Source organism: Acinetobacter sp. LT1 (assembly GCF_059800965.1).
In genome coordinates this window covers 1-230686 of record NZ_JBBAXE010000001.1, presented here as the reverse complement: position 1 = coordinate 230686, position 230686 = coordinate 1, and the positions used below count along the sequence as shown (strand labels likewise).

203 protein-coding genes and 10 pseudogenes are annotated in these 230686 nt (G+C 39.2%); 119 read left to right on the top strand and 94 right to left on the bottom strand.

What is annotated here, in order from left to right:
• Positions 1–7: 7 nt before the first annotated feature.
• Both WBW42_RS01065 and WBW42_RS01060 read right to left on the bottom strand, forming a co-directional pair.
• Positions 8–1849: a long-chain-acyl-CoA synthetase gene (locus WBW42_RS01065; RefSeq protein ID WP_032056264.1), complete on the bottom strand. Its 1842-nt coding sequence runs from the start codon at positions 1847–1849 to the stop codon at positions 8–10.
• A gap of 191 nt (positions 1850–2040) precedes the next feature.
• The gene (locus tag WBW42_RS01060) at positions 2041–5364 is read right to left on the bottom strand and encodes an Rne/Rng family ribonuclease (protein WP_032056263.1); all 3324 of its coding nucleotides are present in this window, start codon (positions 5362–5364) and stop codon (positions 2041–2043) included.
• Positions 5365–6085: 721 nt separating this feature from the next.
• Here WBW42_RS01060 and WBW42_RS01055 point away from each other — a divergent pair.
• The 4 genes from WBW42_RS01055 to WBW42_RS01040 all read left to right on the top strand — a co-directional run bounded on the left by WBW42_RS01055 (position 6086) and on the right by WBW42_RS01040 (position 9114).
• The gene (locus tag WBW42_RS01055; protein WP_002114926.1) at positions 6086–7018 is read left to right on the top strand and encodes an RluA family pseudouridine synthase; all 933 of its coding nucleotides are present in this window, start codon (positions 6086–6088) and stop codon (positions 7016–7018) included.
• A complete protein-coding gene (locus tag WBW42_RS01050) occupies positions 7015–7689 on the top strand; it encodes an HAD-IA family hydrolase (protein WP_002115122.1) in 675 nt (224 codons plus the stop codon). Before WBW42_RS01055 ends, WBW42_RS01050 begins: the two co-directional genes overlap by 4 nt.
• 74 nt (positions 7690–7763) lie before the next feature.
• A complete protein-coding gene (locus WBW42_RS01045) occupies positions 7764–8459 on the top strand; it encodes a helix-turn-helix transcriptional regulator (protein WP_002114898.1) in 696 nt (231 codons plus the stop codon).
• 49 nt (positions 8460–8508) lie between these two features.
• Complete coding sequence (locus tag WBW42_RS01040) at positions 8509–9114, top strand: glutathione S-transferase family protein (RefSeq protein WP_032056262.1); 606 nt, start codon at positions 8509–8511, stop codon at positions 9112–9114.
• 58 nt (positions 9115–9172) lie between these two features.
• Here the strand turns inward: WBW42_RS01040 and WBW42_RS01035 are convergent, their stop codons facing one another.
• Positions 9173–9850, bottom strand: coding sequence for a DUF1345 domain-containing protein (locus tag WBW42_RS01035; protein WP_032056261.1), 678 nt, complete (start codon positions 9848–9850; stop codon positions 9173–9175).
• Between the two features lie 265 nt (positions 9851–10115).
• A complete protein-coding gene (gene hcaR, locus WBW42_RS01030; protein WP_005066014.1) occupies positions 10116–11021 on the bottom strand; it encodes a DNA-binding transcriptional regulator HcaR in 906 nt (301 codons plus the stop codon).
• A gap of 654 nt (positions 11022–11675) precedes the next feature.
• Here hcaR and WBW42_RS01025 point away from each other — a divergent pair.
• On the top strand, positions 11676–12728 hold the full coding sequence (locus tag WBW42_RS01025) for an MBL fold metallo-hydrolase (protein WP_005066015.1): 1053 nt from the start codon (positions 11676–11678) through the stop codon (positions 12726–12728).
• Positions 12729–12794: 66 nt separating this feature from the next.
• Here the strand turns inward: WBW42_RS01025 and katG are convergent, their stop codons facing one another.
• From katG to WBW42_RS01010, 3 genes are all read right to left on the bottom strand, one after another.
• The gene (gene katG, locus WBW42_RS01020; RefSeq protein WP_032056260.1) at positions 12795–14951 is read right to left on the bottom strand and encodes a catalase/peroxidase HPI; all 2157 of its coding nucleotides are present in this window, start codon (positions 14949–14951) and stop codon (positions 12795–12797) included.
• Between the two features lie 524 nt (positions 14952–15475).
• On the bottom strand, positions 15476–17770 hold the full coding sequence (ptsP, locus tag WBW42_RS01015; RefSeq protein WP_005066019.1) for a phosphoenolpyruvate--protein phosphotransferase: 2295 nt from the start codon (positions 17768–17770) through the stop codon (positions 15476–15478).
• Positions 17771–17855: 85 nt separating this feature from the next.
• Positions 17856–18341, bottom strand: coding sequence for an RNA pyrophosphohydrolase (locus WBW42_RS01010; protein WP_000567255.1), 486 nt, complete (start codon positions 18339–18341; stop codon positions 17856–17858).
• A gap of 182 nt (positions 18342–18523) precedes the next feature.
• Here WBW42_RS01010 and WBW42_RS01005 point away from each other — a divergent pair, with 182 nt between their 5' ends.
• The 3 genes from WBW42_RS01005 to WBW42_RS00995 all read left to right on the top strand — a co-directional run bounded on the left by WBW42_RS01005 (position 18524) and on the right by WBW42_RS00995 (position 21604).
• Positions 18524–19174: an HAD family hydrolase gene (locus WBW42_RS01005; protein ID WP_002115098.1), complete on the top strand. Its 651-nt coding sequence runs from the start codon at positions 18524–18526 to the stop codon at positions 19172–19174.
• Between the two features lie 189 nt (positions 19175–19363).
• Positions 19364–20803 (top strand): DUF2252 domain-containing protein, encoded by a 1440-nt coding sequence (locus WBW42_RS01000; RefSeq protein ID WP_032056259.1) that lies wholly within the window; start codon positions 19364–19366, stop codon positions 20801–20803.
• Between the two features lie 54 nt (positions 20804–20857).
• Positions 20858–21604 (top strand): sporulation protein, encoded by a 747-nt coding sequence (locus WBW42_RS00995; protein ID WP_002115100.1) that lies wholly within the window; start codon positions 20858–20860, stop codon positions 21602–21604.
• A gap of 34 nt (positions 21605–21638) precedes the next feature.
• On the opposite strand, the gene WBW42_RS00990 is transcribed toward WBW42_RS00995, so the two are convergent.
• Together WBW42_RS00990 and WBW42_RS00985 are read right to left on the bottom strand one after the other, a co-directional pair.
• Positions 21639–22502 carry a LysR family transcriptional regulator gene (locus WBW42_RS00990; RefSeq protein WP_005066023.1) on the bottom strand — a complete coding sequence of 288 codons (864 nt, stop codon included), beginning with the start codon at positions 22500–22502 and terminating at the stop codon, positions 21639–21641.
• A gap of 115 nt (positions 22503–22617) precedes the next feature.
• Entirely contained in the window at positions 22618–22872 is a 255-nt protein-coding gene (locus WBW42_RS00985; RefSeq protein WP_005804193.1) for a DUF2061 domain-containing protein, read from the bottom strand.
• A gap of 237 nt (positions 22873–23109) precedes the next feature.
• Between WBW42_RS00985 and leuC the strand changes: the two genes are divergently transcribed.
• The 4 genes from leuC (at position 23110) to leuB (ending at position 27010) form a co-directional block, all read left to right on the top strand.
• Complete coding sequence (gene leuC / locus WBW42_RS00980; protein ID WP_002115007.1) at positions 23110–24528, top strand: 3-isopropylmalate dehydratase large subunit; 1419 nt, start codon at positions 23110–23112, stop codon at positions 24526–24528.
• Between the two features lie 18 nt (positions 24529–24546).
• On the top strand, positions 24547–25194 hold the full coding sequence (gene leuD, locus WBW42_RS00975) for a 3-isopropylmalate dehydratase small subunit (RefSeq protein ID WP_002114814.1): 648 nt from the start codon (positions 24547–24549) through the stop codon (positions 25192–25194).
• Positions 25195–25306: 112 nt separating this feature from the next.
• On the top strand, positions 25307–25891 hold the full coding sequence (locus WBW42_RS00970) for a hypothetical protein (RefSeq protein WP_005066026.1): 585 nt from the start codon (positions 25307–25309) through the stop codon (positions 25889–25891).
• A 39-nt stretch (positions 25892–25930) separates the two neighbouring features.
• On the top strand, positions 25931–27010 hold the full coding sequence (gene leuB, locus WBW42_RS00965) for a 3-isopropylmalate dehydrogenase (protein WP_002114882.1): 1080 nt from the start codon (positions 25931–25933) through the stop codon (positions 27008–27010).
• Positions 27011–27063: 53 nt separating this feature from the next.
• On the opposite strand, the gene WBW42_RS00960 is transcribed toward leuB, so the two are convergent.
• Complete coding sequence (locus WBW42_RS00960; protein ID WP_005079209.1) at positions 27064–27471, bottom strand: hypothetical protein; 408 nt, start codon at positions 27469–27471, stop codon at positions 27064–27066.
• A 169-nt stretch (positions 27472–27640) separates the two neighbouring features.
• Between WBW42_RS00960 and WBW42_RS00955 the strand changes: the two genes are divergently transcribed.
• Positions 27641–28015, top strand: a complete 375-nt coding sequence (locus tag WBW42_RS00955; protein WP_002114916.1) for a lysozyme inhibitor LprI family protein — start codon at positions 27641–27643, stop codon at positions 28013–28015.
• 51 nt (positions 28016–28066) lie between these two features.
• Here the strand turns inward: WBW42_RS00955 and infA are convergent, their stop codons facing one another.
• Positions 28067–28288 (bottom strand): translation initiation factor IF-1, encoded by a 222-nt coding sequence (gene infA / locus WBW42_RS00950; protein WP_001284370.1) that lies wholly within the window; start codon positions 28286–28288, stop codon positions 28067–28069.
• A gap of 263 nt (positions 28289–28551) precedes the next feature.
• Here infA and WBW42_RS00945 point away from each other — a divergent pair, with 263 nt between their 5' ends.
• Positions 28552–29562, top strand: a complete 1011-nt coding sequence (locus WBW42_RS00945) for an AraC family transcriptional regulator (protein WP_005066032.1) — start codon at positions 28552–28554, stop codon at positions 29560–29562.
• A gap of 242 nt (positions 29563–29804) precedes the next feature.
• Here the strand turns inward: WBW42_RS00945 and truA are convergent, their stop codons facing one another.
• The 5 genes from truA to asd all read right to left on the bottom strand — a co-directional run bounded on the left by truA (position 29805) and on the right by asd (position 35585).
• Entirely contained in the window at positions 29805–30602 is a 798-nt protein-coding gene (gene truA, locus WBW42_RS00940; RefSeq protein ID WP_017385691.1) for a tRNA pseudouridine(38-40) synthase TruA, read from the bottom strand.
• Between the two features lie 20 nt (positions 30603–30622).
• Positions 30623–31588 carry an asparaginase gene (locus WBW42_RS00935; protein ID WP_019768016.1) on the bottom strand — a complete coding sequence of 322 codons (966 nt, stop codon included), beginning with the start codon at positions 31586–31588 and terminating at the stop codon, positions 30623–30625.
• 58 nt (positions 31589–31646) lie between these two features.
• Positions 31647–32909 carry a T4P machinery localization factor FimV gene (gene fimV, locus WBW42_RS00930; RefSeq protein ID WP_032056257.1) on the bottom strand — a complete coding sequence of 421 codons (1263 nt, stop codon included), beginning with the start codon at positions 32907–32909 and terminating at the stop codon, positions 31647–31649.
• A 59-nt stretch (positions 32910–32968) separates the two neighbouring features.
• Entirely contained in the window at positions 32969–34318 is a 1350-nt protein-coding gene (locus WBW42_RS00925; RefSeq protein ID WP_032056256.1) for a type IV pilus assembly protein FimV, read from the bottom strand.
• 148 nt (positions 34319–34466) lie between these two features.
• A complete protein-coding gene (gene asd / locus WBW42_RS00920) occupies positions 34467–35585 on the bottom strand; it encodes an aspartate-semialdehyde dehydrogenase (protein ID WP_005066045.1) in 1119 nt (372 codons plus the stop codon).
• A 187-nt stretch (positions 35586–35772) separates the two neighbouring features.
• Here asd and WBW42_RS00915 point away from each other — a divergent pair, with 187 nt between their 5' ends.
• Both WBW42_RS00915 and gltP read left to right on the top strand, forming a co-directional pair.
• Positions 35773–36882 carry an endonuclease/exonuclease/phosphatase family protein gene (locus WBW42_RS00915; protein ID WP_032056255.1) on the top strand — a complete coding sequence of 370 codons (1110 nt, stop codon included), beginning with the start codon at positions 35773–35775 and terminating at the stop codon, positions 36880–36882.
• Positions 36883–37581: 699 nt separating this feature from the next.
• The gene (gene gltP / locus WBW42_RS00910; protein ID WP_002114864.1) at positions 37582–38868 is read left to right on the top strand and encodes a glutamate/aspartate:proton symporter GltP; all 1287 of its coding nucleotides are present in this window, start codon (positions 37582–37584) and stop codon (positions 38866–38868) included.
• A 56-nt stretch (positions 38869–38924) separates the two neighbouring features.
• On the opposite strand, the gene WBW42_RS00905 is transcribed toward gltP, so the two are convergent.
• The 4 genes from WBW42_RS00905 to WBW42_RS00890 form a co-directional block, all read right to left on the bottom strand.
• Positions 38925–40025: a glycosyltransferase family 4 protein gene (locus WBW42_RS00905; RefSeq protein WP_032056254.1), complete on the bottom strand. Its 1101-nt coding sequence runs from the start codon at positions 40023–40025 to the stop codon at positions 38925–38927.
• Positions 40026–40290: 265 nt separating this feature from the next.
• The gene (locus WBW42_RS00900; RefSeq protein WP_032056253.1) at positions 40291–41226 is read right to left on the bottom strand and encodes an LpxL/LpxP family acyltransferase; all 936 of its coding nucleotides are present in this window, start codon (positions 41224–41226) and stop codon (positions 40291–40293) included.
• Positions 41227–41336: 110 nt separating this feature from the next.
• A complete protein-coding gene (locus WBW42_RS00895) occupies positions 41337–41969 on the bottom strand; it encodes a LysE family translocator (RefSeq protein ID WP_032056252.1) in 633 nt (210 codons plus the stop codon).
• A 227-nt stretch (positions 41970–42196) separates the two neighbouring features.
• The gene (locus tag WBW42_RS00890) at positions 42197–44107 is read right to left on the bottom strand and encodes an ATP-binding cassette domain-containing protein (RefSeq protein WP_002114959.1); all 1911 of its coding nucleotides are present in this window, start codon (positions 44105–44107) and stop codon (positions 42197–42199) included.
• A 32-nt stretch (positions 44108–44139) separates the two neighbouring features.
• Between WBW42_RS00890 and WBW42_RS00885 the strand changes: the two genes are divergently transcribed.
• Positions 44140–44385: a SlyX family protein gene (locus tag WBW42_RS00885; protein WP_002115104.1), complete on the top strand. Its 246-nt coding sequence runs from the start codon at positions 44140–44142 to the stop codon at positions 44383–44385.
• Between the two features lie 54 nt (positions 44386–44439).
• Here WBW42_RS00885 and WBW42_RS00880 read toward each other — a convergent pair whose 3' ends face one another.
• A complete protein-coding gene (locus WBW42_RS00880) occupies positions 44440–45450 on the bottom strand; it encodes a zinc-binding alcohol dehydrogenase family protein (protein WP_032056251.1) in 1011 nt (336 codons plus the stop codon).
• Positions 45451–45549: 99 nt separating this feature from the next.
• Between WBW42_RS00880 and WBW42_RS00875 the strand changes: the two genes are divergently transcribed.
• The 10 genes and pseudogenes from WBW42_RS00875 to WBW42_RS00830 all read left to right on the top strand — a co-directional run bounded on the left by WBW42_RS00875 (position 45550) and on the right by WBW42_RS00830 (position 54507).
• The gene (locus tag WBW42_RS00875; RefSeq protein WP_002115061.1) at positions 45550–45927 is read left to right on the top strand and encodes a winged helix-turn-helix transcriptional regulator; all 378 of its coding nucleotides are present in this window, start codon (positions 45550–45552) and stop codon (positions 45925–45927) included.
• A gap of 148 nt (positions 45928–46075) precedes the next feature.
• Positions 46076–46525 (top strand): hypothetical protein, encoded by a 450-nt coding sequence (locus WBW42_RS00870; protein WP_004842579.1) that lies wholly within the window; start codon positions 46076–46078, stop codon positions 46523–46525.
• A 35-nt stretch (positions 46526–46560) separates the two neighbouring features.
• Positions 46561–49197, top strand: coding sequence for a type I DNA topoisomerase (gene topA, locus WBW42_RS00865; protein ID WP_002115027.1), 2637 nt, complete (start codon positions 46561–46563; stop codon positions 49195–49197).
• A gap of 88 nt (positions 49198–49285) precedes the next feature.
• Positions 49286–50044 (top strand): hypothetical protein, encoded by a 759-nt coding sequence (locus tag WBW42_RS00860; RefSeq protein WP_032056250.1) that lies wholly within the window; start codon positions 49286–49288, stop codon positions 50042–50044.
• A gap of 126 nt (positions 50045–50170) precedes the next feature.
• Positions 50171–50752, top strand: coding sequence for an HdeD family acid-resistance protein (locus WBW42_RS00855; RefSeq protein ID WP_014208303.1), 582 nt, complete (start codon positions 50171–50173; stop codon positions 50750–50752).
• Between the two features lie 114 nt (positions 50753–50866).
• On the top strand, positions 50867–52846 hold the full coding sequence (locus WBW42_RS00850) for an ATP-dependent helicase (protein ID WP_032056249.1): 1980 nt from the start codon (positions 50867–50869) through the stop codon (positions 52844–52846).
• A 73-nt stretch (positions 52847–52919) separates the two neighbouring features.
• Complete coding sequence (locus WBW42_RS00845) at positions 52920–53159, top strand: RNA recognition motif domain-containing protein (protein ID WP_002115113.1); 240 nt, start codon at positions 52920–52922, stop codon at positions 53157–53159.
• Between the two features lie 9 nt (positions 53160–53168).
• Positions 53169–53532, top strand: a pseudogene (locus WBW42_RS00840) (ASCH domain-containing protein).
• Positions 53533–53612: 80 nt separating this feature from the next.
• A complete protein-coding gene (locus WBW42_RS00835) occupies positions 53613–54116 on the top strand; it encodes a DUF6586 family protein (protein WP_005066079.1) in 504 nt (167 codons plus the stop codon).
• Between the two features lie 112 nt (positions 54117–54228).
• Positions 54229–54507 (top strand): hypothetical protein, encoded by a 279-nt coding sequence (locus tag WBW42_RS00830; RefSeq protein WP_002114792.1) that lies wholly within the window; start codon positions 54229–54231, stop codon positions 54505–54507.
• Between the two features lie 35 nt (positions 54508–54542).
• Here the strand turns inward: WBW42_RS00830 and WBW42_RS00825 are convergent, their stop codons facing one another.
• The 4 genes from WBW42_RS00825 to WBW42_RS00810 form a co-directional block, all read right to left on the bottom strand.
• A complete protein-coding gene (locus tag WBW42_RS00825; RefSeq protein ID WP_032005156.1) occupies positions 54543–56252 on the bottom strand; it encodes a cation:proton antiporter in 1710 nt (569 codons plus the stop codon).
• 147 nt (positions 56253–56399) lie between these two features.
• Positions 56400–56555, bottom strand: coding sequence for a 50S ribosomal protein L33 (gene rpmG / locus WBW42_RS00820; RefSeq protein WP_001205031.1), 156 nt, complete (start codon positions 56553–56555; stop codon positions 56400–56402).
• 12 nt (positions 56556–56567) lie between these two features.
• The gene (gene rpmB / locus WBW42_RS00815; protein ID WP_000048256.1) at positions 56568–56804 is read right to left on the bottom strand and encodes a 50S ribosomal protein L28; all 237 of its coding nucleotides are present in this window, start codon (positions 56802–56804) and stop codon (positions 56568–56570) included.
• A 167-nt stretch (positions 56805–56971) separates the two neighbouring features.
• Entirely contained in the window at positions 56972–58420 is a 1449-nt protein-coding gene (locus tag WBW42_RS00810; protein ID WP_017385706.1) for a coniferyl aldehyde dehydrogenase, read from the bottom strand.
• Positions 58421–58532: 112 nt separating this feature from the next.
• On the opposite strand from WBW42_RS00810, the gene WBW42_RS00805 reads away from it, so the two are divergent.
• The 5 genes from WBW42_RS00805 to WBW42_RS00785 all read left to right on the top strand — a co-directional run bounded on the left by WBW42_RS00805 (position 58533) and on the right by WBW42_RS00785 (position 62369).
• Complete coding sequence (locus WBW42_RS00805) at positions 58533–59225, top strand: TetR/AcrR family transcriptional regulator (protein ID WP_002114968.1); 693 nt, start codon at positions 58533–58535, stop codon at positions 59223–59225.
• A 74-nt stretch (positions 59226–59299) separates the two neighbouring features.
• Positions 59300–60163, top strand: coding sequence for a formyltetrahydrofolate deformylase (gene purU / locus WBW42_RS00800; RefSeq protein ID WP_005066088.1), 864 nt, complete (start codon positions 59300–59302; stop codon positions 60161–60163).
• A 382-nt stretch (positions 60164–60545) separates the two neighbouring features.
• Positions 60546–61301, top strand: a complete 756-nt coding sequence (locus tag WBW42_RS00795) for an energy transducer TonB (protein ID WP_032056246.1) — start codon at positions 60546–60548, stop codon at positions 61299–61301.
• A gap of 43 nt (positions 61302–61344) precedes the next feature.
• Entirely contained in the window at positions 61345–61965 is a 621-nt protein-coding gene (locus WBW42_RS00790; protein ID WP_001011664.1) for a MotA/TolQ/ExbB proton channel family protein, read from the top strand.
• Positions 61965–62369, top strand: coding sequence for an ExbD/TolR family protein (locus tag WBW42_RS00785; protein ID WP_000885432.1), 405 nt, complete (start codon positions 61965–61967; stop codon positions 62367–62369). Before WBW42_RS00790 ends, WBW42_RS00785 begins: the two co-directional genes overlap by 1 nt.
• 57 nt (positions 62370–62426) lie before the next feature.
• Here the strand turns inward: WBW42_RS00785 and msrA are convergent, their stop codons facing one another.
• The 7 genes and pseudogenes from msrA to lgt all read right to left on the bottom strand — a co-directional run bounded on the left by msrA (position 62427) and on the right by lgt (position 67320).
• Positions 62427–62951 (bottom strand): peptide-methionine (S)-S-oxide reductase MsrA, encoded by a 525-nt coding sequence (msrA, locus tag WBW42_RS00780; RefSeq protein WP_004794799.1) that lies wholly within the window; start codon positions 62949–62951, stop codon positions 62427–62429.
• A 100-nt stretch (positions 62952–63051) separates the two neighbouring features.
• Entirely contained in the window at positions 63052–64107 is a 1056-nt protein-coding gene (locus WBW42_RS00775) for a DUF4105 domain-containing protein (protein WP_032056245.1), read from the bottom strand.
• A 14-nt stretch (positions 64108–64121) separates the two neighbouring features.
• Positions 64122–64631 carry a dihydrofolate reductase gene (locus WBW42_RS00770; RefSeq protein WP_032056244.1) on the bottom strand — a complete coding sequence of 170 codons (510 nt, stop codon included), beginning with the start codon at positions 64629–64631 and terminating at the stop codon, positions 64122–64124.
• A 44-nt stretch (positions 64632–64675) separates the two neighbouring features.
• Positions 64676–65518 carry a thymidylate synthase gene (gene thyA / locus WBW42_RS00765; protein WP_017482022.1) on the bottom strand — a complete coding sequence of 281 codons (843 nt, stop codon included), beginning with the start codon at positions 65516–65518 and terminating at the stop codon, positions 64676–64678.
• A 146-nt stretch (positions 65519–65664) separates the two neighbouring features.
• Positions 65665–66052: pseudogene (locus WBW42_RS00760) on the bottom strand (hypothetical protein); the annotation flags it as partial.
• Positions 66053–66061: 9 nt separating this feature from the next.
• Positions 66062–66421, bottom strand: coding sequence for a hypothetical protein (locus tag WBW42_RS00755; RefSeq protein WP_032056243.1), 360 nt, complete (start codon positions 66419–66421; stop codon positions 66062–66064).
• Between the two features lie 80 nt (positions 66422–66501).
• Complete coding sequence (lgt, locus tag WBW42_RS00750) at positions 66502–67320, bottom strand: prolipoprotein diacylglyceryl transferase (RefSeq protein ID WP_005066098.1); 819 nt, start codon at positions 67318–67320, stop codon at positions 66502–66504.
• Positions 67321–67413: 93 nt separating this feature from the next.
• Between lgt and WBW42_RS00745 the strand changes: the two genes are divergently transcribed.
• Complete coding sequence (locus WBW42_RS00745) at positions 67414–68193, top strand: NRDE family protein (RefSeq protein ID WP_002114777.1); 780 nt, start codon at positions 67414–67416, stop codon at positions 68191–68193.
• Positions 68194–68240: 47 nt separating this feature from the next.
• Here WBW42_RS00745 and WBW42_RS00740 read toward each other — a convergent pair whose 3' ends face one another.
• The 5 genes from WBW42_RS00740 to WBW42_RS00720 form a co-directional block, all read right to left on the bottom strand.
• Positions 68241–70574 carry a PhoX family protein gene (locus WBW42_RS00740; RefSeq protein WP_032056241.1) on the bottom strand — a complete coding sequence of 778 codons (2334 nt, stop codon included), beginning with the start codon at positions 70572–70574 and terminating at the stop codon, positions 68241–68243.
• 205 nt (positions 70575–70779) lie between these two features.
• The gene (locus WBW42_RS00735) at positions 70780–72732 is read right to left on the bottom strand and encodes a PhoX family protein (protein ID WP_017482025.1); all 1953 of its coding nucleotides are present in this window, start codon (positions 72730–72732) and stop codon (positions 70780–70782) included.
• A 175-nt stretch (positions 72733–72907) separates the two neighbouring features.
• Positions 72908–73678, bottom strand: a complete 771-nt coding sequence (tatC, locus tag WBW42_RS00730) for a twin-arginine translocase subunit TatC (RefSeq protein ID WP_017398798.1) — start codon at positions 73676–73678, stop codon at positions 72908–72910.
• Positions 73675–74112: a Sec-independent protein translocase protein TatB gene (tatB, locus tag WBW42_RS00725; protein ID WP_002114889.1), complete on the bottom strand. Its 438-nt coding sequence runs from the start codon at positions 74110–74112 to the stop codon at positions 73675–73677. Before tatB ends, tatC begins: the two co-directional genes overlap by 4 nt.
• Positions 74113–74124: 12 nt before the next feature.
• Positions 74125–74343, bottom strand: coding sequence for a Sec-independent protein translocase subunit TatA (locus WBW42_RS00720; protein WP_002114991.1), 219 nt, complete (start codon positions 74341–74343; stop codon positions 74125–74127).
• Positions 74344–74595: 252 nt separating this feature from the next.
• Here WBW42_RS00720 and WBW42_RS00715 point away from each other — a divergent pair, with 252 nt between their 5' ends.
• Complete coding sequence (locus WBW42_RS00715) at positions 74596–75471, top strand: AEC family transporter (protein WP_032056239.1); 876 nt, start codon at positions 74596–74598, stop codon at positions 75469–75471.
• A gap of 193 nt (positions 75472–75664) precedes the next feature.
• On the opposite strand, the gene rdgB is transcribed toward WBW42_RS00715, so the two are convergent.
• The 7 genes from rdgB to WBW42_RS00680 all read right to left on the bottom strand — a co-directional run bounded on the left by rdgB (position 75665) and on the right by WBW42_RS00680 (position 84120).
• Complete coding sequence (gene rdgB / locus WBW42_RS00710) at positions 75665–76291, bottom strand: RdgB/HAM1 family non-canonical purine NTP pyrophosphatase (protein ID WP_017482027.1); 627 nt, start codon at positions 76289–76291, stop codon at positions 75665–75667.
• 174 nt (positions 76292–76465) lie between these two features.
• Complete coding sequence (locus tag WBW42_RS00705) at positions 76466–77053, bottom strand: tetratricopeptide repeat protein (protein ID WP_005804213.1); 588 nt, start codon at positions 77051–77053, stop codon at positions 76466–76468.
• Positions 77050–77643: a methionine biosynthesis protein MetW gene (metW, locus tag WBW42_RS00700; protein ID WP_001217230.1), complete on the bottom strand. Its 594-nt coding sequence runs from the start codon at positions 77641–77643 to the stop codon at positions 77050–77052. The genes WBW42_RS00705 and metW overlap by 4 nt, the downstream gene beginning before the upstream one ends.
• Positions 77643–78803, bottom strand: a complete 1161-nt coding sequence (metX, locus tag WBW42_RS00695) for a homoserine O-succinyltransferase MetX (RefSeq protein WP_017482028.1) — start codon at positions 78801–78803, stop codon at positions 77643–77645. The genes metW and metX overlap by 1 nt, the downstream gene beginning before the upstream one ends.
• Before the next feature lie 83 nt (positions 78804–78886).
• Positions 78887–80584, bottom strand: coding sequence for a 2-isopropylmalate synthase (gene leuA / locus WBW42_RS00690; RefSeq protein WP_005066113.1), 1698 nt, complete (start codon positions 80582–80584; stop codon positions 78887–78889).
• Positions 80585–81042: 458 nt separating this feature from the next.
• Positions 81043–81726 carry a Fe2+-dependent dioxygenase gene (locus tag WBW42_RS00685; RefSeq protein WP_002114934.1) on the bottom strand — a complete coding sequence of 228 codons (684 nt, stop codon included), beginning with the start codon at positions 81724–81726 and terminating at the stop codon, positions 81043–81045.
• Between the two features lie 105 nt (positions 81727–81831).
• Complete coding sequence (locus WBW42_RS00680) at positions 81832–84120, bottom strand: TonB-dependent receptor (RefSeq protein WP_002115056.1); 2289 nt, start codon at positions 84118–84120, stop codon at positions 81832–81834.
• A gap of 415 nt (positions 84121–84535) precedes the next feature.
• Here WBW42_RS00680 and tig point away from each other — a divergent pair, with 415 nt between their 5' ends.
• From tig to WBW42_RS00660, 4 genes are all read left to right on the top strand, one after another.
• Positions 84536–85870 (top strand): trigger factor, encoded by a 1335-nt coding sequence (gene tig / locus WBW42_RS00675; protein ID WP_005079155.1) that lies wholly within the window; start codon positions 84536–84538, stop codon positions 85868–85870.
• Between the two features lie 193 nt (positions 85871–86063).
• The gene (clpP, locus tag WBW42_RS00670) at positions 86064–86669 is read left to right on the top strand and encodes an ATP-dependent Clp endopeptidase proteolytic subunit ClpP (protein ID WP_002114870.1); all 606 of its coding nucleotides are present in this window, start codon (positions 86064–86066) and stop codon (positions 86667–86669) included.
• Between the two features lie 105 nt (positions 86670–86774).
• Positions 86775–88088 (top strand): ATP-dependent Clp protease ATP-binding subunit ClpX, encoded by a 1314-nt coding sequence (gene clpX, locus WBW42_RS00665; protein ID WP_032056233.1) that lies wholly within the window; start codon positions 86775–86777, stop codon positions 88086–88088.
• 152 nt (positions 88089–88240) lie between these two features.
• Entirely contained in the window at positions 88241–88957 is a 717-nt protein-coding gene (locus tag WBW42_RS00660) for a DUF2846 domain-containing protein (protein WP_002115030.1), read from the top strand.
• A 24-nt stretch (positions 88958–88981) separates the two neighbouring features.
• Here WBW42_RS00660 and WBW42_RS00655 read toward each other — a convergent pair whose 3' ends face one another.
• The 5 genes from WBW42_RS00655 to WBW42_RS00635 all read right to left on the bottom strand — a co-directional run bounded on the left by WBW42_RS00655 (position 88982) and on the right by WBW42_RS00635 (position 94926).
• Entirely contained in the window at positions 88982–89536 is a 555-nt protein-coding gene (locus tag WBW42_RS00655) for a DUF2059 domain-containing protein (protein WP_004794750.1), read from the bottom strand.
• Positions 89537–89678: 142 nt separating this feature from the next.
• A complete protein-coding gene (locus tag WBW42_RS00650; RefSeq protein ID WP_002115045.1) occupies positions 89679–91205 on the bottom strand; it encodes a fumarate hydratase in 1527 nt (508 codons plus the stop codon).
• Positions 91206–91432: 227 nt separating this feature from the next.
• The gene (gene pta, locus WBW42_RS00645) at positions 91433–93577 is read right to left on the bottom strand and encodes a phosphate acetyltransferase (RefSeq protein WP_017482030.1); all 2145 of its coding nucleotides are present in this window, start codon (positions 93575–93577) and stop codon (positions 91433–91435) included.
• Positions 93578–93622: 45 nt separating this feature from the next.
• Entirely contained in the window at positions 93623–94825 is a 1203-nt protein-coding gene (locus WBW42_RS00640; RefSeq protein WP_032056231.1) for an acetate/propionate family kinase, read from the bottom strand.
• Positions 94807–94926 (bottom strand): hypothetical protein, encoded by a 120-nt coding sequence (locus tag WBW42_RS00635; RefSeq protein ID WP_005804223.1) that lies wholly within the window; start codon positions 94924–94926, stop codon positions 94807–94809. The genes WBW42_RS00640 and WBW42_RS00635 overlap by 19 nt, the downstream gene beginning before the upstream one ends.
• A gap of 659 nt (positions 94927–95585) precedes the next feature.
• Between WBW42_RS00635 and edd the strand changes: the two genes are divergently transcribed.
• The 5 genes from edd (at position 95586) to WBW42_RS00610 (ending at position 101959) form a co-directional block, all read left to right on the top strand.
• Positions 95586–97439 carry a phosphogluconate dehydratase gene (edd, locus tag WBW42_RS00630; RefSeq protein ID WP_017482031.1) on the top strand — a complete coding sequence of 618 codons (1854 nt, stop codon included), beginning with the start codon at positions 95586–95588 and terminating at the stop codon, positions 97437–97439.
• Between the two features lie 20 nt (positions 97440–97459).
• A complete protein-coding gene (gene eda / locus WBW42_RS00625) occupies positions 97460–98089 on the top strand; it encodes a bifunctional 4-hydroxy-2-oxoglutarate aldolase/2-dehydro-3-deoxy-phosphogluconate aldolase (RefSeq protein WP_009390833.1) in 630 nt (209 codons plus the stop codon).
• A gap of 185 nt (positions 98090–98274) precedes the next feature.
• Positions 98275–99633 (top strand): GntT/GntP/DsdX family permease, encoded by a 1359-nt coding sequence (locus WBW42_RS00620; RefSeq protein ID WP_002115035.1) that lies wholly within the window; start codon positions 98275–98277, stop codon positions 99631–99633.
• A gap of 17 nt (positions 99634–99650) precedes the next feature.
• Positions 99651–100163, top strand: a complete 513-nt coding sequence (locus tag WBW42_RS00615; RefSeq protein WP_014208329.1) for a gluconokinase — start codon at positions 99651–99653, stop codon at positions 100161–100163.
• Positions 100164–100330: 167 nt separating this feature from the next.
• Complete coding sequence (locus WBW42_RS00610) at positions 100331–101959, top strand: NADP-dependent glyceraldehyde-3-phosphate dehydrogenase (protein WP_032056229.1); 1629 nt, start codon at positions 100331–100333, stop codon at positions 101957–101959.
• A 68-nt stretch (positions 101960–102027) separates the two neighbouring features.
• Here the strand turns inward: WBW42_RS00610 and WBW42_RS00605 are convergent, their stop codons facing one another.
• On the bottom strand, positions 102028–103293 hold the full coding sequence (locus WBW42_RS00605) for a glutamate-5-semialdehyde dehydrogenase (RefSeq protein ID WP_017482033.1): 1266 nt from the start codon (positions 103291–103293) through the stop codon (positions 102028–102030).
• Between the two features lie 299 nt (positions 103294–103592).
• On the opposite strand from WBW42_RS00605, the gene WBW42_RS00600 reads away from it, so the two are divergent.
• Positions 103593–104906 (top strand): alpha/beta fold hydrolase, encoded by a 1314-nt coding sequence (locus WBW42_RS00600; protein ID WP_017482034.1) that lies wholly within the window; start codon positions 103593–103595, stop codon positions 104904–104906.
• A gap of 52 nt (positions 104907–104958) precedes the next feature.
• Here WBW42_RS00600 and WBW42_RS00595 read toward each other — a convergent pair whose 3' ends face one another.
• Together WBW42_RS00595 and nagZ are read right to left on the bottom strand one after the other, a co-directional pair.
• On the bottom strand, positions 104959–105801 hold the full coding sequence (locus WBW42_RS00595) for a class I SAM-dependent methyltransferase (protein ID WP_017385729.1): 843 nt from the start codon (positions 105799–105801) through the stop codon (positions 104959–104961).
• 325 nt (positions 105802–106126) lie between these two features.
• Entirely contained in the window at positions 106127–107146 is a 1020-nt protein-coding gene (nagZ, locus tag WBW42_RS00590; RefSeq protein ID WP_017482035.1) for a beta-N-acetylhexosaminidase, read from the bottom strand.
• Positions 107147–107338: 192 nt separating this feature from the next.
• On the opposite strand from nagZ, the gene WBW42_RS00585 reads away from it, so the two are divergent.
• From WBW42_RS00585 to WBW42_RS00520, 14 genes are all read left to right on the top strand, one after another.
• Positions 107339–109522 carry a carboxy terminal-processing peptidase gene (locus tag WBW42_RS00585; protein ID WP_017482036.1) on the top strand — a complete coding sequence of 728 codons (2184 nt, stop codon included), beginning with the start codon at positions 107339–107341 and terminating at the stop codon, positions 109520–109522.
• Positions 109523–109659: 137 nt separating this feature from the next.
• Positions 109660–110949 (top strand): glycosyltransferase family 4 protein, encoded by a 1290-nt coding sequence (locus tag WBW42_RS00580; RefSeq protein WP_080777103.1) that lies wholly within the window; start codon positions 109660–109662, stop codon positions 110947–110949.
• A gap of 24 nt (positions 110950–110973) precedes the next feature.
• Positions 110974–111525 (top strand): phosphatase PAP2 family protein, encoded by a 552-nt coding sequence (locus WBW42_RS00575; RefSeq protein ID WP_017482038.1) that lies wholly within the window; start codon positions 110974–110976, stop codon positions 111523–111525.
• Positions 111526–111624: 99 nt separating this feature from the next.
• The gene (gene iscX / locus WBW42_RS00570) at positions 111625–111825 is read left to right on the top strand and encodes a Fe-S cluster assembly protein IscX (protein WP_004698764.1); all 201 of its coding nucleotides are present in this window, start codon (positions 111625–111627) and stop codon (positions 111823–111825) included.
• A 113-nt stretch (positions 111826–111938) separates the two neighbouring features.
• Positions 111939–112370 (top strand): nucleoside-diphosphate kinase, encoded by a 432-nt coding sequence (gene ndk, locus WBW42_RS00565; RefSeq protein WP_000963851.1) that lies wholly within the window; start codon positions 111939–111941, stop codon positions 112368–112370.
• Between the two features lie 123 nt (positions 112371–112493).
• The gene (gene rlmN, locus WBW42_RS00560) at positions 112494–113729 is read left to right on the top strand and encodes a dual-specificity RNA methyltransferase RlmN (protein ID WP_002115097.1); all 1236 of its coding nucleotides are present in this window, start codon (positions 112494–112496) and stop codon (positions 113727–113729) included.
• 14 nt (positions 113730–113743) lie between these two features.
• Positions 113744–114544 (top strand): type IV pilus biogenesis/stability protein PilW, encoded by an 801-nt coding sequence (gene pilW / locus WBW42_RS00555; RefSeq protein ID WP_002114699.1) that lies wholly within the window; start codon positions 113744–113746, stop codon positions 114542–114544.
• The gene (locus WBW42_RS00550) at positions 114535–115326 is read left to right on the top strand and encodes a helix-turn-helix domain-containing protein (RefSeq protein WP_017402542.1); all 792 of its coding nucleotides are present in this window, start codon (positions 114535–114537) and stop codon (positions 115324–115326) included. The genes pilW and WBW42_RS00550 overlap by 10 nt, the downstream gene beginning before the upstream one ends.
• 21 nt (positions 115327–115347) lie before the next feature.
• Positions 115348–116463, top strand: coding sequence for a flavodoxin-dependent (E)-4-hydroxy-3-methylbut-2-enyl-diphosphate synthase (ispG, locus tag WBW42_RS00545; RefSeq protein WP_002115078.1), 1116 nt, complete (start codon positions 115348–115350; stop codon positions 116461–116463).
• Positions 116460–117752, top strand: a complete 1293-nt coding sequence (hisS, locus tag WBW42_RS00540) for a histidine--tRNA ligase (RefSeq protein WP_017482039.1) — start codon at positions 116460–116462, stop codon at positions 117750–117752. The genes ispG and hisS overlap by 4 nt, the downstream gene beginning before the upstream one ends.
• A 28-nt stretch (positions 117753–117780) precedes the next feature.
• Positions 117781–118479 (top strand): YfgM family protein, encoded by a 699-nt coding sequence (locus WBW42_RS00535; RefSeq protein ID WP_163114259.1) that lies wholly within the window; start codon positions 117781–117783, stop codon positions 118477–118479.
• Positions 118479–119624 (top strand): outer membrane protein assembly factor BamB, encoded by a 1146-nt coding sequence (bamB, locus tag WBW42_RS00530; protein WP_005066182.1) that lies wholly within the window; start codon positions 118479–118481, stop codon positions 119622–119624. The genes WBW42_RS00535 and bamB overlap by 1 nt, the downstream gene beginning before the upstream one ends.
• Before the next feature lie 189 nt (positions 119625–119813).
• A complete protein-coding gene (gene der / locus WBW42_RS00525; protein ID WP_005066184.1) occupies positions 119814–121223 on the top strand; it encodes a ribosome biogenesis GTPase Der in 1410 nt (469 codons plus the stop codon).
• Between the two features lie 114 nt (positions 121224–121337).
• On the top strand, positions 121338–121994 hold the full coding sequence (locus WBW42_RS00520) for a 4'-phosphopantetheinyl transferase family protein (RefSeq protein WP_032056223.1): 657 nt from the start codon (positions 121338–121340) through the stop codon (positions 121992–121994).
• Positions 121995–122064: 70 nt separating this feature from the next.
• Here the strand turns inward: WBW42_RS00520 and secB are convergent, their stop codons facing one another.
• The 4 genes from secB to rsgA all read right to left on the bottom strand — a co-directional run bounded on the left by secB (position 122065) and on the right by rsgA (position 124396).
• Entirely contained in the window at positions 122065–122523 is a 459-nt protein-coding gene (gene secB / locus WBW42_RS00515; protein ID WP_002115005.1) for a protein-export chaperone SecB, read from the bottom strand.
• Between the two features lie 27 nt (positions 122524–122550).
• Positions 122551–122808 (bottom strand): glutaredoxin 3, encoded by a 258-nt coding sequence (gene grxC / locus WBW42_RS00510; RefSeq protein ID WP_002114715.1) that lies wholly within the window; start codon positions 122806–122808, stop codon positions 122551–122553.
• Between the two features lie 11 nt (positions 122809–122819).
• Entirely contained in the window at positions 122820–123236 is a 417-nt protein-coding gene (locus tag WBW42_RS00505; protein ID WP_000443006.1) for a rhodanese-like domain-containing protein, read from the bottom strand.
• A gap of 98 nt (positions 123237–123334) precedes the next feature.
• Positions 123335–124396, bottom strand: coding sequence for a ribosome small subunit-dependent GTPase A (gene rsgA, locus WBW42_RS00500; protein ID WP_005066188.1), 1062 nt, complete (start codon positions 124394–124396; stop codon positions 123335–123337).
• A 125-nt stretch (positions 124397–124521) separates the two neighbouring features.
• Between rsgA and orn the strand changes: the two genes are divergently transcribed.
• The 3 genes from orn (at position 124522) to WBW42_RS00485 (ending at position 126915) form a co-directional block, all read left to right on the top strand.
• Positions 124522–125088, top strand: coding sequence for an oligoribonuclease (gene orn / locus WBW42_RS00495; protein WP_000099436.1), 567 nt, complete (start codon positions 124522–124524; stop codon positions 125086–125088).
• A gap of 154 nt (positions 125089–125242) precedes the next feature.
• Positions 125243–125974 carry a Bax inhibitor-1/YccA family protein gene (locus tag WBW42_RS00490; RefSeq protein ID WP_032056220.1) on the top strand — a complete coding sequence of 244 codons (732 nt, stop codon included), beginning with the start codon at positions 125243–125245 and terminating at the stop codon, positions 125972–125974.
• Between the two features lie 137 nt (positions 125975–126111).
• Positions 126112–126915, top strand: a complete 804-nt coding sequence (locus WBW42_RS00485; protein ID WP_023274323.1) for an enoyl-ACP reductase FabI — start codon at positions 126112–126114, stop codon at positions 126913–126915.
• A gap of 69 nt (positions 126916–126984) precedes the next feature.
• On the opposite strand, the gene WBW42_RS00480 is transcribed toward WBW42_RS00485, so the two are convergent.
• The 6 genes from WBW42_RS00480 to leuS all read right to left on the bottom strand — a co-directional run bounded on the left by WBW42_RS00480 (position 126985) and on the right by leuS (position 136016).
• Complete coding sequence (locus WBW42_RS00480; RefSeq protein ID WP_080777104.1) at positions 126985–128379, bottom strand: efflux transporter outer membrane subunit; 1395 nt, start codon at positions 128377–128379, stop codon at positions 126985–126987.
• Between the two features lie 22 nt (positions 128380–128401).
• Positions 128402–130396 carry a MacB family efflux pump subunit gene (locus WBW42_RS00475; RefSeq protein WP_017385757.1) on the bottom strand — a complete coding sequence of 665 codons (1995 nt, stop codon included), beginning with the start codon at positions 130394–130396 and terminating at the stop codon, positions 128402–128404.
• 2 nt (positions 130397–130398) lie between these two features.
• Positions 130399–131739, bottom strand: a complete 1341-nt coding sequence (locus tag WBW42_RS00470; RefSeq protein WP_002115147.1) for a MacA family efflux pump subunit — start codon at positions 131737–131739, stop codon at positions 130399–130401.
• Positions 131740–131846: 107 nt separating this feature from the next.
• Positions 131847–132836, bottom strand: a complete 990-nt coding sequence (holA, locus tag WBW42_RS00465; RefSeq protein WP_017398822.1) for a DNA polymerase III subunit delta — start codon at positions 132834–132836, stop codon at positions 131847–131849.
• Positions 132837–132854: 18 nt separating this feature from the next.
• Entirely contained in the window at positions 132855–133364 is a 510-nt protein-coding gene (locus WBW42_RS00460; protein WP_002115142.1) for an LPS-assembly lipoprotein LptE, read from the bottom strand.
• 27 nt (positions 133365–133391) lie between these two features.
• Positions 133392–136016 carry a leucine--tRNA ligase gene (leuS, locus tag WBW42_RS00455; protein WP_017482043.1) on the bottom strand — a complete coding sequence of 875 codons (2625 nt, stop codon included), beginning with the start codon at positions 136014–136016 and terminating at the stop codon, positions 133392–133394.
• 535 nt (positions 136017–136551) lie between these two features.
• On the opposite strand from leuS, the gene WBW42_RS00450 reads away from it, so the two are divergent.
• The 4 genes from WBW42_RS00450 (at position 136552) to WBW42_RS00435 (ending at position 142197) form a co-directional block, all read left to right on the top strand.
• Positions 136552–138276: an acetolactate synthase 3 large subunit gene (locus WBW42_RS00450; protein WP_017482044.1), complete on the top strand. Its 1725-nt coding sequence runs from the start codon at positions 136552–136554 to the stop codon at positions 138274–138276.
• Positions 138276–138767 carry an acetolactate synthase small subunit gene (gene ilvN, locus WBW42_RS00445; RefSeq protein WP_002114824.1) on the top strand — a complete coding sequence of 164 codons (492 nt, stop codon included), beginning with the start codon at positions 138276–138278 and terminating at the stop codon, positions 138765–138767. The genes WBW42_RS00450 and ilvN overlap by 1 nt, the downstream gene beginning before the upstream one ends.
• Before the next feature lie 32 nt (positions 138768–138799).
• Positions 138800–139816, top strand: coding sequence for a ketol-acid reductoisomerase (gene ilvC / locus WBW42_RS00440; RefSeq protein ID WP_002115094.1), 1017 nt, complete (start codon positions 138800–138802; stop codon positions 139814–139816).
• Positions 139817–140142: 326 nt separating this feature from the next.
• The gene (locus WBW42_RS00435) at positions 140143–142197 is read left to right on the top strand and encodes a bifunctional diguanylate cyclase/phosphodiesterase (RefSeq protein WP_005066201.1); all 2055 of its coding nucleotides are present in this window, start codon (positions 140143–140145) and stop codon (positions 142195–142197) included.
• 416 nt (positions 142198–142613) lie between these two features.
• Here the strand turns inward: WBW42_RS00435 and WBW42_RS00430 are convergent, their stop codons facing one another.
• Positions 142614–143186 carry a TetR/AcrR family transcriptional regulator gene (locus WBW42_RS00430; protein WP_002117307.1) on the bottom strand — a complete coding sequence of 191 codons (573 nt, stop codon included), beginning with the start codon at positions 143184–143186 and terminating at the stop codon, positions 142614–142616.
• A gap of 326 nt (positions 143187–143512) precedes the next feature.
• On the opposite strand from WBW42_RS00430, the gene WBW42_RS00425 reads away from it, so the two are divergent.
• The 3 genes and pseudogenes from WBW42_RS00425 (at position 143513) to WBW42_RS00415 (ending at position 146096) form a co-directional block, all read left to right on the top strand.
• The gene (locus tag WBW42_RS00425) at positions 143513–144376 is read left to right on the top strand and encodes a hypothetical protein (protein ID WP_017482047.1); all 864 of its coding nucleotides are present in this window, start codon (positions 143513–143515) and stop codon (positions 144374–144376) included.
• Positions 144377–144606: 230 nt separating this feature from the next.
• Positions 144607–144678 (top strand): annotated as a pseudogene (locus WBW42_RS00420) (hypothetical protein); the annotation flags it as partial.
• A 218-nt stretch (positions 144679–144896) separates the two neighbouring features.
• The gene (locus WBW42_RS00415) at positions 144897–146096 is read left to right on the top strand and encodes a tyrosine-type recombinase/integrase (protein WP_109104450.1); all 1200 of its coding nucleotides are present in this window, start codon (positions 144897–144899) and stop codon (positions 146094–146096) included.
• On the opposite strand, the gene WBW42_RS00410 is transcribed toward WBW42_RS00415, so the two are convergent.
• On the bottom strand, positions 146089–146310 hold the full coding sequence (locus WBW42_RS00410; RefSeq protein ID WP_000541019.1) for a hypothetical protein: 222 nt from the start codon (positions 146308–146310) through the stop codon (positions 146089–146091). The two genes, WBW42_RS00415 and WBW42_RS00410, sit on opposite strands and share 8 nt — an antisense overlap.
• 212 nt (positions 146311–146522) lie before the next feature.
• Between WBW42_RS00410 and WBW42_RS00405 the strand changes: the two genes are divergently transcribed.
• Positions 146523–147422, top strand: a complete 900-nt coding sequence (locus WBW42_RS00405; RefSeq protein ID WP_109104449.1) for a hypothetical protein — start codon at positions 146523–146525, stop codon at positions 147420–147422.
• Positions 147423–147481: 59 nt separating this feature from the next.
• On the opposite strand, the gene WBW42_RS00400 is transcribed toward WBW42_RS00405, so the two are convergent.
• Together WBW42_RS00400 and WBW42_RS00395 are read right to left on the bottom strand one after the other, a co-directional pair.
• Positions 147482–148393, bottom strand: coding sequence for a hypothetical protein (locus WBW42_RS00400; protein ID WP_284105152.1), 912 nt, complete (start codon positions 148391–148393; stop codon positions 147482–147484).
• Between the two features lie 198 nt (positions 148394–148591).
• Positions 148592–149638: a YagK/YfjJ domain-containing protein gene (locus tag WBW42_RS00395; RefSeq protein ID WP_032014126.1), complete on the bottom strand. Its 1047-nt coding sequence runs from the start codon at positions 149636–149638 to the stop codon at positions 148592–148594.
• A 423-nt stretch (positions 149639–150061) separates the two neighbouring features.
• On the opposite strand from WBW42_RS00395, the gene WBW42_RS00390 reads away from it, so the two are divergent.
• The 6 genes from WBW42_RS00390 (at position 150062) to WBW42_RS00365 (ending at position 155411) form a co-directional block, all read left to right on the top strand.
• Positions 150062–151006, top strand: coding sequence for a YagK/YfjJ domain-containing protein (locus tag WBW42_RS00390; protein ID WP_109104448.1), 945 nt, complete (start codon positions 150062–150064; stop codon positions 151004–151006).
• A 173-nt stretch (positions 151007–151179) separates the two neighbouring features.
• The gene (locus WBW42_RS00385) at positions 151180–151473 is read left to right on the top strand and encodes a hypothetical protein (RefSeq protein WP_228158188.1); all 294 of its coding nucleotides are present in this window, start codon (positions 151180–151182) and stop codon (positions 151471–151473) included.
• 207 nt (positions 151474–151680) lie between these two features.
• Complete coding sequence (locus tag WBW42_RS00380; protein ID WP_000058782.1) at positions 151681–151968, top strand: hypothetical protein; 288 nt, start codon at positions 151681–151683, stop codon at positions 151966–151968.
• Positions 151969–152026: 58 nt separating this feature from the next.
• Positions 152027–153076, top strand: coding sequence for a DUF932 domain-containing protein (locus WBW42_RS00375; protein WP_109104446.1), 1050 nt, complete (start codon positions 152027–152029; stop codon positions 153074–153076).
• A gap of 168 nt (positions 153077–153244) precedes the next feature.
• Complete coding sequence (locus tag WBW42_RS00370; protein ID WP_284105123.1) at positions 153245–154285, top strand: YqaJ viral recombinase family nuclease; 1041 nt, start codon at positions 153245–153247, stop codon at positions 154283–154285.
• 184 nt (positions 154286–154469) lie between these two features.
• A complete protein-coding gene (locus WBW42_RS00365) occupies positions 154470–155411 on the top strand; it encodes a recombination directionality factor (protein ID WP_284105122.1) in 942 nt (313 codons plus the stop codon).
• Between the two features lie 69 nt (positions 155412–155480).
• On the opposite strand, the gene WBW42_RS00360 is transcribed toward WBW42_RS00365, so the two are convergent.
• Complete coding sequence (locus WBW42_RS00360) at positions 155481–155795, bottom strand: hypothetical protein (RefSeq protein ID WP_004782037.1); 315 nt, start codon at positions 155793–155795, stop codon at positions 155481–155483.
• A gap of 243 nt (positions 155796–156038) precedes the next feature.
• On the opposite strand from WBW42_RS00360, the gene WBW42_RS00355 reads away from it, so the two are divergent.
• The 7 genes and pseudogenes from WBW42_RS00355 to WBW42_RS00325 all read left to right on the top strand — a co-directional run.
• Entirely contained in the window at positions 156039–159314 is a 3276-nt protein-coding gene (locus WBW42_RS00355; RefSeq protein ID WP_284105121.1) for a helicase-related protein, read from the top strand.
• 2 nt (positions 159315–159316) lie between these two features.
• Complete coding sequence (locus WBW42_RS00350) at positions 159317–159994, top strand: DUF4391 domain-containing protein (RefSeq protein WP_284105120.1); 678 nt, start codon at positions 159317–159319, stop codon at positions 159992–159994.
• A 16-nt stretch (positions 159995–160010) separates the two neighbouring features.
• Positions 160011–161884: pseudogene (locus WBW42_RS00345) on the top strand (site-specific DNA-methyltransferase).
• Between the two features lie 12 nt (positions 161885–161896).
• Positions 161897–165067: a type III restriction-modification system endonuclease gene (locus WBW42_RS00340; protein WP_284105119.1), complete on the top strand. Its 3171-nt coding sequence runs from the start codon at positions 161897–161899 to the stop codon at positions 165065–165067.
• Positions 165068–165117: 50 nt separating this feature from the next.
• Positions 165118–165981: a hypothetical protein gene (locus WBW42_RS00335; protein WP_228158187.1), complete on the top strand. Its 864-nt coding sequence runs from the start codon at positions 165118–165120 to the stop codon at positions 165979–165981.
• A 113-nt stretch (positions 165982–166094) separates the two neighbouring features.
• The gene (locus WBW42_RS00330; RefSeq protein ID WP_109104439.1) at positions 166095–167087 is read left to right on the top strand and encodes a Fic family protein; all 993 of its coding nucleotides are present in this window, start codon (positions 166095–166097) and stop codon (positions 167085–167087) included.
• A 25-nt stretch (positions 167088–167112) separates the two neighbouring features.
• Positions 167113–167415 (top strand): annotated as a pseudogene (locus WBW42_RS00325) (recombination directionality factor); the annotation flags it as partial.
• Here the strand turns inward: WBW42_RS00325 and WBW42_RS00320 are convergent.
• From WBW42_RS00320 to WBW42_RS00310, 3 genes are all read right to left on the bottom strand, one after another.
• Entirely contained in the window at positions 167405–167689 is a 285-nt protein-coding gene (locus tag WBW42_RS00320) for a putative quinol monooxygenase (protein WP_002050931.1), read from the bottom strand. The pseudogene WBW42_RS00325 and the gene WBW42_RS00320 overlap by 11 nt on opposite strands.
• A 20-nt stretch (positions 167690–167709) precedes the next feature.
• Entirely contained in the window at positions 167710–168708 is a 999-nt protein-coding gene (locus tag WBW42_RS00315) for a zinc-binding alcohol dehydrogenase family protein (protein ID WP_086496149.1), read from the bottom strand.
• Positions 168709–168782: 74 nt separating this feature from the next.
• Positions 168783–169523 (bottom strand): SDR family oxidoreductase, encoded by a 741-nt coding sequence (locus WBW42_RS00310; RefSeq protein ID WP_002050925.1) that lies wholly within the window; start codon positions 169521–169523, stop codon positions 168783–168785.
• 135 nt (positions 169524–169658) lie between these two features.
• Between WBW42_RS00310 and WBW42_RS00305 the strand changes: the two genes are divergently transcribed.
• On the top strand, positions 169659–170558 hold the full coding sequence (locus WBW42_RS00305) for a LysR family transcriptional regulator (RefSeq protein ID WP_284105151.1): 900 nt from the start codon (positions 169659–169661) through the stop codon (positions 170556–170558).
• 14 nt (positions 170559–170572) lie between these two features.
• On the opposite strand, the gene WBW42_RS00300 is transcribed toward WBW42_RS00305, so the two are convergent.
• Both WBW42_RS00300 and WBW42_RS00295 read right to left on the bottom strand, forming a co-directional pair.
• Complete coding sequence (locus WBW42_RS00300) at positions 170573–171589, bottom strand: zinc-dependent alcohol dehydrogenase family protein (RefSeq protein ID WP_284105115.1); 1017 nt, start codon at positions 171587–171589, stop codon at positions 170573–170575.
• Positions 171579–172574 (bottom strand): zinc-dependent alcohol dehydrogenase family protein, encoded by a 996-nt coding sequence (locus WBW42_RS00295; protein WP_284105113.1) that lies wholly within the window; start codon positions 172572–172574, stop codon positions 171579–171581. The genes WBW42_RS00300 and WBW42_RS00295 overlap by 11 nt, the downstream gene beginning before the upstream one ends.
• A gap of 467 nt (positions 172575–173041) precedes the next feature.
• Between WBW42_RS00295 and WBW42_RS00290 the strand changes: the two genes are divergently transcribed.
• The 4 genes from WBW42_RS00290 (at position 173042) to WBW42_RS00275 (ending at position 176146) form a co-directional block, all read left to right on the top strand.
• Positions 173042–173317: a metal/formaldehyde-sensitive transcriptional repressor gene (locus WBW42_RS00290; protein WP_001133624.1), complete on the top strand. Its 276-nt coding sequence runs from the start codon at positions 173042–173044 to the stop codon at positions 173315–173317.
• Between the two features lie 21 nt (positions 173318–173338).
• A complete protein-coding gene (locus WBW42_RS00285; RefSeq protein ID WP_005105874.1) occupies positions 173339–174451 on the top strand; it encodes an S-(hydroxymethyl)glutathione dehydrogenase/class III alcohol dehydrogenase in 1113 nt (370 codons plus the stop codon).
• A gap of 228 nt (positions 174452–174679) precedes the next feature.
• A complete protein-coding gene (gene fghA / locus WBW42_RS00280) occupies positions 174680–175510 on the top strand; it encodes an S-formylglutathione hydrolase (RefSeq protein WP_249571632.1) in 831 nt (276 codons plus the stop codon).
• 333 nt (positions 175511–175843) lie between these two features.
• Complete coding sequence (locus WBW42_RS00275; RefSeq protein WP_002050969.1) at positions 175844–176146, top strand: putative quinol monooxygenase; 303 nt, start codon at positions 175844–175846, stop codon at positions 176144–176146.
• Between the two features lie 84 nt (positions 176147–176230).
• Here the strand turns inward: WBW42_RS00275 and WBW42_RS00270 are convergent.
• Positions 176231–176565, bottom strand: a pseudogene (locus tag WBW42_RS00270) (IS3 family transposase); the annotation flags it as partial.
• 183 nt (positions 176566–176748) lie between these two features.
• Here WBW42_RS00270 and WBW42_RS00265 point away from each other — a divergent pair.
• The 3 genes from WBW42_RS00265 (at position 176749) to WBW42_RS00255 (ending at position 179999) form a co-directional block, all read left to right on the top strand.
• Positions 176749–177906, top strand: coding sequence for an iron-containing alcohol dehydrogenase (locus WBW42_RS00265; RefSeq protein WP_002050973.1), 1158 nt, complete (start codon positions 176749–176751; stop codon positions 177904–177906).
• Positions 177907–177991: 85 nt separating this feature from the next.
• Positions 177992–178669, top strand: coding sequence for a type 1 glutamine amidotransferase domain-containing protein (locus WBW42_RS00260; RefSeq protein WP_109104334.1), 678 nt, complete (start codon positions 177992–177994; stop codon positions 178667–178669).
• Positions 178670–178871: 202 nt separating this feature from the next.
• Positions 178872–179999: an alkene reductase gene (locus tag WBW42_RS00255; protein ID WP_005071529.1), complete on the top strand. Its 1128-nt coding sequence runs from the start codon at positions 178872–178874 to the stop codon at positions 179997–179999.
• Positions 180000–180082: 83 nt separating this feature from the next.
• On the opposite strand, the gene WBW42_RS00250 is transcribed toward WBW42_RS00255, so the two are convergent.
• Together WBW42_RS00250 and WBW42_RS00245 are read right to left on the bottom strand one after the other, a co-directional pair.
• Positions 180083–180313, bottom strand: coding sequence for a hypothetical protein (locus WBW42_RS00250; RefSeq protein ID WP_004796107.1), 231 nt, complete (start codon positions 180311–180313; stop codon positions 180083–180085).
• 104 nt (positions 180314–180417) lie between these two features.
• Entirely contained in the window at positions 180418–181026 is a 609-nt protein-coding gene (locus tag WBW42_RS00245; RefSeq protein ID WP_017386623.1) for a TetR/AcrR family transcriptional regulator, read from the bottom strand.
• Positions 181027–181165: 139 nt separating this feature from the next.
• Here WBW42_RS00245 and curA point away from each other — a divergent pair, with 139 nt between their 5' ends.
• Together curA and WBW42_RS00235 are read left to right on the top strand one after the other, a co-directional pair.
• Entirely contained in the window at positions 181166–182188 is a 1023-nt protein-coding gene (gene curA / locus WBW42_RS00240; RefSeq protein WP_017386622.1) for an NADPH-dependent curcumin/dihydrocurcumin reductase, read from the top strand.
• A 16-nt stretch (positions 182189–182204) separates the two neighbouring features.
• Positions 182205–182843, top strand: coding sequence for a glutathione S-transferase family protein (locus WBW42_RS00235; RefSeq protein WP_284105110.1), 639 nt, complete (start codon positions 182205–182207; stop codon positions 182841–182843).
• Between the two features lie 409 nt (positions 182844–183252).
• On the opposite strand, the gene WBW42_RS00230 is transcribed toward WBW42_RS00235, so the two are convergent.
• The gene (locus WBW42_RS00230) at positions 183253–183684 is read right to left on the bottom strand and encodes a PPC domain-containing protein (RefSeq protein WP_284105108.1); all 432 of its coding nucleotides are present in this window, start codon (positions 183682–183684) and stop codon (positions 183253–183255) included.
• Between the two features lie 56 nt (positions 183685–183740).
• Positions 183741–183972, bottom strand: a pseudogene (locus tag WBW42_RS00225) (IS3 family transposase); the annotation flags it as partial.
• Positions 183973–184185: 213 nt separating this feature from the next.
• Between WBW42_RS00225 and WBW42_RS00220 the strand changes: the two are divergent.
• From WBW42_RS00220 to acnA, 6 genes and pseudogenes are all read left to right on the top strand, one after another.
• Positions 184186–185085, top strand: a pseudogene (locus WBW42_RS00220) (IS3 family transposase); the annotation flags it as partial.
• Positions 185086–185381: 296 nt separating this feature from the next.
• Positions 185382–186971: a peptide chain release factor 3 gene (locus WBW42_RS00215; RefSeq protein ID WP_284105106.1), complete on the top strand. Its 1590-nt coding sequence runs from the start codon at positions 185382–185384 to the stop codon at positions 186969–186971.
• 69 nt (positions 186972–187040) lie between these two features.
• Entirely contained in the window at positions 187041–187883 is an 843-nt protein-coding gene (locus WBW42_RS00210; RefSeq protein WP_002117238.1) for a hypothetical protein, read from the top strand.
• 90 nt (positions 187884–187973) lie between these two features.
• Positions 187974–188915: an RsiV family protein gene (locus tag WBW42_RS00205; protein WP_017482048.1), complete on the top strand. Its 942-nt coding sequence runs from the start codon at positions 187974–187976 to the stop codon at positions 188913–188915.
• Positions 188915–189727 carry a TatD family hydrolase gene (locus WBW42_RS00200; RefSeq protein ID WP_163114395.1) on the top strand — a complete coding sequence of 271 codons (813 nt, stop codon included), beginning with the start codon at positions 188915–188917 and terminating at the stop codon, positions 189725–189727. The genes WBW42_RS00205 and WBW42_RS00200 overlap by 1 nt, the downstream gene beginning before the upstream one ends.
• Before the next feature lie 124 nt (positions 189728–189851).
• Positions 189852–192608, top strand: coding sequence for an aconitate hydratase AcnA (gene acnA / locus WBW42_RS00195; protein ID WP_032056189.1), 2757 nt, complete (start codon positions 189852–189854; stop codon positions 192606–192608).
• A gap of 46 nt (positions 192609–192654) precedes the next feature.
• Here the strand turns inward: acnA and WBW42_RS00190 are convergent, their stop codons facing one another.
• Positions 192655–193410: a DUF4261 domain-containing protein gene (locus WBW42_RS00190; protein ID WP_032056187.1), complete on the bottom strand. Its 756-nt coding sequence runs from the start codon at positions 193408–193410 to the stop codon at positions 192655–192657.
• 110 nt (positions 193411–193520) lie between these two features.
• On the opposite strand from WBW42_RS00190, the gene WBW42_RS00185 reads away from it, so the two are divergent.
• Positions 193521–194282, top strand: a complete 762-nt coding sequence (locus WBW42_RS00185) for a tRNA threonylcarbamoyladenosine dehydratase (protein WP_017482052.1) — start codon at positions 193521–193523, stop codon at positions 194280–194282.
• Positions 194283–194349: 67 nt separating this feature from the next.
• Here the strand turns inward: WBW42_RS00185 and WBW42_RS00180 are convergent, their stop codons facing one another.
• Positions 194350–194472 carry a hypothetical protein gene (locus WBW42_RS00180; protein WP_080612973.1) on the bottom strand — a complete coding sequence of 41 codons (123 nt, stop codon included), beginning with the start codon at positions 194470–194472 and terminating at the stop codon, positions 194350–194352.
• Positions 194473–194568: 96 nt separating this feature from the next.
• Between WBW42_RS00180 and WBW42_RS00175 the strand changes: the two genes are divergently transcribed.
• The gene (locus tag WBW42_RS00175; protein ID WP_080612974.1) at positions 194569–195468 is read left to right on the top strand and encodes a LysR family transcriptional regulator; all 900 of its coding nucleotides are present in this window, start codon (positions 194569–194571) and stop codon (positions 195466–195468) included.
• Positions 195469–195476: 8 nt separating this feature from the next.
• On the opposite strand, the gene WBW42_RS00170 is transcribed toward WBW42_RS00175, so the two are convergent.
• Both WBW42_RS00170 and dusA read right to left on the bottom strand, forming a co-directional pair.
• Positions 195477–195989: a hypothetical protein gene (locus WBW42_RS00170; protein WP_017482054.1), complete on the bottom strand. Its 513-nt coding sequence runs from the start codon at positions 195987–195989 to the stop codon at positions 195477–195479.
• A gap of 335 nt (positions 195990–196324) precedes the next feature.
• Complete coding sequence (gene dusA / locus WBW42_RS00165; RefSeq protein WP_032056185.1) at positions 196325–197341, bottom strand: tRNA dihydrouridine(20/20a) synthase DusA; 1017 nt, start codon at positions 197339–197341, stop codon at positions 196325–196327.
• Positions 197342–197475: 134 nt separating this feature from the next.
• Between dusA and WBW42_RS00160 the strand changes: the two genes are divergently transcribed.
• Complete coding sequence (locus WBW42_RS00160) at positions 197476–198624, top strand: tyrosine-type recombinase/integrase (RefSeq protein WP_004738134.1); 1149 nt, start codon at positions 197476–197478, stop codon at positions 198622–198624.
• Here the strand turns inward: WBW42_RS00160 and WBW42_RS00155 are convergent.
• The 5 genes from WBW42_RS00155 to WBW42_RS00135 all read right to left on the bottom strand — a co-directional run bounded on the left by WBW42_RS00155 (position 198608) and on the right by WBW42_RS00135 (position 203555).
• On the bottom strand, positions 198608–198880 hold the full coding sequence (locus WBW42_RS00155; RefSeq protein WP_004738135.1) for a pyocin activator PrtN family protein: 273 nt from the start codon (positions 198878–198880) through the stop codon (positions 198608–198610). The two genes, WBW42_RS00160 and WBW42_RS00155, sit on opposite strands and share 17 nt — an antisense overlap.
• Before the next feature lie 18 nt (positions 198881–198898).
• Positions 198899–199879, bottom strand: a complete 981-nt coding sequence (locus WBW42_RS00150) for a hypothetical protein (protein WP_005079078.1) — start codon at positions 199877–199879, stop codon at positions 198899–198901.
• A gap of 1 nt (position 199880) precedes the next feature.
• Positions 199881–201116, bottom strand: a complete 1236-nt coding sequence (locus tag WBW42_RS00145; protein ID WP_032005558.1) for a YagK/YfjJ domain-containing protein — start codon at positions 201114–201116, stop codon at positions 199881–199883.
• A 749-nt stretch (positions 201117–201865) separates the two neighbouring features.
• Positions 201866–202978, bottom strand: a complete 1113-nt coding sequence (locus WBW42_RS00140; RefSeq protein WP_032005556.1) for a hypothetical protein — start codon at positions 202976–202978, stop codon at positions 201866–201868.
• Between the two features lie 361 nt (positions 202979–203339).
• Positions 203340–203555: a hypothetical protein gene (locus WBW42_RS00135; RefSeq protein WP_000489165.1), complete on the bottom strand. Its 216-nt coding sequence runs from the start codon at positions 203553–203555 to the stop codon at positions 203340–203342.
• A 546-nt stretch (positions 203556–204101) separates the two neighbouring features.
• Here WBW42_RS00135 and WBW42_RS00130 point away from each other — a divergent pair.
• From WBW42_RS00130 to WBW42_RS00100, 7 genes are all read left to right on the top strand, one after another.
• Positions 204102–204365: a hypothetical protein gene (locus WBW42_RS00130; protein WP_000790976.1), complete on the top strand. Its 264-nt coding sequence runs from the start codon at positions 204102–204104 to the stop codon at positions 204363–204365.
• Positions 204366–204465: 100 nt separating this feature from the next.
• On the top strand, positions 204466–204612 hold the full coding sequence (locus WBW42_RS00125) for a hypothetical protein (protein WP_000682545.1): 147 nt from the start codon (positions 204466–204468) through the stop codon (positions 204610–204612).
• A gap of 70 nt (positions 204613–204682) precedes the next feature.
• Entirely contained in the window at positions 204683–205708 is a 1026-nt protein-coding gene (locus WBW42_RS00120) for a J domain-containing protein (protein ID WP_025465554.1), read from the top strand.
• A gap of 81 nt (positions 205709–205789) precedes the next feature.
• The gene (locus WBW42_RS00115) at positions 205790–206488 is read left to right on the top strand and encodes a hypothetical protein (RefSeq protein ID WP_001985473.1); all 699 of its coding nucleotides are present in this window, start codon (positions 205790–205792) and stop codon (positions 206486–206488) included.
• Positions 206489–206546: 58 nt separating this feature from the next.
• Positions 206547–206876 (top strand): hypothetical protein, encoded by a 330-nt coding sequence (locus WBW42_RS00110; RefSeq protein ID WP_001068164.1) that lies wholly within the window; start codon positions 206547–206549, stop codon positions 206874–206876.
• Positions 206877–206967: 91 nt separating this feature from the next.
• Positions 206968–207264 carry a hypothetical protein gene (locus WBW42_RS00105; RefSeq protein ID WP_000553831.1) on the top strand — a complete coding sequence of 99 codons (297 nt, stop codon included), beginning with the start codon at positions 206968–206970 and terminating at the stop codon, positions 207262–207264.
• A gap of 54 nt (positions 207265–207318) precedes the next feature.
• On the top strand, positions 207319–208368 hold the full coding sequence (locus tag WBW42_RS00100) for a DUF932 domain-containing protein (RefSeq protein WP_000951143.1): 1050 nt from the start codon (positions 207319–207321) through the stop codon (positions 208366–208368).
• Between the two features lie 265 nt (positions 208369–208633).
• Here WBW42_RS00100 and WBW42_RS00095 read toward each other — a convergent pair whose 3' ends face one another.
• Positions 208634–209515, bottom strand: a complete 882-nt coding sequence (locus WBW42_RS00095; protein ID WP_005079068.1) for a CopD family protein — start codon at positions 209513–209515, stop codon at positions 208634–208636.
• A gap of 67 nt (positions 209516–209582) precedes the next feature.
• Complete coding sequence (locus WBW42_RS00090) at positions 209583–209963, bottom strand: copper resistance CopC family protein (RefSeq protein ID WP_000689223.1); 381 nt, start codon at positions 209961–209963, stop codon at positions 209583–209585.
• A 278-nt stretch (positions 209964–210241) separates the two neighbouring features.
• Between WBW42_RS00090 and WBW42_RS00085 the strand changes: the two genes are divergently transcribed.
• Complete coding sequence (locus tag WBW42_RS00085) at positions 210242–212599, top strand: heavy metal translocating P-type ATPase (RefSeq protein ID WP_032007069.1); 2358 nt, start codon at positions 210242–210244, stop codon at positions 212597–212599.
• 74 nt (positions 212600–212673) lie between these two features.
• Here WBW42_RS00085 and WBW42_RS00080 read toward each other — a convergent pair whose 3' ends face one another.
• Positions 212674–214047, bottom strand: coding sequence for a heavy metal sensor histidine kinase (locus tag WBW42_RS00080; protein ID WP_004637554.1), 1374 nt, complete (start codon positions 214045–214047; stop codon positions 212674–212676).
• Positions 214037–214720, bottom strand: coding sequence for a heavy metal response regulator transcription factor (locus WBW42_RS00075; RefSeq protein WP_032007070.1), 684 nt, complete (start codon positions 214718–214720; stop codon positions 214037–214039). The genes WBW42_RS00080 and WBW42_RS00075 overlap by 11 nt, the downstream gene beginning before the upstream one ends.
• A 149-nt stretch (positions 214721–214869) precedes the next feature.
• On the opposite strand from WBW42_RS00075, the gene WBW42_RS00070 reads away from it, so the two are divergent.
• The 8 genes from WBW42_RS00070 (at position 214870) to WBW42_RS00035 (ending at position 225040) form a co-directional block, all read left to right on the top strand.
• A complete protein-coding gene (locus WBW42_RS00070; RefSeq protein ID WP_032007071.1) occupies positions 214870–215220 on the top strand; it encodes a hypothetical protein in 351 nt (116 codons plus the stop codon).
• A gap of 81 nt (positions 215221–215301) precedes the next feature.
• Positions 215302–217179, top strand: coding sequence for a copper resistance system multicopper oxidase (locus tag WBW42_RS00065; RefSeq protein ID WP_032048914.1), 1878 nt, complete (start codon positions 215302–215304; stop codon positions 217177–217179).
• Positions 217166–218095 (top strand): copper resistance protein B, encoded by a 930-nt coding sequence (locus WBW42_RS00060; RefSeq protein ID WP_005079045.1) that lies wholly within the window; start codon positions 217166–217168, stop codon positions 218093–218095. Before WBW42_RS00065 ends, WBW42_RS00060 begins: the two co-directional genes overlap by 14 nt.
• 45 nt (positions 218096–218140) lie before the next feature.
• Positions 218141–218602, top strand: coding sequence for a hypothetical protein (locus WBW42_RS00055; RefSeq protein WP_000771473.1), 462 nt, complete (start codon positions 218141–218143; stop codon positions 218600–218602).
• 77 nt (positions 218603–218679) lie between these two features.
• On the top strand, positions 218680–219984 hold the full coding sequence (locus WBW42_RS00050) for a TolC family protein (protein WP_032056124.1): 1305 nt from the start codon (positions 218680–218682) through the stop codon (positions 219982–219984).
• On the top strand, positions 219984–221483 hold the full coding sequence (locus tag WBW42_RS00045) for an efflux RND transporter periplasmic adaptor subunit (RefSeq protein ID WP_032007074.1): 1500 nt from the start codon (positions 219984–219986) through the stop codon (positions 221481–221483). The genes WBW42_RS00050 and WBW42_RS00045 overlap by 1 nt, the downstream gene beginning before the upstream one ends.
• A gap of 14 nt (positions 221484–221497) precedes the next feature.
• A complete protein-coding gene (locus WBW42_RS00040) occupies positions 221498–224644 on the top strand; it encodes an efflux RND transporter permease subunit (protein WP_284105095.1) in 3147 nt (1048 codons plus the stop codon).
• 33 nt (positions 224645–224677) lie between these two features.
• Positions 224678–225040: a copper-binding protein gene (locus WBW42_RS00035; RefSeq protein WP_004738155.1), complete on the top strand. Its 363-nt coding sequence runs from the start codon at positions 224678–224680 to the stop codon at positions 225038–225040.
• Between the two features lie 71 nt (positions 225041–225111).
• On the opposite strand, the gene feoB is transcribed toward WBW42_RS00035, so the two are convergent.
• From feoB to WBW42_RS00020, 3 genes are read right to left on the bottom strand one after another with little or no spacing between them, the layout of a single operon-like run.
• Entirely contained in the window at positions 225112–226941 is a 1830-nt protein-coding gene (feoB, locus tag WBW42_RS00030; protein ID WP_001086233.1) for a ferrous iron transporter B, read from the bottom strand.
• Positions 226931–227191: a FeoA family protein gene (locus tag WBW42_RS00025; RefSeq protein WP_001048216.1), complete on the bottom strand. Its 261-nt coding sequence runs from the start codon at positions 227189–227191 to the stop codon at positions 226931–226933. Before WBW42_RS00025 ends, feoB begins: the two co-directional genes overlap by 11 nt.
• An 11-nt stretch (positions 227192–227202) precedes the next feature.
• Positions 227203–228510: a cation efflux transmembrane domain-containing protein gene (locus WBW42_RS00020; protein WP_024436903.1), complete on the bottom strand. Its 1308-nt coding sequence runs from the start codon at positions 228508–228510 to the stop codon at positions 227203–227205.
• A gap of 75 nt (positions 228511–228585) precedes the next feature.
• Between WBW42_RS00020 and cadR the strand changes: the two genes are divergently transcribed.
• Complete coding sequence (cadR, locus tag WBW42_RS00015) at positions 228586–228978, top strand: Cd(II)/Pb(II)-responsive transcriptional regulator (protein ID WP_000480875.1); 393 nt, start codon at positions 228586–228588, stop codon at positions 228976–228978.
• A gap of 144 nt (positions 228979–229122) precedes the next feature.
• Positions 229123–229248, top strand: a pseudogene (locus WBW42_RS00010) (FAD-dependent pyridine nucleotide-disulfide oxidoreductase); the annotation flags it as partial.
• A gap of 144 nt (positions 229249–229392) precedes the next feature.
• On the opposite strand, the pseudogene WBW42_RS00005 reads toward WBW42_RS00010, so the two are convergent.
• A pseudogene (locus WBW42_RS00005) lies at positions 229393–230580 on the bottom strand (restriction endonuclease); the annotation flags it as partial.
• Positions 230581–230686: the final 106 nt, after the last annotated feature.

The window sequence follows — 230686 nt, the reverse complement described above, 5'->3', positions numbered from 1 at the left end:
AAATGAACTAAAAACGGTATTTATATGCCTGAATGTTGTCAAAAATTTCAGTTGTGATGTCACAGTAACTGCTTGCACCAGGCAATAAAGCGAGTAAACGTTCAGAAGTTTTGCTTGGATTAAACGCATCTTCCTTCAATTTATTCTTTTGGTACTTAAAAGTACCTGTAGTTTCAACTTTAGCTTGTATACGTAAAAACACTGGTACCGCATAAGCAGGTAAGCATTTTTTAAATACAGTCACCATTTCTGTTAAGTCAGTGTCATTTAATTCAGCACCATCAGCAAGCGTGATTGCTGCCATACCTGCACGACCATTGGTATTTGGAATTTCTACACCATAAACCACAGCTTCAGCGATTTTGTCATATTCACACACCATGTTTTCAACTTCGGTGGTAGATACATTTTCGCCTTTCCAGCGGAAGGTATCACCTAAGCGGTCAACAAACTGAGCGTGACGGAAACCAATATTACGAACAAGATCACCTGTGTTGAAATATGAGTCACCTTTTTTAAAGACATCTTGCATAATCACAGATTTGTTCTTTTCTGGGTCAGTATAGCCATCAAATGGAGAGCGACTGGTAATTTTACCTACCAATAAACCGACTTCACCTGCTTTAACTTTTTTGCACCAGCCATTTTTATCGCGTACAGGCTCATTCTTTTCTTTATCAAATTGAATGACTGCATACGGCATAGGGGAGAAGCCCACCGTATTATCAAAGTTGAAAATATTACTAAAGCCGACATTGCCTTCACTTGAAGCATAAAGCTCTAGAACTTCTTCAACACCAAAACGCTGTTTGAATTTATCCCAGATGTTTGGACGCATGCCGTTACCAATCATTTTGGTTACACGGTGAGCACGGTCAAGCTCTGTAGTTGGAGCATCCATCAAGTAACGGCAAAGTTCACCTACATAACCGATTGCAGACGCATTAAACTTCTGAACATCTTTCCAGAAAGCACTGGTTGAATATTTACGTCGAATGGCAAGCGTAGAGCTTCCTGCAATCACACCACACCAGCACACCACCACACCTGTTGCATGGTACAGCGGCAAAGTGACATACATCACATCATCTGGGCCAAGGTTTAAAATGTGGCCGTAAGTGCCATAGGCAAGTGTCCAGCGGCTATGTTTAAAAATAACTGCTTTTGGTAAGCCTGTTGTACCCGAAGTATAAATATAAAACAGACCATCATTTCCATGAACAGAATGTGTGGTTGATGGATTGAATTTCGGGAATTGATCAATTTCTATTGCAAGATTGGCATAACCTTGAGGTGCTGTTCCTGCATCTTGACGAGTAGCCTGATCTGCAAACCAGTGGAAACGGTCTTTAGGAACGTTTAAGTCTTGACGAATTTCATCGATTGCAGCACGGACCTCTTCGCCCGCAATGACTGCAATTGGTTTTACAAGATTGATACTATGAGCGAGAACTTTACCGACTTGCGATGTATTTACAAGCGCAATCGTTACCCCAATTTTAGCTAAGCCCACAATAGTGGCAATAAGCTCAGAACGGTTCTCAACCATTACGGCAATCACATCGCCTTTACGTGCGCCGAGAGATAAATAATAGTGAGAAATCTGGTTAGCCCATTCATTTAAAGCTTCATATGAGTAACTTTGATCTTCAAATAATAAAGCAATACCTTTCGGATTTCGCTTAACAGCTTTCTCAAAAGCTACACCTAATCCAGTTGGTGTATTTGCTGTTCTTAAATAAGCCTGTTTAAGACCATTCAGGATATGGGGTACTTTGGGAATAAAGCTAGGAAGTCTAGTGGCAACATCCCCAAGCGTAATGATATCGGTCTGTGTTGTCTGGCTCATATCAATCCTATTTATTTTTCGATCAATCCAAAAAAGGTTGCGTTGGCAAAAGTACAGTATTTTTCATGGTTCACCATGCTTTTAAAACTTTTCTTCTAGTGCAATCAACCTAATTGGTTAAAAATAACAAAAAAAACCTAGTCATCGAAATGACTAGGTTTGTTTAAATTAGCTGCAATTGAGCAAATGATTTACTCAGCTACAGGATTTGCTTTCTTTGGTGGACGGCCACGAGGGCGACGAGGACGACTTGGTTTGTCCTTATCAGCTTTAGAATCTTCTGATTCACTCTCGGCAGGAGCTTCAGTTGGCTCTACAGCTTGTTCTGTAGTTGCTTTGGCTTTTGCAGCTGCTTTTGGCTGTTTCGCAACCGGAGCTTCTACTACAGTTGTCGCTGGTGTCTCTTCTACATTAGCTGCTACTTCAGTTTCCTGATTAAGCTCAAGCGGTTGTTGTTTTGATTCAACAGGTGCTTGTGTTTCAGCAGTAGGAGCAATAACGGTTTCTTCTACAGTCATCGCTACAGGGGCAGCTTCTTCTGGTGCAGAATGTTGTTGTTTAACTTGCTCAAAAGCTTGTTCAGCAGCAAGTTTCGCTAAACGACGGCGTTCACGCGGATCATTAGCAACACGTGGTGTAGCTTCTTTTGGTGGCGTCAACGGAAGTACTGGCGCAGGTTCTGCTTCTTGTGAAGGCTTATTGCTTGGAAGCTCGGCATCACGAGTAACAGGCTTTTTGTCTTCAGCTTCAGCTGCGACTTCAGTCACTAGAGTACTTGCGTATTGCTCTGCAAATTTCTGCAATGCACGATTGAATGTTGGAACTAAACCAAACTGTTCAATCAATACTGTGCAGTCTTCACCGTAAACATGACGGATCAAGCTACCAATTGTATATTGCGCCAACGTTGGAATTTGCGATGGGGCAATTGATGGTGTAACAGCTTTAGCTCGTTTTGCGTTGCGTTGTTCACGGCGACGCATACGAGGATCATTGCTCGCACGTTGAATTTGCGGTTGAGTTTTCTCAGCCTTTGGTTGAGGAGCTTCTGCTTCAGCAGTTACCGTCTCTTCCAGTGCCACAACTGGTGCTGGAGCTGGTTCTTGAGTAGCTTCAACAACAGGTGCTTTTTCAGTACGTTCAACAGGTTGCTCAGGCGTTAAAGCAATAATTTCGCTTTGTGCTTGATCAACATTGATGACTAAGGCTGTATTCATGACTTCATGCTGTGGAGCATCAATCAAATCAACCTTAACTTGTTTTTCATCAACAACTGCAGGTGCTGGCGTATTTTGATTTTCATTTAATACGCTTGGATCGCGGTGGCGATTCGGGCGGTTTGGACGTTGTTGATTATTACGGTCACGACGCGGTACTGCATGTTCAGCTTGTTGCCCATCATTTTGATGTTGTGCATGCGGCTGGTCTTGCTGTTGACGCTTTTGTTGACGTTTTAATTCACGTTGCTCTTGGCGTGATAACTGTACAACCTCTTCATGAACCTGTTGTTGCTGTGGTTCTTGATTGTGGTGGTGCTGATGTTGTTCACGTTGCTCTTTGTGCTTACGTTTTTTGTTGTTTGGACGTTGCTGTTGTACTTTATCGTCTTTTTCAACATTCTCACGTGCTTCCTGCTTAACAGGAGATTGAGAAATATAAGCATTGTTAGATGGAGTAGAAGTAACTTCAGCAACAGCTGGTGCTACGACTTGTCCAAACTGCCCACGGCTAACAGCGCCTGTATTCACCATTTGTTCAATTGCGGCAGCAGCATTTTGTGCTGAGCGAGATTGATCAACTGTTTGAGCTTGTTTTTGAACAAAAAGGTTTTCTAACCATGCACATGGGCTTGCTGCTTTTTGAGTGCTTGCCTGAGCAGCAGGTTGAGCCGCTTGATTTACTTTCTTTTGGTTAGCTGCGTTATTGGCAGCAGGGGCTGCATGAGTATGGCCATGATCAGCTTCTTCTAAATGCCATTCAGAAGATTCATAACCTAACTCTTTTTCACTTGAACGAGTTGCTTCAGTACGTTCGTAGCTAGATGGGGCAAATCCATCTGGATTGTACTGAATTTCGTAGTGAGGTGTTTCTAAGTGCGGGTGAGGCAAAACAGTCACACGCACACTAGAAGTTTGTTCTAAATAAACAAGACTATGACGTTTTTCATTGAGCAAGAATGCTGCAATTTCAACAGGTACTTCTACTTGTACTTCACCATGACGTTCACGAAGCGCGATCTCTTCTACTTTACGCATAATAGAAAGCGAAAGTGAGCGTAAGTCACGAACCATGCCTGTACCATGACAGCGTGGGCACACATAACCTGTTGCTTCTTCAAGAGATGGACGTAAGCGTTGACGGCTCATTTCCATTAAGCCAAAACGAGAAAGTTGGCCAAACTGAATACGTGCGCGATCGCTTTGAGTTGCTTCACGAAGTTTTGCTTCAACCATGCGTTGGTTGCGCTCTTTAGTCATATCGATGAAGTCGATTACAACTAAACCACCAATGTCACGAAGACGAAGTTGGCGAGCAATTTCTTCTGCCGCTTCTAAGTTAGTATTCAGCGCAGTTTCTTCAACGTCATGTCCACGAGTCGATTTCGCAGAGTTAATGTCGATTGAAACTAAAGCTTCGGTCTGGTCAATCACGATTGAACCGCCAGAAGGAAGTTTTACTTCACGTTCATAAGCAGTTTGAATTTGGCTTTCAATGCCAAAATGAGCAAACAATGGCTCGTTTAAAGTATAAGTTTTGAGTTTGTCTAATTGACGTGGCATCACTGCTTTAACAAAGTTATAAGCTTCGTTATAAGCCTGTTCGCTATCAATTAAAATTTCTGCAACATCATCACGTAAATAATCGCGGATAGCACGAGTAACAACACCAGCTTCTTGATGAACCAGCATTGGAGAAGGACCAGAGCTCGCTGTGCCTTGGATTTGTGCCCAAAGGTCAAGCAAATGCTGTAAGTCCAACTGTAATTCTTCTTGGGTACGGCCAATACCAGCGGTACGTACAATAACGCTCATACCACGTGGTAAATTTAAAGAAGCTAAAATTTCTTTTAATTCTTCACGTACAGAACCTGAAATTTGACGACTAATACCGCCACCTTTCGGGTTGTTTGGCATAAGAACCAAATAACGTCCTGCAAGTGAAATAAAGGTAGAAAGAGCTGCACCTTTATTGCCACGTTCTTCTTTTTCGACTTGAACAAGTAATTCAGTACCTTCAGTGATAAGTTCACGAATGTTTGAAGTTTGTCGTGGGTCTGCTTGGAAATAACTGTTAGCAATTTCGCGCATAGACAAGAAGCCTTGACGGCCTGCGCCGTATTCAACAAAAACAGCTTCTAAAGATGGTTCTACGCGGGTTACATGGCCTTTATAGATATTGGATTTTTTCTGTTCTCGGGTACGATTCTCTAAATCAAAATCGTAAAGACGATTACCAGTGATAAGTGCAACGCGGACTTCTTCTGCGTGAGTTGCATTAATCAACATACGTTTCATGGGTGTGACACCTAATAGTGACCCACACAAACATATCGCACAAACTTAAAGGTTCTGAACGAACATCGAACATGACGGATCATTTCCCAGATCTCAAAATATTTGTGGTCTGAGTCATCTGTTACCGGCTACATTTAGCCTTAGCTTCGATTCTCGTCTGTGATGTAGGCAATACTGCTTCAACCTTTAAATCGGACTTCCTTAGTGCTTCACTGGCGGGTGAGCGGTGCATTGGTTAATGACTTTCACTGTCATTGGGCGCGAAGTGACTTCTTTTTGGAAGTTTGATACGGAATGCTCATCGTATCGGTGCTTTCGGCAGTTCCAATGCATCAACGCTTTAGCCTGAAGGCAACATTAAGGAGCGATTTGTCTGATGTGTATCAGTTTACGTTCCATAACCAACTAGAGTTGGTAACATATTTTTTTGAACAAACTGAATTAAACGCAACAGTTTGTCATTTTGCCGATATAATAAGCCTTCGGCGTCGGCATAATTCTTTAGGACCAATCCGAGCTGGTGATGAAAGCATCATTTTGATTGAGGTTTCAATCAGGGAAATTCCCTATTAGATGTTCACTTACGGCGGTATCCGTGCGCTGACTATATCAAACCTTGCAGCATCTGCCTATGGGCTAAGCTTAGATTTCTTGTGAAAAAACTAAGCTAATCGGTCATTTATTAATCAAATTTAGCAAAATTTCAGGTTTAAATATTAGTATGAATTCTACACAGCAATGGCAAAGTGTCACTTGGTTTGAGGTGGATGAACATCAAGCAGGACAGCGAATTGATAATTTCCTGTTTTCGCGTTTAAAGGGTGTACCTAAGAGTCGTATTTATCGTTTGATTCGTGAAGGTCAGGTTCGAGTAAACAAAAAACGTATTAAAGCTGAGACCAAATTAGAGATTGGAGATCAGATTCGTGTTGCACCTATTCGCTATGAACAAAAGGATGAAACCGCTGCTCCTGTGAGTGATAGTGTAGCACAGAGCCTACTCAGCCGTGTGGTTTATGAAGATGAAGGCCTGTTAGTCATAAATAAACCATCAGGTATTGCTGTACATGGTGGTAGTGGTGTGGCGTATGGTTTGATTGAGGCTTTACGCGCAGCGACAGGTAAAAAATATTTAGAACTAATTCACCGCATCGACCGTGACACCTCTGGGCTGGTCATGATTAGCAAGAAACGTAGTACTTTAAAGCTGCTACAAGATATGTTGCGTGAGCACAAAATTCGTAAGACTTATGCGGCAATTGTAAAAGGTCAGGTGAGTCTCGATAAACAACTCATTGATGCTCCTCTATTTCGTTACGAGTTAGCCAATGGCGAGCGTCGTGTACGTGTGTCCAAAGAAGGTAAGCCAAGTAAAACCGAATGGGTTGTTGCAGAGCGTTTTAAAAATGCCACTTTGGTTCATGCATCGCCGTTATCAGGTCGTACCCATCAAATTCGTGTCCATGGCTTAAGTATTGGACATCCGTTGTTGGGTGATGATAAATATGGACACACCACTGAGTACTCAGGTCCGCAGGCACGACGTTTATGTTTACACGCGATGCGTTTAGATATTCCGGGTTATCCACCGATTGAAGCGCCGTTACCAGAAGACATGACCCAGTTATTAAAGGCTTTGAGAGTAGCAAAATGAGTCTGAAAACCGAATTAGTTATTTTTGACTGGGATGGAACTTTATATAACTCTGTTGGCCAGATTGTTGCCAGCTTACAACATGCAGCAGAGCAACATGAACTGCCTCTAAGCGATGAAGCCGCAAAAAGTATTATCGGTTTAGGCTTGCCTGAGGTGATGCAGACCTTATTTCCAGAAGCGCCAGAATTGCATGACTCGATCTTAAAGGTATATGGTGATCACTATATCGCGAACTCGACTAGTGATGCATGGTTTGAGGGTATTTCTGAACTACTCCATGATTTAAAAGCCCAAGGTTTAAAACTTGCTGTAGCGACAGGTAAGAACCGCCGTGGGTTAGACCGTGTAATCGCAAAAACACAAAGTACTCATCTTTTTGATGTGACTCGGGCAGCCAACGAAACACGTTCAAAACCAGATCCGCTCATGCTGCAAGAAATTTTAACAGTCACTGGAGTGAGTGTTGAGCAAGCAGTCATGATTGGTGACAGCAGCTATGATCTTGAGATGGCACAGCGTTTAGGGATGCCGCGTATCGGAGTAGGCTATGGCGTACATTCGGTTGAAGTTCTGCAAAAGTTTCAACCTTTAACGATTGCTAAAGATGTACAAGAGCTTCACAGCTTTTTGAGAGGGTATACTCAGTTACCTACTGTAGATGTCGCTTAAATTGAAATAGTATTAAAGAGGGAATACGTTCCCTCTTTTTTTAAGCTGAATAACAAAACAATAAGAAGAGAAAAATGAGCCGTTCAATTCGTCTATTAAATCTTTTACAACAGCTCCGTGAAGCCCGTTACCCAATCACAGCACAAGTCTTGGCTGAAAGCTTAAACATTAGTGTTCGAAGTGTCTATCGAGATATTGATAGCTTACGTGAGCAAGGTGTAAGAATTGATGCCTCAGCAGGCTTGGGTTTTCAGCTTAAAGAAGACATCTTATTACCACCAGTTACTTTTAATGAGAATGAAGCCGAAGCTCTATTTTTAGCTTTAGAGTGGTTGAAAGACGTTCCAGATCAGGCAATGAAATCGGCAGCCGTTTCAATCTATTCTAAACTTTATGCAGTTCTACCTGAGCACCGGAAATATTTGATCGATGACATGACGCTAGGCGTTACACATTACTGGCATCCGGTTGATGAAGCTTTAGTAGAACAAGTACGTTTAGCGATTCGTAAACAAGTAAAAATAAAAGTCGATTATTGCGATGAGCAAAAACGGTTAAGTGAACGTTCACTTTGGCCTTTTGCTTTAGGGTATTTACATGACAAAGTTGTACTTGCTGCTTGGTGTGAATTACGGCAGGCATTTCGCCATTTTCGGATAGATCGTATCCATGACTTGCAAATGAGTGAGGAAATATATCCTGAATTTAAAAAACATCTGTTTCAAAGATGGTGGAAACAAGAAATGCAAAGGACTACTGACAAAAACTGACAAAAGTTATTTGTAAACTAGGAACTACGATAAACAAGGAGCAATAAGAATGAGCCTTAAACTTTATACTAACAAAGAGTCACGTGGTGTAGTTATTGACTGGCTTTTGGTCGAGTTAGGTGTTGAATGTGAACGAATTGAAGTCGCATATAAGACCGAGATGAAATCGCCTGAATATCTAAAACTTAATCCTTTTGGAAAAGTGCCGGTATTGGTAGATGGCGATGTCGTGATTTATGAGTTGGGTGCAATCTGTGCTTATTTGGCTGATAAGTTTAGTGATAAAGGTTTGGCTCCTGCTTTAGATGATCCGAAACGTGGTTTGTACTATCGTTGGTTATTTGTGATGGCGGGCCCTTGGGAAGCTGCGGGTGTTGATAAAGCTTTAGGAATAGAAATATCACCTGAGCAAAAAATGTTTGTTGGCTATGGCGATTACAACGATGCTTATCAAGCTTTAGTTCAAGGATTGAGTGAAGCGAATCCGTATGTATGTGGTGAGCAATTTACCGCAGCAGATGTAAGTGTGGGAGCAATGCTTTTATGGCAGTTAAAAATGAATGCGATTGAATCACATCCTGCTATTACCCGTTATGTTGAAACGATCAAACAGCGTGAAGGCTTAAAACAAAGTACTATGGGGCAACTGCTGTAAACCTAATATTCTTAAAAGTCACCCAAAGGGGTGGCTTTTTTGTTTTCAAATAAAGGTTTTAATTGGTAAGAAAGCCAGCAGCAACGTTAATACAAATCGCTAAAATGGTGGTATTAAATCCAAAAGACAACACAGCGTGAAATAAGTTTAAAAGACGCATATGCTTGGTGGTAATTGACACGTCCGCAGTTTGAGCAGAAGTACCAATAATATAACTAAAATATAGAAAATCAGGATAAGTTGGCTGTTTTGTACCAGGGAAATCTAACCCTCCATTTTCCTCATTTCTAGATAAAGCCATATAAAAATCATGGGCATAATGTAGAGCAAAAACGGTATGCATAAAAAGCCATGCAGACACAATGGTGAGTAAAGCTAAAGCCACATGACCTAACTTCGCAGAACTGTCGGAAGGGAGTTGTGACAGTTGAATTAGAATAGCAACCAAACACATGATTAATGCTAATAAAACAATCAGCATAATGACCCATTTGCTTTCATCTTGTTTTTTAGCTTGCTGTTGCATTTGTGAATGGTCGGCACTTTTCATGAGTTCCCAAACATGTAGTAAATATATGCTAACGGAAGCATTCCAGCTGACTAATAAAATAGTTGACCACTTCCATGATGTTAACCATGTCAAAATACCGGCTGTGACAATACCTATGAATAAAGCAATAAAGAAATGTGGGCGGTTTTGTACACTACGTCCTAGATGTTGAAATACGCCAACCATTTTCCTAGTCTCCTTTATTACACGGGAAATATATTATTTTTTATTAAATGGTGAAAATAATATATGGTTTTATATAGATTTTATTTCAATTCTTTTCATTTATATTCATGAGATATTTAATTTTACCTATTAGGTAAAATAGGACATTACCGTGGATTAAACTGTTTATAAAAAGTATAAAATAAATAAAAGGAATATTTATTTATACTTTTTATAAAGATGATCTTATTAATCATGCGCTTAATAATAAAATTATTCGTAATAATTAAGCGTGGTTTAAGTTTTTATCTAAATGAAATACTTTAGTGAGCTGGTCAATGAATTTTTGAACGCCTAAAGACTGTGAGTTTTTACGATAGTTTACGAATAAATCAAGCGTTGGTAAGTCGACATCAAGTGGACGAACTATCGTGTTTTTGATGCCTAAAGGCGCAACATAGGCAGGTAAAATTGTACAGCCTAATCCAGAACCAAGAGAGTTAATGTTGAACAATATGCTATCTGCTTTTTGAACAATATTCAGTTCGATGTTATGAGTTTTAGCGAAATCTAAAATGGTGTTATGTAAGGTTTGTGATTGTTCGGCTGCCGGAATGATAAAGTCAATACCTTGTAAAGCATGGACTGGGATTCGATCATATTGAGCAAGTGGATGATTTTTAGGAAGTAAGAAAATCAGGGGTTCAGTTAAAACAAATTGGCTTTGTATTTCATCACTATCTGTATTTTCACGGGTAAACGTAATGTCCAGCTCTCCTTTTTTTAAGGCTTTAAGCTGTTCAGTATTGTTTAAATTAGATAGTTCAATAGTAAGGTCGGGGTGTTGTAGTCGAAGATTAGGAAGTACATAAGGGAAAATTTTCATTTCTGCGATGGGAACGAAACCGATACGTAACAATTGCTGTTTAGCCTTAGAAACTTGTCGTGCCATAGCGACCGCTTTTTCAGCCTGAGCGAGGGTGAGTCGAGCATGTTCTAAAAATACTTCGCCTTCTTCTGTTAACTCAACTTTGCGTTTTGTGCGGTTTAAAAGTCGTACACCAACGTCTTCTTCTAAATCTTTAATTTGTTGGCTAAGAGAGGGCTGTGCAGTAAAAAGTTTAAGAGCGGCTTTACTAAAATTTAATTCTTCAGCAACGGTAATGAAATATCGGAGATGGCGTAGTTCCATAAGACTAATCCAAAAAATGTCTTACTATGATTTAAGTGAAGTATAAAGCATAAATAGATATAGCGTGAAGGTGATTTAGGTATTTATAAAATAAATGGAATTTTAATTTTCATTAAAGATTTAATATGGGAATATAAGCTCAAATAATTCATAAAATATATTAATAATTAAATAATAAATACATTATTTTTAATTAATCAAAGAATTTTTTAAAGGATTTAAATATTCATTTAAGAAATTCTCATATTATGCAAAAACTAGAATAATAAAATAAATTTATAACCTAGAGGTCACTAAGATCTACCCAAATGTAATTGTTACTAAATATATTGTTTTCATTGCACAGAAGAATCTTAAGTTAAAAATTACGGGCGACAAAGATGAAATAGACAGGTTCTATGGCGGCTTTTCGTCATCTTCTAATTGTTATGTTATACAAGAAGTCTTAGTAAGAATGGTAATTACTGACGCATAAACTCAACACATCTAAGTGCTTTTTATGGCACTCTAATTTAACTTAGGTTGGCTATGACCACGATAAAATGGATATTTATATGATAAATAAGTGTAAGTGCCATAGCTTAATTTGTTTTAATCGTTAAGATAGAAACCTGATCACATCCATTCTGCTGATGCTAAAACATAGAAAAGCCCATGAAAGACAAGCCGACATTAACATATCAATTGCCGACTCAGTCCTGTTGGACGCATACATGGATAAAACCTCCTTTTTGTCATCCCGAGTCTGGGCATGAAACGGATACACGTTTTTATAATCAACAGCCTAAGTCACCTGCTCGTGGCTCAAAAGAGTTATTGCGTTGGTTAGTTACGCGTGAGTCTTTTACATGGAAAGTGGATATTCAAAATGAATATGAAACTCGTGTAAATACGGCTGTAGCTTTGCCGCAAAATCGACCTCAGGCAGATCTGGATGATTGGCAAGTCTGGTTCGTTGGGCATGCAACGGTATTGGTTCAGATTGGTCCTTATAACTTTATTACCGACCCAGTGTGGTGTGATTATGCAAGTCCTTCACAAGGGCGTGGCCCACGCCGTGTATGCCCAGCAGGTTTTGCACTAGAACAATTACCGACGATTCATGGAGTTTTGCTCAGTCATAATCATTATGACCATATGGACTTGGCAACACTTGAATGGCTACATAAAAAATTCGCAATGCCAATTTACACTGGACTCGGGAATGGTTTTTATCTACCTAAAGAGTTCCATGTCATTGAGATGGATTGGTGGCAAGAAATTCCTTATCACGAATTAAGAATAATCTATACACCTGCACAGCATGGTTCAGGTCGTGGTTTGCGCGACCAGAATAAGGCACTTTGGGGCGGCTTTTCGGTCGTGGCTAAAACAGGTCATTGTTTCTTTGCGGGTGATACCGGTTATGCGGGTCATTTTAAGCAAATACATGCTCGTTATGGCGCACCACGAGTTGCCTTACTTCCAATAGGTGCGTATGAGCCACGTGAATTGATGAGCTATGTTCATATGAACCCGCAAGATGCGCTACATGCGCACTTTGATTTACAGGCTCATCGTTCTATTGCGATTCACTATCGAACTTTCCAGTTGACTGATGAAGACCGAGAAGACCCAGAGCATGCTCTAGCGCAGGCAATTAAAGCTTCTTCAAAGCTTGCAAATCCTTTTTATTGCATTCGGGAAGGACACAAACTGACTGTTTAAAAAACGATGCTTGATATTAAAAAAGCCAGCTCAAAGTGAACTGGCTTTTTACTATTTTGACTTAAATTAAGCTAAGTCAAAACGGTCAAGATTCATGACTTTAGTCCATGCAGCAACAAAGTCTTGAACAAATTTTTCTTTACCATCTGCCTGAGCATAAACTTCGGCTAATGCACGTAAGATTGAGTTTGAACCGAAAACTAAATCATTACGTGTTGCGGTAAATTTTACTGCGCCTGTTTTACGATCTTTGCCTTCAAAGACTTCGCTTGTTGAGTCAACAGGTGCCCATGCAGTAGACATGTCGAGTAAATTCGTAAAGAAGTCTGTGCTGAGTACACCAACTTGCTGAGTGAATACACCATGTTGTGAGCCATCCCAGTTGGTGCCCAGTACACGTAAGCCACCAATCAATGCAGTTAACTCTGGTGCAGTCAAAGTCAGTTGTTGTGCTTTATCAATTAATAATGCCTCAGTTGTTGCACTGACACCCTCTTTTTTCCAGTTTCTAAAACCATCGGCAAGGCCGAGCAATAATTGGAAAGATTCGACATCAGTTTGACTTTGTATTGCATCAACACGACCAGGGGCAAATGGAACGCTAATGTTGAAACCTGCCGCTTGAGCAGCTTGTTCTACACCAACATTACCTGCAAGCACGATTAAATCAGCTAATGATAATTGAGTAGAAGCTTTGAGTTCTTCAATTTTAGTTAAAGTCTCAACTGCTTTTTTATTTACGTCCCATTCACGTTGTGGCGATAAAGCAATACGTGCACCATTTGCACCGCCACGCTTGTCTCCACCACGGAACGTGGATGCCGAAGCCCAACCAAGGGAAACTAGCTCACCAGCAGATAATCCTAATGCAACAATTTTTGCTTTTGCATCATCTATGCTAGCAGCAGATGGTATAGCGCTGGCAGCAGGTAATGGGTCTTGCCAGATTAAGTCTTCAGCCGGAACTTCAGGACCTAAATAACGTGCTTTTGGCCCCATATCACGGTGAGTTAATTTGAACCAAGCGCGAGCAAAAGCATTGGCAAATGCTTGTGGATCGTTAAGGAAACGACGAGAGATCTTTTCAAACTCAGGATCAAAACGTAAGGTCAAATCTGTAGTAAGCATTGTTGGCTTACGTTTAACTGATGGGTCGAATGGATCTGGAATGATTGCCTCAGCATCTGCTGCTACCCATTGAATTGCACCAGCAGGTGAGCGCTCTTGTACCCACTCGTATTTGAATAGGTTTTCAAAGAAGTAATTGCTCCATTGTGTTGGTGTTTGTGACCAAATCACTTCTAAACCTGAGGTGATTGCATCTTTACCCACACCAGTGCCAAAACTGTTTGACCAGCCAAAGCCCATTTGTTCAATTGATGCTCCCTCAGGATCAGCCTGAACATGGTCAGCAGAGGCAGCGCCGTGAGTTTTACCTAAAGTATGACCGCCTGCGATTAAGGCAACAATTTCTTCATCATCCATTGCCATATTACCGAAAGTCGCGCGAATAAATGGTGCAGCTGATTTAGGGTCACCGCTGGCTTGTGGGCCTTCAGGGTTTACATAAATTAGACCCATTTCGGTTGCAGCTAGATTGCTGCCTTCCAATGCTTCAGAGTTGCGATGAGCTAACCATTCTTTTTCATCGCCCCAGTTTACATCGTTGTCTGGTTCCCAAACATCTTCACGACCTGCACCAAAACCGAAGGTGCGGAAACCTGAAGATTCAAGTGCGATGTTTCCAGCAAGAATAAATAAATCTGCCCACGATATTTTTTGACCGTATTTTTGTTTAACTGGCCATAATAAGCGGCGTGCTTTATCTAAGCTTGCATTGTCAGGCCAACTATTTAATGGCGCAAAACGTTGTTGACCACGACCAGCACCACCACGACCATCGCCCATGCGATATGTACCGGCAGCATGCCATGCTAATCGAATAAATAAGCCTGTATAATTTCCCCAATCGGCTGGCCACCAATCTTGAGAATCGGTTAATACATTTTTGATATCAGCTTTGAGGGTGTAGTAGTCGAGTTTTTTAAATTCTTGACGGTAATTAAATTCTTTACCGAGTGGATTAGAGCGTTCTGAATGTTGGTTGAGTAGGTCGACGCGTAGTTGTTTTGGCCACCAGTGTAAACTAGGCGTGCCACCACCGACCGTTACCTCTGATTTTGATTTATGGCCTGAAAAAGGGCATTTTGATTCGTCTGACATGGTTATATTCTCTCTGGGTAATAATTATTGAGCTCTTCGTAAAATGTTAGGGCTCATTTTCCTGGACTTCTGGTTTAAAAACTCATGTTTACTAAATAAAGAAATGGGAGAACAAATGGTGAGAGAAACCGTTTAAAAGTCTTTTCACTGAGATGTCGGCCATTATTTTTTATTTAATAATGCATCAGATTCCTTTACTTGTTATTCCTCCAATTTACTGCATGAAGGTTAAAAAACAAGAGGAAAAATAAGATGAAACTTGTAAATAACGATGCATAGAATTACCTCTTCAATTGTTGGAACAACGTAAGATCTTTTAATAACGCTCTGTAAATATACTAGGAGTAGGAGTCTTATTTTTCAAATGGATTAAACTGTCAATATTGATTTAAAAAACCGATTATATGTTTATTTAATAGATTAAGATGGCGGCAATAGTGAGATGAAATTTTTTATATTGAGTTGTAGTAGAAGCGATCTCAAATGAATAAAGGAGAGCATTGCTCTCCTTTATTGTTTATATATTAAACATTTACGATTCGATTCGATTTCACCATATCAGCTAAACCGTGAGTTTTAAAATAGTACTCAAGCCAACTTTTCACGATGAGTGGATTATTCATTTTCATGACATCATCCAGCAATTTTTGTGCATCTGTCATAGGGACATGACAAATTGCTTTTCTTACTCGCAAAATGTTACTCGAACTCATCGAAAGGGTATTGAAGCCCATCGCCATGAGCAGAATTGCTGATAATGGATCACCTGCCATCTCACCACAAATACTGATAGGTTTTTTGTATTCATGACATTCTTTAACTAAGCGGGTTAGCGCACGTAGAATGGATGGGTGAAAGTGTGAGTAAACGTTTGCCACATGTGGATTATTACGGTCAACTGCAAGTAAATACTGGGTTAAGTCATTTGAACCGACCGAGAAGAAATCGACGAGTTCGGCAAACTCATCAATTTGTAGCAGTACGCTCGGCACCTCAACCATAATTCCAATTTTTGGTTTGGTAATTTTAACTTGCTCTTCTTCTTGCACTGCAATCCAGTCACGCTCAAGTAAATAAAGTACTTCTTCTACTTCACTGACTGTAGTGACCATTGGCAATAAAATATGCAAATTATTTAAACCAATACTGGCTTTGAGCATGGCGCGAATTTGTGACGAGAAAATCTCAGGATGATCAAGCGTGAAACGAATACCGCGCCAGCCTAATGCCGAGTTTTCTTCTTCAATACTGAAATACGGCAAGTCTTTATCAGCACCAATATCCAGAGTTCGCATCACCACAGGTTTGTTGGCGAAATGGCTCAATTGTTGACGGTAGATTGCGCGTTGTTCTTCTTCACCTGGGAAACGTTCCCGTAACATGAATGGAATTTCACTTCGGTATAGACCTACGCCTTGAGCACCACGTTGTACTCCGCGTACTACGTCAATCATGAGGCCCGTGTTCACATAGAGCTGAACAGACACACCATCTGGAGTAATCGCTTCTTTGGTCTCGTATTGTTTGAGATCTTTTGCGATTTGTTCATCTTCTTTCTGAATTTCTTTATAGCGTTGACGTAAACGACGTGGAGGGTTTACAAAAACACGGCCCTGATAGGCATCCACAATCATTTCTGCATCATCAAGTGTGTTCACTGGCAGTTCAGTTACACCAACTACGGTTGGAATACCTAATGCACGAGCAACAATCACCATATGTGAGTTGGCTGCACCTTCGGATGTCACAATCGCTGCAATATTGTCTACTGGCAACTCAACGAGAGCAGCAGTACTAATTTCTTCACCAATTAAAATACTGTCCGGACTCAGGTCACGATGGCTAGAGTCTTCTTCTTGCAAAGAAGCTAAAATACGTCGCCCTAAATCTTTAAGATCAGAAACTCGCTCACGAAGATAGTCGTCTTCCATTTGTGCAAAAAGGGCAGTGTGTTTTTCAATGACACGACGTACTGCACCTTGTGCCCAATGTCCATCACGGATAAGTTCTTTAATTTCTGCTGGTAATGCATTTTCATCTAGCATTCTTAAGAAAACACTAAATAAAGCGCGCTCTTCGGCCATGAGTGAATCATGCATTTTTTCATCCAGAGAACGAATCTCTGAACGTACTGATGAAATGGCTTGATCTAAAATTCGAAGTTCATCACTAATATCTTCTGCTTCACGATCAGGCACAGAACCCAAATCGGCAGGCGGATATAAAATAATAGCACGACCTAAAGCAACGCCACCTGCACCTGAAGCACCCTGGAAGGTTTTATAGGCAGGTCCATTACTCGGCTTACGAAATACGTCAATATTACCTACTGCATGAGCATGAGCAATAACGCCAGAAAGCTGAGCACACAGCGTAACTAAAAAGGACTCGGCAGCTTCACTAAAATCTTGAGGAAGTTTGTTTTGGACAACCAAAACACCCATAACCTTACGACGATACATAACTGGTACGCCAAGGAATGAGTTATAAATTTCTTCGCCTGTTTCTGGTAGATACAAGAAACGCTCATGTTTTGGCGCATTGTCAAGGTTAACAATTTCTTCACGCTGCCCGACCAGACCAACCAAGCCTTCACCGAGTTGCAAAGAAACATGACCTACAGATTCTGGATTTAAGCCTTTAGAGGCCATTAATACATAACGCTGATTGCGTTCATCGAGTAAATAAATAGAACAAACATCCACTTTCATGGCCTCAGCAACCTGATTAACCATGATGTCTAATGATTCATGCAAACTGACGGACGCATTAACCTCTTGGACAATGCGCCGTAGAGTGTCGAGTTGCATGTTTGACATGGATGTATACTCCAGTATTTTTTTAGACTATGAATGTATTTATAACAGCACTTTTAATAAAAATCATTTGCTAGATAAATGATTTTTAGGGTAATTGTTGCATCGGCAACTGTGTACACAACTCCACCATGGCTTTACGATAAACATCACGCTTGAAGTTCACCACTTGTCCAAGAGGATACCAATAGCTAACCCACTGCCATTCATCGAATTCGGGCGGGTCGGAGAGGTTTAACTGAATATTTTTTGCAGGCGCAGTTAACTTCAGTAAAAACCATTTTTGTTTCTGTCCGATACATACGGGGTCAGAGTCTGACCGAATGTACCGATGTGGCAAACGATAACGCAGCCATCCTTTGGTTTGCGCAATAATCTGGACATGTTCGGGCAATAAGCCGATTTCTTCTCTCAGTTCTCGAAAAAGTGCCTGTTCAGGGGTTTCTCCAAACTGGATGCCTCCTTGTGGAAATTGCCAAGCATTGTGACCAATGCGCTTTGCCCATAAAACCTGTCCATCATCGTTTGCCAAAATGATCCCGACATTCGGTCGGAAACCTTCTGAGTCGATCATTTGGCTACCTAAATATTGTCTATATCGTTGACTTTAATCACGGGGACAAACACTTTTTTATGTCCAGCTCGAAAAGATCAAAGTAAAATGTTTAAATTGCTACGATCTTAACGAATTTCTATCGACTAGCGGAGATAGATTTACATTTTTTTTCTTAAATTTCAGTTTAAACGAGAATTTTCATGAAACTGGCGTTGTTTGATTTAGACCATACCTTGTTAAATACCGATTCAGACCATTCTTGGGGTGAATTTTTAGTCAATGAAGGTTTGGTTGATCCGGTTCATCATCGTCAGATGAATGATAAATTTTATGAAGATTACAAAGCAGGCCAACTTGACCCATATGCTTATAATGAATTTGTTTTTGGATTTTTAACGCAGCATGACAATGACTACTTAACTGAGCTCCACCAATTGTTCATGCAAAAAGTCATTCGTCCGCAAATGCGTCCAAAAGGTTTTGACGCAATCAAAAAACATCAAGATTTAGGCCATACCATTGTGGGTATTACGGCAACAAGTGATTTTATTACTGCACCGATTTTTCGTGAATTTGGGATTACCGAAATTTTAGCAACCAATGCTGAAGTGGCTGACGGAAAATATACGGGCAAAGTTGCTGGTTTAGCGTGTTATCAAAAAGGCAAACTTGCACGTCTAGATGCATGGTTGGAAGGCCGTAACGTGTCTGAGTCTTGGGCGTATTCCGATTCAATTAATGACCGTTTTTTACTTGAATATGCAACGCATGCAATTGCAGTAAACCCTGATGATCGTCTTGAAAAACTGGCTCAAGAACATAACTGGGACATTCAGGACTGGTCGATTTAAAATTGTGGAGTTGGAAGAACAATTTGAAAAGTTTTGAGGTCTTCCAACTCTTAATTATTTTTAAAATCATTTTTTAATATTTCTTATAAATCTTAGCTAAAAAAAGATATTGCTATGATTAATAAAATAAATTTTATCTTGGCAAAGATTTCAGAATATAAAAAATTTTAATTTAAAAATGAGGAAATAATGTCAAAAACAGCACAAATTAAATTACCAAAACAACTTTGGAATGATGAAAGTATTGATTTAACACGTCATAGCTATCAGGGGAAATTACTAAATAAAAGCCAAGGCTTCAAATTAGGTAAGGCTCAACGTAAAAAAGTTCCACGTGAACAGCTATCAAAGCTTTCTGAACGACCAAAAGGTACAACTGCCTTAACGGTCTATGATTGGAGTAACCAAGGACGTTTAGAAAAGCTCAAGCCGATTCGTGCAAAACGGATGAGTGTTTCTCCATTTACATTTTATCGTGGCATGCCTTCTTTGATGCTATTTGACCAAGCGTGGGAGCAGGCAAATTCAGGCTTATTTCAACAGATTTGTGGGGATTGTCATTTAAGTAATTTTGGTGGTTTTGCAAGTCCAGAACGTAACCTGTTATTTGGAATTAATGATTTTGACGAAACTTTAGTTGCCCCGTTTGAATGGGATGTAAAGCGTTTAGCAACCAGTTTTGTGATTGGGGCGCGTGATATTAATCTTGCAGAGAAAGTCGGGTTAAAAGCAATTAAAATAATGCTGAATAGTTATCGTCAGCACTTATTAGAAATTACAGAACTTTCACCACTCCAAGTTTGGTATGAAAAAGTTGATGCCAGTACATTATTAGAAAATACTGAGTGTCGAAAACTAAGAAAGAAACGCGAGAAGCATCTTGATTCAGCACAGAAAAGAACGGCGTACTCTGTTTTGCCGAAGCTTACGCAGCAAGATCAAGATACAGGATTTCGTCATTTTGTGGATGATGCGCCGTTATTATGGCATCCAGATGTAGATGAGCCATTTGGTAAAGATGTTGATGTATTTTTTCAACAATACCGTGATTCTTTGAAATATGATCGCCAAGTGCTTTTTGATCGTTATCAACGTACAGATGTGGCTTTGAAAGTGGTGGGTGTCGGAAGTGTTGGTACACGATCAGCGATTGCATTATTTCAGGATGCAGATCGGGAACCGTTAATTTTACAAATGAAAGAAGCGAATCCATCAATTCTCAGCCCGTTATTTGTAGACAAGGTAAATCACGAAGGTGAGCGTGTAGTGCATGGTCAGCAGCTCATGCAGGCTGCAAGTGATATATTTCTTGGGTTCTCTTCCATATCAAATCAACATTTTCATGTACGTCAGTTACGTGATATGAAAATCTCGGTTGATCTTAGTGACATGGATGATGAGTATTTCTATGAGTATGCCGAAAGTTGTGGTTTAGCCTTAGCTCATGCCCATGCTAAATCTGGAAATGCAGATGTACTTATGGGATATCTTGGCGAAGGTAATATGATAGTAGAAGTATTACAAACGTATGCAGAAGAATATGCAGAACGTAATCTAAATGACTATGACCAATTTATGAATGAAGTTGCAGATGGTAAGATTCAGCTCGCTGGAGATGATGCACTTTAATAATAAGTATGCTGCTACAGATGACAGGAAATAATTCGAAAGGTTAGAGAAAAAATGTTTAGTAAAATTATGTCTGGTTTGGGTCTTCAAGGTGTGACGGTAGAAACTGTTTTACAGAACCCAAGCTTGCAAGCAGGCAGCACATTGCATGGAGAAATTAGCTTTAAAGGCGGATCATCTGATAAAGAGATTAATGGTCTTTATTTGCAATTGGTAACGATGGCAGAAGTCGAATCTGGTGATCATGAGTTTAACCAACCTTTAGTTTTACAAGAGTGGTTAGTGAACTCTCGATTCCTCTTGCCGGCACATCAAGCACATTCTTTCCCTTTTAGTATTCAACTACCATTTGAGACACCAATTACTGAGGTTGCTTGTCGAAGAAATGGTGCACGTGTTTGGATTCAAACCCATATGGATGTTGATTGGGGATTAGATGCAACTGATCGTGATTATCTAAAGGTTCTGCCAACTCCAGCCATGCAAATGTTTCTACAGGCCATGCAGCGATGTGGCTTTGTTTTATCGACAGTAGATGTAGAAAAAGGGCAACTGACTGCGCGAAATTTTAGATCAACCATTGGTTGTTACCAAGAGCTTGAATTTGTCTCTTCACATATGTTTAGCGGATTTAATGAGGTTGAAGTTTCTTTCGTTGCTGAACCTAATCAAACTCACGTTATGCTTGAAGTAGACCGCCATTTTCGATCAGATCAGCTATTAACGATGACGATTCCACATCATATGCTTGATGAAAACCAAATGGTGCAACAAATTCGAAGCCTCTTAAAGCTTGGATAAATTAAATTCGAGTAGATGCTTAGATGGGAGTCTTTTATGCATCTTGCATCATTTTAATTAACTCCTGCATGGCTCTAGATTGAGTGCGTGCAGGATGCCAAACCATACCTAATTGACGATTCATCTCAACATTTAAATCAAGCTGCTGCATATCCTGATTCAACAGAGTTTTTGGTAAAACTGACCAACCCAAACCAATCGACACCAACATACGAATAGACTCAAGAGGGTTATTGCTCATGGTAATTTTGGGTTTAAGGCCTTGTTTTTCAAACTCAGCCAAAGTGATTTGAGCAGTATAAGTTTGTGCAGCGGGTAATAAGCTTGGATATTCAATTAAATCTTGTAAGGTAAGATTCTTCTTTTGTGCCAGCGGATGAAAAGGGGCAGCAACAAAAACTAAAGGATCATTCCAAATTGTAATGTAGTTAAGACGCTCATCTCCTGAAGGAGGAAGCGTTAAAAATGCTAGTTCTAGATCACCAGCTAATACTTGTTCATGGGCTTGCTCTGAATCAACAAAATGCACATCTAAGGTAACCTGCGGAAATTGCTGAACAAAATGCTTAAGTGGTGCAGGTAAATGATGTAAACCAATATGGTGACTCGTACCGACTTTTAAGCGGCCTTGTACCTGAGTTTGTTCATGGCTAAGCGTATGGTGAATATCACCCAGCTCATTTAACCAGTTTTTAACTTTAGGAAGTAATGAATGTGCAGCATGAGTTGCCTGAACACCTCGGCCTGCAGATTCAAATAGTTTTACGCCAAAATATTCTTCTAAACTGTGAATTCGTTTGGTAACGGCAGGTTGAGTAATAAATAACTGATCTGCTGCCACAGAGATAGACCCTGTTTCCATAACTTTTACAAAAGCTTCAAAGGCTGCAAGATTCATAATACAACTCAACTTGGAATAGAAAAATCGAGGGGCTAAAGTTGCCGAGCCAAAATCGTATCATGCTTGCAGCAAAACGAGTGAGAAAGTTATGAATTACCGCACTAATCTTAGCCTAAGCTGTTGTTTCTTTTTCAGCTAAGGCTGATATGCGGCGATCTTTAGCAGCCCAAACTTTTTCATGGAAGAAAAAAGCAAAAGCTTGTACGGTTGGTTCAAGCATACTTAATGTTAAAGCCATCCAGATATTACCTGTTACAAAGTATGCGACTAGCATTGCGACAGTAATATGCATAATGTAATAGCTTAAGGTTTTCTTTAAGGTACGTTGATTATTTATAACGAATTTTTGGATATTAGCCATGATCATTCTCTTTAGCCACTTTAGATATTTTTAGTATAGGCATTAGAGTATAAGATTAAAAATTGATTATGCAAATGATAATCATTAGCAAAAACGATTTATTAAATTTGATGCACCTTATGGAAGTTATAATTTATTCCAAAAAGTTTTCTAATTTATAAAAATGATAAATTAGATTTATGTGAAACTCTGGCTATAATCGAATAAAGATCAGAATTACCCAGTCCAATGGAGCAAGACGACATGGCAGGCAAAACTTTATATGACAAATTGTGGGATGACCACGTTGTTTCACAGCGTGATGATGGCTCATGTTTACTATACATTGACCGTCATTTATTGCATGAAGTGACTAGTCCACAAGCATTTGAAGGGTTGCAACTTGCGGATCGTCAACCATGGCGTTTAAGTGCAAACGTTGCTACACCAGACCACAATGTTCCAACATCTAAAAAGGAACGTGACCAAGGCATCGCTGGTATTGAAGATGATACGTCTCGTATTCAAGTTCAAACCTTAGATGACAATTGTAAAGCCTTTAATATTGTTGAATTTAGTATTAATGATATTCGTCAGGGGATTGTGCATGTAGTTGGGCCTGAACAAGGCTTAACTTTACCAGGCATGACGGTCGTATGTGGCGATTCACATACAGCAACTCACGGTGCTTTTGGTTGCTTGGCGCATGGTATTGGAACATCTGAAGTTGAACATGTGTTAGCAACACAATGTTTGATCCAGAAAAAATCTAAAAACATGTTAGTTCGTGTAGATGGCGTATTGGGTAAAGGCGTAACACCAAAAGATGTTGTGTTGGCCATTATCGGTAAAATTGGTACTGCTGGTGGTACAGGTTATGCAATCGAGTTCGGTGGTCAAGTTTTCCGTGATATGTCGATTGAAGGCCGTATGACGGTATGTAACATGGCGATTGAAGCAGGTGCGCGTGTCGGTATGGTGGCTGTTGATGACAAAACCATTGAATACGTGAAAGGCCGTAGCTACGCACCAAAAGGCGAGCAATGGGAACAAGCAGTTGCTTACTGGAACACATTGCATTCAGATGAAGATGCTGTGTTTGATGCTGTAGTTGAGTTAAATGGCGCAGAAATTGAACCACAAGTATCTTGGGGAACTTCACCAGAAATGGTTATTCCTGTTACTGAAGCTGTGCCAACTTTAGAACAAGCGAAAGATGACGTACAACGTAATGATTGGACACGTGCTTATCAATATATGGGTTTAAATGCAGGTCAAGCATTAGCTGATATTCAGCTTGATCGTGTGTTTATTGGTTCTTGTACTAACTCACGTATTGAAGACATCCGTGCTGCTGCTGAGGTGGTTAAGGGTCGTAAAGTGGCATCTACCATTAAACAAGCCATGATTGTTCCGGGTTCTGGTTTAGTTAAGCAACAGGCTGAAAAAGAAGGCTTGGATAAAATCTTCTTGGAAGCTGGCTTTGAATGGCGTGAGCCGGGTTGTTCAATGTGTTTAGCAATGAATGCTGATAAGTTACAACCAGGTGAACACTGTGCTTCGACGTCTAATCGTAACTTTGAAGGTCGTCAAGGCAATGGTGGTCGTACTCACTTGGTGAGCCCGGCAATGGCGGCAGCGGCTGCAATCGCTGGTCACTTCGTTGATGTTCGTTCATTTTAATTCGGTCTGGAGCAAACCATGAAAGCTTATACAGTTGAACAAGGTATCGTTGCACCATTAGATCGTGCCAATGTTGATACAGATTTAATTATTCCAAAACAGTTTTTAAAGTCGATTAAGCGCACTGGTTTTGGCGACAACTTATTTGACGAGCTTCGTTATTTAGACGAAGGCTATCCGGGACAAGATAACTCGGTACGTCCAAAAAATCCGGATTTCGTTTTAAATCAGCCTCGCTATCAAGGTGCAACCGTTTTAATTGCTCGTACTAACTTTGGTTGTGGTTCAAGCCGTGAGCATGCGCCTTGGGCATTAAATGAATATGGATTCCGCACTGTTATTGCACCAAGCTTTGCTGATATTTTCTTTAATAACTGTTTCAAAAATGGCATGTTACCTGTCATTTTGCCAGAAGAAACAGTTGAGCAGTTATTTAAAGAATGTGCTGCTAATGAGGGGTATCAATTAACAATTGATTTAGCGGCTCAAGAAGTACGTACGCCAACAGGTGAAGCGTTTAAATTTGAAGTTGATCCATTTCGTAAGCACTGCTTGTTAAATGGATTGGATGATATTGGTTTAACTCTTCAAAATGCGGACGCAATTCGCGCTTATGAAGAAAAAACTAAACAAGTTCGTCCTTGGGTATTCCAAGAGTTGAATTAACCTTTCGGTACATTTTAAACATAGCCATGGCGTAGCGTTCAAACTCTTGCTAACATGCTAAAGCATAAAAACACCTTAGAATTATGCACTAGATGAGGATTGGGCTTGAACAATGAAGAGGAACGTTACTCATAGCTTTTTGTTGAGCCTGTGCGCAATAACACTCAGTGCTTGTCAAAGCACTTACAATGTAGTGGATACTGTCCGCATTAAGCAGGCTGAACAAGAAAATTTGGGGCAGAATGCAGCAATATATTGTTCGGGCGCGAAGAGTTGTGAATTTGAACGACTAAATGATATTACTGTAGTGGATGCGCAAACACGAAGAATTAGTAATCAGGCAATTCATCAAGGGATTGTGAGATTACAAGGTTCAGTGCTTAGCCAAACTAACAGCTTATATTTATCTGTGCCTGCTAAACAATATGAAGTGGTGATCCGTTTCTATCCGATCTCTCCGGATCGTGCAGAAACATTTCATGTGATTCACCAGTTTAATGCTAACCATCGCTATACATTTAAAATGTACCGAGACAAATCTAACCGTTCGGGTAGTTTGCTGAATGTTTCTGTACCAGATCCATTATGTGTCGATTTAGAACAAGATGGGCATGTCATTCGCCGTTTTTGTCGACCATTTGATGTTACAACAGGACTAGGTGAATTCCTTGAGCAGAAAAAACTAACACCGCGGTAGTTGTAGCACTGCTTGTCTTTGGAAAATGGAAAAAAGTTCATGTCTAAACAGATTTTAATTTTAGCTGGTGATGGTATTGGTCCTGAAATTGTTGGGGCAGCAGAAAAAGTATTAAATACAGTAAATGAAAAATTTAATTTATCGTTAACTTGGGAACATGGCTTATTAGGCGGCGCGGCAATTGATGCGCATGGTGAACCGTACCCAGCAGTAACAAGTGAACAAGCAAAAAAAGCTGATGCAATTTTATTAGGTGCGGTAGGCGGACCAAAATGGGACACTATTGAGCGCTCTATTCGCCCTGAACGTGGTCTTTTAAAAATTCGTAGTGAACTTAACTTGTTTGCTAACTTGCGCCCAGCGATTTTATATCCGCAATTAGCAGATGCTTCTAGTTTGAAGCCTGAAATTGTTGCTGGCTTAGATATTTTAATTGTTCGTGAATTAACTGGCGGTATCTATTTCGGTCAGCCACGTGGTATCCGTGAACTCGAAAACGGTGAAAAGCAAGGGTATAACACTGACGTTTACTCTGAAAGCGAAATTAAGCGTATTGCAAAAGTAGCTTTTGAACTTGCAGGCTTACGTGGTGGAAAGGTTTGTTCTGTAGATAAAGCTAACGTTTTGGAAGTTACAGAGCTTTGGAAGCAAACAGTTACTGATTTACAGCAAGCAAATTATTCAAATATTCAGCTTTCACATATGTATGTTGATAACGCTGCAATGCAACTTGTACGTGCACCGAAACAGTTTGACGTGATCGTAACGGGTAACTTGTTTGGCGACATCTTATCTGATGAAGCAGCAATGCTTACAGGTTCAATCGGCATGTTGCCATCGGCTTCGTTAGATGAAAATGGCAAAGGTATGTATGAGCCTTGCCATGGTTCTGCACCTGATATCGCGGGTCAAAATGTGGCAAACCCATTAGCAACTATTCTTTCAGTTGCAATGATGCTTCGCTACACATTCCGTGAAGAAGCTGCTGCAAAAGCAATTGAAGATGCAGTAGGTCAAGTGCTTGATCAAGGTTTGCGTACAGCAGATATTATGTCTGAAGGTATGACAAAAGTAGGTACGGCTGAAATGGGTGAGGCTGTTGTAGCTGCTCTTGCTTAAAAGCTTATTATAAAAAAACGCAGCGTTGAGCTGCGTTTTTTTATGCCTATGTTTTAACAGGCTTTACCTTCATATTGAATTGACTCGGCAATGTCATTTTTAAGCTGGAAAATCACTTTGCAATTGAAATTAATATCATAAGAATTGCCGCTCAGATTTCCTGATTGGACAGGAATAGAGCTTCCTCTCATATCAACATTACTCACCATCGGAATAGGAATGCTTAAAGGACGCAAAATCGTATAGATGAGCTGATTGGGTGTTTTTTGCGGTGTATTGGCGACTTGAAAACCAAGACTACGTAGATTGATATCTTGTTGAATGGTCGCCGATGATTTTCCTAAAAAGCCTTTTAAATATTCCTGTAAATCTACGGATTGACGTGGGTGGCTAGCACAACCGTTAAGACAAATAATGATGAAAGATAATAAGCCAATTTGGCAGCGGGTATATATGTTCATTTTTCTCACTATATGAAATTATATTTATTATTAAAGAACAATAGGTTGTATTTACAAGCTTGTAAAGCAAAAAAGGAGGATTAAGATAAATGGAGAATAAGTTTATTTAGAGATTCATACTAATATTCAAAAGGCTTTATAATTATTTTGTAAAAAACTTAAGGAAAACATGATGAAAAAAATATTTTTTGCATTTCTATGCAGCTTTGGCGTGACTTCAGTCTATGCAGATAACTGTGATAGTGCCCGCAATACTTACGATGATATTTACTGTACAAATAAAATTTATGCGAGTGCTGATGCAGATCTAAACAAGAACTATCAAGCACTGCGAGTAAAGTTAAACACCGCGCAGAAAAATATTCTTAAGAAGTCTCAGCTTGCATGGATACGTCAACGTGATGCTGAGTGTACAGATTCAAATAGGAATAGTGTAGACGTGCAATGTCGTTTACAGACAACGCAAGAAAGAAACCATTGGCTGCAAGAAAGATTGCGTGAATGCCAAACGGTGGGATGTAAAACCAGTCGCCTAAGTGAATAAATAACGCAATAAAAAAGCCACATCATAAAGTGGCTTTTTTGCATTCACTAATTAGCGAGCACGGTACGTAATACGACCTTTAGTTAAGTCATATGGAGTCATTTCGACTTTTACACTGTCGCCAGTAAGAATACGAATATAGTGTTTACGCATTTTACCAGAAATGTGTGCAATAACTTCGTGACCGTTTTCAAGACGTACACGGAACATCGTATTAGGAAGCGTTTCGGTGACAACGCCTTCGAACTCAATGAGTTCCTCTTTATTGGCCATAGCCTACCTGATGATCAAATTGGAAAGGCGCAAATTATAGTCAATTTTTTTAAAAAAAACAAGATAGACACACTTCTGCTAAAGCATCTGGTTAAAGTATGACTAATAAAAAAAGATGTAATTTTTTTCACAAAAGAAGTGTAATTCTGTTGTCAGTTTGGTCAATCAACGCTAATCTAAAATCATAGTTATTAGGGACTGTTAATTGCATAAAGGTCAACAGCCCTAAATATCAATGAAGTATCTACATGGAAGGGCACTGCGTGGGTCAGCTAACAGATGCATCAGTTGTATTACGCTTTGGCTACCAAGCGATTCGTCGTGCGGGTTTGCCAACAGAAGAAATATTAACCAAAGCGGGAGTTGCTTTAAATCAGGTCGATACCAATGCACGTACACCGTTAAGTGCACAGTACGCCTTTTGGACTGCCGCTCAGGAAGTCAGTAAAGATCCAGACATCGGTCTGCATTTAGGTGAACATTTGCCTTTGTATCGAGGGCAGGTGATTGAACATCTATTTATTAGTAGTGAAACCTTTGGTGAAGGCTTAAAACGAGCCTTAGCTTATCAACGACTGATTAGTGATGCATTTGATGCAAAACTAGTCGTTGAAGAAGGACGTTGTTATTTAACTAATGGTGAACAGATTGGTGCTGACAATCTCGTCAATCGTCATTTCTCTGAATGTGCGATTTCGGGCGTGCTTAGATTTTTTAAGTTCATTACTGAAGGACAATTTCATCCTATCTTCATCGATTTTAATTTTAGCGAAGGAGCTTCTGAGGATGAATATTTCCGTGTATTTGGCTGCCCAGTTAGCTTAGGTCAGAAAGAGACACGTTTATATTTTGACCCAGCTATTTTAGATTTTCAGCTTTGGCAGGCAGAGCCTGAGTTACTTCAATTGCATGAACAATTAGCGATTGAAAAGTTACAAGAACTCGCCCGTTATGATTTAGTGGGTGAGGTTCGTCGTGCGATTGGTTCGACACTTGAAAGTGGAGAAACAACTTTAGAGACGGTTGCTGCTCAGTTGAATATTACGCCGCGTCGTTTACGTACTCAGCTCAGTGAGGCAAATACCAGTTTTCAACAAATACTTTCTGACTATCGTTGTCGTTTGGCTAAAAAGCTTCTGGCAAATACCAATGAGAGTGTTGAACGTATTGTGTATTTAACTGGCTTCTCTGAACCAAGTACGTTCTATCGTGCATTTAAGCGTTGGACGAATGAAACACCTGTGGAATACCGTAAGCGTAAGCAGCACCGTTAATTTATTCTATGTCATGACGGAGTCGTGCCATTGAGGCTTTTATAATTGGATCGGCTTTCAGCTAGAGTTACTTTTCTTTCGGGAAAAGTAACCAAAACCATTGTCATACGCAAAACCTGTTAGATAATTATCAATATCTAATGCATCGCAAAAACATATAATTATATATTTAGGGCAGGTTGCGTATGACTTTGTCGCGTATCTTATTTAATGCTTAATTTTGATACTGAGTTTTAAATATTTTAATCTGGTAAGTTCAGCCAATGTGGCCCAAGTGGTGGCTGCGGCAAATCAAACTGTTCAGGATAATTACACTGAATAAAATAAAGGCCATCGGGTGGGGCGGTTACCCCAGCTGCCTTACGATCCTGCGCTGCAAACATTGCATCGATATGATCAATTTCATACATACCTTGACCAATTTCGAGTAAGCAACCGACAATATTACGTACCATATGGTGTAAAAAACCATCTGCTTGAATATCTAAAACTAAATAGCGTCCATGTTCAAATAAACGGCAATGTTTTACATGTCGAACAGGCTGGTTTGATTGGCATGCTGCTGCGCGGAAAGTTTCAAAGTTATGCGTTCCTTCAAATTTACTAGCAGCTTTAATCATCTTTTGCACGTCTAGCTTTTGGTAAATGTGCGTAACTTGCTTGTGTAATAGTGCTGGGCGATGCGGTGCGTTATAGATGATATAGCGGTAACGTCGAGCAGTCGCTTTAAAGCGGGCATGAAAATTTTCATCCATCAGTTTAATCCACTGAATTGAAATATCTTTAGGTAGTTGACTATTTGCCCCTCTTAACCACCCCGTTTCTGGACGAATAGCGTTCGTGTCAAAGTGCGCCACCATATTCGTTGCATGTACTCCCGCATCAGTACGACCCGCACCGTGAAGTGCAATGGGCTCATCTGCAATTTTACTCAGTACACGCTCGATCGTTTCCTGAACGCTGGCAACGCCTGGCTGTTGTGTTTGCCAACCTCGGTATTGAACTCCGCTAAATTCAATACCGACTGCATAACGTTGCATAGCTTCACCTCTATTTAATGCTAATTTTCATTCCAATGGCTGAGCCATTGTTCTGGGGTTGGGTATTTTAAATAGATTTGAAGGGCTTTTGCATAGAGATCTGCATGGCTATGAGCATCACTGATGACAATTTTTGCAGTTTTGGTCCAGGCACTAATCGCATAACGTTGATCAATACCACCGAATGTCACCTGAGTGGTAAGAATTGGAACACAGCCACGTGCGTAAAGTTCATCTAATGTTGCGAGTAATTCTTGGTTTACTGCAATATTGCCAGTACCAAAACCTTGTAACACTAAAAAGTGTGGTGGGGCTGAAAGTAAGTGACGTAATTGTTGTACTAAGTGCTGTGTTGCAATGGGTTGCATCATCCAGTTTAAAATCTGGAAGGAAGCAGCTCGTTCAATTTGGGTATCTTGTACGATCAATTCATTTTGCTGAGGCGTAAACTCAGCTTCACTACTTAACCCTGAAAATGCATCGAGTTCAGTCGTATGCGTTTTTAATGCAGTTTGAGCATGGAACACTTGATGGTGGAATGCGAGATAAGCACCTACAGGTAAAGCAATCACTTGTTCTAATGCTAGATATAAGTTCTCAATTGCATCAGTAAATTCACGGGTGTTATCGCCTTGAATATTGAGTAACGGGTATTGGCTACCGGTGATCACAATATGACAGCTTTGGCCTAAAAAGCGGGCTAGGGTCGCAGCCGCATAACTGAGCGTGTCTGTACCATGAATAACAACGAAATGCTGATAACCTTCAAGTTGTAGTTGTTGTATACGTTGAATCAGGCGTAACCAGTCAGGTGCCGTGCATGCACTGCTATCAACAATATTGGGTGCAGCAAAGCAGTCAACTGTTAAGTGTGGGGGAATCACTTTTTCAAGTTGAGGTAAGAATTGCTCATAAGGCATAGGAGCTAGAGGTTCACCAATGCAACCAAAAGTACCACCCATATAAAATAAGGCTATTTTTTTCATATTTTTGCAGGCATAAAAAAGCAGTCATCTCTGACTGCTTATGGTAAATCGAACAGTTCTAAGAAGCTATGCGATTAAGTAAGTTTTTCGCGCGTTGTTGTTGTTCTGTGTTGAATTTTTGCTCATTGCTTGCCAATAAGGCTTGAGCTGCTGGGTAGGCTCCTAACTTGATGTATTGCTCAGCTAGTTTTAGATCAAGTTCATTTTCATCTAACTGTTTTAATTCTGGAAAAGCTTCTACAAGGGGATCTTTAGTTTGATCTGGGGTAGTTTCTTCGCCTACTAGGTCTACAAGGTTTTGAGTTTCAATCTCTGGTGCTGTAACTAATGCAGGCTCGTCTAGCGAAAACTCAAAAGGTGCTATTGAATTCGAGTCTAATGGAACTTGTTCTAAGAGTTGAAGCTCATCTAATGATGAGATCTGTTCATTAGGTTTTACTTCTGGATTTTCATGGGTTAATTCAAGATTAAAATCCAAAGCATTGGTGTTCTCTTGAGCTGCTGGTGCCGCTACTGTCTGGTTTTTTTCCTCAGATTCATGCAGAGGTGCCAAGTCAAAAGAAAACTCTAGGTCAGCTAGCTCATTTGTTTCTTGAGATGGCGATAACTCTGATTTCTGTGTTGGTTGGCTGGTACTTTCGGTAGTCGTGGTTTGCTCAAATGAAAAGTTAAACTCTAAAGGTTCAACTTCAACAGCAGGTTCTTGCTTTACAGGCGTATAGTCTTGCTGCAATTCATCAAAAGAAGTTTCAGAAGAACTTGTTGTTAATTGGTCAAACTGAGCTGTTGCATCAGATGTATTTTTTGGCTCTTGGTATGTTTGAGCTTGAGGAAAATCGATCGCATCTGGTTGTCTTGATGACTCATATTCTTTTTGTCTGGCTTCTGCTTGAATGGCTATTTCATTGAGCGCTAAGCTACGAATATGGCTAATCAGTTGAGTTATTGCAAACTCATCTTTTTGTGCAATATGAATCTCAAGTAGCAATAAATAAAGTTCATGTTGCGTATTATCTTTCTTTAGCGCCTGATTGACTTGAGCTTCAGCGGCTGAGAATTGTCTTTCTTGAATAAGTAGCTGAATCTTCTGACGAACAGCGTCTGGAACAGGACTGCTTTGTGGGGTAGAGGGAATAGATTCTTCAACTACATTTACTTTAGTTTTTTCACGCGAGTTTTTACTTGATTTAGAGTTCGCTTTTTTATTGGTTTTTCTATTTATTGTTTTAGGGGAATTCGACTCTTGCTTTTGGCTATTTTCGCGTTTTTTTAAAATGACAGCGACCACGAGCAATATGATGAATGGAATCACATATAACATTACTTTCCCCTTAAAAAATAAATATTTGCAATATAAAGCGAGCTGACTCTGGTTTTAACTTAATGCTTTTGCTTATGAGTCTGTTGCTGTGCTTTTAACTGCTGTTGTAACTCTGCCAAACGTGCATTCAGAAGTTGAATACGTTGGTCTTTTAAACGTAAAGTTTGATTTAGTTTGGTTACATTCCTTTGTAATGTAACGGTTTTTTCTCTTGTTGTCATAACTTTTACTGCTAACTCAGTATTGTTTTGACTTTGTTGTGTGCTCTTTTTAGCACTTCCATGCGTAGAATTTTGACTGTTTTCAGCCACAATACTCATTTCGGCTTGCTGTAAACGGTATTTTGCTTTGCCAGAAGTTGATTTTGCAGTATGTGCGATATCTGTTTTTGACTTGTTTTGCTGAGGTTTAGCTGCAGGAGAGTGAGCTAGGTTAAGTGCGATTCCCTGACGCAAACGATTTACATCACCTTGAATAAAAGCATGTCGGTTTTGTGTTTGAATATCATGCATGACTTTCGCAACAGGTTGTTTTGTTTTCGCGGCAATACGATTAGCAATGCTCCATAAAGACTCATTTCGCTGTACCACATATTTACCTGATGATGCTGGTCCTTTGTAGGAACTTAACGATTGTTTCTTCGCAGGATTTTGGTTAAACGCTTTTTGAGGTACAGATTTCTTTTGTGCTGTTAGATTTTTGACCGGAGTTTTTGGTGAATTATTTGTAGCTGTCTTAGCGCTGGTTGGTTTAATTTCTGTCTGATCTAGAGTAGTAGCTGTTGTAACTTGTTGAGCAAGTTGAGTAGAAGAATTTGCACTAAGTGTATTGGATGAATTTGTATTTACAGCTGGAGCAGTTCCAGAGTTAATATTAAGGCTATGTTCACTATTCGAATCAGTTGGAGTTGAGGCCAAAGTTGGTGACGCATATCGAGTACTTTCTGGCAGATTTAGAGCAATGTCTTTTTCATTGACAATAAACTGAGGTGACAAAGTACTTTCGTTATTTTCAGTCTTTTTTATAGAAGAAGGCTTAATTACGGTTTTGATATGCTGCAAACGTGTGGCAGAACCTTCACTAATTTTTACTACAATATTTAGTTCAGGATCAATCACAGGGCGAGATGAGGTAATCACAATAACCCCTGAGCCTTGACCGTTTTGGCGTGTATAAAAATTAAGATTTCCGGGCGGCTGATGAGTTACGCCTAAAGCGCTTAAATCTTCAGGAGTCGCTAGACTGACTTGTAGGGTAGCGTTGGGGTCAGCTTGTTGGAAATTCATTTCGGCATATAACAAATCGCCAGGTGCGGACTGAATTTGTATAGGGTCTAATGTAATCGCATAAATAGAAGGCGAAGACATAATGGTGAAAATGGCAATTTTTAATTTGTTATAAACAGTCATCTCAATCCATGACCTAATAAGTCGTAAAGTCATTCAAAATTATACAATAATGAAATGTAAATAAATTGTAAAATTTTCACAAACCAGTTACGAAAAAGCCGATCTAATGTGATCGGCTTTTTATTTTGACTGAATAATTCAAATCAAATTATGAGCTTTTGTATTCAACTAAAATACGTAGCATGCGACGTAAAGGCTCAGCAGCACCCCAAAGTAACTGGTCACCTACTGTAAATGCACCTAGATATTCTTTACCCATGTTGAGTTTACGTAGACGACCTACAGGCACAGTTAAAGTACCAGTTACAGCAACAGGTGTAAGGTCAGTCATAGACGCTTCACGAGTGTTTGGTACAACTTTCGCCCATTGGCTTGAAGTACGAATCATATCTTCGATTTCATCAAGCGGCACATCTTTTTTCAACTTGATAGTAAGCGCCTGAGAGTGGCAACGCATCGCACCAATACGCACACAGTGGCCGTCGATAGGAACAATTTGTGAGTTACCCAAGATCTTGTTGGTTTCAACCTGACCTTTCCACTCTTCTTTTGACTGACCGCTTTCGAGCTGTTTATCAATATAAGGAATTAATGAACCAGCTAATGGCACACCAAAGTTAGCAGATGGGAAACCTTCACCACGTTGTAACTCGGCAACTTGACGATCAATATCCAAAATTGCAGATTTAGGATCATCTAACAATGTTTTAGTATTGTTGTATAAGTAGCCCATGCCAGTAAGTAGCTCACGCATGTTTTGTGCGCCAGCACCTGATGCTGCTTGATAAGTCATAGCAGTCATCCACTCCACCAAATTATTTTGGAAAAGTGAACCTACACCCATCAACATAAGTGATACTGTACAGTTACCACCTACGAAAGTTTTGGTGCCGTTAACCAATCCGTCTTTGATGACGTTAAGGTTTACTGGGTCAAGAACGATGATTGCATCATCTGACATACGTAAAGTTGAAGCTGCGTCAATCCAGTAGCCATCCCAACCAGTCGCTTTTAACTGTGGGAAAACTTCAGACGTATAGTCACCACCTTGACAGGTAATAATGACATCCATTTGCTTCAGACTATTAATGTCTGTAGCTTCCATAAGTGCTGGGGCAGTCTTACCACCAAATGAAGGAGCTTCACCACCTGCATTACTGGTAGAGAAATAAAATGGCTCAATATGAGCAAAATCATTCTCTTCAACCATACGTTGCATAAGGACGGAACCGACCATCCCGCGCCAACCGACCAGACCTACTTTCATGTCATTTTGCCTCGGTGCGTTAAAATTGTTAGGGGGAGTTGAGTGTATCAAAAGTGTCCACAACTGCAAGCGTTACAGAAACAAAACACCATCTTTATTGAGTAGAATATCTTGTTTATGTTACATACAAAATTGATAAAGATGACAAAAACTTTAAAAAACAAATCATCTTAAAAGAGAAAATTCAATGATTTATATCGAAGTTCTAGCTGGTCTGGTGATTTGGTTAAGTTTCTGGTCACTTATTCCTCGTGATGAGTGGTGGTTTCGTGGTGCCGACTTCCCTCGGTTGCAGATTTTATTTGTTGGTCTTTTAGCCTTTATAGGAATACTGTTTTGGCCCAACGAATGGAATCTCTGGCGTGAAGTCGTGCTGGCTGCGCTCATTGCTGCCATTGCCTATCAGCTTAAAATGATTTTGCCTTATACCTTGTTTTGGAAAAAACAGGTTAAACAGGTGAAGACATCTCAATTAGATCCACAAAAGCAGATTTCATTAATCGTATCGAATGTCCTTACTCCTAATGATAAGTATCATTTATTGCTTGAACAGATCAGGACATTAAAACCAGATTTACTACTTACATTAGAAAGCGATACGACATGGGAAAATGCTTTAAGGGAGATTGAAAGTGACTATCCTTATCGTGTTCCTGTACCTTTAGATAATCTCTACGGCATGCATTTATATAGCCGTCTACCTTTATCAAATACTGAAGTTAAATTTATTCTCAGTGATGAAATTCCCTCTATTCATACCACTGTGAATTTACGGTCTGGTATGCCAGTTCAACTCTATTGTTTGCATCCTAAGCCCCCTAGTCCAACTGAGGCGAAGGATTCGACTTTACGCGATGCTGAACTTTTAATTGTGGGCGACCAAATTAAAGATCTAGATGAAAGCTGTATTGTGATGGGTGATTTAAACGATGTAGCGTGGTCACGTACTACACGGTTATTTCAACGAATTAGTGGATTGCTTGACCCGCGTGTTGGGCGACATTTCATTAATACTTTTCATGCGGACTATCCTTTATTGCGCTGGTCTTTAGACCATATTTTCCATAGTACCGATTTCGGTTTAGTGAAGATGCAGCGTTTACCTCATATCGGATCTGATCATTTTCCTGTCTATGTGGTTTTGCAGACTGGTCGAATATTTGAGCATATTCAAGAGGAACTGGAACAAACTCAAGATGATGAAGAAGAGGCGCAAAGAGCTATCCAAGAAGGAATTGCAAAGGCTGAAGCTGAAGAAAAAGTAGTAACTGATAAAATTGCACAGCCTTATAAATAAAAAGAATATAAAAAGTGATGTAAGCAATATCGTACAAAGATTTGAGTCTAGGGCGAATAGGCAGAGGGTTATAAAAACCTTATTCTACATTCATCGGCACACGGAACCGGGAATGGATAGTCCCAAGTAAGGATACACAACGCTGATATGGAATAGCATCACGGATCAGATGTTGGAACGGAAACGATAAAAATAATTATTAACCTGAAAGCACAACCTCATTTACCCGAGTTTTGCAGGATGCAGAACTCGGGTTGATATTTTTATATACCTTATTAAATTTATTGTAAATCAAATAAATATTTCCAAGATTATCTTATTTTTTAAAATCTATTTAATTCGCGTTAAGCCTTTATAAATTTTCATATACATCTGCGTAATTTTTAATGAAAAAAGATATAAAAATTTTTTTATCTAAGTTTTTGTTTTTATAGAGTATTAATGGATAAATATAGGCTTTGATTTATTTAAAGATAAATTGGGGTTGTTTAATTAATAAATCTCAATAGAATGTGCCGATCGTTGACATGTTGGATCGTCAACAGGCATTGTTTTTTACTTCGCCGGATCGGCGGGTTGTGATTTGTTTGTACATTTAAATTTCTGTTTGGGAATTAGTGTGCATGTTGAGGTTTCACTCTTAGTTAGTGGTCTTCTCCCTCTCATATTTGATACTTTGCGGTGCATAAGGATTGTCTTATGAAGAATTTTAAATTTAGCCTTGCTTGGCAAATTTTAATTGCTTTAATCCTAGGGATAGTTGTCGGGGCTGTTTTACATAACCAGCCTGAAATCAAAGACAGTATTGTGAATAATGTTCTTACCCCACTTGGTAAGATATTTATTAGCCTGATTAAAATGATTGTTATTCCAATCGTTTTCTCTACCTTGATTTTAGGTATTGCAGGTGTTGGCAGTACGAAAAGTTTAGGGCGACTTGGTTTTAAAACCATTCTCTATTTTGAAATTATTACGACTATTGCTATTTTGGTTGGTTTGGTTGCGGCAAATATTTTCCAACCAGGTGCTGGTGTAGATAAAGCGATGTTAGTGACGACTGATATTTCGCAATATCAGCATACAGCTCAAGAAGTTGGTTCTCAGTCACATGGATTGGTACAGACAATTTTGTCCATGATTCCAACCAATATTGTTAACTCTATGGCACACGGTGAAATGTTGCCTGTGATTTTCTTTGCTGTGTTGTTTGGTATTGGTCTGTCTTCATTGCCAGCAACTACTAAAGACCCATTGTTAAATGTGTTTCATGCAGTTTCAGAAACGATGTTCCGTGTAACGCACATCATCATGAAATATGCACCTGTGGGTGTGTTTGGTTTAATCGCAGTAACTGTTGCTAACTTCGGTTTTACTTCACTCATTCCATTAGCTAAATTGGTAGTGTTGGTTTATGCCGCTATCTTTTTCTTTGCTTTTGTGGTTTTGGGTATTACCGCAAAAATGTTTGGAATCAACATCTTTATCTTGTTTAAGATTTTAAAAGATGAATTGATTTTAGCATTCTCAACAGCAAGCTCGGAAACAGTTTTACCACGTATTATGCAAAAAATGGAAGCTTACGGTGCGCCAAAAGCAATTTCCAGTTTTGTGATCCCAACAGGTTATTCATTTAACCTCGACGGTTCTACACTTTACCAAAGTATCGCAGCAATCTTTATTGCACAGCTTTATGGTATAGATATGTCAATCGGTCAACAGGTAATCTTGGTTATTACTTTGATGATTACTTCTAAAGGTATTGCTGGTGTTCCTGGCGTATCATTTGTTGTCCTATTAGCAACTTTACATACTGTTGGTATCCCGCTTGAAGGCTTAGCATTTATTGCTGGTGTTGACCGTATTATGGATATGGCTCGTACTGCTTTGAACGTTGTTGGTAACGCACTTGCTGTACTTGTAATCAGTAAATGGGAAAAACAATACGACTCTGAAAAAGCTGCCGCTTATGAAGCAACATTTAAATAAGATAGCTTTCTTTTAGTTGTAAAAAAACCCGCGAATATCGCGGGTTTTTTATTGGGTTATTTCAAAACGTGTTGATAAAGTTCTAGTGTTTGATCACACATATCTTTTAAGCTAAACATAGTGACAGGAGCAACGATTTGAGGTTGTTCAATATGCTTTTTCACAGTCTCGATTAATGCTTTTTCATTTTCTGCTTCAACAAGACCTTGGGAGTATACATTCGATAAAATCTCGGCAACACCGCCACGGTTCCAGCCAACCACTGGCGAACCCACTGAAAGTGCTTCTAAGGCTGTTCTACCGAATGTTTCGGCTTGATTGGATAGAGAGAGCACAATATCGCTAAAAGCGAGCCATTCCCGAATATCTGAGCGATGACCTACGAAGGTAATTTTATCTGCGAGCCCTTTACTTTGAATAGTACTTTGCAATTCACTTAAGTAAGCTTGCTTTTTGGCATCAGCACCACCGACAACAACCGCATGTAGCTGAGGATATTGCGACTGAAGTTGTTGCATCAGTTCAATTAAACTTTCATGCCCCTTTAAGCGTGTAATACGACCAGGTAAGCAAAGTAAAAACTTATTTTCAAGCTCAGGAAAGTCATTAAAAACTTGGTTAAACCACTGTGCTGAGGGCTGGTAATTATGTGGAAAAGCGGCAGGGTCAATGCCTCGATAAATCCGCACAATATCTTGCGGTGGACAGTTTTTATAATGGTCAGTGATGTATTTAACCACGCTGTCAGAAACAGCAATCACTTTTTCAGCTTGAGTCATAATGGCACTATAACGATTAACCGAATAGAAACCATGTACAGTGCTAATGAGGTGAGGGCGTTTGTTTGCAGGTATTTTTCTTAAGGCAAAGTGAGTAAGCCAAGCTGGTACACGAGAGCGCACATGAACAATATCAGGTTGATGCTGTTCAATCAGCCGACGTAAAGAACGAATTTGCCACAAGCTTGAAAGTGATTTTTTATGAATTGGTAGCGTTAAGTGAATAGAACCTTCAGCTTCAAGTTGAGACACTAATCGTCCGCCATTAGACACAACCAGAGATTGATGGCCTTGTGCAACCAGTGCACGTGCAATTTCTAGTGTGCCGCGTTCTACGCCACCGCTATTGAGTTCTGGGAGAAGTTGCATCACTTTCATTGTTTTTTGCCTTATACATTTATAAAAGATGTACCATCTATAGATACATCATTTCAAACTAAATCATTATCCGGAATTTACTATCGCGCTAGCGACATGGATGTCGCTGTTTCGCTGTGTTACAAGGAAGTAACATCAGCGGAACAAAGGATTTTTGCTTACTTTTTATCCTTGAAAAGTAAGGTCTGCCTATTCGATAGTATTTGAATTTCACTTTAAATTAAGGCTGTGTCTGTCATCAATTTAAAATTATTACAGCGTTATCTTAATAAATCTCTTCATATCCCTCAGGACGTGTCTTAAAACGACGGTGGAACCACATATATTGAGTCGGTGCGATACGAAGCTGATTTTCAATAATTTTATTAACTCGAGTTGCATCATCGACTTCATCTTCACTTGGCATATTGTCTACCGCAGATTCAATCAAAATATGATATTTAGGGTCCTGTACATCACCGTGACGATAAAAATATAAAGGAACGGCAACTGCCTTAGAGATTTTTAGTAAACGACGATGAGCAGTTACTGTGGCCGCTGGCACACCAAAGAAGGGTGCCATCACCCCTTGCTTGAGTCCAAAGTCTTGATCGGGGCTATACCAAATGGCATCGCCATCTTTAAGGTGACGAATTAAACCACGCATATCATCATGATCGATTTGTGCTTTATAAATGGTGCCACGGCAACGATAAATCAGCATATCGAGCAATGGATTATTTTGAGGGCGGTACACAACATCTGGTTCGAAATATTGAGCACAAACATAGCCACCCGCATCAAGAAGCGTACTATGAGTACCCAATAATAAAACGCCTTTGCCCTGAGCTTGAGCATTGGTAATGTGTTCTAAGCCTTCAATAGTGACACGGTTTTTAAACCAGTAAGGCTTATACCATGCGTTTAATGTCTCAAACACACCAAGCATCATATCTACAAAAACTTGCTTAGCTTGTTGTTGTACTTTTTCGGCTGACCATTCGGGAAAGCAGACTTCTAAATTACGAATAGTTGTTTTTCGGCGAGATTTTAAATATTTCCAAGCCAGATTTGCTAAGCCATGAGCTAGACGCCATTGGATTGCCCACGGCAAAATAGCCAAAAGCATTAAAAAAACAATGGCAATCCAAATACCCCAATATTTAGGCAATAAAAAGGACCATTGAAATTCACCGGGCGTATAAGTCTGCTTTTGGCTCATAACGATATAAAGAATTCAAAATTAAAACTGGCAAAAGTGTATCACGAACTGAATTTATCGTCGTAATACACTGTTGAATTGAGCGGTTAAGATGAGGAAGTGAAACGCGGTTATCGGCGATTTTCTAAAAGAATACGAACAGCAAGCCCAGCTAGCACCGTTCCCATAAGCCAACGTTGTATATTTGCCCAAAGAGGTTTTTGTTGAAGAAAAAGGGCAATGCTACCCGCAGAAAGCACAATCAGCGCATTTACCAAGACGCTAACAAAAATTTGAATAGTACCGAGCTGAATGGATTGCCATAAAATACTGCCTTGCTGTGGATGAATAAACTGTGGCAATAACGATAAATACATAATCGCAATTTTAGGATTAAGTAGATTTGTAGCAAAACCCATTAAAAATAGTTTAGCTGGGGAGTCTACCGATAATTGTTTTACATCAAAAATTGGGGATGTATTGGGACGTAGTGCTTTCCATGCTAGCCAGAGTAAATAAATTGCCCCTGCAATGCGTATAGTGTCATAAGCATAAGGGACTGCGATAATAAGCGCTGTAATCCCGAAAGAAGCGCAAAGCATATAAAATATGAAGCCAACGCCAACACCGGCGAGTGAAATAAATCCCGCCGTTTTTCCTTGGCAAATTGAACGAGAAATAAGGTAAATCATGTTTGGGCCAGGGGTAAGCACCATCGCCAAGCAGATTAATCCGAATGCTAAAATTTGAGAAAGATCTAGCATGAAAAATACTCGAATATTATTATATTGGTAGATATAACATAATTATTTTTATAAGTCTTATATTCAATCAGAGCGATATTTTGAAATATTAATGCTGACTAAACTTAATCACTCATCAAGTGTTCTTTATAGATTTTTGTACTTTAAAAATTTATAGATATTCTATAAAAAGCCCCCTTAATTTAAGGAGGCTTTTTTGTTATTTAAATTGTAGAAAAGAACACAAATTAATTTCCTTTGCTCATTTGTTCAAGTTCATCCCAGCGTTCTAATTTTTCAAGTAATACCTCTTCAATTTCTGCAAGGCGTTGACTTGCTTTAGTTGCTTCATCGGCATTGCTGACAAACCACGAACCATCTGCCAGCTTGTCAGAAAGCTCTGCTTGTTCAACTTCCAGTTTCTCGATTTCAGCAGGAAGTTGTTCAAGTTCACGTTGGTCTTTATAGCTCAGTTTGACCTTTTTAACGTTACTTTGTGCAGCGGCTTTTTCAGCTTCGGCTTTTGCCTGAGCTTTTTTAACATCAGACTTTTGGTCTACGACTTTATCATCTGGTCGTTGCTGTAAATAGTCTTGGTAGCCACCAATGTACTCTGCAATATTGCCTTTACCATCAAAGACCCAAGTCGATGTTACGACGTTGTCCATAAATGCACGGTCATGCGAAATAAGTAATAGGGTACCTTTATATTCAGAAAGCATCTCTTCAAGTAGCTCAAGAGTCACCATATCCAAGTCATTGGTTGGTTCGTCCATCACAATTAGATTCGACGGTTTAAGCAGTAATTTAGCAAGCAAAATACGGTTGCGCTCACCGCCAGAAAGGGCTTTTACTGGTGTACGTGCACGTTCAGGTGAAAACAAGAAATCTTGTAAATAGCTATAGATATGACGACGGTTACCATTTACATCAACGAAGTCAGAGCCTTCTGAAACGTTTGCCATTACTGTTTTTTCAAGGTCTAAGGCATTACGTAATTGATCAAAATAAGCAACTTCTAACTGAGTACCTGTCTTAACAGAACCACCGTGTTCGATTTCACCTAAAATGGCTTTAATTAACGTTGTTTTACCAACACCGTTATCGCCGACTAGACCAATACGGTCACCACGCATAACAAGCGTAGAGAAATCTTTGATAAGCGGTTTATCATCATAAGATACACTTAGGTGTTCAATATCAAATACTAATTTACCAGAGCGATTTGCTTCTTGAGTCGCCATGCTCACTTTGCCTTGTTGTGAACGACGAGCTTTTGATTCTTCACGTAAAGCTTTTAAGGCACGAACACGACCTTCATTACGCGTACGACGAGCTTTAATCCCTTGGCGAATCCAAGCTTCTTCTTCAGCTAATTTTTTATCAAATAGAGCATTTTGTTTCTCTTCTGCTTCCATTTGCTGAGCTTTAAGCTCTAAATAGCGTGAATAGTTGCCTTCGTAGCCACGTAGGATGCCACGGTCAAGTTCAACAATTCGAGTTGCAATACTGTCTACAAAAGAACGGTCATGCGAAATAAATAGTAGCGTTAAATTATTTTGATCGAGTAGAAATTTTTCTAGCCACTCAATACTTTCAACATCTAAATGGTTCGTCGGTTCGTCTAGAAGTAATACGTCTGGCTGCGTTAAAAGAGCACGAGCCAGTAAAACACGACGTTTACGACCACCTGAAAGGTCTGCCAAATCTGCGTTTGGGTCGAGTCCCATTTTACTTAACAGGGCATTGACCTTGTTTTCGAGTGCCCAGCCGTCGAGTTGGTCGAGCTTATGCTGAAGATTACCCATACGATCGCAGGCTTCCATATCTCCTAGCATACAAGCATCAGTTGCTTCATGATAAGCTCTGAGTACTTCGGCAGCTTCTCCTGCGCCATCAGCCACAATATCAGCAACCTTACCTGAATCCATTGGGACGTCTTGGGCTAACATTGAAACAGTTAAACCATTTTGAATAGAAACTTCACCAGAATCCGGTAATAGGCTTCCCTCGATCAGTTTAAGTAAAGTAGACTTACCTTCACCATTACGACCAATTAAACAGACTCGTTCGCCACGTTCTAGATTAAAGTTCGCGCCATCGAGCAGGGCAGGTCCGCCAAAAGCAAGTTGGACATCCCTTAGGGTAATATAGGCCATAATGTTTTCCAGAATCTCAAATGAGGATTTAAATGACTAAACCACCATATCATGATGATCAAGCGTCATTTTCCGCACCCATTGAAGATTTGCAAGTGCGAATTACATTTTTGGATGATTTAGTTGAACAATTAAATCAACAACTCGCTATTCAGACTCAGGAAATAGCTGATTTGAAAAAACAAATGCAATTTCTTTATCAACGTGTGGAATCTTCGGATTTATCAGAAGGTATTGCACCTTTTGATCCATTAACGAATAAACCTCCCCACTATTAATAAAAAGGCAAGTTCGATACTTGCCTTTTTATTTGGGAATATTTTCAATTTTGTTTAAAAACCTTGTAAGACGATCTTACCTTTTGTTGTACCACTTTCAATTTGCTGATGAACTCGTTTTAAATTTTCAGCATTAATTGGACTTATAACCTCGGTTACGGTTGTTTTGATTTTTCCTTCGTCAACCAGCTTGCTGACTTCATTTAATAGTTCACTTTGTTTTGCCATATCTTCAGTCTGGAACATTGAACGTGTAAACATAAACTCCCAATGCACCGATACAGACTTCGATTTAAACGGTTTGATATCTAACTGTTCAGGATCATCAATGAGCCCAAAACGGCCTTGCGGTGCAATCAACTCTACAATATCTGCTAAATGCTGATCTGTTTGAGTAGTCGAGAACACATATAAAGGTGCAGTTAAACCTAATTGTTTAATTTGGGCTGCTAAAGGTTGACGATGATCTAACACATAATCTGCTCCAAGTTGCTTAACCCAGTCTTGAGTTTCTGCTCGTGAAGCTGTTGCAATAATTGTTAGGTTAGTCAGCTGTTTAAGAAGTTGAATGGTGATTGAGCCAACACCACCAGCTCCACCAATCACTAATATTGTTGTGTTTTCTGGCGCGTTCTTTGGAACTTGCAGGCGATCAAATAACATCTCCCAAGCCGTGATTGCAGTTAAAGGGAGAGCTGCAGCCTCGGTTACTTCTAAAGTTTTTGGTTTATGGCCAACAATGCGTTCATCAACGAGTTGTAATTCGCTATTACTACCTTGACGATTAAGAGCACCTGCATACCAAACGATATCGTCAATCTTAAATTGAGTAACTTTATCTCCAATCGCTTCAACGATACCTACTGCGTCCCAGCCAAGCGTTTTCCACTGATTATTCTCAGGGTTTACATTCTTTCGAATTTTAGTATCTACCGGATTTACTGAGACAGCTTGTACACGAACAAGTAAATCGTGTCCTTCAGCAATAGGTGCATCGAGTTCAATATCAACGAGTGCTTCTGGCGATGTAATGGGACCAGCTTTTTGATATGCCACAGCTTTCATAATTATCATTCCTCTTGTTGAGAGTTTGATCATAACGTAAGCTTAAAATAAGTGACTACAGACAAATAACGCTCATAGTGTCAAAAAGGATACTGTAAAATGGCAAAAGCAAGACACTCAAGTTTTGATTGCTCTCCAGGTTGTTCAGTGGAGGCTGCGATTAGCTTGATTGATGGGAAATGGAAATGCGTCATTCTTTGGCATTTATTTAATGAAGGCACCTTGAGGTTTAACGAAATTCGAAAGCGTGTTCCGAGTATTACCCAAAGAATGCTGACAAATCAGCTACGTGAATTGGAACAAGATGGAATTATTCATCGGGAAGTCTATCCTCAGGTACCACCTAAAGTAGAATACTGCCTGACTGATTTGGGACAAAGTCTTGAGAAAATTCTGTTTGCTTTAAAACAGTGGGGGGATGCTCATATTGACCAGTTTGGAAAGCTGACACTTGTTAATGGCCATCCGGATCCTTAATTATATTTGTGTTCGCTCATCACAATTTGCACTGTGAAATCTGGCTATTTTTAAGCTTGTCCCTGTATCGGGCATTATTTTTATGATGAAACTTGCGTTTTCTGGTCAGCTTATGCAACTCTAATAAAAGAGATTAATAGGTTTTGCTATGGACAATATGGGAATTTGGGTTACCGTTATCATTGTTCTTTTCGTACTAGGCTCCATTTTTGGTTTAAGAGTGAGCCCACGTGAAAAGGCACTTGGTATTATGCGTGATAAAGCTCGTAAAATGGGTTTACACCCACGTGTAATCGTTGCACCTGAATGGACACATGTCCCCATGGCGACTGAAAAGCGTGCCAGCATGGTTGCTTATTATAGTGTATTGATTCCCGATGCCCGTTTATCTTTAATGCGTGCTCGCGTTATAGACGGCAAATTAAAAGTGGTTCAAGGTGATGAGAAATTTAATGATTCTCCCATTGCATTAAAAGGGATTTATGCTATTGATATGCAGGCAAACTGTGTAGGGCTTTATTGGGATGAGGAATCAGACCTGAGAGCAACACAATTAGATGAGATGAAGGCTTATCTGTTGAACTTGGCTAAAGCCTGATTTTTAAATTTATTGGTATAGGAATAACATTTTATATGGCGAATACCTCGCGCTCTGCATCTCAAAGCACAGCATCTACTGCACCTGCTGCACATAAACGTGCCTTAGTGATTGTGGAGTCGCCTGCCAAAGCGAAAACCATCAATAAATATCTGGGTTCGCAATACATTGTAAAGTCTTCTGTAGGTCACGTACGTGATTTGCCAACAGGTGGCAGCAAATCAACTGAGAAAAAGCCGGCTGCCCGGACGAAACTCACTGAAGCAGAAAAAGAACAAAAAGCCAGTCAGGCTTTAGTTAATCGTATGGGGGTTGATCCTGAACATGGTTGGGAAGCTCATTACGAAGTTCTGCCAGGTAAGGAAAATGTTGTTGCTGAACTAAAAAAACTCGCCAAAGATGCCGATGCAATCTATCTCGCAACGGACTTGGATAGAGAAGGGGAAGCCATTGCTTGGCACCTAAGAGAAGTTATTGGTGGTGATGACAGTCGTTATCATCGCGTGGTATTTAACGAAATTACTAAAAATGCCATTCAAGAAGCATTTAAACAACCTACGCGTCTAGATTTAAACCGAGTTAATGCACAGCAAGCACGCCGTTTCTTAGACCGTGTTGTTGGCTTTATGGTTTCACCATTACTTTGGGAAAAGATTGCCCGTGGTTTATCGGCAGGTCGTGTACAGTCTGTAGCGGTGAAACTGGTTGTAGAGCGTGAAAGAGAAATTCGTGCTTTTATTCCGGAAGAATACTGGCAAGTTTTTGCAGACACGCAAGCCAAGAAAGATGACATTCGTCTTGAAGCAGTTAAGCAAGCTGGTAAAACCCTTAAACTGAAAAATAAAGCTGAAACTGATGCTTTATTGGATGTTTTAAAAGGTGCTGAATATAAAGTTGCACAGCGTGAAGATAAACCGACTAAGGTAAATCCAAGCGCACCATATATCACTTCAACGCTGCAACAAGCTGCAAGTACACGTTTAGGTTTTTCTGTAAAGAAAACCATGATGCTGGCACAGCGTCTATATGAAGCAGGTTTTATTACCTATATGCGTACTGACTCAACGTTCTTGAGTGATGATGCAGTAAGCATGGTACGTGCTCATATTGAAAGCCAATTTGGTGAGAAATATTTACCGGCGAAGCCAAACCGCTATGGTAACAAAGCCGGTGCTCAAGAAGCCCATGAAGCAATTCGTCCTTCTAATGTTGCGCTTACAGGTGACCAACTTGCAGGTGTAGAGCGTGATGCTCAGCGTTTGTATGATTTGATTTGGCGTCAGTTTGTTGCTTGTCAAATGACTCCAGCAGAATATTTATCTTCAACTTTAACGGTTGAAGCTGCAAATGTTGAATTGAAGGCAAAAGGCCGTACGCTTGTATTTGATGGTTTTACACGAGTGCGTGGTGCCAACAAGTCGGATGACGATATTATTTTGCCTGCAATTAAAGTAGGTGAAATTTTAAAATTAGAGAAGTTAGACCCAAGTCAGCACTTTACTAAACCACCTGCACGTTTTACTGAAGCATCTTTGGTTAAAGAACTTGAAAAACGTAGTATTGGTCGTCCTTCGACTTATGCAGCGATTATTTCTACGATTCAAGAACGTGGCTACGTTAAGTTAGAAAACCGTCGTCTTTTCGCCGAAAAAATGGGTGAAATTGTCACGGATCGACTTGATGAAAGTTTCAATAACTTGATGAACTATGCCTTTACCGCAGACCTTGAAGGGCAACTCGATAAAGTTGCAACAGGTGAGCGTAACTGGAAAGAGTTACTTGATACTTTCTATGGTGACTTCAAGAAACGTCTTACCAATGCTCAGGGCGAGCACGGCATGCGCCGTAACCAACCAGTTGAAGTGCCAGCGGTACATTGTCCTGAATGTTCACGTCCAATGCAGATTCGTACAGGTACAACAGGTGTATTCTTAGGATGTTCTGGCTATAACTTGCCACCTAAAGAGCGTTGTAAAGGTACTTTAAACTTAACACCAGTTGAGTCCTTAGCTGCTCTTTCTGATGATGATGGTGCTGAAACCGCAGATTTGATGTCAAAACATCGTTGTGCAAAATGTGGCACAGCCATGGACAGTTACGTGATTGATGGTGGTCGTAAACTACATGTATGTGGTAACAACCCTGACTGTGACGGTTTTGAGCTTGAAGAAGGTGAGTTCAAGATTAAAGGCTACGATGGCCCAACCATTCCGTGTGATAAATGTGATGGTGAAATGCAGCTTAAGACTGGTCGTTTTGGTCCGTATTTCGCTTGTACAAGCTGTGACAATACTCGTAAAGTCTTGAAGAGTGGTCAGCCTGCACCTCCACGTGTAGAACCGATCAAGATGGAACATTTGCGCTCAACAAAGCATGATGACTATTTCGTGTTGCGTGATGGTGCTGCTGGTTTATTCTTGGCTGCAAGTAAATTCCCGAAAATTCGTGAAACACGTGCGCCAAAAGTTGCGGAATTGCGTAGTGTTGCCGCTCAGCTTGATCCTAAATATCAATTTATTTTACAAGCGCCAGACGTAGACCCTGAAGGTAATCCGACAGTTGTGAAATTCAGTCGTAAGAATCAATCACAATATGTAGGCTCAGAAACTCCAGAAGGTAAACAAACCAAATGGAGCCTAATTTATCAAAATGGTAAATGGGTTGAGGGCTAATTAAGTCCACAATAAAAAATGCTAGCTCAGCTAGCATTTTTTATATCTAAAACAATAAAAGAAAATTTTAAATGTATGGGGAAAAAGAATGTGGAAAAACATTCGAGTTTTATGTTTGTTAATTATTTTATTGATTGTTGCTGTTCAGGCATGGCGAGATCAAAACCAAGACTGGAATCAACCTATTGTTGTCGTTTTACATCCTATTAATGCAGATGGTTTGCAGACAACGCAGAGCTATATTCATCAATTGCAATACACTGATTTTGAGGGAATAAGAAATTATTTGGCAGAATGGTCGCAACACTATCGTGGTCAATCAGGAAACTTTGTAATTCGTTTAGGTCAGCCATTACAGCAACGACCTCCTGAGGTTCCTCAAAATGCCAATATCTTTCATGTGATGTGGTGGAGTTTAAAGTTCCGTTTTTATGCATGGCGACATCAACAATCTGAAGACAATGGGGCATCACTTAAACTTTATTTAAATTATTACGATCCCAATTATCAAAAAGTTTTGATCCATTCGACTGCTTTGGAAAAAGGTCGTATTGGTAGTGTGAATTTATTTGCGACTAAAACACAAGCTTCCCAAAATCAGGTTGTGATTGTTCATGAGCTATTACATGGCTTTGGGGCACAAGACAAATATGATTTAGAAACTGGTCAACCGCTTTACCCTCTAGGTTATGCGCAACCTGAAAAAGTGTCTTTATATCCGCAAACTGACGCTGAAATCATGGGTGGTCGAACACCATTATCTGAGCAGAGCAGTAAAATGCCGAATGGTTTACATGAAACAATAATAGGTTTACCTACAGCTCAAGAAATTGGTTGGGTGAAATAAAATTGTGGATAAATACTGCTTTATCCACATTAATTGATAAGAAACGATGCAGATCTTATACAGACAAAAAATGTGAAGTGGATCACTATTATTAGGTAGATGAAATTCTAATACCTGATAATAAGAGTGGCCATGATGAAAACTGTCGGTAATGATTTGGTGCGTAATCAGTTACATGCTGATCGTAAGTGGTATTTGATATTAGGCTTTGTACTTATTGGCTTCGGTCTGATTTTGTTTAGTTCATTACCATTTGCGACCTTTTCTGTGGTTTTTTTATTTGGAATACTCATGATGGTCGGAGGTGTTTTACATCTTGTCGCGGCCATTAGTGTCTTTAAAGGTGCAAGCCGTTGGTTATGGGCACTTTTTGGTGTGCTTTATCTAATGGCGGGCTATTATGCTTTTTCTACTCCCGTAACGACAGCGGTAGTTTTGACGAGCTTATTATCAATAGCACTGATTATTGCTGGAGCTATACGTACAGTAAACGCGATTTTACTTAAACCAATTACTGGGTGGGGTTGGACCTTATTTTCAGGATTATTAACACTCGCTACAGGTATTTTGATCTTGGTTTCTAAAGATTCACCTTTTTGGGTGTTAGGCATGTTCCTTGCCATAGATATCTTATTCCAAGGAATTAATTTTCTAGGTTTGGCTTCTGCGATTAAGCATCTGCCATCTAGTTCAAAAACAGTATCTTAAATAATATTGTTGAATCAAAGAGCACTTTAGGTGCTCTTTTTGTTTTTAGGACGAACAGACGCATCTGGGGTTGGGTCTGTTAAACTATGTCTTGGTGTTTTAGCGATATGTGTTATGAGTCTTGCAAAATTAATTAATGAACTAAATGCTCAGCAAAAAAAAGCAGCCACGACGTCTGCGCAGAACTGTTTAGTTTTAGCAGGTGCTGGCTGTGGCAAGACTAAGACGATTGTTGCCCGTGCTGCCTATTTAATTGATCAAGGCTTACCAGCAAACCAAATTCAGATTTTAACGTTTACTCGACGTGCTGCGAGTGAAATTGTTGCAAGAGTAGAGCAGCATGTAGGAGCACAGGCAAAGGGTCTAAGAGCTTCAACTTTTCATACTTTTTGTATGTATTTACTGCGCCGTAATCCACAAGCTTTTGGCTTAAATCAATTTAGTATTATTGATCGTGATGATCAGTTGCTGATGTTCCGTTTATTAAGAGGTAAAGACAAAGATAATGTTTTACCTAAAGCGGCAGAGCTGTGTGATCTATATTCCTATGCAAGAAATACTCAAACAAAGCTTTCTGAAGCATTAATCAAACAGCTTCCAGATGCATATGAGCATAAAACTCAAATTGCTGAGTTGATGAAAACTTATGAGCAACGCAAAAGAGAGCGTAATTTTTTAGATTACGACGATATCTTGTCGATTGTGGCTGTTCATTTACAAAACTCAGAAGCGTTAACCAATTGGGTTGCAGGTTTTTGTCAGGCATTGCTCGTTGATGAAATGCAAGATACAAACCCTTTGCAATGGGCTTTGTTGCAGCCCTTAATTGGTAAAGTGAAGTTGTTTTGCGTGGGTGATGACGCTCAGTCCATTTATGGCTTTCGTGGTGCAGACTTTGAAAATATTCATTCTTTTAAAGAACGAATACCTGATGCAGAAGTACTTACACTGGCTTTAAATTATCGCTCGACCCAAGAAATCTTAGATTTATCGAACTGGCTGTTGGCACATAGCCCAATCGATTATCAAAAACAGCTACAAGCGCATCGTGGCCAAGGGCAAAAGCCACCGCTACATTTGTTTGGTAATGAGTTTGAAGAAGCAAACTGGATTGCACAAGATTTAATAACGCGGCATCAGCAAGGTGCAAACTGGCATGACCACATGGTCTTAGTCCGTTCTGGCTATAGTGCCCGATATCTAGAAGGGGCTTTTATTGCGGCTGAAATACCCTATCGTTTTATTGGTGGGGTAAAGCTTCTTGAGTCGGCTCATGTAAAAGATGTACTGAGCCTGTTACGTATTGTGAGTAACCCTCACGATGATTTGGCTTGGATGCGGTTTTTAACCTTGTGGGATGGGATCGGTGATGTTGGAGCGAGTAAGTTAGCCCAAGAGCTGATGGGAATTGTTGATGTCGAGGAGCGCTGTGCGCGACTTGAACGTCATGGCAAGGTACCTCTACAAGCGATTTTAATTTTAAAACAGCTAGATGTATTACAGCAACATGTCGAGGCAAGTATTGGCTTGGCTCTCGATGCTTTAGGTGAACAGCTAGAGCAAAATTATAAAACTAAAGATTGGTCGCGTCGTTTAAAAGACTTTGATTTGGTTAAGCAACTTGCACGAAAGCATGCGTCGTTAGGTGAATTCCTTGAGGAATATGTACTTGAGCCGATTTCAGTTTCTGAAATTGAAAAAGCTGCTGATCAAGATTTAGTAACTTTAATTACGATTCATTCAGCTAAGGGTGCCGAACAGAAAGTTTGTTATGTACCTCACGTATCGCCAAATCAATATCCTTATGCAAGAGCACAGGGTGATTTTGATGATGTTGAGGAAGAGCGCCGTGTGCTGTATGTCGCCTTAACGCGTGCTGAAAATGAATTAATCTTGACGAAGCAAAATCTTAATACGTGGTCGCAAGACACTTATGATGAGCAAGGTCGTAAAATTGAGAGTTATTTCTTAAATGATCTGCCTTCACACTTGGTTCAAGCAAAAATTCATAGGCAAGTACCTCAGCAATTTACTAAAAAACAATGGAACAGATCTCCTGCAGTAAATTTAGGTTTTGGTATCGATCTGGACTAAACTACTGTATAAGACGTTGTGACTACTTAAATGTATATTGGCCCTCCCTTTTATTGCCAATTAAGGTTAGAAAATGAAGATATTAGTTCGTAATTTAGATCGTGCTGTAAGTGAAGCTGAAGTTTTAGAGTTATTCAAGGCATATGGTAAAGTTGATACATGTGTTCTGGTGACTGATAAAGATACAGGTAAGTCGAAGGGCTTTGGTTTTGTTGAAATGCCTAATCCCCGTGAAGCGATTAAGGCAATTAAAGGCTTAAATACGCTTAAAGTTAAAGGCTATGGAATTCGAGTTAAAGCAGCCGAAGAATAAGTTTTCCTGGTGAAAAGACAATTTTTAGCTCTCTCGATTGTAACGCCGAATGGTACTCGTATTGCTGAAGGTATAAAAACACTTGAAGTGCGTTCATGGATACCTACGCAGTTACCAGTGAAAGATCTATTAATTGTCGAAAACCAGAACTTTCTGGTTAAAGATACTGATGAAGAGGAAGGAGTTGCTGTCGCTTTAGTTGATGTCGACCTCAGTTCATACTTGGCGAAATGACGAGGTCAATTTAGCCTGTGCATCTGCTTGGAGTGAAGGCTATTTTGCTTGGGTTTTAAGTAATATTCGCCCTTTAAGGCAGCCAGTAAAAATTTTAGCTAAACGTAAAATTTATCAAGTTGAGCTGGATTTACCATAAATAACGTTGATTTTATCAATGGAGTCGTTAAGCTAAGAATAGCTATTGCAATGGCGATTTTAGAACAGGAAAGTTTAGTTATGTCACGTGTTGCTCGTTATCATGCCGATCGTACCAATCAGAAGCTCTATTTTGCACGTCTAGCGTGTCAACAGGCAGAGCAGACCGATCATGTGCAGCAGGTACAAGCTTACCGTGAAGCAGCTGTATTTCATTTACATGGCGCAATGTTAGCGTTCTTACAAGAATTGGTACGTTATTACCGTTTAAATGATTTGCAACCCACCTTAAAATCTATTGAGGAACATATGGCGGCAAAAGGACAGGTTTCCCCTGAAGTGTCCGTTTTGCAGCAATTGGCAAAAGATGGTTTTGTTGCAGAGTTAAAACGAGCTTATCGTATGTGCCAATACGCCCCAGAACCAAAAGAACCGACTCCTGAAGAAGAAACTTCTTCTAACCTTATTATTAAAGTGACACAAGGGCCTCAGTCTTGGTTGCCAGATGTTAAAATCTTGCGTGAATGGCACCGAGAATTAAGTCATTTAATTGATGGTTTTCGTAACGAAATGGTCGAGTTCTAAAATTAAACTGCCTAGATGCTTGAAATTTAGACTAGGTGTGCCTATATAAATAAGACAAGAGATGCAAAGTGCAAGGGTGCTTTGCCACCATGTTGAAACATGGAGGAAGTATATGTCTATACAGCAATTGAAAGAGTTATTTGGAAATCAAGAAGCAGTGTTGGAATTAGTTCAACTCGAAGGTGGCGAACTCGCCTTGCGTAATGCAGGTTCTGAGAATGAACCCTTGGTTAAAATTCAATTTAGCGATGAAGTCAAAGCAATCTTGGGTGAGCAGACTCCAGTTGTTGCTCAGCATATGATTCAGGCTGCATTATTTGGACTGCTGGAAAAGCAGGTAAACGAGTGGCAGGCTGAGGTATTAGACGAACAGCCTAAATTCTTGAGTTAAAAAAAGCGTACTCTTGAGTACGCTTTTTATATGGGTTAATGAATTGTTGACTGATGAGCAAGCTCGATCTGATTTAAGATGTGGTGACTCATATTCTTTGCCATTTCTTCTTTTGCATAGAACACTTCGCCAATATTTTCATCACGGATAACCGCTGCTTCTTCTTTGCTTTCTGCGCAAATTAATACCTGAATCTGAGGATTTAATTGCTTGGCAATCGCCACGATACGGTGAATATCTAAAATATCCATAGGTGAGATTACCAAGAGTCGTGCATGCATGATATGTGCTTGAATTAAAACACTTGGTTCAGTAGCAACACCACTCACAGCAGCAATATTTGCGTTACGTAGTTTTTCTACGATTTCACGATTCTCTTCTGCAATAACGACCTTAATATTCTCATTAATTAAATTTTCAGTAATGCGTCGTCCTACACCGCCATATCCCACAATTACGACCTGATCACGTAAGTAAGCTTGATCAACTTCATCGGGTAACATTGCCAATGGGTCACCGCTACGTTCAAGCAGTCGAGCTAAGTGAGAGCGTTCACGAATCCAGCGTTGTACAGGTTCAATCGCTGAGAAGATGAAAGAGTTAAGCGTAATTGAAAATAAAGCGCCTGCTAGAATTAGATTCTGAGCTTCTAAGCTTAATAAGCCTAAAGAAACACCCAGTGTCGCTAAAATAAATGAAAACTCACCAATCTGTGCAAGGCTTGCCCCGACTGTTAAAGCTGTATTGATTGGATAGCGGAAGAATAAAACCAATGCCATTGCAGCAAGTGTCTTACCCACCATAATAATCGCGATAACAGCTAAAATATGGAGCGGACTCTCAACAAGAATATGTGGATCAAACAGCATACCCACAGAAACGAAAAATAAAATCGAGAAAATTTCACGTAGTGGGAGAGTCTCTTCTTCTGCACGATGGCTAAAGTCTGATTCTTTAACGACCATACCCGCAAAGAATGCTCCTAAAGCCATTGAAACCCCAAAGATGGCATAAGAACCGTAGGCAATCGAAACTGCAGCAGCGACGACAGTCAGCGTAAATAGCTCTCGTGACCCTAAACGAGCAACAAATTGCATAATAATAGGTACAACGCGCTTGCCTACAATGAGCATAAAGGCAATAAAGCCAATCACCTTTAATAAGGTGATTCCAAGGGTTAACCAGATATTACCGTCTGCACCTGCTGGCGCTTTTCCACCGAGTAAAACAGCTGTAGCCGGAAGAAGCACTAAAACTAGCACCATCACTAAATCTTCGACTAACAACCAACCCACAGCAATTTTGCCGTTGACTGAGTCTAAAAGACCTCGGTCTCCTAATGCTTTTAATAATACAACTGTACTCGCACACGATAGACTTAAGCCAAAAACAAGTGCAGACCCGAAACTCCATCCCCATAGCATTGAAACGCCAATACCAAGTAAGGTTGCAACAGCGATTTGTAAAATTGCGCCAGGCAAGGCAATACGACGAACCAGTAATAAGTCTTTTAATGAAAAGTGCATCCCTACACCAAACATCAGGAACATGACCCCGAGTTCTGCAAGCTGGTTGGCAAGGTGGATATCTGCTTCTATACCGGGTGTATTTGGGCTAATAATAATTCCGGCAATTAAATAGCCGATAAGAGGGGGGAGTCGTAATCGGGCTGCAATGTAGCCAAAAATGAGGGCAACGCCGAAACCAACAGCAAGTAAAATAATTAAATCTACGTCATGCGGCACTAAAAACTCCTTTTACGTGAGTTAGGCTAAAAACAAGCATAAAAAATGCCAAGGCGGAATGTAGAGAAAGTTTAACAAAAAGGTAGGTATAAAAAAAATGCAAAAAAAACGACTTCATAAAGAAGTCGTTTTTTTTCGAGGCTAAAATTATTTGATTTTAGCTTCTTTGAAAATCACGTGTTGACGGATTTTTGGATCAAATTTTTTGATTTCCATTTTTTCCGGCATAGTACGTTTGTTTTTAGTCGTGGTATAGAAGTAACCTGTACCAGCTGAAGAAACGAGGCGAATCTTATCACGCATTGCTCAGACTCCTTAGATCTTTTGACCTTGAGCACGAAGGTCTGCAACAACCTTTTCGATACCCAATTTGTCAATAATACGCATACCTTTAGTGGTTAAACGAAGACGTACAAAACGTTTTTCGCTTTCTAACCAGAAACGGTGGTGGTGCAGGTTCGGCTCGAACCGGCGCTTGGTTTTGTTGTTGGCGTGTGAGACGTTGTTACCAACGACTGGACGCTTGCCGGTAACTTGGCAAACCTTAGACATGGTGTAACTCCATTGATTCAGCCAACAGCAAATCTGTGGCCAGTCATACTAAATGTAAACGGATGAATTCATTCAAGGGGCGTTTTATACCAAAAATACGATTAAAAGACAAGCGAAATTGGTAAAAACGAGGCATGATTTAGTATAACAGATCATGCCTTGATCAGTTAGCGCAACAAGGTTTTCGAAATGAAACGATGAATAGGCTTATTGAACGGTGGAAGAATGTATTTAAGGCTATAAAGTTTTGGATTTGACATCATCGAACGCTCATGAGAAAGGCTAAAAAAGCCCTCTGGTCCGTGATATTTACCCATACCTGATGCGCCAATTCCGCCAAACGGTAAATCATCTTGTGCAACATGGGTAATCACCATGTTAATTCCGAAATGCCCTGAATGGGTGTGCTGTGCAATATAGTCAGCACGCGCTTGATCATAGTCAAAATAATACATCGCTAAAGGACGTGGACGACTATTAATGAATTCGATGACTTCTTCTATTTGGTCATATTCTAAAATCGGTAGAATAGGCCCGAAGATTTCATTTTGCATAATATCCATTGCGGTCGTCACGCCAGTGACTAAAGTCGGTGCAATTTTGCGGACATCATCTAAAATTTCATTTTGCGGATTAATTTCAACAATACGTGCGCCTTGATCACGGGCATTTTCGAGATAACCCTGAATGCGGTTGTACTGTTTATCATTAATAATAGAAGTGTAGTCTTGGTTGTTTCTGAAATGAGGATACATTCCTGCCACAATCAATTTAAAGTTTTCGATGAACTCGGCAGTTTTGCCTCGTGGTAAGAAAATATGATCTGGTGCAACACAAGTTTGTCCTGCATTCCACAATTTACCTACAGCAATACGTTGGGCAACATCTTTCATATCCATAGATGCATGCACAAGGGCAGGAGACTTTCCGCCTAACTCGAGAATTACTGGAACTAGGTTTTGAGCTGCGGCTGCCATCACTGTTTTACCAACAGAAGTTGAGCCTGTGAAAATCATTTTGTCAAAAGGCAAATGACTAAACGCATCTGAAATAACGCCACCACCATTTACCACAGCAACTAATTCTTGTGGGAATGCTTCTGCCAATGCACTTTCAAGGACTCGGCCAAAGTTTGGTGAGGCACTAGAAATTTTGATCATGGCATGGTTGCCCGCAGCTAGTGCACAGATCAGAGGTCCAACCGAAAGTAATAATGGGTAATTCCATGGTGTAATAATACCAATCACACCCATAGGTTGATATTGTACCCAACCTTTTGCTGGCTGATGTAATACACTGATATGGCGCTTTGATGGTTTCATCCATGCAGTCAGATGTTTACTGTAATATTTGATTTGTTCCAAACTCGTGAGTAGTTCGCCAATTTTTGTTTCCATAACTGCACGATTGCCATAATCAAGGTTAATTGCTTCGGCAATCTGATCTTGATATTTTACCAAGACTCTTTTAAGACGAGCTAAACGATCAATACGCTCTTTAGCAGTGGGTACCGGATGACGTAAATAAGCGAGCTTTTGTTGTTCAAGCAAATCATGTAAATGCTTAACATCATAAGGAAGCTGAGTCTCTGGATTTGTTTTTGTTTGACTGTTCATCGGTACTTACCAAATATACTGATATACTTATTTTTTAGAGTAAATACTCTAAATAGTCAAGTCGGTTTATGTGTTTAAGTCTTAACCATGTGAATTATTAAAGGTTATTAAAATGTCTCTACCTAAAGCTCTGAAGACAAAAGACCGGATTTTACAAATCAGTTTGCAGCTTTTTAACGAGCGAGGTGAACGGTCGGTTACAACCAATCATATTGCGGCGGAGTTAGGTATTAGTCCTGGAAACTTGTATTACCATTTCCGGAATAAGCATGAAATTATTAAAGAATTAATGTACCAATATCAGGTTGAGACTTTGGAAATGCTTTCGTTACCTGAAGACAGACCATTAACGACCAATGATAAAATCAACTATTTTCAGGTATTAAGTGGTCAACTTTGGAGTTACCGTTTTATCCATCGTGATGTCTATCATTTAGTTGAAAGTAACGAAGACTTTAAAAAGATTTATCCTCGTTTTGCGGGACAGGTCATGCAACAGGGGCAAAAGATTTATCAAGCCTTTGTCGATGCCGGCCTTATGAAAATGACACCATCTGAAATTGAAGCGCTCATTATTAACTTATGGATTGTATTAACAAACTGGACAAACTTTTTATATATGTCTGGTCACATTAGTGACAATAACCACTTAGAAGAAAAATGGGTTTGGCAGGCATTACGTCAAATGGTTTTCCTTGAAGGTCCTTATCTTATGGGGGAAAGCCGAGCAACTTACGAGCAGTTGCTTGATTCACTGGGGCCTTCTGATCTATTCGCCAGCTTGTCATCGTTAAAAGATGAATAGTTGTACTTGCCTATTTAGAGCGCTAGAATACTCGGCTTATTAAAAATTTGACTCAATTAAGTGATATTAACCAAATGAATATGACCACTGCCAATACAGCCCGTTTACTGATTACTTGTGAAGACAAGCCTGGGATCGTACAGGCCGTATCGAGCTTTTTGTACCACCAAGGTGCAAACATTACCGCGCTTGATCAGTATGCGACGGAAGCTCAGGGTGGACGTTATTTCATGCGTGTTGAGTTTGAACTTGACCATTTACAGTCACGTAAAGATGCATTAATTCAAACATTTGCTGCCAACGTTGCTGAGCGTTATGGCATGCAATGGCGTCTTGCTTTCGTAAACGAAATTAAAAAGGTTGGTATTTTAGTTTCTAAAGTCGACCATGCTTTACTTGAGTTATTGTGGCGTCATGCACGTGGGTCGTTACCTTGTGAAATTACACACGTGATTTCTAACCACGAAGATTTACGTGAATCCGTTGAGAACTTCGGTATTCCATTTACTGTAATTAAAGTAACTAAAGACAATAAAGCTGAAGCTTATGCACAAATTGATGAAATGATGCAGGGCAATGATTTATTGGTTCTTGCACGTTACATGCAGATTTTAAGCGAAGATTTTGTTGCGAAATGGGAAATGAAAATCATCAATATCCACCATTCTTTCTTGCCAGCTTTCGTGGGTGCTAATCCATACAAGCAAGCTTATGAAAAAGGTGTGAAGTTGATTGGTGCGACAGCTCACTATGTGACGGCTGATCTAGACCAAGGCCCAATTATTGAGCAAGATGTTGAGCGTGTAAGCCATGACTATAATGTTGAGCAATTACGTGAGCTAGGTGAAGATGTTGAGCGTAATGTATTGGCTCGAGCAGTAAAATGGCATTTAGAAGACCGTATTATTGTTGATGGTAACAAGACGGTTGTTTTTTAAATAACGCTTATTTTAAAAAAGCACGCTTCATGCGTGTTTTTTTTATATTAAAAAAAAATATTGAAATGATATAACATAACAAAATTGAATGAATTTATGGTAGGATTCGATCTCTTCATAGTGAAATTAGCCTAGCTATATAAGTTAGATTAAACATTTTGTGAACAAGAGATATGCATTCATGTAACTATGAGAAAACAAAAGCAAAGACACTCAACTGATACAAATTAGTGATATTGAGCAAATGTTTTTCTCAAAAAATAGTTGCAAATGAAAACACTTCTCATTTATTATTGTGGCACTTTATTGTTCTATCCGATGTTTGAAATCGTTTCTACAAATAGAAAGCTGAAATCATCATCCATTAGGTAATTAGATTCTTATGAGTCAATCTTCCGCAGCCTTAAACTCTCCCAATCCGATGAAAAAGAAAGTCATCACGGCACTAATTGCGGTTGCAATTGGTCATATCGGGGTCTTATGGGCGGTCAGCCATATTAAGCCTGCTGAATTAAAGCCAATCGAGAAGAAGCCTTTACAGGTACGTTTCGTAAAAATTCAAGAGCAACCAAAACCACTGCCTCCTAAACCGAAGGAACCACCTAAAAAGCCGGAACCTAAGAAAGAGGTAAAAGAAGTTAAAGTTGTTGAAAAGCCTGTGACACCACCTATAAAAGTGGAAAAAATTCAACAGGTGAAAAAGGCTGAAACACCAAAAGAAACAGTAAAGACAGAACCTAAAGTTGAAACCAAAGTGGTGACAACGACGACAACAGTTACTGAGAAAGCTGTTGAAAAACCAAAACCAGTGGTACAAGAAGCGCCTAAAGCTCAACCTGCCCCAGATCCATCACCGAAACGCGTTTCAATTGGTGGTTCGGGTGTACAGTGGAGCCGCTCACCACGTTTAACAGTTTCTTCAAAAGATTTACAAGGCGAAGCACGCTCTGTCATGGTACTCATTGAAGCCGATGAAAAAGGCAAAATTATTAATGTGCGAGTGACTAGAAGTAGTGGTATTTCAAGTCTAGATGACAAAGTAGTCCGTGCTGTTCGCGGTGCGAAATTTAAACCTTATATGGAAAATGGTGTTGCTTATCCAATTAAAGCAGAGCAACCCTTTGATTTAACCCCTTAAATGAATTTGAGTCCCAACGGCTAACCTTAATCAGGAGTTCAATATGAACTTTTCAATCTATTGGCAACATGCAGATGCAGTGAGTAAAACCCTGTATTTCATCTTATTGGCAATGTCGATTGCTACCTGGACAGTTTTCATCTTACGTTTGATGGGGACTCGCCAGCTAAAGCAACAAGCTTATGCTCAACTTTCTCAGGCTATCACTTCGCTAAAAGCAAAGTTACAACCTTTGAGTTTTGAACAGCGTAAAGCGGTTGCAGAGCAGGCATTACTTCGTCAGATTTCTGCTGAAAAGGCCAATGCTGATAAAGGTATTTCTGTTTTAGGAACGATTGCTTCAATTGCACCATTCGTAGGTTTGTTTGGTACTGTTTGGGGTATTTTCCATGCGCTGGTTGCCGTAGGTAAAAGCGGACAAGCAGGTTTGGCTCAAGTGGCTACACCAGTAGGTGAAGCACTGATTATGACAGGTCTTGGTCTTGCAGTTGCGATTCCAGCGGTATTGGCTTATAACATTTGTGTACGTGCAAACCGTGGTCTTGCTCACGACTTACAAGACCAAGCGCACAGCTTGTTAATTGACACGATGTTGCAGCAAGACTCAACTGTAAAGTCTGATGTTAAAACTGCACAGCAAAGTTACGTTGGAGGTCAAGCTTAATGGCTTTTCAATTGGGTGAAGACCACGATAGTGGCATGAATGAGATGAATCTCATTCCGCTAATCGACATTATGTTGGTGTTAATGATCATCTTTTTGGTCACAGCAACAGTTGCCAACCCATCGATTCCATTAACGCTTCCTAAAACAACTGCTGAAATTATTGATCCACCACCAAAAGCAATTACGATTAGTATCAATGCAAATGGTGAAGTGGCTTGGGATACTCAAGTAATTAGCCTAGATGAGCTTCAAAAACGTTTTCAAGAAGCAGGTCAAGGCGATGTTAAACCAACAGTTCAACTTCGTGCTGATAAAGAGTCGAAGTACGATACTGTTGCTCAGGTAATGTCTCGCGCCAGTGAAGCCGGACTGAGCGATATTGCCTTTGTAAGTGAAAACTAAAATTTAGTTTACTCAATAAGAAAGCAACCAAACTGGTTGCTTTTTTATTGCTCTGATTTACTGATCTTTCATCAGATGCTGGAATTTACTATATAGCTTGAGCAGTTTTGGTGGAATCGCAAAGTTGCAATAACCTTGTGAAGGATTCTTTGCATAGTAATTCTGATGATATTCTTCTGCTGGATAGAATGTCGGAACAGGGGACAGCTCAGTCACAATATCAAGATCGTCATTTTTTAGAGTCTGAATCGTGTGTTCCGCTGCCTGCTTTTGCTCTTCATTATAATAGTAAATAACAGAGCGGTATTGTGTGCCGATATCATTACCTTGACGGTTTAAAGTCGTTGGATCATGAGTCGCAAAGAACACGTCGAGTAACTGGGAGTAAGTTACTTGCTCTTCATCAAAGTCGACTAAGATCACCTCAGCGTGCTGGGTGTCTCCTTGACATACTTGCTCGTAAGTAGGGTTAGTCGTGTGCCCACCTGCATAACCACTCGTTACTTTTTCTACACCGCGTATTTGTAAAAATACAGCTTCGACGCACCAAAAACAGCCGCCGCCAAATAATGCCTGTTGCATTGTTTTTCCCTCTATTTCCTGCCTATTACAATAGGGTTTATGTATTTAAAATACAAAGTAAAGCATGTATAAAAAAGTAAAGAAAAGTGCATTACTTATTTCATTTAGCTTTAGGTAAACCTTGTCGAACGATTTGAGAGAAGTGTTCACTACTCTGATCTGAGAGCTGTTCAAAATTTTCAGTTCTTGGGTTGATATGCGCAATTTGATACCACTGTTTTAAACTGATATTCTGATTAAGTGCTTTAAGGTCATATAAATAATTAGGTAAGTAACCCGAAGCGATTAGACGATAATCTTTAGGAAGTTCATAGGGGTTAATTGCTTGAACCATATCAAAAATTAAAGTTGTACAGTTACTCGTAAGTGTGTTGTACCACTCAGGCTTTTTGCGTAGCTCATCCGATTTCTTAAGATATTCTAAAAATAGCGCTTTTTGCTCGCTACGCGGCATATTGACTGGGAAATTATAAACCTGCTCTTTACGGATGTTGCTACGCGTATAGACAATATCTTTCTCATCAGAAGCAATTAAGCTCAGTTCATATTTTCTAAAAAAACCGCCAATTGCCGAAAACTCTTCAGTTTTTTCTTTACGAATCTCGATTGAGAAGACTAGTGGTTGTTGGTGTGCAAACTCAAAACTTACAAGTGTATGAGCAATTTGTGGTCCCATCCAGTAAGAAGTAATGATATTTACTCCATTTAACTGGTTGAGGTCAAAAGTGCGGGTTTCCCATCGCACATCATAGGTTCCGTCAGGATGCCAGTTGAAGTTACGAACATTGTGCAAAGTGATCACATCGCCGTGCTTTTCGTAACTCAGTATATTGGCAACTTCAGGGTTCCAGTCTCGATCTTGACGTGCAGTAATCGAAAAATACCAAACAAGAGAGCAGGCAAACGCTAAAAGATAAATCAGGATATCGGTACGGCGGCTAATAATATGACCTTCAACATATAAGCCAGCCATGCTGAGTGCAAAAGCAATCCAGATGCCAATGAGTATGCGGCTGCCTAACCAGCCAAAAGGTTGTTGGACCCAAAGCGCTACGCATACCCAAATGCTAGAGAACACAATAAACAGCGTGAATAAACTATGTAATAGCCCAAAAAGTAGAGCAATAATAAATTCACGTGTTCCGATATTGTGCATAGGCATCCATAAAATTATTTTTTATAAGTAGCAAACTCGAATGAAGTTCCTGATTTTTCATCAACATGCTGTTCACTTGCGGTTTTATGAAACTCACTCGGTATTGTTGGATAATGTGCATCACCTTGTACATCTAAGTCAACATGAGTGAGCTCAAGACGGTCTGCAATCGACAAGGTTTGCTTAAAGATTTCACCACCACCAATAATGAACAAAGCTTGTTTTTCGGTATTCTTTACATCTTCTAAAGCTGCATTTAAGGCATCTTCAATTGAATACGCAACTTTAACACCGTCAAACTGCCAGTTAATGTCACGGGTAATCACCCAATTCACACGGTTTGGTAGAGCACGGCCCATAGACTCAAGGGTTTTACGGCCCATCACGACCACGCCACCTTGTGTGATTTCTTTAAAATGTTTTAAGTCGGCAGAAATATGCCATGGCAACGCATTGCCTTTACCAATACAGTGGTTTTTGTCCATTGCCACAACTTGGACAACTTCTACATTTTGCCATGCCATAATCTTATTCTCTAAACCGTAATCTAATGAAATTTAAGCCTTAGTTATACTGCAACTGGTGCTTTAATTGCCGGATGTGACTCGTAACCTACAATCTCGATATCTTCAAATTTGAAATCAAATAAGTCAGTTATTTCTGGATTTAGTTTCAATTGGCATAACGGTAAAGGCTCACGTGTCAATTGAAGTTTAGCTTGTTCAAAATGGTTGGCATAAAGATGTGTATCACCACCAGTCCAGACAAAATCACCTACACCTAAACCGCACACTTGAGCAATCATATGGGTGAGTAGAGCATAACTCGCAATATTAAAAGGCACGCCTAAGAACACGTCAGCACTACGTTGATAAAGCTGGCATGACAACTTGTTGTCTTGTACGAAAAACTGGAAGAGCGTATGGCAAGGCGGTAAGGCAACTTGTCCAGCTTCATTTGGGTTCCAGCCAGAAACAATTAAACGGCGTGAATTTGGATTGGTTTTAATTTCATTAATTAACCATTTAATCTGGTCAAAACCATCTTGGTTATAAGAGCCGTCTGCATTTTTAGTTGCGCCGAAATTACGCCATTGATGACCATAGACTGGTCCAAGTTCATGCTCTGGACGGCCAAAGCGAGCAGTTTGTTCTGCTGTTGCCCATTCGTCCCAAATTGAAACTTTATTGTCTTTTAGGTATTGGACGTTAGTGTCGCCTTTTAAAAACCAAAGCAACTCAATCACAATCGAGCGGAAGTGAACTTTTTTGGTAGTGAGTAAAGGAAAACCTTTAGAGAGATCAAAACGCATTTGATGACCAAATACAGAACGGGTTCCTGTGCCTGTACGGTCGCCTTTGTCACCGCCATTATCAAGGATATGTTGTAGTAGGTCTAAATATGCACGCATAACACTCTCGAGTTCGGATTAATTCCATAATATAGAAAGGGGGAGATAGCTCAGAAGATAAATAATTACTCAATAGAGCTGCTTCATCATGAACCACTGAAGATGATACCTGTTGTAGCTCAAGATGAAAATCTAAAATTAGTTCTAAGATATTTTTGCTGAATGTGTTTAGTTAAATCTTTTAGCACGATTTTGATAAATCGAAACAAGAAAAAAGCCAACCAGTACAAAGCCTAAAGCTTGTATGAGATGAATCCATTTATGCTGAAAAGGGAGCAAATACATCAAAATAATAATGATCAAAATAGGATAGATTTTGATTAAAACTCCCAAGCTTGATTTGCCTGATGTGTTGTTTGAAAGTTTGGTATTCAAGTAATGCTCAATATGTAAACCAAATCCGAAAATAAGGCTGAGTATTGTATAAATAGGAGGTAAGGGCTGAACTTGATTAGCAGCATAAACTGCAACACAAACAACGATAATGAAGATAAGTTTGATGTGACGTGGTGCGTTGTACCAATAAGCCAACATATATTGAGCCTAATTATTAAAAAGTGATTGAGGTGAAAAAATAAAAGCAGCAAGTGCCATAAAAGCGATTCCTTGCACACCCCAGATCAGCAAGTTCGGCATTGTTTTAACAAAAATAAGTGCAAATAAAAGAGCGATAGGTATCCACGTCAGCAGGCGATAAAGTAGGCCAGTTGGATTTTTTTGAGCAAAATGCAATTTAAAATAGCGACAGATTAAAAAAATAACCCCAGTTCCTGTAAACATTAGAATGGTATCTAAAGGCAGTGGTTGGTACTGATATAACCCAATACAGATCAACAGTGTAATAATTAAAATTACTAATTTTTTAAATGTCGGGACTTGAGTGTTAAACCAGAATTCCAGCATGTCGTATCTTCATTTTTAGGAGAGTAAAAACTGTAGCATAAAAAAGAAAAGAGGAGCCGAAACTCCTCTGATTTATCATATTAACTGTTCTTTTGTGGGCCCCAGTCATAAATTTTCTTTTGGTAGGCATACCACATCATCCAAAGGCCAATTAATAGCATTGGAACGGTGAGGATCTGACCTTTAGTCATCCAGCCAAATAAAATGAAACCTTGGTCGGCATCTGGTTGACGGAAAAATTCCATTACGAAGCGTGCAACACCGTAGCCCATTAAAAATAGGGCAGAAACCGCCATGCGTGGACGTGGTTTTGAACTAAACCACCACAAGACAATAAATAGGATTAAGCCTTCACAAATTGCTTGATAAATTTGTGATGGATGGCGTACCAGTTGTAATGGATCAGTTGGGAAGATCATACCAAATGGATAATTTGGGTCGGTTACCGCACGACCGTATAGCTCTCCACCAATAAAGTTACCAAAGCGCCCAAACATTAAGCCAGTCGGTACACATGGGGCAATAAAGTCGAGGGTTTGGAACCATGTTTTTTGATATTTTTTACACCAAAATAACATCGCAATCATGACGCCTAAGAAGCCGCCATGGAAACTCATACCGCCTGTCCAGACTTGGAATAGCCAAATCGGATTTTCAAGGAATTTATCAAACTCATAGAAAAGGACGTAGCCGACACGACCGCCCAGAACGACACCTAAAGCACCGTAAAACACCAGATCGGAAACCATTTCTGATGTCCAGCCATCACGCTGTTTGGCACGGTAGGAAGCAAGCCCCCAAGCACATAAAAATGCCAATAAATACATGAGTCCATACCAATGGACTTGAAGAGGTCCTAGATGTATTGCGACCGGATCGATATTAGGATAGGTCAGCATTGCTGCTCCTTGATCTTACGTTTTGACAGATTGTAGCGGAATGATGTGAAAAATGTTGTACATTCAATGTGTAAAGATAGGGAATAAGAAAAGATGTGTATTGTGGCTTTAGCATGGCATGTTCTGGATGATATGCCCTTATGTCTTATGTCAAATCGGGATGAGTTCTATCATCGACCAACAGCATTGTTACATCAGTGGCAACATACACCGATTATTGCTGGGCAAGATTTACAGTCGGGTGGTACTTGGATGGGCGTTACACCTCAAGGCCGATGGGCTGTCTTGACCAATTTTCGTGATGGACGAGATCAGAAATCATATGAAACCTCTCGGGGGCATTTAGTTCAGGCTTTTTTAGAGTCAGATTTATTGCCGATTCGATTTGCTCAACAATTAGAACAGCAGCAACAGAACTTCGCTGGCTTTAACCTGTTTATGGGAAATGCTGATCAAGCGGTTTATATGAGTAACCGTGGTGAAGCCCCGCAAGTATTAGCCAATGGTGTTTATGTGGTTTCAAATGGTTTGATGTCTGAACATTGGGAAAAAACCAGACATTTAAGAACACGTTTTACGCAAGAGTTTTTGCCTATGCTTCAGCACCAGACGGAAGAGTTAACTTTGCAACATGCTGCATGGGATATTCTTGAAGATGAACGTAAGGTCACAACGGCATTATTACCCAATACGGGCATTCAGCCAGAAATGGAAGAGTTATTATCATCGACTTTTATTCAAAGCCCTGTGTATGGCACACGTTGTTCAAATTTTTTAAGAATGACCAATAACGAATGGCTTTGGTTGGAAAAGACCCAACAAGGCGAGCATAGTGGGCAAATTGTTCAGCAACAGGTTCTCTTAAATCGATGATAATAAAAATGCCGATCAATTGACCGGCATTTTTAATCATCTAAGAATTAACCCACGATCACACCGCCATCTTTACGGGTAATCACAACAGTTGCTGAGCGTGGACGCGCAGTTTTGTTGCTTGGATCTTTCTGGGTTGCTGGCCAGTTACTTTCTGGTGTCGAGTAACTTGCAGAATCTTCGCCAGGGTGTTGAACATTAATGAAAATTGCTTTGTAGTCAGGTGTCATCGCAATACCTGTAATCTCACATTGCTTAGGTCCCACCAAGAAACGGCGCAAAGTTGAGTCTGTAACTTTAGCACCGACTAAAGTTTGCTGACCATTTGAGGTAGTTGCAGGAGCACCATCTCCAATCTGGCCTGGTAGCGCAGCAAGCATCATACAGTTAGTGACATCAGTATATGCGCCATCATCTGTTTGAATCCAAAGTACGCCACGTGGGTCGAACCACATACCATCTGGAGATGACAAATCATTGTTGTCTGTTAAACCAGATAGGTTGATGTTTGAAGCCATAGATGCTTCTGCACCAAATAGGTAAATATCCCATTTGAAGGTTTCAGCAGTCGTTTTGTCATCAGTTTCTTTAAAACGGATAATATGACCGTTAACGTTACCCTTTTGCTCTTTAGTGCCGTTGTAGAGGTCTGTGTAGTTACGTGGGTTTGCAGCATCGGTCGCGTAATCTTTACCACGATTTGAGTTATTGGTTAGGGTGACATAGACCTCGCCGTTTACTGGGTTGACCGTACACCATTCTGGGCGGTCCATTTTTGTAGCACCGACTGCATCGGCGGCTAAACGTGCAAATGTGACAACGTCAGCTTGAGATTTAAATGGGTAGGTCGTGTTGCTTTCATTTAAGCCATTTTTGCCATAAGCAAGTTCAATCCATTGACCTGAACCATCGTTATTAAACTTGGCAACATACAATTTACCTGCGTTCATGTATTTGTCGCCAACTGCATAACCGCCATTTATATCTTTAGCATCCCACACTGCGGTAGAGACGAATTTATAGATGTACTCACCGCGAGAATCATCGCCCATATAAAATGCTAATGGTTGACCTACAACGGCACGGCAAGCACTGTCTTCATGTGCAAAACGACCAAGTGAAGTACGTTTAACTGGGTTTTGACGTCTATCAAATGGATCAATCTCGACCATCCATCCGAATGTATTTGGACCGTTGCGGTAGTCTTGGGTAGCTTGTGCAGCTTTTACGTCGGCATTCCAGCGGTCATATAAGTCTTGTGACTCTACTTGACCAATCGCAGTTTCCCAACCGTAACGAGAACTTGCACCTAAATAAATTTGTCGTCCTTGTTCATCAACGTTAGGGATTAACTCACCATTTTTATCTTTTTCATAAATGATTTTGCCCTCGGTATCTTTTTTAGGGGCACCTTTCTCATCTTTCTCATAACGATAGAGCTCATCTTTTTTAACACCTAACCCATAACGCTTTAATGCAATTTTTTCTGCATCTGTACGTGCATATTCATCGCTACCTGAACGTTGGAAATAACCAATAAAGTTTTCTTCCGTGGTTAAGTATGTGCCCCAAGGTGTATAACCATTACCGCAGTTATTATGGGTACCGCGAGTTTTACGTGCATTAGGGGAGAAGCGAGTTGCGAGTAAGCCAGAACCAGCTGCTGCACCTTCAAAATCCATCTCTGTTGATGCTGTAATACGACGGTTAAAAGCAGAACTTTTATCAATTGTTACTTGTTGAGTTGTTGGGTCTTTTTTAATGTGAACAATAGAAACGCCATGCGCATTGGTTTCACGAATGACTTCATCTTCAGGACGACGTCCATCAACTCTTGTTGGACCTTTTGGGTGAAGGAAGGTCTGGTTGATATATTCGTGATTCATGACTAACAAACCTTCAGCTGAAACACTTTCGTCAAAGCGGTTTGTTGAAGTATTTAAGCCAAAATAATGCATACCATCATGGCAGTCGCCAGAGCGAAACTGGAAGCTTGGACCAGATGGAATATTATTGTCGTCCCAATCTCCAACTTTTGGATTGATTGAGTCACCTAAAGCATAGATAACATTCGCTTCATAACCTTCAGGTACAGTCACAATATCATTATGGTTTTTCGCAACTGCGGTAAAAGTTAATTTTTCTGGTTTTTTATTTGGGTCTACAGGTGTGGTTCCACCGTTGTTAGAACCTGAATCATCATCGCTATCATTACAGCCTGTTAATGTAGAGGCTAAAGTTAACGCTACAGCACCACTTGCTGCTTTAGTAATTAAACTACGGCGACTGATGTGTTGTTCTAAAATGTCACGAAAGTGGATGTTGTCAGAAGTATTATTGTCCAGTTCTTGGTCTTCATGATATGGCGACAGCTCTGTCATGGGGAATTCCTAAGTAAATAAAGAGATTGTTCTAAAATTCTTCATGAGCTTAGTTTGTGAATGTGACGAGGTGTTGACGTTTTGATGATAAGTTAATGAAAAGTTCTGTAATTTTTCATTTAATTTTCATAAAAAGTAAAAGTTGAATGTAAAAATATTAAAGCTGACCTTAGCCAGCTTTAATATTTAAAGAGGTTATGAAAAATTATTTAGTTGTGACTGAAGGGGCAATTGGGTCTGCTGTAATATAGCCGACGTTAGCACTATAACCATTGTTGTAATTTTGGTTAATTAATGCCTTAACATCCTCAGGTACACTACTACTGTCGCCTGGATGTTGGAAGTTGCTCATGATGTAAGTCCAACCGTTGATTGAATCTACAGCATGTAAACCTGTTGACTCTGCACCTGCAGGTGTAGAAAGCAGTCGTGTTAACTCTTTGGTATCTACATTGTATGCCCACAAGAAGTTGTTCACGTGGTTACCTGAGTCTTCACCAATGAATAATGTGCGTAAAGTTTCGGAGAACTTCAGATTGTCTGGGCTAGCAATTTTGTCTGGATTCGCTGTATTACCTAAACTATCTTTCGCAGCAAGATCTTCACCCATGAGTAGCATATATGAGTAAAGAGGAACCCACTCGCTATTGATTGCGCTACCTTCGTTGTCTGTAAAGCTATTACCTAACTTGTGTGCAAGCACGCCACCAGCAGTAATCTTTTTAGAGAACGCTACATTATGTTCCGCAACATAACCTTTACCGCCAATGACCATTGAATCTTGAATATTAGCTAAAGCAGAGTAAGCAACTTTATCTTTAATATTTACGTTAGTACCTTCCATCTTGGTGAACGCCATACTTGCACCTTTTAGTGCTGCATAACGATGTGTTTCCAAGAAAGCTGCTGCTTTTTCCATGCCTGGTTTAAGTTTGACCCAGAGCTGTTTCTTTGCCAAAGTGATTTCAGTATAGCTCGCATCATTTGGATTGGTTGTTAAACTTTCCATGATGTCAGTTGACTTAATCCCACCAGCAACTAAATCCTCAATTTCTTTACTTGTCGCATGGCCAAGTTTGATCCATTGAATGCTAGCAGTTGAGGTTTCAGTTAGAGTATTGATGTATTTAGCAACATATAGTGTCCCTGCTGATAAATCTTTTTCTTTATCTGCAACGAACATGAAGAAGCCACCGTTGGTGTAGTCATCTCCCATAAGTGCTGTACGGTTGTCTGGCATAACATGGATAAGTTCGTGAGAAATACGCCCTAAACAATAGTGCTTTTTAATGCTACCTGTACCATCAAGGTTAACCGTTACTTCTGGCAAATGACCGTAGTTATATGGATTTGCTTTAGTTTCGTCACCAAAGAAGTATTTACCAAGATATTTTGGATCTGTACCGCCAATGCCTTGATTGAATGCATCTGGCTCGTATTCTTCACTTGATAAGTGAGTGTTCCAAGGCGATAAACTTGCACCACAAGTGATCCATAAGCCATGAACAGGAGCAGTATCAACATTGAAGTATTTTTTAAGTTCTAAGTGACCTGTTTTTTGGTCTTGATCTAAAGTTAAAATGGCAATTGGTGAAGGTAATTGACCGTAAGTATCACCACCTGCTTGGTCTTTAGAGTTGTATTCAAATTGAACGACATGGAACACTGGGTTTGCTACGCCTTCAACTTTCGCACCTTCTAATTGAATTAGAGATGAACCATCTGGACAGTCTGAAAAGAATTGACGTTCTTTACCAGCAACTGACTTATCCATAATAGGATTGCCATTAACATCAAAATAACCACCCGCAATAATCGTCCCACCACCAAGTTTTGGTACGCTATCACCAGTTTTAAAGAAAGGTTTATAAGCGAGTTGGTATTCAGTACTGGTTGAATTTTCCCAATCAATTTTTAATTTAGAATTCACTACAGTTGTTGCACGGTCTGCCGCAGTTGTTGGCGCTGGCATTGCTGTGAATTTTGCATTTTTAAATTTGCTTGGTTGTGGTGTGGGAGTGACTACTGAGCTGTCATCACTATCATTACAACCTGCTAATGTTGCTGCCGTAGCCATCGCTCCTAATGGTAGAAAAGGAATCCCCGAAAACCATTTTAAAATTTCGCGACGCGTTGGTTGAGTAGAAGCAGTTGTCATAAGAAATCCGTAAATTTTGTGGGTATATTTGTTGAGTTGATTCTATGGACTGAAAATGACACTTTTCTTACATTTTTAAGTCACTTTGAAGACAGTTTATTGCTTTGTAGATTAAAAAGTGTTCTACATAAAAAAGCCTGAACTTGTAGGTCCAGGCTTTTCCTTAGAAATCATTTTATTCAGCAGAGTGGGCTTTTCTTTTCTCAAGAATTTTACCGAAGAGGAGGCCAAGTTCGAAAAGCAACCACATTGGAATTGCTAACATCACCATTGAAATTGCATCTGGCGGTGTAATAAACATCGCTACAAAAAAACATCCAACAATAATAAAACGTCTTTTTTCAGCAAGGCTTTTTGTATTTACCACACCGATTAAAATAAGGAGAAGCGTAGCGATTGGAATTTCAAAAGTCAGTCCAAATACTAAAAATAACTTTAAGCAGAAGCTTAGGTAGCTATTAATATCCGTCATCGGTGCAACAGTTTCAGGCGATACACTAATAAAGAAATGTAAAATTGCCGGAAGAGTAATGTAATATGCAAAAGCAACACCCGCATAAAACAAGACAATACTACCGATGAGTAATGGTAGTGCTAAATGACGTTCTTTTTGATACAGCGCTGGACGAACAAATGACCAGATTTCATACAGAATAAATGGCATTGCCAGCACAAGTGCGACAAATAAATTGAGTTTAAAAGGCGCCATGAATGTTGCAGTGACATCGGTTGCAATCATTGACGAGGAGGTTGGAAGTTGCAGCCTCAAAGGTTCGGATAGTAATTGGTAAGTATTATTTCTAAATGGTAATAAGCAAAAAAATAAAAATAAGGTTACTCCGACAATCCTAAATAAATGACGTCGTAAAACGACCAAATGGCTCATGATTGGCATTTGGTCTAAATTTTCCTGATTATTTACAGTGGTTGAAGGCAGTTGGTTCATACGGCAATCTTCAATTTAACAGGTGATGTCTCTGAAATATCAGTTGATGATGCTAAAGGCATAAATTTTCTAATGTATGGCACTTTATAATGGCCTGATATAGGAAGACATATCCGAATAGGTTGGGGCACTGATTTGGTTGCCTCAGCCTTATCTATATTTTCAGAAATATTCTGCTTTTGAATTTCTTCAAGCTGTTGTTGTACTTTACGTTCTAGTGCTTCAATGCGGTTGAGTTCTTCTTGCATTTCTTTTCGAAACTCAGAAAGACGCAACTCTTGATCAATCTCATTTTGCAAATTGGTAATATAACGTTTTAGGCGAACATACCAACGACCAGCAAAGCGTGCAGCTTCTGGAAGTTTATCTGGACCTAAAACTAAAATTGCAATAATTGCAAAACAGAGTAGCTCTGTCATTCCTACATCAAGCATGGTCGAAAACCTTTAGCTTTTTACTGATGTGCTGTCAGGTGTTTTGACTTGGGCATCAATTGTACGTGGAGTATTAAGAGCAGTGGTCTCATCTTCTTCACGAACTGATTTTTTAAAGTCTTTTACTGCACCGCCTACGTCTTTACCGATATTTTTTAATTTAGACGTACCGAATAATAAAATAACGACAATTGCAAAAATAACGACATGCCAAATAGATAAACCGGCCATGATCTTATACCTCTTTTCAGTTTGCTTTATATCAACAGGTTGCCATGACAGGAATGTGACATTTATATGTCATTTTTAAGACAATGAATGACTGTCAAAACCTAAAAAGTTCATTTTATAAACTGAATATCTTGTTTTTTTATTTATACATAGTTTGAAAAGAGTCACTTAAATTACTTGAAATGGAGAGTACATTTCATTTTGAAAAGGTGTAGCATAGCAAGCTGGTTTTGATGAGCAAATGGAGAGAATGTGGCGTTATTATTGCCAATATTGGCATTTATCACTGGACTTTTACTTGCTCAGACTTCTCTTTCAGAAACGTTAAAACCTGTTCTTTCAGCTTGGCTTTCCCGTTTATTGATTCCAATTGTTATTATTTACAACATGGTATTTTATCAGCCAGGTAGTTTGAGTTTAATGCTGTTTAGCTTCGGTTCAGCATTTCTTATTTTCTTTGCTTATTTAGCTTTATTTAAAGACAGATTGTTAGCGCTATGCGTAAGTTATACCAACATGGGGTGGCTTGGCTTTCCCTTTGCCATGGCTTTATTTGGCCCTGATGCTACGGCACCTATTGTTGCGCTATATATTGGAGCCTCTCTTTTTGGCAATGCATGGGCTGTTACGGCAGTCACCACTGCACCACAAAGTAAGCTCAACATATTAAAAAAGGTTTTAACTTCTCCACCGTGTATTTCAATATGTTGTGCACTTTTACTTAGGTCGTTAGGTGCTCAACATATCGAGCATCCTGCTATACATTGGGTATATGAAGTTGCCAAGTTTGTCATGACTTTTGCTGGTATGTGTGTGCTGGGAATGTGGCTACGCCGTACCCGAGTGCATTTAAAAGACTTAATTTACAGTACAAAAGCTCAAGCATTTAAAGTAGTGTGCGGGTTTATTCTTTGTGGCTTAACTTATAGATTTTTACCCATTCCAAATATCAGTCAGCAAATTGGAGTGATGTTTTTAATGTTCTGTCTGCCGCCAGCAGCCAATATTGTAGCGCTAGAAACACATTATCAAGGGACGGGAAGATCGGCGGCTTATATTGCCTCAGGGACGATTGTGAGTTGTATTTTTATTGCGATTTATGCGGTATTTTTGCATTTCCCACTATAATTAATTTAAAAATTTTTCCCCTATATCTGCTTGTGCGAAGGCGACATGGATGCCGCCAGTTAGACTGTGGTACATGAACGTACCATCAGTCTAACAAAAGATTTTTGCTTACTTTTTCATCTTTGAAAAGTAAGGTCTGCCTATACAAAGTTTAATATATTCTAACGCTGCATATTGTGGCCATGTGATCAGCTTACTTCTGTAAGCTCTCTCTAAATAACTGCATCGCTTGTCCACGATGACTAATCTTATTCTTATCTTCTTTAGACAACTCAGCGCTAGAAACTTGTAGTTCAGGCAACCAGAACAATGGGTCATAACCAAAGCCATTTTCACCACGTGGCGCTTCTAAAATTTCGCCGTGCCAAATACCTTGGAAAATTTGTGGTAAAGGATCTTCAGCATGAGTGACTAAAGCAAGTACGCACACAAACATACCTTCAATCACTTCACCATTTTTACGGTAGGGTAAAAGGTCATTTAATAATTTGGCATTGTTGGCTGCATCGTCACCATGTTCTCCAGCATAGCGTGCTGAATAAATACCAGGTGCGCCGCCTAAGACTGGTACACAAATACCAGAGTCGTCAGCCATAGCAGGTTTACCTGAAATTTTAGAGGCATGACGAGCTTTAATAATGGCATTTTCAATAAAGCTTAAACCATCTTCAATTGCATCAGGAATATTAAGGCGACCTTGAGGAATAATTTCTACTGGTAAATTAAGCTGTTCAAAAAGTTTTTCAAACTCTGCGACTTTACCTTTGTTATTGCTGGCAAGAACTAAACTGCCCTGATCAAACCAATGTGGGGTAGACATAATAAAACCAAACTTTATAGCTAATATCGAACGTGAGTTATGTTACGTGTTTTTTAAGAGGGGATATAGAGGGAAATAAATAGAATATAAAATGGGACAACCTAAACTAAAGCCACCTTGTAGAGCATACAAGGTGGCTTTAGTCGAGTAAGGTTTTTTACGGATGAACCGTTATTATTGTGCTTGAATCCATTTGTCTGCACGGTCACGCGCTGTACGGATTTGTTCTTGAGTTAAGTTCGCTGCTAGAGCAGTTTTCTTACCTTCAGATAGGCTAATCACTTTATTGTCGAGCATGCCATCACGAGTTGAAAGCTCATACCACTGGTAAGCACCAACGTAGTTTTTCTTTTGCTCTTCCATCATAGCAAGGTTATAGCTTGCACGGTTATCACCATTGCTTGCTGCTTTTTCAAAGTATTTACGAGCCATAGACTCATCTTTTTTAACACCAATACCATCGGCATACATGCGGCCTACGTTTAATTGTGCTGGTGATAAACCTTGATCAGCTGCTGCTTTAAACCATGCGAAAGCTTGTTTGTCATCTTTTGCTACATCTTTACCATATTGATAATGTGTACCAAGATAAAACTGTGCGCCTGCTTGACCAGCTTTTGCTGCTTTCTGAAGATCGTTAATCCCCATTGTTGAAAAACGTGCAGCCTGACTCGCAACCGATTGTGGCTGGGCGATATAATCTGCATGAGCCTGCATACTTAGCAGTCCTGCAAATAGTGTGCTAAATAATGTCTTTTTCATAGTGCACTCACTCGATAAATAGCGACTTCACCAAACAAATTCGGAACATGTTTGCTTAACAGGCTTCCCTGCTGATTTCCATTGACGGCGAGTCGATTAATAATTTGTATCTGATTTTCAGCACATAGTGCTTCGAAATCTTTAAATGTACATAAATGAATGTTGGGGGTGTTATACCACATATATGGTAGAGCATCCGATACAGGCATCATTCCTTTTAATGCAAGAAAAGAGCGAGTCTTCCAATGCGCAAAGTTTGGAAAAGTAATAATTGCCTGTTTACCCACACGCACCATGTCTCTTAATAAAACATCGGGTGCATCTACGGCTTGCAAAGCTTGTGCCATAACCACATAGTCGAAGGACTGGTCTGCAAAGCGGCTTAAGCCGAGATTCAAATCTTGTTGAATAATATTTAACCCGCGACTGACGGCAATTGCAATCTTTTCTTGATCAATTTCTAAACCATAAGCACGAATTTGATGCTTTTGGCTCATATGAGCGAGTAATTCACCGTCACCACACCCTAAATCGAGTACGCTTGAGCCGGGTTTAATCCACTTTTCTGCCAGTTGTTGATCAATACGCATTAGCTTGCCTCCAGTGATGTCGATTTTAAGTGTTCTTCACCGCCTAAGAAAGCGCGCATGGTTTTGACATACAGTGGAATCGGGAATAAGAACGAGTCATGTCCTTGTTCAGCATCAATGTCGAGATAACTTACTGGCTTATGATTGGTAATAAGTGCATCTACAATTTCTTGTGAGCGGCTTGGTGCAAAACGCCAGTCAGTTGTGAACGAGACAATCAAGAACTGGCATTTAGTTTTACCCATCGCTTCAGTTAAAGAATGACCGTACTCACGAGATGGGTCAAAATAATCTAAAGCTTTAGTCATGATGAGATAGGTATTGGCATCAAAGTTACGGCTGAACTGTTCACCTTGATAACGTAAATAGCTTTCGACTTGAAACTCGACATCAAAACCGTACATAAATTTGCCAGATTTTAAATCACGGCCAAATTTTTGTTTCATGGCTTCTTCTGAAAGATAGGTGATATGACCGACCATGCGAGCCAGAATTAGTCCGCGTTTCGGGTAACTATCATTTTCTAAATAACGGCCATGATGGAAATCTGGATCAGACAAGATTGACTGACGAGCAACCTCATTAAATGCAATATTCTGTGCTGAAAGCTTTGGTGCACTGGCAATAATCACACATTTTTGTAGGCGGTCAGGGTAGTCTACGGACCATTGTAGTGCTTGCATGCCTCCTAATGATCCACCAACCACTGCATACCAGACATTTACACCCAAACGGTCAGAAAGCATGGCCTGAGTTTTAACCCAGTCGCGTACCGTTACTAATGGGAAATCAGGTCCATAAGGGCGATTGTCATTTTCAGGATTTGGTGAGGTCGGGCCAGTTGAGCCATTACAACCACCAATATTATTTAGCGAAACTACAAAAAACTTATTTGTATCGATTGCCTTACCCGGGCCAATACAACTATCCCACCATCCAGCTTTTTTATCATCTTCATGGTGATAACCCGCTGCATGATGATGTCCGGAAAGAGCATGACAGATTAAAATTGCATTTGATTTATCAGCATTTAAAGTGCCGTAAGTTTCGACCATTAGTTCAAAACGTGGCAAAACACGATCACATTCAAGGTGTAATGGTTCTTCAAATTGGAACTTTTGCGGAGTGACTAACCCCACTGAATCAGCTGGAAAAGACACGGGAACATTTCGCCTTTTAAATCTTTCAGGAATAAAAAGAAAGGATACCAAGCTAGGTATCCTTTCCAAAGTCTTTTTTTTAATTAAACAGCGGCGGCAACAACCTGATCTGTACTTAAAACACCTTGATCTATCAAACGGTTGGTACACGCAATAATTGCTTCAATTGATGAGGTGACTGTATTGTCATGAACACCAGCACCAAATGAGCCTTTACCTGTACCTTTTACTTGAAGTTCAATTAAAGTTAAGGCTTTCGCATTTGCACCTGAACTAATACTACGTTCTTCATAGTTCAATACGTCAATTGGTAATTGAAGAGCATTTAAGAATGCAGAAATTGGCCCGTTACCTTCACCACGAAGTTGTTGTGTTTCACCTTCGACATCAATATCAAGTTCGATAATTTGAGTGCCATTAATGTCAGATAACTTGTAGTGTTTGACTGTGTAATGGTGGTTTTTCACATCAACATACGCGTCTTTAAATAAGGTCCAGATTTCTTTAGCGTTAATTTCTGTACCGTTCTCATCAGCATATTGTTGAACAACCTGACTGAATTCGATTTGCAAACGACGTGGTAATACAACGTTGTAGTTCGATTCTAATAAATAAGCGATACCACCTTTACCAGACTGACTATTTACACGAATTACAGCATCGTAGTCACGGCCCAAATCTTTCGGGTCGATTGGTAAGTAAGGCATATCCCAGATTTCTTCGTTTTTCTGGTACTCGAAGCCTTTTTTAATCGCATCTTGATGTGAACCAGAGAATGCAGTAAATACCAAATCACCTGCATATGGATGACGAGGGTGTACAGGTAAACCAGTACATTCTTCAACCGTTGCAATCACTTCATTAATATTAGAAAAATCTAACTCTGGTGCTACACCTTGGGTATACATGTTCAATGCAATAGCTGCAACGTCAACGTTACCTGTACGTTCACCATTACCGAACACACAGCCTTCAACACGGTCAGCACCAGCCATAATGGCAAGTTCTGATGCAGCAATACCACAGCCGCGGTCATTGTGGCAGTGAACAGAAATAATTACACCATCACGACGTGCCAAATTACGATGCATCCATTCAATTTGGTCTGCATAAACATTTGGTGTAGAAACTTCTACAGTCGCTGGCAAGTTTAAAATAACTTTATGATCTGGACGTGCATCCCAGATTTCTGTGACGGCATCACAGACATCTTTAGCGACTTCTAATTCAGTTGCAGAGAAACATTCTGGGCTGTATTGGAAAATCCAGTCTGTTTGAGGATATTGAGCCGCATACTCTTTAACTTTTTGAGCAGCATTAATTGCTAATTGTTTTGCGCCATCAACATCTACATTCAACACCTTTTGACGGAAGGTTGGAGAGTTCGAGTTATAAATATGTACAATCGCTCGTTTAGCACCTGCCAAAGATTCAAAAGTACGTTCAATTAAATGGTCACGTGCTTGAACCAAAACCTCAATGTATACGTCATCAGGAATATGATTTTCTTCGATTAACATGCGAGTAAAATCGAAGTCAATTTGAGATGCAGAAGGGAAACCGATTTCAATATGCTTAAAACCAATTTTCACAAGCATTTTGAACATTTTGAATTTTTGTTCCATGTTCATTGGTTCAAAAATTGCTTGGTTACCGTCACGTAAATCCGTACTCATCCAGATTGGCGCTTTTGTAATTTCGTTATTTGGCCATTGGCGATCTGGTAAATCCACACGCTGGTACATACGGCGGTATTTTTTGCTAGGGTCAGCCAACATCATGAGAAAACTCCTTGTCTCGTAGCGCGGTTGCTCTGGATATATTTAAAAGGCAACGTCTCTACTTAATATATGGTATCTAATTTAGAAAAATTAAAGGGAATTTCAAAGTGCTGCTTTAAAAAGCAGACAAAATTTTTATACGCGCGCTTGGCGCAGCATCAGGAGTTGCAGATGATGTCTTGCTTGAGTAGGCGGGGCAAACAAGTAATTCGTTTTCATCTCTAGACCATGAAATAATAAGTTTGGTGGTTTGCAGGTAATCTTGTTATTTAGATATATCACATCTAAAGAATGATTACACCTTGTGCAAAATTCTTATCATAATTTTAGTTAAGTTGTTTAGAAAATAATTTTCTAATTTTGCGCTGTTTTGTTTTTTGTGGGAAATAATTTTCATATTTTTGCCTTATTAAGGTAAAAAAGATTATCTGCTCTTAAAAAGGCAAAAATAAATATAGTTACAGTTCTGACCACATACGGATTAAATTATGATAAATATTGGTCAGCTTCATGACTTCTGAATAGTTATCGCCGTGTGATTTACGTAGTTCTCGAATGCTCTCATCAAGATTAAATAAAAGATGACGTTTACTATCGTCACGGACCAAACTTTGTACCCAGAAAAAAGAAGCAAAACGAGTACCTGTGGTAATGCTACTGACTTCGTGCAGGCTAGTAGACGGGTAGAGCACGACATCACCTGCCGGTAATTTAACTTCGTGATAACCATAAGTGTCTTCAATCACTAGGTCACCACCTTCATATTCATCTGGTTCACTTAAAAATAATGTGCAAGATAAATCAGTGCGTAGCTGTTCAGAAGTTCCACGGATAAGGCGAATCGAGTTATCTACATGGAAACCAAAGCTTTCATGTTCATCATAACGATTAAAAAGTGGTGGAATAATTTTGTGGGGTAGGGCTGCGGCCTGAAACACTGGATTTTGCCAAATTGCTTTGATGACAAGATCACTTAAATGATGAGTAAGGGGATCTTGTTCTGAGAGTTGCTGATTTCTTTTCACAGAAGCAGACAAGGTGCCGGCAGTCACTTTCCCACCTACCCAATTGGCATCTTCCATGAGCTTACGAAACTCGGCAACTTGCTCTTTGCTTAAAACATTGGGGATATGATGAATCACGGCAAACACCTTTTAAGATATATTCTATTTGTAAAAATAGCCTCATGATGAGGCTATTTTATAGGAAACTAAATGAAATCCATAAAAATATTATGGGATTTAGGATTAATATTTAAAGTTAATTGCTAACACTGCGTTACGACCTTCACCCTCATTTGCATAATGAGCTGCATGGGCACTAGTAAAGTAACGTTTGTCAGAAATATTATTAACATTTAATTGTAGATCTACATTTTCATCAACTTTGTACTGAACCATTGCATTGTAAATAGTGAATGCAGGTAAGATTTTGGTTGAAGTCAATGCGGTATTTGGATTTGTGTTTGCATACACTTGGTCACGGTATTGTGCACCTGCACCTACGGTTAGTTTTGGTAGAACTTTATAAGTGGTCCATAAGCTTGCACTATTTTTTGCAACGAATGGTAGAGGTTTGCCTTCTTGAGCAACAGCATTGTAGGCAGCTTTTTCAACTTCACTATCAAGATAGCTATAACCTACAGCCATTTCCCATTTATCGGTAATATGACCAGTTAAACCAAGCTCAAAACCATCAACTTTACTTTCACCAGCATTAGTTGTGGTGTTTGCATCAACTGCAATACGCGTATTTTGCTTTTCGGTACGGAAAATTGCGGCTGTAACATTCGCGCGATTTTCCCAAAGGCTCCATTTTGTTCCCACTTCGTAAGTACGAGCTTTTTCTGGATCTAAAGCCTGATTCGATGCAGACAGGCCATCAATATCAGCATCCATACCTACTGGGTTAGCAGCGGTAGCATAGCTTGCATAAATACTGCCATGTTCAGTTGGACGGAATACTACGCCAGCTTGATACGAGAAGAAATCAGAGTCATTGGTATACACAGTTCCAGCAGGCGTAGTAGTGTTACCACTTATGTAGTCCTTATTGAACTTTAACTCTGAATCGAATTTATCCCAACGCGCACCTAAATTGAGCAACCAGTATTTATTGAATTCAATGCTATCTAAAGCATAAATTGATACTGTTTCATTGGTTGATGTTCTTTGTTTTGGATTCGTTGTTAATGAACCTAACCATGGGGCATTCCCAGATGGATTTGTTAAACTGGTACACCACCCATCATTATTTTTACACGTATTATCAAAGCCAGTTGTCGTTGTTCCCTTATAACCAGGGTAGATGATGTTATATGAGCCACGTTCAGTCTCTTCACGACTATATTCAGCACCTACATTAAAACTATGTGTAAGCTGACCAGTTTGAAGTTTCCCGGCTAAAGATAGTTGATCTGTGAACGCTTCTGTTTCACGAATAGATTGTGTAACACGGCGCCAAACTTGATTTTTATAAATGTTGCTCTTAGAGTCATCTGGGTTAGTGTAGATATAGTCTGCTTTAGAGCGGCTATAGCTTGCTGTGTTACTAAGTGTTAGATCATCATTAAAGTCATGTTCTAACTTCAATGAGCCAATATGGTTTTCGCGTTTGTCGAAATCACGCGCTTTCCAACCATAATATGCTCCTTGCTTAACAGCGACAGGCTTACCATCTCCTTTTTCTGCACCAGCAGGAACATTTGATTTCGGTGTACCATCATTATTAACAAGGTTTGGGTTATTGAATGGAATACCTGAATCAGGTTCATCATTACTTTTTAAGAAGTAATAGCTTAATGTAGCTCGGTTTGCAGAACCTAAGCCGAGCGCTAGGCTCGGTGCAATACCAACACGAGCGTATTCGGCTCCATTACTTTGACCAGGTTTGTCATTTTCATGGCCCATAACAACAACACGGCCAGCAACACCATTGCCAAAGTCTTTGTTGGCATCAAGCTGAATATGACGGTAGTTGTCTGTACCACCCGCAACAGATCCTTGATAAACATTACCTTCATGGGCAATTTTTGGAATAAGGTTAATGCTGCCACCAATCCCGCTTCCCCCAGTTAAAGCAGAGCTTGAGCCCTTGATGACTTCAACTTGTTCAATCGCAAACATGTCACGAGTTTGAGCTGTTGCATTACGAACACCATCAACATAAATAGAAGATTGGCCGTTATAACCACGAATATAAGGAATATCTGTATATGGAACGCCGCCTTCACCAGCACCAAGTGTAATACCTGGTTCATTGCGTAGAGCTTCGAGTAGGGTATTTGAATTCGTTTCTTGAAGTAGCTTTTGGGAAAGAATTGACACCGATTTTGGCGTATCTTTTAGCGGAGCTACAAATTTCGCGTTCGCAGACTGATCTATTTTCAATGATTCTGCTTGATTTGCTTCAGCATGCACATTAATAGTTTTTAATACTTCAACTTGTTCTTGTGCGATAGCAGCGGTTGCTATCACAGAGAGAGAAGAAGCAATTGCAGACGATACAATTTTCTTGCGGGTTTTGATGAAAGACATAATTTCAGGACTTTAAATCATAAAGGTTATGCGAATAATAATAATTCTTATTTATATGTACAGTTTGTGTTAATTGGATTTGTCGATAGAATTGTGAAGGAAATGTGAAAGGTTGGATGGGTTTTAGTATTAAAAAATAGCTAATTATTTGATTGTGTTTAATTGTTTTAAAAAGCGATAAATTTATGAAAAATGATTGTAAATTTAGATTTATAAAGAATAACTAAAAAATTAGTTTTACTTAAGTACTTATGAAAAATATTTAAAGAATCATAAAATTACTGTGAAATTTACTAGAATAATGTCCTTCACTTACATGAAGTGATCGGTTAATTTTGTATATCTTGAAAGTTGTCATATAATACAGCACTTTTTTAAAAACTGTTCCTACTAACTAATTTTTATCGAGGAAGCCATGCAAGTAACGACTGAAGCGGTTTCGGGCGTTGCCCGTCGTTTAAATGTGTCTGTACCGACGAGCCGTATTAACGAGCAATTTGAAGCTCGTTTGAAGCGCACTGCCAAAACTGTGAAGATCAACGGCTTCCGTCCAGGTAAAGTACCTGAAAACGTTGTTCGTCGCGAATACGGTGCAAGCATTTATCAAGAAGTTGTAAATGACATCATTCGTGATAGCGTTTTTGAAGCAATTCAACAAGAAAAAATCAATGCGGTAGGTATGCCGAACATTGAGAAAGTTGAACATAAAGAAGACGCTTTAGTTTTTGAAGCAACTGTAGAAGTTTATCCAGAAATTGAAGTAAAAGCATTTGACGGCTTAGAAGTTGAACGTAAATCAGCTGAAATCAAAGACGCTGACGTTGACGCTATGATCGAAAACTTGCAAAAACAACGTCAAACTTGGGCTGTAACCAAGGGTATGGCGAAAAAAGACATGCAAGTGACTTTTGACTTTGAAGGCACTATCGATGGTGAGAAGTTTGAAGGCGGTTCTGCTGAAGACTTTAAACTTGTGTTAGGTTCAGGTCGTATGATCCCTGGCTTCGAAGATGGCATCATTGGCATGAAAGCTGGTGAAGAGAAAGTAATTGACGTTACTTTCCCTGAAGATTACCAAGCTGAAAACTTGGCTGGTAAAGCAGCTCAGTTCAAAATCACTGTGAAGCAAGTTGAAAAATCTAAACTTCCAGAAATTGATGCTGAATTCTTAAAAATCTTCGGTGTAACTGAAGAAGAAGGCGTTGAGAAGTTAAAAGCTGACGTTCGTAAGAATATGGAACGTGAAGTTCGCAATGGTTTACGTAACCAAGTTAAACAAGCTGCTTTTGATGCTCTTGTTGCTGCGAATGAAGTTGAAGTTCCAACTGCAATGGTTGCTCAAGAAATTGACCGTCAACGTCAACAAATGGTTCAACAGTTCACTCAACAATTTGGTGGTGCAGGCGCGCAATCTTTTGACAAGAGCATGCTTCCTGACGAATTGTTCAAAGAACAAGCAGAGCGTTCTGTTAAGCTTGGCGTATTGGTAAGCAAAGTTTTAGCTGATGCTAAACTTGAAGTTGACCAAGCTCGCGTTGATGCTTACATTGATGACATGGCTTCTTCTTACGAAGATCCAACTGAAGTGATCGAATACTTCAAAAATGATGCTCAACAACGTGCTCAAATCGAAGCAGTTGTATTAGAAGATCAAGTTGTTGATCACATCTTAGCTGGTGCTAAAGTGACTGACAAAGCTGTATCTTATGATGACTTATTGAAAGAACAGCAAGCTCGCCGTATGGGCTAATCTTTTGAGAAGTCAGAAAAAGGCGCCTGAGGCGCCTTTTTTGTTTTTCTTTATGTGGTCAATTAGAGTGCGGCATTAAGTACTTAGGTATAAATAATATAATATTTCAGTGCGAACCTTTTGCAATTTGAGAAATTATCCCGCATATTGTTGCCATAGGTTAAGTCACAAAAAATTTAGGAATAAATAACGTATGTATGTTCCAACAATTGAAAATGCTTTAGTTCCTGTTGTGGTTGAACAATCTTCTCGCGGCGAACGTTCTTTTGATATTTATTCACGACTTTTACGTGAGCGCGTCATTTTTTTGACAGGTGAAGTTGAAGATAACATGGCAAATCTGATTGTTGCCCAAATGTTGTTTTTAGAAGCTGAAAATCCTGATAAAGATATCCACCTTTATATCAACTCTCCAGGTGGATCTGTGACAGCGGGCATGGCCATTTATGACACAATGCAGTTTATTAAGCCTGATGTCGTGACATATTGTATGGGTCAAGCTGCTTCAATGGGTGCATTCTTGTTAAATGCGGGCGCCAAAGGCAAACGCTATTGTTTAGAAAATGCCCGTGTCATGATTCATCAACCATTGGGTGGTTTCCGTGGTCAAGCATCGGATATTGAAATCCATGCGCGTGAAATCCTCTTTATTAAAGAACGTTTGAACCGCTTAATGGCAGAGCACAGTGGTCAAGACTATGAAACCGTTGCTCGTGATACTGACCGCGATAACTTTATGACAGCCCAAGCTGCTAAAGAATATGGTCTGGTTGATCAGGTGTTAAGTAAGCGTCCATAAGGACCTTATTATATAAATAACTTGAGATGTTGAAAAAGGTCTCCATTTAGTTATTTATGCAGTGCATCTTGCCCTAATATTTAAGATTCTATTTGTGGAGTGAATATGTCCGAACATCCTCAAGGACAAAAACATTGTTCATTTTGCGGTAAAACGCAGTCTGAAGTCGGGAAACTGATTGCAGGTGAGGACGCATATATTTGTAATGAATGTGTGGATGTCTGCTTAGACCTTGTACAAACCAGCCAACAGGTTGAAGCAGGTGACTGGGCGAGTAAGGCATTGCCAAAACCACATGAAATACGTGCTGCGCTTGATCAATATGTTATTGGTCAAGATCTTGCCAAAAAGACATTATCTGTTGCGGTTTATAACCATTATAAGCGCTTAAAAGTTGGTCATAATGGCCATGTGTCTAAAGAAGTAGAAATTGCTAAAAGTAATATCTTACTGATTGGACCTACTGGCTCAGGTAAAACTTTACTTGCGCAAACATTAGCTCGCCTTTTAGATGTTCCATTTGCGATGGCAGATGCAACAACATTAACCGAAGCTGGTTATGTGGGTGAGGATGTTGAAAATATTGTGCAAAAGCTTTTGCAAAAAGCAGACTACGATGTAGAGAAGGCTCAGAAGGGCATTATCTATATTGATGAGATTGATAAGATTACTCGTAAATCTGAAAATCCATCAATTACGCGTGATGTGTCTGGTGAAGGTGTACAACAAGCATTATTAAAAATGATTGAAGGTACAGTTGCTTCGATTCCGCCTCAAGGTGGTCGTAAGCATCCACAGCAAGAGTTTATCCAAATTGACACCTCAAATATCTTATTTATTTGTGGTGGTGCATTTTCTGGTTTGGAAAAAATTGTACAACAGCGTCAAGAGAAAGGCGGTATTGGTTTTACAGCTGACGTTAAAAACAAAGATGAAACCAAAAAGCTTGCTGAATTGTTCCGTCAGGTTGAGCCAACTGACTTAGTGAAATTTGGTTTAATTCCTGAATTCATTGGTCGTTTACCAGTGATTGCGACACTTGAAGAGCTAGACGAAGAAGCTTTAATGCAAATTTTGACTGAGCCAAAAAATGCATTAACTCGCCAGTATCAATATCTTTTCACTATGGAAAATATTGATCTAATCTTTGAAGACTCTGCATTGCGTGCTGTTGCTAAAAAAGCGCTTGAACGTAATACAGGAGCGCGTGGTCTACGTTCTATTATGGAAAACGTACTGCTTGAAACTATGTATGATTTACCAAGTCGTACAGATGTTGGAACAGTCATTATTAATGAAGCAGTTATTAATGGTGAAGCAGAACCTGTTTATCAGGCTGAACGTCAGCCTAAAGAAGCTGCAACGCATGAAAGTGTTGCTAAGGCAGATTTAAAGGTTATTGATTCGAAGTCTGCATAGATTTCATTCATCTAAAAAGCATGAATCGCGTTAGTGATTCATGCTTTTTTTGTTTTCAATTTATATGGGTAGTGTTAATCTTAAAAATACAAAATACGCATAGTTTTGCGGTGTAAAAAATAAATCAAAAACAAAACGCTTTGAGGGATGCCATGCGTTATTTAATCGTATCTTTGTGCTGTGCCGGACTATTTGTGGGCTGTCAAAGTTCATCTCATTTAGAAAAAAATCCGAGTGAATTGACCGCGACTCTACCTAAAGTTGATGTTGAAAAAGAACCTGGTTTATTAGATCAATATCATTTAGGCGGTTTTACTGTAGGAGGGTGGGTCAACCAAAAATTGGGTCAGACTTTTGCTCCAATTAAACCACAAAATGAACAGGCAGCTGTAGTTTATCTATATCGACCAGACACAAAATGGAATCGTCAGGAAATCGCAGCGATTAATCTCTTTGTGAATGGTAAGCGCATTCCGAGTCTATTACATAATCATTATTACTGGATTGAGTTGCCAGCAGGAACATATCGCCTTTCTGCGAGTCGCCCTTTACTTGGTATCCATTTTCAAGAACCAAAATATATTGATATCACTGTTGAGGCGGGAACGTCTTATTATTTGAAATATGATGAAGAAAATAAAATGGACCGAAGTGAACATACTGGTCCATTTATGTTAATGCAAGACAATATTGGACGTAGAGAGATAGCATTTACCGAGTTGAAATCTTCTAGCTATAATTTTGTGGCTGAAGATGCTTCAGGAAAGATCCGTCATAAACCACAAGAATTAAAGCCAGCCAAATATGATGAAAAATCAGATGTACATCTGATTAAACCATTTAAATTATGGAATCCTTTAACTTGGTAATAGCCTAAAAAAGATAAAGAAAAGTTAAGACTTTTCTTTATCTTTCATCAACGGTGCAAGAATTTTAAGCATCTCTTCTTGCATATGATCTCGTGCTTTAGGGTCATTAAATGTTTGCTGTCCCAACTCCATCATATATTCTGAAATTTGCCCCATAATCTGTACGTTTTTGCGCGTAATTGATTGGCCTTCTGGGGTTTTTAAAAATTTCAGATTAGCCTGAATTTCCTCTTCAGTATAAGTCTTAAGATAAATATCCTGTAAGGCTTGGGCGGTTTTTGGATTGCTAATGAGCTGATTGCTCGAATCTTTTAGGAGTAAACCTAACTTCTTCGCGGCCTCTTTTTCTTTTGGACCTAAAGTTTTGATACCCGTGATATTACTAACGATCTGTTCTGCCTGTTGATCATAATAAGGTGTTAATTCATTAATTGATTCTTTAAGCAGGTAATCAATTTGGCTCATTTGCATGAGTTCTTTAACTGAACTTAATTTGGCAGGAGAGGCAAATAAGCTTGTGGTAATACAGCTTAGGCAGAGGCTGATTGAGAGATTTTTAAGAATAGGGCGAATAGTCATGAAATGACCTATATTCAATATTTGGCGAGAGGGTGCTTTCATTAATAGCACAGATTGACGAAGTAATTGTTACAATTCTTTTCAGATTTTAAAATAAAAAAAGAATGCATAAAAAAAGCACCGAATTCGGTGCTTTTCTTGATTAGCCAGCTGCTGCATCGACTACTGGAATTTTTCCAATTTTCGCTTGCCAGATTTTTGGAGCTACTGCGTGAATTGAAGTACCGTTTACATCAACTGCAACAGAAACAGGCATATCTTCAACTACGAATTTGTAGATGGCTTCCATACCTAAGTCTGCAAACGCAACAACTTCAGCTTCGCGAACAGCTTTAGATACGAGGTAAGCCGCACCACCAACTGCCATTAAGTAAGTTGCTTTGTTGTCTTTGATTGCTTCAATTGCTGTAGGACCACGGTCAGCTTTACCGATCATACCGAATAGGCCAGTATGTTCTAATACTTTACGTGTGAATTTATCCATACGTGTTGCAGTTGTAGGGCCAGCAGGACCAACGACTTCATCACCCACTGGATCAACAGGGCCAACGTAGTAAATAAACTTACCTTTAAGATCAACTGGTAATTCTTCACCATTATCGATCATTTCAACCATACGTTTGTGCGCAGCATCACGACCTGTGTACATTGTTCCGCTAAGAAGTAATGTGTCACCCGGTTTCCAAGAGTCCATTTCTTCTTGAGTAATGGTATCAAGGTTTACGCGTTTAGACTGTGAAGAGTCCCAAGTTACAGATGGGTAGTCTTCAAGTTTTGGTGCTTGAATATGAGCTACACCTGTACCATCAAGCTGGAAGTGAGCATGACGAGTAGCAGCACAGTTAGGAATCATACCTACTGGTTTACCAGCAGCATGACATGGGTAATCTTTAATCTTAATATCAAGAACAGTCGTTAAACCACCGAGACCTTGTGCACCAATACCAAGTGCATTTACTTTTTCAAAGATTTCTATACGAAGCTCTTCGATTTTGTTCTCTGGTCCACGGCGAAGTAATTCATCCATATTGATTTCTTCCATGAGTGCTTCTTTAGCAAGCATCATGGCTTTTTCAGCAGTACCACCAATACCAATACCGAGCATACCAGGAGGACACCAGCCTGCACCCATAGTTGGAACGGTTTTAAGTACCCAGTCAACAATCGAGTCAGATGGGTTAAGCATCGCAAGTTTAGATTTGTTTTCTGAACCGCCACCTTTAGCAGCAACAGTAATATCTACTTTGTTACCCGGAACGAGTTTGTAGTGAATTACAGCAGGGGTATTATCTTTTGTATTTTTACGACCAAATGCAGGGTCAGCAAGTACAGATGCACGAAGAACGTTGCTGTTTTCAAGGTAACCTTGGCGAACACCTTCATTTACTGCATCGTCTAAGCTCATCGTTAAATCAAATTTAACATCTAAGCCCACTTCAAGGAAAACGTTAACAATACCAGTATCTTGGCAAATTGGACGATGACCTTCCGCACACATGCGAGAGTTAATTAGAATCTGTGCAATTGCATCCTTTGCGGCTTTGTTTTCTTCGCGATCATAAGCACGGCTCATCGCTTGGATAAAGTCTTGCGGGTGATAGTACGAAATAAACTGTAGGGCGTCCTTGATCGATGTAATCAAGTCATCTTGTTTGATAATCGTTGTCATACCAGAAAATCTCTTGAGCGGGCTGTTAGCTAGCGGGCTAAATTATATGACAAAAAGAGGGTGTTGTGGGAGATTGGTTGATCTTTTGACCGAAAGTCGCATAAGAAGATATTGATGTGATTTAAATGCCAGAAATCGGAAAATTATTTATTTTTGAATGACTAAAATAAAAAAAGCCATTTGAGCGGATATCAAATGGCGAGAGGTAGTAAAGGTGAATTTATTAATTATTTGGCAGTGGCTTGCTGTTCTGCCTGAATTGCCGTTAATGCAATGGTAAAGACGATGTCATCTACCAAGGCTCCACGAGATAAGTCATTGACTGGTTTGTTGAGGCCTTGCAGCATTGGTCCAACGCTCACAACATTTGCAGCACGCTGTACTGCTTTGTAAGTGGTATTACCCGTATTTAAATCTGGGAAGATAAATACATTCGCACGGCCAGCAACGCGTGAGTCAGGTGCCTTTTGACGCCCCACACTTTCAACTGAAGCTGCATCGTATTGAAGTGGACCATCAATCAGTAAGTCAGGACGACGTTGTTGAGCAATTTGAGTTGCTTGCTGTACTTTTTCAACATCAGCACCTGTTCCGGAAGTACCGGTTGAGTAGCTGATCATGGCAATACGCGGGTCAATTCCAAAGGCTTTCGCTGAGTCAGCCGACTGAATTGCAATTTCAGCAAGTTGTTCTGCTGTCGGGTCTGGATTAATCGCACAGTCACCATATACATAAACTTCATCTGGTAAAAGCATAAAGAATATAGATGAAACTAGTGAATATTCAGGTGCTGTCTTGATGAGTTGGAATGCTGGGCGGACCGTATTTGCTGTGGTGTGTACCGCACCTGAAACTAAACCGTCGACTTGATCTAAGGCTAACATCATGGTGCCAAGCACTACGGTATCTTGAAGTTGTTCTTTCGCTTGCAGCTCGTTGAGTTTACCTTTACGTAGCTCAACCATTGGTACAACGTATTGATCACGAATACTATCAGGGTCGACAATTGCCAATTCAGCAGGTAATTCAATACCGCGTGCTTTTGCAACATCGTGCACAGCATCTGGTTTAGCCAGCAAAATACAGTCGGCAATGCCACGTGCCTGACAAATTGCCGCAGCTTGAATGGTGCGTGGTTCATCACCTTCAGGTAGCACAATCCGTTTTTTCGCTGCAATCGATTTTTGCACCAGTTCATGACGGAAAGCTGATGGCGACAGGCGAGGGGTAGCAGCATTGTTGCTGTGCTGTTTAAGCCATTCAACATCAATATGACTTGAAACAAATCGAGTCACTTGCTCTGCACGTTCAGTATCGTCAGTTGGAATCTCATTGCCAAAATTAGATAAACGCTGTGCAGTTTCAAGTGTGTTTAAACGGGTATGTAAAATCGGTAACCCTTGTTTAATTGCACTTTGGCAAAACTCTAAAAGTTCTGGTGCTGGTGCTTCTCGTTCAGTCAGTACCAAACCTGCAAGAGGAATACCATTGCTGGTTGCCAAACTACTTGCAAGTAAAACATCGGTACGCTCAGATGCGCTAATAATTAACTCGCCTGCAATAAACTTATTCAGTTCATATTCAATGCTTGAAGCAATTAAACTCGAATGCAAAATTCGACGTGTTTTAGCTTCACCTTGATGTACCCATTGCCCATCAATGACATTTGCAATATCGAGAGTTCTCGGTACGCTTAGCGTGTTACTAAAAGGAACAAGTCCAATAATTGGTAAGTCACTAGAGCCGAAATAACGATTATATTTTTGCAGTTCGGTCGTAAATTTTGCGATTTCTTCAGTCGGTCGTAACGATGGATCAAACGCAACAGGAATTTGTGCTGTTTCTTCAGTTAATCCACGGGTACGCATAAACAGTACACCAGCAGTACGATTTGATGTTGCTCCACCAAACTGACGTAAATGAGCATCTACTTTTTCTGCTGCTTTTTTCGGGTTTTGAATATCTGCTGTGCTGACCAGCACGACTTCTGCATCAAGTGCTTGAGCAAGACTTGCGTTGAGTTCACTGGCAAAGTGGTCTTGTCCGTTAGGTAATAAGCCTTCCACAATAATGACATCATGGTCTGCTGCAACACTACGATGAAGGCTAACAGCTTCTTCAAGTAATTCATCTACTTCCCCAGCGGCAATAAGCTGAGTTAATTTTTCATGCGAAATAGATTGAACAGTTTTACTTTGAAATAAATGACCAAATAATGAAGTGGTTCGGTCAAGATGTTCTTGGTCTTCTTGAGAAAATGGTTTTAAAAAGCCTGCTTTAATCCCGTTACAATCAAGTGCGTAAATCATGCCTAAGCAGGCAGAGGTTAAACCAACCCCTTCGCCTGTAGGAATCAATAAAATTGTATTCATATAAACCTATAAATAAACGAATATCGAGTTTTCGCTAAGCTCTAATTAGGCAAGGCTTGCTACAGATGCTGTATTTTCTGCTGCTTCAACAACTTGACGAGTTTCTTTGGCAATACGGCCTTCCTCGTCTGTAGGAATGACCCAAATTTGAGGTCCTGTTCCATTGTCGATTCGTCCTTCAGTGCCACGTTTTAGGTTGTTGTTTTGATCTTTATCAAGCTGCAAACCAAAATGAGGTAAATAAGCTAAGGTTTTTTCACGAATATAAGCTGAGTTTTCGCCAATACCGCCTGTGAAGATTAGACCGTCCAAAGTCGGTAAGCCACAGCTTAATGCAGCCAGTGATTTTGCAAGGCGATAGCTAAACACTTCAATTGCAAGACTAGCATCTTCATTACCATTTTCAGCAGCTTCAATCACTGTACGCATGTCGTTAGACAGTTGAGATAAACCTAGTAAGCCACTTTCATTATTTAAAACTTTATCAATTTTTGCTAAATCCCAACCGAGGTTTTTCGCAAGGAAGCTATGTAAGCTTGGATCAACGTCACCACTACGCGTTCCCATCACTACGCCTTCAAGTGGAGTAAGGCCCATAGACGTGTCAACACTTTGTCCATTCCACACTGCGCAAGTTGAACTGCCGTTTCCTAGATGCGCTGTTAACCATCCACCTTTTTTCAGGTTACCTGCCAGCTCACTCGCTTTGTCAGACACATAGGCGTGACTTGTACCATGGAAGCCATAACGGCGGACATTGTGGTCAGTATATAAAAACTTAGGAATTGCATAACGATATGCATGCGGTGGCATGGTTTGATGGAATGCAGTGTCGAATACGGCAACTTGAGGTAATTCAGGAAATAGACGTACGGTTGCGTCAATACCAATTAAATGTGCTGGGTTATGAAGTGGGGCTAAAGGTGTCGCAGCACGAATACGTTCAATAATTTCAGGAGTGAGTAATTCTGCTTTGGTTAAACCACCCCCGTGTACAACACGATGTCCGATTGCTTGCGGTTTGTAGTTGGCAAGACGTGCAAGTAAAGTTTCTAAAGCTTTGGCATGATCAGCATAAGGGATTGAAAGTTCAAGTGGTTCACCACCTACTGTAATTCCCTTAATACGAGCATCAGCTGCCCCCAAGTTTTCTGCTAAACCGTAAATACGATCTTCACGACGCTCTGAAACCAGTGCGTATTTAATTGATGAAGAGCCGCAATTGATAACTAATACTGATGTAGCCACGTTGAAATACCCAAGTCCTGATTTAAAATAGTTTTCCTAACTTCCTGTTCAACATGTATTATTTTTCGATACAGATTGAACGGGTTGTCATGTTTTAACATGTGTTGTTTTTCTGTCCAAGATAGACTTTAGCCCATTAGACTTAAGCACTATCGACCATCAAATTATTTCTAACTAACATTTGTCCAGTATAAAGCTTAACCACTGTATTCCTTGTTTTTTTATACGTGTAGAAACGAGTTTTTTGTATATATTTATGAAAGGTAAATTTCTATTTAATGTATTTTTCAAATATTTGGTATAAATTTTTTAAGAAAAAAGAAGTGGTGTTATTTTAATCAAACTATAGGGGAGTATTACAAATAATATACGTAAATGAAATTAAATTTTAATCGTTTATATATAGGTTAAAATATATAAATCATAAACATTTTTAATATAAAACTTAGTATAAAAAAGCCGGTATAAATACATTTATAAGAATATTTTATTGCTTTGATATTATGAGAATTTTCTCGTAGTTATTAGAAGCTAATATACCAGTAAATATAGTCAAAAATAAAACCAGCTTTTTGTTTAAAACTTAAACATAATTTGTATTTAATACCCATGCTCCGGTATTACCGTAAAATTGACTAGGGCTTGCATGTCGCTTTTTGCCTTAATAATATTGTTCCTTCCCCTTATCAAATGATGATGAAATATATCATTTGGTCTATTTTTATGTTCCGGCTTATCCGGTTGTATAGGAGCGTCCAGCATGGACTTGCCGAATCCAATATTGGCAAAAGTGACCGAGCGTGTAATCGCACGTAGTCAAAAAACTCGTTCTGCATATTTACAACGTATTGAACATGCACAAGGCAAATTTCCTGCTCGTGGAGCACTTTCATGTGCCAATCTGGCTCATGGTTTTGCCAGTATGGACGATAATGAAAAATTAATTATTAAAGTAGGCCGTGAACCAAATATTGGCATCGTATCTTCATATAACGAAATGCTGTCGGCTCACGCACCATATAAAACATTTCCAGATTTAATTAAAAATGCCGCTCGCGAAAATGGGGGAGTAGCGCAGTTTGCAGGTGGTGTTCCTGCGATGTGTGACGGTATTACCCAAGGTAATGCTGGCATGGAACTGTCATTGTTTTCTCGTGAAACCATTGCGATGAGTACAGCGATTGCATTGTCTCATAACATGTTTGACGCAGCTTTATGTCTTGGTGTTTGTGACAAGATCGTGCCGGGCTTGCTCATTGGTGCTTTGCAGTTTGGCTATTTACCTACTATTTTTGTGCCAGCTGGCCCAATGACCAGTGGTCTATCTAACGATGAGAAAGCTAAAATTCGTCAGCAATTTGCAACGGGTCAGGTTGGCCGAGATGCTTTGCTAGAAGCTGAGTCAGCTGCTTATCATGGTCAAGGGACCTGTACTTTTTATGGTACAGCCAACAGTAATCAAATGCTGATGGAAGTAATGGGCTTACATTTGCCAAGTGCCGCATTTGTTCATCCTCATACACCATTACGTGATGCACTCACCGCAGAAGCGGCGATTCGTGTACTTGATTTAACAGTTGAGCGTGGAAACTACACGCCGATTGGTCATGTGATTGATGAAAAAGCCATTATCAATGGCATCGTGGCGTTACTCGCTACCGGTGGTTCAACCAACCATACTTTGCATTTGATTGCGATTGCTCGCGCTGCTGGTATCTTGATTGACTGGGATGACTTCGATGAGTTATCGGCTGTTGTTCCATTACTCGCAAAAATCTATCCAAATGGTAAGGCTGATGTAAACCATTTCCAAGCTGCGGGTGGGGTCGCTTTCCTCATTCGTAACTTACTTGAAGCTGGTCTGTTGCATAACGATGTAACGACTGTGGCTGGTAAAGGTTTACAGCACTACACCAAAGAGCCGAAATTGATTGATGGTAAGCTCACTTGGGTTGACAGTGTGGTTCAAAGTCTTGATGACAAAGTTTTACGTAGCATTGATGCGCCGTTTCAACCAGATGGTGGCTTGCGTTTAATGCAAGGTCGCCTTGGCCGTGGTGTGATCAAGATTTCTGCTGTTGCGCAAGAACACCGTAAAGTTAAAGCTCCAGCAATTGTGTTTGATTCTCAAGAAGCAGTGCAAGCTGCATTTGATCGTGGTGAATTACATCGAGACTTTATTGCAGTTGTTCGTTTCCAAGGTGCGCGTGCTAACGGTATGCCTGAATTGCATCGTTTAACTCCTGTGTTGGGTGTTTTACAAGATCAAGGTTTCCACGTTGCTTTAGTCACTGATGGCCGTATGTCTGGTGCTTCAGGTAAAGTTCCTGCGGTGATTCATTTATCTCCAGAGGCCTTACTAAATGGGCCGATTGCTAAAGTGCAAACAGGCGATATGTTAATCATTGATGCTGAGGCTGGCGTACTCGATGTTGAAATAGATGAACAGACTTGGCAGTCGCGTCCTGTTGCTCAGCCAGAACATCAGGCAGAAAACGAAGTTGGCTTTGGCCGTGAATTATTTGGTGTTTTCCGTGCTGCTGCTGCGCCAGCTGAACATGGAGCATCTGTATTTGGTGCATTGGTTGGTGAAAATTCACCAGAGCAGATTTGAATCAAAGGAACTGAAAAATAATGATTAAAATTGAAGATATCGTCAAATTAGGCCCAGTTATCCCTGTATTGGCATTTGATTCTGCTGAGCAAGGTGAGGATGTATCACGTGCTTTACATGCAGGTGGCGTGAAAGTTCTTGAGATTACATTGCGTACCGCTGCTGGTCTTGCTGCTATTGAGCGTGCTAGCCAATTAGCTGATGACATTGTGGTGGGTGTAGGTACGATTACCAAGCCAGAACACTGTGCTCAAGCTAAAAAAGCAGGTGCTCAATTTGGGGTATCTCCTGGTTTGACTAAAGACCTACATTTGGCTGCGCAAGATGCTGGCTTACCTCTATTGCCGGGTGTGATGACACCAAGTGACCTGATTCAAGCGATTGAATTGGGTTATGACATTGTGAAGTTCTTCCCAGCTCAACAGGCAGGTGGCGTTGAGATGCTAAAAGCATTTTATGGTCCATTTCCAAACTTGCGCTTTTGTCCGACTGGTGGAATTACGGCAGAGTCAGCGCCAGATTTCTTAAAACAACCTAACGTGGTTTGTGTAGGTGGTTCATGGTTAACACCTAAAGCTACTGTAGCTGCCCAAGACTGGGCTGAAATTACTCGCTTGGCACAAATTGCGAGTCAGTTGAGAGCACTGTAGATGTAGTCGATATTTATAAAAAATGAAGTGCATTTTATGTGCTTTAAAGGCTGTATTGATGTGACCAGTTTGTGCTGGTCACACCTAAATATAAAAATTTAATGTCTTAACAGTAGGAATTACTGTGGTTGAAGACCCTTGTTTAGGCAGTGTGCCTAAATAATTATTCCAAGGAGAAGTGTCCCATGGAGACGGTTCAGGGTGGCATGTTACTGATCTACACTGTAATCGCGATTATTGCTTTAGTGGTCATGATCGCGAAGTTTAGAATTTATCCATTTTTAGTTCTTATTATTGTTTCACTCGGTTTAGCCTTGGCTGTTGGCATGCCAATGGGTGATATTGTTAAGTCTTATGAAGCTGGTACAGGTAAAACCTTAGGTCACCTTGCGATTGTAATCGCACTAGGAACAATGCTCGGTAAAATGATGGCCGAGTCTGGTGGCGCAGAGCGAATAGCAATTACTTTAATTAAGTGGTTTGGTGAGAAAAATATTCACTGGGCCATGATGTTTATTGCCCTTATTGTTGGTCTTCCCGTATTTTTCGAAGTAGGTTTCGTTCTACTCATTCCAATTGCATTCAACATTGCCAAGCGAACAGGCAAATCTTTACTGGTTGTTGGCTTGCCAATGGTTGCAGGTTTGTCGGTTGTGCATGGGTTAATTCCACCACATCCAGCGGCACTGTTGGCAGTACAGGCTTACCATGCTGATATCGGTAAAACGATTGCTTATAGTCTGATAGTGGGTGTGCCAACGGCTATCGTCGCTGGGCCACTGTATGCATTGTGGATCAACAAATACGTCAAATTGCCTGAGAATAACCCGTTAGCGAAGCAGTTTATTGAAGCAGATACGAATAGAACTCGTGAGCTACCAAGCTTTGGGATTACCTTATTCACAATTATGCTGCCTGTAGTATTAATGTTGGTTGGAAGCTGGGCTGATCTGTTCTTTGCACCACAGACTTTCGCAAATGATTTGCTACGTTTTATTGGTACTTCTGATATCGCATTACTCATTGCCGTACTGGTCAGCTTTATTACCTTTGGTACGATGCAGGGCTTTAACCGTGAACAAATTGAAAAATTCTGCGGTGGGTGTTTAGCTTCTATTGCTGGGATTATGTTGATTGTAGGTGCTGGTGGTGGTTTTGGCGGCATTTTGCGTGACACCGGTATTTCTAATGAGATTGTTTCTACAGCATTGAAGGCAAATTTATCGCCGTTATTGTTAGGCTGGTTTGTTGCAGCACTGATTCGTTTGGCAACAGGATCGGCAACGGTGGCTATGGCTACAGCGTGTAGTATTGTCGCTCCAATTGCAGCTACGGCGGGTGTCGCAGTTAGGCCAGAACTTTTAGTACTTGCCACAGGTTCAGGTTCATTAGTTTTCTCACATGTAAATGACGCAGGATTCTGGTTAATCAAAGAATATTTCGGTATGACAGTAGGGCAGACACTCAAGACTTGGTCAGTATTAGAAACGATCATTTCAGTGTTGGGTTTATCTTTCACGCTACTGCTTAGCACTATTTTATAATTAAAGGTGAGTAATCCATGATTGTGATTGCAATGGGTGTCTGTGGAACAGGTAAAACCCTAATTGGTGAATTGTTATCAGAGCGTTTGGCTTGTGAGTTCCTTGATGGCGATACGCTTCATTCAGCTGCAAATAAAAGTAAGATGAGTCAAGGTATTCCCTTAACTGATGAAGACCGCTTGCCATGGTTACAGGCAATTCGTCAGGCCATTGAAACCAAACAGAGAGACGGTGAAACGGCTGTATTTACATGCTCATCTTTAAAACGCATGTATCGCGATATTTTAAGAGGTCAGGACCAGAATGTTAAGTTTGTCTACTTAAAAGGTTCTTATGAGTTATTACAGCAACGACTTGCAGAAAGATCAGGTCATTTTTTTGACCCAGCGTTGCTACAAACCCAGCTAGACACATTAGAGGAACCTGATGTGAATGAAGCAATTGCTATTGATATTGCTCTCACACCAGAACAGATTATTGAACAAGTCATCCAGAAGCTAGGGGTGACTGATAGTGTGTGTCGGGGGTAAATTCATCTAGAAAGATTATCAACGCTTTAAGATATTCACCTTGTGGTTTACGGTTCAAGCAAGGTGAGTACGGATAATAATAGTGATATTGACCCGAATAAAACCTGATTACAGGGGCGAGTTCGGGAATATATAAAAGACATACGAATAATAAGGTATTAAGAAGAATGAATCAGTTAAATAATCTACAGCTTAAATTCCCAGTAGTGGACAGTATTCCTGAAAGTGTGCGTCTGCCTTCCCAAATTCATCAGCGTGTCTCATTAGTGGACGGTGAGTTGAAGCTATGGGCTGGTGCAACCAAGAAAACATTATCTCCAATCTGGATTCAGCAGCCTGACGGTAGCCTACAGCAAGTTGAGCTTGGTAGTTATCCTGTTATGGGTGAAAAAGAAAGCGATGAAGCACTAGAAGCAGCGGTAAGGGCTTACAACAATGGTCGTGGCGAATGGCCAATGATGAAGGTTGGTGAGCGCATTGCCTGTATGCAAAATTTTATTCAGCGCATGGTGGAGCAACGAGATCTGATTATTAAGCTGATCATGTGGGAAATTGGCAAAAGCTTGGCGGATTCAGAGAAAGAATTTGACCGTACGATTACCTACATGCGTCAAACGATTGATGCCCTGAAAGATTTAGATAATGCCAACTCCCGCTTTGTAATTGCTGAAGGTACGATTGGACAAATCCGTCGTACTCCATTAGGTGTCGTGTTGTGTATGGGACCATACAACTACCCACTGAACGAAACCTTTGCAACTCTGATCCCAGCTATGCTGATGGGTAATACCATTATTTTTAAACCACCTCAATTTGGGACTTTGTTGTTTGAACCGTTACTAGAAGCGTTCCGTGACTCATTTCCAAAAGGTGTGATCAATACGATTTATGCACCAGGCTCTCTAGTGGTACCCCATCTATTGGCATCTGGGCAAATTAATGTACTGGCACTGATTGGCTCTAGTAAAGTGGCTGATCACTTGAAGAAGCAACATCCTAAATCTCACCGTCTGCGTGCGATTTTGGGATTGGATGCGAAGAATGCAGCCATTATTCTGCCAGATGCTGATTTGGATCTAACAGTGAAAGAGTGTCTGCTGGGTGCATTGTCGTTTAATGGTCAGCGTTGTACCGCGCTCAAAATGCTGATGGTACATCGCTCGATAGCCGATGAATTTGTTAACCGCCTAACGGCTGAACTGGCCAAACTTAAAGTGGGTATGCCGTGGGAAAAAGGTGTATTTATTACGCCGCTACCTGGTATGCACCGTACAGCCTACATGACTGAAGTGATTGAAGATGCTGTGGCTAAAGGGGCAAAAGTAGTTAATCCGGAAGGTGGTGAGTTCTGCAAAACCATGTTCTATCCAGCCGTAGTTTATCCAGTGACTGAGGGGATGAGACTGTATCGTGAAGAACAGTTCGGTCCAGTGATACCAGTCTCTGTTTATGATGATATTGAAACTGTGCTGGAATATGTTACTACTTCTGATCATGGTCAGCAGGTGAGTATTTTTGGTAGTGACCCTGAGCAAATTGGCCATTTAGTTGATCCGCTGGTTCATCAAGTCTGTCGTGTAAACATCAATTGTCAATGTCAGCGTGGCCCTGATGTATTCCCGTTCGGTGGTCGTAAAGATTCCGCGGAAGGTACACTGTCTGTGCATGATGCTCTACGAGCGTTCTCTATCCGTTCTATGATTGCTGCTAAACAAACAGATGATAGCAAAGGCATGTTGGCCTCTATGGTGTCTGAGCACTATTCTAAATTCGTGAATACCGACTTTATTTTCTAATTAATAACTTGAATAATAAAAAAACGCCTGAAATTGATCAGGCGTTTTTATTTGAACTCATAGATTAATTATTGGCGAATTTGACCGTCACCTAACACAATCCATTTTTGAGAAGTTAAGCCTTCTAAGCCAACAGGACCGCGGGCATGAATTTTATCTGTAGAGATACCAATTTCTGCCCCTAAGCCATATTCAAAACCATCAGCAAAACGAGTTGAAGCATTGATTACAACTGAGCTTGAGTCTACACGAGCTAAGAATTGACGAGCTAAAGTGTAGTTTTCAGTCACAATTGCATCGGTGTGATGTGAACCATATTTGTTGATATGGTCAATTGCTTCATCAATACCGCTAACCACTTTAACAGCAAGAATTGGCCCTAAATATTCGGTATACCAATCTTCTTCTGTTGCAGGTTTTACAGAGGCACCCAAAATACGGCGTGTTTCTGGGCAGCCACGTAATTCAACTTGTTTTTCAGTATACAGTTCGGCAATGCGTGGTAAGAAAACGTCTGCAATTTTTTCATCAACAAGCAGTGTTTCCATCGCATTACAAACACCGTAACGATGTGTTTTTGCATTTAATGTAATTGGTAAAGCTTTTTGCAAGTCGGCCTGTGCTTCAACAAATACATGGCAGTTACCATCAAGATGTTTAATGACAGGAATACGCGCTTCGTTGGTTACGCGCTCAATTAAGCTTTTACCGCCACGTGGAACGATTACATCTACATATTCAGCCATGGTGATGAGATGACCAACAGCTGCACGGTCAGAAGTTTCAATGACTTGTACTGAATGCTCAGGTAAACCGGCAACTTTTAAACCATGCTTAATTGCTTCTGCGATTGCTTTATTTGATTCGAGTGCTTCTGAACCACCGCGTAAAATAATGGCATTGCCTGATTTAATCGCTAAAGATGCAGCTTCAAGTGTTACGTTTGGACGTGATTCATAAATCATACCAACAACACCTAAAGGTACACGCATTTTTCCAATTTGAATACCTGTGGGGCGATATGCAAGATCCGTAATTTCCCCAATTGGATCGACAAGCGCGATCACATCTTTTAAACCTTGCAACATCCCTTTAAAGCGTGCGGGCGTAAGCTCAAGACGATCAAGTAAGGCGCTGTCGAGCTGGTTGCTACGACCTTTATCCATGTCGATTTGATTCGCCGCCAAAATTGCTGCCTGATTATTTTCTAAAGCAGTATAAATAGCAGAGAGTGCATGATTTTTTAGTGAGGTAGAAGCACTTGTTAAGACGCGTGAGGCCTCGCGTGCTTGTTGCCCAACTTTTTGCATATATTGTTCAATTGAATCTTGCATAGCATTTTTTAATCATTTACCAATGAGTAAGATAGTAGCAGTCAAATGCGGAACAATGAATGGCTTTTTTTGAAAAATGTGACCGCCATAAAAAAACATTTAAATATTTTGCAAACTATTAGCGACTTAAACAAGATGAGCGGTCATTTCAGCGATTGCGTATATTTCAGACAATTGTTTAGAATGTTATTGTGCAATACAAACTAATACAAATTTTAAAGTTTTGTGCATAAAAGATTACGTGTTCAAGAAGGAACTCTTGCAGCATAAAAAAATTACAGCAAGGAGGAAGCAAGGATATGAATTCCATTATTCAAATGGATTCGGAGATCAACCAAGCTTATGCCGGTTTTGGCTTTTTCGATATCTACCATAGAGATAGTTTTAAACAACCTGCTCGTACAACATGGATTGACGGTTGGAAAATTGAATATATGGCAATTGCCGATCCTAAAACGATTCACAAAACGCCGATTGTGATTGTTGGTGGTGCTTTCCAGAATTTTAATTCTTATAAATATTGTGTTGAACAATTGTTTGAAAGTGGTCCGGTTATTTTAATTGATTTACCTTCGATGGGTGCAAATCAGCAAATTACTAATCGCGACACAGGAGTATCTGCGGGTACTTTAGAACTTCCTGATTTATCTGAAATGTTAGGACGTTGGTTAGATATCGTTGGAATACAAAAAGTTTCTGTAATGGGAATGTCTTTAGGGTCCGTGATTGCCTCTTGTTTTGCTCATCAGCGCCCAGATTTGATGGATCGTATGATCTTGATGGGAGTTATGCAAAAGACTCGTAAAAGTTGGCGAATGATTTTGGAAGAGTCGCTCAAACTCATGCAGGAAAACCGCATGGAAGAGTTTGGGCAAGCTGTTATTTTGTATTTAGTTAATCATGCAAAATTAGATAAAACTCGTATGTCACCAACCGCTAAAAAGTTATTTTTTAGACAAATGGCCGAGTTTACGGGGACTGAGCGAGAACGTTATGAAATTAACTGTAATCGTCTTTTGCGTTTAACAGATGTACCTATTCCAGAGTGCAAAACGTTGGTTGCAGCAGGGCAGTACGACAGTTTTACTCTGCCTCATGAAAATGCCAATTTTGCTTTGCAATGTCCAGATATGGAATTTGCGCTTATTGCAAACGCTGATCATGTGCCTCAATTACAGCGCCGTAAAGAAACCATGAGTTTGTTCACTTCATTTTTGAAGGGTGAATCTATCCAAAATCTAGATGGTATTATTCCAATGACGCGTGACCAGATGCAAAAGATGGAGCGCCGTGGTGAAGAGCGAGTTCCAGTTTTGCAACCGAACACTCAACTGAGCCATCGTGAATGTAAAACAGAAGTGCCAGTGACGATTGTTGACGTGACTTTCTTTGGGATATATTTAAAAATGGATGATATTTCGCAGCTTGATTTTGTGAATGATCATCCACGTGATTTGGCACTGCATTTAGAAGATGAAGAAGGTCCTTTCTCGATTGAGTGTTTAATCTTTGAAGCTACTGAACAAGGAATACGTGCTTTATTTAAACATGGCAGTTTTGAGCTTGCTGACCGTTTAAGTCGTTTTATCGCTCGCCAAAAGCTAGCCGTATAAAATTTAATTTTTTCATAAGTGGAAGTCTCAAAAATTATGAGACTTCCATTTATTATTTTATTTGAGCGTGAATAATCCAAACTAAGTCGCCTAAATGCTCTTCATGGCTATCTTGAGAAACTTCCCCAAAAAATATTTGTGGCTGTTCAATAGTAACCTGCTCAAATTCTGTATCTTTAAAAAAGTCATTAACTTCTTGTGGACTTTTGAAATGAAAACTAAATGAACTGCGAGACATGAGTTTAAGTAACTTACTACTATTCCAGATAATACTAGCAAGTTTGTTTTTAACTGGTTCAGGGTAGAGGTCTGTTAAATAGTGAAACTTTTTAAAAGTAACACCATAGTGGCCAATCGATTGGATCAATTGTTTTAATAAATTTTTATCAAAATAATTAATTAAACCTTCACTAATCACAACCAGTGGGCGGTTAGGGTCAAATACTTCAAATGCTTGTGCAAAAGCTTCTGTAAATAAATCAACTGATAAGATTTCAGGTGCATTTTTTTCAATTTGCTGTAACGCATTTTGTTTGGTTTGTGCCATATCGGGCAAATCAAGCTCCCGATAGGTAATAGAAGGGTAATGTTGTCTAAACCACCAGCCACGTGGCGACAAGCCACATGCTATTTCAAGCACCTGTAAATCAGGATTTTCTTGAATGAGTTGTTCTAAATGGTGATCAAGCATGGTGTGGCGTTGTTTGAGCGTCGTGCGCATGCTACCGCCCACATATTTCTCTGCCCATGATTCTATCGGGTGAACTAAATATGCCAATGATTTGCCTTTGGTTGTGGCAAGTGCTTCATGAGAGATTCCCATTTGATACCAGATATAACCCGTATAGTGGGCTGTAAAAGAGATGTGGCGGTGTTTTGAAAGTTGTTGTGTCATTCGTCCTGAACTCGATTTATTGTTTTTGTGTGATCTTCATTATTTATAAAAATGAAGAATTTTTACTGCATTGATGTTGAATGAACCTGCATGACGGAGTCCTGTCAATTAGGTTAGCATTTTGGGATGAACTTTCAGTTGGAGTTACTTTTCTTTCGGGAAAAGTAACCAAAACCATTGTCATACGCAAAACCTGTTCACTTTCTGAATCTATCAAATATATTGAAGCAATCAATATCCTTCAGCAGATGAGTAGGTTGCGTATGACTTAACCGCGTATCAGATAGTGAATAGGTTTTTGTAGCCAATTAAAATTTTTACTAACTTAAATCGAATTTTTAAACTCTTCAATGGCTGTTTTGACAGCTTGCCACTCATTTCCAAGCGATAAGGTTTCACCGATCTGAATTTGTGGAATTTGGCCGCGCATGCGTTCTAAACGCTCTTGGTTTGGTAGTTCTAAGTTTGTAATACCTTCGAGCGCTGTACAGGCTGCACTTCGGTCATTACACACCAGTCCCATGTCACACCCAGCCGCTAGAGCAGCCTGAATACGCGCATCTGCCCCCCCTGCGACACAAGCAGCCTGCATGCTTAAGTCATCAGAGAAAAGTACACCATCAAACTTCAAACGCTTGCGTAGAACTTCTTGAATCCAGAAAGGTGAAAAACCTGCTGGATTTGGATCAACTTGATCATAAATCACATGTGCAGGCATGAGCGCATCAAGCTGAGGCATAAGCTTAATGAAGCTTTGCATATCATGGTTATAAATTTCGTCATAGCTACGGCTGTCGATTGCAGCAGCAACATGAGAGTCGGCTTTCACAGAACCGTGGCCTGGGAAATGTTTGCCCGTATTTGCCATTCCAGCTTTTTTCATGCCTTGCATAAATGCGCCTGCAAGTGGGGCAATATCTTCAATATTTTTAGAGAAGCCACGGTCGCCAATCACGTCACTAATTGCATTAAGATCTAAAACTGGTGCAAAACTAAAATCGATGCCGACTGCAAGAACTTCTGTTGCCATTAACCAACCGCACTGTTCAGCCAGCTCAAGTGCTTTTTGAGGTTGAGTTAAATATAAATCCCCAAAACGGCCCATGGCTGGTAATACGGTAAAACCTGATCTTAGTCGTTGAACTCGGCCACCTTCTTGGTCAACAGCAATCAAAATATCTGGGCGAATTTGACGCATATGGTCGGTTAAAGCACGTACTTGTTGTGGAGATTCAATATTTCGTGCAAATAAAATCATGCCACCGACTTGCGGAGCGCGTAATAGTTCAATATCTTCTTGAGTAAGTTCTGTGCCGGCGATGTCCAGCATCAATGCGCCAATCATATTGGTTCCATTTGAATTTTGATTGAAAAACAATAAGCGAATTTTGCAATGTTTTGCTACATTTTGTCAGTACAGAATATGATAAAACTACACGGTATAAACAATTTAGTTGGTTAAGATTTTGAATCTGCTTAGTTCATATCGAAAACAGAGCGTGTAAGATAGGAACACCCAAGGAAGTATTAAAAATTTATGAAACTTCAAACTATAGCTTGTGCAGTAGCGATCGCGACTGGCGGTTTATTCTTCTCTCATACGATGAATGAAGCGAGAGCGGCAACCAATACTGCTGCGGTTTCTCAATCAATCCAGCCAACGCAAGAACAGGCTTTGGTGGCTCGCCAACTGGCAACTTTAGTTGATCGTCAACATTATTTAAATATGCGTCTGGATGCGAACACATCAAATCGTATTCTGGATATGTATTTAGATAGCCTTGATCCAGATCACTCATTATTTCTAGATTCTGAAGTTCAAAATTATAAAAAACTATATGGTTCAAATTTTGGTGCTTCATTAAAAGCGGGGAATTTAACTGGACCGTTTGCAATTCATCAGCAATATCGTGAACGCTTAAAACAATTTTATGAGTTCATGTTAGCTGAGTTAAAACAACAGCAAAATTTAAAGCAGCCTAATAGTTATATTGAAGTTGATCGTGAAAAAGCACCATATTTTAAAACGACTGCTGAGCAACAGAATCATTGGCGAAAAATGTTGGTTTCACAGTTAATCAACTTAACCATTAGCCGTGAAGAAGAGCAGGCGAAGCAAAAAGCGCTTAAAGAGAATCCTTCACTTGCAAATGGGCAAGACTTAACTGGCCCAGAAGATTTAACGCCAGCCCAAACGTTAACTAAACGTTATACGCGTCAGCTTGAAAGAATTAGTCGTGTGAAAAGCGATGACGTCTTGGATAAAACATTAAATGCAATGTTGGCAACTTATGATCCACATAGTAACTATTACCCGCCAATTGATGCGATAGAACTTAATCGCCAAACTACCTTGCAGCTTGAAGGTATTGGTGTGTCGATTCGTCCAGAACGTGGCAACGAAGATTACACCAAAATTGAAACCATTGTAGAAGGTGGCCCTGCAAGTAAGTCTGGTCAAGTGAAATCAGGAGATCGAATCATTGGTGTCGCTCAAGAAGGCGAGAAAATGATTGATGTGATTGGCTGGACAAGTTCTGAAATTGTTGGGCTTATTCGTGGTAAGCGCGGAACGAAAGTCACGCTAAAACTTCTTGGTGCTGGCGCATCAATGAGTCAGGCTCGTAATGTGACTTTAGTACGCGATGTTATTCAAGAAGAAGATGCTGGTGTTCGTTCACGCACAGTTGAAGTGACACGTGATGGTAAAAAGCATGTGTTGGGCGTAATTGAAATTCCATCGTTCTATTTTGACTATCGTTCACGTCGTGCGGGTAAACAATATCGTTCAGTTTCTGAAGATACTGCAAATGCTTTTGAGGCGCTAAAAGCGAAAAAAGTAGAAGGTATTATTATTGACTTACGTAATGACCCGGGTGGCTCATTAGAAGAAGTTGCACGTATGTTGGGGCAGGTGATTAAGTCTGGCCCGGTAGTACAAATTCGTGATGGGAATGGCAACGTAAGCGTGTTTGAAGATAACGATGGCGGTCAGCAAATTTATACAGGTCCACTCGCGGTATTGGTGAACTTGGCATCTGCATCGGCAAGTGAGATTTACTCTGCTGCAATTCAAGATTATGAGCGCGGTATTATTATTGGTAGTACAACCACTGGTAAGGGTACAGCTCAGGTACAACTTGATACTCTGGCATATGGTCAAGCGACTTTAACTCAGCGTAAGTTCTATCGTATTACAGGTGGTAGTACACAAAATAAAGGTGTAGTGCCAGACATTAAACTCGTCGACATCTATAACGAAGAGTTTGGTGAGCGTAAATCGAAGAATGCGTTGAAGTGGGACACAATTCCTACTGCACCATTTAAACGAGAGGGTTCTGTTCAGCCTTATGTGACAAAGTTGTCCCAATTCTCTGAACAACGTGTTGGCAATGACGCTCAGTTTAAATATCTAAATAAACGTACTGCGATTGCTAAGGTGACGAGTGATCAAAAACAAGTAGTACTTGATATTGATAAGCGCCGTGCTGAATTACTTGGCTTAGAGAAACAAACTTTAGATGCAGAAAATGAACGCCGTGCTGCAACGGGTCAAAAGCCTTTTGCAAACTGGGAAAGCTATCAAGCTTCATTAGATGCTCTAGCTGAATCTCGCGCTAAAATGAAAGCATCGCAACGTCCAGCGTTACCAGAAGAGGAAACTTTTGTGACTGAAGCTGCTAATGTACTCATGGATTATGCAAAATTGCAAAATCGCTAAGAGTTACTAGAATTTAAGAAAAAGCATGCTGTCATCAGTGTGCTTTTTTTATTTTTCATGTCAGTAAACTGTCATGCATTTATCATCAAAATGTCAAAAAAACTGCTTAATCTTTAAGCATGAAAATAAATACATTGATGGATGGCGCTATGCAAAGTTCATATGCGACAGCACTATTAAAACAACAGCAACTTCCTGAAAGCTTCCAATTCTTTTTTAAACAAAAGCAGCAGCTATCTAATGCACATTCATTGCATGATTTGGTGCGCCCACGTTTAAAAATTGCGATTGTAACGGAAACTTGGCCACCCGAAATCAATGGTGTGGCACTTTCATTATTGCAGTTATGCCAAGGTTTACAAAAACAGGGGCATAAGATTTTACTGATTCGCCCAGAGCAAAAAGCGAAATGTCATGACTTTACGCCAGAGCAAGAATGTCTGGTGATGTCGCAGGCGATTCCAAAATATCCAACTTTACAATTTGGTTGGCCACAATATTTAAAAGTATCGAAAGCTTTTGAAAAGTTTGTGCCAGATGTTGTGCACATCGTGACTGAAGGGCCGTTAGGTTTAACCGCCATGCAGGCTGCTAAGGCAAAAGCTATTCCTGTTTCGAGCGGCTTTCATTCGCCATTTCAAGACTTTAGTCGTTTCTTCGATTTGGCTTTTTTAGTCAAACCGATTCAAAAATACCTGTGCTGGTTTCACAATAACACTCAAGTGACCTGTGTGCCGAGTAAAGATACTCAAGAAGCATTACGCGGTTTTGGTATTACTTGTCCACTGGTTGTCGTTGGGCGTGGCGTAGATACGACCAGATTTTCACCGAAGCATCGCTCTGAAAATTTGCGAAAACAATGGGATGCTGATGATAATACTCGCGTTATGCTTTATGTGGGGCGTTTGTCTCCCGAAAAAGAAGTGCAAGTGCTCATTGAAAGTTATGCGAACCTAAAAACCATTCAGCCACATAAAACTAAATTAGTTATTGTGGGAGATGGCCCAGATTTTGCTCGTTTAAAGTCACTACCTGAAGCGAAGGGTGTTATCTTTACCGGAAGTCTTAGAGGTCAGGATTTGGCGGCTGCCTATGCGAGTGCAGATGTATTCGTATTTGCGAGTCAAGTTGAAACGTTTGGTAACGTAGTTTTAGAGGCAATGGCAAGCGGTTTACCAGTTATAGCGTATGATTATGCATGTGCACATCAATACTTAACACATGGTGTGAATGGCTGGTTAAGCCCACTTGGACAAAAAAACCACTTTATACAACAAATTTATCAGCTTCCTTCGGTACAACAACTTAGAGAAATGGGCGTACAAGCCTGTCATAAAGTACAGCAAAGCGGTTGGCAACTTCCGGTTCAGCAATTGGAGCAGGCATTTTATCAGGTAGTGAAGGAGCCCTCGTTGGACTTCACCTAAGTATCCTAAGATAGGAGAATGACCATGAAATTTAAGAATGCAAAAATAAAAATACTCGATTTAGATTTGAGAGGCTGTTTATATCTGAACAATTTCTCTCACTCACAGCGTGTTGCCCTTTTTTTCAAAATTATCAGTCGTGTTGGTGATGGTCCATTTTGGTATCTAATGTTGGCAATCGTGTGGGGCATGCAAGGTATCACCTATAGCTTGCAAATTATCTACTTGTTGCTAGGTGGTTCTGTCGGCACAGCAATTTATAAATTTTTAAAACATAAGACAACGCGACCACGTCCTTATCAGGTGCATCAGGTGATTGTGCTTGGTGAAAGACCGCTTGATCACTTTAGTTTTCCATCAGGCCACACACTTCATGCAGTCATGGTGACAATTGTATTGGGTTACATCCAGCCAGTTTTGCTTGCTGCCATGTTCCCATTTATGGTGCTTGTCGCTTTGTCTCGTATGGTACTGGGTCTTCATTATCCAAGTGATGTGATTGTTGGTGCGCTAATTGGTGCAGCGGTCGCGGCTACGATTATTTTTGTGGCGCCATTATTGAACATCGCTTTATAAGCATCGGTAATTTTTATCAGCTTAAGCTATCGATTAAGTTTGTGGATTTGCTAAAGTACACAGTTCGTGATTTAGCAGATTAAACAGATAGGAGCCGCTATGGGCTTACGTTGGACAGATACCATTGATATTGCCATTGAATTGTCAGAAGCACATCCAGAAGTTGATCCGCAATGGATCCGTTTTACCGATTTACATGCATGGGTGTGCGCATTGCCAGACTTCAGTGATGACCCAAATAAATCGACAGAAGGATTGCTAGAAGGCATTCAGATGGCCTGGATAGACGAAGTTCGCTAAAAATAGTAGAAAAATCGCAACTTTTACACATTCAAAGCTGATTATTGCCTATGACATCGGTATAATGCGGCAAATTTTTTTAAAGTTTAAATCTTAAAATAAAGGAGCCACTCATGGCTATTGAACGTACTTTGTCTATCGTAAAACCTGATGCAGTGTCTAAAAACCACATCGGTGAAATTTTTGCTCGTTTTGAAAAAGCGGGTTTAAAAATTGTTGCGACTAAAATGAAACACCTTTCTCAAGCTGATGCTGAAGGTTTCTATGCTGAGCATAAAGAACGTGGTTTCTTTGGTGACTTAGTTGCATTCATGACTTCTGGTCCAGTTGTAGTATCTGTTCTTGAAGGCGAAAATGCAGTTCTTGCACACCGTGAAATCTTAGGCGCTACAAACCCTAAAGAAGCTGCTCCTGGTACGATTCGTGCTGACTTCGCTGTAAGCATCGACGAAAACGCTGCTCACGGTTCTGACTCAGTTGCTTCTGCAGAGCGTGAAATTGCTTACTTCTTTGCTGACAACGAGATCTGCCCACGCACTCGTTAATCGAAAGCATTCAAACCAGATAAGTGGTATACTACTTATCTGGTTTTTTTATTCTCTTAAGAGAATATTGTTTGATTCTTGAACAATATCTTCAGTTTTTTGACATGGTTTAGGTAAATACACATGAGTTCTGCAGTGGTCGTTTCATCTGAAAATCTTGATGGACAGCAGCAATCTTCGTCCACGCCGGTAATCCCTGCTGCCGAAAATAAAGTGAATTTACTCGGCATGTCTCGTCCTGAGTTAGAAAAATTCTTTGAAGATATTGGCGAGAAAAAGTTTCGTGCCGGACAGGTCATGAAATGGATACATCAATACTTTGTTACTGACTTTGCTGAAATGACCAATATTTCAGGCAAACTACGTGCGAAGCTTGAACAGATTTGTGAAATTAAAGCTCCTGAAGTGGTTCACCGTCATTACTCAAAAGATGGTACACGTAAGTGGGTGTTTCGCGTAGGTGAGGGTGCAGGTTCTTTAGTTGAAACTGTATTAATTCCTGCCGAAGATAAGACTGGATTACGTAAAACGCTTTGTATTTCCTCTCAAGTGGGCTGCGCATTAGATTGCTCATTTTGTTCAACAGGTAAACAAGGTTTCCAACGTGATTTAACGCCAGATGAAATTATTGGGCAACTCTGGATGGCAAATTATTCTTATATGGAAGAAGTGCCTGTTGCTGAGCGCGAACGCTCAGTTACCAATGTTGTGATGATGGGCATGGGTGAGCCATTGCTCAACTATGATGCTGTATTAAGCTCAATGCAGATTATGCTTGATGACTTTGCTTATGGCATGTCAAAACGTCGTGTGACTTTATCGACATCAGGTGTTGTACCAAAAATTGATCAACTTGCAAAAGATATTGATGTGGCTTTAGCCATTTCTTTACATGCGCCAAATGATGAATTACGTAACGAATTGGTACCTATTAATAAAAAATATCCATTGGCTCAGTTAATTGCAGCATGTCAGCGTTATATTGCCAAAGATGGTAATGAAAGTACGCGTAAACATGTGACGATTGAATATGTGATGTTAGAAGGCGTGAATGATCAGCCTGAACATGCACAGCAAATGATTAAATTATTAAAAAATTTACCAAGTAAAATTAACTTGATTCCGTTTAACCCGTTCCCGCATGCGCCATATGGTCGCTCAAGCCGAAATCGTATTATCTCGTTCCAAAAAACTTTGTCTGATGCGGGATTTGTGTGTACGATTCGTCAAACACGTGGTGATGATATTGACGCTGCATGTGGGCAGTTAGTAGGTCAAGTGGCTGACAGAACCCGCCGTGCTGAACAGTGGCAGAAAAAAGTCACACAGCGTCAAGAGATTTTGCGTACACAAGGATAAATTGAGGGCAGGCTTTGAGTATTCCAAAGTTAAAAACGGTCTTATGTATGGGGATTGCAGTTGCATTTCTGGTAAGTGGTTGCCAGACAACGCATACGCAAAAAAAAGACCCAGAGAAAGCGGTAAAGGTGCGTACACAACTTGCTGCTGAACATATCCGTTCGGGTGACTTGGACTCAGCAAAGCGAGCTCTTGATCAAGCTTTAAGTGTAGATAGCCGCGATGCTACTGCAAATATGATGATGGGTATTTTGCTACAGCAAGAAGGTAGCAAACCCAATTTAGAAAAAGCAGAACATTATTTTAAAAGAGCAATTTCATCTGAACCGGATAATGCTCAAGCACATAATAATTATGGTACTTATTTATATCAAATGGAGCGTTATAATGATGCGGTTGAGCAATTTCGTATTGCTGGCGCAACATTAGGTTATGACCAACGCTATCAGGCATTAGAAAATCTGGGGCGTATTTATTTAAAATTGGGTGATGTTGCGAATGCTGAAAAAACATTCAAACAAGCACTCCTTGCTAACCGCGACTCTTATATTTCAATGTTAGAGTTAGCGGAAATTTTTTATTTGCAGCAGCAGATCCCGGCTGCTACACAAATGTATGAGCAATATGTTCGTACAGTGGGGCAGAAAAATCAGGGTGCAAGAGCACTTTGGATTGGTGTAAGAGTGGCTCGAGCCAATGCGGATAAAATGGGAATGCAAGTGTTAGTAAACCAGTTACGTGCTTTGTTCCCGGAAAGTCCAGAATATCAACGTTATTTGCAATTACAGTATAGTACTGAGGCCGTATGGAAATAAATCCTAATTCACAGCAGCCAACTGGCTCAAGCTTACCGACTTCTGCTTTAGGAAATATTCAACGTCCTGGCGAGTATTTACGTCAAATTCGAGTTGCTCAGAATAAAGAGTTAGGGCAAGTTTCTTCAGATTTAAATATGCCGGTTAAGACCTTGACCGCTTTAGAGCAAGATGACTATAAATCATTGCCGGAAGCGACTTTCATTAAGGGTTATTACCGTTCATATGCAAAATATTTAAATACGGACGCGACGGCAATAATTCAGCGTTTCGATGAGATTTATGCAAATGATACTGGGCTGTTACCAAATCATGCCTTAAATAATTCGCCAATTAAAATCATGGGTAAACTCCCGGGTTCTAATAGTGATCGTAATAAGAAATGGTTAAAACGCATATTTCTTGCTGTTGTAATTCTTGCTGTTGTGTCATTGCTTGTTATGGGTGTCCAAAAATGGACTTCAAAGAAAGAAGATGCTGATTTACCTAAAGTAAATCAATCGAATGTTGAAGTTTTACCTATGCAAGGGGCTACCACCTCAACAGTGGGTGACCAATTGGTGTTAAACTTTAACCGACCAACTTCTGTTCATATTGTTGATGCAACAGGTAAAGTTTTGGCGACAGGTCGTCAGTCATCAACTTTAAACTTAAATGGTGAGTCTCCATTCCAGATTCGTCTTGATGATGCAACCGCTGTGTCATTAAGTCTAAACCAAGAACAGATTTCATTGTCTCCATATACGGTAAACGGTAAAGCAGAATTCCGTTTATCCCGCTAATACCATGAGTTGAGCGATACAATGATAGAGAACCCAATTAAACGTCGACCAACACGTAAAATCCGTGTTGGTTCGGTGTATGTCGGTGGCGATGCACCTATTAGTGTGCAAAGTATGACAAATACCGAAACTTGCGATGTCGATGCAACCGTTGCTCAAATCGAGCGTTGCGTTGATGCAGGTGCTGATATTATGCGTGTTTCGGTCCCATCTATGGAAGCTGCTGAGGCATTTGGTGCGATCCGTAAACGTGTTTCAGTTCCATTGGTGGCTGATATTCACTTTGACCATAGAATTGCTCTGGCAGTTGCAGACTATGGTGCAGACTGTTTACGTATTAACCCAGGCAATATTGGCTCAGACCAGAAAGTGCGTGAAGTCGTTGCTGCGGCGCGTCATCATGGCATTTCTATGCGTATTGGCGTCAATGCGGGTTCTTTAGAAAAAGATTTACAAAAGAAATATGGCGAACCTACAGGTGAGGCGCTGCTTGAATCAGCACTACGTCATATTGATATTTTAGATCGTCTCAACTTCCATGAATTTAAAGTCAGCGTAAAAGCATCAAATGTGTTTTTAACCATGGATGCTTATCGTTTACTTTCAAAGCAAATTGATAACCCATTACATCTAGGTGTGACTGAAGCTGGTATTTATCGTACAGGTACTGTGAAGTCGGCGATTGCCCTTGGCGGATTGTTGATGGAAGGTATTGGCGATACGATGCGTATTTCGCTTGCCGCCGAACCGGAAGATGAAATCAAGATTGGTTTTGATATCTTAAAATCACTAGGACTTCGTTCTAACGGTATTAACTTTATTGCTTGCCCAAGTTGCTCTCGCCAAGAATTTAATGTTATTCAGGTAATGCAAGCATTGGAAGAGCGTTTAGAAGATATTCGTACTCCAATGGATGTGTCGGTAATTGGCTGTAAAGTAAACGGCCCAGGTGAAGCAAAAGAAGCCGATATCGGGGTCGTTGGGGCTGCGCCTCGCTCATTGGTTTATCGTAATGGTGAAAAAAGCCATTTAATCGATACCGATCAATTGGTTGATGAAATCGAAACTATGGTTCGTCAACGTGTCCAAGAGCTTGAAGAAGCTAAATCTAAAGAAATTATTCGTAGTTCATCATGAGTTCAATCGTCGCAATCAAAGGTTTTAATGACATCTTGCCAACGCAAACAGTAGCGTGGAGACGTCTCGAGCAACATTTAGCATCTTTAATGGATGCTTATGGATATCAACAAATTCGTTTGCCGATCGTTGAACAAACGGGCTTGTTTAAACGTGCTATTGGTGATGCTACCGATATTGTTGAAAAAGAAATGTATACCTTTTTTGACAAAGGTAATCCACCAGAGTCATTAACCTTACGTCCAGAGGGTACTGCAGGTTGTGTTCGTGCTTTGGTTGAACATAATTTGTTGCGCGGTGCTACGCCACGCGTGTGGTATATGGGACCTATGTTCCGTTATGAAAAACCACAAAAAGGACGTTACCGTCAGTTCCACCAATTTGGTGTGGAAACTTTCGGTGTTGCGACTCCTGATATTGAAGCTGAAGTTATCTTGATGACAGCTCGATTATGGAAACGTATGGGCGTTGATCACATGGTTCAACTTGAGTTGAATACTTTGGGTGAAAAAGATGAGCGTACAGAGTATCGTAATGCTTTGGTTGCGTTTTTAAATGAGCATAAAGATGCGTTGGATGAAGATTCACAGCGCCGTTTAACAACGAATCCACTACGTATTTTGGATTCTAAAATTGAATCGACTCAGAAAATTCTGGAAAATGCGCCGAAATTATATGACTTTTTGAAAGAAGATAGTTTAAGTCACTTCCAACAATTACAAGACTATTTGACTGCTGCGGGTGTTAAATTTGTCATTAATCAAAAATTGGTGCGTGGTCTGGATTACTACAATAAAACCGTTTTTGAATGGACAACAACTGCACTTGGTTCGCAAGGTACGGTGTGTGGCGGTGGTCGTTATGATGGTCTTGTTGGTCAGCTAAAAGGTAAGCCAGATCAATCTGTACCTGCTGTTGGCTTTGGTATGGGGATGGAGCGTTTATTGCTTCTGGTTGAGCAAGTTGAACAGGCTCAAGTTATTCGTGATTGTGAAGTCTTCTTGGTTGCAGAACCTGCTTATCAAACTAAGGCTTTGATTTTAGCGGAACAATTACGTGACCAGTTAGAAGCTGAAAATAGCAGTATTCGAATCAAAACAGGTTCACAAGGCAGTATGAAGAGTCAGATGAAAAAAGCTGATCAGGCTGGGGCTGTTTACGCCATGATTTTAGGTGAGCGTGAATGGGAAGCACAGCAACTTGCTATCAAAGAGTTAGCAACAGCTGAGCAGTCTCAAGTTGCGCTGGCTGAGCTTGTACCATTCTTAATCGAAAAATTTACAAAATAAACTGAAACATCTGGAAAAGGACAATCACATGAGGGTAAGTGATGAAGAACAATTCGACAGCTTAAAGTCGTTCGCCAAAAAATATGGTTCTGCCATGATTAGCGGGATTCTCATTGCATTGATTGCCTTTTTTGGGTGGGAATATTGGCAAAAAAGAAATCTTGCGAGCAGCCAGACAGAAACTGCAAAAGTACAGCAGTTAATGGATGAGGCAAATGCAAGTGCTGATAATCCTAATGCTTTAACTTCGGTCACTGCATCGGCAGATAAAATCGTAAAAGATGATATCAATTCTGTTCAGGCGATACAGACTCAGTTTGTATTAGCAAAATTAGCCTATGAAAAACAGGATTATGCTGCTGCTGAAAAAGCATTGAAGAAAGTTGAAAATTCAAAAGTAAAAGATGAAGGTTTGATTCAGGTTGTAAAATTGCGTTTAGCAGATGCACAATTGGCGCAAAACAAATATGATGAAGCACTAAAAACCTTGTCTGGTAACGTCGATCCTGCATTTAAAGCAACAGTAGAAGAGTTACGTGGTGATATCTTTGTTGCTAAGAAAGATGTTGATTCTGCTAAAAAAGCGTATCAGGCAGCATGGGATTCGTTACTGGAACGTAAACAAGAACGACAAATTTTACAAATTAAACTCGAAAGTGTTGGCGTTTTAGTTGAAGATCCACAGATTGAGCGCCCAATTTTGGAAACACAGGTGGAAGAGTCTTAATGAATCAGAAATTCAAACTGCCTTTGGCAATTGCAATCGCATCAGCTGTACTGGTGGGATGTTCTAGCAACAAAGTAAAAGAAGCAAAACCAAATCCACTACCGAAATTGACTGAGTCGAAAAAGACTCTAGTACCCGTGTTTTCGCGCAGTGTTTCTTCTACTGATAAGGCAGATCCATTACGTTTGCAGCTTGACGCAAGTGAGGGCGTGGTCTTTACGCTTGACCCAAAAGGTGAGGTCGCTGCATATCGTGGCAAGGAACGCATTTGGGAGAAAAAAGTCAGCAAATTAGGCTTGAGCTCTGGTGTTGAAGCTGCTGAAGGAATTGTTGTTGTTGGTAATAGTAAAGGTCAACTTTTTGCTTTAGATCAGGCAACAGGTGAACAAAAGTGGACTGCACAGTTATCTGGTGCACTATTAAGTCCTTCTTTAGTTCAGTCTGGACGCGTTATTACCATTGCTAATGATGGTACTGTATTTGCGCATGATGCTGGTTCAGGCCAACAAGTTTGGGCTTATAAATTACCAAATGTCCAATTTAGTTTACGTGGTCAGGCCTCACCGGTGAGTCTTGACCCGCGTACCGTATTAATCGCATCTGCGAATGCGTATGTTTATGCAATTGATACGATTAGTGGTATTCCACGTTTCCAACGCCGTGTTGCAGTAAGTGAAGGCCGTTCTGATATTCAACGTTTGATTGATATCGATGGTGATCCTGCAGTTGCTGGACAGTTTATGGTAACGACTAGTTTCCAAGGACAAGTGACCGTAACTGATCTAGCTTCTCAACGTGTAGTTTGGAGTGAAGACTCAAGTAGCACGAAGCGTCCAGAAGTTTATGACAATAAAGTATTTGTTTCATCAACTGATGGTAAGTTAACTGCTTATGATTTAACGACAGGCGAACAAGTTTGGCAAAATGATAGTTTATTAAACCGTCATTTAAGTAACCCTGTTGTGTTGGGATCGGATCTTATTGTTGGTGATTTAGATGGCGTATTACATCTTGTTGATCCTGCAACAGGTAAGTTGATTGGTCGTTCAAAAACAAGTGGTGAGGTCAATACATTACGTGTTATTGAGAACCAACTTTACGTTTCGACCAGAAAAGGCGATTTAAGTATTTGGCAGAATCGTTAATTTCGTTTGCTTGTGCTAAAATAGCCGCTTAACAAATTACGCTGTTAAAAAAATATCGGGGTGTTTGAATTAAATCAGTTCAAAGCCCCGTCTTTTATTATGGTCATATCTGACCTTAAAATATATCTCCTGTATTGTTTCTAATGCTCATGCCATGAGATATGGCTGGTCTTGAATTAAGGTTATTGTATGAAACCCGTTATTGCGCTCATTGGTCGTCCGAATGTCGGAAAATCAACGTTATTTAACCAGATTACCAAGAGTCGTGATGCACTTGTAGCCGACTTCGCGGGTCTGACTCGTGACCGTAAATATGGTGATGCGACTTATCAAAATAAGTCTTTCATTGTTGTTGATACTGGTGGTATCGGTGAGAGCGAAGGCGGTATCGATAACTACATGGCCGAGCAGTCAAAAACAGCAATCAATGAAGCAGATATTATTATTTTTGTGGTTGATGCTCGTGCCGGATTATTAGCTTCTGATGAGCAAATTGCTCGTGAACTACGTACTTTAGGCAAGAAAATTTATCTTGTTGCGAACAAGGTAGATGGTGTTCATGCTGAAGCAGCTTTAGTTGAGTTCTATAAACTTGGTATGGGTGAACCATTACAAGTTGCCGCTAGCCATGGTCGTGGCGTACAGCAAATGCTGGAAGATGTACTTGCAGAAGTTCCAGAAGATGAAAACCCTGAAGAACATGACAAAGATACTGGCTTACGTTTAGCAATTATTGGTCGTCCTAACGTTGGTAAGTCAACACTGGTCAACCGTCTGCTTGGTGAAGACCGTGTGGTGGCATTTGACCAACCAGGTACAACTCGTGACTCTATTTACATTCCTTTTGAGCGTGAAGGCCGTAAATACACCTTAATTGATACAGCAGGTGTGCGTCGTAAAGGTAAGGTTGATGAAATGATTGAGAAGTTCTCAATTGTTAAAACTTTGCAAGCCATGAAAGATGCACATGTTGTCGTAGTTGTAGTCGATGCGCGTGAAGGTATTGTTGAGCAAGACTTGCATTTAATTGGCTATGCGCTTGAAGCTGGTCGTGCCATGGTTATTGCCATCAACAAATGGGATAACATGTCTGAATATGACCGCAAGCAATGTAAGCTTGATGTTGAGCGTCGTTTTGACTTTATTCCATGGGCAAAAATCCATTTAATTTCTGCTTTACATGGAACTGGGGTAGGTGATTTATATCCTTCTATCCACCGTGCTTATGAGTCTGCGAACTTAAAAGTATCACCAGCTAAATTGACTCAAATTTTGAGTGATGCGACAGAAGCCCATCAACCACCAATGATTAGCGGTCGTCGTATTAAAATGCGTTATGCACATATGGGTGGTCAGAATCCACCGACTATTGTGATTCATGGTAATAAGGTTGATAAGACACCTGCCGATTATCGCCGTTATTTAGAAAACGTGTTCCGTAAAGTGTATAAACTCGAAGGTACACCAGTTCGTATTGACTTTAAAACTTCTGAAAACCCGTTTGAAGGTCGTAAGAGTCAGGTTGATGAACGTACTGCTGCACGTCGCCGTCGTTATATTCAGAAATTTAAGAAAGCAGAGAAAAAATTTAACCGTTAAGTTTTTTATTGTTCAAAAACCCAAAGTTTTCTTTGGGTTTTTTATTACATGGTTTAATAAGTTATTGGTATTTTTTATATTAGCTTTAGTCCCTCATGGGATGGATTTAGAAAGATGAATGATAGGAAAATTGAAGTTTATATAGGAAAGCTCAATGAGTTTTTAAAACAAGAACAACAAAACTTTCCAGACTTCCGTTCATTTAATCATTATAAAAAACAACAAATACAGAGTGTCAGAAATCGACTGATTGCAGAGAAACTCCAACTCACGTCAATGGAATTGGAGTTTGCCAAGCATGAACATGGTAAACCTTATTTATTGAATCACACTTTGCATTTTAATCACTCACATAGCCAACAATACTACGCTTTAGCCATGAGCGAACATGTTAAAGATATTGGGGTAGACGTTGAGGAACTGGATCGAAATGTACGCTTAGACGCTTTAGCAAAACATGCATTTCATCCAGATGAATATGAAACATGGCTAAGCTTAGAACAAAATAGAGAATATTGGTTCAAAGTCTGGACCACTAAAGAAGCCGTTTTAAAAGCTTCAGGACTAGGCATACGCCTAGATTTAAATACATTAAATACTCAGGCACATTCTACTGATCATGGTGGAGTCTGTTCTCACCCACTTAATGGGACATTTGCCTATCAAAATTTTATTATTGGCAATATGATATTAACCGTTGCATGGCGTTCAGAGTTATCTTGCCGTGGCTTTCAGTTTCCATCTATTCAGCTTCACTCACTTGATCTTTAATAATTTTAATAGCACACATAAAAAAACCGCGTATTACGCGGTTTTTTTATTAAAAGGAGAAGCTAAAATATTAAGCTTGACCTTCAACAGCAGCAGCTTGAGCACGTTGCATGTTAGCTTCAAACTCTGCATCAAAGTTGATTGGAGTAAGAAGTAACTGTGGGAAGCTACCTTTAGTTACTAAATCATTTACAGCTTCACGTAAGAACGGAAACAAAATATTCGGGCAGTATGCGCCTAAAATATAAGGTAAACGCTCTTCTTCAATGTTGTCGATCAAGAAAATACCTGATTGAGTTACATCTACAATGAACGCTGTTTCGTTGTCGTTATCAGCTTGTACCACAACTTTTAAAGAAACTTCAAAGTGAGTTGGGTCAATCTTTTCTGCAGCAGAAGACAGATTGATATTAAGTTCAGGTTGCCATTGTTTAGTAAAAACCTGCGCCCCAGGAACCTCAAAAGAAATATCTTTTGTATAAATACGCTCTAAAGCTAATTGTGGTTGAACTTGTTGTTCTTCGCTCATTGTTTTTTCCTTAATATGGATGCGATGTTAAGCCAATAATTCGTCGAGTTTACCTTCGCGCTCTAAAGCATAAAGTTGGTCAAAACCACCGATAAACTGATCGTTAATGAAAATTTGTGGGACAGTACGATGATTTGTGCGTTGCATTAATTCAACACGTACTTCTGGCGCTTCAACAGAAAGATTTACTTCTTTATAAGCAACACCTTTACGCTCAAGTAACTGTTTAGCTCGAACACAATACGGGCATACAGAAGTTGAGTAAACAATGACATTTGCAGCCATGATAATTCTCCTTAAGCTTTTGGTTTGCTTTTAACAAGAGGTAAGCCTTGTGCTTTCCAGTTACTAATACCACCATCAAGACGATAGCTATCGTGGTGAGCAACTTTTTGCAAAGCACTTCCAGCAACTTGCCCCAAGTTGCAAATAAATACCAGTGGACGGTCACTTGCTTTTAATTCGTCAGCATGACTTGCGATTTGGCTATACGGAATATTGCGACTGCCACTAATGTGACCTTCTCGGAAATCTTTGCTATCGCGTAAGTCAATCAAAAGAGCATTTTTCGCTTTCACTAAAATACCAAGCGACTGTGGAGAAATTTTACGACCATTACGTTGACCTTCAAAAATGAAGAACAACACGATCAAGACTCCGAGCGTACCAAACAAAATGGGGTGATTCCCCATAAACTCTAACCAGCGTTCCACAAGTCACCTAAAAAAATTAAAAAACAAAATTGACCTAGAGTATAGCGTATATAGATGGTGATCAAAATCACCACTTCAAGGGCAAATAGGGCAGAAAATCAGTTTTTTTGCTGCGCTTCTTGAATCTCATCGATTAAACGCAAAAAGCTATCTAAACGTCGTGGCAAAATTTCACCCGCTTCAACGGCCTGTTTTAGCCCACAATTCTTTTCATGAGTATGTGTGCAATTACGGAATTGGCAAGATCCTAGATGTGCGGCAATGTCAGGAAAGCCCATACGAATTTTTTCTAAATCGAGATGCCAAAGCCCAAACTCACGAATTCCCGGAGAATCAATTAAGGCACCATTTTTACCGAAGTTGATTAAGCGCGTAGAGGTTGTCGTATGTTGTCCAAGTGCAGAGTTTTCAGAAATAACATTGGTTTTTTGCTCTGCATCTGGAATGAGCACATTAATTAAAGAGCTTTTCCCTACGCCTGACTGGCCTACAAATGCTACGGTTTCACCATCTAAACGCTCAGATAAAGCAGAGATATCTCCCTTCTTCGACTGACAAATCATCACCTCATAACCCAAGGTTTTATATTCTTCTAATAGGGTAAGAATTGGGTCATTTTCAGTGAGTAAATCAGACTTGTTGAGGACCAAAAGAGCAGGAATATTTGCATCTGCACAAGCAACTAAATATCGATCAATTAACGTTGGAGCTGGTTCAGGAAGCGGTGAAAATACAATCACAATCAAACTGATATTCGCAGCCACTGGTTTAACTTTGTGATAGCGGTCAGGGCGGGTAAGTAAAGATGTACGTGGGTGAATGGCTGTAATAATGCCTAAACCCGTATTTGGATCTGCCTGCCATTTAACACGATCACCAGTTACAAGTAACTCAAGATTAGTTCGAGTATGGCAACGCCAAACGCTATTGAGTTCGATCGGCTTCCAGAATGGTTCTGGTTCTCCTTCGGCAACTTGTGGTTTTTCTGGGTGATGCTCAGGTACAGAGAGGGCTTGTACTTCAAGTTGACGGCCATAATGTTGTACAACGAGTCCATCTAGATCCTGTGAAGTATCGATCTCTTCTTGGCGAGTTTTATGCTGTTTTTCAATACGACGTTGCTGTTGTTCAGTTAAACGACGCTTACGAATTAAAGCCATTCATATCCCAAAAAAACCATTGTTTGAAGACCGCAAAAATAGCATGAAGCAGCTATAGAATTACAGCGCGGAAGCAAGAAATTTGCTACTATTGATGTTTTTACGGCATTTTAGAACGTACATTCATGAGCAGTACTTTAAATACACGATTAATTTGGATTGATCTGGAAATGACCGGATTAGATACCGATAATGACCAAATTATTGAAATCGCAACAATTATTACAGATGATCATTTAAATGTACTTGCCGAAGGTCCAGTTTTGGCGATTCATCAACCTGATCGTATTTTAAATGCAATGGATGAATGGAACACTCGTCAACATGGGCAGTCTGGTCTGATTGAACGAGTTCGTCGCAGTAAATTAACAGCCCGTGATGCTGAGTTACAAACTTTAGAATTCCTAAAAAAATGGGTGAATCCAAAAGTTTCACCAATGTGCGGTAACTCAATTTGTCAGGATCGCCGTTTCTTACACCGTCTTATGCCTGAACTTGAGCAGTATTTCCATTATCGTAATCTTGATGTATCTACGGTAAAAGAACTTTCAAAACGCTGGCGCCCTGAAATTATGAGTGGCCTGAAAAAGAATGCATCACATTTGGCAATGGATGATATTCGTGACTCAATTTCAGAGTTGAAATATTACCGCGAATATTTCTTTATCATGAATACAGATGGTAAAGATTGATTACGTTGTAGACGTGATATGAAAGGGAGGCTATTGCCTCCTTTTTTATTACTTAAAGGACCTTGTTACAATAATGCCAATTGCTTAATTTGGCTTTCATATTCATTTTGCTTAAAATGATGTTTTAAATTTTTATTATAAAAAGAGAGCATTTATGCAAAGTAATAACCCGATACTGACTCGTGTTGAAACGGTCAGTGACTATAGTCAACCGATGACTGTGCAAGGTGCGATTCAAAAATCTGTTATGATGACAGTCATTGCAGCTGCTGTGGGTGTCGCTTTATTTTTCTATGCAGCCTTTACTGCAAATATTGGTATTGCTTACGCGGCTTCAATTGTGGGTGCAATTGGTGGCTTGGTTTTAGCTTTAATTACAACGTTTAAACCAACGACCGCGCCAACATTGGCAATTCCGTATGCCTTATTTGAAGGGGCTTTTTTAGGTGGTATTTCGTTTACTTTCCAGTTGAAATACCCAGGTGTTCCACTTCAGGCTTTATTAGCAACTTTCGTTACGACTTTGGTGATGTTTGGTTTATATAAATTCCAAATTATCCGCGCAACTGAAAAGTTTAAGTCAGTTGTGATCTCTGCATCTTTGGCGATCTTTATTGTATTTATTGTGCAGATGATCATGCGTTTAGCATTTGGTTCAAGTGTTCCTTATATTTTTGAAAGTAACTGGTTAGGCATTGGTTTTGCTGCATTCGTCGCGGTCATTGCTTCGCTTAATCTGATTTTAGATTTTGATTTAATCGAAACTAATGCAGCATATCGTGCACCAAAATTCATGGAATGGTTGTGTGGTATCGCATTACTTGCAACTTTAGTATGGATGTATATTTCTTTCTTACGTTTACTGGGCTTACTGTCTGACGACTAAGATTGAATTCATCTAGAAGTCGCTCCTCATCAGGAGCGATTTTTTTTCGTGCGATTTTTGAAAAAAGATGCATTATGCAATTTCGAAAACCGCCGAATATTGGCATTATGCTTGAAATTGTTTTGAGTGAGATCGGCATGACACAAGGACTTTTAGCAGGTAAGCGCTTTTTGATTGCAGGCGTTGCTAGTAAATTATCAATTGCTTTTGGTATTGCACAAGCATTACACCGTGAAGGTGCAGAGCTTGCGTTTACTTATCCAAACGAAAAATTAAAAAAACGTGTGGATGAATTTGCTGAGCAATTCGGTTCTAAGCTTGTGTTTCCATGTGATGTTGCTGTTGATGCTGAAATTGATAATGCATTTGCAGAACTTGCAAAACATTGGGACGGCGTAGACGGTGTTGTGCACTCAATTGGCTTTGCACCTGCACACACGCTTGATGGTGACTTCACTGACGTGACTGACCGTGACGGTTTTAAAGTTGCTCATGACATCAGTGCATACAGCTTTATTGCAATGGCTCGTGCTGCAAAACCTTTATTACAAGCTCGCCAAGGTTGTTTATTGACTTTGACTTACCAAGGTTCTGAGCGCGTTATGCCTAACTATAACGTTATGGGTATGGCAAAAGCTTCTTTAGAAGCTGGTGTTCGCTATTTAGCATCAAGCCTTGGTGTTGATGGTATCCGTGTAAACGCGATTTCTGCGGGCCCAATCCGTACTTTAGCTGCTTCTGGTATTAAATCTTTCCGTAAAATGTTAGATGCCAATGAAAAAGTTGCGCCATTAAAACGTAACGTAACGATTGAAGAAGTTGGTAACGCCGCATTATTCCTATGCTCACCTTGGGCTTCAGGTATTACTGGTGAAATTCTATATGTAGATGCTGGTTTCAATACTGTAGGTATGAGCCAATCTATGATGGATGATGAATAAGTTTCGAAATTTATTCAGGCATAAAAAAAGCCGTAGTTGAAGGACTACGGCTTTTTTTATGGGCGCAAGTTATTGCGGCAGTTCTTTTACAGGTGAACCACCTAAAGCTTGCATGAGAGTGACATACGCGTTGTATTGGCTTTGCTTGGTTTCAACGAGACTTAGACGTGCAGTACGTGTGGTTTGCTGAGCATCGAGAAGTGTTTTTAATGCAATAGCACCATAACGGTAACGAACTTCGGTTAGACGTTCAGTTTTTTCTGCAAGTTCAACATTACGCTCTTGTAACGCTACTTGTTTATCGAGTTCGGTACGACTCGATAAAGCATTTTCTACGTCAGCAAAAGCCTGATAAAGCGTTTGACGATATTGAATAATCGCTTTTTCATAATCCAGATTGCTAATCGCGATATCTTTTTTCATATCGTTATATTGTAAAAACGGTAAGCTTAAACTTGCACCAAGCGTGAGAGCAGGGTTGCGTAACAACTCTGTTAACGATGTGCTACTTGAGCCTAAACTACTGGTTAAGCTAATTGATGGGTAGTAGCTTGCTTTGGTTGCATCTTTAGTTGCTAATGCTTTTCTTAAGCGGAGCTCACTTGCTTGCAAATCAGGTCGGCGCGATAAAATGTCGGCAGGTAAGCCAGCACCAATTGCAGGTAGAGCAGTGCGTGGTAAACGCTTTGGCTCTTGAATATTTAATTGCTGCAATGGTTCATGTAATAACACCGCAATGGCTGTGCGAGTTTCAACCAGTTGTTGTTCAATCTGGCTTAAACTCGCTTTCTGGCTTTGTACTGATTGTTCTGCTTGAGTCAGATCTACACCTGAAACGGCACCAGCTTTATATTGAATCTGTACCAAGTCATAAAGCTTTTGAGAGGTTGCTAGACTTTGCTGGGCAGTTGTGTAGCGCTCATTTAAATAACCGAGTTGCCAATAGAGTTTGGCAGTGGTTGCAATTAAACTTTGCCCCGTGGCTTGTAAGTCTTGTTCAGTCGCTAAAGCTTCCCATTTACTTGCTTCGGTTTGGCGAGCAAGCTTGCCAAACAAATCAAGCTCATAGCTTACGCCAGCGCTCATTGATAGACCTTTAGCACTATCATCTCCCGAATTTAAATCGAAAGAATGCCCTGTAGAAACACTTGAACTGGTTCGTAAGCCTTGTTTGTTAGCGGTTAAGTCAGCTTGTAGACGGGCTTGCTTTAGAGCAATACCTGCAACTGCTAAATCACTATTACGTTCTAATACATTACTTACAAGTTGGTTGAGCTGCGCATCATTGAAAAGCGTCCACCAACGGTCAGAATATTGATCGGCAGACATGGTTTTTGTTTTTGCTGTGTCATACTGAAAACTACCCGGAACTTGTACTGCAGGTGTTTCATAAGGTGTTTTTACTACAGCTGCACATCCAACAAGAGAACCTGTGAGAAGAAGTGCTGTGCTGAGTTTAGTCATAGAGAAAGACATGCAATTTTCCTTATTCTCGAGATAGTGCGGCAACAGGGTCAAGTTTCGCAGCATTCTTGGCTGGTAAGAAACCAAAAACGACCCCAATCAGTGTTGAACAGACAAAGGCTGCAATAATTGAGGTGCTTGAATAAGCCACACTAAAGTTACCACCAGCAAATTTATTAATAAGTTGCCCAAGGCCAAGCGATAGTAAGACGCCAAGCACACCACCAATTAAACACACCAAAATTGCTTCAATCAGGAATTGCTGCAAAATATCACTTTGACGCGCACCTACGGCCATACGTACACCAATTTCTTGAGTACGTTCAGTCACCGAAACCAACATAATATTCATTACCCCGATACCACCAACGACCAATGAAATTACGGCAATTGCTGAAACCAGAAGGGTCATTGTGCTAGTTGTTTTCTCAATGGTTTGACGGATACTGTCACTGTTCATAGTGAAAATATCTTGTGCACCATGGCGCTGGGTTAATAAATTCACAATCGCATTTTCAGCTGCAGCAGTTGAATATTTGTCATTAATACGAACCACGATATTACGTACATGGGTTTGCCCCAGCATACGGCTCATCACGGTTGTATAAGGCATATAGACATTTAAAGTGTCATCTGAGCCCATGCCACTCGTTTGCGGTTCTACAATGCCAATAATACGAGCTGGTACACTACCGAGTAACACTACTTGACCGATAGGGTTGGTACCGTCACTAAAGAACTGTTTTTGAGTATTGGTATCAATGACTACATCCTGTGAGCGATCACGAACACTACGTTGATCAAAAGTTTGTCCATCTTTAAAGACCAAACCTTTCACATCGAAATAATCGTTACTCACACCATTAATGGTCGCGTTAGCTTCATTTTGTTGATAACGCATGGTTTTGGATGTGCTGACGATTGGGCTTACTGCACTGACATACGGTTGAGTCATTAACGCATCGGCATCGGCAGGGACCAAGGTTTTAAAACTTGCAGTTTTAGAGTTGTCACCAAAACCACGGCCCTGAAACACGGTAATTGTATTTGTTCCCAGACTACTAATATTACTTAAAATTTGCTGTTGAGAGCCTTTACCTAATGCGACAACCGTAACAACCGATGCAATACCAATAATGATCCCAAGCATGGTTAAAAAAGTACGCATGCGGTGGGCATTCATAGACAGTAAAGCCATTTGGAAGGCTTCTGATAAACGGTCTAAAGTAGAACGCCATGCAGAAATACTTTTGCCTTTCTTCTGTTTACCTTGTAAAGCAGGAGCGGCATCAGGATCAGTCTTGATTGGTTCGGCTGCTTGATCTGGGACATTAGGACGGTCACTAATAATTTCTCCATCACTAATCTCGATAATACGAGTCGCATTTTTTGCAACTTGCATATCATGGGTGACTAAAATAATAGTGTGACCTGCAGCATTGAGTTCACGCAAAATACGCATCACCTCAACACCACTATGAGAGTCGAGTGCCCCCGTCGGTTCATCTGCCAGAATAACGTCACCGCCATTCATCAGCGCACGGGCAATCGAAACACGTTGCTGCTGACCACCAGAAAGTTGGCTTGGTCTATTAAGTGTTTTTGTACCTAAACCTAATTCGGTTAGTAAAGCCGTTGCGCGTTGTTTACGTTCAGAAGGGGTAACACCTGCATAAACAGCTGGAACTTCTACGTTACCTTCGGCAGATAAGTCGCCCAGTAAGTGGTAGCGCTGGAAAATAAAACCAAAATATTCACGGCGTAGTCGAGCCAGCTGATCTGGCTCAAGTTTACCTGTTTCTTGTCCATTAACTTTGTAACTACCACTCGTAGGTCGGTCCAAACAACCCAGAATATTCATGAGGGTCGATTTACCAGAACCAGATTGACCGACAATGGCAACCAGTTCACCTTCATAAATGGTTAGGTCAATGCCTTTTAAAATTTGTATCGTGCTTTCGCCAGCAGGGAATTCCCGGACTAGATTGCTGACTTCAAGCAAAGCTTGTTTTGTCATGCTTACATTCCCATTGGGCCACTACGGCGACGGTTATTACTACTATTTGCTGATGCAGCAGAAGTATCGGCACTATCGGCAATGACAACTTGGTCACCTTGTTTTAAGCCCGCAAGAACTTGCGCATTTACACGGTTGTTAATGCCAACCAAAATTTGAGTTGGTTTAGTTGTGCCATCAGCTTGTAATACACGTACAACACTTAACGTTAATTTACCTTGTTCAACGAGTTGTTTTTGTTCAGCAGTCAAGTTTAGGCGTTGTAGACGAGCTCCGTTTCCTTGAGATTTTTTAGCTGCTTCAGGTGAAGAACTTGATTTATCAGATGATTGGCCTGATTTTCTTTGACCTGAAAATTGTTTAGAACTCAGTGCTGATGAAGGAACGAGTAGAGCATTTTTAGCTGAATTTAATACGATATAAACTTGTGCGGTCATATCAATACGCAATTTACCATCGGTATTTGGCACATCGAATAAGGCATTATAATAAACAGCCGAGCTTGTTGTTGAGTTTGTAGAGCTTGTTGATTCGCTAGAAATTGAGTCAGGAGCAGGCTCAATTTGACGTAAAGTTGCATAGCGCTTGGTTTCATCACCTAAAGTTGTAAAGTAAACCTGTTGTCCTTTTTCAACTTTCATAATGTCAGCTTCACTGACTTGTGCCTTAATCGTCATGTTTTGTAGTTTTGCAATTTTGACAATTGTTGGCGCGCTTTGGTTTGCGTTTACGGTTTGACCTTCTTCAGTCACAATCGCGACAACCGTACCATCAGTTGGAGCAACAATACGTGTGTAACCAATGTTGGTTTGTGCCGTAGATTTTGTGACTTTTGCAGATTCAATCTGTGCATCTAATGCTTTAATTTGTGCCTGAGCTGTTTTATAGCTTGCCTCAGCCGATTCTAAATCTGCACGTGGCGTTGCGTCTTGCGCATACATTTGTTGCTGACGACGGTATTCAAGTTGCTTTTCATTTAAGGAAGCAACTTGTTGAAGACGCTGTGCTTCTAAATTTTTAATGTTTGCATCAGAAGTTTTTAAACTATTTTCTTGGGTGGTTGAGTCAATTTGTGCGATAAGTTGACCTTGTTTCACTTGATCGCCCAACTGTACATACATCTTTTTGACCTGACCAGATACCTGTGCACCCACACTAATCAGTTTGGTTGCATCAAGTGTACCTGTTGCAAGGACATTATTTTCAATATCTCCGCGTGTTACCTCAGCTGTAATATATTGAGGCTGCTGCTCTTTAGGCTTTAAAAATTTCCAAGCTAATACAGCAATAACTGCTATACAGAGGATAATAATAACAAGTTTGATTGGCTTTATTTTTGGCATGGTGAGAGGTCGAAAAGTTTAAAATTTAATTTAGTATAAAAGCGAAATGAGGATAAAACGTGAATTTTTATTATATTTCAAGAATGAAGAAAAATGATTCCGCCGAATTATTGTATAAATAGCGTTTTACCACATAATTCAGCAATGGCCTGCTGCATCAAATGTTGGGCATTTTCATTCGACATTCCTTTAATTGCCGCATCAACTTGCAATAGAAGGGTAGACCAGCCTAAAAACTGTTGAGGATTTAATCTTCTTAAAGCTTGTTGATATAAACCAACCTTTGTTTTCCAGATACCAAGTTGTAATGCATTATGAGGCTGCTCAAATAATTGCATCAATAAACGCATTTCTTTACTTAAAGTCCATAAAATTAGACTTTCTGGTTCGCCAGCAGCAATTAAATATTGAAAAATTTTAATGGATTGAGCGAGATTACCTTCTAATAGCGCGTCGCTTAAATCGTAAGTGGTATAACGAGATTGATCTTGTAGACAAGCATATAACTGTTCAATTTGAATCAGTTGTTGGTCTGGAAAAGTATCTCTTACACGCATCAAGCTATTCTTAGCTGCGAGCAAATTATGTTCATGATGCTGCATGAGCCATTGCCAGGCATCATTATCGAGTTGAATTTCAAGTTTCTCTGCTTCGGCAGATAAAATTCTTTGGCGGTCTTGCGGATAGTTTGCCGTTAGGGCAACAACAACACCATTTGCTTCCACAACTTGGAAAAAAGCAGACTTTAAGCTACTACTATCTTGCTTAGGTAAAACAATTAAAAGCAGGTTAGTTTCATTATGTTGAATATAGCTTTTAAGCTGTTTTAGTCCATTTGCGTCAGGCTTTATATTGCCATGCACTTCAATGGCAAGCTGCTGAGAAAATAAAGATAAGCTGTTAAGAGCGTTAAAAACATTCTTCCAGTCGCTCACGCTACTAATATCATAGCGCTGTCTTTCAACTTCTTGTTGTTGCCAACTTTTACGAAAAGCATCTAATAAATTTTGTTCCAGTAAAGGTTCTTGGCCATGTAAAATCCACGCACCCCGTGCTTCCGGAATGCGTTTTAAGGCTTGTAAATAGTCAATTTTCATTGCTGGTAAAAATAAAGATTAAGGCTGAGCTTTTGGTAAACGGTTTGCTGAAATCTGACGAGTAATTTGCTGTGCAATGTCATCGATCACAATACGTTGCAAATAAGATTCTTGCTGATTTTCGGTGTTAACCGTTGCAAGATCATATTGGTAACTACGAGATGCAGTTAATGAACGTGGTTCAGTAATTTTATTACCCTGACGGTCTTCAATCTGGAAGGTTACGGTTAAGCGTAATAATACTTCCGTTAGTTTTCCATTTAAAAGCTGACGACGTGGTGTGTACTCTAAAACACGGAGTACGTAGGCATCATTATCATTGCTGAATTGAACACCATTTGCAGCTAAATAAACTTTTAACTGGGTTTCTAAATCATCAGTTTTAGCTGGTAACTCAAGGCTTAATTTTTTATAAACAAGCGGAGTTGCAGTCGGGTTGGTTCCTTTTAAATGAAATCCACACCCGACTAAGCCTGCACTAAGGCCTAAGGTCAAAACAACAGCGGCTAAACGTTTGGCAAAGTGCATGCTTGATCCTCTCATTAATAACTTTAATTAAACCACGAGGTTAACTAATTTATTTGGAACCACAATTTCTTTCTTTGTTGGTCCTGTTAAGAATTGTTGAACTTCTGGAAGAGCTTTAGCTTGAGCTAATAGATCTTCTTTAGAAATATCAACCGAAACTTCAAGTTTACCGCGAAGTTTACCGTTAACCTGTACAACAATCGTTTGTGTATTACGAGTTAATGCAGAAGCATCGACTTCAGGGAATGTCGCTTCTGTTACATCTGTACCAAACTGAGCCAATAATGTTTGACTTAAATGTGGTGCAAATGGAGCAAGTAAAGTTAACAGTGTGGTGATCGCTTCACGTTCTACAGCAACGTCATTATCATCTTTTGCTTCAAACTTGTTGCTCGCATTTAACAATTCCATCAAAGCAGCAATCGCAGTATTGAATGCATGACGACGTTCGATATCATCACTTACTTTTTGAATAGTTTCGTGTGTTTTGCGACGTAAATCTTGAGCGTCTTTAGACAAGTTAGCTGCATCAATCGTAGAAGCTTGGTTGCCCTTTTCAAGGAAGCTCGCTACAAGGCGCCACACACGTTTTAAGAAACGGTTTGCACCTTCAACACCTGCATCAGACCATTCTAAAGATTGATCTGGTGGAGCAGCGAACATCATAAATACACGTGCTGTATCTGCGCCGTATTGATCAATAATCGCTTGTGGGTCGATACCGTTGTTTTTCGACTTAGACATTTTTTCTTGTCCGCCGATCACAACTTCTTGACCGTCACCTGAATATTTTGCAGAAAGAATACGACCTTTTTCATCGCGTTCTAATTCGATATCAGCAGGGTTAAACCAAGTCTTCTTACCATTTTCTGCTTCACGATAGAATGTATCCGCAAGCACCATGCCTTGAGTTAACAAGTTGGTAAATGGTTCATTACCTTGTACTACACCTTCATCACGCATTAATTTGTGGAAGAAACGTGCATAAAGTAAGTGAAGAATCGCGTGTTCAACACCACCAATATATTGGTTTACAGGAAGCCAGTTTTGAGCAGCTTCAGGTTTCACCATTCCGCCAGTGAAGTCTGGAGACGCATAGCGTGCGTAGTACCAAGATGACTCTACAAATGTATCCAATGTATCTGTTTCACGGCGTGCATCGCCACCACAACAAGGACATTTCGTTTCATAGAATTCAGGCATTTTATTAAGCGGGTTACCTGAACCATCTGGAACAACGTCAGTTGGTAATACAACTGGAAGCTGGTCTTCTGGAACTGTGACTTGACCACAAGTATCACAGTTAATCATTGGAATTGGACAACCCCAGTAACGTTGACGAGAAACACCCCAGTCACGTAAACGGAATTGAACTTTAGAATTTGCTAAACCTTGTGGTTCTAATTTTGCAAGGAATGCATCAAATGCAGCTTGGAATTCTAAACCATCAAACTCACCAGAGTTAACAAGTTTACCTTCTTTAGAACCGTACCATTCTTGCCACTCAATTGCAGAGTAGTCTGCATCGTCACCGCCTTTGGCATCAATTACTTGCTTAATAGGCAAGTTGAACTTGTTGGCAAATTCGAAGTCACGTTCGTCATGCGCTGGTACAGCCATCACTGCGCCAGAACCGTAAGACATTAATACGTAGTTTGCGATCCAGACAGGAAGCTCTTCACCAGTTACAGGATGCTTTACAAACAAACCTGTCGCCATGCCTTTTTTCTCGGCTGTTGCCAAGTCCGCTTCTGCAACTGAACCCATGCGGCACTCTTCAATGAATGCAGCCAATTCAGGGTTCTTTTCAGCCGCTTTAAGCGCAAGAGGGTGTTCTGCTGCAACGGCAACATATGTCACGCCCATAAGCGTGTCAGCACGTGTTGTATAAACAGTTAAGCCATCAGCATAAATTTCGGTATTGGCAGATGGGAAAGTAATTTCCATGCCTGTAGAGCGACCAATCCAGTTACGTTGCATGGTCAACACTTGTTGAGGCCAGCCGTCTTGTAGGGTGTCTAGGTCGTCTAATAATTCTTGTGCATAGTCAGTAATACGGAAGTAGTACATTGGAATATCGCGTTTTTCAACCAATGCACCAGAACGCCATCCGCGACCATTTTCAACTTGTTCGTTTGCTAAAACAGTTTGGTCAACTGGATCCCAGTTTACTGTTGAAAGTTTACGGTAGATCAGGCCTTTTTTATAAAGCTGAACAAATAACCATTGTTCCCAGTGATAATACTCTGGTGTACAAGTTGCAAATTCACGATCCCAATCTACAGATAGACCTAATTTTTTTAATTGGTCACGCATGTACGCAATGTTTTCAAATGTCCATTTTGCCGGAGCAACTTTATGGGCAATTGCTGCGTTTTCCGCAGGTAAACCGAATGCATCCCAACCCATAGGTTGTAATACAGTTTCACCTTTTAAACGGTAAAAACGGCTAATCACATCGCCAATTGTATAGTTACGCACATGCCCCATATGCAGCTTGCCGCTTGGGTAAGGAAACATCGACAGGATGTAACGATGTTTACCTTCGACAGTGTCGGCAACTTTAAAGACTTTACGATTTTCCCAATCTTGTTGAACTGATGGTTCAATCGTGTTTGCTTGATATTCGGGGTCAATGTGAGAAATAGTCATAGACGTAAGCTATACAACAAAAATTGATATTAAAGATTGTTGCACAGCATAGCGCAAAATCGACAAAAATGCAGTTTTGGGATGGATTTATTTTCCGTTAAAAATTAAACAAGAATAAACCTGAAAAAAGCGGGGTAGTCATAAAAAAAGAAAAGTGGAAAAATCAAATAAGATGAAAAAATAGTCAGTTAAAAAATAATCATAGAAAAGTGTTTCTTTAATCTTGACTTTAGTGAATTAAACAACAAAAATGCTTCCTTTAGTTTTATATGCGATTATTTGATCACCCTTCGAATAACCGTCATGTTTTGTAATAGACATTCTCTCTAGCCGAGAGATTGATTTTACTTAAAGTATGTATATCCAGACATGCTTTATTAATGTTAAAAAAGCTTATACGGCTGAAAAACAGAAATTTTTCTATTGCAACGAAAACTAGACAATATGTGTGCTATAACAGTGCAGACAATTCAATGAATGAAACACTATTTGTGCCTTCCATAAATAGTGATAAAGATTTTTAGGGTGAATCACGTTGGAACTTTTATCTGGTGGTGAAATGCTCGTTCGTGCTCTTGCGGACGAAGGCGTTGAACATGTTTTTGGTTATCCAGGCGGCGCTGTATTACATATTTATGATGCGCTATTTCAACAAGACAAAATTAATCATTACCTCGTACGTCATGAACAAGCTGCTGGTCATATGGCAGATGCTTACTCGCGTGCTACAGGTAAGACTGGCGTAGTACTGGTCACTTCTGGACCTGGCGCAACTAATACTGTGACTCCAATTGCAACAGCTTATATGGACTCAATCCCAATGGTGATTTTGTCTGGCCAGGTTGCATCACATCTTATTGGTGAAGACGCTTTCCAAGAAACTGATATGGTAGGTATTTCACGTCCTATCGTGAAACACAGCTTCCAAGTTCGTCATGCAAGCGAAATTCCTGCAATTATCAAAAAAGCATTTTATATCGCAGCAAGTGGTCGCCCTGGTCCAGTTGTAGTCGATATTCCTAAAGATGCAACAAATCCTGCAGAAAAATTTGCATACGAATATCCTGAAAAAGTGAAGATGCGTTCTTATCAGCCACCTTCACGTGGTCATTCTGGCCAAATTCGTAAAGCAATTGATGAGCTTTTAAGTGCAAAACGCCCTGTAATTTATACGGGTGGTGGTGTTGTTCAAGGTAATGCATCAGCATTATTGACTGAACTCGCACATTTACTAGGTTATCCAGTAACTAACACACTTATGGGCCTTGGTGGCTTCCCTGGTGATGATCCACAATTCGTGGGTATGTTAGGTATGCACGGTACTTATGAAGCAAATATGGCGATGCATAATGCTGACGTCATTCTTGCAATTGGTGCGCGTTTTGATGACCGAGTAACCAATAACCCAGCAAAATTCTGTGTGAATGCTAAAGTTATTCATATTGATATTGATCCGGCGAGCATTTCAAAAACAATTATGGCGCACATTCCAATTGTAGGGGCAGTTGAGCCTGTACTTCAGGAAATGTTGACGCAATTGAAACAATTAAATGTGTCTAAGCCAAACCCTGAAGCAATTGCTGCGTGGTGGGATCAAATTAATGAATGGCGTAAAGTTCATGGTTTAAAGTTTGAAACCCCGACCGATGGCACAATGAAGCCACAGCAAGTTGTTGAAGCTTTATATAAAGTCACTAACGGTGACGCCATCATCACTTCAGATGTGGGCCAACACCAAATGTTTGGTGCGTTGTATTACAAATACAAACGTCCACGTCAATGGATTAACTCAGGCGGATTGGGCACCATGGGCGTAGGTTTACCTTATGCAATGGCTGCGAAGCTCGCTTTCCCAGATCAACAAGTTGTTTGTATTACTGGTGAAGCTTCAATTCAAATGTGTATTCAAGAGCTTTCAACGTGTAAGCAATATGGCATGAATGTGAAGATCTTGTGCTTGAATAACCGTGCTTTAGGTATGGTGAAGCAGTGGCAAGATATGAACTATGAGGGCCGTCACTCAAGCTCATACGTTGAATCATTGCCTGATTTTGGCAAGTTAATGGAAGCTTATGGTCACGTTGGTATCCAGATTGATCATGCTAATGAACTAGAGTCGAAGCTTGCTGAAGCAATGGCGATTAATGATAAATGTGTATTCATTAATGTCATGGTTGATCGCACGGAACATGTTTATCCAATGCTGATCGCAGGTCAGTCTATGAAGGATATGTGGTTAGGTAAAGGGGAGCGTACATAATGAGACATATTATTTCTGTACTCGTTGAAAACGAAGCTGGTGCGCTTTCTCGCCTTGTTGGTTTATTTAGCCAACGTGGATATAACATTGAAACACTGAATGTTGCGCCAACCGAAGACCCAACTTTGTCACGCTTAACATTAACAACTTATGGTGATGACCATAAGATTGAACAGATTACAAAGCAGCTCAATAAACTTGTTGAAGTTGTAAAAGTAGTTGATTTATCAGAAGGTTCACACATTGAGCGTGAACTGATGCTGATTAAAGTAAAAGCGTTAGGTGCTTCACGTGCTGAAATTAAGCGAACGGCGGATATTTTCCGTGCGCAGATTGTAGACGTGACACCAACTACCTATACCATTCAAATAGCAGGGACAACTGAAAAATTAGATGGTTTTATCGATGCGCTTGCAGAAAACACTATTCTAGAAGTCGTTCGTTCAGGTGTATCTGGTATCGCCCGTGGCGAAAAAGTATTAGCCATTTAATTTTTTAAAAAGTATTTTAGCGGAGAACACAAATGCAAATTTTTTACGATAAAGACTGTGACTTATCAATCATCCAAGGCAAGAAAGTAGCGATTATTGGTTACGGTTCTCAAGGTCATGCTCATGCACTTAACCTTAAAGACTCAGGCGTAGACGTAACTGTAGGTTTACGTGCAGATTCAGCTTCTTGGAAGAAAGCTGAAAATGCAGGTCTTAAAGTTGCAGAAGTTCCTGCTGCTGTTAAGCAAGCTGACCTCGTAATGATTTTGACTCCAGATGAATTCCAATCACAACTTTACCGTGACGTGATTGAGCCAAACATCAAAGAAGGCGCGACTCTTGCATTTGCTCATGGTTTCTCTGTTCTTTACAACCAAGTTGTTCCACGTAAAGATTTAGACGTAATCATGGTTGCTCCAAAAGCACCTGGTCACACTGTACGTTCAGAGTTCCAACGTGGTTCAGGTGTTCCTGACCTAATCGCAATTCACCAAGATGCTTCTGGTAATGCACGTAACGTTGCTCTTTCTTATGCTTCTGGCGTAGGCGGCGGCCGTACAGGTATTATCGAAACTTCATTCCGTGAAGAAACTGAAACTGACTTATTCGGTGAGCAAGCAGTTCTTTGTGGTGGTGCGGTTGAATTAGTGAAAATGGGCTTCGAAACTTTAGTTGAAGCTGGTTATGCACCAGAAATGGCTTACTTCGAATGTTTACACGAACTTAAATTGATCGTTGACTTAATGTTCGAGGGTGGTATCGCTGACATGAACTACTCAGTATCTAACAATGCTGAGTACGGCGAATATGTAACTGGTGTTGAAGTAATCAACGAACAATCTCGTGAAGCAATGCGTAATGCATTGAAACGTATTCAATCTGGTGAGTACGCTAAGATGTTCATTCAAGAAGGTGCGTTAAACTACCCATCTATGACTGCTCGTCGTCGTCAAAATGCTGCACATGGTATTGAAGTAACTGGTAATAAGTTGCGTGCAATGATGCCATGGATTCAAGCAAACAAAATCGTAGACAAAGAAAAGAACTAATTTTCTTTATCTAACGCTTTAAAAGAACCCTGCTTTAAGCAGGGTTCTTTATTTATACTATTTTATTTGAATGCGAAAATTGCGATTAGGTCAACTTGACTAGATTAAATAAATTCTATATTTTTCATATAATTGGCTGCTTAATTTTTATTTACTTTATTGATTTATAAAGTAAAAAATACTTGACCAAAAGATAGATAATGTTATTGTTTATAACTGACTGAATAAGTCAAATTTACTAAAATTTCTTTAACATGTTTAATTGTATTTTGGGCAATGAGTTGAACAAAATAAAAAAAAGTATTGAATAATCATGGAAGTCCAATATGGGTCATGTTGATTACGATAGCACATTGATCGTCGGCTCTTTTATTGCAGCTGGCTTCATTTGTTATATTGTAATTTCCATGGAGCAGCTAATATTCAAGCAAGTCTATAAGAAATTTGAGTCCTTAATTTTATTTATTAATGGATTGCTACTCGCCTTAGCAATTAGCATCGTCCATATTGTTGGTATACAAGCTTATCATCTGTTTGATACTGCTCACTCTAATATTCCTTTAATTGCAATTTCTTATGCCATTAGTGCATTGTTATCTTGCATTGCGATGTGGTTGACTTCGCGTTTTACGCTCCCTTTATTTAGACTCATTTTGAGCTCGATTATTATGGGAATCGGAATTTCAGCTTCATATTACATTAGCATGTTGGGCTGGAATATTAATGTTTATAAAAAAGATTACACTTCGTTTTTACTTTTATTTTCTGTATTAATTGCAATGAGTGGTTCAGGGCTAGCGTTTTTACTCGCCTATAAATTAAAAGACACTGAACGATATCGCTTAACTTTAAAAATCGCATTTTCGGTTATGATGACCTTAAGTATTATGGGGATGCACTACACAGCGCTTATTGCGACGAATATTACTGATAAATTTATTAGCCAATATCAGGCTGAGCATGACTTATTATTATTTACAATTATTCTAGTCACCTGTTTGGTACTCGTAGCAAGTTTTATTGTTGCAATGTTAGAGCAACGCCTTACTCAACAGAATTTAGAGCTGCGTAAGGCAAATAAAGAATTAGCTAACCTATCTATACAAGACAATTTAACCAAATTACCTAACCGCCTTTATTTAGTGGATTATGCTGAAGTATTACTTTCAGATCATCGATACAAAGACCAGAAAATTGCTTTCTTATATATTGATTTAGACCGATTTAAATCGGTGAATGATGCATTTGGACATCATGTGGGTGATCAATTACTTATTCAGATGGCGAACCGCTTACATTGGCAACTCAATGAGAAGTGCAAACTACTTAGAATTGGCGGTGATGAGTTTTTACTTATTGCTGAAAATACAAATGCCGATGAAGCAGTTATTTTGGCTGAGAAAGTTTTACAGCTGATTCAAGAGAGTTATCAGATTTCTGGTAAAGAAATTAATATCTCTGCAAGCTTAGGAGTGGCACTATTTCCTGAGCATGGACAAAATGTTCAGGACTTACTCATGAACGCTGATGCCGCGATGCTCATGTCTAAAGAACAAGGCCGAAATACTTACACCATCTTTAGTTATTCAACCCACCAACAAGAAACGAGAAGTCAGTCAAAACTGATCAATGATCTTTATAAGGCCGTAGAAGAAAAGCAGTTCATCCTATATTACCAACCAAAATTTAATACGAATCTTGAGGTCTGTGGTGTTGAAGCATTAATCCGTTGGAATCATCCAGCTTTAGGAATACTCACACCGCATATGTTTATAGAAGGTGCAGAAAAAACGGGTTTGATCATTCCAATGGGATATTGGGCACTTGAGCAAGCTTGCCTGCAAATTCAAGAGTGGGAACGCAGTAACACCCCATTTTATCCAGTCGCAGTGAATTTATCGGCCTTACAGTTTGAAAATAAAAAATTATTTAGTACGCTCGAAGCATTGTTAAAAAAATATCAAATTCAACCCCATCACTTAATTGTTGAGATTACTGAATCAACAGCAATGCGGCATATTGATTTAAGTATTCGAGCTTGTGAGCGACTACGTGATATGGGCATTCGAGTCGCAATTGATGATTTTGGAACAGGCCATTCAAGCTTTTTATATTTAAAAGATTTACCTGTAGATGAATTGAAAATTGATCGTGGTTTTATCGTTGACTTAAAACCAGGCTCAAAAGAAGAAGTTATATTAGAAAGTATAATACATTTAGCTAAAAAGTTAGGTTTAACCGTAACAGCGGAAGGGGTGGAAACTCAACAGCAAGTTGAAATTTTAACCCGTTTAGGTTGTCAGCAATTTCAGGGGTATTTATTAGGAATGCCTGTTCACGTCGATCAACTGATTGAATCTCAAGGTGCTCACTTCGCTTAATCTTTTCTATATCGATTTTTAAACCTAATATTTCCTTTTAATTTTATCTTTAAAGAACAATTAATTAAAATAAATTTATCTTCTAAAAAACACCTATATATTTGTAGTAGTGAATAGTATTAGCTTCTCAGTTAGTTGAGTATTTTACATATAATAATTTATGAATATATACTGCGAGTATAAAGTATTACTAACAAATTGATGTTTATATTTTATAGAATATAAGGAGTAAAAAGAATTATTATAAAATATTGTGAAGTTTATATAATAATTGGAATTAATGAGGATGAAGCTAAATAGAAATATTAATTTTTAAGGTTTGGATAAATTTTGGGTGGAGTTGGAGATTAGACTCCACCGAATTAAAAAATACTTTTTATCTTTATTAAAATATAACTATTTAATTAATTTATAAATTAAATAGTTGCATACTCTCGAACTGTTTCTAATTCAATAATTTTGTTTATATAAGACCACGTTTGTTCTGGATTAATCTTTCCTTTATTTATAGTGCCATCAATAATGATTCCATCTACAATGTTAAGAAAGAGCCCTGTTAGGATTTTTGTGTTTTCTACTTCTAACTCTGAAAGAGCTGAGAAAACTAATGAGTAAATCCACTCCCGATACTCATTAATTTGATGCTTAATAGAAGGGTACAATTGCATGACTTCTATTGTCGCTTTTTTAAATAAGCAGCCATTAAAGTCATCTGTATTAATCCAATCGATATACCAATTAAATATCTTTTTTAATTTAATCAATGGGTTGTTGGTATTTTTTATTTTTTCCAATATTGAATATTGGATCTCTAAATTTCTTTTATAAAGACATTCTTCAATTAAGGCTTCTTTAGAAGAAAAGTATTTATAAAAAGTCATTTTTGCAACATTTGACTCAGCAATAATGCGATCAACACCAATAGAAGTATAGCTTTTTTGGTTAAAGAGGGATGTTGCTGTTGTTATAATAGTTTCTCTTTTTGTCATCGGGTTCCCCGTTGCGGATATTTTTTGATTAACTTTGCTATTGTAAAGTGTATAAGCTTAAATAAAACTTATTTTATAGTATTTAAAAAATTATATTTATTCAATAGCTTGGTTGATTTAAAAAACAACATATTATATATTTAATTGGTAATAGTTTACTTTTTTAAATATTATTAATTAATCCGTTGATTTGTTGAGATAATACACATAGTATCAACTTGTTAAGTATGGGTGTGCGGAATTTATTTTAGCAATTGAATGCAAAATTGTAATAAAGAGAGAGCCTATAACTTAACTATAAGAAAAACTTTTTACAGAGAATCATTATGTTAAAAAAATTTGAAGATTTTAATAATCCAAGAGAAAAAGCATTGCAGGGGATGAAAAATAGTATTCCTGCAAAACAATGGGATGAAAATTTACAATTTCTTAAACAGTTAAGAAAAACGATTGCAGAGTTACCAGTTTGCAACCATCCTGCTATTGAACTGTTAAACGGTGGATATCTTGATAAACAACGTTTGACTCTTATTCATTTAGAATATCGTCATGCGATTGTACAAATTTTTACTGATGCTTTATTAAAGGCTCAATTTTTAACAAAACAATTGGAACCTAAACTCCACTCTGGAGCGAAGATGTATCCACGGGTATTATTAAGTTTAAATATACTTGATGAGTTTGGTTTTCGCCCTGGTTTAGACAAAGATAATTACTATCTGGGTAATCCTGAATATGCTCATTATCCTTTATATGAAGATTTACTAAATGATTATGGTTTAACGGAACTTGACCGTCGCAATTATAAACCATCAAAAATCGCTAATCAGGTTAGATCATTTTTAGAATCTTCTTATGATAGTTATATTAACGTCGTGGCATTATTAGCTGTTGCAGAGGAGGAAGTCATTCTTTTTAGTCCTCCATTACGTCAAGCAACTAAATTCGTAAATATCGATGTTGAAGGTGGTGGTTATTACCATGTACATGGGGTATCTACGGATGAAACATCTGAGGCTGCTGATGACGATCATGAAGATGACTTGTGGTTTGCATTAGCACAAGCAATTACAAAAGATGATTATGAAAGCTTAACCAAGCTATGTATTGATTACTGTGCTTTATGGAATGAGTTCTGGGATGCACAAATTGCCGATGTTCAATTCATTGAAGAAAAGAAATTGGCGTAAAGATTCTATTAAGTCTTAATCAAGCCCATCTTAAACAGGTGGGCTTTTTTAATTGTAAAATTTCTAAGGAGCTAAACTACATTCTCAAAAAAGATCTAAAAAGTTTGTGAATAACTCATGGCTTATCAACAATCATTAAACAGTTCTATAAATCTGCTACAATTACGCCAATTTTTATTTTGATCGACTTTAGGTCTTTGGCACTGCAATCTCCGCAGTAGGTGTATTTCATGAGTTTTAAAGATGAGTTAGCGGCACAGGTTGCTCAACGCCGCACATTTGCCATCATTTCCCACCCAAATATTTGATATCTATTCAAGCTCATTCAACCTATTTCAAATATAATAATAAAATCATCGTAAGTGCTGTAAAAGTATAAAAATATTGCTATTCTTTATCTGACATATCTTTCAACCCCGTTCAATAGATTTCAAGTCTAGTCAGTATGTTTGTGTACATATGTGTGTACATATTTTCTAGAATTAGCTACTTGAAAAAATATGTACACAGGTGGAGTAAAATGCCTTTAACAGATACTTGGCTTAAGAAGAATCTAGATCGTGAACGTTCAGCTATACATACAGAACCTGATCAAGATGGATTGAGCGTTCGTGTATCGCAAAAAGGAAAGCTCACTTTTCAGATGCGTTTTCGATATAACGATAAGCAAGCTCGTTTAGACTTGGGAACCTATCCAAATATGAGCCTTAAAGAAGCTCGTATTGAATTGCAGAAAATGAAAGCAATTTTAGAAAAGGGACATGACCCACGTATTCATAAAAAGATAGAGCTTCACAAGATCACAGAGGCTATAACTTTTGAAGCGTTATTTCGTGAGTGGCATGCGAAATATAGTATTCCTAATAAAAAGAATGCAGATCAATATTTGAGATCATTTGAACTTTATGTTTTCCCAAAGTTAGGTAGCATACCTGCTGAGCAAATCACATTACATATGTGGTTAGATTTACTAGAAGAGCAATTTAAACAGTCACCATCGATAACTGATCGCATTCTTACGAATACAAAGCAGTGTTTGGATTGGGGGATCAATCGAAAATTAATTGAGCAAAACCCCATAAGACATATCACTGGAAAACGTGACTTGAATATTAAGAAAAATAAAACTGTTCGAGTATTACAAGATGATGAGTTATCTTTAATTTTTAAAATTTGTGATGAGTCTAGAACATCATTAAGGAATGTTTTATTTCTCAAGTTATGTTTGTTTTATGGTAATCGATATAGTGAGTTGAGGCTTGCACGGAAATCAGATTTTGATTTTAGTAAAAATACATGGACAGTACCGTATGAAAATCATAAGACAGGAGAAAGTAAAGGGGACATTGTTCGACCTATTATTGATGAGATCAAACCGTGGCTTCAGACGGCAATTGATTTGAGTAATTCTGAATACATTTTCCCACATGAAAATGGCAAAGAGCCAATGGGGCGTAGTGGGCCAACAGATACCCCTTATAACTTCATGCAATTTGCAAGGAAGAATTATAAAATTGAAATGGATCATTGGTCTATGCATGATTTACGGCGTACAGCTAGGACAAATTTCAGTGCGTTTACGAGTAGGGATGTTGCGGAACTGATGGTTGGACATGTGATGCCAGGAGAACAGGGGACATATGACTATTATGATTATCAAAAAGAGATGTCTAAAGCTTATAAAAAATGGTGGAAAAAGTTAAGTAATCTGTCTAGCTAGACAGATTACTCATTTGGTTGTTATTGAAATATTTGAGTAGCCATTCATTAAACATTTCTTCATCCCAAAGACTAGAAGAGCCAGCACATTTTTTAATAGGTTGTGGCATCGGTTGTTCGAACATTTTTTGATTAGGTTGTTGGTAACGCCATAATGTTGAAGGAGAGCAATTTTTAAGTTTGTGGCGAATTTCTTTAGATGTTAAGTAGCCCATACCTTTGATCCTTTTGTAGTCATAACAATTAGATGAAAGAACTAATTTCTAGCTTTAAATACAGGTCAGAGAGCAACGCGTATTTTTAAGTGATTAGTTCTGTTTGTTGATGAGGTCACTATAAAATTTAGAAAAGATTTAAAGTAGAGCAGTACGTGCATCTAAAAAAATAGTAGTATTATGCTATCTAATTATCTGTAATTTAATAACTTGTGAATAATAAAAAATTATCAAACGTAGAGCTGCTTGAGCAGGATATATGGTTAAACTTTTGCTACTACTATCAGTGTGAGTTGGATGATGAATCAACTGCAACGGAGAATCAATCATGCATAGATAAAAAAGAAAAAATCATAAAAAGAATGCAGCAGAATGATTTTTCAGTAAATGAGGAAAGAATTTCTTTTGCTGAAATGATGGGGGCTGATTTAAATATTCCCTTCAAACCATCTCAGCTCGCTGAGCTTTTAATACAACTTAATACATTAAGGGTTGAAGTAAATAACTTGCCTGCCAAAATTTTTCAAAGGCAATATTCAGATATTTTAATTGCTTCTGTGCAAATGCTTGGTGGATTGGAGTTTATTCAGAACCCTACACTTGCGAAAAGTGCAAAGGCTATCATTGCAGTCAAAGCTCGTTACGACAAGCATTTATACCCAAGACGTGAAATTATATATCGTATTTTACGGGAACAAGTGGCACGTCGTGGTAAATGGAAGACTTTAAATCAAGCAGTTAACTCTGTACTTGTTGATCTGGACAAAGCTTTTGAGGAATACGATATTCAGTGGATTAAGTCTGAACTCGTGCTTAAGCAAGAAATGCTTGATAAACTAGGGTGGCATAAGCAGTCAGCGAAGCAAGCCATTGTCGAGCTAGAGGGTATAACTAGAAAAATAACTACTGCTTCAGCAGCTAAAAAAATAGAAAAATTACAGATGGAGCTAAAAAAATTGAATCAGGTACTCAAGGCAAAATACCCGTCTAAAGAGATGGAAAAATTTGGGTATAAAATGCCTTACAGTGGTGGATACATTGCTGAAACCATCATCCATGAGTTAAGGAATCAACCTGAAATATTGAAGGAAATTTTATTGAATACAGGTTGAGTGCAATTATGTATTTTATATACTAATTCTTAAGGATTAAAAAATGGTATTCAGTCCATCTATTTAGAGTTTGTGCCACAATTTTTGTAAATGAATTTTGGTGAAACATATTCTGATTCATAATAGAAATAGTGGTATTTGAAAAGGATTTCTCCGAAGATTGCTTTCCATGTTTTTTCATTTGTACCCTCGACATCTTGAATATCCATCGGATAATCAACTTCATGGGCAGTTAATATAATATTTGTATGCGGTGAAACGATGAGATAACTGCCATTTCTTAGTGGGATGAACTCTTTCATCGAGAGTGGTTTGCATTCACGTTCAGTAGCACTATATACAGTAAGTACATAGTTATTTGATAAATCACGTTGAACACGGAAAAATAAATCTAAAATTTCAGTTTGATAATTATCATAAAATTTATCAATCATTTGTGAAATCTGTTTTGTAAGCCCTTGCTCAATAAATGATTTATCGCGGAACTCACATTTATTCATATCGAATACATATGTAAAAATATTAAGGTTAAATCGTTGCTGGGTTTTGAAAAGCTTTTTCATCACTCGAGCATTTTCTTTTTTTGACTCATTAATAAGCTCTAAGCGTTGAAGTCGATCCGCCATTGCTATCCGAGTCGTTGAGTCTTTTTTTAGTTCTTTTTCAAAAGAATCTACAATAGGTAAGATGTCTTGTATATATTGCTCATTAGGTAAAAATAAAGGATTGATTGGTCTACCTAATTTAAATCCTAAATCTGAATAAGCTTTATGTAATGCTTTTACACTTTGACTAAGTTTGTAAAATTTATGCTTGAGAAACACTTGGCTTATGCCAGGAAAATTTTGTAAAAGTTCATATACTTCGTAGATTTGTGGAGATTTACAGACATAATGCTTACCATGTTTAGTCGTTTTTTGTTTGAATGCACTATAACTTGGGTTTGTGATTATTGCTGAAATTTTGTGCATAATAGAAAGGTTATATACATTTACGCAAAAATGTATTTGATCATGGGATGTCATCAAACTTAATTGGTTTATTGGTGTATTCATGAAAACCCTGTTGTTTAAGCTGATAGTATTACGCCCTTGATGGAAGTAGATTCTAAAGTATTTTCAATTACTCTTCTGCAATAAATCTAGCTAAATCATTGTAAATTACTTGATTTATCTTGTTGCATACTTACGAGTACTGTAGCCAAATGTTCGTTGATTAGTTTGACCCTTTTCGATAATAAACTGCTCTGTCTTGGTGATGTGATCTATCATTAGGTGCAATGCGTCAATTTTTTCTTGGTCATCATGAGTGATAACGCCGATAGCAAGATTTTTACCAACAGGCTTGTCATGCTTGAAGTTTTGATAAACCCCTTTTTTTAAGGTTATGCTTTGCCATAATTCACCAAGTTTATCGGCAAAGTTATGATTTTCTGTAAACTCATTTGCATCCATAAAAAATAGGAAGTGATAGTGGTATCTCTTCAAGTCTGAGTATTCTAATTTCCAAACAAAACCAACAATCGGTGGGACTTTATCATTTGGTGCGTGAAGTTTTTTGATGAACGCCCGCAAGTAAATTTTTAGTAATTCAAGTGGGACTGTATGATCAGGATGGATGAAAAAATCCATTTTAATGACAAGTAATTTTCTGAATGTATTAAATAATTTTCGAACAAGTCGTTTGATCTTCTTATTCTGATTAATACTTTTTTCTTGGCGTAATTGGGATGCTTTTTGATAGCTTGTATCGCTTGCAATTGAACAGGAAATCTGATGGCAAAATTCATTTAAAATTTCAGCTTTTAAAATAAATTGGTTGGGTGCTAGGGCAATAGCATCATTATGACTTCGAATCCAAAAATCACTCTGACTAACTGTTAAATGATGAAGCGTTATATTTTCTTTCAGTACCTTGCGAAATAAGTCCACTTCAGGACTTGTGCAAGTTTTATCTTCAAGGTAATGAGGATCAATTCTTCTAAGTGACTCATGTATATTTTTATCAACAATAGTATAAGTATTTTGCTTTTTTTGATGCGGTAAGTAGATCGGTTTTGTTCCATTTTTTTCTAAATACAAAATGAGCAGAATGATTTCAAGTTGACGATATGCTTCATTTTCGTTAAATACTTTAAGCTCATAAGTTTCTTGAGAACCAACTCTTTTTGTTAAACTTTCATCTTGAATGTTAGGGGGGGGACTAAGGGGATTCATCATAGCTCAAAAATAATTATTGGCGTAACTTTAGCCTAAGTAAATTTCGATATATCTTTGGATACATCGATGGTTAGCATCATATGGTTCAATGATCTTACCGAGGTAATAGCTTAAGGTACTTAACAGGTATCTTATATTATTAATTATAAGTAATATATTAATAATATAAACAATATCTTATCTAGTTGAGTAAGTACTATGAGTTGCTTAGTTCAGTATAGCCCATACTCAAATGAGCTATAGATAACGTATCCATATCAAGTCACTAAAAACATGTAGAACTAACCCTATAGTATGTTCCAAAGCCTTTAAGCATTTAACTGAGCAGGATGACTACAACATCCTGCTAGAGAATCATGATCAGTAAAATTTTACATCTCTCTCTTAGATATGAACCTTATGTTTCGAGAGAGAATCCAAATGTACCAGAATATTCAATATGATCAGCTTTACCATGAAGCAGAAGTATTGGCAGCAGTAGACCATTTCATTCAAGAAGTTTGCTTAGGTAGTTATGATCTATATCATCAAAACCTGATGATAGACCTACAAAAATTAGTTCAGTCATTTAAGCCAATCTATAACGCTAATTTATACTATTGTAATGCTGTGCTGATATTCATTGAGGTGGTGAAGACCGTTGATTACACACTGAGCCAAATGCCACAGGCAAATTATGAATCTATTAAAGATTTTGATGAAATGACTGTATGGCATATTTTGACTTATATCCAGTCATTATCAGGCTGTGTTCAACAGCAACTAATTGAACATCAACAACGTGAATTAAAGAATCAACAGAGCCTTTTTGAATATGCATCCACACTCATTCATCATTATGCGAGAACATTAGTTGTTCGAGTAGATCTATCTATCAAGAAAGAATATCAAGCCTTATACAACATTCAGGTATTTAACCAAGCCTTAGGGGTCTTGCTTCGGCGTATCGCAGATCAGGATACTTGCTTTAGTGGTTTACATGGTTATGCATGGGCTTTAGAGCATGGCATAAGCAAGGGCTACCATTGCCATCTCTTGCTTATGTACGATGGAAATATACATAAAGAAGGTTTTATGATGGGGCAGTGGGTCGGTGAGTGCTGGAAGCAGATTACTCATGGATATGGTTATATTTTTAACTGTAACCATCCTGACTATATGGCGATCTATGAAGAGATGGGGATTTTAGGCATTGGAATGATTCATCGTCATGATGAAAATAAACTTAATAATTTTCTGTATTACGTTGTCCCTTATTTGGTGAATGAAGAAAAAGAACAACAACATCCTCGAGTGAAGGATTCAGCCTACATGCGTAGTTTCGGTAAAGGTGTGATCGATTCAAAAAACCGTAGAGGTTTATAAATATTGAATTTTTAATAGAGAACACTGCTAATACTGTGTTCTCTATTTCATATTTACTAACATCAAAAAGACAAACTCACATTGCCTTGGTCGGTCCAGCGTGGTTCAATGAAAATTTATTGATCCATCGAACAAATGTGCTATTCAAACAGCTACAAAGTTTTGAAACTCATATGTTGAATAATGCTGATCGTATTATTGTTTTTAGTACTTTATTGATCTATCAACATGAAGCCTATATGCGTGCTTATCATCTGAACCAATGGATCTTACATAAGTTGCAAAAAGGTAATGAAATGGAAAAAGTTCAAGCTGGTTGGGTGGCTATTGGTGAATCAAGTAATTTTATATCAGTTGATCTACAGTCAAAAATTAATGAGATTAATCGTCAATTAGATATTTATAGAGAACTTGCTAAACCCGGTTCAGCACAGCCTAATCTTTCTCATCAGCTTAAACCTGCTTGAGTGTTGGAATAATATCAATAGTTGTATTTAAAAAATTGGAGAGATCATTTACTAATTGAAAAGTAAATTTTAATTCATTCCAAATAATTTCACATACATAACATCCTAATGAGAATCATGAAGCTCTTTTGAGATCACATGAAAATATGAAAACAGAGCCTGCCTTCGAGCAGGCTTTTTTGTGCCCAAAATTTAAGGAGTCGAGCCATGAGCTTGAGCTGTCCCTTTTGTCATTCAACGAATGTGATATTGGTTGAAGCAAGTACACAACAATCAAATACAACCTTAACCAATTTGGTCACACCGACCACATTGGGTGCATTGGGAACCACGGTCGCAAAGTCTTTCAATCTGCCACCGATTGTCGGTGGAATTGCAGGAACAGTATTGGGTAGTGTGTTGAATTCATTCACTGAACAAAGCACACCATCACAGCAGAATTTGTGCTTTTGCCACAACTGCTACCAAAAATTTCCAACTCATCTTTTGCACTAAAGAATATTCATATCCACACAGATTCAAATTTCATTTTCAATTTAAAAGGAATATAACTATGGCACATCAACTTGAACAAATGGCTTATGTCGGTGATACCCCTTGGCATGGTCTAGGTAATCAACTAAGTCAAAACCAACCGATTGAAGTCTGGGCACAGCAGGCAGGCATGGACTGGCGGATTGAGTCTTCCAATGTCAGTTATATGGCACAGAATGAACGTGGGCAAAGTATCATCATACCTTATGAAGAGCAACGAGTACTTTATCGCTCAGACACCCATGCACCACTATCAGTCGTTAGCCAACGCTTTCAGGAAGTTCAACCACGAGAGATTTTAGAATTCTATCGTGACTTGACTGAACAATCAGGCTTTGAGCTTGAAACTGCAGGCGTGCTTAAAGGTGGTAAGAAATTCTGGGCACTGGCTCGGACAGGGCAAACATCCATATTAAAGGGCAAAGATGTCAGTAATGGCTATATGCTCTTGGCAACAGCATGTGACGGAACCCTTGCCACCACCGCACAATTTACCTCGATCCGAGTGGTGTGTAACAACACTTTAGCGATTGCCTTAAAAGGACAGAACAGCAGTGCAGGTGTGGTCAAAGTTCCACACAGTACTAAATTTGATGCAGATAGGGTCAAACAGCAATTGGGTATTTCAGTACGTGCATGGGATGAACACATGTATGAAATGAAGCAACTGACACAACGTAAGGTGAGTCAGATGGAAGCATCCGCTTACTTTGATGCAGTATTCAATAACAGCACCATGAACAACGTATTAGATCAGGAGGATAACATCATTCAGTTCTACCGTGATGTAGCCTTGCAAGCCCAAGCCCAAGCCAATGGCAAGGACAAAGCTGAACCAAATGCGAGATCGATGAGTCGAGCTATGGAAATGTTTAATGGTCAAGGACGAGGTGCGGAGCTAAGTTCAGCCAAAGGAACAGCCTATGGATTACTGTGTTCAATCACGGAATTTATAGACCACGAACGTCGTGCCATGAGTACCGATCACCGACTTGATTCAGCTTGGTTTGGTGCTGGCGCATCGATCAAACAACGAGGATTGGAACAGGCACTTAACATGCTTGCATAGTGCGAAATATACATTTTTCAATCATGGAAAGTTAGACCTAACTAAGCATTTTTAAATGGAATTTAGAATTTTAAAAATTATTAAAACCATAGCTTCGGCTGTGGTTTTTTTATGCCCATTTTTTGTGATCCCCATCATTTTACATAGCAAAATAATCAGGACTTCAATATGAATACCGCAATTTTAAATCCATCCATTCAACAGGCAAGTACTCCATTTATTGCCCCAAAATTATTCACAGCCAAACGCTTGGTCAATACCAAAAACATGACTCAAGCAGAATGGCTTGAAGTACGTCGTCAAGGCATCGGTAGTAGTGATTGTGCCGCAGCGTGTGGACTCAATCCCTATATGTCGATGCTTGAACTATGGATGATCAAGACAGGTCGAGTCAAACAATCCATTGAAGATGAAAGCGCAGGTCATGCCCCTTTATATTGGGGCAAACAACTTGAACCTTTGGTCGCTGAATACTACAGCATGCATACCAACAACAAAGTTCGTCGTATCAATGCCGTACTACAACATCCTGATGAGGATAAGCATTTTATGCTGGCTAACTTAGATTACTCGGTAGTAGGTAGTGAGGAAGTACAGATTTTAGAATGCAAAACCGCAGGAGAATATGGAGCAAAGTTATGGCGAGATGGCGTGCCTTTATACGTACTGTGTCAGGTGCAACATCAACTCGCTGTAACAGGCAAAAAGGCAGCACATATTTGTGTGCTGATCTGTGGTCATGAAACTCGTATCTATAAAGTGATACGTTCGGAATCGGTGATTGAGCATATCGTCAATGCAGAGCGTTACTTTTGGGAGTGTGTGGAAAAAGACACACCACCTGATGTGGATGCCAGTGAGTCGGCAGCCAAAGCTATACAGCAGCTCTATCCGCAACATATTCCATTAACTGTTGAAGACTTGAGTCATAACGAACAAGCCAATCAATTGTTTGCTCAACTGATTCAAGAAAAGCATCACATTGAGCAGCATCAAAAAAACTTTGATGAAATTAAGCATCAAATCCAGATGTTGATGAAAGATGCTGAACGAGCAACCTTTGCCAATGGTTCGGTGACGTGGAAGAAATCCAAAGATTCAATCAGTTTAGACAGCAAAGCCTTACTCAAACTTCACCCAGAAATGCTTGAGCAGTTTCCGCAAAACAAAGCAGGGACACGACGTTTTCAGATCTATACCGATGACTGAATCCATCACATCAATATTTCCAGTCTTCAAAAAAGCGCAAAAAACCACCCCCGACCTACCGACTCTCGAAGGAGCGGTAGGCCAACAATGGCGGTCTTTGCATTTCATCTGATCTTTAAACGGTTTTGTATTTGCTTACATAACAAAGGGTCAACAGTAAAATTTTATTTAGAGGAAAATTATCATGATTAAAGGTTTAGCGATTACACCACCGATTCTTGGACGTATCAGTATTGGTAAAGTCGTTGAAAAGAACGGTAAACGACTGCCTGAAAAGGACGACCAATTTACCATTACCAGTCAAATTCAAAGCAAAGAGGGATGGATTAAGCATCCGCTTGATGAGCAATTACGCAGTAAAGCACCAAATCAAAAACTCCGTACCATTCCAGTACGGATGATCTTCAATGATCCTGAACTGAATCTGAGAGCTGAGTACACCTTATTCGACCGACAAACAGGACGACCTGTCTGTGTAGGCAATGGTGAAACCTGTCAGCGACTCACCAATCAAGGCGTTGAGCAGCAACCATGCCCATCACCTGATTTATGTCCATTGGCACAAGGAGGGAACTGTAAACCTTTTGGACGCTTGCATGTGAACTTAGATGAATCGGATGAACTCGGTACATTTATTTTTAGAACCACTGGCTTTAACAGCATTCGGACTTTGGCAGCACGACTGAGTTACTACCACGCTGCATCGAATGGTTTACTTTCATGCCTACCACTGCAACTTACACTAAGAGGCAAGTCCACCACACAAAGCTATCGTACTCCTGTGTACTATGTGGATTTAACATTGAAAGATGGGGTTAATCTGCGACAAGCTATTCAAATGGCGCAAGAGATTGACCAGCAAAGTAAACAAGCAGGGTTTGATCAGACGGCATTAGATCAGATTGCACGGCAGGGTTTTGCCAATGCACAGTTTGAAGTCAATGCAGAGGAGGGATTGGATTTGATCGAGGAGTTTTATAGTGATGCAGATGAAACTGTGAACCAAGGAGTTGAACAGACACAGTCTATAGCGAGAGCCAAAGCAAAATCGAAGCCAAATCAAGGGGAAGGGTTTGTGCAGGAAATGCAGCAGGGGCTGAAGGGGAGTGTGAGGGCGGTGAATTGATTATGATGTGAAATTAAATTGAAAAAACAGCCTAAGCTAGTTTAGGCTGAATTATTTTCAAACTTGTTGTTAGAGTTGATTGATATCAAAGTATGAATTATTAGAACAGAATAAAAATTTTTTCAAATATACTGTTACATTTAATCCTTTTTCATAAATTAATTGGCTATATTCTTGTGGGTTGATGTGGCTAGCAACAATTGTAGAAATTTCAGAAAGGGGGCTTAATTGTTCAGCGTGTAAGTGATCTCTTCCGATATAGATGCTACTGATGAATTGTAGCTGTACATACGGAGAATAAGCTTGCAGAAATGATATGATTTCATTTTTTGTTGATGGAGCAGCCATTAAAAAATGTTGAATTGCAGTAGATAAATTAGCCATTGGGGAAGGTGATGTTCTGATGATTTTTTAGTTATAACAAATTGTATTTACAGAAGAAATAAATTTATTTTTTGTTGGTATAAGAAGGTTGCACGTTGATTTTGATTTGTAAAATTGTTTTATCTAAAAATTCATTGAAAGTTACGAGTTTTATAGTGATTTTTTTGCAGTTAGACAATAGGGTATAAGCATATTACATAACAATAAGATATTATAATTAATATCAAATTTATTTTTTTTCTAATGAAACTTATTGATAACATCAACAGCACATTGGGTTCCGATATTGGGAACAATTTAAATAGTAAATCTAGATTGAAGATCGCTGCTTCATATTTTTCTATCTATGCCTTTGCTAATTTAAAAAAAGAATTAGAAAAGATCGAAGAACTGCAATTTGTTTTTACATCCCCGACCTTTGTTGCGGATAATGTGACGGATAAGCTAAAAAAGGAAAAACGTGAGTTTGTTATTCCTAAACAAGACCGTGAAAGCAGTCTGTACGGGACAGAATTTGAAATTCACTTAAAAAATCAGTTATCACAAAAAGCAATTGCTAAAGAATGCGCAGATTGGATACGACGAAAAGCAAAATTTAAGTCAAATAATAGCAATGCGCCGATGCAGGAATTTATCAGCATCCAAAAACCTGAGCAGTCTTTAACCTATATGCCTATTCAAGGGTTTACCCCGATGGGACTCGGTTTTGAAAAAGGCAATGCGATTTCCAATATGGTGAACTGCTTTGATGAGCAACCGATGGTGCAAACCTATATTCAGCTATTCAATCAAATTTGGAATGACCCCTCAAAAGTTGAAGATGTCACCAGTGAAATTATTCGACACATTGAGTCTGTCTATCAGGAAAATCCACCTGAACGTATTTACTTCTTAATGCTTTACAACATCTTCAAAGACTTCTTGGAAGATATCAATGCAGATGTGATGCCGAATGATCTCACAGGATATCAGGATACCTTGGTATGGAATAAGCTGTTCAATTTCCAAAAAGATGCAGCAGTAGGCATTATCAATAAACTTGAAACCTACAATGGCTGTATTTTGGCGGATAGTGTGGGGTTAGGTAAGACCTTCACTGCCTTGGCCGTAATCAAATACTACGAATTACGAAACAAGAGTGTTCTGGTTTTATGCCCTAAGAAATTGGGAGCAAACTGGACGAATTATAACGCCAACCTATTCACGAACATTTTTGCTAAAGACCGTTTTAGCTACGATGTGCTGTATCACACGGATCTCTCTCGTAAAGGTGGTGAAACCCTAGGTATAGATTTGGCAAAAATCAATTGGGGCAACTATGACTTAGTTGTGATTGATGAGTCGCATAACTTCCGTAACCGTGGCACGTTTAAGGATCGTGAAACACGTTATGACCGCTTAATGAATCAAGTGATTCGTCAGGGCGTGAAAACCAAAGTGTTGATGTTATCTGCTACGCCAGTAAATAATCACTTTACTGACCTCAAGAATCAGCTCGCCCTTGCTTATGAAGGCAATGCAGCTTTATTAGAAAATAAGCTCGATACTGAACGTGATATAGAAACCATATTCCGTAGAGCACAGGCCAGCTTTAATGCCTGGGCAAAACTAGATCCTGCCCAGCGGACAACTCAAGCAATTCTTAACCTTCTGGATTTCGATTTCTTTAAGCTGTTGGATAGCGTGACAATTGCTCGTTCAAGAAAACACATTCAAACTTTCTATGACACCAAAGATATTGGACAGTTCCCTCAACGACTCAAGCCGATTTCATTCCGTTGTGCATTATCGACTGATCAGGATAGTGTTTCTCTGAATCAAATTTATGCAGATCTGTCCTTAATCAAGATGTCAGTCTATGCACCAGTCAGTTATATCTTTCCAAGTGCTTTAAAAAAGTATGAAGAAATTTTTGATACTCGTGTAGAAGGCAAAGGTAAATTAAGGCAGGTAGACCGTGAAAAAAGTTTACAGGCTTTGATGACGGTCAACTTGCTGAAACGCCTAGAAAGTTCTGTCCATGCGTTTAGGCTGACACTGAACGTTTTAAAGAAAAATATTGAAAATGTACTCGCTAAAATTGCGGACTTTGAAGCTCGTCAGGCGGATGATGAAGTCAGTATTTCACCCGACTTTGGATATGATGAGGATGAGAATGGCGAATTGCTTAATACTGAAGACCTCATTGGCAATAAGCTCAAAATTCATTTGGCTGATATGGATCTGTTGAGCTGGAAAACGGATCTAGACGGTGACTACCACATTATTCTCGGTTTACTGCGAATGATTCAGCCAATTAATGCTGAAAAGGATGCCAAACTACAGCATCTTAAAGCGCATGTTGTTGAGAAAATTCAGAACCCAATTAATGCCAATAACCGTAAAGTCATCATATTTACTGCCTTTGCGGATACAGCGAATTATATCTATGAGCATATTGCTCCGATTTTGCTAGAAACCTATGGTCTGCACAGTGCCAAAGTGATCGGCAGTGATAATACTTCAACGATCAAGACCAGAGTGGGAAGTCGTCAAAGTTATGATATGCAGGGCTTACTGACTCTATTCTCTCCACAATCAAAGCAAAAAGCAGACATATTCCCTGAAGAGTCCAGAGAAATTGATGTGCTCATTGCAACCGACTGTATTTCTGAAGGACAAAACTTACAGGACTGTGATTATTTGATTAATTTCGATATTCACTGGAATCCTGTACGCATCATTCAACGCTTTGGGCGTGTGGATCGTATTGGCTCATCAAACAGCGTTATTCAGCTCGTTAATTACTGGCCTGATATCAGTCTGGATGAATATATTAACCTGCGAGAACGGGTCGAGAATCGCATGGTGATCGTCGATATGACCAGTACGGGAGATGACAACGTCCTCAGTGCCCAAGCCAATGATATTGCCTATCGTCGTGAACAATTGCAAAAGCTACAAACTGAAGTTTTAGATTTGGAAGATGCCAATACAGGGGTTTCGATTACTGATTTAGGTCTAAATGACTTCCGTATGGATTTGCTTGGCTATATGGAAGAGCATCCTGAATTGGAGCGATTACCGAATGGACTACATACTGTTGTGCCTGCACAGCCAGAACTCGGTTTAAATGCGGGAGTCATTTTCACCCTAAGAGCACGACATCCTGAGTCGCCTAACAGCCAAAGCAACCGCTTATACCCGTACTATTTGGTTTATATTAACCAAGGCGGTGAAGTCGTTTATGACTATACCCAAGCCAAATATCTATTGGATGTAGCACGTAAAGCCTGTCGAGGAAAAGATCATCCGATTCCTGAGGCGTATGAAAAGTTTAATGAGAAAACCAATGATGGACGAGATATGAGCCAATATTCAGAATTGTTGGATATTGTGATTCATACCATTCAGGACGTAAAAGCTGAGAAAGATATTGATAGCCTGTTTTCAGGCTTGACTACATCAGCGTTGGTAGATGTGGTTTCTGGATTAAACGACTTTGAGCTGATTAGCTTTATTGTGATTGAAGAGCCTTAAGCATGAAGTTATATAAGTTTCCGCAGCAGGCTAAAGTGGATCGGTTAATTCCGAAAAATAAGTTTTATGAACAAGGAAAAGCCAATACCAAGATCGAACAGCTATTTGTTAATCAAGTGGAAAATATACGGTGGGCGTACAAGTTGGCTTCATCTACAATTCACCTCCAAGATCAGGAAGATTTGAAGGAAATTCAAATCTTTCGAGTGAAAAGTCGGGTTGAAGATTTAGATGTGTCAATACTATCTTTCATTGATAAACTCATTCTCACTCCAATTATTTTTGAAGTTGTTTATCAGGATAAAGTTAAAGTTGTTGCAACCTATAAGCGTTTGAATCAAGCAGACAAAACTAAAGCGGTGATAGGTCAATATTATGCTTCTGAGTGGCTAGAAGATCATGATCGTATTGAATTGCCGCTTTACTTAAAACTGGCTGATCTATATGAACATTTCATCGCACAGATATTGCCGATTGCATCAAGTAAAGATCAAGAAAACGATGATGAATCCGTTTCTATTGAACTTCAATTGCAAAAATCTCAACAGCTTGAAAGCTTGCAAAAGCAGCTTGATAAGCTGAAATCCAAGTTGAGAACTGAAAAACAGTTTAATCGTAAGGTTGAACTCAATAAGCATATTCATGCACTTGAATCTGATTTAAACAAATTAGTGAATTAAATATAAAGGTATATTGATGGACAAGTTAAAAATGCACTCACCCAATCTTGTGGATGCAAACATTGAAAAGATTTCAGCACTATTCCCAAACTGCATTACCGAAACCAAAGATGAAAATGGTGAATTAAAAAAAGCGGTAGATTTTGACTTGCTTAAACAAGAACTTTCACAAGTTTTGGTTGAAGGTGAGCAAGAACGCTATCGTCTTGATTGGGTGGGGAAAAAAGAAGCCATCTTAACGGCCAATGCTCCAATTGCAAAAACCTTGCGCCCATGCCGTGAAGAAAGCGTTAATTTTGATAAGACAGAAAACTTGTTTATCGAAGGTGATAACCTCGAAGCCCTGAAACTTCTGCAAGAGAATTACTTGGGTAAGGTCAAAATGATTTACATTGACCCGCCATATAACACGGGTAAAGATTTTGTTTACGAAGATGATTTTGCAGAAAGTACCGATGAGTTTTTTGAACGTTCGAATCAAGTAGATGAAGAAGGCAATCGCTTAATTGCGAATACTGAAACCAACGGACGTTTTCACTCTGACTGGCTCAGTATGATATAGGTCGTTTGAAATTAGCAAGAAATCTATTAAAAGATGATGGTGTAATATTCATTAGTATTGATGATAATGAACAAGATAATTTAAGAAAAATTTTAGATGAGGTTTTTGGAAGAAATAATTTTGTTGCTAACTTAATTTGGGAAAAAAAATTTGCGCCTCAAAATGATGCGAAATGGTTCTCTGAAAACCATGATCATATTTTATGTTATGCCAAAAATAAGAATGAGTTAAGTATAAAATTATTACCTAGAACATCTGAAATGAATGAGAGATATAAAAACTATGATAATGACCCTAGAGGAGTATGGATCTCTGATAATTTGTTACGTAAAGATTTACAAAAAACAGGTGTTTACACAATAACAACACCTAATGGTAATAAATATGATCCTCCATCTGGTAGAAGTTGGAGGGTTTCTGAATCTAAATTTCATGAAATGGCGAAAGACAATAGAATTTGGTTTGGTTCTGATGGTGGAAATGTCCCAAGAATTAAAAGATTTCTGACAGAGGTGCAAGACGGTATTAAATCTCAAACAATTTGGAAATTTAATGAGGTTGGACATAATCAAGAGGCTAGTCAAGAATTACGCAAATTATTTGATGGAGAATCTTATTTTGATACACCAAAACCCGTGAGATTGTTAAGTAGAATTATTTTTTTATCAACTCAGAAAGACGATATAGTTTTAGATTTTTTTGCAGGCTCTTCTACAACAGCCCATGCTGTTATGCAAATTAATGCAGAGGATGGCTGCGATCGAAAATTTATAATGGTTCAGCTACCTGAGCAAACAGATGAAAAATCTGATGCATATAAAGCTGGATATAATACAATTTCAGAGATTTCAAAAGAACGTATTCGTCGTGCAGGTAAAAAAATTTTAGAAGATAATGCTAATAAAGAAGGTATTGAAAACTTAGATATTGGGTTCCGAGTTCTAAAAATTGACACAACCAATATGAAGGATGTGTATTACACGCCAGATGCTTTAAAACAAGCCGATATTTTAGATTTAGCTGACCATATTAAAGCAGATCGTAGTTCTGAAGACTTATTGTTCCAAGTCATGTTGGATTGGGGGCTTGAGCTTTCATTGCCGATTGAACTTAAAACTGTTGCAGGAAAAGAAGTGTTCTATGTTGCAGGCAATAGTCTTGTCGCATGCTTTGATGATTTAACATTTGATGTGGTCGATGAAGTTGCCAAAGATCATCCTTTACGCTTCGTATCAGCAGAAAAAGCTATTCATCTGGACCATGATAAAACCAATATCAAAGAACGCTTTAAACAGCTCTCTCCTGATACTGAAGTGAAATTTCTTTAAGAGGGTTAGATAATGGAAATCCGTTTTAAAACCCTTGGTTATCAGAAAGATTCTGTACAAGCGATTGTGGATTGCTTTAAAGGACAACCACGTTCTGAAGGTCATCGTTATATGATCGACCAAGGTGCAGCTAAAGCTAAAAAAGCAACGGCACAGGTTGATATGCTTGAAGAAACCTTGGACTTACAAGGTGGCAAGGCTAAAAAAGTGATTGCCGATGTTGGTTTTGAGAATGCCCATATTTTTGATCTGCAAGCTGTACTAAAAAACATTCAGGAAGTACAAGCAGCAAGTGGATTACAAAGATCATCTCAATTGATCACGGATGATAATGGCAAAGGCAAGAATCTAACCAAAAGCCAATTAAACCTTGATATTGAAATGGAAACAGGTACAGGTAAGACCTATTGTTATATCCGTACCATGTTTGAACTGCATAAGCAGTATGGCTGGTCGAAATTTATTGTGGTCGTACCAAGCATTGCCATTCGAGAAGGTGTTTATAAAAGCCTAAATATGATGGCTGATCACTTTCAAGAACAGTACGGCAAAAAGGCCCGTTTCTTTATCTATGATTCCAAAGCATTACACCATTTGGAAAGCTTTAGCTCGAATGGTGGGATCAACGTCATGGTGATTAACGTTCAAGCCTTTAATGCCACAGGTAAAGATAACCGTCGTATCTATGATGAACTGGATGAATTCCAATCTCGTCGTCCAATTGATGTGATTAGTCGTAATCGTCCAATTTTGATCTTGGATGAACCGCAAAAAATGGGGGCGGATAAAACCCTAGAGTCTTTATCTAACTTCAACCCATTGTTTATTCTGCGCTATTCCGCGACACATAAGCGCAATTATAACCTTGTTTACCGTTTGGATGCTTTGGATGCCTATAACCAAAAACTTGTGAAAAAAATCACGGTTAAGGGTGTAGAAGTCCAAGGATTATCAGGAACACATGGCTATTTATATTTACAGGACATCATTGTATCTAAATCTGCACCTGTCGCTCGCCTAGAAGTTGAGATTGAAACCAAGAATGGTTTTAAACGTGAAGTAAGGAAGGTTAGTCAAGGTGATAACCTTTATGATATTTCCAATAAAGCTGAGCAATACAATGACCGTTATGTCGTTTCAGACATTGATGCACGAGATAACTCGGTGACTTTCTTAAATGGTACCAAAATTCATGTAGGTGAAGCATTGGGGCATGTTGATGAAAAGATCATGCGAACCATTCAGATCCGTGAAACGATTCGGGCACATATTCAAAAAGAACGCCAGTTATATAATCAAGGTATTAAAGTCTTGAGTCTTTTCTTCATTGATGAAGTGGCAAAATATCGTCAATATGATGAGGATAATAATCCTGTAGATGGCGAATACGTTCAAATTTTCAAGGAACAGTATCAACAGGTACTCAATGAAGTTCTGGATCTAAACTTAGAAAATGACCCATATTTTGACTATCTGAAAGCAATTGAGGTAGACCGTACTCACAACGGTTATTTCTCAATTGATAAGAAATCAAAACGTCTTGCCAATCCAGCAATTGATAAAAAAGCTGAAGAAGCTCAGGTATCCAATGATACAGACGCTTATGACCTGATTTTAAAAGATAAAGAACGCCTACTTTCCTTTGAAGAGCCAACTCGTTTTATATTCTCTCACTCAGCGTTACGGGAAGGTTGGGATAACCCGAACGTGTTTGTGATCTGTACTTTAAAGCATTCAGATAATGTAATTTCTCGTCGCCAAGAAGTTGGCCGTGGTATGCGCCTTGCAGTGAATAAATTTGGCGAACGTATGGATGCCAACCATTTCCAAGGGGCATTAGGAGAAATTCATAAACTGAATAATCTCACAGTTGTGACCAATGAAAGTTACAAAGAGTTTGTGTCGAATCTACAGTCAGAACTTTTGAGTTCTATTTCTACTAGACCAACACAAGCATCCGAAGAATATTTTAAAGGTAAAATCATTAAATTATCTAACGGCTCAAATATAGAAATAACAACAGAGATGGCGACAGAAATTTATCATCATCTTATTGCTGAAAAGTATATTGATACAAAGAAACAACTCACGCCAAAATATCACGAAGCGAAAGAGCAAGGTACGCTTGCTGAATTGCCTGAAAGTTTGGTGGCTTATACTGAGCAAATTCACAAGCTGATTGATGGGCTGTTTGATCCTAAAGCTTTGGAGGGTATGGCTGATAATGGCAATAAAAAGCTAACCAATACGATCAACCAAGCCAATTTAGAACGTAAAGAGTTTCAGGCTTTATGGTCTCGAATTAATCGAAAAGCGGTTTATCAGATTCATTTAGATTCTGAAAAACTCATTGAGCAAAGCATTAGTGCTGTTGAACGTACGGCTAAAGAGCGTAACAACAAATTTGTGGAAACGCTGAGTTATAAACTTGCGGAAGCAACGCAGAATGATGAATCCACCTATGAGCAAGTCAAAGCCAAAGAAATGTTTGGGAAGGTGACTTCAAAAACTGAGGTTGCGAATATTTCTATTCAGTCTCAAGTGACCTATGACCTGATTGGCAATATTGCTGATGATACAAATCTCACTCGTAAAACGGTTGCCCGTATCTTACAGGGAATTAACGCTGCGGTATTTGCACAGTTTAAGTTAAATCCAGAAGCTTTCATTCGTGAAATGAGTCGTATCATCAACGAACAGCAAGCAAAAATGGTCATTCAAGGACTGAAATATAATCCTTTAGATAGCACTTATCCTGACAATGAAATATTTGTAAGTAATGAGAATGTTCCATTACAGGCATACAAGGCAGAGCGTCATATTTGGGATTATGTAGTCACCGACTCTGATAATGAGCGTAAATTTGTTGAGGAGTTGGATGGTGCAGATGAGGTGGTCGTCTACGCTAAACTCCCTGATCGCTTCCATATCCCTACACCTTTTGGTAGCTATAACCCTGACTGGGCAATTGCTTTCAATAAGGATAAAGTGCGCCAAATCTATTTCGTTGCAGAAACTAAAGGCTCAATGCTAGACAGTGACCTAAGGGAAAAAGAGAAACGTAAAATTGACAGTGCTAAAAAGTTCTTCGCTACTTTAAATCAAGAAAATCAATCATTGGGCGATGAAGTGAAATATTCTGTGATTGATAGTTTTGGTAGTTTGATGAACTTAGTGAAATAAGCAATCGAAAGTCTATGACTAAGTCATAGACTTTCTTTTACGAGGAAATTATGGGCTTTTTTGATATGTTGTTTTCTGGCATTGGGTCTTTATTCAATGCAGCAGTGAGCGTAGTTTCTGAAGTCGTTTCTACAGTCAAAACCTATTTCACGGCAAAAGAAATCGTGACAAAGACTGTCTACGATGAACGAGACAAAAAACAAGATCAAATACATGAGCTTAATCAAGAAATTCAATTTTTGCGTAGAAAATTGAGTGAAGCAGGACGTATTACTGAACAACAACGTAAAAGGCTGTATGAGCTTGATGAGGAAAGAAATTTTCTAAAACAAGGCATTAAAAGTGATAGTCAAATTATTGCTGCTGATAGATTTCAACAGAATGAAAATAATATTCATAAAGTTGATATTGATCTAGAAACAACCCATGTCCTTCAATGGAATGCTTTTGCAGATACCATGGCAAAGACATGCCCTAAATGTCAAAGACCTATGAAATTACAGTGGGCACGTAATTTAGTTCATGTTAATCCACAAGATTTCTATTGGGGATGTACAGGTTGGTATTTTAATAATAAACAGGTTCCTTTATGTGAATATCGTGAAAATTTATCTCAACAAGACTTAGCATTAATGACAGATACATCTGTACCTGAATTTAGTCTTTCAGCTCAAGACTTCAATATTATTCTTCAGGATCAGAGTACTTCAGAAAGTATTATAGAACGTATGGATGATTTACAGTCTGATCTAAGGTATAAAAAGCAAGGTGTTAACATTGTTTGTTGCCCAATGCATGCCGAACCGATGACTTTGCAAAAGAAAAAAATGGAGTTGGGCTGTTGGATCAATATTATTTACGTTGTCCTCATTGGGCACCTAATGATCAAGGGTGTCCTTATACAGAGAAGCTAAAATCAGGTTCACAATTGGTAGCTTTGTTAAAGCACCAGACAGGTACGGGGATACTATAGGCTTTAACGGTAAACGAAAAGTTTTAATTGAAATGCTTAATTATTGAGAACGAAATGAAATATCAACCGCCTTATACCATCACTTCAAAAATCATTCATCTGATTGCACAGATCAGTGAGAATATAGGGCGCTTGACTGTTTTAAAGGAAATCCAAGATAGCCTAAAACTACGTAAAGCCAATCGTATTCGTACCATTCAAGGCTCTCTAGCAATAGAAGGAAATACCCTTAGTACAGAGCAAATCACGGCGATCCTTAATGGTAAAACAGTGATTGCACCTCCGAAAGAAGTACAGGAAGTGCGTAATGCCATTAAAGCTTATGAAGCATTTCAGCAGTGGCAACCAAGCCAAGAAAAAGACCTATTACAAGCGCACCAAATTTTAATGACAGGCTTGATTGATGAAATTGGTCAATATCGTCATGGTGGCGTAGGCGTGATGTCAGGTGATCGAGTGGTACATATGGCTCCACCTGCAAATCAAATTAATCGACTGATGGTTGACTTACTTGATTGGTTAAATGATAGCGAAGTGCATCCTCTTATCCAAAGTTCAGTATTTCACTATGAGTTTGAATTCATTCATCCATTTGCGGATGGCAATGGTCGCATGGGAAGGCTATGGCAAACTTTAATATTAAGCAGATGGAATCCAATCTTTGCTAATATTCCTGTTGAGAGTTTGATCTATCAAAATCAAAAAGCCTACTATGAGGCTTTGCAAGTAAGTACAGACCGAACAGATTCAGCCCCATTTATAGAATTCATCTTACAGATGATTTTAGATGCCATTCTTAGTTCAACTGATACCGCTCAAGATAGCGGTCATGCTACCGCTCAAGCTGGCGATCATGTTCAACGTTTAATTTCAGCAATGAAGCAAGGAGACTATACTTTCGCTGAGTTGATGCAATTGGTCGGGTTGACTCATCGAGCAACGTTCCAAAAGAATTACTTGAATCCTGCCATAGAAGCTGGCTTGATTGAGCGTACTATTCCAGATAAACCGAAAAGTCCGAAACAAAAGTATAGATTAAAAAGATAACAATACTTTCAATTGTGGATAAATCCCCTATGGGTGCTTGTATATGAATTTGGATGACTCAGATGAATTTGGGACCTTCATCTTTAGAACCCCTGGCTTTAATAGTAACCGAACCTTGGCTACACGATTGAGTTACTACAGTGCAGCTTCAGGAGGCTTACTGTCGTGCCTACCATTGCAACTCACTTTAAGAGACAAAAGCACCACACAAAGCTATCGCCAACCTGTGTATTACGTGGATCTAACTTTACGGGAGGGTATTGGCCTGAATGATACCATTACTCAGGCCAAGCAAATTGATGAAAAGAGCAAGAAGGCTATATTTTTTTGATTTCTATAATATCACTTGATTCAATTAGCGATTGGATATTACCAAATAAACTTTGAATATAATCAGAGGCTATATGGATATCTAAATCCTCCCTGCTACGCCATTCTTCTAAGAAGAAATATCTACTCGAGTCATTTTCGCTAATATAAAGCTCATATTTCAAGCATCCTTCTTCTTGAAGCGTAGGCTCTATTACACTTTTTAAAAGCGCTTCTAACTTCTCTTTTTGATCTGATTTTGCCTTAAAGTTCGCAATTACTGAAATAGTCATTATTTCACCTTTAATTTGTTTTAGAAGTTTTCTAGTACAATTTTGCCTTTTGATTTACCTGATTCAAGCAACTTATGCGCCTTCTCCAAGTTTGAAGCGTTAATTTTGCCTAGATTTTGGTTGAGGGTACTTCTAATTTTTTGCTGGTCAACTAATTGGGCAACCTGTTGCAACAGATTACCTTGCTTTTCCATATCATCGGTTTCATACATTGAACGAGTGAACATCAACTCCCAATGGATAGAAATAGATTTAGTCTTAAACGGCATAATATCAAATGTTCGTGGATCATCGATCAATCCAAGCTTGCCTTGTGGTGCAATTACAGAAACTATTTGCTTGATATAGGTGTCTGTATGATTTGTAGAGAATACGTATTTTGGTTTTGCAATGCCTAGTGTCTCGATTTGTGCATTTAAATCTTTGCTATGATCAATGACATGGTCGGCACCCAATGATTTTACCCAAGATTTCGTTTCTTCACGTGAAGCTGTTGCTATAACGGTCAGATTTGTTTTTGCTTTTAGGAGTTGAATAGCGATTGATCCTACACCACCTGCACCACCAATAATTAAAATACTGCCAACTTCTGTTTCTGAAATTTGAAACCGATCAAACAGCATTTCCCATGCCGTTATTGCAGTTAATGGCAATGCTGCTGCTTCTGCATTAGATACTGTAATTGGTTTAAGACTGATAATTCGTTCATCGACTGCTTGAAACTCAGCATTACTACCATCTCGGGTTAAATCGCCAGCATACCAAACAGACTCTCCTACTTTAAACGAGGTAACTTTTGGGCCAACTTCGATAATTTCCCCAACGGCATCCCAACCTAAAATACGATTATTTGCTTCAGACGAATTTTTTCTCACTTTGGTATCAACTGGATTCACAGAGATTGCCTGAACTTTTACCAGTACATCACGCTCCTTAAGTGTAGGCTTCGCTTTTTCAATATCTACCAATGAATTTTTAAAATCATCATGATTATTTATAACATACGATACGGCTTTCATAGATTTGTCCACAACTTTAAAAAAAATAGAGTAAAAATGGAAGCGAAGTGCTCCCATTTTATGTTATTCAATAATTAAAACTCTTGGCTCGTTGGGCGCAAAACAATTTCATTAATATCTACATCCGCAGGCTGTTCAATTGCATAAGCAATTGCTCGAGCGACTGAGTCAGCTGGTATGGCTTGTCTGTAGAAATCAGTAACAAACTCTGAACTTTCTTTATGAGAAGAACCAAATTTTAGTTCTGACTCAACTGCACCAGGCTCAATAGTAGTCGTTCTAATTGTTCCCCCAACCTCATGACGAAGGCCTTCAGAGATGGCTCTTACAGCAAACTTAGTACCGCTATAAACAGTACCTCCTGGACTAAATACTTTTATCCCTGCAACAGATGCGAGATTAATAAAGTGTCCAAAGTTTTGTTTTTGGAAAACAGGTAGGGTAGCTGCTATACCATAAAGAACACCTTTAATATTAATGTCGATCATACGATCCCATTCATCAACTTTTAGCTCACTTAATGGTGCAATAGACATTAATCCAGCATTGTTTACCAATACATCGATTTGACCAAATGCGCTTAATGCCTTTTCAATAAGTGCTTGTACTTCATGTGGTTTGGTTATATCCATACCAATAAATTCAGCTTGACCACCTTCAGCACGAATGTCGTGAACAATAGCCTGTAATTTTTCAGTACGTCTAGCACCAAGTACAACCTTTGCACCTTTTTTAGCAAGTAAGCGAGCAGTAGCCTCACCTAAACCACTACTTGCACCAGTGATAACAATAACTTTATTTTCTATATTATTCATACAAGTAACCTTCAACCTATCTGTCAATCATATTTGATGGATTAAGTATTACAGCCTTGTTAGGTATAATAAATGAATAATATTATCTTTCAGAATTCCTATTTACGGAATAATTACCAGAACACAGGATTGGACATGCAGAACAAATTGGAAATGATGCGTATCTTTTGTGTCGCAGCAGAGTCTCGAAATTTTAAAGAGGCAGCAACTCAGCTGGGTATTTCCCCACAGGTCGTGACACGGGCAATACAAGAGCTAGAAGAGCAGCGCGGAGAGATTCTGTTTTACAGAAGTACGCGACAAATTAAAATTACCGCTGATGGTGAGCGTCTGGCAAAGCAAGCACGTCTTGCGGTGGAATCGATCGATGCTTTGCTTGTAAAAGACACCAAGGAAAAACGAGATGAAATGCGTGGGACTGTCCGTCTTACTGTGTCGTCTGTGTTAGGGCGTAAATTGGTAGTACCTGCACTAGCAGAATTTGCCATACGTTATCCAGATATTGTCGTGGATTGTGTGCTCACAGATTCACACTCGGATGTGATCGATGAGCGAATAGATATCGGGATCAGATTTGGATTTTTGCCGGACAATCGATATGTGGCAAGGGAATTGGCGAAAGTGAACTTTTATTCTGTGGGTACGCCAGAGTTAATTGATAAGGTTGGAATGCCCAAAAAAATTATTGACCTAGATAAATACCCTCTAACAGCATTAGTCGATCATAAAACAGGACGTTACTGGCCATGGACATTCACCGAAAGTCGAAGCTTTACGCCATCAAAGCCCCGTTTTATTACAGATGATTTAGAAGCTGAATTTCAAGCTATTCTCGCTGGCGTTGGATTCGGACACATGCCTGGATTTCTAGTTTTGCCGTGGCTTAGGAGTGGTAAGCTCATTCAGATACTTCATGAGGAAACCTCTCCCGTTTGGCGCCTGTATTTATATCGTCCACAGCGGGGCCCGACACCTTTGCGAATCCGAGCATTGTTTGATTACTTAGTGGAAGTGCTGGGCCATATAGAAACCTGAATCAGATAAGACCATCATGTATCTAGAGTAACTACAATTTTTCCTATTTGCTGATTTGATTCAAGATAGCGCTGAGCGTCATGCATGTCCTCAAAGTTAAAGCAACGGTCGATCACTGGACGAAGATATCCTGCACCTATACTGCTAAGAATAAATCGTCTGGCTTGCTCCCTTAGAACAGGGTCATGCAGAACCTCAAGGAACAAAAAACCTCGCATGGTTAAGCTCTTGCGTAATGCAACTTTAAGGGGAAAAGGTGTGATCTCAGGGCTAAGTGCACCATGCATAACCATCGTTCCTCCTACAGACATCGCTTTGGCAATCTGTTCAATATGAGGTCCTCCTACAGCATCGAAGGCGACATCAAGATGTTCTCCACCTAAACGTAAAACAAGCGCCTCATACAAATCTGGTTCATCTTCACTGGCTATAACATTTTTAACACCGAGATCCAGTAAACGTTGCTTTTTCTCTATCGTCTGTGTACTTGCAATGACCTTAGCACCCGCTGCTTCAGCTATCTGTATCGCAGCTAGTCCTACGCTACTTGAAGCTGCTGTGATCAAGATCGTTTTGCCTTTCGAAACTCCACCAGCATGGATTACACCACCCCAAGCCGTCAAATACTGCATCCAGATTGAAGAAGCTTCTTCCCAGCTTAAACTATCGGGTTTGTGAACTAAAAAAGTTTCTGGAATCAGAAGCTTGTCCGCATATGTCCCATATTTGGCTAGATTGTCAGTCGGAAGAATCGATACTGCATCTCCTGGAGAAAATTGGCGTACACCTTCACCTATCGCCAGAACTACGCCTGCTCCCTCATATCCCAGACGAGAGGGGAATACTGCCTTTTGAATATAAGTACCACGCCGAAACATCACATCAGCCCGGTTGAGTCCGATCGTTTTCATCTGGATTAGAACTTCTCCTGCGGCTGGTAAAGCAACAGGAAGTGTTTCTAATGTCAGAACATCTGTATCTCCAATAGAATTGAAGCGCCAAGTCTTGGCCTGAAGTGCGTTAAATGACATCAATCACGACCTTAATATTGGCAGAGCGATCTTGAACAGCATCATGAGCCTCAATCGCTTGGTCTAGAGTAAAATGACGAGGATCAACAAGAGGACGCAGTTTACCTTCCTCAACGAGACGAGTAGCGATCTTAAGGACATCACCATGATGAGAACGGCGATTGCCTGTTAACATCGGCAATAGGACGAATACGCCAGACAGTGTGGCACACCGTAGAGATGAACTCGCTAAATTATGATTACCAAATGCAGCACAGCTGGTAATGTGGCCATAGTGAGTTGTCATGGAAAGTGAAGCTTCTAGTACTGGACCACCCACAGTGTCGTAAACAATGTTAAAACCTTGACCCTCAGGGCTTGCAGCAATAATGTCATCGGAAGATGCTGTTGTGTAATCGAGAGGTGTTGCACCGAGTTCTGAAATCAGTGATTGATCAGCTGTACGACCAGTCGCCCAAACATTTGCATCAAGTGCTTTTGCAAGCTGAACCACCATATAACCAACGCCACCAGCACCACCCTGAACCAGTACAGTTTGACCTGGTTGGACCTTCGCATGATCCACTAAACCTTCCCAAGCGGTGAGGAACGTCAATGGTAGTACTGCTGCCTCGCGCATAGAGATATTCCGTGGCTTTAATGCGATCAGATCAGCATCTGCTACAACATATTCTGCTAAAGATCCTTGAAGACCACGAACGCCACCTATCAGACCGTAAACTTCATCTCCGACGTTGAAGTCGGTGACACCTTCACCAACAGCAGTGACAACCCCAGCCATATCTGTTCCCAACACGGCAGGAAGCTCTGGCATAGCATATGGTGCTTCACCAAGACGAATTTTATAATCAATAGGGTTTACACCACTAGCATGAATACGTACCAGAACTTGCCCAGCCTCAGGGTGAGGTATAGGGAGTTCTACACGTTTAAATTCATGATCACCAAAATTTTCTAAGATAAGAGCATTCATCATCTTATTCATAATTGTTCCTTATTTTTAACTGGGGGATGATGTGCACAGTACCAAAGTTAATTAATCCAATAAATGATATTTATAGGATTTAATAATTCCTAAATAATGAATAATAAATATCATCCGCTCACTAAAAATATTCTAGTACAGTCTGTAAAGGCAGTTTAATCTAAACTGTCGGTAGTATTTTCAAGGCTTGAAATATTCAAAATATCTACAAAGTGGCTAAAAGTTGGAAACATAATTCTAAAAGGTCCCAGCATTACAAAGAACATGAGCCAAAATAAAAATGGGAGCTAAAAGTCCCATTTTTTTTGTGACTTTCGCATAAGCTCTATGATGTTAATTTAAAAAAACTAAAAACAGGGATAGAAAATTTTCGCTAAAGATCTTTTTAATTTTCGATTTATAAAAATTATTGCTTTTTTTATACTATGGGGTACTATAGTATTAATGCTAGCAAATAAGGAGGTCTGATGCCGAATCAGGTTGAAGACAAAAAAAAGATTCTTCTACGCGTCAGAAAGATCAAAGGTCAGACGCAAGCGATTGAAAAAGCGTTAGAAGACAATGTGGAATGTGGTGCAATTCTGCAACAAATATGCTCTGTGCGTGGTGCTATTAATGGTTTAATGAATGAAATGTTGGAGGTTCATTTAAAGGACACATTAGTATCAGGTGAAACCACAGAACAACAACGAAAAGAAGAATTGGCTGAAATCGCCAAGATTCTAAAATCATATTTAAAGTAGATCTGTATAAGGAATTATTCCATGAAGTCACGTGCTGCCGTTGCGTTTGGTCCTGGTCAACCTCTTCAAATTGTTGAAGTTGATGTTGCACCACCGAAGAAAGGTGAAGTATTAATCAAGATCTCCCATACCGGTGTGTGTCATACAGACGCATTTACTTTATCTGGCGATGATCCTGAAGGTGTTTTTCCGGCTATTCTCGGGCATGAAGGTGCTGGTGTCGTAGTTGAGGTTGGTGAAGGCGTGACTAGCGTCAAACCAGGTGATCATGTAATTCCACTTTACACCGCTGAATGTGGCGAGTGCGTATTCTGTAAATCTGGAAAATCGAACTTGTGTATTTCCGTTCGCGAAACTCAAGGTAGAGGCGTAATGCCAGATGGTACCACTCGTTTTTCCTATAATGGTCAACCGATTTACCACTATATGGGCTGCTCAACGTTCAGTGAATATACGGTAGTGGCAGAAGTATCATTGGCTAAAATTAATCCTGAAGCCAATCACGAACATGTCTGCTTACTGGGTTGTGGTGTCACAACGGGTATCGGTGCAGTACACAACACGGCTAAAGTACAAGAAGGTGATAGTGTTGCGGTCTTTGGTTTAGGTGGTATTGGTCTGGCAGTCGTACAAGCCGCACGTCAAGCTAAAGCAGGGCGTATTATTGTGGTTGACATGAATCCAGATAAATTTGCGCTGGCAAAAGAGTTTGGTGCAACGGACTTCTTGAACCCTAAAGATTACGATAAACCAATCCAGCAAGTCATTGTCGAAATGACTGGCTGGGGTGTAGATCATTCATTTGAATGTATTGGTAACGTGAATGTGATGCGTGCAGCTCTTGAAAGTGCACACCGTGGCTGGGGACAATCCGTAATTATTGGTGTAGCTGGCGCAGGTCAGGAAATCTCTACCCGTCCATTCCAACTGGTTACTGGTCGTAGATGGTTAGGTTCTGCCTTTGGTGGGGTAAAAGGTCGTACGCAACTTCCAGGAATGGTTGAAGATGCCATGAAAGGTAAAATTCAATTAGAACCATTTGTGACACATACGATGGGCTTGGATCAGATCAATGAAGCCTTTGATCTAATGCATGAAGGTAAGTCAATTCGTACTGTAATTCATTACGAATAATTCCGTCAGACCTTATAGTTTTCCATGCATGTGCATCATGAATGGCATGCATGGAATCCTCTAAAACGGCACATTATCTGTAAAACCGATCTATCTATGTAGGCATCGTGTATAGGTTCAATAAACCTGCCTACATTTTAAATCTTAATCACTATTCTCTGTGGAGAATGTCAGACTCTTTGTTTACTCGATTTCTCATGAAGTCTTGCTCAACATAGGTAATTGATTATGGAAATAATTGAGAAACATGCTTCTTTTGGTGGATCGCAAGAAGTGTATCGCCATCAGTCAATAGCACTAAACTGTTCAATGAAATTCTCAATATATCTGCCACCTCATGACAAAGATGAGCGGTTGCCAGTTTTATATTGGTTATCAGGACTGACTTGCAACGAACAGAACTTTATTACTAAAGCTGGAGCACAAAAGTATGCGGCTGAACATAAAGTCATTATTGTTGCACCAGATACCAGCCCACGTGGAGAGGATGTACCAGATCATGAAGATTATGATTTAGGCCAAGGTGCAGGATTCTATGTAAATGCAACACAAGCACCCTGGTCACAGCATTTCAAAATGTATGATTATATTGTGGAGGAGCTCAGAAATCTGATTGACCTGAATTTTCCGACCAATCAAGTCCAAAGTATTATGGGGCATAGCATGGGTGGTCATGGTGCATTAGTAATTGGTTTAAAAAACCCTGAGCTGTATAAAAGTATTTCTGCTTTTGCACCAATTGTTGCGCCTAGCCAAGTACCTTGGGGAAAAAAGGCTTTTACACACTACCTAGGTGAAACCGAAACTTTATGGAAAAGCTATGATGCGATTGAATTAATCAAAAACGCTGAAGTTCATTTACCTATTTTAGTCGATCAGGGAACAGCTGATGATTTTCTTGAAGAACAGTTAAGACCTAAGCTTCTTAGTGATATTTGTTTGGAACAAGAATATCCTCTGACACTTAACCTAAGAGAAGGGTATGACCATAGCTATTACTTTATTGCGAGCTTTATAGAGAAACATATAGAGTTTCACAGCAAATTCCTAGCTAAATAACTTTCATAGATATGAGGATGTACATGTTGTTCTTGAATGCTTCTTGAGCAATATAATCATCCAGATGAAGAGGTCAGCTTATAAATCTAAGGTAGAGTCAATTGATCCTTATATAACTAAGATTGAATTTAATCATCTCATATCTTGATTTTTTGATTCAAATGTTAATGATATTAACTTGAATAAATTCATAGCATTATGTCGAAATAAAAACCTAAATTTTGGCTCAGCTATGGGATGTTTTTTAACTTTTATACAACAAAACTTTCTGACATGCATACATTGGCAATGACAGAATCAGTTTGAATTCTAATCAATTGTGGAGTTTTAGTCATGCTTAAAACAGCTTTATATGTCCGTCTTGAAGCTAAACCAGGTAAAGAAGACGAAGTGGAAGCTTTCCTTAAAGGCGGTTTACCAATCGTAATGGAAGAACCTGCGACAGTTGCGTGGTTCGGCCTACGTCTTGGACCTACAACATTTGGTATTTTTGATGCATTTCCTGATGAGGCGGGTCGCCAAGCACATTTATCTGGCAAGGTTGCAGCTGCTTTGATGGCTCAGGCCGATGATCTATTTTCAGAGCCACCGTCTATTGAGAAAGTAGATGTTTTGGCGAGTAAACTACCAGGTTAAACCGACGCTTAAATGTATGAGGGTGCTGCCTGAAATTTTGAATGAAAGGCAGCACTTCAACCCTGTGAGGTTTGTCAGAGGCTTTTATTCAAGTTGTCCTACTTTATTTATTGGTTTAATCCCATCATTTAAATGGGTCAATATCCAAAACAGGGCAGGGTAAATAAACGAATGCAACTATTTACATGCTTTATATTGAACCAATCTATCTAATTTACTGTCGCATTTGTACATCTGCTAAACCGTGCCAAACTGCTTTTAAAATATTCAATCATCGCTATTTTGTATGAGCCATTCACTGTTTTAGCCAATGCGTTCACGACCATGTCAGTAGTCAAGCGTGTTGATACCTTCCATTCAACAATCGCTCGTGAAAATACATCAATAATAAAAGTGGTATAGAACAAGCCTGAATGTGTTTAACCATCACTCAAGTCGGTAAGCTGAAATAATTTTTATAAAAATAGACGACTGGTCTATTTTTATGTATAGTTAGCACATGGTGCAGTCAAAAGCCGCAGTGTTGTCCAATTTTTTAAAGTTTATTTGATGAATAACGGTGGTTTTTCAAATCAATTAGCTGATCATCCTAGGATAAAAATATGCTGAATTTTAACTTTTATAATCCGACCCGCATTATTTTTGGTGGCGATACAATAGCTAAAATCAATGACTATGTGCCTACAGAAGCAAAAGTATTAATGTTGTTTGGTGGTGAAAGTGCACGTAAGAATGGTACTTTAGCTGAAGTGCGTGAAGCATTAGGTGCAAGAGAAATTCATGAATTTGGCGGAATTGAGCCGAATCCGAGTTATGAAACCCTCATGAAAGCTGTAGAGCTGATTCGTGAACAAAAGATTGATTTCTTGATGGCTGTCGGTGGTGGATCGGTAATTGATGGTACTAAATTTATTGCAGCAGCAGTCAATTATACAGGGGATGCATGGGAAATTTTAGAAACCCATGGTACTAAAATTACTCAAGCTTTGCCTTTTGCGAGTGTACTCACCCTTCCGGCAACTGGTTCAGAAATGAATAGCGGTGGGGTAGTCACCAGAAAATCGACCCAAGCCAAATTGTCATTTAGCAGCCCCTATGTTTTTCCGCAATTTTCCGTACTGGATCCGAATAAAACTTTTAGCTTGCCGACGCGCCAATTAGCAAATGGCGTAGTCGATGCATTTGTTCATGTCATGGAACAGTACTTAACTTACCCTGTCAATGCACAAGTACAAGATCGTTTTGCCGAAGGTCTATTGCAAACTCTGATTGAGATTGGACCGAAAATCTTGGACGATTCAGCAGATTATGACACGCGTGCGGATTTGATGTGGGCTGCTAGCATGGCACTGAATGGGCTAATTGGAGCTGGTGTACCACAAGATTGGTCAACCCATTTGATTGGGCATGAGCTCACGGCTTTACATGGTATTGATCATGCTCGTACCTTAGCCATTGTGTTGCCGGCCAATCTACAAGTGCGTCGTCAAGAGAAGCGAGAAAAATTACTACAGTATGCAGCTCGAGTCTGGCAGATTGTCGAAGGTGATGAAGAACAACGTATTGATACTGCTATTGCTCATACTCTAGCCTTCTTTGAGCAACTTGGATTGCCGACCCGTCTTAGCGATTATGGACTGGGGGAGACAGATATTGAGATCATCATTACGCAACTTAAATCACACAATCTTACACAGCTAGGCGAACATAAAAATGTTTCATTAGAGATCAGTCGCCAAATTCTCGAGGCGAGCATCTAAATAAGCGTATCTGTCATGGTCACGATACACGACAAGTGATCATGCAACAATGCTCCTCAATCCTGAAAATTATCGGAGAAATAACATGAAAATTTTAATCGTTTTAACCTCACATGATCAACTTGGCAATACTGGTAAGAAAACAGGTTTTTGGCTAGAAGAACTTGCTGCACCGTATTACACCTTTATTGACTCTGGTGCTGAAGTTACGCTGGCGTCGCCTCAAGGTGGGCAGCCACCATTAGATCCGAAAAGTAATTTGGCCGATGCGCAAACTGAAACCACTCATCGTTTTGAAGCTGATCCAACTGCAATGCAAGCATTGGCACAGACGCATAAACTTAGCGAAATTTCTGTAGCTGATTATGATGCAGTGTTTTATCCAGGCGGGCATGGCCCATTGTGGGATTTAGCAGAAGATCCGATTTCAATTTCTCTGATTGAACAGGCGATTCAGTCTGGCAAACCTGTTGCAGCAGTGTGTCATGCCCCAGGTGTTCTTCGTCATGTGAAAGCAAGTAATGGAGCGCCTTTAGTCAGAGGTAAATTGGTGACTGGTTTTACCAATACTGAGGAGGAGGCTGTAGGTTTGACTAAAATTGTACCATTTTTAGTTGAAGACATGCTTAAAGAAAACGGTGGTCATTATTCTAAAGTAGATGATTGGCAAGTACATGTTCAAGTAGATGGCTTGCTGGTTACTGGACAAAATCCAGCCTCTTCTGCTGCAACCGCTACAGCATTACTTCAATTGTTGAAATAAAGAGTAGCTAGTGTCTGTTGTGGTGCTTTGCAGTGAATAAAACTTCTGACTTTGAGCAACTGGCGCAACAAGCAAAATAATCGTCACTTAATGGTGAAGGGCCTGAGTGAATAGCTTTCCTTCCTTTATTTTTCTATATACAGGAAGGAAGGTTATTTTTTAATTTAGATCAATTAAGCCATGATGACTTGGATACAATAAAATGAAAGCCAGCAAACTTTTTCAAAACTTAAGCTTAGGCCCTTATGTTTTGCAAAACCGTATTGTATTGCCACCATTAACGCGGTCGCGCAGTACTCAGCCAGGGAATATTCCAAATGAACTGATGGCAACCTATTATCAACAGCGTGCCGGGGCAGGATTTATGGTCACCGAAGGTACGCAAATCGAGCCACGTGGTCAAGGCTATGCTTGGACTCCCGGTATTTACAGCCCTGAACAGATTGCTGGATGGTGTAAAGTGACGGAAGCAGTGCATGCTAAAGGAGGCATTATTTTTGCACAACTTTGGCATGTTGGGCGTGTTTCACATACATCTTTGCAACCCGATCATGCATCACCGGTCGCGCCTTCGGCTATTAGGGCTGATAGTAATGTTAAAGTCTTTATTGAGACCGGGCCCAATGCGGGGGCCTTGGCTGATCCTTCAATGCCACGTGCTTTAAGCAATGCAGAAGTTAAAGAATTAGTGCAACTCTATGCTCAAGCAGCGCGTAATGCCTTGGCTGCTGGTTTTGATGGAGTTGAAATTCATTGTGCAAATGGTTATTTGGTGAACCAATTTATCTCTGCACATAGTAACCATCGTGAAGATGAATATGGTGGATCACTAAACAATCGTTTGCGTTTTTTACGTGAAGTAGTAGAGGCAGTTGCTGAGGTGGTTGGTGCAGATCGTTTAGGAGTGCGTTTTGCCCCGCTATTTGAAAGTACAGAGGAAGATCGTGTTTACATGGGGTTGGTTGAAGATGATCCACATGTCACTTATATTGAGGCAATAAAGATACTTGAAGAAGTTGGGATTGCCTATTTATCTATTGCAGAAGCTGATTGGGATAATGCACCAGAACTTCCTCATGATTTTCGTAAAGATGTCAGAGACACTTTCAGTGGTCGGATTATTTATGCAGGTCGATATACGGCAGAAAGAGGGACTCGAATTTTAGAGGCAGGTCTGGCCGATTTAATTGCATTTGGACGCCCATTTATTGCGAATCCAGATTTACCCGATCGTATCGCCAATGGCTGGCCATTGAATGCAGTAGATGCAAGCACTATGTATGGTGGGACGGAAAAAGGCTATATTGATTATCCAGCTTACGCAGATTAATATTGACTTAATGAGTTATTTTGCCAACCTTTGTGGTTGGCAAAATAACGACTTAGGATTGCTGTTGCCAGCACAATTTCTTCTTAAAACAAATTCTTAAAATTTTTTAGCCGTGTAATGAGCCAACCTGCCAGTGGGAAAGAAATCAGTTGCGTTACTGGCACTAATACTATGACTTCAATCAACACCATCATCGGGAAACTTTGATGATGAGTAATTGGCTTTAATAAAGTGAGTACCAGTAATAGTGTGGGATATAAGCCTAAATATCCGACTAAAATACGAGTCATGAGGGCTTTAGAAGGAGAATTCATTGTGCGCTATACTCATGGATTGTAAATTGATCTAATAACAACACATTAATAAGTAATCATTGGGCTGCTGTCATTAATTATGTAATTGATATTTAATCTAATTTTTAAGAAACTTCACTTTTTAATAGAAATTTAGTTGCTCTCAGAGCTTGATGTAATGGTGTTTTATCTTTTTGCAACTTACTCAATAATGCTGCACCTAACCACATTTGGTAAAGTACTTGTGCCAAAGTCGAGGCCTCAGTATCTGCTTGGATAGACTGATCCTGTTTTCCCAAATCAATTAAACCAGCAATACGCTCGATTACATCATCCACGCCAGCGGACATAATGGAGCGCATATCTTCAGATAGATCGGCAACTTCTGCGGCAAGTTTCACAATTAAACAACTATCCGCCCAACCACACTGTGTTTCAGGATCTTCTATCCATAAATTAAAATACTCAATCAGCTTTTGATAAGGAGATTTATCGCTACGCCATACATCATTTAAACAGACTTGGTAATTATCCACATAATGCTGTACCAATTCACATCCGAAAGCTTCCTTGGATTGGAAATAATGATAAAATGAGCCTTTGGGGATCTCACAGCTCTGTAAAATTTCCTGTAATCCTACACCAGTAAAACCTTTATGCAAAATCAGGTCTGAACTGGTGTTAAGAATGTGTAAGCGCTTCGCTTCAGACTTTTTAATAGGATTAGGCTTCATATTAATTATTTACTCTATTATAAAAAATAGACCAGTCGTATTGTTTTTTATTATAACTCCTCTACAATGGATGTAAAGAAATTTTAATCATAATTTTTGATTGTGAAGAGAAATACTTCCAAATAAAACATGGAGTTATATGTGTGAAACAGTTATTAATCAACGCATCGTTTTAGCTAAACGGCCAGTGGGTGAGCCAAAACACAGCGATTTTCGTATTGAGCAAGTTGAACTCAATGAACTTAAACAAGGCGAGATATTGTTAAAAACCATTTACTTGTCACTCGATCCTTATATGCGTGGTCGCATGAGTGATGCTCCTTCATATGCAGCACCGGTTGAAATTGGCGAAGTGATGGTCGGTGGAACAGTCAGTCAAGTGATGGCCTTTAAAAACCCAAAATTCAAAGAAGGCGAGTGGGTTCTTTCCGGAAATGGCTGGCAGGGCTACGCAATTTCTAATGGGTCTGCCTGTCAAAGCTTAGGTATGCAACCTGAACATCCATCTTGGGCATTGGGTATTTTGGGAATGCCAGGATTTACTGCTTATATGGGGTTGTTGGACATTGGTCAGCCTAAAGCCGGTGAAACTTTAGTCGTTGCAGCTGCAATGGGACCTGTGGGTGCTACGGTTGGACAGATTGGCAAAATTAAAGGTTGTCGCGTGGTTGGCGTCGCAGGTGGGGCTGAAAAATGCCGTTATGCAGTAGAAGAACTCGGCTTCGATGCTTGTATCAATCATCATGATGAAAATTTTGCAGAACAATTACAACAAGCAGTTCCCACCGGTATTGATATTTATTATGAGAATGTAGGGGGTAAAGTGTTTGATGCGGTATGGCCATTGCTTAACTCTGCGGCACGTGTACCGGTGTGTGGTGTGGTTTCCCAGTATAACGCTACCGAGCAAGCACAAGGGCCAGACCGTTTACCGGGCTTTATTTCCACCCTTTTAAAAAAGCGTATTCGCATGCAAGGCTTTATTATTTTTGATGATTATGGCAGTCAGTATCCGGAATTCAATCAGCAAATGTCTGACTGGTTGAAAGACGGAAAAATCAAATATAAAGAGCATATGGTGCAAGGTTTAGATAACACGATCAATGCTTTCAATGGTATGTTAAAAGGCGAAAACTTTGGCAAAGTGGTTGTAAAAATTTGAAAAAATAGGAATTATTATGATTACACTACATCATTTAGATCAATCACGTTCTTTTCGCATTTTGTGGTTACTTGAAGAAATCAAGCAGCCCTATGAGCTGAAACGCTATTATCGTGACTCAAGCACGCATTTGGCCCCTGAATCTTTAAAAACCATCCATCCTTTAGGGAAATCTCCAGTATTGGAATGGGATGGCAAAGTTATTGCAGAGTCAGGCGCAATCGTTGAGTTATTAATTCAGAAACTTGCGCCGCATTTAGCACCAGATATGGATGAACCTACCTATGTCGATTATCTACAGTGGATTCATTTCTCAGAAAGCTCTGCCATGCTGCCATTTTTGTTGAAAACGTTTAATGCGATAGAAACTAAGCAGGGTACGAAGTTGGTATTTCTAGAAAATTATACTCAAGTTGAGTTCGATAAAGTATTTGGCTATTTAAATGAATATTTAAAAGATAAAGAATTTCTAGTGGCAGACCGTTTAACCGGTGCTGACTTTATGATGGGCTTTGGACTACATGCTTTAGTTTATCATATGGGACAAGGTGAAAATTATCCCCATATCCAACGTTATGTAGCAGGTTTAAGCCAACTACCTAGCTGGCAAGCCGCAGTACAAATTGAACAAAATGGTGTGAAAAGTCAAAAATAGCAAGATTGTTTTTAAAGGCAATGGAGAATAAGAATCATAATTGACAAGTACATCTGGTTATAAAATAAGCTGACACTTATTTAAAGTAAACGCCTGATGAATTTCATCGGGCGTTCTTTATTTTAAAGATGAGGAATTACCATTATTTAAGACAAGTTTCGCCTATTCTTTCACTGCAAATTGCTATCAAAAGGGCTTGAATATCACGACGGTTACGCTGAAAGATATAATCAACTTTTGAAAGAAAAGTGACTAACGCACAGCAAGATTAAATTATTCCTCGGGGTATTAAACAATCAATCTATATCATTTTAATAACATAAACACATATGCGTAAAAATCATGCCCCGCTTAACTGGCAATAGTTTTTGAACCTTTGTATAAAAGCTTAAAAGAATCTAGCAAGTCTTTATTTAATGTTAATACTCATCCAGTATTGAGGTTTTTTATCTTTTCTTGCCTGTGATCTAGGTTGTAATACTCTAATTTCATACTCACCTGAAGCAGGTAAAATATAAATACCATTATCATCAAGCTCTGGAGAATATTCTCCAAGATTGATGGAGTCTTTTAATTGATTACCCCATAAGTAAGTTTCAACATTTCCTCCAGTCAACCTCACTTTTAACTTTTGCCCTTTTTTAGCATAAAATTTGTAGGAATCATACTTGTATCCATCTATCCTTCCGTAATAATTTGCAGAGTCAGCTTTTTTTGCAAACTTAACTACAACAGTCTTTCGTATATCATTGTTATCATTTGCAAGTACGGCAGGGCTAAGCATAGTTAAAGTTAGGGCCATAAAAGCTCCAGCTAGTAATTTTGTATTTACTATTTCCATAACGTTATCTTAATAATTGTATACCTCACTACATAATAACATATGAACCGTTGATCCTAGACAGTATCGTGGATAACTGATACCTCTAAATTTTTGAAATATTTTTATTCAAAGGCTTCGCTTCTGGGCTTAACCAGCCGTTTGCAGAATGTCTTCTGACCCGATTATAATAAATCGAAATATAGTCAAACAGACAGCATTCACTTCTTTTCGAGTCGAAAAAACGCTCCCATGTACCACGTGACCTTTTAACGTATGGAAGAAGCTTTCAGTCACTGCATTATGCCAAAACTTGGGTTATAACTAGTTGAAAGTAATTACTATATTTTAAGCGGCTTATTAGTTTATTTAGCAGATATTAATTTGACTTCTGAAGCTAAAACAGTTGATGGTAAACGTTTCCGTAAAGATGGCCGTACACGTACTATCTTTGAAAATTGTACTGAATCAACCATGCTGTACCGTTCATTAGCTAAAGCATTTTATAAAGATGTACCCATTGTTTCAGAAACAGCAAGCCTACTTGGAATTTCATCTAGACTCTTTCCAATTGACACAAGAAATCCAAAGCAGGGACACTAGCGGGTACACAACAATATTTACCCTATCTCGTTGCGCTGCTTGAAGAGAATAAAAAGCTAAAACAACAACTCAAAACTGCTGAAATGGAAAGAGAATCCCTAAAAAAAGCAGTAGCGTACTTTGCCAAGGAAAATTAGTGAGGTAAGCTTATATGAAAGAGCATAAAAAAATAGATATCCAACGACGATGATGGCTAGACTACTAAAATTTTCAATATCAAGGTTTTATGATTGGCTTAAACAAGGTTTAAGCCAACGAAAGATTCAAACATATCAGCAGACTATCTTGGTCAAAATCGCCCATCAAGAAACTAAAGAAAGTTATGGCCATATTCGCTTAACGAGATACTTACAATCACAAGGCATTCAAATTAGCGCGTATGCAGTCCGTTGTATCAAAAGGTTAAATCAATTGTATTGTAAGTGCCATAAGCGTTTTAAATGAACTAGGAATAGTGACCACAAGCGTTCTGTCTACGATAATTTGCTAGATCAACAATTTTCAATGGAAACCCCGAATCAAGCATAGGTCAGTGACATAACGTACATTTGGACAGCCGAAGGACAGTTATATCGAGCAGCTTTAAAAGACCTTTGTACTAAACAGGTAGTTGCTTATAACTTAAGTGAACGGATGACAGCCCAACTTATTTGCAATGCTCTCAGCATGGCTGTTGGCAATCATAAACCATCTCGAAAATTAATCGTTCACTCGGACAGAGGAAGCCAATATTGTAGCCATGAATATCGCAATATGATTGAAAAATATGGATTTCAGGCTTCGATGAGTATAAAAGGCGATTGCTACAATAATGCACCAAATCAAATGGCAGAGGACTTTTACAAGTTGCCTGCCTAGAATCTCCTAAGTAAGAGTGTCCTGTTAATCCAGCAAACATCAATTCCCGATAAGCCGAAAAGTCCGAAGCAAAGAGATAAATTGAGTTTATAAAACTAGGTGTTTTCTCCCCCCAAAAAAAAGCCACTGGATTTCCACCTATGCCTATACAACTCTAAATCTGCTACAATTATGCCAATTTTGAATTCCCACTTTTTCAGTTTTAGTACATATTTAGAAATGTGTACATAACTGTGTACATATTGTAGATTTTTCTTATGTTTAAAGATGAATTAGCTAGAGAAGTAAAGGCTCGTAGGACTTTTGCTATTATTTCCCACCCCGATGCCGGTAAAACGACCATGACAGAGAAATTACTGTTATGGGGTAAAGCAATTCAGGTTGCAGGGATGGTAAAAAGCCGTAAATCTGACCGCGCAGCTACATCTGACTGGATGGAAATGGAAAAAGAGCGTGGAATTTCTATTACCACTTCTGTTATGCAGTTTCCTTATAAAGGTCACACCATTAACTTACTTGATACACCGGGGCATGAAGACTTCTCTGAAGATACTTATCGTACCCTAACTGCAGTTGACTCTGCATTAATGGTGATTGATGGTGCAAAAGGTGTCGAAGAACGTACCATCAAATTGATGGAAGTTTGTCGTATGCGTGACACTCCGATCATTTCATTTGTAAACAAGATGGACCGTGAGATTCGTGAACCACTTGAGTTACTGGATGAAATTGAGAATGTCCTCAATATTCGCTGTGTACCAATTACATGGCCATTAGGGATGGGGCGTGATTTTGCGGGTGTATACAACATTCTTGAAAACAAATTGTATGTCTACAAAGCAGGTTTTGGTTCAACTATTACAGATATTGAAGTACGCGATGGCTATGACCATGCAGATATCCGTGAAAAAGTAGGTGAGCTGGCTTGGGCGTCTTTTGAAGAGTCACTTGAGCTCGTACAAATGGCGAATGAGCCTTTGGACCGCGAATTATTTTTACAAGGTAAACAAACTCCAGTTCTATTTGGTACAGCATTAGGTAACTTTGGTGTTGACCACGTGTTAGACGCATTTATGAATTGGGCACCAGAACCTAAAGCGCATCCAACACAAGAGCGTGTTGTCGATGCTAAAGAAGAAGGTTTTTCTGGTTTCGTCTTTAAGATTCAAGCAAACATGGATCCGAAACACCGTGACCGTATTGCCTTTATGCGTATTTGCTCAGGTAAATATGAAAAAGGTTTGAAAATGAATCACGTACGTATTGGTAAAGATGTTCGTATTAGTGATGCATTGACATTCCTTGCGGGTGAACGTGAACATCTAGAAGAAGCGTGGCCAGGTGATATTATTGGTTTGCATAACCATGGCACAATTCAAATTGGTGATACTTTCACAAGTGGTGAAGATCTACATTTCACAGGTATTCCTCACTTCGCACCAGAGATGTTCCGTCGTGTGCGTTTGAAAGATCCATTAAAGTCAAAACAATTGCAAAAAGGTTTGAAAGAGTTGTCTGAAGAAGGCGCAACTCAGGTATTTATGCCACAAATTAGCAATGATTTGATTGTGGGTGCAGTGGGTGTGCTTCAGTTTGACGTTGTTGCTTACCGTCTGAAAGAAGAATATAAAGTTGACTGCGTGTATGAGCCTGTAAGTGTTAATACGGTTCGTTGGATTCATTGTGATGATGACAAGATTCTCAATGAATTTAAGAAAAAAGCACATGATCAGCTTTCTATCGATGGTGGTGGTCACTTAACTTATCTTGCACCAAGTCGTGTGAACTTGCAGATTATGCAAGAGCGTTGGCCTGATATTCAGTTCCGTAACACGCGTGAACACTAATCTTTAAGATTTGACAGACAGCTTCGAACAGAAGCTGTTTTGTTTTGAAAAATAAGAAAGGATGATGAAATGAATTTGAATAGAAAGACAGTTATTGCACTTTTAGTTGCGGTAATCATATTACTTTTAGCTATTTGCCTTTTTGTCTGGAAAAGCTTTCAACCTTCATCATCTTCTCAAATGAAATCAGCTTCTAACCAAAATCAAAATATAGAGAAAGCTGAAGTACTCCCATTTCTAAACTTGCAACAAGTAAAAGCTGATTATGCTTTGCCATTTTGTGAGAAGAAAAATTGTATTGATGTCGATATTCAAACGATAAAGACTCAAGATGCATGGCTAAATGAATGGATCGCGAAAAGTCAGGCTAAGGTAATTCAAGATCAAATTGATTTGAAAAAAGACTTAAGTTTGCAGCAAGCCATTAATGCCTATGTTAAAAAGTCTGATGAATGGCAAGATAAATATTCAAAGAATCGGGCTTATGAATTGCATCTTCATACCCGTATTGCATCGCAGCGTAACCAATATGTTTTATTGCAATTAGGACTTGATACCAAGCAAGAAGAGCTCACGATTAAAGACCGTTATTACTTTTTTGTGGCTGACCGAAAACTGCATAAGAGCTTAACTTTATTAGATGTTTTGAAAAAAGATCAACAAACTACTGTGCATCAAATGGTGCAGGTGGCATATCAAGACTGGTTAAAAAAGCAGACTGCTGACATAAAGAAAGAAGCACCAAAAACTTTATATTGGGGGCAGGCAGATTGGTTCTTTGATGGTGAAGGGGTTGGCTTACATTATCAGGCAAACCAGATTACTAAAGAAGCTCCACAGCTCGATATTTATTTATCTAAAGAACAGACCAAAAAAATATTACAACCCGAGGTTTATGAACAAATGTTTTAAGATAGTAGCAGAATTTGCAACCTCTATTTATATGCGCTAATTTCTTAGAAAGGCACAGCGTAATCTCCTTAGAATAAAAGGCAAAATATGATGTTATCTTCTAAAGCTTCACTGCGATTAACTTTGCTTGCTTCTGCTATATTTCTGGCAGCATGCCAACCTAAAGCTGATCCTAAGGATTCTCAAGAGCAGCAGAAATCAACTGTTCAAGAACAAAAGCCAGTAGAGTTGACTTTGAAGGGTGAAACAACTCCTAGTAAGGTGGTTTTACCTGATTGTGATGGTAAAACTTGTCCAGAATTTACGGTAGAGCGCTTACAGAGTAATTTTCCTTTTATTGACAAAATTATAGATCAACAAATCTTAAGTACATTAAATCAAATTTTAGAAATTGCTGAACCTGATGCTAAGGGCACGCAAGCGGAACAAAAAGCAGAAACTTCAGCAGTTGCGGGTGCAGAGCAAAAAAATAGCTTTGATGCACAGGTGCAGCGCTATGCAAATTCATTTATTGATCTAGATAATGAGTTAAAAGCTTTAAGTAGTAATCATCAGATTAATCTTTTAGTTAAACCTAAGATTTTGCAGGCTCAAGGTAAAGTTGTAACTGTAGTGCTTAACAGTAGTAGTTATTTAGGTGGGGCTCATGGCTCTGCTGCACAGCATTATTATAATTTTGATTTAAAAGAGCAAAAGCAAATTAAGCTTGAAGATTTATTACGTCCTCAGCAAAAAGCAACTTTAGAGAAGTTAGCGCATGAAGCCTTTAAGACATGGGTGACGGACTCTAAATTGGCTGATAATGTTGCTGACTATGAACAAGCATGGCCATTTAAATTATCTAATAACTTCTTGTTGGGTGAGCAAGGTTTAATCCTTCAATACGGTGAGTATGAAATTGGCCCATACGTGGTTGGGCTCCCTCGATTAGTCATTCCTTATGACCAATTGCAAGATGTATTGAAAGAAGAGTATTTGCCACAGCCTAAAGCCAAACCAGCTTCGGCACCAGTTGCAAAAAGTGCTGGCTAATGCATTTGTTTGATACCCATACCCATTTCGATGTTGCCGATTTTGATGAAGATCGGCAGCAGCTAGCACTCGAGGCTAAAAAAGTGGGTGTAGATGCTTTGGTTTTAATTGGCTTTCTACAGTCACGTTTTGATGAGTTGGTGCAGACTTATCATCAGTTAAAAAGTTGGGAAAATGTGCCTACTTCTTATTTAGCACCAGGCTTACACCCGTTTTATATTGAACAGCATCAACCAGAGCATCTTTCTCATCTTGAACAAATCTTGCAGCAAGAAAACTGCGTGGCTGTAGGTGAAATTGGCTTAGATACTTTCTTGAAAGAACATAAGCAGCCAGATGTATATGCAAAGCAAAAACAATATTTTGTAGCTCAGTTAGAGCTTGCAACCCAATACCAAAAACCAGTGTTACTCCACATTCGAAAAGCGCACGGTGATGTGCTTGCTATATTAAAAGCTCAAAAATTTAAATTTGGCGGAATTGCTCATGCCTTTAGTGGTGGAGTAGAAGAGGCAAAGGGTCTTATTAAGCTTGGTTTTAAAATTGGTGTGACGGGGCAGATTACCAATCCAAATGCAAAAAAACTTCATACGGTTGTGCAGGCTATAGGTGCAGAGCACTTGGTGATTGAAACAGATTGTCCAGATATGACACCGCTTTGCTGTCAAACCTCAACAGAACAGCGGACTCGTAATACCCCTGTTAATTTGCCCTATGTTTTACAAAGTCTGGCTGAAAATTTAAATATGCCAGAGCCAGATTTGGCTAAGTTGCTGTGGAAAAACTCTCTTACTGCATTGAAATTATCGTAATAAAAATCAAAGATTAGAAATAGTAACTAAAACAAAACACAGCGATTAAAAAAGAAGCTTAAAGTAAGAAAACAACATGTAAAAACGTGAAAAATAACATTGCCAGACGTGGGAGGATAACCCAATGGCTAAGTATAGCAATATCAATAGTTTTAATGCTTTACAGACGCTAACAGTAGGTTCCAGCAATTATCAGATTTTTAGCTTAGCCCAAGCAGAGAAAACGCTAGGGGATATTGCCAAACTGCCGAAATCTTTAAAAGTATTATTGGAAAACTTATTACGGTTTGAAGATCAGCATAGCGTTAAAACGGAACACATCCATGCTTTAGCAGAATGGCTAAAAAACCGCACCTCAGATCAAGAAATTCAATATCGACCTGCAAGGGTTTTAATGCAAGATTTTACGGGTGTGCCTGCAGTGGTTGATTTAGCTGCAATGCGAGCAGCGATGGCGCAAGCGGGTGGTGACCCTGAAAAAATTAATCCATTATCTCCTGTAGACTTAGTCATTGACCACTCTGTCATGGTTGATTATTTTGCCGATGATCAGGCGTTTGAAGAAAACGTACAAATCGAGATGCAGCGTAATGGTGAGCGATATCAATTTTTACGTTGGGGACAGTCTGCATTTAATAACTTTAGTGTAGTGCCACCGGGTACGGGGATTTGCCATCAGGTCAATTTAGAATATTTGGCTCAAGCGGTGTGGCTAGGTGAAGATAATGGACAAACCTTTGCTTTCCCTGACACCTTAGTGGGTACAGACTCACATACCACCATGATTAATGGTTTAGGTGTTTTAGGTTGGGGTGTGGGCGGAATTGAGGCCGAAGCGGCTATGTTGGGCCAACCGATTTCGATGCTTATTCCTGAGGTCATTGGTTTTAAACTCACAGGAAAATTACCAGAAGGGATTACGGCAACTGATTTGGTGCTGACCATTACTCAAATGCTTCGTCAGAAAGGGGTAGTGGGTAAATTTGTAGAGTTCTATGGAGATGGTTTAGCCGATTTACCACTGGCTGACCGAGCGACCATTGCCAACATGGCACCAGAGTATGGTGCGACTTGTGGTTTCTTCCCGATTGATGAAGTGACTTTGGGTTATTTGAAATTAACTGGCCGTCAAAGTGATCGTATTGAACTAGTCGAAGCGTATAGCAAAGCGCAAGGTTTATGGCGTAATGCGGGTGATGAACCTGTTTTCACCGATACTTTAAGCCTTGATATGAGTACGGTTCAGGCAAGTCTAGCAGGACCAAAACGTCCACAAGATCGAGTGCTTTTATCAGAGGTGCCGAAAACCTTTAATGCCCTTATGGAGTTAACTTTAAAACCAGCCAAAGAAGCTAAAGAGCGTTTAGAAAATGAAGGCGGTGGCGGCACTGCTGTCGAGGCAAAAAAAGCAAATATCCAACATGAAAGTCCTTCTTGCGTGATTGAAGGAAAAACTTATCCATTAAATCATGGTGATGTTGTTATTTCGGCAATTACCTCTTGTACCAATACTTCTAACCCAAGTGTAATGCTAGCAGCAGGTTTACTTGCTAAAAAAGCGATTGAAAAAGGTTTGCAGCGTAAACCGTGGGTGAAAAGCTCTCTTGCACCAGGTTCTAAAGTCGTGACTGACTATTTGCTGGCTGCTGGACTTACGCCGTATTTAGATGAGTTGGGCTATAACTTGGTGGGATATGGTTGTACAACTTGTATTGGTAACTCAGGTCCACTACCGGAGCCAGTGGAAGATGCAATTCAATGCCATGATTTAAATGTTGCATCAGTACTTTCTGGTAACCGTAACTTTGAAGGACGCGTACATCCATTAGTTAAAACAAACTGGCTTGCTTCGCCACCTTTGGTAGTGGCATATGGTTTAGTTGGTAATATTCGTACCGATTTGACTACGCAACCTATTGGGCAAGGTAAAGATGGACAACCTGTCTATTTAAAAGATATCTGGCCAAGTCAGGCAGAAATTGATGCTGTCTTACAGAAAGTAAATACAGAGATGTTCCATAAAGAATATGCTGCGGTGTTTGATGGTGATGAAAGCTGGCAATCCATTCAGATTCCGAAAAGTAAAACTTATGAATGGGCGGATGATTCGACTTATATCCGCCATCCGCCATTCTTTGAAGGAATTGGTGAGCCACCAAAACCAATTAAAAATATTGAACAGGCGCGTATTTTGGCAGTGCTTGGTGACTCGGTAACGACTGACCATATTTCACCGGCTGGTAATATCAAAAAAGACAGCCCAGCAGGTCGATACTTACAAGAGCAAGGTGTTGAGCCAAAAGACTTTAACTCCTATGGTTCTCGACGCGGTAATCATGAAGTCATGATGCGAGGTACTTTTGCCAACATTCGTATTAAGAACGAAATGCTTGGTGGTGAAGAGGGTGGTAATACCATTCATGTGCCAAGTGGTGAAAAGCTCGCTATTTATGATGCAGCAATGCGTTACCAACAAGAACATACACCGCTTGTGATTATTGCTGGTAAAGAATACGGAACGGGTTCTTCACGTGACTGGGCTGCTAAAGGAACGAACTTGTTAGGTGTAAAAGCTGTCATTGCTGAAAGTTTTGAGCGTATTCACCGTTCAAACTTGGTAGGTATGGGCGTGTTGCCATTACAGTTTATTGATGGACAAACTCGACAATCTCTCAACTTAACTGGTCATGAGGTGATATCAATTCGAGGTTTGTCTGATGGCGTTCAGCCTCATCAAATTCTTGAAGTTGATGTTAAAGGACCAAATGGAGTAGCGAGCCATTTTAATGTGTTATGTCGAATTGATACGTTAAATGAGGTCGAGTACTTTAAGGCGGGTGGTATTTTGCATTATGTACTTCGGAATTTGATTGCTGGTTAGTTAAAAAAGAAACCCCGTAAAATATGGGGTTTCTTTTTATGAAAATCTAACTAAATTTAAATAATTTCTTCCAGCTAAATGATGACGTCAGTACCCAAACATCGAATGGATTAAAATATAGTGAATCTACATCAAAAAAATCGCTAGATGCTTTTAGGGAAAGCTTTAGTGGTTCTGATTCTTCATCAGCCGAAAAAGTTTGATTTTCTAATAACTCTGGGTTTTCTATAAGAAGATATAACAAGAAGTTATTCAAAATATAGGATGCTTGATCTACCTTTAGGTTTATACATCCATCTGGTTTGCCGAATTGCTGCATTCCACAAGAGTAGAGTAAATTATCATCAGAAATAATAGGGATAAAGGCTTTAAATAGATCTAATATATTTTCAGCGTTATAGCTAAGCCAATCGCTTTTAAGGTGTGTAAGACCCGAAGTCTCAACTTTAATTGCTAAGCCACCTGCTTTCATGAGGGTCTGACCTAATAACAGAGCTTGTTGTGCTAACTCTATTGATCCTCCATCACAAACAACATAAATAACCATATTATGTTGTTCAATTTTTTTTAATTCGCTTTCAGAAAAACGACCTAGACTAAATGATCTAAAAACCTCACTGACATTCGGATCATTTTCATATTCTTCAACTTCAGCGTAATATTCGTTTGTTAAAGATTTAATAATTGAGCCCGCATAAATATATCCAGTTTCATTAACAAGTAGGGCATGTAATAGAGCTTGATGATTTTCCCAAATACCAGGAATACATAAGATAATTTTTTGATTAAATTCTTGATTCATTATTAATAAGTTCTAAGGAGCTTTTCCCACTCATAATATCGTAAAAGATATGCGATACCAATTGATTGAGGTAAAATACCTCCCGTGTTTTATATCCCCAAAGAGTAGCAATGACCGATCTCCAACAAGATGAATATGACCGCCGTTTTGCAGGTGTAGCCAAAGTTTATGGTGATTCATCGTTCCAGCACTATGAAAAAAGTCATGTGATGGTGATTGGTATTGGTGGTGTCGGCAGTTGGGCGGTAGAAGCTTTAGCGCGTACAGGTATTGGTGAGATTACATTAGTCGATATGGATGTGGTTGCAGCATCAAATGTAAACCGTCAGCTACCTGCGATGACATCAACTTTGGGCTGTGAAAAAGTTGAAATTATGGCGGAACGTTGCCGCCAAATTAACCCACGTATTAAAGTTAATATTATTGATGACTTTTTAACGCCTGAAAATGTCACAGAGCTTTTAAACCCTGTACCAGACATTGTTTTGGACTGCATCGATGACGTTAAAGCAAAATTGGCTTTGATGCTTCATTGTCGTTTTAATAAAATTCCTTTGATTGTTTCAGGCGGAGCAGGTGGTAAGATCGATCCCCTTAAAATCCGCGTAGCTGATTTATCAAAAACAGAACAAGATCCAATGTTAGCGAAGCTCCGTAGCCAGCTTCGTGCTCGAGGTATTTGTAAAAAGCCAAAAGAGAAATTTGGTATTACCTGTATTTATTCAATCGATAATCCATTTTCTAGTGCAGATATTTGCCCATCGGCGGGATTACGTTGTGGTGGCTATGGTTCAGCGGTAGTGGTGACTTCAAGCTTTGCTATGATTGCTGTGGCTGAAGTTTTGAAAAAGCTTGATTTAAAGAAAGCCTAATTTAAATATTGAAAAGGCATGTGCTTATGTAAGTGCATGCCTTTTTATTTTTGAGAGAAACTATTATTTAATCATACAGCTCTATGTTGTCTTGTTTGGGTTGTGTGGGTAACTGCTGATCATAAAATTTAAAGCACCATAAAATTAGAACAACAACGGTGAAAATGACAAACCCTTTTAAATACTTCATGAATAATTCAATCAATTGAATGGTCTTGATAAAATTCTAGCGAAGGCTATCTATCTAATCTAATATATAAAATAGACCTAATAATCTAATTTTGAGATGGTTATGCTCACATTAAAACAATTCCAATATTTTATAAAAATTGTTGAAGAAGGGAGCTTTACCGCTGCTTCAGAGAAATTATTCATTGCTCAGTCTGCTTTAAGTCGGCAAATGAAGCTATTAGAGGAAGAAATTGATTTTCAGTTATTTGATCGTACTGATAAGAAAGTAAAACTCACGGCGGCAGGAGAGGTCTTCTATAAAAAAATTAAAGATAATATGCATTATTTAAATGAGATCATTGGAGTTTCTAAGAATATTGCAGAAGGAAAAAATCGTCAGATTAAAATTGCTCATTCGAGCAGTATTATTATGGATGATAAAAAGGTTCAGATATTAAAAGAAATTAGCTTAACGCAAAAAATTAACTTTGAGATAAACACGTTGTCATCTGAGCATCAAATTTTGGCTTTACTGAATGGGGAGATTGATATTGGTTTAATTAGACCGCCAGTTCGGCATACACTAGATGACGTCAATGTTATTAAATTATATGAAGAACCTTTAATGGTGGCCGTGCAGATTGATCATGCTAAATTTGCAAATAAAGAGAAGGTCGAAGTCAAAGATTTAAAAGAAGAATACTTTGTTTCTACACCCCATTCTAAAAGAGGTGGATTAAGCTATTTGGTCTCAAATCTATGTTTAGCCGCAGGATTTACCCCACAAAAAGCTCCAATTCAGTCGCGTAAGATTTCACAGTTACAACTTGTAGCTGCAAATGTTGGTGTAAGTATTGTGCCTAAAGAATTTCAGCAGATCTTGCCTGCTCAGGTAAAACTATTGCCTTTAACCGATCAGCTATCACTTTCGGAAGTAGTTTTGGTTTATAGAAAAGATCATGATGAAATAATTCAACATTGTGCCGAACGCATTCATCAAATTTTTCAATTTTAGGAAATTGATTAGGCAGCTAATCTATAATAAGTATAAGTAACATTATCGTCTTTATAGACATCATAACTACTTTGTTTGAAGTCAGAAACCCACTCACTTCCAGTATATCCTGCGATGTGTCCATAAACGTGGTTGCGGGTTCTGTGAATGATGTAAATGTCACCTTCTTGAGGTTCGTCGAAGGCTGGATCAATTTGTTTATAGCCAATCTTTTTGAGAGTATCGCCCCAATCTGAAGCTGCGATTGGATGGTTTTCAACATTAGCACCAGCAGATTCGAGTGCAAGACGGATACTACGTGCGCATCTAGCTTTACTGCGTCTAGAAGTAACGCTTTCTAATTTTTCTACAAACTTTTCTACATCGATCGGTGGGTTGGTTGAAGTTTGAGTTTGATGATTATTGGGTTTCATGGTGAAAGGATAAGGGAGGCTTGGTGCGCTGTGCGATACAACAATGGCTGCCTGATTTGAATCCTGATACATGTAATTATCAGCTACTTGTCCGTCATAAATAATCATCGTGAAATCTCTACCGTGCTACCCATATCCATATTAAAAAAATCACCACCTACCTGTGGCGTTCAGAGATACTAATAGGCGTATCTTAAAAGTTTTGTGTATGTTATGTAATAACGTATCTTTTTTCCAGAGGTGTCTGCCTTGGAGCGAAAATCTACTTAGTAAAAGAGGTGGTCAAAAATAGTGAAATTTAAATTATTGATATCATTGTAAATAAATAACTAATCAGAGCTTAAATTTGAATATTTTGTTCCAACATTTGCGAATATACTCAAAATCTAAGTCTCTGATTTAAAATGCCACATTTTCTTACAATTTAAGAAGTCGTTGTCAACTTAAACCTGCTGCTCTTTTACATACTCTTCAGTGCGAATCATAGCTGCTCGCATGTTCTGAATTGCATTTTCAACATCAGCTAAAGTTTTTGCGTTTCCGCCACTTAGCGCCTGACGCCATTTACGAGCACCCGGTAAGTTTTGGAATAAACCTAAAATATGACGTGTAATGATTGAAAGGGGGGCACCTTCAGCCATGCGTTGCTCAATATAAGGCAGCATTTGTTCCATAATATCGAATCGATCTGGTGCTTCTAAATTCCAAAGTTGGCCGAGCTCAGCAAGTAGGTAAGGGTTATGGTAGGCTTCACGGCCAATCATGACACCATCAACATGTTGTAAATGAGCTTGAGTTTCGGCAAAAGTTTTAATTCCGCCGTTAATTTCAATGGTTAGGTGCGGACGTTCTTGCTTTAAGCGGTATACATCTTCGTAGCGTAAAGGAGGAACTTCTCGATTTTCTTTTGGAGACAAACCTTTCAAAATAGCAATACGGGCATGCACAACAAAATAAGTACAACCTGTTGCAGCGACAGTATCTACGAAATGTAGCATTTCTTCGTAAGACTGCATGTCATCGATACCAATACGGTGTTTGACTGTTACAGGAATCTTTACTGCTTTTTGCATGCTGTGAATGCACTCAGCAACCAAGTCTGGCTCTGCCATTAAACATGCGCCGATTTTATTGTTCTGTACGCGGTCACTTGGGCAGCCTACATTCAGGTTGACTTCGTCGTAGCCCCAGTCTTCAGCCATTTTTGTGCAAGTGGCAAGCTCTTGTGGGTTTGAACCACCAAGTTGTAATACGATTGGGTGTTCTTGAGGGTTATAGTCTAAATGACGTTTTGCATCGCCAAATAAAATCGCGCCTGTAGTCACCATTTCGGTGTATAGCACAACGTTTGGGTTAAACAAGCGTGCAAAGAATCGGTAGTCCTTTGTAGTCCAGTCCATCATTGGGGCTACACTGATTCTTGGAGATTTAATAGTTTCAATGGTTTTATTAATAGTCATTAAAAATCATACCTTTAATCAGTGTTTTGCAACCTGTTTGAATCTGTGGGAACTCATATTTAGCTGCGTTAATCAGTTTGCATTTACACCAAAATTTACACCATAATGGAGAAAATGGTTCATGGTGTAAATTTATGGGGTCAATTACTGCCAGAAAAGGTGCAGATGGAAGTGTTAGTTACCGAGCTGCTATCCGGATCAACAAAAAAGGTTATCCAGCTTATTCTGAAAGCAAAACATTTCATTCAAAAAAAGTGGCAGAAAACTGGCTTAAAAAAAGAGAAGTTGAGATTCAAGAAAATCCAGACATTTTACTTGGCAAAGAACAACTGATTGATCTAACTTTGTCAGATGCCATAGATAAATATTTGGATGAAGTTGGGAGCGAGTACGGTAGGACGAAACGCTATTCTCTACTCTTAATTAAGAAGTTGCCAATCGCGCGCAATATTATCACAAAAATACATTCAATACATTTGGCTGAGCATGTTGCTCTAAGACGGAGAGGCGTGCCGAATCTTGGTTTAGACCCTATTGCAACAAGTACACAGCAGCATGAGCTTTTACATATTAGAGGTGTTCTATCTCATGCATCTGTTATGTGGGGCATGGAAGTTGATTTAAGTAGCTTCGATAAAGCTACGGCACAGCTTAGAAAAACTCGCCAAATCTCCTCTAGCAAAGTGAGAGATAGACTTCCTACAAATGAAGAGTTAATTGCTTTAACAAAACTTTTTGCTGAGCGTTGGAAATTAAATAAATATGGTACTAAGTATCCAATGCATTTAATTATTTGGTTCGCAATTTTTTCATGCAGACGTGAAGCAGAGTTAACACGCTTATGGCTGCAAGATTATGATTCTTACCATTCATCATGGAAAGTTCATGATTTGAAAAATCCGAACGGTTCTAAAGGTAATCACAAGTCTTTTGACGTGTTGGAACCTTGTAAAACAATAATTGAACTTTTATTAGATAATGAAGTGCGGAGTCGTATGCTTCGATTAGGATATGATGAACAACTTTTATTGCCTCTGAACCCAAAAAGCATAGGAAAAGAGTTTCGTGAAGCATGTAAAATATTGGGAATTGAAGATTTACATTTTCATGATTTGAGGCATGAAGGATGTACGAGGCTTGCAGAACAAAGTTTTACTATTCCTGAAATTCAGAAAGTAAGTTTGCATGATTCTTGGGGGAGCTTACAACGTTATGTTTCTGTGAAGTCAAGACGTAATGTAATTCAATTGGAAGAGGTGCTACGCCTCATTGATGAAACGTAGCAAAGTCTTTAGCAGCTTCAGAATACTTCTTATCTAAGATATCAGCCAAGTCTTTAACGTGCACCAGAAATGGTGCGCGTTTGCTTGAATCTATTTTAAAGACAGAGAAAGGAAATTCTTGATTATTTGCCTTTCTTAGCGCCTCTGCCTTGCTTAAGTGAGGATAATAGTCTTGTACTACACTCATTAATTCGACAGTCATAGAGCGATATTTCATAAATAGGTAATCAGCTGTGTTTAACTGGAATGCACCCATTGTGAAATAGCCTTTTAACTAGTTAGTTTTAAACTTGGAATACAACACATCAAAATTGGACTGTGTATCCCAAATTCGAAGGACTGCATCACTGCCTACTAGGTACGTTTTGAGCAGCTTAATAAGATCTTTGCACCTTGGATCACTTTTAAAAAAATGATTAGTTTGCATAAACCCGTTTAATGGCATAGATACAGGATATGCTTTGCAATTAAATAGGCCTTCCAGATTACCTCGTAAAGCAATGAAAGCATTTTCATCAGAAGAACCAACAGGATCATCTATGAACTGGCGTTCCAGTAAAAACACCAGTCTGAGTGCTAATTGTCCTTGGGGTGTAAGTTCCCATTTCGAAAATACGGCAATAATTTCATTATTACCACCTTCATTAAAGAAAATGGCGATCATCTCTTTCTTCTGCTGATCTAAATATTGTTGTTTTGAATATATTGGAGTATTCGCTGAAAGCGTAAATAGCATTGGCAAATATAGCTCATGTGTTTCGAAGCCTGCGTAGTCTTTGAATAGAACCTTCATTGTCGAATCAAATAACTCTTCAGCACGAATTTGTTCTGTATTCCAAGCTGTTAAATCCTCATTAAACTGCCTAGTGTTGAGCATATATTGGTAGCCCGTAATTTGATTAGAAAAATACTGATCATGGCAGTAAATCCCCCCATTAAGCATAGGCCCCATATGTTTAATAAACTGAATAAACAATTCGTTCTCTGGCTTTAGCCGAACAGATAACATCCCATTAGTGACAGGGGAGCCTGTCACTAATGGATATGCTGATCTAATCAACTCAACAGGTTTACTGAGAGATAATGCCTGATTACTATTTTGAGAATTTTGTTTTGCAAACATGCTTGTAGTTTTTGATCTCCCAAGAGCTTTTGCTGACTTCTCAGAACCAATCAGATCGTAAGCCCAAATAGGTTGAATGCTGCATGACGAATGTGTAGCTGCAAGTAAAGCATCTGATGCGTACTTAGTCATGTTACTGTCCTCCTACTTGAGCATCATCTGACTGATCAGAGTCTAGTAGGTTAAGTTGCTCGAACTTGCGTGGACGGCCAAGTTTGGTAGCAGGAACTTTTGGTATTTGGCTTGTTCGGAAGCTCCGAATTTGTTCTCCATTAGTAAAGGCGAAGTACTGATCATTTTTGCATATGTAGTCAAACGTAGCCTTGAGATTCTTAAGCATTTCATGGTCGGTATACTCCAAAATGCCTAAGGCACGATAGCGGTACTCATCTTTCTTCATATTGCAGATAAAAGCAGTCCCAAGATTGTTTGTAGCAACCCTCCATTTCTCAGCAATATATTGCCCCCACGTGATGTCCTCACGATGGTCATTGGCATTGAAGAAGTAATAAAGATGTCCATGGAATCCCTTGGTTGGGGTGTGTTCAATACGCAGGATATACCCGAGCGCTTGCTTAAGCTGATTATGCTTAGATGCATCATAGAACCGAATAAAAGACTCTTGCATAAACTCACTATCATGTTCAGTCTGAGCAAAATCAGTTGAGATAGCAAGCTGTTGAAGCTTAGCTGGATCGCGTATTAATCCTAGGTCTACTCGAACAACAAGGATTCGAGAATGGATCTTGAGTAGAGTCTCTACAAGCTCAACACAACGCTCTTTAGAACGGCGTCGATTACTAGCACGATTCGAAAGTTGTTTACGAATTGAGGCACTGCTCATTCTTATTGCAAACAACTTCTGAAATTTAATTAAAGCTGCAACATAAGCCTGAGCCTGTTCAGATGTGTAACACTGATTGATCAGAGAAAATTCATAAAGGGTATATTGTTCTTCCTTTGAAAGTTCTAAGAATGAATCCTTAAAGGCCTGTAACTCTATGCCCATCTTGTAATTGCCAGAGTGAGCAGACACAAAGATTGTTGTAAGCTGGCACTTAAGCAAAAGTGGAATATCCTTCGCATATTCAACACGTAGTTGCTCTTTGCCCTTAAAACTTTGAACAGATTTAAGAGTAGCGATTGGGCGCTCTTTCTCAAAATACTTGATGAACTCAACACGACTGAGCATTTTTTCAACTTCAGGGTTTATACTCGTTTTGAATATTTTAATCTTACCGTTTTCTGTCATGTACTCATGAGTTGAAAAATCTTCCTTGAGCTGTTCTAGGAATGCATCTCTATCTGCAACTGAGAACTGTGCGATAGGTGGAAGAATTGGTTTAGCTGTGTTGTTCAGAGATTTCATAGTATACCTACATACAAATAATTAATTACGTATCAGGCGTCATGAGGTAAATGCTCTCCCTATGGACATCGTTTAGAAATGTCCATTAGGGTAGGCGTAGAGTGGATATTGGCTAATCTATCTGGAGTGTATTCATCTCAAATGGATACACAATTAAATCAATCTAATCTATAAGCAGTATTTGCTAAGGCACACTGCTTATGACAATAAGTATCTAGTAGATTAATTACATATATCTAATATTACTTATTACAATTGTATTTAAACCGAAAAGCCGATTGCACTTTACTTCGAGAATGCTCTACCAAAAAATGACGGTAATACGAGGACTTTTTAAAAGTTGTGATGTCCTGCGTTATGCAGCATTTAAATGGCTTCGTTGAGCTATTCTTCGGGTGACCCACACCCGTAAATTGCTAAGCTTCCAATTGAATGTACTTATTAATTTGATGTGTTGCTGGCTTAGGTTTGAGTTGGTCATATTGGTTCCTTATGTAGCAAGTTTTGTATGCTTGATTGCATAAGGGAAATTCTAGAAAAAAATTAAGCACCCTCTAAAAATCTGCGAACAATTTATTTAAGCTACTGATATATATGTATTTAAAATCTTTAAAATATAGAAATTTCATTGTAATTATTACTCTTTTAAAAATTTATTAATTTTTTTTAAGAGCATGTCAGTGTAGAACTAACAGGCTCTAAATAAATTATGTGAGTGATCGGATTTTTATTGGGGTGGGAGGGGAATTCTAAAGTTTTCTACCTTTCTTTTCTATAAAAATGTTCAGCGCATCATATAGGCTTGGCTCGCTTTCCTTTAACCAAGATTTAGCGCTATTCAGTAACTTCATTCTCTGATCGTCGGTTCTAATTTTACTTTTTTGAGTTTCTAAGGCAGAAATCTTTTTCTGATAAAATACTCTTATTTCCTTATAACGTTCGATAGGGCGACCTGCAAAAGAAGTTAGGGGTTGATCACGGTTCTGAGCTTGTATGATTACAGTTTTTTTACCATATTCTTCAATTTCTTTGACTTCAGCTGTAGATAGATCATTTCGAGCTGCAAAAAGAAAATATTCAGCTTCTTCTTTTTTTCGTAAACAATGTTCTATTTCAGCATTGTATTCTTGAGTGAGGTATTCTGGAATTTTTGAGATAGCTTGCTGCTCAATGGCTCCTAGAACCGTATCCATACTTGAGTAAGTTTTTTGATTACTGGTAATAAAACGTTGAACAAGTGAGAGGTAAGTTTTTTTTACCCTCTGGGATTTTTTATGGCTGTTTCGGGCTAATTGAGATTGCCTAATCTGTTTATAGATATCTTCTGGTAGCGTGTAGATATAGAAAGAACAATCATAATGTTTGGAGTAGAGACGAAATGCTTCTTCAAAATGTTTCTCAGCTTGTTGTGCTGTTTTTTTGAATATTCTGGTTTTAGTTGATACCAAGTTTTTGAATTTACGAATTTCAGTCGCGATTTCGCTATAGTGTCGGGCAAGTCGGTCCTCTTCGGGAATGTAGATGTAAATTTCCGATTTACCTCGAAGTAATGGTGGGGGTAATCTCCATGCCTGTTGACGGAGAGCCTTTTGTTCTGGCGATTCTTTTAATAAGCCTTGATCAAGCTGTTCATAAAACCACTTTCGGTCATTATCCGTCATTTCTTCACTGATAGGTTCCATTTGTTCGGGTAAATAAGCTTTGTAGTGTTCGGCATAGGCTGATGGCAAACCATAGGGAAATTTATGTCTTTTAATAATATGTTCTTCAAGTTGGTCAATTAAGCCAATAAGTTTTTTGATGTTACTCGTAGATGTGGTTTCTTGTTTAGCCTTAGCATTTTTTTTAGCTGAAGTTGCCATGTAATCAAGTTCACTTATTCATTTTAAAAGAAGTGCATATATTATAAGTCGTAACTACTTATAATTTAAAAATGATTTAGCTTAACTTGAGAGTGAATTATGAGCATTTGTAGAGGGGTGTTAGGTGTTAAACTGCACTCCATTTATGTACCGACTTATGATGATTCTGTACCGACTTGCGATGTTTTGGGTGAAAAGTAGTCAAAATCAAAATGTAGCTTAGAGTTATAATTGTTGGACTAAACTTGTAGTACTGTGAAGCATTCTACTGGATTATAAATTTATTATGGACTGAATCAAGTGCTAGAAAATCACTTATTATTGGTTAGTTAATAGTATGTCTTTGTATTACTAAAAGGTCTCAATAGCGTTTCATTAATTGCAATGCAAGATTGTAGGCTACGGTTGTAGAAATTGACTCTGCTATAAAGAACTCTTGGGGTGGGGTGAAGTTTAAAGCCTGCTTTCGATAACGCGTCTGCTTTCCTGTCTGTTTGTCTTTAAAAATAAACTCATCCTGAGCATGAGAATATTCTTGTCCATACAGTGGACCACCAAGACACTTTAACCGAAACACTGAATCATCCTTAAATTTACCTAATGGTTAGTTTAAAGAATTAATCTAATGAAAAACAATAACAATCACTTTACGACTTAGTCGATAGATCATTGACACCTTAAATATTGCACATTATCCTTTGCTTGCTGGCCACATTGCCAGTCGGTTTTGACAGACCGTTTTATTGGGTTGCATCAGAGTTATTCCTTCTGAGGAATAATTTTGAGGGTACATCTCGTCTCCTCCCGTTGCGGTAGGACGGGAGAGGGACACTTTCGAGTGTGCTGGTGTCAATCCAATCCGGTCTGTCAACCCTTTCTCGTTCTGCCACCATAATTCTCTAATGCTTTGGCAGAACTCCCAATATAAAGGAGTTGGCTATGCATATTCTTTTTATAACGCCTGATTAGTTTTAATAGGATTTGATGAACTTCTAGTTTCTCAAGCTTTAGATCTTTTCGTCTAAAAATTTACTTAAAAAAATGTCATGTGAGCTACACCATGGCAAGGCTTCGTGTTGCCTAAAAAAGCCTAAGCTCCATGACGACGTCACTGGATAAAATGATGAAAAATAAAATTTTGATGGGTTTGGTAGGTGTCAGTATTTTGTTGGTTACTGGTTGTTCTTCTGATTTCGAAAAGGGTATGAAACAAAGCTGTAGGAATACGGGAGGAAGTCGCAGTTTCTGTTCCTGCTTCTACGACAGGATGGAAGAACATTATGGTGAAGAAAAGCTGGAGGCGATTGGCATGATGCAAGTCAGGATGCCAGAGGATTTCGAAGAGGTGTCTTTTAAGTCTGGTCAGCAATGTGCACATAAACTTTAGAGCTCGTATTCACATTAAATCTTAGTTTGTCTTTTGATCTCACCTGCTGCCATAGAGCAGTGGGTTGGATAGGCTTACCTAAAAAAATGAGGAATTTACAATGAAACATCCATTGATTGGCCTTTATTTCACCATTGTGATTGGTTATTGGCTGTATTTGATTTGGCAGTACCCTATTTATTCTGGTTCATATTCTTTGGGTCGGGCACTTGTTTGGCCTGCTGATTTTCTACGTTGGTTGTTTTAGTCGCTAAATTGGGGAAGTTGCCATGACAATCATATCGAGAGAATCACTCCAGAAAAGCCGTTGGATGTTGATGTTAAGAGCGAGTGACAATATTTATTTTGCACCCGCTATTCCTTATAAAAAATTGCAAGGGGCTATGAGTTATCTCCCTCAAGGAATTCATCCAGATGAAATCCTTATGCTAATTGACGATACGGTATTTGGCAGTGCTAAAGCTGGACTTTGTGTGACGGCGACAGGACTCTTTTATAAAGAAAGCTTTGGAGATGAAGCGGTTTATCTCTTTAAAAGTATTCATCATGTCGAGGCAGATATTGGCGTCATTAATCATGGCATCGTACTGAATCGGATGGAAACTTTGACCTTTAACCAATTGGATAAGGGAACAGTACGAACATTGGCTTCATTTCTAAATGAAGTCTGTCAGGGACAAACAGAGACCTACCAAGCTCCACCACAGATTGATGCAGAACTGAAGGTGATTGTTGATCTGTTTGCTTATTTTATTACATTTACTGTGGGTCAATGGAATGCTCAGTCGAAAGAAGCGCTATCCAGTCATTTTTCTAAATTGAATAATCAAGCAGTACATCAGTATGTTGAACAACTAATGAATCAAAAACCAAACTTCGATTATGAAGAATTATTGCATCGCTTTGCAGAACTGAAAGATGTGCTGGCTTATAAACTTCGTACGGAGATGATCGAACAACTGGTCTACGCCATGGCACTGGGTCAGGTTGAGCAGAATCAGGCTGATCTTTTCATGACCCATTTGTGCCGTGTAGCTAATGTCTCTAAGGCAGTTCTTCCTGACCTCGTCAAAATTATCTATCAATGTCTGGCAGAGGAAATAGATCAGAAAAAAGTTTCTTATCTGACTAAGGAACAACTACAGGCCTGCAAACTTCTTGAAATTCAGTCTGAAGTATTGTGTGAGCAAACCCTTCAAGCTGCTTACCGGAAAAAGATGGCTGAGTTCCATCCGGATAAATATCAGAACCTTCCAGAGTCTGTTCGTCAGCTCATTGAAAGCCAAGCACAGCAACTGAATGAAGCACGGACTCTATTAAAGAGCTATTTGGACAATAACTGAAAATAAAGAATTTTTACTTACATATTACCCCAATGAAGGCAGCCCTAAAGCGCCGTATATCCTCTATTTCAAGGTAATGATATGAATATGATAAAGAACAGCACTAACTCAACTAAAAAGATACCACCGTTATATTGGTTGTTAACTGTAGTCATGATGGCGGTGTTAATTGCAGGCGGTATTTTATTTAATCAACATCAAAAACGACAAACTGAACTTCAGTTAGCACAACTCGCTTTAGAACAATCTAAGGTACAAAATCAATCTGCCACAACACAAGCAGCATCGGAACCCGTTGAATCAGGTTTCACTGGAATTGAAAGTATGGTGGAAAACCCGGAATCAGAATCTGCTCATTCACAAGCTGAAGATGAGGTTGTTGCGGGGGCAATAGCCGCGGTTGATCAGGCAAAAGCACAAGATACAAGTCTAGGTAATCTCAGTTCAGAAGTTGATGGTGAGTACCATGAAGGGAAAACCTTAAGTTCCAATGCTTCTCGCTATGGATTAAAGCCAATCAAATCTGCTCCAGCTGATTTAAAGTCAACCATCCCGAATATTGATCAAATGTTAGCGTCACATCTCATGAATGTATGGGGCCGCTCAAGTCCAGATCAGGTGAGTAAACGAGTTGAAGGATGGAGCCAGCAAGGTAATACCATGACCTATCGTACTGCATGGGACTCTGACCGTTACCAATGTACTTGGTATGTGGTGAGTTGGGATAAGAACAGCAATCAAGTCCTTCACGAAGGATACCAGCCATGCTTTGGTCACTAATTAAAGCTGGTCTGTAGCATTCGTTTAATTATTACTTTACTTAATCAGAGAAAATACCATGAACCCAATCAAACTTATCGCATGTGGAATTTTAAGTCTTTCACTCAGTTCTATTGCTTTTGCTAAAACTGAGCAGATTACACTTAAAGCCAATGTCTATTACGGCGAAGAGTCAGTTGTATTTCCAACTACTAAAGGCGAAGTCATTTTAAATAGCTACGCTATACCAGCTAAAGTCGTTCCACAAGTTAAACCTTTTAAGAAGGGGCAATGTTTAGAAATCAAATCAAAACATGGTTTCTTTAAAGACACTGGAGATGGTCAATATATTGAAAGTATCCAACCTTGTAGCAAGAAAGGTTTAGCGACTCCAAAAGTAACTCGTTAATTTGACTTAATCTAAAACGACATAAAGCTCAATCAAACCACAAGCATTTGCTTGTGGTTTTTTTTATGCCTTTTATTGAGAGGAGACGACTATGCATCAATGTCCTTACTGCCATTCGAGACATCTGAAATTACTACGGCAGTCAGAACAAAGCCATCAAGGTGTATTTGCAAAACTTTCATCATTCTCCCCCATGTCTCTGGCAGCAGCCTGTATGCAATTGTCAAAACGTAGTCCTATTCACCCACTAGTCGGTGGCTTTGTTGGTTTAGTTGTAGGGGGCATGTTTCTGCTCTACGTCCAGCATCAAGACAATACAGTGTCCTTGCATTATCAGTGTGAGCAGTGTCTGCAACATTTTGAAATCCAGCAATCAAGCTTTTCTTAACTTCATCCCAAACTCTTAATCAAATTATTTAAATCACTTAATAGGAAAAACATCATGGCACATCAAGTTGAAACAATGGCTTTTGTAGGTCAAACCCCTTGGCATGGTTTGGGCAATCAACTCACTAGAAATCAACCTTTAGAAGTATGGGCACAACAAGCAGGGATGGATTGGCGAATTGAATCATCCAATGTCAGCTATATGACAAAAAATGAACGTGGACAAAACATCATCATGCCGTATGAAGATCAGAGAGTCCTTTATCGTTCAGATACTCATGCGCCGCTATCAGTGGTAAGTCAGCGTTATCAGGAGGTGCAACCGATGGAGATATTAAACTTCTATAAAGACCTGACAGAACAATCAGGCTTTGAACTGGAAACAGCAGGGGTATTGAAAGGTGGTCGTAAGTTCTGGGCACTGGCTACGACTGGACAATCAACAGCACTGAAAGGAAAGGATGTGAGTAATGGTTATATCCTTCTGGCAACAGCATGTGATGGGACATTAGCCACCACGGCGCAATTTACAAGTGTACGTGTGGTGTGTAATAACACCTTAGCGATTGCCTTACGTGGGCAGAATAGTAGTGCAGGTGTGGTGAAAGTTCCACACAGTACCAAGTTTGATGCTGAAAAGATTAAACAGCAATTGGGTATTTCGGTTCATGCATGGGACGAGCACATGTATGAAATGAAGCAGCTCAGCCAGCGTAAAGTCACCCAGCAGGAAGCAGCAGCTTACTTCGATGCAGTGTTCAATAATACAAACCTGAATATTGCTGAACAAGATGAAAGTATCATTCAGTTCTACCGTAATGTAGCTACGCCTAAACAAATCAACTCATCCAAAACCGACAATAAAACTGAGCCAAATGGACGTGCGATGTCTAAGGTCATGACCATGTTTAACGGGCATGGTCGTGGTGCCGAGTTAGCTTCAGCTAAAGATACGGCGTATGGACTGCTTTGTAGTATTACCGAGTTTGTTGATCATGAGCGACGTGCGATCTCAAAAGATCACCGATTAGATTCAGCATGGTTTGGGGTAGGAGCCAACCTTAAACAACGCGGGCTGGAACAGGCACTAAGAATGGTTGTATAAGTTATGATTATTTGTTTAAGTTTATTTATACATGAATTACAGAAAATCATGTAATTAATTTATAAAAACATGGGCAGATTATGGGGTAAGTAATTTTACCCCTATATTTTAAAAGATCTGAGACTCTACAGTCTTACACTACACTCTACTTACAATAGTAAAGCTTATGGAGTTAGAAAAAATATCAAGGATTGAACCAATGATGAAATCAAGCAGAATCAGATAATTTTTTTCATTTTACTTTTTTAAATTACTATATACCTATTTAATCAATTCCCACTACAGTTGTAATATATCCTGTCATTAAAAGGATCATTAGACCTAATGACATTTCAAATAAAATGGCATAACCCAATTGTTTTGCAAATTTTGGATCCTGTAAACGAGGAGTAAAATACCATTTATTAAAGGCAGCCAATAATAAAATACTTAAAACAAATATTATTTTAATAATGAATCCATGCCCATAAGGAGTATTCAGTAGAATATTGAAATCTTTAATGAGTAATAGAGCAATACTGGCACCACATGCAAGTAATATTCCTACCACAAAAGCAGCAATTCTTCCAAACAGATGCATGCGTTCTTTCAAGGGAAGACCAGTAATTTTTTTACTTGTTCTCCATAAAGGATAAAGTGATCCCATCCATAAAGACATTACAAGTACATGGATTGATAATAAAAATTGTGCGAATAAAGGTAAATTTGTAACATGACCAAGTTGAGAAAAACTAAAAACAATAGGAGTTAAAAGTATGAGAAATATTACTCCTTCAATTTTTGAAACCTGAATAGTTCCTTTACTAAGTTTTATGATCATCAATAGAAGTAGAAAAGCAAAACTAATTGATCGAATAATATGAACGTGCCCTGTGGGAGTATTTATTAAAATGTTTATGTAGTTGCTATCCCACATGCCAGAAAGACCTGTATTGGCAAAACTTCCAATGAGAAGGAAGAAGCCAAGAATACTGGATATTAAACCCAGTCCTGCACCAATAGTTATGTACTTCAGAATAGTCTGTTTAATTTCTACATAACGACCAAGTAAGAAATAACAGAAAGCACCACCAACAACAAATGCAATACCTAAATATAAAACGACTTTAGCCAGCCATGTTGCGTATATCCAAGTTTCAGGAAGCATATTTTTCTCCATCGTTATAGCGACATGCCAGCAAATTGCTGGCATGTTTACTAACTTCGTTTTTATTTTATTTTGCTGCTTTAAGCGTGAAATTATATTCGCCATTCATGTTATGGCCATCTGCACCCATTGTGGTCCATACCACGGTATATTTACCTTTCTTAAGTTTAGGTACGGCCACTTCAAATGACTTTTTCATATCATGAGTTATTTTATAATTTAATGGGATATCCTTACGTTGGGCATCAAGCAATTTGACGTTCATTAACATAACCTCTTCACCAAAATTTAAAGTTATGTTTTGGGGTTGACTTGCTACAGAAGCATTAATAGCAGGTGTTGCACTTTCAAGTTTTACATGTGCAAACGCACTTGAAGCAGCTACAACCATAGTTGCACCAACTAATACATTGCGTAGAACTGATACTTTATTTTGGAAAATTTTCATTTCATCATCCTTCTAAAACTGATACATAGCTAAGTAATGACCCGTTGACGTTCATGAATAGATTGAGTTGGTCATCACTCTTCGTATGCTTATTATTCAAGACAGATAGAAACGTCTTGATGACTCCAAAATTACATTTTTGTCATTTTTAAAATTGAAAACACACAAGTGTTACACTGACTTTATTGAAAATAATGGTCACTAAATGACCGGAAAACGAAAAATTAGTTTAATCCTAATGAGCTCTTTGTTTTGAGAATTAATATGAAGGAGGTTCTATGGACCATCATCATGAAGATAAGAATACTAGCAATAGACTTATTGACCCTGTCTGTGGAATGGCCGTAACGCAGGCTTCTAAATTCTATGAAAAAATTGACAGTAAAACGTTTTACTTTTGCAGTGAAAAATGCAAGTTAAAGTTTGAAAATGATCCTTTGTTTTATATTAATGAAGAGGGTAAATCTTCTCCAACTAAAAAATCAATGAATAGAGCTGAAGTAGATTCAAATGAAATTACTAATTCAGCTCATGTAAATACTTCAACAATTTATACATGTCCCATGCATCCGGAGATTCGACAGAATCAACCTGGAAACTGTCCAATTTGCGGTATGACATTAGAGCCTTTACTTCCAAATTTAGATGAGGCTGATGAAAATCCTGAACTCAAGGACTTTAAAAGAAGATTTTGGTACACGTTACCTTTGACCGTTGTCGTAATAACCTTGGCGATGTTTGGTCATAAATTAAACTGGTTTGAAATTAAAGTACAAACCTGGATTGAACTTCTTCTTACCTTGCCAATAGTTTTTTGGGCGGGATGGCCATTTTTTGTTAGATGTTGGCAATCAATTTTAAATCGTAGTCCGAATATGTGGACTTTAATTGGGATTGGGACCGGTGCAGCATTTATATACAGTCTCGTTGGAACTTTGGCACCGCAAGTATTCCCTGACTCTTTTATATCTATGGGGCGTGTTGCAGTATATTTTGAAGCTACTGACGCTATCATTTCACTAACATTGTTAGGTCAAGTGCTTGAATTAAAAGCTCGCTCGCAAACTTCGGCCGCGATTAAATCTTTGCTTGGGTTGGCGCCGAAAACTGCCAGAAAAGTAAATGACGATGGTAGAGAAGAAGATATTCCTCTTTCCCATGTACACGTTGGAGATTTGCTTAGAGTACGACCAGGTGAAAAGGTACCTGTTGATGGAATAGTTACTGAAGGTTCAAGTTCTATTGATGAGTCGATGTTAACTGGAGAACCTGTACCAGTTACAAAACGTGTGGGAGACCAGGTGATTGGCGCAACTATGAATATGAATGGTTCATTAGTGATGCGTTCAGAAAAGGTTGGGTCATCAACTGTACTCTCTCAGATCGTACAAATGGTGTCGCAAGCTCAACGTTCTAAAGCTCCAATGCAAAGAATGGCAGATCAGGTAGCAGGATGGTTTGTTATGGTGGTTATTGGTATTTCTATACTTACATTTTTGGGTTGGGGAATATTCGGACCAGAGCCGAGTTGGGTTTATGGGCTAATCAATGCTGTCGCAGTTTTAATTATTGCTTGCCCATGTGCTTTAGGATTAGCGACGCCTATGTCAATCATGGTGGCAACCGGTCGTGGTGCATCAAATGGTGTACTTTTTCGTGATGCTGCAGCTATAGAAAATTTACGGAAGATTGATACGTTAATTATTGATAAGACAGGAACCTTAACCGAAGGCCAACCTACATTTGATAAGATTATCCCTCTTTCTGGATATGAAGATAACGAGATTCTTCGATTAGCAGCTAGTCTGGATCAAGGAAGTGAACATCCTTTAGCCGATGCAATTGTACGTGCTGCCCGGGAAAGAGATCTTGCACTATCGAAACCGACATCTTTTGAGTCAGGGTCTGGTATTGGCGTTAAGGGTGAGTTAAATGGACATCAGTTATCTCTAGGTAATACCGCATTAATGGAACAACTTGGTATATCTGTTGATGCATTTATCAATGATGCTGAGAAGTTAAGAGCTGAAGGTGCAAGTGTTATGCATTTAGCTGTGGATGGGAAACTGATAGGTTTGATAGCTGTTTCAGATCCAATCAAAGCAAGTACACCTGAAGCTTTGCATTCATTAAAAAATTCCGGTTTAAGAATCGTAATGGCTACAGGCGATGGCTTAACAACAGCGAAATCAGTTGGTAGCCGTTTAGGTATCGATGAAGTTTATGGAGAAGTAAAACCCGCAGATAAATTAGAATTAGTTAAGAAATTACAAAAAGAAGGAAGAATCGTAGCAATGGCTGGTGACGGAATTAACGATGCCCCGGCTTTAGCGCAGGCTGACATCGGAATTGCAATGGGGACAGGAACAGATGTCGCAATGAATAGTGCTCAAGTTACTTTGGTAAAGGGTGATTTACGCGGTATTGAAATAGCCCGTACCTTGTCGGAGGCAACTATTAAGAATATGAAGCAAAACCTGATGTTTGCGTTTCTTTATAATGCGTTAGGTATCCCTTTGGCTGCTGGTATTTTATACCCATTTACTGGATGGTTACTTTCTCCTATGATTGCAGCGCTCGCAATGAGCCTAAGTTCAGCTTCGGTTATTGGTAATGCTTTACGGCTACGAAAATAAAACAGATCATTGCCTGACTACTTATTATTTTAACCATTTGTAATAAGTAGCCAGGTTTTTATTAGGATAAATAATTAATTTTTAAAAATAATTTTAAAAATTATACGTCCGTTATTATAGTCTGCTTGAATTGTTGCGCCATGGACATCAAGAATTGACTTTGTAATGGCTAAACCTAGTCCGGTGCCTTCCTCAACTCGTTGTCTTGATGCATCTGTACGATAAAAACGATCAAATAATCGGCTCAACTGCTCAGATGTTAAGGGTGAACTTTCATTCTCAATTGTGAATATAGTGGTATCTATATTTTTTTGAAACTGAATTTTGATTACCGAATTTGGTTTGCCATACCTAATAGAGTTTGATAGTAAATTACTAAGTGCACGACGTAACATTGAAGGATCGCCCTCAACGTAACCTTGGCCAGTTTGCTTGAGTGACATTCCTTTTTCAGCAGCAATTGCATCATAAAAATCAAATAATGCTGAGACTTCTTTGACTAAATTCACTTGCTGTAAATTCGCTTTATGTAGGCCATGTTCTGCTTTTGCGAGAAAGAGCATATCGGATACCATTCGAGCTAAACGTTCAAACTCTTCCAAATTGGAAAATAGAATTTCTTGATAGGTACTAATATCTCGACTACGTGATAAACAAACCTGGGTTTGCGTCATCAAATTATTAATAGGTGTTCTGATCTCATGAGCTAGATCAGATGAAAAATCCGAGAGTTTCCCTACCGCTGTTTCTAGCCGGTCTAACATATCGTTGAATGCGATGGCTAATGATTTCAGTTCAGTTGGAGTACTGTCTACTTCTAATCGCTCAGAAAGATGCTGAGCCGAGATACCTTCTGCAACTTTTGCCATTTTTTGAACTGGCCGTAATCCTCTCCAAGCGGCAAACCAACCTAAAAACATTAAACAAATTGTACCTACAACACCGATGTATAATAACTGTCGTCTAAAATCATTTAAAAAGTGCTGATGTTCAGATGTATCGATCCCCACAATAATTTGAGCTGATGGAATACTAATATTATTAAAGGACTTTTTATAAACTAAGCCCCGATAGATTTTTTTTTGAATTTCCCATTCTATCCAAGGAGCATGTTTAGATTTGACTAACGTTTGCGTCTTTATGACTGCTGGTGCAGAACTAAAAATAATTTGGCCTGTTGGACGTTCTATTTGAACAATCAGATCATGATGACCTACTAAAGCATCTTTTAAATATGTATTTAATTCATGGGTATTTGTAGGGTTCTGTTCAAGTAAATTTTCTAAAAGCTGAATTTTTCCTTCTAACTGGGTCCGGTCCTGAGTTTCAAAATGATGCATAACAAGTTGATGAATGACCAGCCCCATAATCAATAAAATGATGACAGTTGATAGAGAAAAGATAATTGCAATACGGATGCTAATTGCATTAAACAATTTATGAGTCATCTTCTACCTCTAAGACATATCCCATCCCCCGGATGTTTTGAATTAACTTAGGGGTGAAGTTGTTATCTATTTTATTTCTTAAACGTTTAATGGCGACTTCGACTACATTGGTATCACTATCAAAATTCATATCCCATATTTGAGAAGCAATTAAAGCACGAGGTAGAATTTCTCCACGTCTACGCATAAATAATTCCATCAATGCAAACTCTTTGGCTGTTAGGTCAATACGTTGCCCTGCACGAGTAACACGACGTTTACGTAAATCAAGTTCAAGGTCTGCAATAGTGATTAAGTTGCTATCTTCTTTTTGTTGTCCCCGACGGAGTAAGCTCTTAATTCGAGCCAGTAGCTCTGCAAAAGCAAAAGGCTTGACAAGATAATCATCAGCCCCTAATTCTAACCCTTTCACTCGATCATCAATTTGATCTCGGGCTGAAAGAAAAAGAATAGGCATGCTTTTACCGCTTTTTCGAATATCATTAATTATATTCCAGCCGTCCAACTTAGGTAACATTACATCTAGAATGATAAGGTCATAATCTTCAGAAAGAGCATGATGTTTTCCTGTTAATCCATCTGTAACCCAGTCAGTAATATAGCCAGCTTCAGAAAGGCCCTGTTTAAGGTAATCACCAGTTTTTTGTTCATCTTCAACTAATAAGATTCTCATTTATAAAAAACCCGATAGAATTAATTAGGATCATAATAACTTTTTAATTCTCTGATTAGGTATAGATTACAAAAATGTCATTTTCATGTCATATAGATGTTTAGTGCCTGCCTTTAATGTATTCATATAAGCTAATTTTGGAGCAAAAAATGAAAACTTTATTTCGTCGTGGTTTAACTACTTTTTTATGTGTTGGATCTTTGTTCGCTGGAACTCAGTCTTGGGCTGCAGAGGCTAAACAGACCAATACAGTAAGTACTACTGTTCAAGCAGATATCAAAGAACAAGGTAAGTGTCAAAAACCCTGTGATATGAAGAATGATAAAACAACTCAACAGGACCATAGCCAGCACGACCACAGTAAAATGTCCGATATGTCCCAAATGGATCATTCTAAGATGATGAATATGGCCCCTTCTAAAATGGGAAATATGGATCACTCAAATATGATGAACATGGATCACTCTAAAATGAACATGTCAAATACATCAAATAAATAAAGAATACGATAAATGAGAGATTGGGGGTAAAGCAGTTAAACATGTTTTATCCCTTATCTTGATATTCGATAGGTGAAGTAAATGTCTAAAAAATTAAGTCATGTCTTTTTAATAGGAATCGGTTTATTTTCGTCGACTTGGGTTATGGCAGCGGTTAAAGAATATGATTTAACTATTGCTGAACAGACGGTGAATATAACAGGTAAGCCTTTAAAGCGAATTACGGTAAATGGTAAGTTTGTTGCACCTCTTCTTGAGTTTGAGGAAGGTGATGATGCTGTTATTCGTGTACATAACAAGTTAAAGAACCAAGATTCATCTATTCATTGGCATGGTTTAATCTTACCTGGCATCATGGATGGTGTTCCTGGATTTAATCAGTTTGATGGTATTGCACCAAATAAAACTTATGAATACAAATTTAAAGTCCGTCAAAATGGTACTTATTGGTATCACTCACACAGCAAAGGACAAGAACAGGATGGCCTATATGGCCCCCTCGTGATTTATCCAAAAAATAAAGTACCTTTATCAGCTGGAGAAAAGGCTGATAGAGATTACGTAGTCCTACTATCTGACTTTCATAATTCGACTAGTGGTCAAATTATGAGTAATCTCAAAAAAGAGGCTGATTATTACCAAAATAGAAGAGAAACGGTTTTTGATGTTTTTAAACAGATTAAAAAAGATGGCTTAAAAGCAACATGGCAAGATCGCTCTATGTGGAATCAGATGCGAATGCTTAAGACAGATATGTCTGATGTAACAAAGTATACGTTCTTGATGAATGGTAAGACTCCAGAACAAAATTGGACTGGAAATTTTAAAGCTGGAGAAAAAGTACGTCTTCGGTTTATTAATGCCTCGGCAATGTCTTTGTTCGATGTAAGAATTCCTAATCTGAAAATGACAGTAGTCAGCGCAGATGGACAACCAGTAAAACCCGTGCCAGTGGATGAATTCCGGATAGGAACAGCTGAGACTTATGATGTTATTGTAGAACCGAAACAAGCAAATTATCAGATTGAAGCTGAATCTATTGATCGAAGTGGTTTTTCTATTGGTACATTACATGATGAAAATACTTCACTTGTAAAAAGTACTACGATGCCGACACCTCGTCCCCGTGCTTTACTGACGATGGAAGATATGGGAATGGACCATGATATGTCTTCAATGAAAGGTATGGATCATGATATGTCTTCAATGAAAGGAATGGATCATGATATGTCTTCAATGAAAGGAATGGACCATGATATGTCTTCAATGAAAGGTATGGATCATGATATGTCTTCAATGAAAGGAATGGACCATGATATGTCTTCAATGAAAGGTATGGACCATGATATGTCTTCAATGAAAGGTATGGACCATGATATGCCTTCAAAAACAGTAAGCTCTTCTGGATCTGATCAAGTGGTTTACGGATGGGCGAATGCATCAACACCAGCTGGTCTAAAAGCACTTCAATATAGTGATTTACAATCTTTAACCCCCCAAAAAGATACCCGTGCTCCAGAACGTGAAATTGAAATTCGTTTAGGTGGAAATATGGAGCGCTATATTTGGACAATTAATGGTAAGAAGTTTAATGAAACTGAACCATTTAAAGTGAAATATGGTGAGCGTATACGCTTGAAATTTGTTAACGATAGTATGATGGCTCATCCAATGCATTTACATGGCATGTTTATGCAACTGGAAAATGGCCAAGATCCTAGCAATATGCCGAATAAACATACAGTAATTGTTCCACCAGGTAAAACAGTTACAACTTTATTAACGGCTGATGAGTTAGGTGAATGGGCTATCCATTGCCATTTGCTCTATCACATGTCTGCTGGAATGATGAATAAACTTATTGTGGCAAATGTCGATAGTAATAGTACTGATTCGAAAGATGTTGTTGCTCAACCTAATACTAATGATAAGGGGGTAAATCAACATGCGCACCACTAAAAAAATATATTCTAAGACATTTTTATCTATAGCTTTAATTGGATTATCAGGTGTAGCTTTTGCAAATGATACTGCTGTTCAAAGCATGGATAGTAGTACTAAATCCTCTCAGTCCGAGAGTATGAAAATGCTGTTAAAAGAGCCTGGTGGATTAGGTTATGTTGATCGTAATACTTACCAAAATTCAACTTCTGGTAATGATGGAGATAATGGTATAGGCCTGGAAGCCGAAACTTCTAATAACCGAAATCATGATAAACATCTGAAAGAACATGGTGGACAAGTTTTCCAAATGACTAAGTTTGAGAATGAGTGGACTGTGGATGAAGATGGCAAAGGTGCTTTAGGATCGAAAATTGAAACATTGATAGGTACAGATGAAAATCGCCTATTTATTGAAGCAAATTTGGATAAAGCAGAAAGTCATGATCCAAAATATGATGTATCTGCGCTTTATAGCCGTAATGTAGCACCCTTTTGGGATGTACAGGCTGGGGTGAGATACAGTGAAGATAAAAATAACAGCAACAGCGATCGGGTTGATGGTGTTGTTGGCGTGTTGGGATTAGCTCCATATTTCTTTGAAACCCAAGCTTATTTGTACGGTGGTGAGAATAATTTTTGGGGGGCAAGCTTTGAAGTCGAGCGTGATTTCCTGTTAACCCAGAAATTGATCACACAACCTTATCTTGAAGTAGATGCTGTATTTAGCGATGATTCTAACTATGCTGCAAAATCAGGTTTGTCTGAACTAAAAACCGGTATTAAAACCCGATATGAAGTCACTAAAAGAGTCAGACCTTTTGTGGATGTTGCTTACCAATATGAAAAAGGACAAAAAGCAACTAACGTGCAAGAAGCAACTGAGTCCGAAAAAGGATGGAAATATGGTGCAGGCATCGAATTGGTATTTTAAAATACTATAACTTGAAATCATGAATAGTAGTTTCGGCTACTATTCATGAAATTGTTGCTATTACGATTCAATTCTGTAAAACTAAAAAAGCTTAAAATTTGGTCTATGTCTATGCAGTGGTTAAAAACATGCCTATCGCTGTTTTTATCGTTTGCTATCCTGTTAGTAGGATCGGCTGCTGTTGCCTCGTCTGTACATAAACGATGTTTAATGCCATCTGAACAGATGCAATCCATGCAAATGGAAGAGTCGAAAAATCAGAATATGATGCATACTGATTGTATGAAAGGAGAAGCAAAGTCCAAAAAAACTCTGCATGATCCATCCTGTCTGTCTGAACAAGATTGCATTATGTCTTTTACCAAGCTTGTATATGCTAATGACGTTCAGGGTATTTTGCACTCAATGGTTTCCTTTCCTATAGAGCGCTCAGCTTTTTACTCTTTAGATCAAAATCTTCCTTCTCCATACCCTTCGGGTTTATGGAAGCCTCCACGCTCTAACTAATTTGATAGTCCTCTATCATTCATAGAATTTTCTATGAATGTTCTGCGCGTGCGCGTAAACATTTTAGAGCAAAAAATATGAATATTTATAAAGAAAAGCAATCTCATCGTAAGAGATGGCCAATAGCTACTATCTGTTTCTGTCTGGTCTATGGTCAGGCTTATGCTGAGCCATTAACTTTGAATACAGCTATGAAGCTTGCTGAGCAATATGCACCTACCCTAAGAGCAAATAGTGCTCGAATTGAAGGGGCTGAGAATGTAGTTTCAGCTTCTGGCATTTTACCCAACCCTAAATTATTTTTCGGTTTGGAGAATTATCCTATATCTGGTGATGCGTCATGGTCAGTCACACAAGATGGCATGACCATGCAGAAAATTGGTGTTATGCAAGATTTTCCAAACCGCGCCAAAAGACAAGCCGAGGTCGAGTTAGCAAAAGCTGAATTGGGTTCAGCTACTGCTCAAACTGAGATTCTACGTATTGAGTTACGTCAGAAAGTCGCATCTGCTTGGCTTAAACGCTTTTATCTTGAGCGTAAATTGGCGCTATATGATGAACTGTTTTCAGAAAATCGATTACTTTCTCAAATCACACAGACACAGGTCACATCCGGTCGGACAATTGTTGCTGATGCACTTGATCCAAAACAAGAAGCCACTGTATTACTTGACCGGAAGGATGATTTACTTCGTGATTTAAATAAAGCCAAACTAGAATTACATCGGTTGGTAAGTGTAGAGCAAACTGGAAATCCCTCTCAAATTGAAACCTTACCTGACCAAGCTCCATCCATCCATCTTGATACATCAAAGCTGTATCATCACTTGCATCAGCATCCTGAATTAAAAGCTTTTCAGGCTGAAAAGCTAACTGCTGAAGCAAAACTGAAGCAAGCTCAGGCTTTACAGAAACCAGATTGGGGTATTGAACTTGCTTATCAGCATCGAGCACCCGAATTTGGCGATATGATCGGGGTGCAACTAACAACAGAGCTTCCTGTCTTTTCAAAAAGACGTAGTAGTCCACTCATGCAGGCAGCTTTAGCCGAACAAAACAGGATTACCGCCGATCAAGAAGTCCAATACCGTGACCATCTCACTATGCTAGATGATGGGTTATCCGATCTTGATGCACTTGATCAGCAAATTAGACGTGCGATGCAAACAAGTATTCCACTCGCTAAACAAAAAGTGGGTTTACAGTTAGCAAGTTACCAAGCAGGCAAAAGCAATTTGTCCAATGTCATTACCGCCCGGCAAGCTCTTTTAGAACAACAGCTGCGACTTATTGATCTTCAACAACAACAAGCAATTACAACAGCACAACTTTATTTTGCCTTTGAAGAGCCGACCTTAAACCATGCTGAGGAGCAGCCATAATGTTAAGAAATAAATTGGCAATGACTGTCATGGGAGTTGCCACAATTAGTCTTGTCGTAGGTGGCGGTGCCGGATATTGGTTTGCTCATCAGGAAGAGGGTTCTCAATCGGCATCGGTAAGCCAGAAGCAGGATGCTAAAGTGCTTTATTGGTACGATCCAATGAAACCAGAACAGCATTTTGATAAGCCAGGCAAGTCTCCATTTATGGACATGCAACTGGTACCTAAATATGCAGACGAAAATACTACGATGACGGATGAAAGTCGTCCTACAGTCAAAATAGATCCAACTCTTCAACAAAATTTAGCCATCCGTTACGGCACAGTTGAACAGGCTGTAATTGGAAATGCCATTTTTACTAATGGCATATTACAAGCAAATGAACGGCAAACAGCTATTTTACAAACTAGAGCAAGTGGCTTTGTCCAGCGAGTGTACGGGCATGCTGTTGGAGATATGGTGACGCAAGGAAGCCCTATAGCTGATATTTCAATACCGGAATGGACTGGAGAGCAAACTGAATTTTTAGCTGTGCTCCGTACGGGAGATCGTTCCCTTATTCAAGCAAGCCGTCAACGTTTACAGCTTTTAGGAATACCACAAAATGTGATTCATCAAGTTGAGCGAACTCGTCGAGTGCAATCTAATATAACTTTGCAAGCTCCAACTAGTGGATTTATTGATTCACTAGAAGTCCGCAATGGTATGGCTTTGGCTATGGGGCAAACCTTGGCCACAATTAAAGGTATCAACCCGATTTGGCTAGAGGCAGCCGTTCCTGAAAAACAAATTGCTGGAATCAAACGAGGTATGAGTGTAGAAGCCAATTTTGCTGCTTTTTCTCAAAAAGTAGCTGGCAAAGTTATCGACATTTTGCCTACCTTAGATACAACATCAAGAACTATTAAAGTTCGGATTGAATTACCAAATCCTAGTGGTCAACTTAAGCCAGGGATGTTTGCTTCTGTCAATATAATAAATAATCCCCAAAGCAGTTTGGTTATACCAGAGCAAGCTGTTATACGGACAGGTACTCGGAATGTTGTCATTGTAGGGCATGAGCAAGGACGTTTTGAACCTGTTGTTGTACAGTTAGGTCAAAGTGATGGCAATAAAATTGCAGTCCTGCAAGGGTTGAAAGCTGGTCAGAAAGTAGTGATTTCAGGACAATTTCTGATTGATTCTGAAGCAAATTTGCAAGGCGTATTGGATAAGCTCAACACTGGGCAACCAATTGCATCATCTCAAACGATTAAGAGGTCAACATATCAAGGTCTTGGTAAAGTTGAAAAAGTCACAAATCAAGATATTACCATTTCACACCAAGCTATTCCTGAGTTGGGTTGGGGTGCTATGACTATGAGCTTTAAACAACCAGTTCAACCATTTACCCAAATTCAGCAAGGCGATCAGGTCCGTTTTGGGTTTACACATACTGGAGATGCTTACGTTATTTCTGACATTTCCAAGATGTCCATGACATCTATGAAGAACTAAACGGGAGAACCATTATGATTGCCCGTATTATTCGTTTTTCAATTGCGAATCGTGTATTTGTCCTGTTGGCAGCTTTAGTTTTGGCTGCTTGGGGAACTTGGGCTGTAAAGAATACACCGGTTGATGCTTTGCCAGATTTATCTGACGTACAAGTGATTGTCAGAACTAATTACCCAGGTCAGGCACCACAAATTGTTGAAAATCAGGTGACGTACCCTTTAACAACAACGATGTTATCAGTACCAGGTGTTAAAACTGTTCGAGGTTATTCTTTTTTTGGTGATTCTTATGTCTATGTCATTTTTGATGAGCATACCGATCTTTATTGGGCCCGTTCTCGTGTATTGGAATATCTAAATCAGATCCAGGGAAAAATGCCTGCGAATGCAAAATCGTCGTTAGGACCCGATGCTACTGGAGTTGGCTGGGTTTATGAATATGCATTAGTTGATCCAACAGGACAACATGACCTTGCACAACTGAGAAGCATACAAGACTGGTTTTTAAAGTATGAACTAAAGACATTACCTAATGTGGCTGAAGTTGCCACGATTGGGGGGATGGTTAAGCAATATCAAGTTGTCTTAGACCCAAGCAAAATGGCGGCTTTAGGTGTTACACAAAACAATGTCATTGAGGCGATTCAAAAGGCTAATCAGGAAACTGGTGGTTCAGTCCTTGAAATGGCTGAAACGGAATATATGGTACGAGCTTCTGGTTATTTAAAAACTTTAGATGATTTTCGCCAGATTCCACTACGAACAAATAGTTTGGGTGTTCCTGTTTCTTTAGGTGATGTTGCAACAATTCAACTCGGACCGGAAATGCGTCGTGGTATCACTGAGCTGAATGGACAAGGTGAAACTGTTGGTGGTGTTGTGATTTTACGGGCTGGTAAGAATGCACGTGAAACGATTACTGCTGTGAAAGCGAAACTGGCTGAATTGCAACAAAGTTTACCGAAAGGAGTGCAGGTTGTTCCTGTATATGATCGCAGTAAACTGATTGATCGGGCAGTCGCGAATCTCAGTCATAAATTAATTGAAGAATTTATTGTCGTGGCTTTAGTCTGTGGACTTTTCCTCTGGCATTTACGATCAGCAATGGTAGCTATTGTTTCTTTACCACTTGGGATTTTGTCGGCTTTCTTAGTCATGTACTATCAGGGCCTAAATGCCAATATCATGTCACTGGGGGGGATTGCCATTGCTATTGGCGCTATGGTTGATGCAGCGGTTGTGATGGTTGAAAATGCACATAAGCATATAGAGACTTGGCAGCATGAACATCCCAATCAAGTATTAGAAACTCAAGCACGCTGGAATATTATTGCCCGTTCCGCCAGTGAAGTTGGTCCTGCTTTATTTTTCTGCTTACTTATCATTACCTTATCTTTTATTCCTATTTTTACTTTACAGGCGCAAGAAGGACGTTTGTTCTCGCCTCTGGCGTTTACCAAAACCTATGCCATGGCAGCGGCAGCTGGTTTATCCATTACTCTGATTCCTGTTTTGATGGGTTATTGGATCCGCGGGAAATTACCCTCAGAACAGCGTAATCCATTGAACCGTTTCCTCATCAAAATATACCGACCTATGTTGGATCAGGTTTTAGCTCATCCAAAGACCACTTTATTTGGTGCATTGCTAATTTTCCTTATTAGTCTTTTTCCTTTAACGCGATTAGGTGGAGAATTTCTGCCGAATATGGATGAAGGTGATTTACTGTATATGCCTTCAGCTTTACCAGGATTGTCCGCAGCTAAGGCCTCAGAACTGTTACAGCAAACAGATCGAATGATTAAAACGGTTCCAGAAGTTGCGACAGTATTTGGTAAAGCAGGGAGAGCTGAGTCAGCAACAGATCCTGCGCCTTTAGAAATGTTTGAAACCACGATTCAGTTCAAACCACGGTCTGAATGGCGCTCAGGTATGACACCTGACAAATTAGTAAAAGAACTAGATAAGGCAGTCCAAGTACCGGGTTTAACGAATATATGGGTACCACCTATCCGTAACCGGATTGATATGTTGGCAACTGGGGTGAAAAGTCCAATCGGGATTAAGATTTCAGCAAATGATCTGCAAGATATTGATCGGGTAGCACAGCAAATTGAACAAGTTGCTAAACAGGTACCCGGTGTTAGCTCGGCTTTAGCTGAACGACTCACAGGTGGTCGATATGTTGATGTCGATATTAACCGTATGCAGGCTGCACGATATGGTCTCAATATCAACGATGTGCAGAAAATTGTATCATCCGCGATTGGTGGAGAAAATATTGGTGAAACTGTTGAGGGATTAGCAAGATATCCCATTAATGTACGTTATCCACGAGAGATTCGAGATTCACTGGAAGCTTTGAGAAATTTACCGATTGTAACTGAATCTGGACAACAAATTGTATTAAGTAGTGTTGCCAATATTCAAATTACAGATGGCCCTCCAATGCTAAAAAGTGAGAATGCCCGTCCAAGTGGTTGGGTTTATGTAGACGTACAAGGACGTGACTTAGCTTCAGTTGTGCAAGAGTTGAAGCAGTCTATTGACCAAAAAGTAAAACGCTCCTCTGCCATGAGCATTAGCTATTCAGGACAGTTTGAGTTCATGGAGCGTGCGAATGCTCGCTTAAAAGTCGTCATTCCAATTACATTGATGATTATTTTTCTACTGCTCTATTTGATTTTTAGACAAGTACAAGATGCAGTTCTGATTATGGCAACGCTACCTTTTGCTTTAATTGGTGGTATATGGGCCATGTATTTGAGCGGTTTTCACTTTTCAGTTGCGATTGCAGTTGGTTTTATCGCCCTTGCAGGTGTTGCTGCTGAGTTTGGTGTAGTCATGTTGTTCTACTTGAAGCAAGCAGTTGAACATGCACAGCAAAACCTATCTTCTTCAACGGCATCCTTAACAGAGCAACAACTCAATGATGCAATCCGAACAGGAGCTGTACTACGCGTTCGTCCTAAAGCCATGACGGTTGCCGTCATTTTGGCAGGCTTAATTCCTATACTTTTAGGGACTGGGACAGGTTCTGAATTGATGAGCCGTATTGCTTTACCTATGGTTGGGGGCATGATTTCAGCTCCTCTACTGTCAATGTTTGTTATCCCGGCTGCATATCAGCTTTTAATCAAAAGAAAACTATCAACACATTGATCGTTTTGTTATTTCGTCAAAAGAGGTTTTATTATGTTGAAATTTATGAAAATTGTGGCTCTTGTTGCAACTGTTGCTGCGTTAACTGCATGTAGCAAAAATGAGGCATCAGAGCAAAAGAAAGCGGAAGCACCGATGGAGCAGATGAGTAAAGAGTCATCTACAGTTGCAACAGCTCAAGCTGTTGGTGTGATTACTGCTATTGATACGAAAGAAAATATTCTAACACTCGACCATGAAGCAATTCCTGCAATTAAATGGCCTGCAATGACTATGGGCTTTAAAGTTGCAGATCCAGCATTATTAAATGGTTTAACTGTAGGGGAGAAGGTTGACTTCGAATTAAAAATAGAGGGTGAGAGTCAGATTATTATTGCTGTGAAAAAAAGCTCATAATCAGTTTAATACTTAAAAGAAAAATGGATGCAAAGGCATCCATTTTTCTTTATGAAACATTCTTATTTTGATTAAAGTCTACTAATAAGCTGATATGTAATGAAGGCAAAGAAATACGCAAGCCCAAATAAGTAAGTCGCCATAATAACAGGCTGTTTCCAGCTACCAGTTTCACGACGAATGGTCGCTAATGTTGCAAGACAATGTGGTGCGAAAATGTACCAAACTAATAATGACATCCCTGTAGCTAGCCCCCAGCCATCAGGACCAGAGATTTGACTCAACAATGTTTGAGTTACAGTATCTTCATCTCCAGACATAGCATAAATTACACCTAAAGCAGCAATGACAACTTCCCTTGCAGCCATAGCAGGAATTAATGCAATACAGATTTCCCAAGTAAAGCCGATAGGTGCAAATATAGGCTGAATAATGTGTCCAAGTTGTCCAGCTAAACTATAGTTGATAGCAGGCATTGTGGCATGCTCAGGTGGTTGAGGGAACGTAACCAACACCCAAAGCAATATAGATAATGCTACGATAATGCCACCAACCCTTTTTAAAAAGATCGTAGCTCGATCATAAAGTCCTAATGCAACGTTTCGAATATCTGGTAATCGGTAAGTAGGCAACTCAAAGATAAAAATACTTTCTGTCTTATCTTTTCTAACTAGTTTCAAAAATAAAGAAACACATAATGCTGAAACAATGCCAGCCATATATAGTCCAAAAAGAACTAAACCTTGTAGACTTAACCAACCATAAACTAATTTGTTTGGAATGAATGCCGCAATCAGCAAAGCATAAACAGGTAATCTTGCAGAACAAGTCATTAATGGTGCAATCATAATGGTTGCTAGGCGATCTCTTTCCGAACTAATGCTTCGTGTTGCCATGACACCAGGGATAGCACAGGCAAAACTAGACAATAGTGGAATAAAGGAACGTCCACTTAAACCAGCTTTGGACATTAATTTATCCAAAAGGAATGCTGCTCGTGGCAAATAACCTGATTCTTCTAGAATTAAAATAAAGAAGAATAAGATAAGGATCTGCGGCATATAAGCCAAAACACTACCCGATCCAGCGATTACCCCATCAACAATAAGACTTCTAAGTAATGGATGAGTAATAAGCGGGCCAATTGTATTACCTAACCAAGCAATTGCATTTTCAATTAATGAGATAAAAGGTTGTGCCCAGATAAAAACGGCTTGGAACATGACAAACATGGTAAGCGTTAGGATGACTAAACCAAGTACAGGATGTAAGAAAATTTTATCCAAGAAAGCTGTTCTTGCATCACCATTATCATTTTTTAAAATTACCTGTTTAGTAATATTTTTAATCTGATCAAAATGATTCAGATCAGAATGATAAGGAGTGACAAATAGATTTTTTTGATCTAATTGATTTAGTAGTTCTTGCACGCCTTTAGTTTTAACGGCAACAGCCTCAATAACAGGGATACCCAACAATTCTGATAGCTTATTAATATCTATCGAAATACCACGCTTTTTGACCTCATCCATCATATTTAAAACAAGAAGCATTGGTCGATTCAATGCCCTTATTTCAAGCACAAGACTTAAATGTAAATGTAAATTAGTGGCATCAACCACACATACATATATATCAGGTAGGACCTCACCCTCAAGCTCACCTAAGCATACAGCCCTTGTTACCTCTTCATCTAGACTCGTAGGCTTTAAGCTGTATGTGCCGGGCAAATCTAAAACCCGAACTGATTCACCAGAAGGTAGTTTAAAGAAACCTTCTTTCCGCTCAACAGTAACACCAGCATAATTAGCTACTTTTTGACGAGTACCTGTTAAAGTATTAAAGAGAGATGTTTTCCCACAATTTGGGTTACCAATAAGTGCAATATTTTTACTGTTCATTTGAAACAATCTCTACAAAAATTCGTTCAGCTTCATTCTTTCTTAACGCAAATCGAGAAGTTTCAATTTGAACCAATACTGGATCACCACCGAAAAGTCCCTTAGCTAGAACTTGTAAAGTTTCACCAATTCTGAAACCTAACAATTCAAGTCGTTCGAGAACTGGATCATTTTTATCTAAATATTGGTTACCTTTTTTTAGGTCAACAATTTTGACAAAGTCGTTTGGTTTAACTTGGAATAAATTCATTTTTAATACTCTTATTTCAATGCCAAAATTTTTCGAGCACCGTTAAGTACGAAAAGCGAAACAATTATTCCTATAACAAGATCTGGATATGCGGAACCTGTCAAAGCCACAAGGAAGCCAGCAATAATTACACCTAGATTCACAATCACATCATTAGCTGAGAAAATCCAACTTGCTTTCATATGTGCTCCACCATCTTTATGTCCAGAGATTAGATAAAGACAGGCAACATTCGCAATTAGTGCAAAAAAGCCGATTACAATCATTAATAAAGATTCAGGCTCACTACCTAATACAAAACGTCTAATTACATCGACAATTACAGTTATTGCGAGAAATAATTGAATCCAACCCGCAAAATGCGCGGCTTTAACTTGATACTTTGCAGCTTTACCTACAGCATAAAGTGCAATCCCATAAACAGCAGCATCTGCAAACATATCAAGAGAGTCTGCGATTAACCCTGTAGATGCAGCAATTAGTCCACTAATAAATTCAATAACGAAAAGTGCAGCATTAATAGCTAAAAGAATTTTTAAAACTTTTGCTTGTTCAGACGTATCTGCTTTTTCAGGCATTTCACCCACAGAGGTGGCGGTACTTTCAAGTTTGGCTCCAAAACCAAGTGCTTCAAGTTTGCTAGTAATTTCATTAAGACCATCATTATGAAAAACTTTCAATTTCCGATTAGGTAAATCAAATGTTAGTCCTTTGATCTCATTTACTGGAGACAATGCCATACGAACCATTTGCTCCTCAGCAGAGCAATCCATTTTCGGAATCAGAAACGTACTGATTTCTTTTGCATGCTCTTTATTTACATAGGCTTCAGTTTTATTTAATTTTGCTCCAAACCCAAGAGCTTCAAGTTTTGCAGTGATTTCATTACTTTTACCATTATGCATAACTTTTAGGTTTCGATTCGGCAAATCAAAAACTAGCCTCTTAACATTTACCAAAGAAGATAAAGTCATCCGAACCATTTGTTCCTCTGCGGAACAATCCATTTTAGGGATTTTATAGTCACTGATGAAAGTCGCTACATCCTCATTATCATTAACTGTCTCAGGTGAACTTATCGAATCTGGGGTACAACATGAGTTTGACTGCGTAGAACATGGCTGAGTACTAGCACAAGGATCTTTTTCATCTGGCTTAGATTGTTGTGGTAATTCATTACCACAACAAGAACTTTTACTTTCTTCAGCAGTTAAATCTTTACTGTTACCAGAATTTGTTTCTGATTCATTTTGATTTTGCTTAGTGTCTTCACAAGAATTTTCTTTATTACAACCGCAACCACTCATTGATGTGCCCATAGTCATATCTTTACTTATTGCATATTAAAATCCCTATAGCTACTATAGAGTCAAGTTGGATTTTGAGTATTTCTAATGTTTATGAAGATAGGAGAGCTCTCTGAAAAAACGTCGTGCTCAGTACTGACAATACGGTTTTATGAAAAAGAAGGTCTAATCCCGCAACCTGATCGAACTCAAGGTAACTATAGACTATATACTGAAGATTACATTGATCGGTTGAAATTCATTGTGAATTGTCGTTCTTTGAATATGAACTTAATTGAAATCAAAAAATTACTAAATTATAAGGATCTACCTAATCTAAATTGTTCTGATGTGAATGAGCTTATCGATTCACATATTAACGATGTAGAGGAAAATATTCGGAATCAGCAGAAACTCATACAGCAGCTATTAGAAATAAGAAAGACTTGTGATGGGTTATGTACAGTGGAAAAATGTGGTGTACTGAAGAAGTTAGCCTGAATAAAAAGTTAGTGATCACATTTGTCTCTCAAACTTACTGATACGTATATTGGTTTATTTAATATTATTGCTAAATTCTTAATCTAAAATGAATTGTTTACAGCAGTTTTTCAAATTTAACTAGCTTATTTAATGGATTGTATTTTGCAGACCATCTGGCTAGTTGGTTATGGTGAATGGACAGGCATGACATCGGCAACATTAATTGGGGTTTCTAGAACTGCCAGAGCAGTAGTCGATGAAATAGTTGTCTATTTAGCCATAGATTAAATAGTTGAAGGGGGAGATAAATTACTTACTCCCCAGAAAACATCTCATTTACTCATTGTTAAATACCTAATCGATGAAAACTAGATTATCAAAGGTTTGAGTTCTGTTAGGTGGGAGGGCTTGAAGGTAATTGGTATCCAAAATTTATAAATCGAAATTTTCATACCAGCTAGCCCAACTGTTTAGCTTTTTACCTGCATACTCCACAGTACCTTCAGCCCACTTAATATCATGCTTATCCCTCAGGAGCTGCCCAACGAATGATGCAGTTAATTTTTTAGTTCCTGAATACAGTTTCTTTATTAATATGGTTTCTTGGATACTTAACTCATTTGAAATCGCATCGTAAAGATAAGATTCGATATCTTCAACATCTCTAATTTTATTATCATCATCAACTAAATTATATCTCTTGAAAATTTCCACAGCTTTGGCATTACTACTACCATTTTTGTATTCAGAAATTTTCTTACCCTTAAGTTCATTATAAATATTTATAGTTAATTGAGGACTATTTCTTGGTATGAAAAAAGAAGATTGCTGGCGTCTAACGTTACTGACAGATGTTTTTACAGAACCTATATCTTTATAAAACCATGTGTATGTTTCAATTGACCGAGATAAAAAGCCCGTAATTTCTAGCCATTTACACATTCTGATAGCATAGTATCTCCATGTTTTATCTGCATAATCATTGTTAGAGTAAATACTTTTCATTAAGTCTATAAAGAAAGCCAAAGTAATATTTGTACCGTTAGGTAAGTCCTTTAAACTTAAAGTAATAATATGTTTTTTAAATTTTTCTCTCATTAATGAGAGAATACTTTCCATGGAATTCCCTGTAGCTAATATTTCCTCTGACAATGAATATTGGCTATTCTCCCTTACTGCAATGCCAAATGTCAGTAAGTCTGTACCAATATTTTGAATAGTACCATCAGATAAATTCGTTTTAATTTCCAATTCGGGAATGGAAATTGGAGTGCCTGTTAAATGTTGCGCTACATTCCAGATAGCAAGAAAATCATTTGATGGTAAATAGCGAAGAGAAATAATAGGAATACTCTCTGTTAATATATATTCTCTAAAAATATCCCAATAAATATTTAATCTAATACCACTTTTAATGATTAGTCGTTTATGAAGCAGGTTTGTGACTACATCTTCTCCACATGTATCGATTGTATCAACAAGATCAACAGGTGCTCTTTGAGCAATAAATTTTAAAGCTCTAACTTCATTAGGATTTAACTCTTCTAAATCACTAGCGAAAAGACTTGAGATATCTAATTTATTCTCTAAAAGCTCCTCTTGTTTTTGGCCTGACTGAATAGCCACCAAAATTCTAGACACACCTAACCATCTTTTGATGGGCCTTTTCATAATCTAATGGAGAACGCTGACCATTGGAACCATGTCTGCGTTTTGAATTATAGAA

Bases quoted from the DNA above. Each gene is read 5' to 3' on its own strand.
- WBW42_RS00125 (WP_000682545.1), top strand. From the start codon at position 204,466: ATGAAACATCCATTGATTGGCCTTTATTTCACCATTGTGATTGGTTAT.
- rsgA (WP_005066188.1), bottom strand. From the start codon at position 124,396: ATGGCTTTAATTCGTAAGCGTCGTTTAACTGAACAACAGCAACGTCGT.
- WBW42_RS00805 (WP_002114968.1), top strand. From the start codon at position 58,533: ATGTCTCTACCTAAAGCTCTGAAGACAAAAGACCGGATTTTACAAATC.
- WBW42_RS00355 (WP_284105121.1), top strand. From the start codon at position 156,039: ATGAAACTTATTGATAACATCAACAGCACATTGGGTTCCGATATTGGG.
- ilvN (WP_002114824.1), top strand. From the start codon at position 138,276: ATGAGACATATTATTTCTGTACTCGTTGAAAACGAAGCTGGTGCGCTT.
- leuC (WP_002115007.1), top strand. From the start codon at position 23,110: ATGGCAGGCAAAACTTTATATGACAAATTGTGGGATGACCACGTTGTT.
- secB (WP_002115005.1), bottom strand. From the start codon at position 122,523: ATGAGCGAAGAACAACAAGTTCAACCACAATTAGCTTTAGAGCGTATT.
- WBW42_RS00480 (WP_080777104.1), bottom strand. From the start codon at position 128,379: ATGACTAAACTCAGCACAGCACTTCTTCTCACAGGTTCTCTTGTTGGA.
- msrA (WP_004794799.1), bottom strand. From the start codon at position 62,951: ATGCAACAGGCATTATTTGGCGGCGGCTGTTTTTGGTGCGTCGAAGCT.
- WBW42_RS00620 (WP_002115035.1), top strand. From the start codon at position 98,275: ATGGAGACGGTTCAGGGTGGCATGTTACTGATCTACACTGTAATCGCG.
- WBW42_RS00260 (WP_109104334.1), top strand. From the start codon at position 177,992: ATGAAAATTTTAATCGTTTTAACCTCACATGATCAACTTGGCAATACT.
- WBW42_RS00410 (WP_000541019.1), bottom strand. From the start codon at position 146,310: ATGGGCTACTTAACATCTAAAGAAATTCGCCACAAACTTAAAAATTGC.
- WBW42_RS00925 (WP_032056256.1), bottom strand. From the start codon at position 34,318: ATGACTGTTTATAACAAATTAAAAATTGCCATTTTCACCATTATGTCT.
- WBW42_RS01055 (WP_002114926.1), top strand. From the start codon at position 6,086: ATGAATTCTACACAGCAATGGCAAAGTGTCACTTGGTTTGAGGTGGAT.
- WBW42_RS00890 (WP_002114959.1), bottom strand. From the start codon at position 44,107: ATGGCCTATATTACCCTAAGGGATGTCCAACTTGCTTTTGGCGGACCT.
- WBW42_RS00365 (WP_284105122.1), top strand. From the start codon at position 154,470: ATGATTAAAGGTTTAGCGATTACACCACCGATTCTTGGACGTATCAGT.
- rpmB (WP_000048256.1), bottom strand. From the start codon at position 56,804: ATGTCTAAGGTTTGCCAAGTTACCGGCAAGCGTCCAGTCGTTGGTAAC.
- WBW42_RS00860 (WP_032056250.1), top strand. From the start codon at position 49,286: ATGTGGAAAAACATTCGAGTTTTATGTTTGTTAATTATTTTATTGATT.
- cadR (WP_000480875.1), top strand. From the start codon at position 228,586: ATGTTTATGAAGATAGGAGAGCTCTCTGAAAAAACGTCGTGCTCAGTA.
- WBW42_RS00375 (WP_109104446.1), top strand. From the start codon at position 152,027: ATGGCACATCAACTTGAACAAATGGCTTATGTCGGTGATACCCCTTGG.
- ilvC (WP_002115094.1), top strand. From the start codon at position 138,800: ATGCAAATTTTTTACGATAAAGACTGTGACTTATCAATCATCCAAGGC.
- WBW42_RS00595 (WP_017385729.1), bottom strand. From the start codon at position 105,801: ATGACACAACAACTTTCAAAACACCGCCACATCTCTTTTACAGCCCAC.
- WBW42_RS01040 (WP_032056262.1), top strand. From the start codon at position 8,509: ATGAGCCTTAAACTTTATACTAACAAAGAGTCACGTGGTGTAGTTATT.
- WBW42_RS00340 (WP_284105119.1), top strand. From the start codon at position 161,897: ATGGAAATCCGTTTTAAAACCCTTGGTTATCAGAAAGATTCTGTACAA.
- WBW42_RS00230 (WP_284105108.1), bottom strand. From the start codon at position 183,684: ATGGAAATAGTAAATACAAAATTACTAGCTGGAGCTTTTATGGCCCTA.
- WBW42_RS00275 (WP_002050969.1), top strand. From the start codon at position 175,844: ATGCTTAAAACAGCTTTATATGTCCGTCTTGAAGCTAAACCAGGTAAA.
- WBW42_RS00105 (WP_000553831.1), top strand. From the start codon at position 206,968: ATGCATCAATGTCCTTACTGCCATTCGAGACATCTGAAATTACTACGG.
- WBW42_RS00885 (WP_002115104.1), top strand. From the start codon at position 44,140: ATGACTAAACCACCATATCATGATGATCAAGCGTCATTTTCCGCACCC.
- WBW42_RS00200 (WP_163114395.1), top strand. From the start codon at position 188,915: ATGCATTTGTTTGATACCCATACCCATTTCGATGTTGCCGATTTTGAT.
- WBW42_RS00995 (WP_002115100.1), top strand. From the start codon at position 20,858: ATGTTTAGTAAAATTATGTCTGGTTTGGGTCTTCAAGGTGTGACGGTA.
- WBW42_RS00020 (WP_024436903.1), bottom strand. From the start codon at position 228,510: ATGGGCACATCAATGAGTGGTTGCGGTTGTAATAAAGAAAATTCTTGT.
- tig (WP_005079155.1), top strand. From the start codon at position 84,536: ATGCAAGTAACGACTGAAGCGGTTTCGGGCGTTGCCCGTCGTTTAAAT.
- thyA (WP_017482022.1), bottom strand. From the start codon at position 65,518: ATGCGTGCATATTTAGACCTACTACAACATATCCTTGATAATGGCGGT.
- WBW42_RS00110 (WP_001068164.1), top strand. From the start codon at position 206,547: ATGAACCCAATCAAACTTATCGCATGTGGAATTTTAAGTCTTTCACTC.
- WBW42_RS00210 (WP_002117238.1), top strand. From the start codon at position 187,041: ATGAATTTGAATAGAAAGACAGTTATTGCACTTTTAGTTGCGGTAATC.
- WBW42_RS00120 (WP_025465554.1), top strand. From the start codon at position 204,683: ATGTTAAGAGCGAGTGACAATATTTATTTTGCACCCGCTATTCCTTAT.
- WBW42_RS00740 (WP_032056241.1), bottom strand. From the start codon at position 70,574: ATGACAGAGCTGTCGCCATATCATGAAGACCAAGAACTGGACAATAAT.
- WBW42_RS00205 (WP_017482048.1), top strand. From the start codon at position 187,974: ATGTTATCTTCTAAAGCTTCACTGCGATTAACTTTGCTTGCTTCTGCT.
- WBW42_RS00880 (WP_032056251.1), bottom strand. From the start codon at position 45,450: ATGAAAGCTGTGGCATATCAAAAAGCTGGTCCCATTACATCGCCAGAA.
- WBW42_RS00655 (WP_004794750.1), bottom strand. From the start codon at position 89,536: ATGACTATTCGCCCTATTCTTAAAAATCTCTCAATCAGCCTCTGCCTA.
- WBW42_RS00850 (WP_032056249.1), top strand. From the start codon at position 50,867: ATGAGTCTTGCAAAATTAATTAATGAACTAAATGCTCAGCAAAAAAAA.
- clpP (WP_002114870.1), top strand. From the start codon at position 86,064: ATGTATGTTCCAACAATTGAAAATGCTTTAGTTCCTGTTGTGGTTGAA.
- tatB (WP_002114889.1), bottom strand. From the start codon at position 74,112: ATGCTTGATGTAGGAATGACAGAGCTACTCTGTTTTGCAATTATTGCA.
- WBW42_RS00745 (WP_002114777.1), top strand. From the start codon at position 67,414: ATGTGTATTGTGGCTTTAGCATGGCATGTTCTGGATGATATGCCCTTA.
- asd (WP_005066045.1), bottom strand. From the start codon at position 35,585: ATGAAAGTAGGTCTGGTCGGTTGGCGCGGGATGGTCGGTTCCGTCCTT.
- WBW42_RS00035 (WP_004738155.1), top strand. From the start codon at position 224,678: ATGTTGAAATTTATGAAAATTGTGGCTCTTGTTGCAACTGTTGCTGCG.
- WBW42_RS00295 (WP_284105113.1), bottom strand. From the start codon at position 172,574: ATGAATAAGATGATGAATGCTCTTATCTTAGAAAATTTTGGTGATCAT.
- WBW42_RS00390 (WP_109104448.1), top strand. From the start codon at position 150,062: ATGTACCAGAATATTCAATATGATCAGCTTTACCATGAAGCAGAAGTA.
- WBW42_RS01035 (WP_032056261.1), bottom strand. From the start codon at position 9,850: ATGGTTGGCGTATTTCAACATCTAGGACGTAGTGTACAAAACCGCCCA.
- curA (WP_017386622.1), top strand. From the start codon at position 181,166: ATGTGTGAAACAGTTATTAATCAACGCATCGTTTTAGCTAAACGGCCA.
- WBW42_RS01005 (WP_002115098.1), top strand. From the start codon at position 18,524: ATGAAACTGGCGTTGTTTGATTTAGACCATACCTTGTTAAATACCGAT.
- katG (WP_032056260.1), bottom strand. From the start codon at position 14,951: ATGTCAGACGAATCAAAATGCCCTTTTTCAGGCCATAAATCAAAATCA.
- WBW42_RS01065 (WP_032056264.1), bottom strand. From the start codon at position 1,849: ATGAGCCAGACAACACAGACCGATATCATTACGCTTGGGGATGTTGCC.
- WBW42_RS01010 (WP_000567255.1), bottom strand. From the start codon at position 18,341: ATGATCGACTCAGAAGGTTTCCGACCGAATGTCGGGATCATTTTGGCA.
- WBW42_RS00835 (WP_005066079.1), top strand. From the start codon at position 53,613: ATGTCACGTGTTGCTCGTTATCATGCCGATCGTACCAATCAGAAGCTC.
- leuD (WP_002114814.1), top strand. From the start codon at position 24,547: ATGAAAGCTTATACAGTTGAACAAGGTATCGTTGCACCATTAGATCGT.
- WBW42_RS00330 (WP_109104439.1), top strand. From the start codon at position 166,095: ATGAAATATCAACCGCCTTATACCATCACTTCAAAAATCATTCATCTG.
- WBW42_RS00635 (WP_005804223.1), bottom strand. From the start codon at position 94,926: ATGTTAAAACATGACAACCCGTTCAATCTGTATCGAAAAATAATACAT.
- WBW42_RS00735 (WP_017482025.1), bottom strand. From the start codon at position 72,732: ATGACAACTGCTTCTACTCAACCAACGCGTCGCGAAATTTTAAAATGG.
- WBW42_RS00485 (WP_023274323.1), top strand. From the start codon at position 126,112: ATGACACAAGGACTTTTAGCAGGTAAGCGCTTTTTGATTGCAGGCGTT.
- WBW42_RS00150 (WP_005079078.1), bottom strand. From the start codon at position 199,879: ATGACTAAGTACGCATCAGATGCTTTACTTGCAGCTACACATTCGTCA.
- WBW42_RS00255 (WP_005071529.1), top strand. From the start codon at position 178,872: ATGAAAGCCAGCAAACTTTTTCAAAACTTAAGCTTAGGCCCTTATGTT.
- WBW42_RS00080 (WP_004637554.1), bottom strand. From the start codon at position 214,047: ATGACTCATAAATTGTTTAATGCAATTAGCATCCGTATTGCAATTATC.
- pta (WP_017482030.1), bottom strand. From the start codon at position 93,577: ATGAATACAATTTTATTGATTCCTACAGGCGAAGGGGTTGGTTTAACC.
- WBW42_RS00180 (WP_080612973.1), bottom strand. From the start codon at position 194,472: ATGAAGTATTTAAAAGGGTTTGTCATTTTCACCGTTGTTGTTCTAATT.
- WBW42_RS00130 (WP_000790976.1), top strand. From the start codon at position 204,102: ATGAAAAATAAAATTTTGATGGGTTTGGTAGGTGTCAGTATTTTGTTG.
- WBW42_RS00350 (WP_284105120.1), top strand. From the start codon at position 159,317: ATGAAGTTATATAAGTTTCCGCAGCAGGCTAAAGTGGATCGGTTAATT.
- WBW42_RS00175 (WP_080612974.1), top strand. From the start codon at position 194,569: ATGGTTATGCTCACATTAAAACAATTCCAATATTTTATAAAAATTGTT.
- WBW42_RS00380 (WP_000058782.1), top strand. From the start codon at position 151,681: ATGAGCTTGAGCTGTCCCTTTTGTCATTCAACGAATGTGATATTGGTT.
- WBW42_RS00460 (WP_002115142.1), bottom strand. From the start codon at position 133,364: ATGCACTTTGCCAAACGTTTAGCCGCTGTTGTTTTGACCTTAGGCCTT.
- fghA (WP_249571632.1), top strand. From the start codon at position 174,680: ATGGAAATAATTGAGAAACATGCTTCTTTTGGTGGATCGCAAGAAGTG.
- WBW42_RS01045 (WP_002114898.1), top strand. From the start codon at position 7,764: ATGAGCCGTTCAATTCGTCTATTAAATCTTTTACAACAGCTCCGTGAA.
- WBW42_RS00070 (WP_032007071.1), top strand. From the start codon at position 214,870: ATGAAAACTTTATTTCGTCGTGGTTTAACTACTTTTTTATGTGTTGGA.
- WBW42_RS00600 (WP_017482034.1), top strand. From the start codon at position 103,593: ATGAATTCCATTATTCAAATGGATTCGGAGATCAACCAAGCTTATGCC.
- WBW42_RS00795 (WP_032056246.1), top strand. From the start codon at position 60,546: ATGAGTCAATCTTCCGCAGCCTTAAACTCTCCCAATCCGATGAAAAAG.
- rdgB (WP_017482027.1), bottom strand. From the start codon at position 76,291: ATGTCTACCCCACATTGGTTTGATCAGGGCAGTTTAGTTCTTGCCAGC.
- WBW42_RS00705 (WP_005804213.1), bottom strand. From the start codon at position 77,053: ATGAAAAAGACATTATTTAGCACACTATTTGCAGGACTGCTAAGTATG.
- nagZ (WP_017482035.1), bottom strand. From the start codon at position 107,146: ATGATTGGCGCATTGATGCTGGACATCGCCGGCACAGAACTTACTCAA.
- iscX (WP_004698764.1), top strand. From the start codon at position 111,625: ATGGGCTTACGTTGGACAGATACCATTGATATTGCCATTGAATTGTCA.
- WBW42_RS00075 (WP_032007070.1), bottom strand. From the start codon at position 214,720: ATGAGAATCTTATTAGTTGAAGATGAACAAAAAACTGGTGATTACCTT.
- WBW42_RS00235 (WP_284105110.1), top strand. From the start codon at position 182,205: ATGATTACACTACATCATTTAGATCAATCACGTTCTTTTCGCATTTTG.
- WBW42_RS00285 (WP_005105874.1), top strand. From the start codon at position 173,339: ATGAAGTCACGTGCTGCCGTTGCGTTTGGTCCTGGTCAACCTCTTCAA.
- WBW42_RS00320 (WP_002050931.1), bottom strand. From the start codon at position 167,689: ATGACTATTTCAGTAATTGCGAACTTTAAGGCAAAATCAGATCAAAAA.
- WBW42_RS00845 (WP_002115113.1), top strand. From the start codon at position 52,920: ATGAAGATATTAGTTCGTAATTTAGATCGTGCTGTAAGTGAAGCTGAA.
- WBW42_RS01025 (WP_005066015.1), top strand. From the start codon at position 11,676: ATGAAAGACAAGCCGACATTAACATATCAATTGCCGACTCAGTCCTGT.
- WBW42_RS00660 (WP_002115030.1), top strand. From the start codon at position 88,241: ATGCGTTATTTAATCGTATCTTTGTGCTGTGCCGGACTATTTGTGGGC.
- ndk (WP_000963851.1), top strand. From the start codon at position 111,939: ATGGCTATTGAACGTACTTTGTCTATCGTAAAACCTGATGCAGTGTCT.
- WBW42_RS00585 (WP_017482036.1), top strand. From the start codon at position 107,339: ATGAAACTTCAAACTATAGCTTGTGCAGTAGCGATCGCGACTGGCGGT.
- WBW42_RS00830 (WP_002114792.1), top strand. From the start codon at position 54,229: ATGTCTATACAGCAATTGAAAGAGTTATTTGGAAATCAAGAAGCAGTG.
- WBW42_RS00190 (WP_032056187.1), bottom strand. From the start codon at position 193,410: ATGAATCAAGAATTTAATCAAAAAATTATCTTATGTATTCCTGGTATT.
- WBW42_RS00400 (WP_284105152.1), bottom strand. From the start codon at position 148,393: ATGCACAAAATTTCAGCAATAATCACAAACCCAAGTTATAGTGCATTC.
- ispG (WP_002115078.1), top strand. From the start codon at position 115,348: ATGATAGAGAACCCAATTAAACGTCGACCAACACGTAAAATCCGTGTT.
- WBW42_RS00085 (WP_032007069.1), top strand. From the start codon at position 210,242: ATGGACCATCATCATGAAGATAAGAATACTAGCAATAGACTTATTGAC.
- WBW42_RS00770 (WP_032056244.1), bottom strand. From the start codon at position 64,631: ATGGCATGGCAAAATGTAGAAGTTGTCCAAGTTGTGGCAATGGACAAA.
- feoB (WP_001086233.1), bottom strand. From the start codon at position 226,941: ATGAACAGTAAAAATATTGCACTTATTGGTAACCCAAATTGTGGGAAA.
- WBW42_RS00055 (WP_000771473.1), top strand. From the start codon at position 218,141: ATGAAATTGTTGCTATTACGATTCAATTCTGTAAAACTAAAAAAGCTT.
- WBW42_RS00100 (WP_000951143.1), top strand. From the start codon at position 207,319: ATGGCACATCAAGTTGAAACAATGGCTTTTGTAGGTCAAACCCCTTGG.
- WBW42_RS00875 (WP_002115061.1), top strand. From the start codon at position 45,550: ATGGCAAAAGCAAGACACTCAAGTTTTGATTGCTCTCCAGGTTGTTCA.
- WBW42_RS00290 (WP_001133624.1), top strand. From the start codon at position 173,042: ATGCCGAATCAGGTTGAAGACAAAAAAAAGATTCTTCTACGCGTCAGA.
- WBW42_RS00580 (WP_080777103.1), top strand. From the start codon at position 109,660: ATGGATGGCGCTATGCAAAGTTCATATGCGACAGCACTATTAAAACAA.
- WBW42_RS00535 (WP_163114259.1), top strand. From the start codon at position 117,781: ATGAGGGTAAGTGATGAAGAACAATTCGACAGCTTAAAGTCGTTCGCC.
- WBW42_RS00245 (WP_017386623.1), bottom strand. From the start codon at position 181,026: ATGAAGCCTAATCCTATTAAAAAGTCTGAAGCGAAGCGCTTACACATT.
- WBW42_RS00265 (WP_002050973.1), top strand. From the start codon at position 176,749: ATGCTGAATTTTAACTTTTATAATCCGACCCGCATTATTTTTGGTGGC.
- WBW42_RS00315 (WP_086496149.1), bottom strand. From the start codon at position 168,708: ATGAAAGCCGTATCGTATGTTATAAATAATCATGATGATTTTAAAAAT.
- WBW42_RS00520 (WP_032056223.1), top strand. From the start codon at position 121,338: ATGAATGATAGGAAAATTGAAGTTTATATAGGAAAGCTCAATGAGTTT.
- hcaR (WP_005066014.1), bottom strand. From the start codon at position 11,021: ATGGAACTACGCCATCTCCGATATTTCATTACCGTTGCTGAAGAATTA.
- ptsP (WP_005066019.1), bottom strand. From the start codon at position 17,770: ATGTCAAACATGCAACTCGACACTCTACGGCGCATTGTCCAAGAGGTT.
- WBW42_RS00115 (WP_001985473.1), top strand. From the start codon at position 205,790: ATGAATATGATAAAGAACAGCACTAACTCAACTAAAAAGATACCACCG.
- hisS (WP_017482039.1), top strand. From the start codon at position 116,460: ATGAGTTCAATCGTCGCAATCAAAGGTTTTAATGACATCTTGCCAACG.
- WBW42_RS00990 (WP_005066023.1), bottom strand. From the start codon at position 22,502: ATGAATCTTGCAGCCTTTGAAGCTTTTGTAAAAGTTATGGAAACAGGG.
- rlmN (WP_002115097.1), top strand. From the start codon at position 112,494: ATGAGTTCTGCAGTGGTCGTTTCATCTGAAAATCTTGATGGACAGCAG.
- WBW42_RS00250 (WP_004796107.1), bottom strand. From the start codon at position 180,313: ATGAATTCTCCTTCTAAAGCCCTCATGACTCGTATTTTAGTCGGATAT.
- WBW42_RS00095 (WP_005079068.1), bottom strand. From the start codon at position 209,515: ATGCTTCCTGAAACTTGGATATACGCAACATGGCTGGCTAAAGTCGTT.
- WBW42_RS01050 (WP_002115122.1), top strand. From the start codon at position 7,015: ATGAGTCTGAAAACCGAATTAGTTATTTTTGACTGGGATGGAACTTTA.
- WBW42_RS00905 (WP_032056254.1), bottom strand. From the start codon at position 40,025: ATGAAAGTGATGCAACTTCTCCCAGAACTCAATAGCGGTGGCGTAGAA.
- WBW42_RS01000 (WP_032056259.1), top strand. From the start codon at position 19,364: ATGTCAAAAACAGCACAAATTAAATTACCAAAACAACTTTGGAATGAT.
- gltP (WP_002114864.1), top strand. From the start codon at position 37,582: ATGAAGAATTTTAAATTTAGCCTTGCTTGGCAAATTTTAATTGCTTTA.
- WBW42_RS00610 (WP_032056229.1), top strand. From the start codon at position 100,331: ATGAATCAGTTAAATAATCTACAGCTTAAATTCCCAGTAGTGGACAGT.
- truA (WP_017385691.1), bottom strand. From the start codon at position 30,602: ATGCAACGTTATGCAGTCGGTATTGAATTTAGCGGAGTTCAATACCGA.
- acnA (WP_032056189.1), top strand. From the start codon at position 189,852: ATGGCTAAGTATAGCAATATCAATAGTTTTAATGCTTTACAGACGCTA.
- WBW42_RS00310 (WP_002050925.1), bottom strand. From the start codon at position 169,523: ATGAATAATATAGAAAATAAAGTTATTGTTATCACTGGTGCAAGTAGT.
- clpX (WP_032056233.1), top strand. From the start codon at position 86,775: ATGTCCGAACATCCTCAAGGACAAAAACATTGTTCATTTTGCGGTAAA.
- WBW42_RS00040 (WP_284105095.1), top strand. From the start codon at position 221,498: ATGATTGCCCGTATTATTCGTTTTTCAATTGCGAATCGTGTATTTGTC.
- WBW42_RS00650 (WP_002115045.1), bottom strand. From the start codon at position 91,205: ATGACAACGATTATCAAACAAGATGACTTGATTACATCGATCAAGGAC.
- WBW42_RS00305 (WP_284105151.1), top strand. From the start codon at position 169,659: ATGCAGAACAAATTGGAAATGATGCGTATCTTTTGTGTCGCAGCAGAG.
- edd (WP_017482031.1), top strand. From the start codon at position 95,586: ATGGACTTGCCGAATCCAATATTGGCAAAAGTGACCGAGCGTGTAATC.
- WBW42_RS00970 (WP_005066026.1), top strand. From the start codon at position 25,307: ATGAAGAGGAACGTTACTCATAGCTTTTTGTTGAGCCTGTGCGCAATA.
- WBW42_RS00045 (WP_032007074.1), top strand. From the start codon at position 219,984: ATGTTAAGAAATAAATTGGCAATGACTGTCATGGGAGTTGCCACAATT.
- dusA (WP_032056185.1), bottom strand. From the start codon at position 197,341: ATGACTATTAATAAAACCATTGAAACTATTAAATCTCCAAGAATCAGT.
- leuS (WP_017482043.1), bottom strand. From the start codon at position 136,016: ATGACTATTTCTCACATTGACCCCGAATATCAAGCAAACACGATTGAA.
- tatC (WP_017398798.1), bottom strand. From the start codon at position 73,678: ATGAACCAACTGCCTTCAACCACTGTAAATAATCAGGAAAATTTAGAC.
- WBW42_RS00185 (WP_017482052.1), top strand. From the start codon at position 193,521: ATGACCGATCTCCAACAAGATGAATATGACCGCCGTTTTGCAGGTGTA.
- WBW42_RS00490 (WP_032056220.1), top strand. From the start codon at position 125,243: ATGCAAAGTAATAACCCGATACTGACTCGTGTTGAAACGGTCAGTGAC.
- WBW42_RS00775 (WP_032056245.1), bottom strand. From the start codon at position 64,107: ATGCACAATATCGGAACACGTGAATTTATTATTGCTCTACTTTTTGGG.
- WBW42_RS00790 (WP_001011664.1), top strand. From the start codon at position 61,345: ATGAACTTTTCAATCTATTGGCAACATGCAGATGCAGTGAGTAAAACC.
- WBW42_RS00915 (WP_032056255.1), top strand. From the start codon at position 35,773: ATGATTTATATCGAAGTTCTAGCTGGTCTGGTGATTTGGTTAAGTTTC.
- leuB (WP_002114882.1), top strand. From the start codon at position 25,931: ATGTCTAAACAGATTTTAATTTTAGCTGGTGATGGTATTGGTCCTGAA.
- WBW42_RS00870 (WP_004842579.1), top strand. From the start codon at position 46,076: ATGGACAATATGGGAATTTGGGTTACCGTTATCATTGTTCTTTTCGTA.
- WBW42_RS00360 (WP_004782037.1), bottom strand. From the start codon at position 155,795: ATGGCTAATTTATCTACTGCAATTCAACATTTTTTAATGGCTGCTCCA.
- grxC (WP_002114715.1), bottom strand. From the start codon at position 122,808: ATGGCTGCAAATGTCATTGTTTACTCAACTTCTGTATGCCCGTATTGT.
- WBW42_RS00810 (WP_017385706.1), bottom strand. From the start codon at position 58,420: ATGAACAGTCAAACAAAAACAAATCCAGAGACTCAGCTTCCTTATGAT.
- WBW42_RS00575 (WP_017482038.1), top strand. From the start codon at position 110,974: ATGAAATTTAAGAATGCAAAAATAAAAATACTCGATTTAGATTTGAGA.
- WBW42_RS00895 (WP_032056252.1), bottom strand. From the start codon at position 41,969: ATGCTAGATCTTTCTCAAATTTTAGCATTCGGATTAATCTGCTTGGCG.
- WBW42_RS00475 (WP_017385757.1), bottom strand. From the start codon at position 130,396: ATGACAAAACAAGCTTTGCTTGAAGTCAGCAATCTAGTCCGGGAATTC.
- WBW42_RS00550 (WP_017402542.1), top strand. From the start codon at position 114,535: ATGGAAATAAATCCTAATTCACAGCAGCCAACTGGCTCAAGCTTACCG.
- WBW42_RS00335 (WP_228158187.1), top strand. From the start codon at position 165,118: ATGGGCTTTTTTGATATGTTGTTTTCTGGCATTGGGTCTTTATTCAAT.
- WBW42_RS00160 (WP_004738134.1), top strand. From the start codon at position 197,476: ATGGGGTCAATTACTGCCAGAAAAGGTGCAGATGGAAGTGTTAGTTAC.
- WBW42_RS00395 (WP_032014126.1), bottom strand. From the start codon at position 149,638: ATGAATCCCCTTAGTCCCCCCCCTAACATTCAAGATGAAAGTTTAACA.
- WBW42_RS00720 (WP_002114991.1), bottom strand. From the start codon at position 74,343: ATGGCCGGTTTATCTATTTGGCATGTCGTTATTTTTGCAATTGTCGTT.
- WBW42_RS00065 (WP_032048914.1), top strand. From the start codon at position 215,302: ATGTCTAAAAAATTAAGTCATGTCTTTTTAATAGGAATCGGTTTATTT.
- WBW42_RS00370 (WP_284105123.1), top strand. From the start codon at position 153,245: ATGAATACCGCAATTTTAAATCCATCCATTCAACAGGCAAGTACTCCA.
- rpmG (WP_001205031.1), bottom strand. From the start codon at position 56,555: ATGCGTGATAAGATTCGCCTCGTTTCTTCAGCTGGTACAGGTTACTTC.
- WBW42_RS00050 (WP_032056124.1), top strand. From the start codon at position 218,680: ATGAATATTTATAAAGAAAAGCAATCTCATCGTAAGAGATGGCCAATA.
- infA (WP_001284370.1), bottom strand. From the start codon at position 28,288: ATGGCCAATAAAGAGGAACTCATTGAGTTCGAAGGCGTTGTCACCGAA.
- WBW42_RS00145 (WP_032005558.1), bottom strand. From the start codon at position 201,116: ATGAAATCTCTGAACAACACAGCTAAACCAATTCTTCCACCTATCGCA.
- WBW42_RS00615 (WP_014208329.1), top strand. From the start codon at position 99,651: ATGATTGTGATTGCAATGGGTGTCTGTGGAACAGGTAAAACCCTAATT.
- fimV (WP_032056257.1), bottom strand. From the start codon at position 32,909: ATGTTATATGTGATTCCATTCATCATATTGCTCGTGGTCGCTGTCATT.
- WBW42_RS00155 (WP_004738135.1), bottom strand. From the start codon at position 198,880: ATGGGTGCATTCCAGTTAAACACAGCTGATTACCTATTTATGAAATAT.
- WBW42_RS00935 (WP_019768016.1), bottom strand. From the start codon at position 31,588: ATGAAAAAAATAGCCTTATTTTATATGGGTGGTACTTTTGGTTGCATT.
- WBW42_RS00680 (WP_002115056.1), bottom strand. From the start codon at position 84,120: ATGTCTTTCATCAAAACCCGCAAGAAAATTGTATCGTCTGCAATTGCT.
- WBW42_RS00170 (WP_017482054.1), bottom strand. From the start codon at position 195,989: ATGATTATTTATGACGGACAAGTAGCTGATAATTACATGTATCAGGAT.
- WBW42_RS00955 (WP_002114916.1), top strand. From the start codon at position 27,641: ATGATGAAAAAAATATTTTTTGCATTTCTATGCAGCTTTGGCGTGACT.
- lgt (WP_005066098.1), bottom strand. From the start codon at position 67,320: ATGCTGACCTATCCTAATATCGATCCGGTCGCAATACATCTAGGACCT.
- bamB (WP_005066182.1), top strand. From the start codon at position 118,479: ATGAATCAGAAATTCAAACTGCCTTTGGCAATTGCAATCGCATCAGCT.
- WBW42_RS00090 (WP_000689223.1), bottom strand. From the start codon at position 209,963: ATGAAAATTTTCCAAAATAAAGTATCAGTTCTACGCAATGTATTAGTT.
- WBW42_RS00300 (WP_284105115.1), bottom strand. From the start codon at position 171,589: ATGTCATTTAACGCACTTCAGGCCAAGACTTGGCGCTTCAATTCTATT.
- purU (WP_005066088.1), top strand. From the start codon at position 59,300: ATGAATATGACCACTGCCAATACAGCCCGTTTACTGATTACTTGTGAA.
- WBW42_RS00960 (WP_005079209.1), bottom strand. From the start codon at position 27,471: ATGAACATATATACCCGCTGCCAAATTGGCTTATTATCTTTCATCATT.
- WBW42_RS00900 (WP_032056253.1), bottom strand. From the start codon at position 41,226: ATGAGCCAAAAGCAGACTTATACGCCCGGTGAATTTCAATGGTCCTTT.
- WBW42_RS00060 (WP_005079045.1), top strand. From the start codon at position 217,166: ATGCGCACCACTAAAAAAATATATTCTAAGACATTTTTATCTATAGCT.
- WBW42_RS00425 (WP_017482047.1), top strand. From the start codon at position 143,513: ATGTTAAAAAAATTTGAAGATTTTAATAATCCAAGAGAAAAAGCATTG.
- orn (WP_000099436.1), top strand. From the start codon at position 124,522: ATGAGCAGTACTTTAAATACACGATTAATTTGGATTGATCTGGAAATG.
- WBW42_RS00385 (WP_228158188.1), top strand. From the start codon at position 151,180: ATGTTGAATAATGCTGATCGTATTATTGTTTTTAGTACTTTATTGATC.
- WBW42_RS00785 (WP_000885432.1), top strand. From the start codon at position 61,965: ATGGCTTTTCAATTGGGTGAAGACCACGATAGTGGCATGAATGAGATG.
- WBW42_RS00755 (WP_032056243.1), bottom strand. From the start codon at position 66,421: ATGCTGGAATTCTGGTTTAACACTCAAGTCCCGACATTTAAAAAATTA.
- WBW42_RS00025 (WP_001048216.1), bottom strand. From the start codon at position 227,191: ATGAATTTATTCCAAGTTAAACCAAACGACTTTGTCAAAATTGTTGAC.
- der (WP_005066184.1), top strand. From the start codon at position 119,814: ATGAAACCCGTTATTGCGCTCATTGGTCGTCCGAATGTCGGAAAATCA.
- WBW42_RS00470 (WP_002115147.1), bottom strand. From the start codon at position 131,739: ATGCCAAAAATAAAGCCAATCAAACTTGTTATTATTATCCTCTGTATA.
- WBW42_RS00215 (WP_284105106.1), top strand. From the start codon at position 185,382: ATGTTTAAAGATGAATTAGCTAGAGAAGTAAAGGCTCGTAGGACTTTT.
- WBW42_RS01060 (WP_032056263.1), bottom strand. From the start codon at position 5,364: ATGAAACGTATGTTGATTAATGCAACTCACGCAGAAGAAGTCCGCGTT.
- WBW42_RS00415 (WP_109104450.1), top strand. From the start codon at position 144,897: ATGCCTTTAACAGATACTTGGCTTAAGAAGAATCTAGATCGTGAACGT.
- eda (WP_009390833.1), top strand. From the start codon at position 97,460: ATGATTAAAATTGAAGATATCGTCAAATTAGGCCCAGTTATCCCTGTA.
- WBW42_RS00985 (WP_005804193.1), bottom strand. From the start codon at position 22,872: ATGATCATGGCTAATATCCAAAAATTCGTTATAAATAATCAACGTACC.
- WBW42_RS00435 (WP_005066201.1), top strand. From the start codon at position 140,143: ATGGGTCATGTTGATTACGATAGCACATTGATCGTCGGCTCTTTTATT.
- topA (WP_002115027.1), top strand. From the start codon at position 46,561: ATGGCGAATACCTCGCGCTCTGCATCTCAAAGCACAGCATCTACTGCA.
- WBW42_RS00430 (WP_002117307.1), bottom strand. From the start codon at position 143,186: ATGACAAAAAGAGAAACTATTATAACAACAGCAACATCCCTCTTTAAC.
- leuA (WP_005066113.1), bottom strand. From the start codon at position 80,584: ATGATGTTGGCTGACCCTAGCAAAAAATACCGCCGTATGTACCAGCGT.
- metW (WP_001217230.1), bottom strand. From the start codon at position 77,643: ATGCGTATTGATCAACAACTGGCAGAAAAGTGGATTAAACCCGGCTCA.
- WBW42_RS00140 (WP_032005556.1), bottom strand. From the start codon at position 202,978: ATGGCAACTTCAGCTAAAAAAAATGCTAAGGCTAAACAAGAAACCACA.
- WBW42_RS00605 (WP_017482033.1), bottom strand. From the start codon at position 103,293: ATGCAAGATTCAATTGAACAATATATGCAAAAAGTTGGGCAACAAGCA.
- holA (WP_017398822.1), bottom strand. From the start codon at position 132,836: ATGAAAATTGACTATTTACAAGCCTTAAAACGCATTCCGGAAGCACGG.